Genomic DNA, 226,631 nt, shown 5'->3' with positions numbered 1-226,631 from the left:
GCGCCGATCATTCATTCCTGAATCGTGCTTATGCGATTTAAGGAAACCTCAGGAGTCCATCATGTCCACCGCCGTTTGCACCGCGTCCTCGTCCCTGTCGCTGCCCGTCCGTCCGGCCGCCATTCCGGCGGCGGCACGTCGAGGTGCGTGGCAACTTTCCGCCGGCCAGGCCACGAGCCTCAAGGCCACTCAAGCCAGCGTGCTGCGGATCCGGCAAGGCCGGGTCTGGGTCACGCGCGACGCCAACGCCCGTCACGCCAGCGAAGACCTGGTGCTGGCGCCCGGTGAGTCGCTGGCCGTGGTGGCCGGTGACCGCATCGTGATGGAGCCGTGGGACGGCTACGGCGCCACGTACACCTGGGACGTTGCCTGAGCCAACTGCCGGGGCTGGGTGGCGACTCAGCCTGGCATATCGTAGTTCCACGGGGCGTTCTGATGCTGCTTGCATTCGGGGCGCGTGCCGAGGACATCGGGTACCTCCCTCCGCGAATGTCCCCCGGCCTGCGGCCTCCTCCTTTATTTCGCTGCGGGAGGCACCCGATGCCCTCGGCACGAGTGCCGCTGCGTCGTGTTCGTCGATCAACCACTGCTCTGACGGATCGCGTCGACGGCGTGCTCTGCGCAGCGAAATAAAGGAGGAGGGCGAAGCCCGGGGGACATTCGCGGAGCAGAGCACGCCGTCGGCGTGATCCCGCCCCAGGGTCGTGTAGTGCAGGTCGGTTCAGTTGCGGAAATGTCAAAAAGGCCCGGTCGCGGCCCTATAGTCCTCGGGGTGAAACTCGATGACCATGCCGCGCCGATCCATCTGCCACGGCCGACTCCACTGATCTAAATGACTGTTCTTGCCCTTGTGCGCCGGGTCGCGGCGGTTGGCGGCGTCGAGACCCTGGGCGTCATCGCCGGCGGGTTGGCCGGCCTGCTGATCGTCAATGTCTTGCCCAAAGACCAGTACGCCCAATACACCTTCCTGCTGGCGTGCATGACCCTGCTGCTGGGCGTCACCGACCTTGGCATTGCCCATTGCACCCTGCCCGTGGTGGGCCAGCGGGCGCGCGAAGTGCCCTGGGTGGTCGGCGCATGCCAGCGCGTGTTCCATTGGCGCTGGGCATTGCTCGGCGCAGGCGTGCTGGTCGTGGCGCCCTACCTCCACTACACGACCCGCGAGCACGGCTGGGGCGGGGCGGCTTACTGGATCGCGGCGGCGCTGTTCGTGGTGATCGTGTTGACCACCTTGCGCGAACACTATGCCAACGCCGTGCTGCTGATCCTCGGCCACGTGCCGACGCTCAACAAGATCGGGCTCAAGACGACCGCGGTGCGGCTGGGGTTGGTCGGCCTCGTGCTGCTGTTGCCGATCACAGCCTATTCGGTCACCGGCATCGTGGCCGCGACGGCGGCCGCGGGCATCGTCAGCGTGCTGCTGTACCGCCAGGCGCTGACAACGCACGGAATCGCGGAAACGCGGCTCGATGCGGGCGACGCAAAGCGCGTCGACGCCCAGGTGCTGCGCATTGCCAGGCCACTGGTGCTGCCGGCCGTCTTCTACCAGGTGCAGGGCGTCGTCACCGTGTTGCTGGTGTCGCTGTTCGGCACGGCGAACATGCTGGCCGAAGTCGGTGCGTTCGGGCGGCTCGCGATGGTGCTGATGGTGCTGGACCGCATGACCAACGTGTTGCTGTTTCCCGCCATCGCGCGGGCGCCGACCGGCCCGCGCCTGGCCACGACGATGGTGCGCGTGCACCTGCTGTACCTGCTTTGCATGGCGCTCGTGCTGGCAAGCGCCGTATGGCTGCCGCAATACTGGATCCTGCTGCTCGGCAAGCAATACAGCACCATGGCGGCCTACGTGTGGATCGTGTTCATGGCCTCGATGCTGAACAACGCCGCCGGCATGGCATTTCGTACCCTGACGGTACGCGGCACCACGGCCAACCAGAGCTTCAGCATTCCGCTGGTGCTGGCGGTTCAGGCGCTGTACCTGTGGCTGTTCGGTGCGGCCGACCTGCGTGCGGTGCTGCTGTTCAACCTGGCGACCGCGTTCGCCAATTTCGGCTACCAGTATCTGCTGCTGGTTGTGGCGCTGCCGCAGTTCCGTGCGGCCGCACCACCGCCCCCGCCGGCGGTCGAGGGCGCCGGCTGACTAGGTGCGGCGGTACACCCGGCCGATCGCACCGGCGATCTGCATGGTGAGCTTCCGGCGAGCCAGTTCGTTGTCCGAAAAGACCCTGATCGGGTGGTTGGCGTACGCAAAGTAAGCCTTCGCCGGTAGCGAGGGCGGAAAGCCCCGCAGCGCGCGCCGGATGTGGCCGCCGTGCCAGGGTTTCGCCGGGCCGATGGCATGCGACAGGTAGTAGCCGCCGGGCATGAAGTCCATGCCGTCGGCGCCAACCGTGTTGAGCTTGTCGTCGCAGGCGGTCAGCGCGAAGTTCATCGCATCCTGATCGGTCGAATTGAACAGCGCCGCACCGCCCCCCACCTTGATGAGTTTGGGTCCGTTGTAGGCCACCACCACCTCGCAGACGCGACGCCACAGGTCGAGAAAACCGATGCTGCTGCGCGGGATGCCAATGAAGCCGGCATTGAAATACCGGTCCAGCGGACGCCGTTCGACGAAGCCATGCGGCGCGAAGTGCTCGCGCCACAGCAGGCGCTTGGGATGGCGCGCGGGAAAGCGGAAGTTGACGTCTTCGCACAGCGCGACGCCGCCGTCGAGGAACCAGCCGGCCAGCGCCGGCCAGTCGCATTTGACGACGATATCGGGGTCGATGTAGGCCACCGTGTCGAGCTGCGGGTTCTGCGCCAGCAGGTCGGCGATGAAAGTGGGCTTGTAGTAGGTGAAGTGCAGTGGCGTGTCGAGCACCACGAAGCGCAACACCAGCGAGGGACTCGCCTGGAAGTGGCCGACTTGCGGGTCGAAGCCCGGCGCGTCGAGTACCCAGCGCGGCAACGGCCCGCGGTAGCCGACCCAGAGTTCACCCTGGTAGCCCGAGGCCACCAGCGAATTCGCCAACGCGGCCACGCCGTAGTGGTAGTTGCCCTCGAAGAGCGTGCAGAGCGAGATGTTCATCGGTTGGAGGGTGGTTGGCGGGGTCGCAACGTTGCGGCGAGGGCAGTGTAATCAAGCGCCGCAAGCGCCGTGCCACGCCGTCACTGCGCCGAGGCAAGTTCCCGCACGTCGGTCTGGTACGCCTGCAGCCGCCGCACCGCACGCTCGCGCTGCGCGGCCGATGTGCCGTTGTGAAGCGTCGCGACGTTGCGGCAACCCTCCTGCAGCATGGCCTGCTGGTAGGTGCGCCAGGGCCCGGGTGGCGGGTCGGCGATGCGCAGGACGTACGCGTGCAGCGCGGCTCGCACTTCTGCCGGCGGGGTCTGGTTGGCCCGGAATCCGCGCAACAGCGCCAGCGCCTCCTGCTGGCGGTTGCGGCGCTCGGCGTCGACGCGCTGCGCACTGAACGCCGACTGCGCCACCTGCTGCCGCAGCAGCTCGCGCTGCGGCCTGTCGAGCGTGCCGTAGAAGTCCTCGTTGCGCTCCAGAAACTGGTCGTAGCGCTTGTCCTGCTGCCTGGCCTCGCTCCGCGCGAGCCAGTCCTTGCGGTAGTCGGCGTTGACCTTGACGTACTTGCGCTCGAGCTGCTGCAGCTGCGCGTCGCTGAGGCTCAGCGCGAGTTCGGCGCCGGCCGCCTCGGCGCGCTCGGCCACCGCCAGCAGGCGGGCGCGGATCTCGTCGCCGACTTCGCACACCTGGGCCGGCGTGATGTCGTCGGTCGCCAGCGCCTCGGCCTTCTGCAGCAGGCGCGTGACCTTCGGCAGTTCGTTGCGGCGGTGCCAGTCCAGCAACTGCGCGAGCTCGTCGCGCATGCGGGGAGTCTGGGCACCGTCGAAGTCGACATACCCGTCGAGCCACCAGTAGCTCAGTTCCGGCAGGTTGTTGTAGGCCAGCTTGACGGCGCTGCACGCGGCCAGCAAGGAGGCCAGCAGCAGCACGCCGATAATTCGCGACTGCTTCGCGCAGCCACAACGCATTCGGGAAACAAGACGCATGACACAGATTCCGCAAGACAACCAGGGGCCGGTCGACATCGTCGTCATGGCGGCCGGCAAGGGCACGCGCATGAAGAGCAGCTGGCCCAAAGTGTTGCACCGTTTGGCCGGCCGTGCGCTGGTGCTGCATGTGCTCGATACCGCGGCCCGGCTGAACGCCCGGCACGTGGTGGTGGTGACCGGTCATGGCGCCAACGAGGTCGAGGCCGCGCTGGCCGATGCGCCGTGCGCGCCGCGTTTCGCGCGTCAGATACCGCAGCTCGGCACCGGCCACGCCGTGCAGCAGGCCGCGCCGCTGCTGCCCGACGATGGCATCGTGGTGGTGCTCTCGGGCGATGTGCCGCTGATCCGCGAAGACACCTTGCGGGCCTTGATCGCGGCGAGCGCCGGCCGACGCCTGGCGCTGCTGACCATCGATTTCGACGACCCCACCGGCTATGGCCGCATCCTGCGCGAAGGCGACGCGGTACAGGCGATCGTCGAGCAGAAGGACGCGAACGAGGCACAGCGGGCGGTCAAGGAGGTCTACAGCGGCGTGATGGCGGTGCCGGCGCGCCTGCTCAAGCCCTGGCTGGCGCGGCTCGACAGCCGCAACGCCCAGGGCGAGTTCTATCTGACCGACATCGTGCGGCTTGCCACCGTCGACGGCGTGCCCGTGGTGGCGCACCGCACCGACGACCGCCTGCAGGTCACCGGCGTGAACGACCCGGCCCAGCTCGCCGCGCTCGAGCGCGCCTGGCAGCGCCGCCAGGCCGACGCGCTGATGGCGCAGGGTGTGCGGCTGGCCGATCCGGCGCGCATCGACGTGCGTGGCACGCTGGCCTGCGAATCGGATGTCGAGATCGACGTCAACTGCGTGTTCGAAGGCGCGGTGTCGCTGGGTGCCGGTGTCACGGTCGGCGCCAATTGCGTGATCGCCAATGCGCGCATCGAGACCGGCGCGGTGATCCATCCCTTCACGCACATCGACGGCGAGCAGGCCGGCGTGACGGTCGGCGCCGGCTCGCGCATCGGCCCGTTTGCCCGGCTGCGGCCCGGCGCCCGGCTCGGCGCCGAAGTGCACATCGGCAATTTCGTCGAGATCAAGAATTCCACCCTGGCCGAGGGCGCCAAGGCGAACCACCTTGCCTACATCGGCGACGCCACGGTGGGCGCACGCGTGAACTACGGCGCCGGCAGCATCACCGCCAACTACGACGGCGCCAACAAGCATCGCACCATCATCGGCGACGACGTGCACGTGGGCAGCAACTGCGTGCTGGTGGCGCCCGTCACCATCGGCGCGGGCGGCACCGTGGGCGGCGGCTCGACCGTGACGAAATCGACCGCACCCGGCGTGCTGACCGTCGCACGCGGCCGGCAAGTGAGCTTTGCCGACTGGGTGCGGCCCCGCAAATAGCTTTTGTCAGTCGGGCGCCAGCGGCACCCTGGGTTCGAACTTCGAGCGCTTCAGGCTGAAGAAGGCCTTGACGTTGCGCACGTTGGCGTCGGCCGTGAACAGCCGCTGCGCCAGCGCCAGGTAGCCCGGCATGTCGCGCGCGGCCACGATCAGCACGAAGTCGGGGCCGGGCGAGACGCGGTAGCACTGCTGCACCGCGTCGTCGGCGATCACACGGGCCTCGAAAGCGTCCAGCGCGGCGACGTCCTGCCGGTCCAGCGCGATCTCGACCACGGCCTGCAGGCCGTGGCCCAGCAACGGGGCCAGCCTGTCGGGTGAAAGCAGGGCCACCTGGCGCTCGATCAGGCCCGCCGTGCGCAGCCGCTGCACGCGCCGCAGGCAGGTCGGCGGGGAGATATGGACATCCGCCGCGAGCTGCTGGTTGGTCTGCGAAGCGTCGCGCTGCAATGCATCGAGCAGGCGAAGGTCGATGGCGTCGAGCGATATTGATTCCATATTCGTATGAATTATGGAATAAAAATCCATCATCAACGAATTAAGAAATTTAATTCCATGAACGGCGAAAAGTCGGAAGCATTGTTTTCGGCAAGCTGCCTACCATCTCCCCCTCAGACAACTCATCAAGGCAGCATCCATGTGCGGCATCGTCGGCGCGGCATCCCATCGCAACATCGTTCCGGTTCTGGTCCAGGGCCTGCAGCGGCTCGAATACCGGGGCTATGACTCCTGCGGCGTGGCGGTTCACGCCGGCGGCCTGACCCGCGCCCGCACCACTTCGCGCGTGGCCGACTTGCTGACGCAGGTGGCCGAAGACCATGTCGAAGGCCTGACCGGCATCGCCCACACGCGTTGGGCCACGCACGGTGCGCCGGTGGTGCACAACGCGCACCCGCATTTCAGCCACGGCACGGGCGAGGGCGTCGACAGCGCCAGGCCGGCGCGCGTGGCGCTGGTGCACAACGGCATCATCGAAAACCACGAGCCGCTGCGCGCCGCGTTGCAGGCCAGGGGCTATGTGTTCCAGAGCCAGACCGACACCGAGGTCATCGCGCACCTGATCGACAGCCTCTACGACGGCGACCTGTTCGAGGCCGTCAAGGCCGCGGTGCTGCAACTGCACGGCGCCTATGCCATCGCCGTGATCTGCCGCGACGAGCCGCATCGCGTCGTCGGCGCGCGCGCCGGTTCGCCACTGATCCTCGGCGTGGGCCAGGATGGCAGCGAGAACTTCCTCGCCAGCGACGCGATGGCGCTGGCCGGCGTGACCGACCAGATCGTCTACCTCGAAGAGGGCGACGTGGTCGACCTGCAGCCCGGCAAGTACTGGATCGTCGACCGCGCGCACAAGGCCCTGTCCACCGCGCAGCGCCCCGTGCGCACGGTGCAGGCGCACAGCGGCGCGGCCGAACTTGGCCCCTACCGCCACTACATGCAAAAGGAGATCTTCGAGCAGCCGCGCGCCATCGCCGACACGCTCGAAGGCGTGGTCGGCATTGCGCCGGAACTGTTCGACGGCGTCGGCGACAACGGCGCGGTGGGCGCCAGCGCGCACCGTGTGTTCAGCGAGATCGACAAGGTGCTGATCCTGGCCTGCGGCACCAGCTACTACAGCGGCTGCACCGCCAAGTACTGGCTCGAAGGCATCGCGAAGATCCCGACCCAGGTCGAGATCGCGAGCGAATACCGCTACCGCGACTCGGTGCCGGATCCGAAGACGCTGGTCGTGACCATCACGCAATCGGGCGAAACCGCCGACACGCTGGCTGCGCTCAAGCACGCACGCAGCCTCGGCATGGAACAGACGCTGACCATCTGCAATGTCGCCACCAGCGCGATGGTGCGCGAGTGCAAGCTGGCCTACATCACGCGCGCCGGCGTCGAGATCGGCGTGGCGTCGACCAAGGCGTTCACGACGCAGCTCGCCGGCCTGTTCCTGCTGACCCTGGCGCTGGCCCAGGCCAAGGGGCGGCTCAGCGACGAAGACGAAGCGCGCTACCTGAAGGAGATGCGCCACCTGCCGGTCGCGCTGCAGTCGGTGCTGGCGCTGGAGCCGCAGATCATCAGCTGGTCGGAAGACTTTGCGCGCAAGGAGAACGCGCTGTTCCTCGGCCGCGGCCTGCACTACCCGATCGCGCTCGAAGGCGCGCTCAAGCTCAAGGAAGTGACCTACATCCACGCCGAGGCCTACGCCGCCGGCGAACTCAAGCACGGCCCGCTGGCGCTGGTGACGAGCGAGATGCCGGTGGTCACGGTGGCGCCCAACGACGCCCTGCTCGAAAAGCTCAAGAGCAACCTGCAGGAGGTGCGTGCCCGCGGCGGTGTGCTGTATGTGCTGGCCGACGGCGACACGAAGATCGTCGGCGGCGAAGGCCTGCACGTGATCCGCATGCCCGAGCACTACGGCGCACTGAGCCCGCTGCTGCATGTGGTGCCGCTGCAGCTGCTGGCCTATCACACGGCCTGCGCACGCGGCACCGACGTGGACAAGCCGCGCAACCTGGCCAAGTCGGTGACGGTCGAATGACGCGCATCACCGAACGCGCCTACGGCCGCATGCCCGACGGCCGCGAGGTCACCGAATACACGCTCGACAACGGCCGCGGCCTGCGCCTGGCCGCCATCAACTACGGCGGCATCGTCACGGCGCTGCATGTGCCCGATCGTGACGGCCGCAGCGACAACGTGGTGCTGAACCTGCCCTCGCTCGACGACTACGTCACGCGCAATCCGCATTTCGGGACGATCGTGGGGCGCTATGCCAATCGCATTGCGGGTGGGCGCCTGGTGCTCGACGGCGCGTCGCACCAGCTCACCGTGAACGACGGCCCCAACTCGCTGCACGGCGGCTTGAAGGGTTTCGGCGCGCGCTGGTGGGCGTTGACCCCCTCGCGCGACGACGCCACCGGCGATGTCGCACTGGAACTGCGCTACACGAGCGCCGATGGCGAAGAGGGCTACCCCGGCGAGCTCCAGGCCACCGTGCGCTACACCCTAAGCGCCGCCGCCAACGAATGGCGCATCGACTACCACGCCGTGTGCGACCAGGCGACGGCCGTCAATCTGAGCCACCACGACTATTTCAACCTGGCGGGCAGCGGATCGGTGCTCGGCCACCGGCTCACCATCCCGGCCAGCCGCTACACGCCCGTCGATGCGACGCTGATCCCGACCGGCATCGAAGACGTGGCGGGAACGCCCTTCGACTTCCGCACCGCGACGCTGATCGGTGCGCGCATCCGTGAAGGGCACACGCAGTTGCTGCGCGCGCGCGGCTACGACCACAACTGGGTGCTCGACCGCAGCAGCCCTGGTGGCGATGGCCTGGCGCTGGCGGCGCGGCTGGCGCACGAGGCAACGGGCCGCGTGCTGGAAATCCACACCACCGAGCCGGGCGTGCAGTTCTACTCGGGCAATTTCCTGGAAGGCAACCTCGTCGGCACGGCGGGCCTTGCCTGGCGGCAGGGCGATGGCCTGTGCCTGGAAACCCAGCACTTTCCGGATTCGCCGAACCAGAACGGGTTTCCGTCGACCCTCCTGCGGCCGGGCGAAGTGTTCCGCAGCACGACGCTGCACCGGTTCGGCGTGGCCTGAGGCGCTGGCCGGCCCGGCTACCCGGCGAAGCGACCGGCCGGCACGCCGCCGCCATCGACCCGCACCGCGAACAGCCCGCCCGCCAGCGGCTCGGCCGCGCGCTGTTCCGGCGTCAACCCGCTCGCGGCGCTGGTGATGAACAGCGTGCGCAGGTCTTCGCCGCCGAAAGCGCAGTTGGTGATGTGCCGCGTCGGCAGGCGCACGCGGCAGAGTTCGGCCGCCGTCACCGGGTCGTGGCAGCTCACACATGCAGCACCCCAATGGGCGATCCAGAGCCGGCCTGCGGCATCGGTGGTCATGCCATCCGGAAAGCCATCGTCCTTGGCAAAGCGCAACCATTGGCGCTTGTTCGACAGCGTGCCCGCGGCCGCATCGAAGTCGTAGGCAAACACGCGCGCCGTCACCGTGTCGTTGAAGTACATCGTGGCGCCGTTCGCCGACCAGGTGGGCCCGTTGGTCACGGCGAAGCCATGTTCGTGCTGCGTGCAGCGGCCATCGGCGTCGTAGCGGTAGAGCGCGCCGGTGGGCGCTTCACAGGCGAAGTCCATCGTGCCGCCCCAGAAGCGGCCCGCCGCATCGCACTTGCCATCGTTGAAGCGGTTGCCCGGCAGCGTCGGCTCCGGCTGGTGCAGGTAGCGCGGTGTGGGTGCCGGCTCGGCCGGGTCGAACAGTGCAAAGCCGCGCCGCAGCGTGACGATCAACCCCGGCGCTGTGGCCCGCTCGGCCACAGCCGAGATCTCCTCGTCGAACTGCCAGCTCGTGCGCGCTGCGTCCGAAGGGCGGAACCGGTGCAGCCGGCAGGAAAGGATGTCGACCCAGTAGAGCGCCTGCTCGCGCGCCGACCACAGGGTGCCTTCGCCCAGGGTCGCCTCCGCAGCCCAGATGCATTGAGGGGAGCCCGAGACGACGGGCACGGGCAGCAGTGATGTGTTCAATCGCAACTCCGTTGGGTGCAGGCGTGGTTCAGTCGGGATCCAGGCGTCGACCGTAGACCTTCAGGCTCTCATCCTTGAGTGCCTTCAGCATGATCTTCGCCGCCGGCGAGAGCAGCCGGTCGGTTCGCGTGATGATGCCGAAGGCGTCCATGTGGCAGGGCATGGCGAGCGGCAGCACGGCCGCGATGCCGTGCGCGGCGTAGTAGCGCCCCACCTCCGTGGCCAGCACCGCGATCATGTCACTCTGCTGCAGCATGCGCGTGATGAAGAGCAACGCGGCGCTCTCGATCACGTTGAGCGGTGGCGCCAGGCCTTCTTCCTGGTACATGAGTTCGAAGCGATGCCGCAGCACGCTGCCTGCGGGCGGCACGATCCAGCCGGCCGACACCACGTCGCGCAGCGTCAGCCCGGTCATGCCAAGCAGCGGGTGGCCGGGCCGCACCACCGCGCACACGGGCTCTTCGGTCAGCGCTTCATAGCGCAGCTTCGATTTGTCGTGCTCCGCGAACAGCCGCGCCACCAGGATGTCGAGCTTGCCTTGCTCCAGGCGCTCCAGCAGCACCGGGCTGGTTTCGATCTCGAGCGAGACGCGCAAGGTCGGCTGGTCGCGCTTGACCTCGGCCACCGCGCCGGGCAGCAGCGCGAGTCCGGGGGAGGTGATGGCGCCGATGTTCACCTGGCCGAAGCGCCCGGCCTTCAATGCCGTCAGTTCGTCGTGCGCCTGGTTGAGGCTTGCCAGTGCGACGCGGGCATGCCGGATCATGGTCTCGCCATACCAGGTGGGCCGCATGCCGCGCGGCAGGCGGTCGAACAGCGAGACCTCCAGCACGTCCTCGAGGTCCTTCAGCAATTTCGATGCGGCCGGCTGCGTCATGTTGAGCACCTGCGCGGCACGATGGATGTTGCCTTCCTCGGCCAGCGCCACCAGCAACAGCAGCTGGCGGGTCTTGAGTCGCGCACGGATGAACCAGTGCGTGTAGTTCGTCATGGGGTTTACCTGAATGCTGTTTCTGGCATTGATTCAATCCAAATCTTGATTGGAAAGATATGAGCGCGATTCTTACACTCGCGCCACTTTGAAACGCAGTGACCTCACACAACACGCCCGCCATTACATCAATGGCCGTTGGGAGACCGGCGTCACCGCAGGCTTGAGCGGCAACCCGTCGGACACCAGCGAAGTGGTCGCCGAATACGCGCGCGCCGATCGAAGCCAGACCGAACTCGCGATCCGTGCCGCCGCCGACGCCTTCCCGCAGTGGAGCCAGACGACGCCGCAGCGGCGTGCCGACGTGCTCGACCAGATCGGCAGCGAGATCCTGGCGCGCAAGGATGAACTGGGCCTGCTGCTGGCGAGAGAGGAAGGGAAAACCCTGCCCGAAGCCATCGGCGAGGCTGCGCGCGCGGGGCACATCTTCAAGTTCTTCGCCGGTGAAGCCTTGCGCGCCGGCGGCGAGACGCTGCCCTCGGTGCGCCCCGGCGTGCAGGTCGACATCACGCGCGAGCCGGTCGGCGTGGTCGGGCTCATTGCGCCATGGAATTTTCCGCTGGCCATTCCCGCGTGGAAGATCGCGCCTGCACTGGCCTACGGCAACAGCGTGGTGTTCAAGCCCGCCGAGCTGGTGCCGGCCTGTGGCTGGGCGCTGGCCGACATCATCAGCCGCGCCGCATTGCCGGCCGGCACCTTCAACCTCGTGATGGGCAGCGGCCGCGAGGTCGGGCAAACCATCGTCGACAGCCCGCTGGTCGATGCGCTGAGCTTCACCGGCTCGGTTGCCACCGGCGAGCGCATCCTGCATGCCGCTGCCGCGCGGCGTGCCAAGGTGCAGCTCGAGATGGGTGGCAAGAACCCGCTGGTGGTGCTCGAGGATGCAGACCTCGACCGGGCGGTCGACTGTGCTGTTCAGGGCGCCTACTTCTCGACCGGCCAGCGCTGCACGGCGTCAAGCCGGCTGATCGTCCAGGCGTCCGTGCACGACGCCTTCGTGGTGCGCGTGCGCCACCGTCTTGCGGCCTTGCGCGTCGGCCATGCGCTGGAACACGGCGTGGACATCGGGCCCGTGGTCGATCGCGGCCAGCTCGAACAGAACCTGGCATGGCTGAAGATCGCCCGCGACGAAGGCGCGGAGCACGTGTTCGGTGGCGAGACGGTGCAACGCGCAACCGCGGGCTATTTCATGAGCCCGGCGCTCTTCATCGCGAAGCCGTCGCACCGCGTCGCGCGCGAAGAGATCTTCGGCCCCATCGCCTGCGTGCTGCGGGCCGACGACTACGAGCATGCGCTGGCGCTGGCCAACGACACGCCGTTCGGTCTTTGCGCGGGCATCTGCACCACCTCGCTCAAACATGCGACGCATTTCAGGCGCCATGCCAAGGTGGGCATGACGATGGTCAATCTGCCGACCGCGGGGGTCGACTTCCATGTGCCGTTCGGTGGGCGCAAGGGGTCGAGCTACGGGCCGCGCGAGCAGGGCCGCTATGCAGCGGAGTTCTACACCTCGGTCAAGACCGGGTACATGATGGCCTGAGCAAACCGGGCCGAAGAGTTTTTCATCACGCCAACAGGAGACAACACCATGAAATTGACCCGTCGTACCCTCACCACCGCACTCGCGGCCGCGTCGCTCGCGAGCCTGCTGCCAGGCACCGCGCTGGCGCAGAAAAAGATCGTCCTCGGCTTCAGCCAGGTCGGCGCCGAGAGCGAATGGCGCACCGCCAACACCGAGTCGATCAAGTCTTCCGCCGCTGAGGCCGGCATCGAACTCAAGTTCTCCGATGCGCAGCAAAAGCAGGAGAACCAGATCAAGGCCATCCGCTCCTTCATCGCACAGAAGGTCGATGTGATCGCGTTCTCGCCGGTGGTCGAAACCGGCTGGGACACCGTGCTGCGCGAAGCCAAGGCCGCCAAGATTCCGGTGGTGTTGACCGACCGCTCGGTCAACTCGAAGGACGACTCGCTCTATGTGACCTTCATGGGCTCCGACTTCGTCGAAGAAGGCCGCAAGGCCGGCCGCTGGCTGGTGGAAAAGATGAAGGACCAGAAAGGCGAAGTGAACATCGTCGAGCTGCAGGGCACCGTGGGCTCGGCACCGGCCATCGACCGCAAGAAGGGCTTCGAGGAAATCATCAAGGCCGACCCCAAGTTCAAGATCATCCGTTCGCAGACCGGTGACTTCACGCGCGCCAAGGGCAAGGAAGTCATGGAAGCCTTCCTGAAGGCCGACGGCAAGAAGATCAACGTGCTGTTCGCGCACAACGACGACATGGCGATCGGTGCGATCCAGGCCATCGAGGAAGCTGGCATGAAGCCGGCCAAGGACATCACGATCATCTCGATCGACGCCGTCAAGGGCGCCTTCGAAGCCATGATCGCCGGCAAGCTCAACGTGTCGGTGGAATGCAGCCCGCTGCTGGGCCCGCAGCTGATGAGCGCCGTGAAAGACATCAAGGCCGGCAAGGCGCTGCCCAAGCGTATCGTGACCGAGGAAACGATCTTCCCGATGGAAGTCGCGGCCAAGGAATTCCCGAAGCGCAAGTACTAAGCACACCCCCAGGCTACGCGCACTTCGTGTCGCTTCGCCAACCCCCTTGCAGGGGGCAACACCAGCGGCCCGGCAAAGCCGGTTCCGCGGTGTTCCTTGAACAAGACCATACCCAAAAGACGGAGCTCATCACACCATGAAACGCAATTTCCTCAAGGCCTCGCTCGCAGGTATCGCCTGCGCCATCGTGGGCTTCACGCCGTTGGCCAATGCGCAGGACAAGGGCCCGATCGCGATCTCGATGCCGACCAAGTCGTCGGCGCGCTGGATCGCCGACGGCGCCAACATGGTCAAGTACTTCAAGGAGAAGGGCTACAAGACCGACCTGCAATACGCCGACGACGACATCCCGAACCAACTCGCGCAGATCGAGAACATGGTGACCAAGGGCTCCAAGGTGCTGGTGATTGCGGCCATCGACGGCACCACCCTGTCGGACGTGCTGCAGAAGGCGGCCGACAAGGGCGTCAAGGTCATCGCCTACGACCGGCTCATCAAGGGCTCGAAGAACGTCGACTACTACGCCACGTTCGACAACTTCCAGGTCGGCGTGCTGCAGGCGCAGTCGATCGAGAAGGCGCTTGACCTGAAGAGCGGCAAGGGCCCGTTCAACATCGAGCTGTTCGGCGGCTCGCCGGACGACAACAACGCCTTCTTCTTCTACAACGGCGCGCTGTCGGTGCTGAAGCCCTACATCGACAGCGGCAAGCTGGTGGTGCGCAGCAAGCAGATGGGCATGGAGAAGGTCGGCACGCTGCGCTGGGACGGCGCCGTGGCCCAGGCCCGCATGGACAACCTGCTGTCGGCCTACTACACCAAGGACCGTGTCGATGCGGTGCTCTCGCCCTATGACGGCTTGTCGATCGGTATCCTGTCGTCGCTCAAGGGCGTGGGCTACGGCTCGCCGAAGCAGCCGATGCCGGTCGTCTCCGGCCAGGATGCAGAAGTGCCTTCGGTCAAGTCGATCCTGCGCAAGGAGCAGAGCTCTACCGTGTTCAAGGACACGCGTGAACTGGCAAAGGTCACGGTGGCGATGGTCGACGCGATGCTGTCGGGCAAGACCCCCGAGGTCAACGACACCAAGACCTACAACAACGGCGTCAAGGTCGTGCCGTCCTACCTGCTCAAGCCGGTCAGCGTGGACATCTCGAACTGGAAGCCGGTGCTGATCGACAGCGGTTACTACACCGAGAGCCAGGTCAAGTAGTTGAACGCGATGAACGGCGCGATTCTGGAGATGCGGGGCATCACCAAGACGTTTCCGGGCGTGAACGCGCTCGACAACGTCAACCTCGCAGTGCGCGCGGGTGAGATCCATGCGGTGGTCGGGGAGAACGGTGCCGGCAAGTCGACGCTGATGAAAGTGCTTAGCGGCGTCTACCCGGCCGACTCCTACACCGGCGAGATCCATTTCGAGGGCGAGTCGCGCCGGTTCAAGAGCATTGCCGACAGCGAGAAGCTGGGCATCATCATCATTCACCAGGAGCTCGCGCTGGTGCCGCTGCTGTCGATTGCCGAGAACATCTTCCTCGGCAACGAAACAGCGCGCGGCGGCGTGATCGACTGGTTCGCCGCGTATGCCAAGACGCGCGAGCTGCTCGCGAAAGTGGGCCTGAAGGAGCCGCCGACCGCGCTCATCACCAACCTCGGCGTGGGCAAGCAGCAGCTGGTGGAGATCGCCAAGGCCCTCTCGAAAGAGGTCAAGCTGCTGATCCTCGACGAGCCGACCGCGAGTCTCAACGAGAGCGACAGCGATGCGCTGCTCGCGTTGCTGCTCGAACTCAAGGCGCAGGGCATCGCCTCGATCCTGATCTCGCACAAGCTCAACGAGATCGCCAAGGTGGCTGATTCCATCACCGTGCTGCGCGACGGCGGGACAGTCGAGACGATGGACTGCCGCACCACCCCGATCAGCGAAGACCGGATCATCCGCGGCATGGTCGGGCGCGACATGGCGCACCGCTACCCGCAGCGCCACCCGCAGATCGGCGAGACGATCTTCGAGGTGCGCGACTGGCGCGTGCACCATGAACTGCACGCCGACCGCGAACAGATCAAGGGTGTGAACCTCCACGTGCGCCGCGGCGAGATCGTCGGCATTGCCGGCCTCATGGGCGCAGGCCGTACCGAGTTCGCGATGAGCGTGTTCGGGCGGTCGTATGGCCAGCGCATCAGCGGCACCGCCCTGATGCATGGCAAGGAAGTCGATCTGGGCACGATCCGCAAGGCGATCGACCACGGCATCGCCTATGTGACCGAAGACCGCAAAGGCTGCGGCCTGGTGCTCGACGAAGACATCAAGAAAAACGTGAGCCTGGCCAATCTCGAAGCGGTGTCGAAGGCGATGGTGATCGACGACGGGCTCGAGTACAAGGTGGCGTCCGACTACCGCCGCGCACTCAACATCCGGTGCTCCGACATCTACCAGCATGTGGTGAACCTGTCGGGCGGCAACCAGCAGAAGGTGGTGCTCAGCAAGTGGCTGTTCGCGAAGCCCGAGCTGCTGATCCTCGACGAGCCGACGCGCGGCATCGATGTCGGCGCCAAGTACGAGATCTACACCATCGTCGACGCGCTGGCGAGCGAGGGCAAGGGCATCCTGATGATCTCGTCGGAAATGCCCGAGCTGCTCGGCATGTGCGACCGCATCTACGTCATGAATGAAGGGCGCTTTGTCGCCGAGTACACGGCCGCCGAGGCCTCACAGGAAAAAATAATGCGCGCGATCGTCAATTCAGGGGGTTCGGTTCATGACGAGTGAAGTGAAGGAGGCGAATGCAGGCTTCCTGAAGAGCAATTTGCGCGAGTACGGCATGCTGATCTCGCTGGTCGCGATCATGGTGCTGTTCCAGGTGCTGACGGACGGCACGCTGATGCGGCCGCTGAACCTCACCAACCTGCTGCTGCAGAACAGCTACATCGTGATCATGGCGCTGGGCATGCTGCTGGTGATCGTGGCAGGCCACATCGACCTTTCGGTCGGCTCGGTCTGCGGCTTTGTCGGTGCCCTGGCCGCGGTGCTGATGGTCGAATACAACTGGCATTTCGTTCCGACGACGCTCGTGTGCCTGGTCGCCGGCGGCGTCATCGGTGCGTCGCAGGGCTGGTTCGTCGCGTACTTCCGCATTCCGTCGTTCATCGTCACGCTGGCCGGCATGCTGGTGTTCAAGGGCCTCACGCTGGCGCTGCTGGCGGGGCAGTCGGTCGGCCCGTTTCCGGAAGCGTTCCAGCGCCTCAGCTCGGGCTTCATTCCGGACGTCTTCGGCGGTGAAGAACTGCGCACGACATCGGTGGTGCTGGGCGCGGTGCTTGCCGCTGCGATGCTGTTCTTTGCGTTGCGCGGCCGTGCCAAGCTCGCGAAGCACGGCATGGCGCAGGAGCCCTACGCGTTCTTCCTGGTGAAGAACATCTTCTTCGCGGGCGTCATCCTGTTCCTGAGCTACCTGCTGGCCTCGTACAAGGGCCTGCCGAACGTGCTGATCGTGATGGGCGTGCTGATCGTGGCCTACGACTTCGTCACCAACCGCACCACCGTCGGCCGGCGCATCTACGCGCTCGGCGGCAATGAGAAGGCGGCCCGCCTGTCGGGCATCAAGACGCAGCGGCTCGCCTTTCTCACCTTCGTCAACATGGGCGTGCTGGCCGCGCTGGCCGGCCTGGTGTTTGCCGCGCGCCTGAACACCGCGACGCCGAAGGCGGGGCTGGGCTTCGAGCTCGACGTGATTGCCGCCTGCTTCATCGGCGGGGCCTCGGCATCGGGCGGCGTCGGCAAGGTGATGGGCGCTGTCATCGGCGCGTTCGTCATGGGCGTCATGAACAACGGCATGTCGATCCTCGGCATCGGCATCGACTACCAGCAGGTGATCAAGGGCCTGGTGCTGCTGGCCGCGGTGTTCATCGACGTCTACAACAAGAACAAGTGAGCATGACGAACGCCAGCGTCGCACCTGTTCTCGAACTGACCGGAATCCACAAGTCGTTTTCCGGCAACCGGGTGCTGAACGACGTTCAGCTGCGGCTGTATCCGGGCGAGATCCATGCGCTGATGGGCCAGAACGGCGCGGGCAAGTCGACCCTGATCAAGGTGCTGACGGGCGTGTTCCCCTCCAGCGGCGGCGAGATGCGACTGTCCGGCAAGGCGATCCACCCGGCCTCGCCGCTCGAGGCCCAGCAGGTGGGCATCAGCACGGTTTACCAGGAGGTCAACCTGTGCCCGAACCTCTCGGTGGCCGAGAACGTGTTTGCCGGACGCTACCCGCGCTGCGGCGTGGCGCAGGGCTTCCGGATCGACTGGTCGGCGGTCAACCGTCGCGCGACCGAGCTGCTCGCGCGCATCGGGCTCGACATCGACGTGACGCGGCTGCTGTCGAGCTACTCGGTCGCCGTGCAGCAGATGGTGGCCATTGCGCGTGCGCTGGGCGTGTCGTCCAAGGTGCTGATCCTTGACGAGCCCACTTCGAGCCTCGACGACGACGAAGTCAACAAACTGTTCGAAGTGCTACGCCGGCTGCGCGGCGAGGGCCTCGCGATTGTCTTCGTCACCCACTTCCTGAACCAGGTGTATGCGGTGTCGGATCGCATCACGGTGTTGCGCAACGGCAGCTGGGTGGGCGAATGGCGTGCCAGCGAGCTCGGGCCGCAGGCCCTGATCGCCGCGATGCTGGGGCGCGAGCTGGCGGCGCAGGCGGCGAGGCCTGCCGCATTGCCGGCCTTCGACGAAACCGCCACCGCGCTGCTGCAGGCCGAGGGCGTGGGGCAGGCCGGCCAGCTGAACGCCACCGATCTGCGTGTGCGCGCGGGCGAGATCGTGGGCCTGGCCGGGCTGCTCGGCGCCGGCCGCACCGAGCTTGCACGGCTGTTGTTCGGGCTCGAGTTGCCCGACCGCGGCGTGCTCAGGATCGATGGCCGCACGGTCAGTTTCTCGAACCCCGCCGATGCGATCCGGGAAGGTCTCGCGCTGTGTCCCGAAGAGCGCAAGACCGATGGCATCGTGGCCGAGCTGTCGGTGCGCGAAAACATCGCGCTGGCATTGCAGGCGAGGCTGGGCACACGCCGCTTCCTGTCGCGCGCGGAGCAGACCGCACTGGCCGAGCGCTACGTTGCGTCGCTGGGGATCAAGACCGCCAGCGTGGAAACGCCGATCGGCCTGCTATCGGGCGGCAACCAGCAAAAAGCCATGATCGCGCGCTGGCTCGCGACCGAGCCGCGCCTGCTGATCCTCGACGAGCCCACCCGCGGCATCGACGTCGCCGCCAAGCAGGAAATCATGGAGCAGATCCTGCGCCTGGCGCAGGCCGGCATGGCGGTGCTCTTCATCTCGTCCGAAATGAGCGAGGTGGTGCGGGTGGCGCACCGCATCGTGGTGCTGCGCGACCGCCGCAAGGTCGGCGAGCTGCCAGGCGGCAGCAGCGAAGACGACGTGTACGAAATGATTGCGACCGACCATGCCTGAAGCGTCTTCTTCCAGTTTCCTTGCCGTGGCCATGCGCCACCGCCTCGCCTGGCCGTTGATCACGCTGCTGCTGCTGCTGGCGCTCAACACCGCGTTCAACGCGAGCTTCCTTCATATCGAATGGCGCGACGGCCATCTGTACGGCAGCCTGATCGACATCCTCAACCGCGCGGCGCCGCTGGTGCTGGTGTCGCTCGGCATGACGCTGGTGATCGCCACGCGCGGCATCGACATCTCGGTCGGCGCGGTGGTGGCCATCGCGGCCGCGCTGGCGGCCTGGATGATCGGCGGCGCCGTCACGCCCAACACGAGCCGGTTTCCGATGCCGCTGGCCATCCTGGCGGCGATCGGCATCGCGCTGCTGTGCGGGCTGTGGAACGGCCTGCTGGTCGCCAGGGTCGGAATGCAGCCGATCATTGCGACGCTGATCCTCATGGTGGCCGGCCGCGGCATCGCGCAACTCATCACCGGCGGGCAGATCATCACGATCTACTACGCACCGTTCTTCTTCCTGGGCAGTGGCTATCTGTTCGGCCTGCCGTTCTCGCTGTTCATCGTGGCGGCACTGTTCGCACTGCTGTATCTCGCGATCACGCGCACTGCGCTGGGCCTGTTCATCCAGGCGGTGGGCATCAACCCGACGGCGGCGCGCGTCGCAGGCGTGCAGGCACGCCGCCTGGTCGTCGGCGCCTACGCGTTCTGCGGCATGTGCGCCGGCATTGCGGGTCTGCTGATCAGCTCCAACGTGAAGAGCGCGGACGGCAACAACGCCGGCCAGCTGCTGGAGCTCGACGCCATCCTCGCCGTCACGCTGGGCGGCACTGCACTCACGGGCGGGCGCTTCAGCCTGGTCGGCAGCGTGATCGGGGCCCTGATCATCCAGACCCTCACCTACGCGATCTATTCGCTCGGCGTGCCGCCCGAGATCAATCTGGTGGTGAAGGCGGTGGTGGTGTTTCTCGTGATGCTGCTGCAGTCGCCCGAGTTCCGCGCGACGGTGGGTGGCTGGGTGCGGCGGCCCGCGTTGGGCGAGGTGCGCTCGTGAGCGCCGTGCTGCCCCAGCGCAGCGGCCAGGAGGCGGTGGCCTCGCCGGCCGCAGCGCCGCGCCGTTCGCGCTTCAATCCCAAGTACCTGCCGCTGACGGCCACCATCTCGCTGTTCGTGCTGATGGGCACGTTGGGCTCGGTGCTCTACGACGGCTTCTTCTCGGCGCAGGTATTCCTGAACCTGCTGATCGACAACGCCTTCCTGATCGTCGTGGCCGTGGGCATGACCTTCGTCATCCTGTCGGGCGGCATCGACCTGTCGGTCGGCTCCGTCATCGCGCTCACTACCATGGTCTCGGCTTCGCTGGTCGAAAAGCATGGCTGGAGCCCGGCCATCGTGATCCCCCTGGTGCTGCTCATGGGAACGGTGTTCGGCGCGTTCATGGGCCTCTTGATCGAGCGCTTCCGGCTCCAGCCCTTCATCGTGACGCTTGCAGGAATGTTCCTCGCGCGCGGGCTCTGCTACCTCATCAGCATCGACTCGGTCAGCATCACGAACGAGTTCTACGCAGAGGTGTCGCAGATCCGCATTCCGGTCTGGGGCGAGGCCTCGCTCTCGATCAGCGCGGTGATCGCCATCGTGGTGGTGTTGGCGGCGGTGTTCATTGCGCACTGCACGCCGTTCGGCCGCGCGGTCTACGCCATCGGCGGCAGCGAGCATTCGGCAATGCTGATGGGCTTGCCGGTGCGCTCGACCTTGATCGGTGTCTACACGCTCTCGGGTTTCTGCTCCGCGCTGGCCGGCGTGATCTTCACCTTCTACATGCTCTCGGGCTACGGGCTGCACGCGGTGGGCCTCGAGCTCGACGCCATCGCTGCGGTGGTGATCGGCGGCACGCTGCTCACCGGCGGCGTGGGCTATGTGGCGGGCACGCTGTTCGGCGTGCTGATGCTCGGGATCATCCAGACGCTGATTTCCTTTGACGGCACGCTGAGCTCGTGGTGGACGCGCATCGTCGTCGGTGCACTGCTGTTCTTCTTCTGCCTGCTGCAACGCTTTTTCACGTCGCGCGCACCGCGCCGCTGACGCTTTTCCCCTCAGGACTCCCGCATGACGGACACCTCCCCCAAAAAACTGCGTTCGGCCGCATGGTTCGGCTCGGCCGACAAGAACGGCTTCATGTACCGCAGCTGGATGAAGAACCAGGGCATTCCCGATCACGAATTCGACGGGCGCCCGGTCATCGGCATCTGCAACACATGGTCGGAGTTGACGCCCTGCAACGCGCACTTCCGCAAGATTGCCGAACACGTCAAGCGCGGCATCTACGAAGCGGGCGGTTTCCCGGTCGAATTCCCGGTGTTTTCCAATGGCGAATCGAACCTGCGGCCGACCGCCATGCTCACGCGCAACCTCGCGAGCATGGATGTGGAGGAGGCGATCCGCGGCAACCCGATCGACGGCGTGGTGCTGCTCACTGGCTGCGACAAGACCACGCCCGCGCTGCTGATGGGCGCGGCGAGCTGCGACGTGCCGGCCATCGTCGTCACCGGCGGCCCGATGCTCAACGGCAAGCTCGACGGCAAGGACATCGGCTCGGGCACGGCCGTGTGGCGCCTGCACGAGTCGCTCAAGGCCGGCGAGATCGACGTGCACCAGTTTCTTTCGGCCGAGGCCGGCATGTCGCGCTCTGCCGGCACCTGCAACACGATGGGCACCGCCTCCACCATGGCCTGCATGGCCGAGGCGCTCGGCACCTCGCTGCCGCACAACGCAGCGATTCCCGCGGTCGATGCGCGCCGCTATGTGCTGGCCCACATGTCGGGCATGCGCGCGGTCGAGATGGTGCGCGAAGGGCTGACGCTGTCGAAGGTGCTCACGCGCGAAGCCTTCGAGAACGCCATCCGCGTCAACGCCGCGATCGGCGGGTCGACCAATGCGGTGATTCATCTGAAGGCGATTGCAGGCCGCATCGGTGTGCCGCTCGAACTCGAGGACTGGACGCGCATCGGCCGCGGCACACCGACGCTGGTCGACCTGCAGCCTTCAGGCCGCTTCCTGATGGAAGAGTTCTACTACGCCGGCGGGCTGCCGGCGGTGCTGCGCCGCCTTGGCGAGCACGGCTTGCTGCCGCATCCGGATGCGCTCACCGTCAATGGCCGCTCACTCTGGGACAACGTGCGCGAGGCGCCCAGCTACAACGACGAGGTGATCCGCCCGCTCGACAAGCCGCTGATCGCGGACGGCGGCATCTGCATCCTGCGCGGCAACCTGTCGCCGCGCGGGGCGGTGCTCAAGCCCTCGGCCGCGTCGCCCGAACTGCTCAAGCACCGCGGCCGCGCGGTCGTGTTCGAGAACCTGGAGCACTACAAGGAACGCATCGTCGACGAGAACCTCGACGTCGACGCGAACTCGGTGCTGGTCATGAAGCACTGCGGGCCCAAGGGCTACCCCGGCATGGCCGAGGTCGGCAACATGGGCTTGCCGCCTAAGCTGCTGCGGCAGGGCATCAAGGACATGGTGCGCATTTCCGACGCGCGCATGAGCGGCACCGCCTACGGCACCGTGGTGCTGCACGTGGCGCCCGAGGCGGCGGACGGCGGGCCGCTCGCAGCGGTGCGCGATGGCGACTGGATCGAGCTCGACTGCGAAGCGGGGCGCCTGCACCTGGACATCAGCGACGCCGAACTCGCGGAGCGTTTGCGCGCCGTGGCAGCCACGATTGCGCCGCAGCGCGGCGGCTACCAGCGCCTGTATGTCGAGCATGTGCTGCAGGCCGACGAAGGCTGCGACTTCGACTTCCTCGTCGGCTGCCGCGGCGCCGACGTTCCACGCCATTCGCATTAGCTCGCCCCCAGGCTTCGCGCACTTCGTGTCGCTTCGCCAACCCCCTACCGGGGGCAACACCTGCGGCCCGGCTAAGCCGGTTCCGCGGTGTTCTTGAAAAGCCCCCATTTAAAAGCACTGCCCAACCATGAACCACAGCCTTTCCAATCCCAGATACCGCGGCATCTTTCCGGTGGTGCCGACCATCTTCACCGAATCGGGCGAGCTGGATCTCGAAAGCCAGAAGCGCTGTATCGATTTCATGATCGATGCCGGCTCCGACGGGCTCTGCATCCTTGCCAATTTCTCGGAGCAGTTCCTGCTGTCCGACGACGAACGCGAAGTGTTGACCCGCATGGCGCTCGAACATGTGGCCGGGCGCGTGCCAGTGATCGTGACGACCACGCACTTCTCAACCACCGTCTGCGCCGCGCGCAGCCGCCGTGCGCAGGACATGGGCGCGGCGATGGTGATGGTGATGCCGCCCTACCACGGCGCGACCTTCCGCGTGCCCGAGCCGAAGATCGAGGAGTTCTACGCGCGTCTTTCGGATGCGATCGACATTCCGATCATGATCCAGGACGCTCCGGCCGCAGGCACGGTGCTGTCGGCGCCGTTCCTGGCGCGCATGGCGACCGAGATCGAACACGTCGCGTACTTCAAGATCGAAACGGCGGGTGCGGCGTCCAAGTTGCGCGAACTGATCCGGCTTGGTGGAGAGGCCATCGAAGGCCCGTGGGACGGCGAGGAGGCGATCACGCTGATGCCTGACCTCGATGCAGGTGCGACCGGCTCGATGACCGGTGGCGGTTTCCCCGACGGCATTCGCCCGATCATCGAAGCGCACCGCCAGGGCGATCGTGACAAGGCCTTTGCGCTGTATCAGCAGTGGCTGCCGCTGATCAACTACGAAAATCGGCAGGCCGGGTTGCTTGCCGCCAAGACGCTGATGAAAGAGGGCGGCGTGATTGCATGCGAGGCACCGCGCCATCCGCTGCCGCCGATGCATCCGGAGACGCGCGCCGGCCTGCTGGAGACGGCGCGGCGGCTCGATCCGTTGGTGTTGCGCTGGGGTAGGTAACGCCTTCGTCGTTCCGGGGCGGGTTCAGGGCGGGCTCAGGGCGGCGGGGCACGCTGCTCCGCGAATGTCCCCCAGCCAGCGGCCTACCCGTGGCCGAACCCGACTGCGCTATCAGCTTTCGAGTTCGTCCACCTGCAGCGAGATGTCGTAGAGCTTCGACTTGCTTGCGTAGTAGCGATCCAGGCGCCATTCCTGCAGGATCTCGATGGCCAGCTGGAAGCTCTTGTAGTCGAGGCCGTAGAGCGTCACGAGTTCGAAGCTGCGCTCCGACTCCAGCGCCAACACCAGCCGGGCCAGGATCTTCGCGGATTCGTTGTCCGAATCCGCTTCGATGAAGCGACGTGCGGCCTTGATGGCGTTCATGGGGAGTTACCTCGATTGACGAAATGAATCGAGAACTATAGCTAGCAGTCGCCGGAGTTTTATGACAGTCCCGTGACAGCCCCAGCCCCCACAACACCGCCGCTCTTATTGCAGCGGCGCAGGAATCGGCGTAACCGTTTCGCGGATCAGCCCACCGCCCAGCACGCTGCCCTGAATACCGGTATCACCGGTGCCCATGACGCGCGCCTCGCACGCGCCGCGGTCGCTGACCGGTTGCAACTGGCAGCGGGCCAGCGCGTTCTGCCGATAGTCCGGCGCGCTGGTCAACTGGCCTGTTGCGGCAGCCTGGCGCGCAGCGCCGGCCTCACGGATACAGGCGGCGCGATCCTGCTGGATATGGCCGCAGACCGCGAGTTCCTGTTGATATGTGGCGGAACCGCCGCGCGGCGTGGCCGCGGTAGCAGTGGTGACGGCACCCGCTGCCAACACAAGGGCGAGGGCCGAATGGGTCAATCTGAACATGGTGTGCTCCTTTCGATCGATGGGCATCGCATCAACGCGCGGGCGTGGCCGGCAGCGGCGTCACGGTTTCGCGGATCACGCCGCCGCCCATGACGCTGCCACTGGTCGTCGTGGTGCTGCCGGGAGCACCCCGCAGGCGCGCCTCGCAGTCGGCACGATCGGCCGGCGGCTGCAATTGGCAGCGCGCCATCGCGTTCGATTCGTTGCCGCCCGGGCCGGCGCTGGTCAGGCCGCTACGGCCGGCTTCCTGACGCGCCGCACCCGCTTCGCGCAGGCAGGCCGCCTTGTCCTGCAGCACCCCGTCGCAGGTCGCGCGCTCGCTTTGCATGCGGGCGGCCGATCCCGGCGGCGCACTGGTCTGTGCGCCGGCGGAGAAGGACAGGCAAGCCAGCGCCGTCAGCGCGGCCGACGCAAATGTTCGAGTTGTTTTCATGGGCGTTTCCTCTTCATATGGATGAAAGCGAAGCGGGCATTGGCCCGCTGGATCACCAATATGGCCCCCGACGGCGGCAGCGGCTGTGGGACGGCCGGGCGTCATCGGCCCTCCTGACGCGGGGATCGATGTCGGACAGCGCCGCCTCCAAGTTTCCGGTTGCGCTTGATCTGCTATCGAAAAGATAGCTTCAGACGCCCGGCAGGCGGGCGTTGGCGTCCGATTTCGGGCTTAAAAACGAAGCGTCAGCCAGCCGCGATGCGTTTGGCCAGGTGCGCCAGGGCTTCTTCGACCTGATCCACGAGGATCAGCGACAGGTCGCCCGGTTGCAGCCGCTCGAGGGCGGCGTCGATCGCGATGAATTCGCCGCGGATCTCGTCGATCTGCTGCGTGCGGCGCGCGCCCTGCAGGCCCTGGCGCAGCAACGCCATCACCTCGCCGTCGGCGCGGCCGCGCTGGGCCGCGTCCTGGTAGAGGATCACGTCGTCGAAGGCTTCGCCGAGGATCGCGGTCTGGTCGCGGATGTCGCAGTCGCGCCGGTCGCCGGCGCCGCTGATCACCACCGAGCGCTTGTTCGCCGGCATGGTGTCCACGGCGGCGACCAGTGCCTTCATGGCGTCGGTGTTGTGGCCGTAATCGGCGATCACGGTCGCGCCACGGAACTCCATCACGTTGAAGCGGCCGGGCACGCCGGCCGGATCGTTCATGAAACTCGACAGGCCGCTGCGAATGGTGTCCCAGTCGAGGCCCACGGCCCAGCCCGCGGCCACCGCCGCCATCACGTTCTCGACCTGGAACGGCAGCGTGCCATTGCGCGTGATCGGCACGTCGCGCAGCGGCACGCGCTCGCGCCACGAGCCTTCGGCCGCCACCAGCACGTCGTTGTCGACGTACACCGTGCGCTTGCCCTGGGCGCGGTGCGTGGCCATCACCGGATGCTGGCGATCGGCGGCGAAGAAGATCACGCTGCCGGGGCAGCCGGTCGCCATCGCGGCCACGTTCGGGTCGGCGGCGTTGAGCGCCGCGTAGCCGTCGCTGGCCACGTTGCGCACGATCACGCGCTTGAGCACGGCCAGGTCTTCCACCGTCGTGATGTAGTTCAGGCCGAGATGGTCGCCGCTGCCCACATTGGTGACCACCGCCACCTGGCAGCGGTCGAAGCCCAACCCTTCGCGCAGCACCCCGCCGCGCGCCACTTCGAACACGGCCGCATCCACATCGGGATGCATCAGCACGTTGCGCGCGCTCTTGGGGCCGCTGCAGTCGCCGCTGTCGGTCTGGCGGCCATCGACCCACACGCCATCGGTGTTGGTCATGCCGGTGCGCAGGCCGCTCGAGGCGAGCAGATGGTTGATGAGCCGCGCCGTGGTGGTCTTGCCGTTGGTGCCGGTCACGGCGACCACCGGGATGCGGCCGTCGTCGCCGGCCGCGAACAGGGTGTCGATCACGGCCTCGCCGACCGCACGGCCGCGTCCGAACGAGGGCGAAATGTGCATGCGCAGCCCGGGCGCCGCGTTGACCTCGACCACGCCGCCATGCTGCTCTTCGAGTGGGCGCAGCACGTTCTCGCACACCATGTCGACACCGCAGATGTGCAGGCCGACCATCTGCGCCGCGTCGACCGCGCGCGCCGCGATCTCGGGGTGCACGGTGTCGGTCACGTCGGTGGCGCTGCCGCCGGTCGAGAGGTTCGCGTTGTTGCGCAGCACCACGCGCTGGCCGCGCGTGGGCACGCTGTCAGGGGTCAGGCCCTGGGCCTCGAGCCGGCCGATCGCGATGTCGTCGAGCCGGATCTTGGTGAGCGAGGTGGCATGGCCTTCGCCGCGGCGCGGGTCGAGGTTTACCGTTTCGACCAGCTGGCGCACCGTGCTGCGGCCGTCGCCGATCACCTGTGGCGGATCGCGTCGCGCCGCCGCGACGAGCTTGTCGCCAACCACCAGCAGGCGGAAGTCGAAGCCTGGCAAGAACTTCTCGACCATCACTTCGCCGTACCGGGCGGCGGACTCGCAGGCCGCAGTCAATTGCTCCCGCGTCGTGATGTTGACGGTGACGCCCTTGCCCTGGTTGCCGTCCTGCGGCTTCACCACCACGGGCAGACCAATCTCCAGTGCGGCGGCCCAGCCGTCGTCGGCGTCGGCCACCGGCCGGCCCAGCGGTACCGGCACGCCGGCGGCATTCAGCAACTGCTTGGTGAGTTCCTTGTCCTGCGCGATCGACTCGGCCACGCCGCTGGTGCTGTCGATCTCGGCCGCCTGGATGCGGCGCTGCTTGGCGCCCCAGCCGAACTGCACCAGGCTGCCGCTGGTGAGCCGGCGGTAGGGGATGCCGCGCGCCACACCGGCGTCGACGATCGAGCCCGTGCTCGGGCCCAGGCGCTCCGATTCGTCGAGGTCGCGCAGTTCGGTGATGGCGGCGATGGGATCGAAAGCCGTGTTGTTGAGCGCGGCCTCGATCAGTTGTTCGGCCTGCTTCAGTGCGAGCCGGCCAACGGCCTCTTCGGTGTACTGGACGGTGACCTGGTAGACGCCTTCTTCGGGGGTGGGCGCCGTGTGGCCGAAGCTCACCTGGCAGCCGGCCTGCGTCTGCAGCGCCATGGCCGCGTTTTCGAGCACGTGGGCGAGCGCCAGCGGCTGGCCCAGCACGATCGGGTGCAGTTCGCCGATCATCGGGAACAGCGCGCGCAGCCGCGCTTCGAAGCCGGGCAGTTTCGGTACGGCGTTTTCGTCGCCGCGGCAGGCCACGATGGCTTCGATGGCCGTGTGGCGGCTCCAGAGATTCGGGCCACGCAGGGCGCGGATGCGGGTGACTTCCATGGATCAGGCGAGTTGTTTGTCCGGCGAGGGAATGGTTTGCGACAGCTGCAGCGACGCGAGCGCGGCGTGCAGGTCGGATTCGAAGGCTTCGACGCCAGCGCCGATCAGGTTGAGCGGGATGCCGAGCGCCCAGGCGGCGGCCACGGCGGCCAGCAGGCTGTCGATGCTCACGCCCGCATGGTTGGCGCGCCAGACCGTGAGTCGGCCCAGGCCGGGCAGGAACGATTCGCTGCTGCCATTGGCCAGCACCACGCGGTCTTGCCGCACCAGCACGGCCTTGCCGCCGGCGGCTTGATGGGGCTCCAGCGCTGGCGCAGTCGCGTCGGACGCGTAGAGGATCACGGCGCCGTCGCACAGCGGCGCCAGGCCGGCCACGCGCGGGTCGGCCGCGTTGAGCACGGCCGTGCCTTCGGGCAGCACCACGTCGACCTGGGTGCGCAGCACCTTCACCAGCTGGTCGCTCTCGGTGATGTCGTATTCGGCCAGCGCGCCTGCGCCTTCGAGGTCGGTCACGATGCCGACTTCGCAGCGGTCGTAGGCCAGGCCGTCGCGCAGGATGGTTTCGGCGCCGTTCTCGATCACCACCGCCTGCACCGCGCGGTTCACCAGCAGGCGGTGGCCGGCTTCCCAGTTGGCGCTGCTGCGCGCGTCGACGCGGCGGCGTTCGAGGAACAGGCCGTCGCGGCAGGCCAGGCCGGTATGGCGGCCGCCCAGATTGAGGAGCCAGGCGACCAGCCGCGCCAGCACGGCCGTGTCCTGCGAGCCGGCCACGCCGACCACCGGAATGCGGCCCGGAGCGTCGTCCGGAAACAGGTGGTCGCAGATCGCACGGCCCACCGGGCGCGGCGAACCGACCGCCGGCTTCAGGTGCATCAGCAGGCCGGGGCCGGCGTTGACTTCGACGATCGCGGCGCCCTGCGCGGCGAGCGGCCGGGAGATGTCCTGGGCAACCAGGTCGATGCCGGCGATGTCGAGTCCCACGACCCGGGCGGCCAGCGTCGCCGCATGCGCGACTTCGGGATGGACCTGGTCGGTGCAGTCGACGCCGAGGTTGCCGTTGCGCTGGATCGTGACGACGCGGCCCGCCTCCGGTACGGCTGCAGCGTCGAGTTTCTGGCGCTGCAGCTCGAGCTGCAGCTTGGCGTCGGTCGCGGCATCGATGAAATCGAGCGGAAATTCCTCTTCGACGCCGCGGCGCGGGTCGCTGTTGAGCTGGCTGTCGATCAGCGCGCTCACGGTGGCCTTGCCGTCGCCGGTGACGGTGATGATCTCGCCGCGCGCGGCCGCAACCACCTGGCCGCCGACCACCAGCAGCCTGTGCTCGGAGCCGCGGATGAAGCGCTCGACCATCACGTCGCTGCCTTCGGGCTCGGCCACTGCGAAGGCGGCCTCGACCTCTTCGCGCGTATGCAGCTCGAGCGAGACGCCGCGGCCATGGTTGGCGTCGGACGGCTTCACGACCACCGGCAGGCCGATGTCTTCGGCCGCTTCCCAGGCTTCCGCGGCCGTGGCCACGACCTGGCCTTCGGGCACCGGCACGCCGCAGCTGGCGAGCAGCGACTTGGTGAGCTCCTTGTCGCTCGCGATCGATTCGCCGATGGCGCTGGTGTAGTCGGTCTCGGCCGTCCAGATGCGCTGCTGGTTGGCGCCGTAGCCCAGTTGCACCAGGTTGCCGTTGTTCAGCCGCATGTGCGGAATGCCGCGATCGGTGGCCGCGCTGACGATGCAGGCGGTGCTGGGCCCGAGGTAGCAGTCTTCGACCTTGGCCTTGACTGCGTCGACCGCGCGCTGCACTTCGGCGGCATCGAACGGGTCGTTGTTGATGGCGGCCATCAGCAGGCGGTGGCCTTCGGTCAGCGCCGCGCGGGCAACCTGCTCGTCGCGCGCGCGGAACACCATGCGGTAGACGCCATGCCGCGAGGTACTGCGGGTCTGGCCGAAGCCGGTCGGCATGCTGGCCAGGTTGAGCAGCTCGATCACCACGTGCTCGAGCACATGGCCGGCCCAGGTGCCCTCATTCAGGCGCTGGATGAAGCCGCCGCGCTCACCGACGCCGCAGTGATGCTCGATCAGCGCCGGCAGCAGCGTGGTCAGGCGGTCTGTGAAGCCCGGAATCAGGTTGGAAGGGAAGTCCTCGAGGCGGCCCAGATCGAGCCAGACTTCGAGCACGGGGCGGTAGGTCCAGAGGTTCGGGCCACGCAAATAGTGGGTGCGCAGCAGCTGGATGTCGTCGAAATGGGTCATGGAAACGTTCGATGTGCTTTGACCGAGCACGGACGCGCTCTCAAGCACGTCCATTGTCATCGGTCAGAATCGGCGCCCGTCGGGTGCCATGAGGGGGCCTGCAGTGGGCCAGAGACACAGAAACACAATGCAACATCACGATCCAGTCGGCACCCCGGAGGGCGAAGCAGGGGCGGCTCTGAAAAGCCGGCTCACAGTCGCGGAAAACGTTCTGGCCACGCTCGCGGTTGACCTCGACGCCGAACTTCTGTTTGCAGACGGTTTGCTGGCGCTGACCGAAACCCGCCTGATCGCGCGCGACACCGCCGGTGGGTGGCACGACTGGCCGCTCGCCGAATCCGGGCTGGCGCTGCATTTGCACGACCACGCGGGCGTCGGGACCCTCGATCTGACCGGTGCGCAGGGTCTTCTGGCGCGCTGGCGTTACACCTTGGTGCACCAGACGGCGGCGTTGCGGCTGCTCAAGCTGTTCGAGCAGCGCTCGGCCAGCGTCGCGCAGGTGACAGCCGACGCGGCCGACGCGGCCGAGCGCGAAGACATCGCGGCTGGTGAAACCGAAGCGCAAACCCCGCCGTCGACCTGGGTGCTGCTGCGTCTGGGCCGTTTCGCCCGACCCTACCGCAAGCAACTGATTGCCGGCTTCCTGCTGACGCTGGCGTCGACCGCGGCGACGCTGGTGCCGCCTTATCTGACCATCCCGCTGATGGACGACATCCTGATCCCGTTCCAGAACGGGCAGCAGATTGCGGTCGGCAAGGTCGCGATGTTCCTCACGGCGCTGCTGGCGTCGGCGCTGGCCGGCTGGGCGCTCGGCTGGGCCCGCACCTACCTGCTGGCGCTGGTGTCCGAGCGCATCGGCGCCGATCTGCGCACCACCACCTACGAGCACTTGCTGACGCTGCCGCTCGACTATTTCGGCGGCAAGCGAACCGGCGACCTGATGGCGCGCATCGGCTCCGAAACCGACCGCATCAACGTGTTCCTGTCGCTGCACGCGCTCGACTTCCTCACCGACGTGCTGATGATCGCGATGACCGCGGTGATCCTGGTGTCGATCAACCCGCTGCTGGCGGTGGTCACCCTGGTGCCGCTGCCTTTCATCGCCTGGATGATCCATGTCGTGCGCGACCGGCTGCGCACCGGCTTCGAGAAGATCGACCGCGTCTGGAGCGAGGTCACCAACGTGCTGGCCGACACCATTCCGGGCATCCGCGTGGTGAAGGCCTTTGCGCAGGAAAAGCGCGAGGCCGACCGCTTCCGCGAAGCCAACAAATACAACCTCCAGGTCAACGACAAGCTCAACAAGACCTGGTCGCTGTTCACGCCGAGCGTGTCGCTGCTCACCGAGATCGGCTTGCTCGTGGTCTGGGGCTTCGGCATCTGGCAGGTGGCGCGCGGGCGCATCACGGTCGGGGTGCTGACGGCCTTCATCGCCTACATCGGGCGCTTCTACACGCGCCTGGATTCGATGAGCCGCATCGTCTCGGTCACGCAGAAGGCCGCCGCCGGCGCCAAGCGCATCTTCGACATCCTCGACCACGTGAGCAACGTGCCGGAGCCGGCGAATCCGGTCAAGGTCGAGCAGTTGCAGGGGCAGATCGAGATGAAGGGCCTGGGCTTTCGCTACGGCTCGCGCGCCGTGATCCGGGACCTCGACCTGACGATCCGCCCCGGCGAGATGATCGGCCTGGTCGGCCACAGCGGCTCGGGCAAGAGCACCCTGGTCAACCTGATCTGCCGCTTCTACGACGTGACCGACGGCGCCATCAAGGTCGACGGCACCGACATTCGCCGCTTCGCCGTGGCCGATTACCGGCGCCATGTCGGCCTGGTGCTGCAGGAGCCCTTTTTGTTCTTCGGCACCATCGCGCAGAACATCGCCTACGGCAAGCCCGAAGCGACGCGCGAGGAGATCGTTGCGGCGGCCCGCGCGGCCCATGCACACGACTTCATCCTGCGCCTCCCGCACGGCTACGACTCGCTGGTGGGCGAACGCGGCCAGGGTCTTTCGGGCGGGGAGCGCCAGCGCATCAGCATCGCAAGGGCGCTGCTGATCGACCCGCGCATCCTGATCCTCGACGAGGCCACCTCGGCGGTCGACACCGAGACCGAGAAAGAAATCCAGAAGGCGCTCGACAACCTGGTGAAGGGCCGCACCACGATCGCGATCGCGCACCGCCTGTCGACGCTGCGCAAGGCGGACCGTCTCGTGGTGATGGACCGCGGCGAGGTGGTCGAGGTCGGGCCGCACGACGCACTCATGGAGAAGCAGGGCGCCTACTGGCGGCTCTACCAGGCCCAGCTGCGGCAGGCCGACGAGGAAGACGCCGACGCGGCAGCCGCCGAGCGCAGCGCGGTCGCGGCCGTGCTGCACACCCATGCGGCGCATCCGGCGGGGGAAGCATGATGACGACGAACTTTCAACTCGAGCGCGACGACTTCGGACGGCTGGTGCTGATCGACGCCGAAGGCGAGCGCCATGTGGGCATCGTGCCGGTTCGCGCGTTTCCCCTGACGGCGCCGGATCAGGGGCTTTCGCTGGTCGGCAGCGACGGGCGTGAGCAGGTCTGGATCGACCGCATCGACCAGTTGCCGGCGGCCATGCGCGCCACCCTCGATGCCGACCTGGCGGCGCGCGACTTCGCACCGATCCTCCAGAAGCTGCACCGCGTGTCGAGCTTTGGCGTGCCGAGCACCTGGCATGTGAGCACCGATCGCGGCGAGACCGAATTCGTGCTGAAGGCCGAGGAAGATATCCGCCGGCTGGAAGGCGGCGCGCTGCTGATCGGCAGCGCACATGGCGTGCAGTTCCGCATTCCCGATGTCAAGGCGCTGGACCGCGGCTCGCGCAGGTTGCTGGAGCGCTTTCTCTAGGAAAGCGGCCGAAAGCGCGAGTTGCCTGGCTCCAGCGTGGGTTGCTGCCTGGCCGCCTTCGCCCACCGGTGACCCCATTGCGTCAACGGCTTCTCGAACCCGCGGAAGAGAACATCCGACACGGCCAGCGCCAGCACGAACGCGCCGCCGAGCAGCAGCGGCCCCGCCACCGTGCCGGGCAGCACGGCAATGAGGGCCTGGGCTGCCAGGTACTGAACCAGGTACATCGCGTACGACCGTTGCCCGATGAAAACGAGGAACTGCCGGGACAACACCCGGCCGATGCCGGTGCGCGCCACCAGCGATGGCAGCAACAGCCCCACCAGCACGGTGTAGAGGGCAATCATCTGCGGCTCGCCGAGGTGCTTGGCGATGACGACCGACTTGCGGTGCATCACGAACAGCGCCAGCGCGATGGCGAGGGCCACCCCATCGCGCATCAGTGCGCGCGCCCAGCGAAAGGTGCTGCGCGTGTGCATCGCGATGGCCACCAGCGAGCCGATCAGCATGCCCAGGTAATGCCAGGGCGAGAACCAGGCCGGCGGGATGTGGCTGAGCCAGATCGCCACCAGCACCATCACGCAGCCAAGGGCCGTGGCGAAGCGTGACGCGACCGTGGTGCCGAGCAGCGCGAACAGCAGCGGCCACACCAGGTAGTACTTCCATTCCACGCCCAGCGTCCACGTCATGTGGAGCGGCGCAAGGTCGGCGAACTCGTTCAGGAAAGTGAGGTAGTACGGCGTTGCCGCCTTCATCTGCGCCCACGGTTCGCCCTGCGCAAACCAGCTCTGGGCCAGCACAACAAGGTAGACGAGCAAGTAGAGCGGCAGGATCCGCGTACTGCGGCGGATGTAGAACGCCTTCAGCGACACGCCGCCGGTGGCATCGTGTTCGCGCAGCAGCAGCGTGGTGATCAGAAAGCCGGAGAGAACAAAAAAGGCGTAGACACCCAGCCAGCCGGAGAGCTTGGCCCAGGCCGGTCCACCGAAATGAAAGGTGAAGACGAGAAAAACGGAAACGGCACGCAAGCCGTCCAGGGCTGCGAAACTCCGTGTCTCCAGAAACTTGTCGTGGTCGCCTTGCGACCCACTTGCGCGCATTCGATCAGCCTCTTCCCAAAGAGGCCTTGATTTTCCCCGGAAGCGGTCAGCGCGAACTGATCCAGCGCAATGCGGCGAGCCCCGCTGTTGCAGAGACGCCACTGACGAACGTGCCCCAGGCCATGTCGATCAACGACAGGCCGACCGGCCAGCCGCGCACCGCGGCGAGGTTGGTCAGGTCGTAGGTGCCGTACGCGAACAGGCCGAACAGCGCGCCCAGCAGTGCCGCACGCGCGAGGCTGTCCGCCGCCATCCCGGGCAGCACCGCGAAGATCACCAGCCCGACCGGGTACATCAGGTAGAACAGCGCGGCAACTGCGAGCCGCGGCTGCGGCGCCATCAGATTGCCCATGCCCTGCTGGTACAGCCCCTTGGCGATCACGCCCAGCCAGAGCAGGTCGATCGCGATCATTGCAATGAAGGTGGCGGCCCAAGCCAGCAGGTATCGGGTGGTCATGCGCCGGATCGTAGCGACCGAACCGGGGGATGCTGCGAAACTTGCGCGCTTGGCCTACAGCGGCTTTTCCAGACCGAAACTTCCGATGCACACGACCGCCCTTGTCCTGTTTTCCGGCGGGCAGGACTCCACCACCTGCCTGGCCCAGGCGCTCTCCAAATACGAACGCGTGGAAACGCTCGGCTTCGACTACGGCCAGCGCCACCGCGTCGAGCTCGACATGCGCGGCGTGGTGCTGGCCCACCTGCGCGAGCGCTTTCCGGCCTGGGCGCCGCGGCTTGGCGAAGACCACACGCTCACGCTCGACGCGTTGCACCAGCTCGGTGGCTCCTCGCTCACCGACGAGGTGGCGTTCGCGATGCAGGCGGACGGCTTGCCCAACACCTTCGTGCCGGGACGCAACCTGCTGTTCCTCACGCTCGCCGGTGCGCTGGCCTATCGCCGCGGGCTGCAGGTGATCGTCACCGGCGTCTGCGAAACCGACTTCTCGGGCTATCCGGACTGCCGCGACGACACCATGAAGGCGATGCAACTCGCGCTGTCGCTCGGGCTGGAGCGGCGCCTGCTGATCGAGACGCCGCTGATGTGGATCGACAAGGCCGACACCTGGCGGCTCGCCGATTCGCTCGGCGGCCAGCCGTTGATCGACCTGATCGTCGAAGACACCCACACCTGCTACCTCGGCGACCGCGTGCATCGCCATGCCTGGGGCTATGGCTGTGGCACCTGTCCGGCCTGCGAACTGCGCCAGCGGGGCTGGGAGCGCTATTCGGTGCGCGAAGCGAACGCGTCGTCGAGGCCGTAGTCGCGCTCGACCTTGCAAATGCGCGTCTTGTAGTCGGTGTACCAGGTGCTGCGACCGGTCTGCTGCGCGACCAGGTGCTCGGCGTTGGCCTTCCAGGCACGGATCGAGGCGAGGTCGCGCCAGTAGCTCACCGTGATGCCGAGGCCTTCCCGGGCCGACTCGACGCCGAGGTAGCCCGGCTGCTGTGCCGCGAGCGCGTCCATGCGCTCGGCCATGGCGCCATAGCCGTTGTCGCCGTCGGTGCGCAGCGAGCTGAAGATCACGGCGTAGTAGGGCGGCTCGGGCGTGTCGGCGATGGTCATGCGGAGGCTCCTTCAATGCGCAGGCGGTAGCGGGCCGGCGCGCCTTCGGCCTCCGGCACGAGCGTCCAGCGCTGTCGGTGGTGGTCGGCCACGGCGGCCCGGTGCGCGATCGACACCATGGCGCCGCCGGCGGAATGCACGGTCGCCGCGAGCCGTTTGTACAGGGTGCTCTCGGCCTCGGCATCGAGTGCGCTGGTGGCTTCGTCGGCGAACAGCCAGGCCGGCTTCTTGAGCAGCACCCGCGCGATCGCAAGGCGCTGCTGTTCCCCGCCCGAAAGCTTCTGACTCCACGCGTCGCTGTCGTCGAGCCGGCCGGCCAAGTCGGGCAGCAGGGCGTCGGCGAGCGCTTTCTTCAGCGCCTCGTCGCTGTAGTCGGCAGCGGGGTTCGGGTAGGCCAGGGCATCACGCAGGGTGCCGTCCGGCACGTAGGGCCGCTGCGGAATGAACATCGCGTTGCCCGGCACGTTGACGTGCCCGCGCGCGAAGGGCCAGATGCCAGCGAAAGCGCGGAACAGGGTCGACTTGCCACTGCCCGAAGGCCCTTGCAACAGCACCGTGTCACCGGGCTGCACCGCCAGCGCCGCGCCGGCCAGCAGCGGCGTACCGTCCGGCAGGGTCACGTCGAGATCCCTCGTTGCGAGGGCGTTGTCCATGTGCCCGCGCACCAGCGCGCCGTCCGGCTTGGCATGCGCCTGCATCGCGTCGTCGAAGCTCGTGAGCCGGTCGGCGGTGGCACGCCAGGCGGCCACGCTGTCGTAGTTTTCGACGAACCACGACAGCGCATCCTGCACCGTGCTAAAGGTGCGCGAGATCTGCATCAGCTCACCGAACTGGATCGCGCCGCTGAAGAAGCGCGGCGCCGCCAGGAAGAACGGGAACACCACCGACAACTGGGCGAAGGAGGCGGTGAAAGCCACCAGGTTCTTTTGCTGCCGAACCAGCGCGAGGTAGTTGCGCAGCACGCTCGAAAACCGAGTATCGAGCTGTGCATGCTCGACCGTCTCCCCGCGATCCAGTGCGATCGCCTCGCTGTGCTCGCGCACGCGCACCAAGTGATGGCGGAAGTCGGCCTCGAAACGTTGCTGGCGAAAATTGAGGCCGATCAGCGAGCGACCGATGAAGTGCGTGATGGTGGTGCCGACGACGCAATACAGCACGGCCACCCAGACCATGTAGCCAGGGATGTTGAAGGCGTGCCCGGCCAGCGTGAAGGAGAGCGGGCCCGACAGTGACCACAGGATGCCGATGAAGGTGACCAGCGTCACGACCGAGTTCAGGATGCCCATCGACAGCGACACCGTGCTGGCGGTGAAAAGATGCATGTCCTCCTGGAGGCGCTGGTCGGGGTTGTCGGGATTGACCGGTTGCGCGCCTGAACCGGCCGCGGGCTTGGCATAGCGTGCGAGTTCCAGCCGGTAGAAGGTGTGGTGCGCCATCCAGCGCGCCATATAGCTGCGCGTCATCCATGCCCGCCAGCGAACCTGCAGCAACTGCGTGAGGTAGAACTTGAGCACGGCCACCAGAATGCCCGCCATCGCAATGTAGGTAAAGCGCAGCAGCTGCGTCCAGAACACTGGCTGGTTCTTGGCCTGCAGGGCGTCGTAGAAGACGCGGCTCCAGTCGTTGATGAGCACCGTGACGTAAACCGTGCCGAGGTTCAGTACCACCACGCACAGCAGAAGGCCGCGCGCCTTCCACTTTTCCTCGGATCGGAAGTACGGCGCCGCGAGGCGCCAAACGCGGCGCAGGGTGGCGAGGAAGGACTGGGTTTGCGAGAGCGCAGTGGAAGGGGCCATCTGCCGATCGTAGCGTCGGCGGCGCTGCCTCCCTTAGGCGGCGCTGAAGCGGATGGCCGCTCAGTCCCCCTTCGGCTTCGGCAGCACCGGCGTCGAGCCGGGCGCCAGCAGGCCGGTGCGGGTGTACGCCATGAGCTTGTCGCGTGTGTCGACGATGTCGAGGTTGCGCATCGTGAGCTGGCCGATGCGGTCTTGCGGCGAGAACGCGCCTTCGACCTTTTCCATGCTCAGCCGCTCGGGCTTGTAGGTGAGGTTGGGCGAATCGGTGTTGAGCAGCGAATAGTCGTTGCCGCGGCGCAGCTCGAGGGTCACCTCGCCGGTGATCGCGCTGGCCACCCAGCGCTGCGCGGTTTCGCGCAGCATGATCGCCTGCGGATCAAACCAGCGGCCCTGGTAGAGCAGGCGGCCGAGTTTCAGGCCGTTCATGCGGTATTGCTCGATGGTGTCTTCGTTGTGGATGCCGGTCACCAGGCGTTCGTAGGCGATGAACAGCAGCGCGAGGCCGGGCGCCTCGTAGATGCCGCGGCTCTTGGCCTCGATGATGCGGTTTTCGATCTGGTCGCTCATGCCCAGGCCGTGGCGGCCGCCGATGCGGTTGGCTTCCATCAGCAGATCGACGGAATTGGCAAAGGTCTTGCCGTTCAGCGCGACCGGCACGCCTTCCTCGAAGCGCACGGAGACTTCTTCGGTTTTGACGACCACGTCGTCTTTCCAGAACGCCACACCCATGATCGGCTGCACGATCTTCATGCCGCTCGACAGGTGTTCCAGATCCTTGGCCTCGTGCGTGGCGCCGAGCATGTTGGAGTCGGTCGAGTAGGCCTTTTCGGCCGACATCTTGTAGCCGAAGCCGTGCTGCGTCATGAAAGCCGACATTTCGGCGCGGCCGCCGAGCTCGTCGATGAAGAGCTGGTCGAGCCAGGGCTTGTAGATCTTGAGCGCCGGGTTGGTGAGCAGGCCGTAGCGGTAGAAGCGCTCGATGTCGTTGCCCTTGTAGGTGCTGCCGTCGCCCCAGATGTTGACGTCGTCGTCCTTCATTGCCGCGACCAGCATCGTGCCGGTGACCGCACGGCCGATCGGCGTGGTGTTGAAGTAGGTGATGCCCGCGGTGGAGATGTGGAAGGCGCCCGACTGCAGCGCGGCGATGCCTTCATTGACCAGTTGCGTGCGGCAGTCGATCAGGCGGGCGGCTTCGGCGCCGTACTGCGTGGCCTTGCGCGGGATCTCCTCGTAGTCGGGCTCGTCGGGCTGGCCGAGGTTGGCGGTGTAGGCGTAGGGCAGGGCGCCCTTCTGCTTCATCCAGAGCAGCGCGGCGCTGGTGTCGAGGCCGCCGGAGAACGCGATGCCGACCTTCTGGCCGGTGGGGATGTGCTGGAGGATGGTGGACATGGACAAGTGGGCCGGGCGAGCCACGGCGCAATGAGGGGAAAAAACGGGGACCGCGTATTTTCGGTGCTTTTTCAGCGCGGGTTGCTGACGCCGCTCGATACGTGCCCGGAAGGCACATGGCGCGCCGCCGCATCGACGTGGCCGGTCTGGTCGTCGAAGAAGAAATCGGGTTCGAACTCGCGCAAGAACTCGCCTTTGGGCAGGCCGCCGAGGAACATCGCTTCGTCGACCCGGATGTTCCAGTTCATCAGCGTGCGGATCGCGCGCTCGTGGGCCGGTGCGCTGCGCGCCGTGACCAGCGCGGTGCGGATGCGCATCTGGGCATTGCCGGCCAACTGCAACCGGTGCAGCGCGGCCAGCAGCGGCTTGAACGGGCCGCCCGGCAACGGCAGCGCTGCCTTGCTCGATTCGTGCAACTGGAATGCGTCGAGCCCTTCGGCCTGGAATACGCGCTCGGCTTCGTCGCTGAACAGCACCGCGTCGCCGTCGAAGGCGATGCGCACTTCGTTCGGGTATGCATCGCTGGCCTTGACCGACTCGACCAGCACGCGCGCCGCCGGAAAGCCCGCATTCAGCGCCTCGCGCACGTCTTCGGCATTGACCGAGAGGAACAGGTGCGCACCCAGTGGCCGCAAATAACCATACGGCGGCCGCCCCTGCGTGAAAACACCGCGTTGCAGCTTGATGCCGGCCGCGCCGCCGGAGCGGAACACGCGCATGCCCGACACCGGGTCGTTGCGCGACAGGATCACGACCTCGACCCGCTCGGTGCCGTCCTCGTTGAAGCGCAACAACTTCTGCACCAGCGAGTAGGCGATGCCCGGCTGCGCCGGCACATCGAGCCGCTCGAACTGCAGCCGCATGTAGCCCTCAGGGTCGCCCGATTCGAACAAGCGGTTCTCTTCTTCGAGGTTGAACAGGGCGCGCGAGGAGATCGCGACGACCAGCTTGTCCCCCAGCGTCACCGGCATGCGTGCACCCTGAGCTTCATTTGACGAATTGGTTGAGCTGGATGATCGGCATCAGGACCGCCAGCACGATCAGCATCACGACCCCGCCCATCGCCACGATCAGCAGCGGTTCGAGGATGGTCGCCAGGTGCATCGCGCGGCGCTGCACTTCGGCGCCGAGCTGGTTGGCGGCGCGCTGCAGCATCAGCGGCAACTGGCCGGTTTGCTCGCCGAGTCGCGCGAACATCGAGACCAGGCCGGGAAAGCGTTTTTTCTGCGAGAGCGCCGAGGCGAGCGGCGCGCCTTCGCGCACCAGCACCAGCGCGTCTAGCGCGTCGGCGCGCATCGCGTGGTTGCCCAGCGTTTCGGCCGCGGCCTGCAGCGCACGCAGGATCGGCACGCCGGCCGTCGCCAGCATCGCCAGCGTGCTGGCGAAGCGTGCCGCGTTGTAGCCGCGGGCCAGTTTGCCGACCAGCGGCAGCTTCAGCCAGGCGGCATCGAACTTCAGGCGGAACGAGGCGTTGGCGAGCGCCATCCGGGCGCCCACGACAAACAGCACGAAAGCAGCCAGGAGCACCCAGCCGTAGTCGCGCACGAACGCGCTGATCGCCAGCATGGCCGAGGTGAGAAACGGCAGCGCCCGCTTGGTGCCGGCGAACACGTTGGCGACCTGCGGCACGACGTAGGTCACCAGAAAGATCACGATGGCGATGGCCACCAGCGTCACGATGGCCGGATAGAGCGCCGCGCCCACCAGTTTCTGCTGCAGCGCCTGGCGCTGCTCGAGGTCGTCGGCCAGTCGTTCGAGCACCAGGCCGAGGTTGCCGGTTTGCTCGCCGGCGCTGATCACGGCGGTGTAGATCGGCGTGAACTCGCGCGGGTGCCGCGCCAGCGCGCGGCCGAATTGCGAGCCGGCGTTCACCTCGGCGCGCAGCGATGCGATCAGGTTGCGCTCGGCTTCGGTTTCGGCTTCTTCGGTCAGCGCGGTGAGTGCGCGCTCCAGCGTGAGGCCGGACGAGACGAGCCCGGCAATCTGGCGTGTCCAGACGGCGAGGCCGGTGGCGTTGAACACCCGTCCGCCGCCGAACCAGCGCCGCCAGCCGCCGCGATCGGGCGTGTCCGGGTTCTGGCCGCCGACCGAGGCGACCGTCAGCGGAATCAGCGCCTGCGCGCGCAGCAGCCCGCGAGCGGCGCGTGCCGTGTCGGCCTCCAGCACGCCTTTGCGGGTCTGGCCCTGTTGGTCTATGGCTTCAAAGGAATAGGCGGGCATGGTGGTTGTCGGCAAAATGCGCGAGCCTGCATTGTCGGCGTTTGGCACCGTTCTTCGCCGCCTTGTGTTTCGCAATCGACCATTGAGGAGACTCTGCCATGTCGTTGCTTCATTTCATTGCCGGCGCCGCGCTGCTTGGCGCGTTTTCGCTCCCCGCGGCGGCTCAGCCCACCTACGACGGTTACCTCTGCTGCAACGTGCGCTCCGACGGCAGCTGGATCAGCGACAGCAACTATGCCGAAAGCGGTAAGCGCGTGATTCCGGTCGGCACGCCGACCCGGGTGACGGGCTATGGCCGCAGCCGCGTGCAGGTGGAAATCAACGGCGCCAAGCAGGCGATCGGCAACGACTACAGCCGCGATCTCGATCTGGGCACTTTCGCCAAACGCTGGGTGGTGACCGAGGATCCCTCGGCCAAGATCGCAAAATTTCCACCGAAGATCCGCGATGCCATCAAGTCCGCACGCATCGCCAAAGGCATGACGCGCGAACAGGTGGCGATGGCGGTCGGCTACCCGATCAGCAGCGAGAACCCGAACCTCGACGCGCCGACCTGGCGCATGTGGCTCGGCAGCTTCAGCGAGTTCCAGGTGCAGTTCGACCGATCGGGCCGGGTCAGCGAAGTGACGACCGACCCGCAGACGCGCAATCTGGTGGTGATGGACTGAGGCTAGTCTCTGGTCACGCGCAGCAGTTCGGCGCGTGAGGTGATGCCGGTTTCCACCAGCCGCTCGCCGTCTTCCCGCATCGAGCGCAGGCCGCCGCGTTCGGCCGCGACGAACAGCTGGCTTTCGGGAGCGCGGCTGTGGATCAGCGATTGCACCGCGTCGTCGGCCACCAGCAACTCAAAGATGCCGGTGCGGCCCTGGTAGCCGGTCTGGCCGCAGGCTTCGCAGCCCGGCCCCTGGCACACCGTGCAGACCTTGCGCACCAGCCGCTGCGCCAGCACGCCGAGCAGCGAGGAACTCAGCAGGAAAGGCTCCACACCCATGTCGGTCAGCCGCGTCACGGCGCTCACCGAGTCGTTGGTGTGCAGCGTGGCCAGCACCAGATGGCCTGTGAGCGAGGCCTGGATCGCAATCTGCGCGGTCTCGAAATCGCGGATTTCGCCGATCATGATCACGTCCGGATCCTGCCGCAGGATCGCGCGCAGCGCCTTGGCGAAGGTCAGCTCGATCTTGGCGTTGACCTGGGTCTGCCCGACGCCCGCCAGCTCGTATTCGATCGGGTCTTCCACCGTCATGATGTTGCTGCGGCTGGCATCGAGCCGGCCCAGCGCTGCGTAGAGCGTGGTGGTCTTGCCGGAGCCGGTCGGCCCGGTCACGAGGATGATGCCGTGTGGCTGGCTGATCAATTGCTCGAAACGCGACAGCGTGTCGCCCTGCATGCCGACCGCTTCGAGCGTGAGCTTGGATTCGGTCTTGTCGAGCAGCCGCAGCACGGCGCGCTCGCCGTGCGCGCTCGGCAGGGTCGACACACGCACGTCGACCGCGCGCGTGCCGATGCGCAGGCTGATGCGGCCGTCCTGCGGCAGGCGCTTCTCGGCGATGTCGAGGTCGGCCATGATCTTCAGCCGCGAGATCAGCGCCGCATGCAGCGCACGGTTCGGCTGCACCACTTCGCGCAGCGTGCCGTCGATGCGAAAGCGCACCGATGACGTCCGTTCATACGGCTCGATGTGGATGTCGCTGGCGCCGTCGCGCGCGGCCTGCGTCAACAGCGCGTTCAGCATGCGGATGATCGGCGCATCGCCGGCGTTTTCCAGCAGGTCTTCCACTGCCGGCAGTTCCTGCATCATGCGCGTGAGGTCGGCGTCGCTCTGCACCTCGCTCACCACCGAGGCCGCACTCGATTCGCCCTGCGCATAGGCCGCGCTGATGCGCTGCGCAAGCACCGGTGCCGTGAGCGGCTCGAACGACGTCACCGCGTACTTGCGCATCACCTCGCCGAGCGCACTGCGCGGCGGGTTCTGCGGCATCCACAGTGTGGCGCTGCCGTCGTCGGCCTGCTCCAGCAGCAATTGCTGGCTGCGCGCGAAGGCGTAGGGCAGCGGGTAGCGCATCACGGTAGTTCGCGCGCGCTGGTCGGGTCGGCCGTGGGCGGCAGCGCGCCTTTCAGCGGGCCAGTGCCGAGGCGGGAGTTGTTCATCGGCATCAGCGGCGGCGGCACCAAGCGCGTGCCTTCGATGCGGCGATCCGACGGCACGCCCGGCGTCGGCGTGGGTTCCGGCAGCGGCGCCAGCACGGCCGATTCCCGCACCGAGTTCAGCGGCAGCGTGCTCTGCGGCTGGGTGCCCTGCTGCAGCTGGCGCATCATGTCGTAGCGGTCGGCCGAGAACGCATCGGTACTCGTACCGTCGCGCATCACCACCGGCCGGAGGAAGACCATCAGGTTGGTCTTGTTGCGGCTGCGCGTCTCGCTCTTGAACAGGTTGCCGATGATCGGGATGTCGCCGGCCAGCGGGATCTTCTCGGTGCTGGACGAATAGTCGTCCTGCAGCAGGCCGCCGAGCAGCACGACGCTGCCGTCTTCAACCAGCACGTTCGACTCGATGCTGCGCTTGTTGGTGGTCGGGCCGTTCAGGTCGTTGCGGGTGGCGGCGTCGACGTTCGAGACCTCCTGGAAGATCGCCAGCTTGATCGTGCCGTTCTCGTTGATCTGCGGCTTCACGCGCATCGTCAGGCCCACGTCCTTGCGCTCGACGGTGGTGAATGGGTTGATGGTCGAGGTGTTGCCGTTGGTACTCGCGTACTGTCCGGTCACGAACGGCACGTTCTGGCCGATCACGATCTTGGCCTCTTCGTTGTCGAGCGTCAGCAGGTTGGGCGTGGACAACACGTTGCCCTCGCCGTTGCTGGCCAGAAAGCGCGCAAGGAAGCCCAGCACGTACTGGCCATTGATGCGGTGCCCGATGCCGAAGTTGAGACCGGTCGAGGGCCGCGTCGCCGTGTTGCTGGTGGCGAGGCCGACTGCAAGGTCGATGATGTTCTGCCCGCCCAGGCTCGAATTGGTGCCGATCACGCCGACGTTGCGGTCGCCGCTCTTGCCGAGCGCGCTTTGCCACTGCACGCCGAACTCGGCCGCCTTGGTGGCGTTGACCTCGACGATCAGGCTTTCGATCATCACCTGCGCGCGGCGGCCGTCGAGCCGGTCGACGACGGCGCGGATCTGCCGGTATTGCGGCTCCGAGGCCGTGATGATCAGCGAATTGGTGGCCGGATCGGCCTGGATCTGGCCACCGGTCGAAGGCTGGTTGGTGTTGTTGAGCGGCGTGTTGGCTGGCGAGCTTCCCTGCGCGCCGCTCGCCTGGACGTTGGCCACCGGCTGGGTGCCGGCACTGAGTGCCGACGCGCCGGCGGCGCCGCCACCGCTGGTGCCGCCGCGCGCGTCGCTCGCCAGCGCCGCGCGCAGCGTCACGGCGAGGCGCACCGCGTCGGCGTTCTTCAGGTAGATCACGTAGATGTTGCCGGCCGCGCCGTTGCTGTTGTCGATCGGCGGGCGATCGAGCCGTTCCACCAGCGTGCGCACCAGCTGCGCGCGGGCCGGGTTGGCGGCGCGCAGGATCAGCGAGTTGCTGCGCGGCTCGGCCAGCAGCGTGGTGCGGAACGACGCATCCGCGGTGCCCGGCGCCGCAGCACCGGCGGTGCCCGAGCCGCCGTCGACCAGACGTTGCACCAGCGGCACCATGTCGGTCGCCACCGAATGCTTGAGTGGAATGACCTCGATGTCCGACGCGTTCGGCACGTCGAGTGCCGCGATGATGCGGCCGAGCCGGCGCATGTTGTCGGCGTAGTCGGTGATCACCAGCGAGTTGTTGCCGGGGTTCACGTTGATCGTGTTGTTCGGCGCGATAAGCGGCCGCAGCACCGGCAGCAGGTTGTTGGGCGACTCGTAGTTGAGGCGGAACACCTGCGTCACGATCTGGCTGCCGCCCACGCCGCGCGTGCCGGTGGTCGAGGTCGTCACGTTGGTGGCGAGGATCTTGGCGTCGGCCTCGGGCACCACCTTGTAGAGCCCGTCGGTCTGCACCACGGCGAAGCCCTGCAGCCGCAGTGCAGCGGCAAACTGGTCGAATGCGGCGACGGGCGCAATGGCGCGGTCGGTTTGCAGTGTGACGGTGCCCTTGACGCGCGGATCCACCACCACGTCGCGCCCGGTCACCACGGCCATGGTGCGGGCCACCGATTCGATCTCGGCGTTGGTGAAGTTCAGCGTGATCGGCTCGCCGCGCCGGGGCGCGCCCGGTTCCTGCTGCGCGAATGCGGCGGGTATGCAGGTGGCGAACAGCACCTGCACCGCGAGTGCGACGATGCCGGTGCGAGCGCCGAGCGAAGACAGGTGCTTCATGGTCAACCCAGTGTAATGAGCGAACGCGCGCCGTCGCGCCGTCCGATGATGTTCAGAAGATTCGAAAGCGCGTCTTCGCGCCCCGGGGCGGCACTGGCTTCGCCGTCGAAGCGCAGCGCACGGCCGTTCCAGCGGCCGCTGCCGCTGAGTTGCAGGCTGCCTTCGCGCGTGGCGAGCAGCAGGGTTGGTTGTGCACCGCCTTCGAGCGTGAGGCGATAGCTGCCCATCGGTTTGAGCGTTGACAGGCTGGACGAAATGTCGGTGGCCGCCAGCGTGGCACGGCCGGCCAGTGCGAGCTGCGGGCCGCTCCAGCGCATCGAGAACGCCTGCGTGGAGATATCGAGCACGCCGTCGGGCTTGAGCGTGTTCCACGGCGCACCGAAACCGCTGAGCAGCGCGGCCGGCCAGCGCGACTGGCCGTCCTGCCAGTCGAGTTGCAGGCCATCGGTGTGCGGCAGCGCCTTGAAGTGGAGCGGTTGCGGCGCGCAGCAGGGTAGGGTGAGCGCGGCCGCCACGCCGCCCCAGGCCGGACGCAGCCGCCAGTCGAGCAGGCCGGGCAGGGAAATCGATTCGGCGCCGCCCTGGCCGCTGGCGAACACCACGCCGGCGCTGCCGTTCCAGACGGTGCCGCGCGGGTTCACCAGCACCAGCCGGCCGCTCGTTGCGTCCTTCAGACTCTGGGCCAGCCAGCGCGCCGGCGCGAACAGTGCCAGCGTTGCCAGCACCCCGCACAGCATGCCGAGCACGGCCCAGCGCCAGCCGGTGGCAGTCGGGGCGAGGGGGCGGGCGGCGCGCGCGACCATGGCGGGCTTCAGCGGGCGGCCGGCAAGGCCATGACCAGCGTGCCGTCCCAGCGCGCGCGTGCCGGCTCGTCTGCGGCCTTGGTGTTGGCTGGGGCTGCGGGAGGCGCGGCCTGGGAGCGCGTCAGATGCGCTTCGCGTGGCAAGGCGCGTGCATTGCTGCGTGCTTGTGCCAGCCATTGCGCGAGCACGTCGGCTGGCGCACCGCGCATCGCCACATTGGCGCCGTCGCCGGCCCGCGCGAACTGGGCATTGGGGCCGAGCCCCTGGCGCACCGAGCTTTCGAGCGCGCGCATCGAATCGTCGCGGTTGGCGCGCGGCTGGGCCTGCAACGCCTTGGCCTGCGCCTGCAGCGTGCTCATCTGCTGCAACTGTGCGTCGAGCCTGGCATGTTCTTCGCGCGCCGCGGACAAGGTGCGCAAGGCCGGCGCCAGGGCGACCCACCACAGTAGGGCCAGCGCCAACAGCGTCACGGCCACTGCGACCATCTGGCGCTCGCGCGGTGCCAGTTCGGCCCAGCGCGCCTGAAGCGTTTCGCGGGGGCTCATCGTGTGGCCTCCGCCTGCACCAGCAGCAGGTCGCCTTCGCTGCGTGCGCTGTAGCCGCGCGGCGCCAGCGTGTTCGAGAGGCCGGTGAGTTCATCGGCCGACAGGTTGAGCCCACGCAGCCGCAACTGGCCGGCGCTGTAGTCGAGCGCGTTCGGCACCCGTCCCTGCGGCAGGCTTGCGGCCAGCGCGACCAGCATCGGCTCCAGGTCGAGCGCGGCCACGCCACCGGTGGCCTGCTGCAGCACCGCCACCTCGCGCGCCATCTGCACTGGCGCGTCCACCACCAGCTTCACGGACGGGAAGGTCTGGGTCAGCATGGCGTTGATGCTGCCGCGCTTGGCATCGAGCGCACTGCGCTCTTTCCAGGCCCAGGCGTTGAGCCCGATCAGTTGCGCCAGCACCAGCGCCACGGCGCCCCAGCGTGCGGCGCGCCATTGCGGCGCATGGCGCAGCGTTTGCAGCAGCGCACTGAACTTCTTGCCAGCGCGCGCGCGGCCGCTGCTGGCCAGGTCGAATTGGGCCAGATCCCAGGGCGCGCGGGCCGCCTGCAACCAGCGCTCAGGGGCCTGCGCAATCGGCAGGCGCTGCCCGAGCAGGGCCTCGGCCATGGCGGCGACAGCCGGCTCGGCACTCGCCACGGCGGTGTCGAGCGGCGCGGAGCCGACCAGCGCCAGACCGGCCGCATTGAGCGGCAGCGTCGCCACGCCGCTGGCATCGCAGATCGTGAGTTGCGCCGCCTCTGGCTCCCCGGTGGCGAACAGCAGTGCCGGCGCGCCATCGGGTTGCGGGGCGAATTCGGGAACGATGCGGGTCACGCGCCGCCCGGCGGCTTCGAGCGCCTGCACCGCTGCGCGCAGCGCGATGCGCTGGCTGGCCGCCACCCACACCGTTGCGCCCGGCTTGGCCCCGGGTTCGAGCGCAAAGTGAAGCGCCTCGGGTTCGTCGAGCAGGCGCTCCTCGAGCAGCCCGTCGAGCACCGAACGCAAGCGCGCCGCGCCGCCGAGATTGCCTTGCGGCAAGGTCACCGTGTGCCACGACAGTGCGGCGCCCGGCACCAGCACCGTCACTTCGTCGCCGGCCGGCAGCAACGCCAGTGGCGCGCTGCCATGGGACAACAGTGTTCGACCGTCATCCGCCAACAGCGCCCAGCCGTGCTCGACACCGGCATGGGCCGGTGAGAGTGGCGGGCGGACGATCAGTGCGGGCATGCAGGATGATGTGAAAAAGGGTAACCATTGTAGAAGCGCACCCGGGTACTCCGCTCCAGATTTGATAGCACCTTGCGCAAGCAGGACGGGCTTTTAAAGCGGTTTTACCTGATAAACATGAAAGAGAACGTTCGACTTAGGGGTTCGGTGCAGGGAGCGTAGCGCCGGCGCCACGTTCGCGCCAGATGGTGGTCACGGTGATCCCGTCGCGTCGCAGCAAAGAATGTTCCTCCACCCAGGTCTTGTCGAGCCGCAACCGGCCTACCACCTCGAAATAGTTGGTGCTGACGCTGTGGCGCTGTGAATCGAACGCGCCGGCCTGGTCGCGCAGCACGCTGCTGGTGTCGGTCAGGCTGCGGAAATGGTTGCGCGTGCGCTGTGCCACGAGCCGCTTGGCGCTGGCCAGGTCGAGCGCCGGCACGCTGGCGAAGATGGCTTCGGCACTGGCGGTGTTGATGTTGAGCGGCGTGCGCACCGGCAGCACCGTCACGTAGGGCTCCAGCGCGGCCACGGTTTGCGGTGAAAGCCCGAACCACACCAACTGCGCGACATGCTGCGGCATCAGGGGTGCGGCGGTGGACGAGGTTTCGCTGCTGTCGCTGGCCGTCGCAGTGGGCGTAGGCGTGGGCGTCGCGCTGGCAGCCGCTGCGCCGGTGGTCGCGGCCGGCGTGACAGGCGCGATGCCGGCGGTGGCGCGCTGCACGCCAATGGTCAGCAGGCTCAGTTCTCCGGCGGGCAGGCCGAGCAGATCGAACAGCTTGGCGAAGGCCGCGGCCGCCGCGGGCGCCGGCTTGTTGCCCTCGATCAGGCTCAGGACGTTTAGCTTGGATTGCGCGTCGACGATGCGGCCGGACAGGAAAGCATCCGGCAGTCCTTCCAGCGAGTCGCTTGCGACGTTCTTCTCGGCCGAAAGAAAGCTCGACAGCCGCGCTTCCTCGAGCGGCACGGCCCAGGGTTCGGCGAGGTAATCGGCACCGGCAGTCCGGCCGTCCTCGCGCAGGATCAGCCGGGCCCAGTCGAGTGCGCCGACCAGCACCCAGGCCGACTGCACCCGTGCGCGCTCGGCCGACTCGACCTCGACGGCGCGCCACTGCTGCCAGAGCGCGGCGGCGGCGAAGGTGGCGACCAGCGTCACCGTCAGCATCGCCATCAGCAGCGCGGCGCCGCTCTGGCGTGCCAACGAAGGCGGGCGGCGCGGCGTCATGTCTTCGGGGCTCCGGCCGTGGGGCGCACCCAGTCGCGCGTCAGCAGCCCGGCCAGCGCGGCGCCGGGCGGCAGCGTCAGCACCAGGCGCACGCCGTCGGGCAGGGTGCTGGAGGTGTCGAGCGCCCCGGCGCCGACGGCCGGGCCCCACGCGTTGTTGCGAAAGTAGGACAGCTGCCAGCTTTCGAGCGGCATCAGTGCAACCTCGGCCCCCTGCGCGTTGCTGCGGGTTGCGCTGTCCTGCGCCCAGGATGCGGCACGGTTCCAGGCCTGCTGCCATTCGTTGCGGGCGGTCAGCGGGGCCGATTGCCAGCGGCTCCAGTGGGCGCCGTTGGCATCGCTGCGCAACGTCCAGGCCACCACGTAGACGACCGGCCGCAGGTCGTCGCTGCCGCGCCGCGTGATGCGCAGCAGGCGGCCGTCCCAGTCGAGCGCACGGGTCGTCGGCAGCACCACCATCGCGTCGAGATCGGCGCTCCACTGTGCGAGCGTGGTCTGCAGCGCGAGCACCGCTTCGCCGCGCTCCTTGTTCCGTTCCTGTGCGCGTGCCATGCCGTCGAGCCCGCGCCAGCTCATGATGGCGAGCAGCGCCATCACCGCGATGGCCACCATGACTTCGATCAGCGTGAAGCCGCGCTGCCGCTTCATGTCAGTACCGCCCCACCACGGTCGACACACGCAGCACTGGCGCCGCGTCAGCATCGCGCACCTGCACGTCGACGCGGCGGAAGTTCGGGTTCAGCGTGGCGGTGGTTGACACGAGGACGTCGAAGCTGACCCCGGCCTGGGTGCAGACCAGGCTGCTGTCGCCGACTTCCGGCATCACGCGCGCGAGCCGGGCCTTGACCAGTTCGTTCTCGGCGCAAAGCTGGGCCAGCATCACGTCCGACTGGCGCTGCGCGTTGCGCGTCAGGGCACCCGTGGCCTGGGTGCCGGCCATGAGGGCGATCGCGACGATGCCGAGCGCGACCAGCACTTCGATGAGCGTAAAGCCGCGGACCCGAAAGCGCTTCATGGCGCCACCACGGTGAACGGGCGCAGCCCGTCGGTCGCAAGGCGCAGGGTGCGCACTGGCGGCCCTTCGAGCGTCAGTTCCACCTGCTGCGCCGCGATGATCGGATCGGGCCCGAGCAGCAGCACGTTGCCGGCGCGGCCATCCGCCGTGAACGGCTGCGCGCTGACGCCTGCATTGAGCCAGCCGGTGGGCAGGCTGTTGACCGGCAAGCCATCGAAGACGAAACCTTCAGGCGTCACGCGCCAGCGCACCGTGGCGCCGCTGGCGCGCGACTGGGCGCGGGCAGCGTCGAGCAACACCGCGAGCCGATCGGCCTCGCGCTCGAGCGCGGCCTCGCCGCTATCGCGCATCGCGAAACTGACGCCGGCCGTGGCTAGCGCCATGATGGCGATCACCACAATCAGTTCGAGCAGCGTGAAGCCGCGGGAAAAATCAGGCAAAAAAGGCCGATGGCGCCCACCAAGTGGGCGTTTGGAGCTATCGATTTGATAGCAAGGCTTACTGCCAGCTGCCGATGTCGGCATTGTTGCCTTCGCCGCCCGGCTGGCCGTCGGCGCCGAGCGAGAACACGTCGATCTCGCCCTTGATGCCAGGGTTCAGGTACTGGTAGGGCTTGCCCCAGGGGTCGCTGGGCAGTTTCTCGACGTAGGGCTTCCAGTTCGGCGCTGCCGGGCCTGCGGTGGGCCGTGTGAGCAGCGCCTGCAGCCCCTGGTCGGCGGTCGGGTAGCGCTGGTTGTCGAGGCGGTAGAGCTTCAGTGCCTGCATCAGGTTGTTGACGTCGGTGCGGGCGGCGGTGGCGCGCGCGTCGTCGGCGCGACCGATCACGTTTGGCACGATCAGCGCGGCCAGCACGCCGATGATGACCAGCACCACCATGAGCTCGATCAGCGTAAAGCCGCGTTGCAGGGGCGTGCGCGGCGTGCGGTGCAAAGGTGTCATGGTGAATGGGCTTCGGATCAGGTGGCGCTGAATGATAATCCGCCCACATGTCTGCACACACTGTTCCCTTTGCTGCTGCCCGCTGGCCCGCGCCCGTCGCCACGACCGTCGTGTGGGCACTGGCCGCCGCGAGCATCGTGTTCTGGGGCTTGCGGCTTGCTGCGCCGGCCGATGCGGTGGCGCCACCTGCCGTGGCCAGTGCGCCGGCCGCAGTCGATCCGGCGGCTGTGGGGCACCTGCTCGGCGCGGTCGATTCGGCGGCGGTGGTGGCGGCAACGCCCGATGCGGCCAGCCGGTTCGTGCTGTTGGGCGTGATCGCCGACACCGACGGGCAGGGTGCTGCGCTGATCGCGGTCGATGGCAAGCCGGCGCGGCCGTTCCGTGTCGGCGCCAAACTCGGCGACAGTTATGTGCTGCAGTCGGTGGGTGCACGCGCCGCCACGCTCGGCGGCAACGCGCAGGGGCCGGCCGCCTTCACGCTGCAATTGCCCGCCCGCCCGATGGCGATGCCGGGGCCGCCGCCGGCGCCCTGATCCTTTTCAGGCCTTCAGAAACAGCTTGTAGACCGGGTTGTCGGTTTCCTCGACGAACGGGTAGCCGAGCGTCTGCAGGAAGCTGTCGAACGCCGCGTGGTCGGCCGTCGGCACCTGCACGCCGACCAGGATGCGGCCGTAGTCGGCGCCCTGGTTGCGGTAGTGGAACAGGCTGATGTTCCAGTTCGGCCGCATCAGGTTCAAGAACTTCAGCAACGCACCGGGACGCTCGGGAAATACGAAGCGCAACAGCCGCTCGTTGCCCGCCAGGCCGGTACGGCCGCCGACCATGTGGCGGACGTGTTCCTTGGCCAGTTCGTCGTGGGTCAGGTCGAGCGCGCCGAAGCCATGCGCGACGAAGGTCTCGGCAATGGTGGTCGATTCGCCGCGCGCGCTGGTCGTGAGTCCGACGAACACATGCGCCTCGGCCGTGTCGCTGATGCGGTAGTTGAACTCGGTCACGTTGCGCGATGCGCCCGGCAACTCGCCGACCAGTTCGCAGAAACGGCGGAAGCTGCCGCGCTCTTCGGGAATGGTCACGGCGAACAGGGCCTCGCGTTCCTCGCCGACCTCGGCCCGCTCGGCCACGAAGCGCAGCCGGTCGAAATTCATGTTGGCGCCGCAGAGGATCGCGGCATAGGTCTCGCCGTGTGTGCCGTGCTGCTCGACGTATTGCTTGATCGCCGCCACCGCGAGCGCACCGGCCGGCTCGACGATGCTGCGCGTATCGACAAAGATGTCCTTGATGCCGGCGCAGACTGCGTCGGTGTCGACCGTGATGAACTCGTCCACCAGCTCGCGCGCGATGCGGAAGGTTTCCTCGCCGACCAGCTTGACCGCAGTGCCGTCGGAGAAGAGGCCCACATCGGGCAGCGTGACGCGTTGGTGCGCGGCGACCGACTGCATCATCGCGTCGGAGTCGTTCATCTGCACGCCGATCACCTTGATCTCGGGCCGCACGGCCTTGATGTAGTTGGCGACGCCGGAGATCAGCCCACCGCCGCCGATCGCGACGAACACCGCGTCGAGCCGGCCCTGGTGCTGGCGCAGAATTTCCATCGCGATCGTGCCCTGGCCGGCAATCACGTCGGGGTCGTCGAATGGGTGCACGAAGGTCAGGCCCTGCGCGGCCTGCAGTTCGAGCGCGTGGCCGTAGGCGTCGGAATAGCTCTCGCCGTGCAGCGCCACTTCGCCACCGAGCGCGCGCACCGCGTCGATCTTGAGCTGCGGCGTCGTCACCGGCATCACGATCACGGCGCGCGTGCCGAGCGTGCGCGCGCTGAGCGCGACGCCCTGCGCATGGTTGCCGGCCGAGGCGCAGATCACGCCGTTGGCCAATTGCTCGGCGCTCAGGTGCGCCATCTTGTTGTAGGCGCCGCGCAGCTTGAAGCTGAACACGGCCTGTTGATCCTCGCGCTTGAGCAGCACGGTATTGCCGAGCCGAATGCTCAAGGCCTTGGCCGGCTCGAGCGCCGACTCGACCGCCACGTCGTAGACGCGTGCGGTCAGGATTTTCTTGAGGTAGTCGGCGGGGGTGAGCGGGCTGGGCATAGGGCCGCGATCATAGGGCCGTGGCCGGCTGCAGATTCCGGGCATAAAAAAGCCCCGAGTCTTGCGACTCGGGGCTAAATCCACCAATTGGAAGGGTGGAGGAGACAACCGGTGCACGGCAATGTGCCGCGCGATGAAATAAAGTATATCGACAGTTTGCTGCGATGCAACAAGCAGTGATGCTTTTCCCACACAAACCGATGGCCCCGTGAAATTTGTCCGCGGCCGACCTCTCTCGGAGTCAGTAGATCGATGGAATGCACAGTGAGTTGGATCGGCGCTGCCGGTACCCAGTCCCCGATGGGGTTCGTGGCCGAGACCGGCAGTGGCCATGTGCTGACGATGGACGGCGCGCCGGACGCGGCCAAGCCGGAAAACGGGGGGCGCAACCAGGCACCGCGGCCGATGGAAACCGTGCTGGCCGGCACCGGCGGCTGTACCGCCTATGACGTGGTGCTGATCCTCAAGCGCGGCCGCCACAAGGTCGAGCGCTGCAGCGTGAAGCTCACCAGCGAGCGCGCCGAAAAGGATCCGAAGGTTTTCACGAAGATCCACATGCACTTCACGGTGGCCGGCAAGGGCATTCCCGCGAGCGCTGTCGAGCGCGCGATTGCGCTGAGCCACGACACCTACTGCTCGGCCACCATCATGCTGGGCAAGACGGCGGAGATCACGACCAGCTTCGAGCTGATCGACACCTGAGTTCGCAGCTCAGATCCGGTGCGCCACCGTCGTCATGACGCGTGAAGCCAGGCGCATTGCGGCTCGTGCGGGTGCGGGGAGTTCGCGCGCGCCGGCGCTCCAGGCTTGCGCTGCATGCCGGGCTTCGTCCTCTTTCATCTGCGTCACGACCGCGCGCGAGGCGGTATCGGGTGCTGGCAGGCGTTCCAGATGCCCGTCAAGATGGGCTTCGACCTGCCGTTCGGTTTCTGCCACGAAGCCGAGGCTCAGCGCATCGCCGAGTCGTCCTGCCACCAGGCCCAGGCCGAAAGCGCCCGCGTACCAGAGCGGATTCAGGAGCGATGGCCGCGCGCCCAGGTCGTCAAGCCGCTGGCGTGTCCAGGCGAGGTGGTCGGTTTCTTCATGGGCCGCCTTTACGAACTGCTCGCGCAGTGCCGGGTCACGCGTCACGGCGGCCTGGGCCGTATAGAGCGCCTGCGCGCAGATCTCTCCGACGTGGTTGACCCGCATCAGTGCGCCGGCTTCACGGCGCTCGACGTCGGTCAGCGGGCCGGGCGGCAGCGCCGGCTGCGGCGCCGGACGGGTGGCGTGAGGGCGGGCGAACAAGGTGCGCAATACCGCGTCTGCGGCGTTCAAAAGGGGGTCGAGCGAACGGGTCATGGCGCGATTTGAACGCATCCCGGGAGCGGGCGACGGCGATGTTTTTTCGTTTCACATCGTGAAGTCGTGGATGGGCGCAAAGCTTTGTTGCACCGCTGCAACGAAACGTGGAACCCTTCCCATATTTCGGCTGAATTGCTTTGCCCTGACGCAGCGGCTCTGGTGCAATAGCAACAACTTCCCAAAAGGAGGTTGGCCCGGGGTCCGGTGGGAGCACAAAAAAGTGCCAGTCACGGTGAGCCCTCTGCACCGGAGCCCTATGTTTAACCTTGGAGAAACTTGCAATGAAAAAATCCCTAGTTGCTTTGGCTGCCCTGGCTGTCGCTGGCGTTGCCTCGGCTCAGTCGTCGGTCACGTTGTTCGGTGTGGTCGATGCGTCGATCAGCCACTACGAAACCAGCAGCCGTTACATCAACACCAACCCGTTCTTCGTGCCGGTGCTGGGCCAGTACTACGGCAACATCAAGCAAAGCCAAACCGTGTTGACCAACTCGGGTTACAACTCGAGCCGCCTCGGCTTCCGTGGTACGGAAGACCTCGGTGGTGGCCTGGCAGCTAGCTTCTGGCTCGAAGCTCCCCTGAGCAACGATGACGGTTCGAGCAGCACGAGCTTCAGCTTCGCGCGTCGTTCGACCGTGAGCCTGTCGGGTGGTTTCGGTGAAGTCCGCCTCGGCCGTGACTACAACCCGACCTTCTGGAACGACACCGTGTTCGATCCGTTCGGCACCAACGGCGTTGGCACCAACCTGATCTTCGGTCTGAACGCAGCTTCGATCTATGGCCCGGGCAATGCCACCGGCAACGCCAACTACGTTCGCGCCAGCAACAGCATCGGCTACTTCCTGCCGCCGAACCTGGGTGGTTTCTACGGCCAGTTGCAGTACTCCTTCCACGAAAAGGTCAAGTACGATCCGGGTAACACGACGCCTGCAGTCGCCAACAACAGCCGCACCGGCCGCAATGTTGCTGGTCGCTTCGGCTACGCCAACGGCCCGCTCGACGTCGCTTTTGCCTATGGCCAAAGCACCGTGGGTGACCAGTTCTACCCCGGCGTCACTTCGAACGTGAAGATCGCCAACCTGGGCGCTTCGTATGACTTCGGCGTCGTCAAGCTGTTCGGCGAACTGTCGCAAACGAAGAACAAGAACGACTTCGAAACCCAACCGTTGTTCGGCTCGGCTTCTGACTTCAAGGGCAATGGCTACCTGCTCGGCGTGACCGTGCCGGTCGGTGCTGGCTTGATCCGCGCTTCGTACTCGTGGGTGAAGGTCAAGTTCGACAACAACGCTAACAGCGCTGGCTTCTTCCAAACCGACACGCCTGATCCGAAGGCCAACAAGTTCGCCATCGGCTACGTGCATAACCTGTCGAAGCGCACTGCGCTGTACGCCACGGTTGCACGCACCGCGAACAAGAACGGCCTGCCGATCACCGTTGGTGGCGCTCCTGTGTTCACGAACACCTTCAACCCTGCTGTGGCCAACTCTGCTGGCTACCAGCCGCGCAACTCGACCGGCTACGACTTCGGTATCCGTCACGCTTTCTGATCTGACGCTGGCTAACGCCAGCTGATGTTGAAAGACTCGAAAAGCCACTCGACGAAAGTCGGGTGGCTTTTTTTATTGGGTTAATCCTGCATTGGGCACATACATTGCTCTGCTAAGGTCACCACCTACATCCGATGCTCGTTTTCGTACTGCGCCGCCTTCTTCAAGCCGTGATCGTGATGGTCGTGGTGGCTTTCATTGCCTTCCTTTTGTTCCAGTACGTGGGAGATCCCGTGGTCTTCCTGTTGGGGCAGGACGCCAAGCCCGATCAGATCCGGCAACTGCGAGCCGACTTGGGGCTCGATCAGCCCTTCTTCGTGCAGTTCTGGCACTTCCTGCTGAACGCGGCACAGGGCGAGTTCGGCCTGAGCTTGCGGCAGGGTGCGAAGGTGTCGCGCCTGATCGGCGAGCGTCTGCCGGCCACGCTGGAGCTCTCCCTGGTGGCGGCGCTGCTGGCGCTGCTGGTCGGCTTGCCGATGGGTGTCTATGCGGCGCTGCGGCGCGGCACGGTCGGCAGCCAGGCCGTGATGGCGCTGTCGCTGCTGGGCGTATCGTTGCCGACCTTCCTGATCGGCATTCTGCTGATCCTCGTGTTCTCGGTCTGGCTCGGCTGGTTGCCGAGCTTTGGTCGGGGCGAGGTGGTCAATCTCGGCTGGTGGAGCACCGGCTTGCTCACGCGCGATGGCTGGAGCCATCTGGTGCTGCCGACCGTCACGCTCGCCGTCTTCCAGCTCACGCTGATCATGCGACTGGTGCGCGCCGAGATGCTCGAAGTGCTGCGCACCGACTACATCAAGTTCGCCCGCGCGCGCGGCCTGTCGGATCGGGCGATCCACTTCGGTCACGCATTGCGCAACACGATGGTGCCCGTGATCACCATCACGGGCCTGCAACTGGGCTCGCTGATCGCCTTTGCGATCATTACCGAGACCGTGTTCCAGTGGCCCGGCATGGGCCTGCTGTTCATCCAGGCCGTGACCTATGCCGACATTCCCGTGATGGCGGCCTACCTGTGCCTGATTGCGCTGATCTTCGTGACCATCAACCTGGTCGTCGACTTGCTGTATTTCGCCGTCGATCCACGGCTGCGCGTTTCCACCACGGGAGGACATTGATGGGGTTGCCACGCTGGCAGGTTGCAGGCCGGGCCTTTGCGCACATCGCGCGCTTTCATCCGGAGATCACTGCGTTCCGCCGCGATCTGCATGCGCATCCGGAACTGGGTTTCGAAGAGGTCTACACCGCGGCGCGGGTGCAGGAGGCGCTGCGTGCCTGCGGGGTGGACGAGATCCACACCGGCATCGGCAAGACCGGCCTGGTGGGCGTCATCCGCGGCAGGTCCACAGCAAGCGGCCGCATGATCGGCCTGCGCGCCGACATGGACGCGCTGCCGATGTGCGAGGACAACAGCTTCGCCTGGCGCTCCGCCAAGAACGGGGTGATGCATGGCTGCGGCCATGACGGCCACGTCTCGATGCTGGTCGGCGCAGCGCGCTACCTGGCCGAAACACGCAATTTCGACGGCACGGCGGTTCTGGTCTTCCAGCCCGGCGAAGAGGGTTTCGCGGGCGCCCGCGTCATGATCGAAGACGGCCTGTTCGACCGCTTTCCGGTGCAATCGGTCTTCGCGATGCACAACTGGCCCGGCATGCCGGCCGGCACCATTGGCCTGAACAGCGGCGCGATGATGGCGGCGGCCGACCGCATCACGATCGAGGTCACCGGCAAGGGTGGCCATGGCGCCCACGCCTACCAGACCATCGATCCGGTGCTGGTCGCGGCGCACATCATCACGGCGGTGCAAAGCATCGTCTCGCGCAACGTCCGGCCGATCGATGCGGCCGTGATCAGCGTCTGCGCGGTGCAGGCCGGCGATCTGGGCGCGATGAGCGTGGTGCCGGGCAAGGCCACGCTGGTCGGCACGGTGCGCACCTTCAGCGCCAAGGTGCAGGCCCAGGTCGAGCAACGCCTGACGGAGCTTTGCAGCGCGGTGGCCACCGGATTCGGTGCCAGTGCGACGGTGCGCTTCGAGCGGATCTACCCGGCCACCATCAACACGCCGACCGAGGCGCTGTTCGCTGGCGACGTGGCACAGGGCCTGGTTGGTGCGCGCAACGTCGAGCGCAACATGGAGCCCAGCATGGGCGCGGAAGACTTCTCCTTCATGTTGCAAAAGAAGCCCGGCGCCTACCTGCGCATCGGCCAGGACGTGCGGGACGGTGCCTTTCTGCACAACAGCCGGTACGACTTCAACGACGAGATCCTGCCCCTCGGCGCCGCCTTGCATGCAAGCCTGATCGAGCAGGGCATGCCACTGAAAGCCGCTGCCGCAACGCAGGAAAACGCCAAGATCGGTGCCATGCAATAGCCCACATGATCGGGCCCCCACCTTGCGTTGGCCACAAGCCGGCGCATCGTTCCACAGTAGATCCTGTTTCCAACCCCCAAGAGGAGTGCCTCCCATGAGTTTCAAGTCAAAAGTGCTGTTGGCCAGCCTGTTCGCTGCGTTGAGCGCCGCCAGTCTGATGGCCAGCGCGCAGACCATCCGGATCGCGAACCAGGGCGATGCGCTCTCGCTGGATCCGCATTCGCTGAACGAATCGCTGCAGCTCAGCGTCGACTCCAACGTTTATGAAACCCTGGTCGGGCGCAACAAGGATCTGAGCCTGGCGCCGCTGCTGGCCACCAGCTGGAAGCAGACCTCGCCCAATGTCTGGCGTTTCGAACTGCGCAAGGGCGTGCAGTTCCACGATGGCACGCCGTTCACTGCCGACGACGTGGTGTTCAGCTTCGTGCGCGCCAAGGGCGAAGGCTCCGACCTGCGAGCCACGCTGAGCGACATCAAGGAAGTGCGCAAGGTTGGCGACCTGGCGGTCGAGATCGAGACCGCCGGCCCGTTCCCGATCCTGCCCGACGTGATCTCGCTGACCATGATCATGAGCAAGAAGTGGTGCGAGGAGAACAAGGCCACGATGCCGGTCGACCGCCGCAAGGGCATCGAGAACACCGCTTCGTTCAAGGCCAACGGCACCGGCCCGTTCCGCGTGCGCGAACGCCAGCCCAATGTGCGCACCGTGTTCACGCGCAACGGCACCTACTGGGGCAAGATCGAAGGCAACGCGCAGGAAATCATCTTCACGCCGATCGCCAATCCATCGACCCGCGTGGCCGCGCTGCTGTCGGGTGAAATCGACGTGATGGAACCGGTGCCGGTGCAAGACATCGCCCGCATCAACGCCACGGCCAGCGCGCGCGTGATCGCCGGCGCCGAGCTGCGCACCATCTTCCTCGGCATGGACCAGAAACGCGACGAGCTCCTGTACTCGAGCGTGAAGGGAAAGAACCCGTTCAAGGACAAGCGCGTGCGCCAGGCCTTCTACCAGGCCATCGACATCAACGGCATCAAGCGCACCGTGATGCGTGATGCCTCGCGCCCGACCGCCTTGCTGGTCGGCCCCGGCATCAATGGCTGGAACGCCGAGCAGGACAAGCGCCTGCCCTTCGACGTCGACGCCGCCAAGAAGCTGCTGGCCGATGCCGGCTATCCGCAGGGCTTCGAAGTCTCGCTCAACTGCCCGAACGACCGCTACGTGAACGACGGCCAGATCTGCCAGAGCGTGGCCGCGAACCTGGCCAGGATCGGCGTCAAGATCAATCTCGTGACCGAGACCAAGGGAACCTACTTCCCCAAGATCCTGCGCCGTGACACCAGCTTCTACCTGCTCGGCTGGACGCCCACCACCTACGACTCGCACAACGCGCTGAGCTCGCTGACCGCATGCCCCGATGACAAGGGCACGGGCCAGTTCAACCTGGGCGCCTACTGCAATCCCAAGCTCGATGCGCTGACCAAGCAGATCCAGTCCGAGTCCGACAAGACCAAGCGCAACGCCTTGATCAAGGAAGCGTTTGCGATGCATGCCGACGACGTGGGCCATCTGCCGCTGCACCAGCAGTCGCTGGCCTGGGGTGTCAGCAAGAAGGTCGAGCTGACCCAGCTTGCCGACAACTTCATGTTCTTCAAGTGGATGAGCATCAAGCCCTAACGATGACGCACCCCTGGCACGCACCCTGCGTGCCGGGTCGGTTGTATGAAAAAAACGCTCGCCCGTTGGCTCGACAGCGATGTCGGCCACAGCTTCCGCAATTCGCCGATGGCGATTGCGGCGGCTGTTATCGCTTTTATCTGCGTGTTCAGTGCCGCCTTCGCGGGCTGGATCGCGCCCCACAACCCTTACGACCTCGCCACGCTCGAGCTCAGTGACGCGCGCCTGCCGCCGGCCTGGATGGCCGAGGGTTCGCGCAAATACCTGCTTGGCACCGACGACCAGGGCCGCGACATCGTGTCCGCACTGATGTATGGCGCGCGCGTCTCGCTGGTCGTCGGTTTTGTCTCGGTGCTGTTGTCGATGCTGATGGGGGTGACGCTCGGGCTGCTCGCGGGTTTTCGCGGCGGCTGGGTCGATGCGTTCCTGATGCGCCTGTGCGACGTGGTGCTGTCGTTCCCCGCGATTCTGGTGGCGCTGCTGATCGCCGGCGTCGGCCGCGCGCTGTTTCCCGATGCGCACAACACGGTCGCTTTCGGCGTGCTGATCCTTGCCATCTCGCTCACCAAATGGGTCGACTACGCCCGCACCGTGCGTGGTTCCACGCTGGTCGAACGCAACAAGGAATACGTACAGGCCGCGCGCGTCACCGGCGTCTCGCCGCTGCGCATCATGCGCAAGCACGTGCTGCCGAACGTCATGGGCCCGGTGTTCGTGATCTCGACGGTGCAGGTCGCGACCGCGATCATCACCGAGGCGACCCTGTCCTTTCTGGGTGTCGGCGTGCCGTCGACGTCGCCCTCCCTGGGCACCCTGATCAGCAATGGCAACCAGTTCCTCTTTTCGGGAGAGTGGTGGAGCATCGTGTTCCCTGGCGCTGCACTCGTCCTGATTGCGCTGAGCGTGAACCTGCTCGGCGACTGGTTGCGCGACGCAATGAATCCGAGGCTGCACTGATGTCCAGGCCACTGCTGGAAGTCCAGAACCTCGTTGTCGAATTCCCGGGCCGGCGCGGCACGCTGCGCGCGCTCGACGACATTTCGTTTTCCATCGCGCCGGGTGAAATCCTCGGCGTGGTGGGCGAATCGGGCGCCGGCAAGTCACTCACCGGCGCCGCCATCATCGGCCTGCTGGAGCCGCCCGGCCGCATCGCCAGTGGGCAGATCCTGCTGCAGGGCGAGCGCATCGACCATCTCAACCATGCGCAGATGCGCCACATCCGCGGCCGGCGCATCGGTGCGATCTTCCAGGATCCGCTGACCTCGCTGAACCCTCTCTACACGATTGGCCGGCAGCTCACCGAAACCATTCGCGCGCATCTGCCCGTCACCGAAGCCGAAGCGCGCAGGCGTGCCATCGGCCTGCTCGAAGACACCGGCATTCCGGCGGCGGCGCAGCGCGTCGACCACTACCCGCACCAGTTTTCGGGCGGCATGCGCCAGCGCGTCGTGATTGCGCTCGCGCTGGCGGCCGAGCCCACGCTGATCGTGGCCGACGAGCCCACCACCGCGCTCGACGTGTCGATCCAGGCGCAGATCATCACGCTGCTCAAGCGCCTGTGCCACGAACGTGGCGCGGCCGTGATGCTGATCACGCACGACATGGGCGTCATCGCCGAGACCTGCGATCGCGTGGCCGTGCTGTACGCAGGCCGCGTGGCCGAAATCGGCCCGGTGCACGAGGTGATCCATGCGCCCGCACATCCCTACACCGGCGGCCTGATGGCAGCCATTCCCGACATGACGATCGAGCGCGAACGCCTCAACCAGATCGACGGCGCGATGCCGCGCCTCAATGCGATTCCGACCGGTTGCGCCTACAACCCGCGTTGCCCGCGCGCCTTCGACCGCTGCACGAAGGAGCGGCCCGACCTGATCGCGGCCGGCGCCACGAGCGCGGCCTGCTGGCTGCACGATGCCACGCACGGCGCAGGGGTGGCGGCATGAGCGCGGTTCTTCAGAACGCAGGTGCGGCCGCGGCCACCGACACCGCACCGCTGGTCGTCGCCCACGACATCGCCAAGACCTTCGACGTATCGGCCCCCTGGCTCAACCGCGTCATCGAGCGGCAGCCACGGCTGCTGCTGCATGCGGTCGACGGCGTGAGCTTCACCATTCCGCGCGGGCAGACGCTGGCGCTGGTCGGCGAATCCGGCTGTGGCAAGAGCACCGTGGCGCGCCTGCTGGTCGGGCTCTACAACCCGAGCCGGGGCCATGTGAACTTTGCCGGCGAGGACGTGCACAGCACCTTTGCGTCAGCGCGCGGGCGCGCGTTGCGCCAGCGCATCCAGATGATCTTCCAGGATCCGTACGCGAGCCTCAACCCGCGCTGGACGGTCGAGGCGATCGTCGGCGAGCCGGTGGTCGAGCACGGGCTGGTGATGGACAAGGGCGCGCTGCGCGACCGCGTCGGCGAACTGCTGCGCTCGGTCGGCCTGAGCCCGCTCGACATGGTGAAGTACCCGCACCAGTTCTCGGGCGGCCAACGACAGCGCATCTCGATCGCGCGTGCCCTCGCCACTGCGCCCGAGTTCCTGGTGTGCGACGAGCCGACCTCGGCGCTCGACGTGAGCGTGCAGGCGCAGGTGCTCAACATCATGAAAGACCTGCAGCGCGAGCGAGGCCTGACCTATCTCTTCATCTCGCACAACCTCGCGGTGGTGCGCCATGTGAGCGACCAGGTCGGCGTGATGTATCTCGGCCGGCTGGTCGAGGTGGCCGAGAAGCGCACGCTGTTCGCCACGCCGCGGCACCCGTATACGCGCATGCTGCTCGACGCGATTCCGCAGATGCACGCGACCGGCCGCGCCCGCACGCCGGTGCAGGGCGAGGTGCCGAACCCGCTGTCACCGCCGGCCGGCTGCGCGTTCCATCCACGCTGCCCGCACGCCAACGCACGCTGCTCGGCCGAGCGGCCGAAGCTGCAGAACTTCGAAGGCATCCAGGTCGCCTGCCACGCGGTGGAAGAGGGACGTATCTAGCGACTGCTATCAATTTGATAGCTGATTGCGCTCATCCCACGGGCGCTTCGGTCCGGGTTTGATCTCCGGACAGCGCCAGCGTCCAACCGCAGGCGCGAAAGACGTCAGCGGCCGGCTGGCATGCGCCACAATACGGCCCGTGAACACCCTGGGGAGGCCATCGCGCAGCAACGCCATGCAACTGCGGCATGTTGAGTCACGCACGGGCGTGCGCTGGCTGCGCGAGGGGTTCTTCACCTTCATGCGCCAACCCGTGGTGCCCTTTGTGCTGGTCATGGCGTACTTGCTGCCCGTGCACCTGCTGTCGCTTGTCTCGCCCGCCTTGAGTCGGGCCTTCGAGGGCGCGCTGGCCCCCGCGATGACGCTGGCGCTCATGGCCGCCACGGCCAGCCTGCTGCAGGCAGGGACCTCGACACGGCAAGTATTCCTCTCGGCCCTCCAGGCCACGCGCACTCGCATTCGTCCGCTGGCGGTGCTGGGCCTCATGCATGGCGCCGCCCTGCTGCTAGCCGGAAAGGCGGCATTGGCATTCGCCGGCGCTCTGGCTTCCGACACTGCCGACCTGAGCACGACCATTCCCGGCTCAGCTGCAAGTCCAACGGTCGTCACGGGCTTGCTTTTTTACTACCTCCTGAGGTCGCTCGTGATCCTCATGTTCTGGCATGCCCCCGGGCTGGTGCACTGGCATGGCGTCGCGCCCGTCAAGAGCCTTTTCTTCAGCACAGTGACTTGCCTGCGCAACCTTGGCGCCATGGCGGTGCTGGGCCTGGCGTGGGGCGCGGGCCTGGCGGCGCTTGTCGCGTGGATGAGCTTCGTCACCACCAAGACCGCGACACCCCTCGCCGGCCCCATCGACATGCTGGCCGGCAAGATGGCCGTGTTTGTGGTCGTCGTGGTGCTGGAGGCCGTGGTGCATACCGCCGTGTGGTTCAGCTTCAAGGACTGCCTGCGGGCACGTGGGGCCGATGGGGCAGCGGCAGAGTGATACGAAGCTGCCCCCGTGCGATATTTTTGAAGGCCGAAGGGCCTGCGTGATTGTGGCCACCACCTCAGGCGCTCTGCACTTCGTAACCAGCCTTCAATCAAGAATTTTTCAGGGAGAACAACATGGAAGCCGCCTACTACGCCCTCATCAAGCAATACCTCACCCGCCAGATCAACGATTTCGGCGACAACCTGCTGGGCAACACGATGAGCTTCGTGTCCGTCATCGCGCTGCTCGTGCTGACGCTCATCATCCTGACCAAGGGTTTTCGCATCGTCACGGGCCGCTCCCAGGAATCCCTGATGGGCCTGGTGCTGGAGATGAGCCGCAACGCGCTCATCGTGACCGCCGCCACCACCATGGCGCTGGGCAACATCCCGATCAAACAACTGCTGCTGACGGACTTGCCCAATGGCATCAACCACCTGGTCACGGGAAGCGACGATTCGCCGGAGAAGTCCATCGACAAGAACCTGGTCTACATCGCGGTGACCATGGCGGCCATGGACGGCGCCCAGGGCCTGAACGCCGGCATCAGCGCCGAGAACGTGGCCTCGGCCTCCAGCGCCAAGATGGTCGCCGCCCTGGGCGTGGCCGGCCCGCCCATGACGGCCGGTGCCATGCTGCTGATGTACACCTTCGCGATCAACTTGTTCGTGGGGCTGGGGCCGATCTTCATCCTGTGTCTGCTGCACGATGCGACCAAGCAACTGTTTCATGGATGGCTCAAGTACGGTCTGGCCACGATGTTCAGCCTGGCGGTGCTCAGTTTCATGACCTCGGTGATCATGGAGATGATGTTGAAGGTGGCGGTGGCGCTGTGGTCGGCCAGCGCCATCAACACCCTGCTGGGCCTGGGCGATGGCGGCGCGGGGCTGACCAGCCAGGCGATGCAGCAAGGCGGCATTGGGTTGTTGATGACGGTGCTGCTGGTGACCGCGCCACCGATGGCGGCGCAGTTCTTCGGCGCGACGATCGGTACCTTCTATTCGTTCTCACAGCTGGGTGGGGCGTCTGGAGGGGGCGCGCAGGCCAATGCGACGGGGATGCCGGGGCAGGTTGGGTATCAGCCGGCGAACGCCCCCGCGCAGACGAACCAAGGGACTGGATCTACAGCCAACCTTCCTCCTGTTGCCCGTACCTCGACAGAGCCCCCGCGCGATGAGATCAGGACAGCTTCTGTTCCTCCACCGCCTCCATCGAAGGCACTCAAGGTTGCTGGGGAAGCGTGATGAGCACGCTATCGCTGACGCGCAGCTTGACTGGGTTACTGCTGGGCGTGGTGGTGAGTTTTACGGTGCAAGCTGAAGGTGGCAGTTGCCCAAACGGGTACTACCCCATAGGCGGACAGGGGACGATGGGATGCGCGCCGCTTCCCAATGGGGCCCAGCGTGCAGTTCCCCAACGACCCGCCGAGGTTTGGCAAGATCGGTATGGGGCGATCTATCTGGACTTGCCAAAAGGCGCAATGGGAACCTCCACAAGCTTGGCAAGCCGCGCAGCGTCGGAGCAAGCAGCCATTGCGGATTGCAAGGCCAGGGGTGGGATCGATTGCAAGCAAGAAGCGTCGTATGGCAATGGCTGCATCGCCTTTGTGATTGATGACAATTGGCATGGGGCCGTTTTTCGCAAGAACCTAGATGCCGCCAAACAGCAAGCCATGCGTGACTGCCAAGGTGTCGCTGGCAACGCCAACTGCCACGTCTACTACACCGACTGCAGCCAGCCGGTCCGGATTCAATAGCCATCATGAGGCGTCTCATCCCCGCGCTCGCCATTTTTCTTGCCCTCACCACCACCGCCTGCGGCCAGTCCATGAAAAAGCCCGACATTAAGCTCAATCCGCATCCCAAGATGCGCTATGAGGTCACGCTGACCATTGAAGATGCGCCGGGGCCCTTTGATGTCATTGACGGGTCGTCGGGCTACGACGTGTCGAACGATCGCTGTGTGCCACTGGAACCCTTCAGCGGCGCCCGGCCTACCCCCGAAAAATCCCTCCCGATCGCCCTGACCCGCGTGAGCGACAGGGTCTACAAGGGCACGCTCTACGTGGATCATCTGAAGGACGAGGACTACTTCGGCCTCGGCGTGTGCCGCTGGTCGCTGACCTCTGTGGGTTTCGGGCTGCGGGTCGGGAACCTGATATTCAGCCATTCCCTTGATCTCGATGAAGTCCTGGCGGGGAAGTCCGTGCCCAGGTATTTCAATAAGCACTCTTTTGTCAGCGAATACGCCAAGGCGAAGCCAGATGGTCATCCGCTCATCACCAGTGGCAATGCACACCGCTCTGACTTCAAGGAAGACTCGAACAACACCTTCTCGACGACTCTGTCTGCCCAGGAGAAATTCGAATGACGATCACGTCGACGGACTATGCGTTGCTGGCAGAGCATTCATACAGAACCCCAGAATCTGATCCGAGGAAAAGAGAGGTCATTCTGGACGGTGCGAAATACAAGATCTTCGACCACACCGACAACCCGGCGACTGGCTTCCAGGCCACGGCCTACCAGCGCGTCGACACGGGCGAGGTGGTGATCGCCTATCGCGGCACCGAGTTCGGCCGCGAGCCCGTGCACGATGGCACCGTCGATGCGGGCATGGCCCTGGCCGGCATCAATGCCCAAGCGCCCGATGCGCGAGTCTTCACGCACAGGGTGCTGGCGCTGGCCAAGGCCGATTCGCAGCTGACCCCTCACCCCCTCAACGTCACCGTCACCGGCCACTCCCTTGGCGGCACGCTGGCCGAGCTGGAGGCCCACAAGTTCGGCCTCAAGGGCGAGACCTTCAATGCCTTTGGCGCGGCCGGTCTGGTGCATGGCGTCCCGAAAGGCGGGCATCAGGTTATCAACCATGTTCGGGCCGGCGATCCGGTGAGCGCGGCCAGCGCGCATTTTGGCGAGGTGCGCACCTATGCGGCGCAGCAGGATATCGACACGCTGGGCAAGGCCGGCTACCGAGAGGATGGCGGGACGGTGAGTGCGCGCAATCCGATCAAGGCGATCGACTTCGGTGCCCACTCGATCGACAACTTCGTGCCCAACAGCCAAACGTTGGGGCAATCGATCCTCTCGCCGGAGAGCCAAGCACGCTATCGGGCGCACCACAGCATGATCGATCGGTACCGCAGCGATGTGTACGACGCTCGTGCCATCGCATCGGTTCCGCTGCAAACCGGGATGCAGGCCGGCCAGGCGGTCGGTCATGGTGTGAACGCAGTCGGCCACGCCGCCGGGCTAGCCTACGATGCCACGCGCGATGCGGCAGTCAAAGGCGCCCAGCGGGCAGGACAAGCACTGGATCAGGCCGGTAAGGCGCTCCACGATCGCGCCTCCCAAGCCGTTGACAAGCTCACCCGTCCCGGTTCATGGCTCGGCAGTCAGGCCGATCCGACTCCTCTTGTTCCCCTTCTCTCTGACCCTGCCCATCCCGGCAACGGACTGTTCAAGCAAGCCCAAGCCGGCATGCAGGCGATCGATGCCAAGTACGGACGCCTATCGGATCATCAAACCGACAACGCCGCAGGCCACGTGGCAGTCAAAGCGCAATGCGCCCGCATGACGTGCATCGAGATCATGGAATTGGGTGGCACCAAGGGCGACAAGATCATTGCCATACAAGGCTCGCCGGGAAGCGTGCATTCCAAGCTGATCGACGTGCCGACGATGGTGGCGCTGAACACGCCGCTTGCGGAGAGTTCACGAGCTTTCGTCGAGGAGCAGGCCCAACAACAGCGCCAACAGCGGGCGCAGCAGCTGAACCAGCCTGCTCCAATGCAAAGCGGGCCGGTTCTGGCTTGAGCTCGCTTGTCTAGAACTCAGGCACTTTCGGCTATTGTTCTTCGCCCCAGGCGAAACCGTCGCGGGCAATCATCGCGCTCGACGCGCTCGGCCCCCACGTGCCGGCCGCATAGGGGCGCGGGCCGCCATCCGTGCCCCAGCTGTCGATCAGCGGCTCGACCCAGCGCCAGGCTTCTTCCTGCTCGTCGCTGCGCACGAACAGGTTGAGGCGGCCGTCGATCACGTCGAGCAGCAGCCGCTCATAGGCGCCAACGCGCTCGGTGCCGAAGCGCTTGTCGAAGTCGAGGTCGAGTTGCACCGGTGCCAGTGGCAGCATGCCGCCGCGCACACCGCCCTTGGTGGTGACGCGCTGATCCTGCGCCTGTGCCAGCAAGTGCAGTTCGAGCCCGTCCTTGGGCTGCAGGTTGATGACCAGCCTGTTCGCCACGCCGGCTGGCGTGCGAAAGATGGCGTGCGGCGTGGGGCGGAAATTGATCTCGATGCGCGCGTCGCGCGAGGCCAGGCGCTTGCCGGTGCGGATGTAGATCGGCACGCCGGCCCAGCGCCAGTTCTCGATCTCGGTGCGCAGCGCGACGAAGGTTTCGGTGCGGCTCTCGGGGTCGACGCCGGGCTCGTCCCTGTAGCCGGGCACGCGCTCACCGTAGGCGGTGCCCGCCGTGTACTGGCCGCGGATCGCCTGCAGGCCCAGAGTCTCGGGCGTCCAGCGCGCCAACGAGCGCAGCACCTTCAGCTTCTCGTCGCGGATCGCGTCGGCGTGCGAGTTGATCGGTGGCTCCATCGCAATCGCACAGACCAGTTGCAGCGCGTGGTTCTGCACCATGTCGCGCAGCGCGCCGGTCTGGTCGTAGAAAGCGCCGCGCTTCTCGACGCCAAGGTCTTCCGCGATCGTGATCTGGATGTTGGCAATGTGCTCGCGGCGCCAGATCGGCTCGAACAGCGCATTGCCGAAGCGCAGCGCAAACAGGTTCTGCACCGAGGGCTTGCCGAGGTAGTGGTCGATGCGGAACACCTGGTTCTCGTGCAGCACCTTGCCGACCGCCTCGTTGATCGCGCGGTTCGATGCGAGGTCGTGGCCCAGCGGCTTTTCGAGCACGATGCGGGTGTTCGGGCCATTCAGGCCGGCCGCGGCGATCTGCTGGACCGTTTGCGTGAAGAGAGCCGGCGCGGTCGCCACGTACATCACGATGTTGCCCGCGTTGCGCGACTTCAGCATGTCGGCGAGCTGCGCATAGTCGGCCGGTTTGGAGAGGTCGAGCCGCAGGTAATAGAGCATCGACGCGAACGCCTTGAACTCTTCTTCGGTCGGGCGCTTGGCGCCTTCTACCGCCTTGAAGCGCGACTGGATCAACGCGCGGTACTGGTCGTCCGACAGGTCATCGCGCGCCACGCCGATGATTCGCCCGCCTTCGGGCAGGCTGCCATGGCGGAAGGCCTGAAACAGCGCGGGCATGAGCTTGCGCCATGCGAGGTCACCGGTGCCGCCGAACAGAACGAGGTCGAAACTCATGAAAGATATCCGTGTGGTGGAGGAAGCTGAATCAGCCCGTCACTTTAATGGTACTTGTACGGATGCTCGATACGCAGCGCCACGACTATGCTCACGCGCGGCCCGCCGGGCCATTTTTTTTTGAAGGCGAGGGTCGAATGAAGAAGCTTCTGTGCGCGGCAGCGCTGGTGGGCATGTCGTCGCTGGCATCGGCGCAACAGGTTAACGTGATCTGCTCGGTGCAGGCTGACTGGTGCAACATGATCGCCACGGTCTATGCCCGCACCACCGGCGTCAAGATCAACCTCGCCCTCAAGGGCTCGGGCGAAGCACTGGCCCAGCTGATCGCCGAAAAGGACAACCCCAAGACCGACGTCTGGTTCGGCGGCACCGGCGACCCGCACCTGCAGGCGGCCGAATCGGGCCTCACGCTCGAATACAAGTCGCCCACCTTGTCGCAGCTCTATCCCTGGGCCCAGCAGCAGGCGCAGCAGTCGGGCTTCAAGACCGTCGGCATCTACTCAGGCCCGCTGGGCTTTGGCTACAACACCGAGCTGCTGAAGAAAAAGAAGCTGGCCGTGCCCCAGAGCTGGGCCGACCTGCTCAAGCCCGAATACAAGGGCGACATCCAGGTCGCCAACCCGGCTTCGAGCGGCACCGCCTACACGATGATCGCCACGCTGGTGCAGCTCATGGGCGAAGAGAAGGCCTTCGACTACCTCAAGGGCCTGCACAAGAACGTCGGCCAGTACACGCGCTCGGGCACTGGGCCGATCAAGGCGGTGGCGCGCGGCGAAACCGCGGTGTCGATCAGCTTCGTGCACGACGCGCCGCAAGAGCGCATGCAGGGCTTCCCGGTCGAGACCGTGACGCCCGCAGAGGGCACCGGCGCCGAGATCGGCTCCATGAGCATCGTCAAGGGTGCGCGCAACCTGGCAGAGGCCAAGAAGTTCTACGAATGGGCGCTGACGCCCCAGGCCCAGACCTTCGGTGCCGCCGCCAAGCAGTTCCAGCTGCCGTCGAACAAGGGCACCGTGGTCGACGCCAACGTGCCCGACTTCAAGAAGATCAAGATGATCAACTACGACTACGCCAAGTATGGCGCCAGCGCCGAGCGTCGGCGCCTGATTGCGCGCTGGGAGAAGGACGTCAACTCGCTGCCGCGCTGATGTTGCCCCCACGCCCGGCACTTCGTGTGCTCGCTGCCCCCCGAGGGGGCAGCACCCCGCCTTGGTGCGGCCCGGCGGCGGCGTCGTGAGCGCGGCCATGATCGGCGGCGTGCCCGTCAACTCCGCGGCGCTGGCCGCGGCCAGGCGCGCCCAGGGCTCGATCTGGCTCTGGGTTGCGATCGGGATTGCTGCCTACCTCGCGCTGCCGTGGTACGCGATCCAGGACACCACCTGGTACCAGGCCATTCCACAGGTCTTCGGGTCGGCCGAGGGCGCCAATGGCGTGATGCAGGCGGCGACGCAAGGGCGCAGCTGGCTGTTCATCGGCCTGGCCGGCCTTGCGCTGTGCGCCGTCGGCGCGGCGATGCCGGCCGGGCGAGCGCAGGGGCGCTGGCTGCTGGCCGGGGGGCTGGTCGGTGCGCTCGGGCTTGCCGTCAGCGGCTTTGCGATTGGCGCGCGCGGCTGGAGTTTCGCGGCGCTCAACAGCAGCTTTGGCGAGCTCGCCATCAACCAGTTCGGCATCGGCGCCGGCGGCTTCGTTGCGCTCACCGCGCTGGTGCTGCTCACCGCCTTCGGACTGGCGCGGCTCGGCTTCTTCAAGGGCGACCTGTTCGTATCGGGCGCCGTCATCGGCTGCGGCGTGATGATGGCGTTGTTCATCGCCTATCCGGTCAGCAAGGCGCTGGCCGGCGCCTTCTTCAATGAAGACGGGCAATGGTCGATCACCGCCTTCGTCGCCCGCGTGTTCACCGAACGGATCTGGGGCCTCGGTTGCCTGGCCGGGGGCGTGCGCTGCGGCGTGGCCTGGAACACGCTCGCGCTGGCATTGCTCACCGCGGCCGGCACCACCTTCCTCGGCACGCTGATGGCGCTCATGGCCGAGCGGGGCGGCAAGCGCTGGCAGGGCCCGCTGCGCGTGCTCGCGCTGCTGCCGATCATCACGCCGCCGTTCGTCGTGGGCCTGGGCCTGATCCTGCTGTTCGGCCGCGCGGGCGTGGTCAACCAGGCGCTGGAGTCGTGGTTCGGCATCGAGCCGACGCGCTGGTTCTACGGCATGCCGGGCGTGCTGGTGGCGCAGCTGTTTGCGTTCACGCCGATCGCCTTCATGATCATGCGCGGCGTGGTGCAGGGCATCGCGCCGAGCCTCGAAGAGGCAGCGCAGATGCTGCGCGCCGACCGGCGCCGCACCTTCTTCACGATCACGCTGCCGCTCATGAAGCCGGGGCTGGCCAATGCCTTCCTGGTCGGCTTCATCGAAAGCATTGCCGACTTCGGCAACCCGGTCGTGGTGGGCGGACAGTTCTCGGTGCTGTCGACCGACATCTTCTTCGCCATCGTCGGTGCGCAGTACGACCAGGGCCGCGCCGCGTCGCTCGCCTGGATCCTCACGTTCTTTGCGCTGGCCGTGTTCGCCCTGCAGCGCGGCGTGCTCGGCAAGAAAAACTACACCACTGTCAGCGGCAAGGGCGATGCCGGCATCGCCATGGCGCTGCCCGACGGCGTGCGCCGCACGGTCTACTGCATCGCGTTTCCGTGGATCGTGTTCACGGTGGTGGTCTACCTGTTCGCGTTTGCGGGCGGTTTCGTGCAAACCTGGGGGCGCGACTACACCTTCACGCTGAACCACTTCAAGACCGCGTTCTCGCTGGAGTGGGGGCAGTTCGGACTGGTGTGGGCCGGCACCGCGTGGAACTCGCTGCTGACCACGCTCAAGCTCGCGGGCATTTCGGCACCGATCACCGCGGCGCTCGGGTTGCTCATCGCCTGGCTGCTGGCGCGCAACGAGTTCAAGGGGCAGGGCGCCTTCGAGTTCGGCGCGCTGCTGGCGTTTGCGATTCCGGGCACCGTGCTGGGCGTGAGCTACATCCTGGCCTTCAACGTGCCGCCGTTCGAACTCACAGGCACCGGGCTCATCATCGTGCTGTGCTTCATGTTCCGCAATCTGCCGGTCGGCGTGCGCGCCGGCACGGCGGCCTTCAAGCAGCTCGACCGCTCGCTCGACGAGGCGTCGCTGATGCTGCGCGCATCGACTTCGCAGACGCTGTTCAAGGTGGTGCTGCCGCTGCTGAAGCCGGCGCTGGTGGCCGCGCTGGTCTACAGCTTCGTGCGCGCGATGACGACGGTGAGTGCAGTGATCTTTCTGGTGACGGCCGAGAACGAACTCGCGACGACCTACATCATCGGCCGTGTCGGCAACGGCGACTACGGCGTGGCGCTGGCCTACTGCACGGTGCTGATCGTGCTGATGTCGGCCGCCATCGCGCTGATCCAGTTCGTGGTGGGGGAGCGCAAGCTGGGGCGGCGCAAGACGGGCGGCGTGGCTGCGCCGGTCGTGGTGGGACATTGAAGGAACAAGACATGACAGGCACCATGACGAACGGCATCGAGTTTCGCAACGTCACCAAGCGCTATGGCACCGACCCGTCGGCGCCGCTGGCGGTCAAGGGCATCAGCTTCGAAGTGCCGGTCGGCACGCTGACCACCATCCTCGGCCCCTCGGGCTGCGGCAAGACCACCACGCTGCGCATGATCGCAGGGCTGGAGTCGCCCACCTCGGGCTCGATCATCATGGGTGGCCGCGACGTCACCACGCTCGGCCCGGCCGAGCGCAACGTGAGCATGATGTTCCAGAGCTATGCGTTGTTCCCGCACATGAACGTGATCGAGAACGTCGGCTACGGCCTGAAGATGAGCGGCGTCAAGAAGGACGAGATTGCACGCCGTGCGCGCGACACGCTCAAGGGCGTCGGGCTGGTCGGCTTCGACGAACGCTTGCCGAGCGAGTTGTCGGGCGGCCAGCAACAGCGCGTGGCGCTGGCCCGTGCGCTCGTGCTGGAGCCGGCGGTGCTGCTGTTCGACGAGCCGCTGTCGAACCTCGACGCCCGCCTGCGGCGCGAGATGCGCGAGGAAATCCGCTCGCTGCAGCAGCGCCTCCAGCTCACCGTGGCCTATGTCACGCACGACCAGAGCGAGGCGCTCGCGGTGAGCGACCAGATCATCGTGATGGACCATGGCGTGATCGCGCAGCGCGGAACGCCCGAGCAGCTCTACGGGCGGCCCGAGAGCGAATTCGTCGCGGGCTTCATGGGTGAGGCCATGGTGTTCCCGGCCACCGCACACGCCGACGGGCAGGTCGGACTCGGCCCGTTGACGCTGACGCCGCGGCACGCGGTCGCGCCCGGCGCGGTCAAGGTGGCGGTGCGGCCCGAGGCCTGGCTGATCGGGCTGCCGGGCGGACTGCCCGCCACGTTGCGCAAGGCGGCCTACCTCGGCGGCTTCTACGAATACGGATTCGACACGGTGCTCGGCCCGGTGTTCGTGGTGTCGAACGATCTGGCCCGCCCGCTCGCGGCGGGCGCCGAAACCACGCTCACGCTGGGCACGCATGGCGTGTCGGTTGTGCCCGGCGCCGCCTGAACGCCACAGCCCCCATAGCCATTCGCGGTCGGGCTTCAGGGGCAGTTGTCGCCCTGCATCGGTGACCTGTATCCGCTCGTCCGGGTCGACCACTTCCTGAAATTTCCGTCCTCCGGTGGCCGGCGCTCCGTGGCGCGCCGGCCTCGCACCCCAATCCTGGCGCCCATTGGCGGGGAAAACCCCGATGGTCGACCTTTGCCGTGCTTTCTAAACTTTGGATTAGACATTCACATATGAATAAATATGCAATCATCGGAAAGTCTTGAGGTTTCAGCGCCGTTGACGGTCGATCGCGCGGCGGCGGCCCAATGGGCAGAACGTCGCCGCCATTGGCACGCCGCTTCGCCCGCGGAGCGCATCGCCCGTCTCGAAAGCGCCGGCCGCGCCAATCGCGCAACCGTCCTGCGCACCATTGCCCACGCCGGATTGGGTCATGTGGGCGGCGATCTGTCGGTGACCGACATCCTGGTGACGCTGTTCGAAGGCGTCCTGCGCATCGACCCGGAACAACCCGGCCTGCCCGGGCGCGACCGCTTCATCCTCAGCAAGGGCCATTGCGCTGCCGCGCTGTATTCGGTGCTTTCGTCATGCGGCTTTTTCCCGGCCACCCGGCTGGCCCATTTCGCCGGCCCGCTGTCGCCGTTGAACGGCCACCCGAACCGCGAGAAGATCCCCGGCGTCGAAACCAACACAGGTCCTCTGGGACACGGACTGCCGGTGGCCGTGGGCTGTGCCACCGCGGCCCAACTCGCCGGGCAGGACTGGCGCACCTATGTGGTTCTGGGTGACGGCGAATTGCAGGAAGGCAGCAACTGGGAGGCCGCGATGTATGCCGGGCACCGGCGCCTCGCATCGCTGACGGCAATCGTCGACCGCAACCGGCTTCAGCAGGGCGCGAGCACCGAGGCAACCAACGACCTGGAGCCCCTGGGCGACAAGTGGCGCGCCTTCGGCTGGGAGGTCATCACCGTTGATGGCCATTCGCATGCGGCCCTGCTCGAAGCCTTTGAACGGCCGCGCAACGAACGCCCGCGCGCAGTCATCGCCCAGACCGTGAAAGGCAAGGGCGTGTCGTTCATGGAGAACGGCGTGGAATGGCATCACAAGGTTCCCGGCGCAGAGCAGGTCGCCGCTGCACTGGCGGAACTGGGGGAAGCATGAGCAAGGACGTTCAGATTCCGGGCAGCTTCGACTGCAGGGTCGCATTTGCCGATGAGCTGACCGCGCTGGCGAAGCAGGATCCGCGCATCGTGGCGGTCTGCAACGACTCCGTCGGGTCGAGCAATCTGGTGGCGTTCCGCGCCGCGTTTCCGGATCGCGTGATCAATGTCGGCATCGCCGAGCAGAACATGGTGGGTGTTGCCGCCGGGTTGGCCAACGGCGGCTACCTTCCGTTTGTCTGCGCAGCCGCGCCCTTCCTCACCGGGCGGGCGCTGGAGCAGATCAAGGCCGACGTGGCGTACTCGAACTTCCCGGTCGTGCTGTGCGGCATGAGCCCGGGCATGGCCTACGGCGAGCTTGGCCCGACCCATCATTCGATCGAGGACCTGCCCTGGATGCGTGCGATCGCCAATCTCGCGGTGCTGGTGCCGGCCGACCCGGCCGAAACCCGTTCGGCCATGCGGGCCGTGGTCGCTTCGGGCAAGCCGGCCTATCTGCGCATCGGTCGCCACAAGGTTCCGGCCGTCACGCCGCCGGGCGCTGAATTCAGCATCGGCAAGGCGACGATCCTGCGCGACGGCAACGACATCGCGCTGATCGCCATCGGCACCATGGTGTCGCGCGCGCTGGCGGCCGCCGACCTGCTGGCCGAGGGCGGCATCGAGGCGCGCGTGATCAATGCCGCCTCGGTCAAACCCCTGGATGGCGATGTCATGCTGGCGGCAGCGCGTGAAACCGGCCGCATCGTCACGGTCGAGGAGGGCATCGTCTATGGCGGGCTCGGTTCGGCGGTTGCGGAGCTGGTTTCCCAATGGCATCCGGTGCCGATGCGCATCATGGGCGTGTCCGGTTTCGCGCCGACAGGCAACACCGATTTCCTGCTCGAGCACTTTGGCCTCACTGCCGCCGGCATCGTGCATCGGGCCAGCGAACTGGTGGCGCGGGAGCACTGAATGGGCGACCTCGTCCTTGCGGTCGACCAGGGCACCAGCGCCACCAAGTGCCTGCTGGTGGATGCCGGTGGCGCAGTTGTCGCCAAGGCAGTCGTCGCGCTGGGCGAACACTATCCGCAGCCCGGCTGGGTCGAGCAGGATGCCGAGGCGATCTGGCGCAGCGTGCAGCAGGCGGTGCAGCAATGTCTGGCTGCCCGGCCCGCCGACCGCGTGATTGCGGTGGGTCTGAGCACGCAGCGTGAGTCGGCCATGGTCTGGCGCCGTGCCGACGGCGCACCGGTGACGCCGCTGTTGAGCTGGCAGGATCAGCGTACCGTCGCGCTGCGCGACCGGTTGCAGGGCGAAGCAGGGGTGGCCGCCGCGGTGCGCGAGCGCTCCGGCCTGCCGCTGGATCCGATGTTCTCTGCGCTCAAGTTGGGCTGGCTGCTGGACCAGGTCGATCCGCAATGCACGCAGAGCGCGGCCGGTGCGCTGTGCGCCGGCACCGTCGATGCGTTCTTGCTGGCGCGCCTCGGTGCCGGGCATGTGATCGAGGTGGGAAACGCTTCGCGCACGCAACTTTTCAATGTGCACGACTTCGACTGGGACGATGAACTGCTGCGCCTGTTCCGCGTACCGCGCGCGGCCATGCCGCAAGTCGTGCCGTCGCTCGGCCGCTGCGCCGATGCGGGCAGATTGCATGCTTCGCTGCAGGGCGTTCCGGTGCAGGCCGTGATGGCGGACTCGCATGCGGCGCTGTTCGCGCATGGCGTCTATGCGCCCGGGCGGGTCAAGGCCACGCTGGGCACCGGCTCTTCGGTGATGGGGCTTTTCGACGGCACCGGCGTGCCGCATCCGGGGCTGTGCCTCACAGTGGCCTGGGACAGCGGCAGCGGACCGGTTCGGGCCCTCGAGGGCAACATCCGCGCGGCCGGTTCGACCCTGCGCTGGGTGGCCGAGCTCTTCGGTCTGGACAGTGCGAGCGCAGCCGAGCTGGCCGCCCGCAGCGACAGCGCCGGAGTCTGCCTGGTGCCCGCTTTCGGCGGGCTCGGCGCGCCCTGGTGGGATGCCAATGCCACGGGCCTGTTGAGCGGCCTCACCCTCGGCACCGGCAAGGGCGCGCTGCTGGCGGCCGCCGTCGAGTCGATCGCGCACCAGGTGGCCGATGTGATGGACGCGATGGACGCCAGCGTTCCGGGCATCGACCGGTTGCTGCTGGACGGAGGCCCGTCGCGCAATCCGCACCTGCTCGACCTGCTGTCGGCCGCCATTGCGCGGCCCGTCGTGCACTGCACCGATCCGGAACTGTCGGCGCTGGGCGTCGCCCATCTGGCAGGCCTCGGGGCCGGGCTCTGGGACTGGCAGGCGCTGCACGCGCTGCCACGCGCCCAGCACCAGACGTGCTCGACGCGACCGGTTGCCAGCATGCACGCGGCGCGCGGGCGCTGGGCGCATGCGGTGCGCCAGTCGCGCCTGGGTTCGTCGCCACCCGCCATCTCATCGACCAGAGGGACGCCATGAATGCACTTTCATCCGGAACGGTCGCTGCCGCGCCGCGGCAGCACCGATCCGCGCTCGACTTCCTGGTCGCACATGGACCCGAGCTCAGCCTGATCGTGTTGTGCATCGGTTTCGCGCTGTCGACCGACACGTTCCTGACTTTCAGAAACCTGCTGAACGTGCTGGACCAACTCACCGTGCTGGGGATCATGGCGCTGGGCATGACCGCTGTGATCGTGATCGGTGGCATCGACCTGTCGGTCGGCTCGGTGCTCGCGCTCTCGATGATGGTGATGGGCAGCCTCGCCAACGTGTTCGGCGTGCCGATGCCCCTGGCCATCGTCGCAGCGCTGGTCGTCGGTGCCGTGTGCGGTGCCGTTTCGGGCCTGCTGGTCACGCGTGCCAACCTGCCGGCGTTCATCGGCACGCTGGCCATGATGTCGATCGCGCGCGGACTGGCCAACATGGTGACGGACGGCTCGCAGATCGTCGGCTATCCCGACTGGTTTTCGGCCATGTCGATCAATCGCCACTTCGGTTTTCTCTCGATCACCGTGGCGCTGTTCATCGTGCTCACGGTACTGGCGGCGCTCTACATGAAGTACCGCACCGGCGGGCGTGCGCTCTACGCCATCGGCGGCAGCGCCGAAGTCGCGCGGCTGGCCGGCATTCCGGTCAAGCGCGTCACGCTGCTGGTCTACACCGTGTGCGGCCTGCTCGCCGGCCTGGCGGGCGTGGTGATGTCGACGCGGCTCGATTCATCACAGCCCAGCGGCGGCCTGGGCTACGAACTGGACACCATTGCCGCCGTGGTGATCGGCGGCGCGAGCCTGTCCGGCGGTGTCGGAACGATCTGGGGAACCCTGATGGGCGTGCTGACCATCGGGGTGCTGCGCAACGGCCTGAACCTGGTCGGCGTGTCGCCCTTTGTTCAGCAAATCATCATCGGCGTCGTGATCGTGCTGGCGGTTGCGGTCGACGCCAACAAGCGTCGAATCCGCTAGGAAAGGAAGGCGGCCAACACTGAACACATCACCCACGAACTGCATGCCGACGCCAGTTGCGTCATTCACAACACAGTCAACAAATCCAGGAGCCAACATGTTCAAGTTCAAACTCAAGAAAATCATCGTCATTGCAGGACTGGCTGCCCTCGCGGCATCCGGTGGCGCGCAGGCCCAGACCAAGAAAATCGGCCTGGCCGTGGCCAACCTGCAGGCCGAATTCTTCAACATGATCAAGCAGTCGGTCGAGGCCTACGGCAAGGAAAAGGGCTACACCATCATCACGGTTGATGCCAAGGGCGACGCCACCACGCAGGTCAACCAGATCCAGGATCTGTTGACGCAGAAGATCGATGCGCTGATCTACATCCCGGCTGGTGCCACCGCCGCGTCGGTGCCGGTCAAGGCCGCGCGCGCCGCCGGCATTCCGGTCGTCAGCGTCGACCGCAACGCCGATGGCGCACCGGGAGACACCTTCATCCGCGGCGAGTCGATCAAGGCCACGACCGAACTTGGCGAATGGATCTGCAAGCAAAGCGGCGGCAAGGGCAATGCTGTCGTCATCCACGGCCAGAAGGGCACCTCGCCAGAAGTCGACCGCATGAAGGGCTTCGTGGCGGGCCTGTCCAAGTGCCCCGGCGTCAAGATCACGCAAAACCAGTTCACCGAGCGGTGGGCGGCCGATGAAGGCGCCAAGATCGCGCAGGACATGCTGCAGCGCGACCCGAGCATCAACGTCATCTTCGGCCAGGCCGATGGCATCGCGCTGGGTGCGGCGCAAGCGGTCAAGCTGGCCAAGCCGGCACAGAAGGTCTGGGTGGTGGGCTACGACGGCGACGTCGGGGGCCTGAAGGCGGTGCAAAGCGGCGGGCTGGACGCCACCGTGACGCAGCCCACCTTCACCATGGGCCGCATGGCGGTGGATGCAGTCACCGACCTGCTCGCCGGCAAGAAGCCGCCGGTCGACCAGCCGATGGAAGGCGTGCTGACGACCAAGGCCAACGTCGACAAGTTCCTGAAGAGCCACCCCTGACGCAGGTGGCAGGCCGCGCGGGCGCTGCCTGCCCGGAGCGGCCACCATGCCATCCAACCAACAAGGTGAAGCTATGTCGGGACTGGTGCTGAAGAACGTCGGCAAGACCTACTACGGGAACACCGTTCTGCGGGGTGTCGACCTCGAAGTCAGGCCGGGTGAACTGGTGGCGCTGCTGGGGGAGAACGGTGCCGGCAAGTCGACGCTGTCGTCCATCATTGCCGGCGTCATCCCGCCCGACACCGGTGCGGTGATGACATGGCAGGGCGAGCCCTATGCGCCACGCAGCCCGGCGGATGCGCTGCACGCCGGCATCGGCCTGATCCACCAGGAGATGCGCCTGCTGCCGGAGCTGTCGATCGCCGAGAACGTGTTCGTCGGTCACTGGCTCATGAAAGGCGGGCGCATCGACATGGCCACCATGGTCGAGCGCGCGCAGCGCCAGCTCGAACGGTTGGGCCTGGACGTGCCGGCCACGCGCAAGGTCGGCACCCTGCGCGTGGCGGCGCAGCAGCAGGTGGAAATTGCCAAGGCGCTGACGCTCGATGCGCGCCTGTTGATCCTGGACGAACCGACGGCGGCACTCGGGGACGAGGAAACCGACCGCCTGTTCGAACAGGTGCATCGCCTGAAGGCCGAAGGCATGTCGTTCATCTACGTGAGCCACCGGCTGGCCGAGATTGCCAGGGTGGCCGACCGCATCGTGGTGCTTCGCGACGGCGCCCAGGTGGCGCAGCACGACACCGCCCAGGTGCCGACCACCCAACTGGTGCGCGAGATGGTGGGGCGCAGTGTCGACCGGCTGTTTCCGGACATCGCTGAACCCGTGACCGGCGAGGCAGCGCTGGAAGTCGAAGGGCTGACCGCGCCCGACGGAAGCTTTCGGGACATCTCGTTTGCGGTGCGACCGGGCGAGGTGTTCGGCTTTGCCGGCATCGTCGGCGCCGGTCGGACCGAACTGATGCGCGCCATCGCGGGCATCGATCCGATCGCCAGCGGCCGCGTGTCGATGCAGGGCAAAACCCTGACCCTCAATTCGCCGATGGACGCCATACGTGCGCAGCTCGTGCTGGTGCCCGACGACCGCAAGGCACTTGGCGTGGTGTTGCCGCATTCGATTGCCGACAACTGCGCCTACAACAACTTCGACCAGGTCGCCCCGAATGGCTGGATCAGCCCCGCGCGGGCGGCCGAGTTCGCGGCCGGCTTGATCCGCAGGCTCGGCGTCAAGGGGACGCCGGCGCAGGCCGCGGGAAGTCTTTCGGGCGGCAACCAGCAGAAGGTGGTGATCGCCAAATGGGTGGCGCGCGATCCGCGGGTGATCATCCTCGACGAGCCCACGCGCGGTATCGACGTCGGTGCACGCGCCGCGATCTACGAGGTGATCGCCGAACTGGCCCGCAAGGGCATGGCCGTGATCGTCGTGAGCTCGGATCTCGACGAGGTGCTGGGTCTGTCGCACCGCGTGATGGTGATGGCCCGGGGCGAGACGCGCGGCGTGCTGACGCGGGCCGAAGCCAGCGGGCCGCGTGTGATGGAATTGGCCGTGTCCTGACTACCGGTCGTCCGTCGATGCCCACACCCCGCCAACCCTCGCACGACCTGCTGCGCCTGACCACCCGAGTGGCCACCATGTACCACGAGCGCCGCATCGGCCAGGCGCGCATCGCCGAGCAGCTCGGGCTTTCGCAGGCGCGCGTGTCGCGCTTGCTCAAGCAGGCGGGGGAGCTCGGCATCGTGCGCACCACGGTGCAGGTGCCGGCCGGCGTGCATGCCGAGGTTGAGGAAAAGATCGAGCTGCAGTACGGGCTCGACGAGGCACTGGTGGTCGAGATGACCGATGGTGCCGCGCAGGATGACGAGCAATCGAGCCAGGCCCTGTCGGCCACGGCGGCCAACTACCTCGAGCTTTCGGTGCCGACTTGGCGCCATATCGGCGTCTCGTCGTGGAGCGCGACGCTGCTGCACGCGGTCAATGTGATGCGGGCGACCGGCCCCGGTGAAACGGAGAGCGTGGTGCAGGTGATGGGCGGACTGGGCTTCGCGGCGTCGCAGGTGTTTGCCACGCGTCTCACCGAACGGCTGGCGCAGCTGGCCAAGGCCGAGGCGATCTTCATGCTCGCCCCCGGCGTGGTGTCCAGCCTCGCAACCAAGGAGGTGCTGCTCAACGACCCCTCCTGCGTGGCTGCGCTGGGCCACTTCGACGAGCTGTCGGCACTGCTGATGGGCGTCGGTGCGATTCCGCCCTCGCGCATGCTGCGCGAGAGCGGGAACGTGTTCACCGAGCAGGATCTCGAGGATCTGCGCGAGGCCGGCGCGGTCGGTGATGTCTGCATGCGCTTTTTCGATGCAGAGGGCCGGCACCTGCGCACGCCGTTCGACCAGCGCGTGCTCGGCATCGACGTCGAGCAGATCCGGCGCACGCGCCGGCGCGTCGCCGTGGCCGCCGGCGAACGCAAATTCGAAGCAATCCGGGCCGCGCTGCGCGGTGGCTGGATCAGCACCCTGATTACCGACCTGGGCACCGCGCAGCGCCTGCTGGCCGCGCCCTGACATTAAAGAACTTGTGATGGACCTCTTCGACTTGAACAACGAGATCGCACTGGTGACCGGTGCCGGCAGCGGCATTGGCCAGCGTCTGGCGATCGGGCTGGCCGAGGCTGGCTGCGCAGTTGCCTGTTTCGATCTGGCCACCAGTGCCGGACTGGAGCAGACAGCCGAAGAAATACGGCAGCGTGGCGGGCGCGCACTGACCTTCAAGGGCGATGTGACACAGGCCGACGATCTGGCCGAAGCGGTGCGCCGTACCGAGGTCGAGCTCGGTGCGTTGAGCGTGGCGCTCAATTGTGCGGGCATTGCCAACGCGGCCGCGGCCGAGGAGATGCCGCTGGCGCAGTGGGAGCGCCTGATGGCGATCAACCTGACCGGTGTGTTCCTGTCGTGCCAGGCGCAGGCCCGCGTCATGCTGCCGCGCCGACGCGGCACGATCGTCAACATCGCATCGATGTCCGGCAGCATCGTCAACCGCGGCATCCTGCAGGCGCACTACAACAGTTCCAAGGCCGGCGTGATCCATCTCAGCAAGAGCCTGGCCATGGAATGGAGCGACCGCGGGGTGCGCGTCAACAGCATCAGCCCCGGCTACACGCTGACGCCGATGAACCTGCGCCCCGAGGTCGCCGAGCAGCGCAAGGTCTTCGAGCGCGACACGCCATTGGGCCGCATGGCGACGGTCGACGAGCTGGTCGGCCCGGCCGTGTTCCTTGCCAGCAAGGCCTCGTCTTTCTGCACCGGCGTCGACCTCGTGGTCGATGGTGGATTCGTCTGCTGGTAGGGGGCCGCATGCCACAACGATTCGAAGGCAAGGTGGTGGTGATCACGGGTGGCAGCCGCGGCATCGGCAAGAGCATTGCAGAGCGCTTTGCGCGCGAGGGTGCGAGCGTGTGCGTTGCGGCCAACGAGCCGCTGGTGCATGAAACCGCCGCAGCCCTGCGTGCCGGCGGCGCGAAAGCGATCTCGGCGGCCGTGGACGTGACAAGTCGCGAGGAGGTCAAAGCCATGTACGACCGCGTGGCGCAGGAACTTGGCGAAGTCGATGTGTCGGTCCAGAACGCCGGCGTCATCACGGTGGCCCGGCTCGAGGACATGACCGAGGCGGAGTGGGACAAGGTGCTGGCCGTCAACACCAAGGGCGTGTTCCTGTGCTGCCAGGAAGCTGCGATCCGCATGCGCAGCGGCGGCAAGAAGGGGCGTCTCATCAATACCGCTTCGGGCCAGGCCCGCCAGGGCTTCATCTACACGCCGCACTATGCGGCCAGCAAGTTCGGCGTGCTCGGCATTACCCAGAGCCTGGCCAAGGAGTTGGCCTCGACCGGCATCACGGTCAACGCCTTTTGCCCCGGCATCATCAGCACCGACATGTGGGCCTACAACGATGCGGCCTGGGGCAGGCTGATGGGCGACTACAAGCCCGGCGAACTGATGGCCGAATGGGTGGCAGGCATTCCGATGGGCCGCGCCGGCACCGGCGAAGACGTGGCCGGGCTGGTGGCCTTCCTGGCGTCGGAGGACGCGTCCTACATCACGGGCCAGACCATCAACGTGGACGGCGGCATGTTCATGTCCTGAGCTTGCAGGCGAAGCTGCACCGCAAACCAGGACAACGCAATAACGTACAGGCAACTGTCAAAGCGCCGTCAGATAATGTTTCGATGAACCAACTCGATGCCCTCCGCCAGTGGACCACCGTTGTCGCCGACACAGGTGATTTCAAGCAGATCAGTGCTTCCAAACCGCAGGATGCGACCACCAACCCGTCGCTGATCCTCAAGGCCGTGCAGAAGCCCGAATACCGGCCGCTGCTCGACGAGGCCGTCAAAAAGCACGCCGGCAAACCGATCGACGAGGTGATCGACCGGCTGCTGGTGCGCTTCGGCACTGAGATCCTGACGCTGGTGCCGGGCCGTGTCTCGACCGAAGTCGACGCGCGCCTGTCGTTCGACACGGCCGCCACCATCGCGCGGGGTGAGCGCATCGTCGCGATGTACCGCGCCGAAGGCGTCGACACCGAAAAGCAGTTGCTGATCAAGGTCGCCTCGACCTGGGAAGGCATCCAGGCTGCGAAGGCGCTGGAGCAGAAGGGCATCCACTGCAACCTCACGCTGCTGTTCTCGTTCGCGCAGGCAGTGGCCTGCGGCGCGGCCGGCGTCAAGCTGATCTCGCCGTTCGTCGGCCGCATCTACGACTGGTACAAGAAGTCCGCCGGTGCCAAGTGGGACGAGGCCGCCAACGCCGGCGCCAACGACCCCGGCGTCAAGTCGGTGCGCGAGATCTTCGACTACTACAAGCACCACGGCATCGCGACCGAGGTGATGGGTGCGAGCTTCCGCAACACCGGCCAGATCGCCGCGCTCGCGGGCTGCGACCTGCTGACGATCAGCCCCGAGCTGCTGGCCGAGTTGGCTGCCAGCGACGCACCGCTGACCCACGCGCTCGACGCCAAGGCGGCCAAGTCGCACGACATTCCGAAGGCCAGCTTCGACGAGCCGGGCTTTCGCTTCGCGCTCAACGAGGACGCGATGGCTACCGAGAAACTGGCCGAGGGCATCCGCGCGTTTGCCGCCGATGCGATCAAGCTCGAAAAGCTCATGGGCGGCCAATGAGCACGCGCTGCGACCGGGCACCGGGCTGGGCCCAACTGCAGGCGCACCACGACGGCGAGGGGCGCGGCTTCGACCTGCGCCGCGCCTTCGCGGCCGATGCCGGCCGCTTTGCCGCTTTCAGCCAGGAGGCGCCACACCTCTTCGCCGACCTGTCGAAGAACCTGATCGACGCGCCGACCGAGGCGTTGCTGATCAAGCTGGCGCGCGAATGCGGGCTCGAAGCGCACCGCGACGCGATGTTCGCGGGCCAGCACATCAACAGCACCGAGGACCGCGCCGTGCTGCACACGCTGCTGCGCAGCCCGGCCGCCACGCCCGAGGTGCTGCAGACGCTCGACGCGATGCTGGCCTATGCCGAGCAGGTGCGCAGCGACCACACGATCACCGACGTGGTCAACATCGGCATCGGCGGCTCCGACCTCGGGCCCCAGATGGCGGTGCTGGCGCTCGATGAGTTCGTGGCGCCGGGCAAGCGCTTTCATTTCGTCTCGAACGTCGACGGCCATGAGCTGGCCGGCGTGCTCAAGGGGCTGGCGCCGGAGCACACGCTGTTCCTGATCGCGTCGAAGACCTTCACCACGGCCGAGACCATGACCAACGCGCTCTCGGCCAAGCGCTGGTTCGAGCAGTCGGGCAGCGTCGATGTCGCGCGCCACTTTGCTGCGCTCACCACCAACGTCGAGGCGGCGAAGCAATTCGGCATCGACACGACCTTCGGTTTCTGGGACTGGGTCGGCGGCCGCTATTCGCTCTGGTCGGCGATCGGACTGCCGATTGCGCTGGCGATCGGCGGCGAGGGCTTCAAGCGCCTGCTGGCCGGCGCACACGCGATGGACGAGCACTTCCGCACCGCGCCGCTCGAGCGGAACCTGCCGGTGCGGCTGGGCCTGCTCGACGTCTGGTACCGCAACTTCCACCGCTTCACGACGCGCAGCATTGCGCCCTACCACAGCGCCCTGAAGCGCCTGCCGGCCTACCTGCAGCAGCTGGAGATGGAGAGCAACGGCAAGCAGGTCGACATCGACGGCAAGCCGCTGCCGTACGGCACCTCACCGGTGCTTTGGGGCGAACCCGGCACCAACGGCCAGCACGCCTACTTCCAGATGCTGCACCAGGGCACCGACGTGACGCCGCTGGAGTTCGTCGCGGTGCGCGATGCCTCGCACGATCTCGAGGGCCATCATGCCAAGCTGCTGGCCAATTGCATCGCGCAGGCACAGGCGCTGATGGTCGGCAAGGCCGATGCCGGCGGCCACCGGAATTTTCCGGGCAACCGACCGAGCACTTTCTTCGTATTCGAGAAGCTCACGCCCGAAGCGCTCGGCGCCTTCCTCGCGATGTACGAGCACCGCGTGTTCACCAGTGGCGCGCTGTGGGGCATCAACAGCTTCGACCAGTGGGGCGTGGAGCTGGGCAAGGTGCTCGCGAAGGACATCGAGCCGCGGCTCGCGTCCGGCGATGCCAAGGGCCTGGATGGGTCGACCGCCGGCCTGCTGGCACGGTTGCGGCAGGGCTGAGCGCAGATTTGTCGCGGAATTCGAACGACCCGTCGATATGATGGCCGCGGGGTTTTCCCGTGGGATCAAAAAGAGGAGTTGTTCAACATGAATTTCATGCAAGCGGTTCAGGTCTGCCTGAGCAAATACGTCGACTTCAGCGGCCGCGCACGCCGTTCCGAGTTCTGGTGGTTTTCGCTGTTCCAGTTCATCGTTGCGATCGTGGCCTCGTTTCTCGGCGACATCGTCTCGTCGGTTGTCGGCCTCGCCCTTCTGTTGCCGGCCCTGGCCGTCGGTGCGCGACGGCTGCACGACATCGGCAAGTCGGGTTGGCTGCAGCTGATCGTGCTGATCCCGCTGCTCGGCATCCTCGTGCTCATCTATTTCTGGGTACAGCCCGGCGCGACCGAATCGAATGCGCATGGCGAAGTGACGGCCTGACCCGCCGCTTTCCCCGCCTCCAGGGCCGCAGCTTGCGGCCCTTTTTCATGGGCGATCGCAAAATCGGGTTACATCCTGTATTGCCGCTGCTAGGGAATCCACCAGTCAACTGGTGCATGAAAGTATCGAAGCCGACAAACGAAGTACCAAAAATGCTTCCCTGAGTCTCCAGAATCCGGCCACGGCGACAGCACGGTCGCTGCCTACAAGGAGACATTTCATGAAGCGTTTTATCAAGGCCGGCCTCGTTGTCGCACTCGCAGGCGCCGGCCTGGCCCAGGCCGCCACCGAACTCGTCATCGCCACCGTGAACAACGGCCACATGATCGAGATGCAGAAGCTCACGCCCATCTTCGAGAAGGCCAACCCGGACATCAAGCTCAAGTGGGTCACGCTGGAAGAAGGCACGCTGCGCCAGCGCGTGACGACAGACATCGCCACCAAGGGCGGCCAGTTCGACGTGATGACCATCGGGCTCTACGAAACGCCGATCTGGTCGAAGAAGGGCTGGCTCAAGCCGATCGCCACCGACGCCGCCTATGACACGGACGACCTGCTGCCGGCCATTCGCAGCGGCCTGTCGCTCGACGGCAAATTGTTCGCCGCACCGTTCTACGGCGAGAGCTCGATGCTGATGTACCGCAAGGATCTGGCCGACAAGGCCGGCATCAAGATCGCGGAGCAGCCGACCTGGGCTCAGGTCAGGGAGTTCGCCGCCAAAGCGCACGACCCGAAGGCCGGCGTGTACGGCATGTGCCTGCGCGGCAAGCCCGGCTGGGGCGACAACATGGCCTTCCTGACGACCCTGGTCAACACCCATGGTGGCCAGTGGTTCGACATGCAGTGGAAGCCGCAGATCGACACCAAGCCGTGGAAGGACGCGATCAACTTCTACGTCGACATCATGAAGAACTACGGCCCGCCCGGTGCGTCGGCCAACAGCTTCAACGAGAACCTTGCGCTCTTCAACGAAGGCAAGTGCGCGATGTGGGTGGATGCGACCATCGCCGCCTCGTTCATCTCCGATCCGAAGCAGTCGAAGGTGGCCGACAAGGTGGCCTACGCGCAGGCACCCGTTGCGGTCACGCCGAAGGGCGCCAACTGGCTGTGGTCGTGGAACCTCGCGATTCCCGCCAGCTCGACCAAGGACGCCGCGGCGCAAACGTTCATCAAGTGGGCCACCTCCAAGGACTACATCAAGCTGGTCGCCAAGGAAACGGGATGGAACACCGTGCCCACCGGCACCCGCAAGTCGACCTACGCGACGCCTGAATTCCAGAAGGTCGCCAAGTTTGCCGATGCCGAAAAGAAGGCCATCGATTCGGCCAACCCGAATGACAGCACGCTGCCCAAGTCGCCGTACGTCGGTGTGCAGTACGCAGCCATTCCCGAGTTCCAGGCCATCGGCGTGGCCGTGGGCCAGCAGATGAGCGCAGCGCTCGCGGGCAAGGTGACGGTGGACGAGGCGCTCAAGACTGCGCAGACCGCGGCAGAACGCGAGATGAAAAAGGCCGGCTACTACAAGTGAAGTGAGGTGAGGTTCCGGGCCGGCGCGCCGATGCGCGCCGGCCCGGATTTTTCCATCGCTGACGGGGACTGCCGCCATGAAAAGACTATTGCCTCGGGCGCTGATGGCGCCGGCCGTGCTCACGCTCTTCCTGTGGATGATCGTGCCGCTTCTGATGACGTTGTACTTCTCGTTCGTGAACTACAACCTCATGCAGCCCGGCGAACATCCGTTCGCGGGCCTCGAGAATTTCCACTACTTCGTGACCGACCCCGACTTCTGGCCGGCGGTGTCGAACACGCTGCAATTGATCGGCAGCGTGATCGTGATCACGGTGGTGTTCGGCGTGCTGCTGGCGCTGCTGGTGAACGAGCCGTTTCCCGGCCGCGGCATCGTGCGCGTGCTGCTGATCTCACCCTTCTTCGTCATGCCCACGGTCAATGCGCTGCTGTGGAAGCACATGATGATGAACCCGATCTACGGCGTGCTGGCCGACCTGTGGCGCTTCTTCGGCGCCCAGCCGGTCGACTGGCTGACCGACCTGCCGCTGCTCTCCGTGATCATCATGGTGGCCTGGCAATGGCTGCCCTTCGCCTGCCTGATCTTCATCACGTCGCTGCAGTCGCTCGACCGCGAGCAGATGGAAGCGGCGCGCATGGACGGCGCCACGGCGCCGCAGCGCTTTTTCTACCTGACCCTTCCGCATCTCGGCCGTCCGATGGCGGTGGTGATCATGATCGAGATGATCTTTCTGCTCAGCGTGTTCGCCGAGATCGCGATCACGACCAACGGTGGGCCGGGCAATGCGAGCACCAACCTGACCTACATGATCTTCAAGCAGTCGCTGATGAACTTCGACGTGGGCGTGGCCTCGGCCGGTGCACTGTTCGCGGTGATCCTGGCCAACATCGTCGCGGCCTTCCTCGTGCGCATCATCGGCAAGAACCTCGACTGATCGGCAAGGACTCACCATGCAACCCAACCCGTTGTTCACCGTCCTGCGCACCTTCGGTGCCTGGGCCGCGGCGCTCTTGCTGTTCTTTCCGCTGGGCTGGCTGTTCCTCACCGCGTTCAAGACCGAACTGCAGGCCATCCACGTGCCGCCGCTCTTCATTTTCGAGCCGACGATGGAGAACTTCACCGAGGTGCAGCGCCGCAGCGACTACCTGCTGTACGCGCGCAACTCGCTGATCACGAGCGTGGGCTCGACCATCCTCGGCCTGTTGATCGCGGCGCCCGCGGCGTATTCGATGGCGTTCTTTCGCACCAGGCGAACGCGCGACATCCTGATGTGGATGCTGTCGACCAAGATGATGCCGGCGGTCGGCGCGCTGGTGCCGATCTACGTGCTGGCGCAAACCGCCGGCATGCTGGACTCGCTCACCGCGCTGACCATCGTGTTCACGCTGTCGAACCTGCCGATCATGGTCTGGATGCTCTACACGAGCTACAAGGACATTCCGAACGAGATTCTCGAAGCGGCGCGCATGGACGGCGCCAGCCTCTGGACGGAGTTCCGCCACGTCGTGATGCCGCTGTCGGTTGGCGGTCTCGCATCCTGCGGCCTGCTGTGCCTGGTGCTGAGCTGGAACGAAGCTTTCTGGGCACTCAACCTGGTCTCGGCCAAGGCCGGCACGCTGGCCACGCTGATCTCGCAGTACTCCAGCCCGGAAGGCCTGTTCTGGGCCAAGTTGTCGGCCGCCTCGCTGATGGCCATCGCGCCGATCGTGGTGTTCGGCTGGTTCAGCCAGAAGCAGCTGGTGCAAGGCCTGACCTTCGGCGCCGTGAAATGAACTCGCCCCCAGTCTGCGCGCACTGCGTGTCGCTCCGCCAACCCCCGACCGGGGGCGCTGCCTACAGCCCGGCAAAGCCGGTTCTGCGGCAGCCCTGGAATGAAGCCCTTGCGCTTCTCCCGGCAAACCACTGACAAGCATCAAAGGAGACGTTTCTATGGCTTACCTCGAACTCCAGAACATCACGAAGAGCTTCGGCGACGCGCACATCATCAAGGGCGTCAACCTCGAGATCAACAAGGGCGAGTTCATCGTCTTCGTCGGGCCGTCGGGCTGCGGCAAGTCGACGCTGCTGCGGCTGATCGCGGGCCTCGAACCCACTTCCGGCGGCAAACTGATGCTGGACGGCCGGGACATCACCAACGTGGCCTCGGGCAAACGGGACCTCGCGATGGTGTTCCAGAGCTATGCGCTGTATCCGCACATGAGCGTGGCCGACAACATGTCGTTCGCGCTCAAGCTCGCCAACGTGCCCAAGGACGAGATCCGCAAGAAGGTGGACTACGCCGCCCGGCAGCTCAACCTCACGCAATACCTCGACCGCACGCCCAAGGAGCTGTCCGGCGGCCAGCGCCAGCGCGTCGCCATCGGTCGTGCCATCGTGCGGGCACCCAAGGTGTTCCTGTTCGACGAACCGCTGTCCAACCTCGATGCGGCGCTGCGCGGCAACACGCGCGTCGAGATCCACAAGCTGCACGTGGCGCTCGGCGCCACCAGCATCTACGTGACGCACGACCAGGTCGAGGCCATGACGCTGGCCGACCGCGTGGTGGTGCTAAAAGACGGCCTGATCGAGCAGGTCGGCTCGCCCATGGACCTGTACGACCGCCCGGTCAACCAGTTCGTCGCGCAATTCATCGGCATGCCTTCGATGAACATGGTGCCGGCCGCTGCCATTCCGAGCTTCTCGTCCCAGACCGGCGGCAGGCTACCGAGCGACGGCTTTCTCGGCGTGCGCCCCGAAGGCCTGCACGTGCACCCCGGCCACGGCGCCGGCGTGCCGGGCCGGGTCGACCTGGTCGAGGCGCTCGGCGCCGACACGCTGATCCACGTCGACGTCGGCGGCGTCCCTCTGATCGCGCGCCAGAACGAGCGCACGCCGCTGCGCGTCGGCGACGACGTCGGTGTGGAACTCGACCCCTCGGTGCTGCACCTGTTCACCCGCGAAGGGCAGGCGGTTGCCGCATGACACTCGCAGCAGTGCCGGATGCCGGCTCCGTGGTGCTCCACCTGGGGCTCGGCTCTTTCCACCGTGCGCACCAGGCGGTCTATCTGCAGCAGCTGATCGATGCGGGCGACACGCGCTGGTCGATCTGCGGTGCCAACCTGCGGCCCGACATGGCCGACGTGCTGGCCGCGCTGCAGGCGCAGGGCGGTGCCTACACGCTCGAGACGGTGACACCCGAGGGCGTCTACAGCTACAAGCGCATCGCATCGATCCGCGAGGTGCTGCCGTACGAACCAACACTCGCGTCAGTGATCGCGCGCGGCGCTGCTGCCGCCACGCGCATCGTGTCGTTCACGGTGACCGAGGCGGGCTACTACCTCGACGCCAAGGACAGGCTCGACCTCTCGTTCACCGAGCTCGCAGCCGACATCGAAAGTGCCCGCCACGGCAAGCCGGGCCAGACCATCTATGGCGCCGTCTGCGCGATCCTGCGGGCGCGGCGGGCGGCCGATGCCGGCCCGGTCACGCTGCTCAACTGCGACAACCTGCGCCACAACGGCGAGCGCTTTCGCGGCGGGTTGCTCGAGTTCGTCGAGCGCAGCGGCGACACGGCTTTGCACGCCTGGGTGCAGGCCAACACCACCTGCCCCAACGCGATGGTCGATCGCATCACGCCGCGCCCGCCGCCTGAACTGCGCGAGCGCGTGCACGCGGCCACGGGCTGGGACGACGCCGCACCGGTCACCGGCGAGAGCTTCATCCAGTGGGTGATCGAGGACGACTTCATTGCTGGCCGACCCGAATGGGAGCGCGTCGGCGTGCAGTTGGTCGAGTCAGTACAGCCTTATGAAGAAGCCAAGATCCGCCTGCTCAATGCCACGCACAGTTGCATCGCGTGGGCCGGCACTCTGATTGGGCTGCAGTTCATCCACGAAGGCACGCACACGCCGGCGATCCGGAAGATGGCCTTCGACTACGTGACCGACGACGTGATCCCCGTGCTGAGCACGCCAGGTGCGCCGAGCCCGATCGACTTGCCTGCGTACCGCGATGTGGTGCTCGACCGCTTCGGCAACCCCGCCATCCGCGACACCAACCAGCGCGTGGCAATGGACGGCTTCGCGAAAATTCCCGGCTTCGTCGCGCCTACCGTGCGTGAACGGCTCGCGCGCAATGAAGGCATCGACAGCGTGGCCATGCTGCCCGCACTGTTTCTGGCCTTCCTGCAGCGCTGGCACCGTGGCGAACTCTCCTACGCCTACCAGGATCAGGCCATGGATCCGGCGGTCGCGCATGCCATCTGCGATGCGGCCGACCCGGTTGCGGCGTTTGGTGCCGACATCCCGCTCTGGGGCTCTCTGGCGGGTGATGCGCGGCTGGTCGATGCGCTGCGCCGTGCCAGCGCGCGCGTCGCGACTTTCGTATCAACAAGGAATCTGAAATGACGGACAAGAACAGCGGCCGCCTCGTGGGCCGCCATGTGCTGGTGACCGGCGCCGGCGGCGGCATCGGCCTCGCTATCGCCGAAGCCTGCATCGCCGAAGGTGCGCGCTGCAGCGTGGTCGACCGTGGGCCGCAAGCCCCCGAAGCCGTGCGCGCGCTGATGCAGCACCATCCCGACGCGCTGGCGTATATCGGCGCCGACGTCACCGACATGGCGGCCATCGCCCACATGCTCGCCGTGGCACAGGCGCGCTTCGGCGCGATCCACACGCTGGTCAACAATGCGGCCGTGTTCGACATGGCACCGCTGCTCGAAAGCAACGAAGCCTCGTTCGATCTGCTGTTCGCTGTCAACGTCAAGGGCATGTTCTTCGTGATGCAGGCGGTGCTGCGCCACATGGTCGAGGCCGGCACGCAGGGCGCATCGGTCGTGAACCTGGCCTCGCAGGCCGGCCGGCGCGGCGAGGCGCTGGTGTCGCATTACTGCGCAACCAAGGCGGCCGTGATCAGCTACACGCAAAGCGCTGCGCTCGCGATGGCGCCGCACGGCATCCGCGTCAACGGCATCGCGCCGGGCGTGGTCGATACACCGATGTGGGCCGGTGTCGACGCGCTGTTCGCCAGGTACGAGAACCTTCCGATCGGCGAGAAGAAGCGCCGGGTCGGCCTCGAAGTGCCGCTCGGCCGCATGGGCAGCCCGGCCGAGATGGCAGGGGCCGTGGTGTTCCTGGCCAGCGACGATGCGCGCTACATCACCGCGCAGACACTCAACGTCGACGGTGGTAGTGTGATGAGCTGAACCTGTACGCCGAGGTTTTGATGTCCACCGTCCGCACCCGCCAGACCCCGCGCCACCGCCAGCCCGAGCTCGAGCACGACTTCGCGCGCTCGCCGGCGCTGGGCTACGAGAAACCCGAAGAAGTCGGCTGGGTGCGTTGCCTGGCGCACGGCTATCCGAGCCCGCTCGCGCGCTGGCATTGCCACGACGAGTACGAGCTGCACCTGATCACAGGCACCTCGGGCAAGGCCTTCGTGGGCGACTGGATCGGGCCGTTCCAGCCGGGGCATCTGGTGCTGTGCGGGCCGCGCTTGCCGCACAACTGGATTTCGCTCGACGCGCCCGACGAAGGCGTTGCCACGCGCGACCTCGTGATCCAGTTCCGGCACGATCCGATCGAGCGGGCCGTCCAGCAGATCCCCGAACTCGCGGAAGTGCAGCAACTGCTGGAGCGCGCGCGCCACGGCATCGAGTTTTTCGGGCTGTCGGAGCGCGCCGAACAGCACTGGGTGGCGGTGAAGGCTGCGCGCGGACTGCGCCGGCTGGCAGCGTTCTGCGACTTTCTGGCCGACCTGTCGGAGTGCACGGACTACCGCTTGCTCTCGAGCGTGCAGATGAAGGGCGCGGAGGGCAATGCCGAAGTCGACCAGATCAATGCCATCGTCAACCGCATCACCGACAACGTGGCCGAGCCGATCGTGATGGCCGACGTGGCGGCCGAACTCGGCATGAGCGAGAGCCGTTTCAGCCGCTTCTTCCGGCGCTCGACCGGCAACAGCTTCACCGACTTCGTGAACCGCGTGCGCATCAACAATGCCTGCCACCTGCTGATGCAGACCGACCACTACGTCACCGACATCTGCTACCAGGTCGGCTTCAACAACGTCGCCAATTTCAATCGGCGCTTTCTCGAGATCAAGGGCATGACGCCCAGCGAGTTCCGGCGCCAGTCCGACAGCCGCTTCGGCGGCGCGCACTGAGCGCCGCGCCGGGCCGCCCCAAGCAAGCTCGCACCGCAGTGCGCAGCACGGAGGGTTTGAAATGTGAACGCCATGTACCTGGGACTCGACCTCGGCACGTCCGAGCTGAAGGCACTGCTGCTCGCGGACGACCACCGCATCGTCGGCGTGGCACGCGCCGCGCTCACCGTGAGCCGGCCGCAGCCGCTGTGGTCGGAGCAGGCGCCGGCGCAGTGGTGGGGCGCGCTGGAGTCGGTGATGCAGCAGCTGGGCACGCAGCACACCGCAGCGCTCGCGGCAGTGCGGGCCATCGGCCTGTCGGGCCAGATGCATGGTGCCGTGCTGCTCGACGACAAGGAAGAAGTGGTGCGCCCCGCGATCCTCTGGAACGACGGCCGCAGCGCCGCACAGTGCGCGCAGCTCACGGCCGCCGTGCCACGCCTCGGCGAGATCACGGGCAACCTCGCGATGCCGGGGTTCACCGCGCCCAAGCTGCTGTGGGTGCGCGAAAACGAGCCTGAACTGTTCGCCCGCACGCGCCGCGTGCTGCTGCCGAAAGACTGGTTGCGGCTGATGCTGGGCGGCGAGGCCGTGAGCGAGATGTCCGATGCGTCGGGCACCTTGTGGCTGGACGTCGGCCGACGCGACTGGTCCGATGAACTGCTCGCCGCCACCGGCCTCACCCGCGCCCACATGCCGCGGCTGGTCGAGGGCAGCGAGGTGTCCGCGACGCTCAAGCCCGCGCTGGCCGCGCGTTGGGGCCTGGGCCCCGGGGTGCGCATCGCGGGCGGCGCGGGCGACAACGCGGCCAGCGCCGTCGGCATGGGCCTGGTCGCGCCAGGGCAGGGTTTCGTGTCGCTCGGCACCTCGGGCGTGATCTTCGTGTCGGGCGCCGCGTTCGCGCCCAATCCGGCGCAGGCGGTGCATGCGTTTTGCCATGCGCTGCCGGGACGCTGGCACCAGATGTCGGTGATGCTTTCCGCCGCGAGCGCCGTGAGCTGGGCCGTGCGCGCCTTCGGCTTCGCCGATGAGACGGGGTTGCTCGCTGAGGCCGCGACGTTGTCGCCCGAGGCCCGCGCCCGCGCGCCGCTGTTTCTGCCTTACCTGTCCGGCGAACGCTCGCCGCACAACAATGCGCGGGCGCAGGGCGTGCTGTTCGGCCTGACCCCTGCGCACGGACCGGCCGACATGGCCTATGCGGTGGTCGAGGGCGTGAGCTTCGGGCTGCGCGACGGACTCGACACGCTGGAGCGGCCCGGCGGCGATCTGGCGCTGGTCGGTGGTGGCGCGCGCAGCAGCTGGTGGGCCCAGTTGCTAGCTGACATTCTGGAAGTGCCGCTCGCACTGGGCGAGGGCGGCGAAGCCGGCGGCGCGCTGGGTGCGGCGCGGCTGGCCTGGCTGGCCGATGGCGGCACGGTGGAAAGCGTTTGCCGCCCGCCACGGCTCAAGCAGCGTTTCGTGCCCGAGGCAACGCAGGCCGGCGCGTACCGCTCGCGGCATCTGCGCTTCCGTGGGCTCTACTCAGCGCTGAAGCCGCACTTCGCGCCCTGAGGCGCGCAAGTCGTTCAGGCTCCCGTTCCCACGAGCACCGGGGTCGCGCGGTAGCGGTCTGCGAAAAGGCGCTGGAGCTCTGCGATCTTCGGCAGGTCGTGCTGGACGATGTACGGATTGCGCGGGTTGCGCGTCAGGTAGTCCTGGTGATAGCTCTCGGCCGTGAAGAAGCGCTTTTGCAGTTCGATGGTCGTGACGATCGGTTTGCTGCCGAAGGTCTTGGCCTGCGTGAGCTCTGCGATATAGGCCTGCGCGATGCGCGCCTGCTCGAGGTTCTGCGCAAAGATGGTCGAGCGGTACTGGGTGCCCGTATCGGGCCCCTGCCGGTTCAACTGCGTCGGGTCGTGCGCCACCGAAAAGAAGATCTGCAGGATGCGCGCATAGCTGATCTGGCGCGGGTCGTAGCTGATGCGCACCGCCTCCGCATGGCCAGTGCGGCCCGAGCCCACATCCTCATAGCGGGCGGTGTTTTCCGCGCCGCCCGCATAGCCTGACACCGCGCCGCTCACGCCCTTGACGTGCTGGAACACGCCCTGCACGCCCCAGAAGCAGCCGCCGGCGACGACGGCGACTTCGTTCGCGTTGCCTGGCGGCGGGGCCGGATCGGTCGACGGCGCTGGCAGCACGACAGCGGCTTCGGCCGCGACGGCACGGCCGCCGAACCAGACCGCACCGCCGGCCATCAAGGCCAACGCCGCCAGCAAGGCCCGGCGGCCAGCGAGAGAAGGAGCGACTTTGTTCATGGCCGCAGTGTGCGCCAACCGTCCCACGAAACACGCGCCCATGAAAAAAGCCCCGCAGCTCGCGCTGCAGGGCCTTTTCGATGGGCTGAATTCGCCCCCTTCGTGGGGTGCCGCCGATCCGGCTTCGCCGGTCGGCAGGCACCGCCCCCGGTAGGGGGAAGGCGTAGCGGACACGAAGTGCCGCGCAGCCTGGGGGCGAGCCAGATTTACATCCCCATGCCGCCCATGCCGCCCATGCCACCCATGTCGGGCATGCCGCCGCCAGCGCCGGCTTCGTCCTTCGGTGCGTCGGCGACCATGGCTTCGGTCGTCAGCAGCAGCGAAGAAACCGATGCCGCGTTCTGCAGCGCGGTGCGGGTCACCTTGGTCGGATCCAGGATGCCCAGTTCGAGCATGTCGCCGTAGGTGTCGTTCTGGGCATTGAAGCCGTAGTTGCCCTTGCCGGCCAACACAGCGTTCACCACCACGGAGGCTTCGCCGCCGGCGTTGTTGACGATTTCGCGCAGGGGCGCTTCGACCGCCTTCAGCACCAGCTTGATGCCGGCGTCCTGGTCGGCGTTGTCGCCCTTGACCGAGTCGCCCACAGCTTGCTTGGCACGCAGCAGCGCCACGCCGCCGCCAGCCACAACGCCTTCTTCCACTGCAGCGCGGGTGGCGTGCAGGGCGTCTTCGACGCGGGCCTTCTTTTCCTTCATTTCGACTTCGGTGGCAGCGCCGACCTTGATCACGGCAACGCCGCCGGCCAGCTTGGCCACGCGCTCTTGCAGCTTTTCACGGTCGTAGTCGCTGGTCGCTTCTTCGATCTGGACGCGCACTTGCTTGACGCGGGCTTCGATGTCGCCAGCAGCACCAGCACCGTCGATGATGATGGTGTTTTCCTTGCCGACTTCGATGCGGGCAGCCTGGCCGAGGTCGGCCAGGGTCACCTTTTCGAGCGTCAGGCCGACTTCTTCGGCGATGACCTTGCCGCCCGTCAGGATGGCGATGTCTTCCAGCATGGCCTTGCGGCGGTCGCCGAAGCCCGGTGCCTTGACGGCCACAACCTTCAGGATGCCGCGGATCGTGTTCACGACCAGCGTAGCGAGGGCTTCGCCTTCGACTTCTTCAGCAATGATCAACAGCGGACGGCCCGACTTGGCGACTTGTTCCAGTGCGGGGAGCAGGTCACGGATGTTGCTGATCTTCTTGTCGTAGAGCAGAACAAACGGGTTTTCCAGAATCGCGGATTGCTTTTCGGGGTTGTTGATGAAGTAGGGCGACAGGTAGCCGCGGTCGAACTGCATGCCTTCGACGACGTCGAGTTCGCTGTCCAGGCTCTTGCCGTCTTCGACGGTGATCACGCCTTCCTTGCCGACCTTGTCCATCGCGTCAGCGATGAGCTTGCCGATGGTTTCGTCGCTGTTGGCCGAGATCGAGCCGACTTGAGCGATTTCCTTCGAGGTGGTGGTGGGCTTCGATGCCTTCTTCAGCTCGGCGACCAGGGCCGTGACAGCCTTGTCGATGCCGCGCTTCAGGTCCATCGGGTTCATGCCGGCCGCGACCAGCTTGAAACCTTCGCGAACGATGGCTTGGGCCAGCACGGTCGCGGTGGTGGTGCCGTCACCGGCGTTGTCCGAAGTCTTGGAGGCCACTTCCTTCACGAGCTGGGCGCCCATGTTCTGGAGCTTGTCCTTGAGTTCGATTTCCTTGGCGACGGACACACCGTCCTTGGTCACCGTGGGGGCGCCGAACGAACGTTCGAGCACCACGTTGCGGCCCTTGGGGCCCAGGGTCACTTTGACTGCGTTGGCCAGGATGTTGACACCCTCGACCATGCGCGCGCGGGCTTCACCGCCGAAGACTACGTCTTTTGCTGCCATGATGATTTACTCCGAATGGATTGAATGAAAGAGACAGGGAAAGGAGAGAAGGCTTACTTCTCGACGACTGCGAACAGGTCGTCTTCCTTCATCACCAGCAGCTCGTCGCCATCGACCTTGACGGTCTGGCCCGAGTACTTGCCGAACAGGACGCGGTCACCGACCTTGACGCTCATCGCGGCAAGCTCGCCCTTGTCGTTGCGCTTGCCCGGGCCGACGGCCAGCACTTCACCCTGATCGGGCTTTTCGGCGGCGGCGTCGGGGATGACGATGCCGGAGGCGGTCTTGGTTTCGCTGTCAATGCGCTTGACGATCACGCGATCGGCCAAAGGACGAAGTTTCATTGCATCTCCTGATAAGAAACGGGGGTTTTATAGTGGGCGCTGGCTCAAAGCCCGCGCCCGATCGACTGGAAGGGTGTTGTTAGCACTCATCTTCAGCGAGTGCTAATGATAAGGGCATTTCCCGCCGTTTCAAGGCCCGGGCGCTTCGCACGGCCGCTGGAAAGCGCGTACAGAAATCCGGTTGCACCGGCTTCTTCCGGGAGTTCACTCGGCTGTCATGCACGGCGCCTAACGTCCGCCTGCACCAACAACGAGGAGATTTCTCTTGAACAGACTGAAGAAAATCTGTACGGCCCTGCTCGGCATAGGCATGTTGTTCGCAGTTGCGACGACGGCCGCCGCGCACGAAGAAAACGCGCGGCGCCGCGCTGACAACGCGCCCCTGGTGATCGGCCACCGGGGAGGCGCCAACGGCTATCTGCCCGAGCACACCCTGGAAACCTATGCGCTCGGCATCTCGCTGGGTGCCGACTTCATCGAGCCCGACCTGGTCGCGACCAAGGACGGCCACCTGATCGCGCGCCACGAACCCAACCTGATCGACACCACCAACGTCAAGGAGCTGCCGCAGTTCGCCAGCCGCCGGCGAACCGTCATGCTGGACGGCGTCCCGACAGACGGCTTCTTTGCCAGCGACTTCACGCTGGCCGAGATCAAGCAGTTGCGCGCAGTCCAATCCTTCCCCGAGCGCGATCAGGCCTTCAACGGCAAGTTCCAGATTCCGACGCTTGCGGAGGTGATCGAGTTGGCCAAGCGCAAGTCCCGGGAGGAAGGGCGGCGCATCGGCATCTATCCGGAAACCAAGCATCCGACCTACCACCAGAGCATTGGCCTGCCACTGGAAGACCGGCTGTTGAACGTGCTCAGCGCCGCCGGATGGAATCACCGCAACGCCCCGGTGTTCATCCAGTCCTTCGAGACGGCCAACCTTCGCTACCTGCGCAGCAAGACCAGTGTGCGTTTGATCCAGCTGATCGATGCCAACGACGTGAAGCCCGACGGCTCGCTCGACCTCACCAAACCGTACGACAAGCCCTACGACTGGGTGGTGTCCAACCGCGACGGGCTGTTCAGCGACCTGGTGACGCCGCGCGGCCTGCAAGAGGTGAAGCGCTATGCCGATGGCATCGGCCCCTGGAAGCCGTACCTCATATCGAGTGCCTGCAAATCGGTGCAGGGCGGGGCATGCGTCGACGTGACGGGCGACGGTGTGGTCGACGAGCGCGATCGCGTGTTGCTGGCGCCAACCGATGTGATCGCGAATGCGCACAAGCTGGGGCTGCTGGTGCACCCCTATACGTTCCGAAGCGAGCAGAAACGCCTGACGGGCAGTTTCCAGGGCAATCCGGTCAACGAGTACCTCGCGTTCTACGAGGCGGGCGTGGATGGCCTGTTCAGCGACTTTGCCGACACCGCCGTCGCAGCGCGGGCCATGTTCCTGCTCAAGCACGATCCGGACTACGCCACCTGCCTGGTCAATTCGCGCAAGTGCGAACGCAACAATGATTGATGGTGGGCCGGCACGCGCCGGGCATCGCCGCTGCATCGGATTGGCGGCGGCGATGCTGGTCGTTGCCGCAGCCTCGCCAGCGGCGCGTGCTGAAGGCGGGCTGCCCGGATCGCCCAGAGCTGTCACTGAAACCGCTCCGGTCGCGTCGTCCCTGCCGCAGGGCAGCGGCGCATCGATGGCGGGGCCGGATGCGGCAACGGAAAATCCGGGTGGCGCGATCTTCAGTCCGTTTGCCGATCCATCCACGGCCAAGGTTTCTCGCCCGGACCAGGCCTCGCACAGTTCGGACTCCCGAGCGTCGGATTACAGCCTTGCGCTCATGGTGTCCGTCGTTGGCGTCGCGGCAATCGCCTGGCTTCTGTTGAAAGCCGTTTGAGCGTTCGCCGCAGGCAGTTGTCAGGTACCGACCACGCCGCCGTCGTTCTTGGTGATGACCACCGTGGCCGAGCGCGGCCGGCCGCCGCCGTCTGGCCACTTCGACACGGCCAACGGCTTGTCGGGGTCGCTGCGCTCGTTGGCTGGCTCGCCCGGGTGCTGCACGTTGATGAACAGACTCCTGAGGTCGGGCGTGGCCGTCAGGCCGGTGATCTCGCAGCCCGCCGGGCCCACCAGAAAGCGGCGGATTTCGCCCTTGGTGGGGTCGCAGGCCAGCATCTGGTTGTTGGGCAGGTTGCTGTACTCGCCCTTGCCCAGGGTGGAAGTGGACACGTCGGTCTGGATCCACAACACGCCGCGCGCATCGACCCTCAGGCCGTCGGGGCTGCCGAAGGTGTCGCCCTTGATGTTGCCTTGCGCCTCCCAGCGGCCTTGCTTGGGGTCGCCGGCCAGCACCAGGTGGTTCCAGGCGAACCTGGTGGCGTCCAGGTCGCCGGCTTCCTTCCAGCGGATGATCTGGCCCATGGTGTTGTTGACGCGCGGGTTGGCCGGATCCACGCCGGGCTGGCCCGAGGCACCGCGGTTGCTGTTGTTGGTGAGCGTGCAATACACCTCTTTGGTGATCGGGTCGACGGTGGTCCATTCGGGCCGATCCATCTTGGTTGCGCCCAGGGCGTCGCTGGCCTGGCGTGCCTTGATCAGCACGTCGCCCTGGCTGGCGAAGCCCTTGTCCGTGGTCAGCGGGCCCTTGCCCTGCGTGAGCGGCAGCCATTCGCCGGTGCCTTCGACATCGAAGCGCCCGACGTACAGCGTGCCGTGGTCCAGCAGCTCGCGGTTGGCGGCAAAGCCGCCCGGCTTGACGCGGTCGCGGCTGACGAACTTGTAGATGTATTCGAAGCGCGAGTCCTCGCCCATGTAGACCACCGCGCGGCCATCGGCCGTGAGCGCGGTGGCCGCGCCTTCATGCGCGGCGCGGCCCAGTGCGCTGCGTTTGATGGGCGTGGCTGTCGGATCCTGCGGATCGATCTCGACCACCCAGCCGAAGCGGTTGGATTCATTGGGATGCTTGGCAACGTCGAAGCGTTCTTCATGCTCGTGCCAGCGGTACTTGGCACCGTTGCCCTTGCGGATGCCCCAGCGGCGCTGGTGCGCATCGGGTTGTTCCACGCCCTCGAAGTAGTCGGCAAAGTTCTCTTCGCAGGTGAGGTATGTGCCCCAAGGCGTCTGGCCGTTGGAGCAATTGTTGAAGGTGCCCAGCGCACGCGTGCCTGTGGGGTCGGCGGCGGTCTTGAGCATCGCGTGGCCGGCCGCCGGGCCGGTGATGGTCATCGGCGTGGCCGCAGTGATGCGACGCGCGAACTTCGATGGAAGCACCTGCTTCCAGGCGTTGCCTTCGCGTTGAATCTCGATCACCGAGACACCGTGCGCGTTGATCGCCTTGCGCACTTTTTCGGCCGTCCAGGTCTTCATGCCGTCGACGTGCAGCAGACCGTCGTCCACATACTCGTGGTTCATCACCAGAATGCCGCGCTGCGAGGAGCCGTCGACCGGGAAGAAGGCCATGCCGTCGTGGTGCATGCCGGCCTGCAGCGCCTGCTCGGCCGCCGTGTTGGAGCCGTCGGGCCTGAAGGCCGGCATCTGGCCGGCAATGCCCACCGGGTCGCCCCAGCGGTACAGCACCTGGGCGCTGTAGCCCTCGGGCACGACCACATCGTCGATGGCCGCCATGGGAATGCTCTTGAAGCCGATGCTGCGGCCGAACGCGGCCATGTTGCCGCCACCGGTGCTGGCGCAGCCGGCCGCCAGCGGGCCCAGCAGGCCCGCCACCGTGGCCGCCAGACCGCCGCGCACGAAGATTCGGCGTGCCGGATCGGATACCTCATGAATGCTTGGATTGGCGCTCCGGTTGGAATCCTCCATCGTGGAAAAGTCTTTGGCCATGGCCTTCTCGTTTCGTCTTGTTGCAGTACGAATCCGATGTTCTGAAGGTCGCGTGAAAACGCGATGACAAAGCCGTGACGGGTGCCGGGGTCGTGGCAGCATGCGCAGGGCCGCGCCTTTGGGCGATCGGCCTCTGGAGTTCGCCAGGCAGCTTTCTCAGCTGCTCACAGCTGGTCGGTCGGCACGAACCACGAAAACAGCAGCAACTGCAGCCGGGTCAGCATGCTCGAATCGGGCTCGTCGTCCAGCACTTCGTTGGTCTCGTCGCCGGTGCCGACCCATTGCACGGTCTTGCCGTCGGGCTTGAGCACCACGCGATAGACGCCTTCGAGGTTGTCGAGCAGGTAGGCGTACAGCAGCGCCTGCGTCAGTTCATGGCTGCGCACGCTGACGCCGAACTCGGTGTTCAGCCGGGCCGAGCGCGGGTCGAGGTTCATCGAGCCGAGCAGCACCCATTCCCGGTCGATCAGGGCCAGCTTGGCATGCAGCCGGCCGCGCGCCTTCTTCAGCAGATCGCGGATTTGCCGGTTGCGCTTGAGCTGCTCGGTGCTGACCTCGTACAGCTCCACGCCGAGTTTCAGCAGGTCGATCCGGTAGCGGTTGTAGTTGATGTTGACCAGCGGTTCGTCGCTGTCGGCCAGCGAATTGGTGACCACGCTGATCTGCACGTTGCGCTCGCGCGCGGTGCGGATGCGCGCCATGCCGTCGTCGCCCGGAATGAAGTACGGCGACACGATCTGAACCTGCGTCGTGGCCAGCGCGAACATCGCATGCGATCGTTCGGCCAGCGTCACGGTGGCGCGGTTGCCGCCAAGCGCCTTGTCGGGGATGTCGGCCGATGCCTCGGCCCTGGCGCGCATCCATTCGAAGTTGCCGCCGGTCAGTTGCGTGCCGAGCGGCGGGTCGCCCAGGATGTCTGTGTCCGGCAGCGGATCGGGCGGCGGCGCGAAGCGCGGCGACGTGGCCTGCTCGAAATCCGCGGCGAGTTGTTCGGGTGCTTCGTTGCTCGCCGAGACGCGGCCCAGCGGATACACGACCTCGCTATTCCAGTAGGTGTCGAAGATCGCGGCGCTCTCGGCCACCACCGGCCCGGCCATCAGCACTTCGAAATCGATGAAGTTGGCGCTGTCGCTGCGCAGGAAATACTCGTCCGCGAGGTTGCGGCCGCCCGCGATCGCGATGGCGCCATCGGCCACGAACAGCTTGTTGTGCATGCGGTGGTTGAGGCGGCTGAAGTTCGCGAAGAAGTCGATCCAGCGCGTGGTCGAACGACTGCGGCCGTTCACGAACGGGTTGAAAAGGCGCACCTCGACGTTCTTTTCGACCGAGAGGCCCTGGAGCAGGGGGTCGAGGCCGGTCGTGTAGAAATCGTCGAGCAGCAGCCGCACGCGCACGCCGCGCCGGGCGGCATCGCGCAGCTCGCGCAGGATCAGCCGGCCGGTCTTGTCGTTGCCGAGCTGGTAGGTCTGCACGTCAAGCGAACTCTGCGCGCGCCGCATCAGCTCGAGCCGGGCGTCGAGCGCGAAGTTGGCCTGGATCAGCGGGCGCAGGCCCGAGAGCCCGTCGTGCGCCGTCGTGTCCAGCTTCTGCGCCGTCCGGCCCAGCTCGGTCTGGCTCGACGCCGCGATGAAGTGCACCGGCGGCTCGGGTGTACGCGGCGGCAGGCCGGCACAGGCCGTCAGCAGGCCGGCGAGCATCAGCATGGCGCAGCGCAACAGCAGCAGGGTGGGGAGGCGTTGCGCCATGGAGCGAGGAAAAGACCGGCAGGGTTTGGCGAGGCGCCCGATCGTAGCGGCGCCGCAGCATCTTGGGCGAGCCGTGCAAACCCTTTTCTTCGGTCTCCGCGATTGCATTCAGATTCCATTCATGAATAGAATGCGAATAGTTCTCAATTGCATGAAGAAGCAGGATCCGGATGATGATGTTTTCGACGCGGCACAGGGTCGCTTCGTGGCTGGCAGGTTGCCTTGCCATCTACGTGCACCAGCAGGTGCTGGCGCAGGCGACCCCCGAGGCGGCGTTGCCGGAAATCCGGGTCAACGCCAGCGTCGAAGCGGAAACCGCGACTTCGCCCGTGATCGGCTACCGCGCCAAAAACGCCGCCACGGCGACCAAGACCGATACGCCGCTGGCCGAAACGCCGCAGTCGGTGACCGTGATCACGCGCGACCAGATGGTCGACCAGGGCGCCACCAACCTGCAGGACGCGCTCGGCTACGCCGCCGGGGTGCGATCCGACGCCTATGGCCTGGATGCCCGCACCGATTCGGTTCGCGTTCGCGGCGCCTATCCCGACGTCTACCTTGACGGCCTGCGCCAGGCCTACGGCTACTACACCAGCACCACGCGCACCGAGCCTTACACGCTGGAGCGGCTCGAAGTGCTGCGCGGGCCGTCAGGCATGCTGTTCGGCGCCGGCACGGCGGCCGGCGTGGTCAACATGGTCAGCAAGCGGCCGCTGCTCGAGACGCAGCGCGAGGTCGGCGTGCAGTTCGGCAGCTTCGGCCGCAAACAGATCCAGGCCGACCTGACCGGCGCCCTGACCGCGGACGGCACCTGGTCGTATCGCCTGATCGCGCTGACGCGCAAGTCCGATACGCAGGTCGACTTCGTGCCCGACGACCGCAGTCTGCTGGCGCCATCGCTCACCTGGCGACCCAACGCGTCGACCTCGCTGACCCTGCAGGGCCTCTGGCAAAAAGACAAGAGCGGCACCACCTCGCAGTTCCTGCCCTGGGAGGGCACGATCTACCCGAACCCCAATGGCCGGCTGCCGGCGAGCCGCTTCATCGGCGAGCCGGGCGACTACTACGACAGCGAGCGCAAGACCTTCGGCTGGCTGTTCGAGCACAAGTTCAACGACAGCTGGACGGTGCGCCAGAACTTCCGTGTGGCGCACAACGAAAACGACAACCGCTACCACTACGGAGACGCGTTCTCGGTGCCGGGCGGCTGGGCGGCCGATCCGATCTTCAAGCGCGTGCTGGGCCGCTACAACGACAGCTCGCTCACGCGCAACCGCACCACCACGCTCGACAACCATGTCGAGGGCCATTTCGACACCGGTGCCTTGCGCCACACGCTGCTGGTCGGCGCGGACTTTGCGCGCCAGAAGGAGAACGTCTGGGGCGGCTCTACCTACAGCGAGATCGATGCCTACGCGCCGGTCTACGGCAACCTGCAGGATCCCGTGCGCGAAGCCTATCCGCGCACGCGTCAGAAGCAGAATGGCCTGTACCTGCAAGACCAGATGAAGCTCGGCAACTGGATCTTCGTGGCCGGCCTGCGCCACGACCGCGCGACCAGCAGCGCCGAGGGCAGCGATGACGAGGACAGCAAGGCCACCACCAAGCGCTTCGGCTTGATGTACGCCATGCCGTCGGGCTGGTCGCCGTACCTGAGTTATGCCGAGTCGTTCACGCCGCAGTCGCCGCGCGAGGGCCGCATCTTCAAGCCGTTGCGCGGCGAGCAGTGGGAAGTCGGTGTTAAGTACGAGCCGAAAGAGCGGGGCCTGGCCTTCAGCGCCGCGCTCTACGACCTGCGCGAGAAGAACCAGATCGTCGAACTGCAGCCGCAGGTGTTCAGCCAGCTCGGCGCCACGCGCACCAGGGGACTGGAGCTGGAAGCCAAGGGCTCGGTCACGCGCGAGCTCGACATCGTGGCGCACTACAACTACATCGACGCCGATGCACAGATCGAGGGTCTGCCGAAGCACCAGGCCAGCCTGTGGGCCAAGTACCGCTTTGCGATCGCGGGAATGCCCGGCTTCTCGGCCGGCGCCGGTGTGCGCTGGATGGGGGCCTTCCGCGACCTGCAGGCCGGCACCGGCCCGCGGATCCCGAGCGTGGCGCTGTTCGACGCGGTGTTCGCCTACGAGACGCCGCAGTGGCGCTACGCCATCAACATCAACAACCTGACCGACAAGGTGTACTTCAGCACCTGCCTGTCGCGCGGCGACTGCTGGTACGGCGCACGCCGCAACGTGGTGGCCAGCGCGACCTACCGGTTCTAGAAAATGAACAGCAAGAAGATCAAGTCCTGGGCCTGGGTGCACAAGTGGAGCAGCCTGGTGTGCACCGTGTTCATGTTGCTGCTCTGCATCACGGGGCTGCCGCTGATTTTTCACCACGAGATCGGGCACCTGCTCGGCACCGAGGTCGAGGCGCCGAAGATGCCGGCCGGCACGCCGCGCGCGAGCCTGGACCGCGTGCTCGAGGTCGCGCAGGCACGCCATCCCGATCGCGTGGTGCAGTTCGTGTCGCAGCCCGAGGACGACGACGGCCTGTGGTTCGTCACGCTCACGCCGACGCCGGCGCCCACGGACGATTTCAAGTCGGTCGCGGTCGATGCGCGCACCGGCGCTGTGCTGGCGCAGCCGAAGTTCGACGAAGGCTTCATGTATGTGATGTTCAAGCTGCACGTCGACCTGTTCGCGGGGCTCCCGGGCAAGCTGTTTCTCGGCTTCATGGGCCTGCTGCTGCTGGTGGCGATCGTCTCCGGCGTGGTGCTGTACGCGCCGTTCATGCGCAAGCTCGAGTTCGGCACGGTCCGGCGCGAGAAGCGGCCACGCCTCAAGTGGCTGGATCTGCACAACCTGCTGGGCATCGTGACGCTGGTGTGGGCGCTGGTGGTCGGTGCCACCGGCATGATCAACACCTGGGCCGACCTGGTGATCAAGTACTGGCAGTACGACCAGCTCAGCGCGCTGCTGGCACCCTACAAGGGCCAGCCGACGGTGCCCCAGGCCGAACGCGGCTCGGTGCAGCGCTCGCTCGATGTGGCGATGGCGCGCGCGCCGGGCATGAAGGTGTCGTTCATCGCCTTCCCCGGCACGGCGTTCTCGAGCCCGCACCACAACACCGTGTTCCTGCGCGGCAACGAGCCCTTCACCGCGCGGCTGCTGCAGCCGGTGCTGGTCGATGCCAAGACCACCGCGGTCACGGCGGCGCCTAAGCTGCCGTGGTACCTCACGGCATTGCTGGTGTCGCAGCCGCTGCACTTCGGCGACTACGGCGGCATGCCGATGCAGATCCTCTGGGCGCTGCTCGACATCGCCACCATCATCGTGCTGGGCAGCGGGCTGTACCTCTGGCTCAAGAAAGGCAAGGCGGCATCGACGGCCCCGTCGACGGCGGCGGTCGTGGCCGCATGAGGCCGCGCCACGCGTTCGCGCGCCTCTGGGGCTGGCCGATCCTGCTGGGCCTGCTCACGCTGGTAGGGCTGGTGTCGGCCCTGTTCAGCGACGGTGGTTTCGGCGATGTGCTGGCGTGGCTCACGCTCTGCGTGCCGGTCGCGGTCGGTGGCTGGTACGGCTGGGGCCGGCGCAGCCGCTGAGATTTTCGGGGCCCCCAGAGGCTCCTGGCGGCAGAATCGTCGCGATGAAGAGTTCCTTCGCCGCCCTCTGCCTGCTGCTGGCCGCGCCGTGGACGGCGCGGGCCCAGGACGCGGCGGTGCCGACGCTGCGCGAAATCACGGTCACCACGCCGCGCGGCGAAGTGCGGCCGTTCGAGGTCGCCGGTTCGGTCGACCGTGTCGAGGGCGAAGACATGCGCGAGGGCCGCCTGCAGGTGAACCTGTCCGAAAGCCTGGGCGGCGTGCCGGGGCTGCAGGTGCAGAACCGCCAGAACTATGCGCAGGATCTGCAGCTCTCGGTACGCGGCTTCGGCGCGCGATCGACCTTCGGGGTGCGCGGCGTGCGGCTGTACGTCGACGGCATCCCGGCCACGCTGCCCGACGGCCAGGGCCAGACCTCCAACATCGACATCGGCTCGGTGAGCCGTGTCGAGATCCTGCGCGGGCCGTTCTCGGCGCTCTACGGCAACTCGTCGGGCGGCGTGCTGCAGGCGTTCACCGAAAGCGGCGAGGGCGCGCCCAAGCTCGGCTACTCGTTCGCGAGCGGCAGCGACGGCACCATGCGGCAAGGCGCGAAGGCTTCCGGCGCGAACGGATCCATCGACTACCTGCTGAGCGCCAGCCGGTTCCATACCGACGGCTATCGGGATCACAGCGAGGCGCATCGCCGCATTGCCAACGGCAAGCTCGGCATTCGGCTGGACGACGACAGCCGGCTCACGCTGATCGTCAACAGCGTGCAACTGCGCGCGCAGGATCCGCTGGGCCTGACGGCCGAACAGGTGCGGGCCGATCGGCGCGGCGCCGCGTTGGCGGATCAGTACGACACCCGCAAGACGGTGGATCAGTCGCAGCTCGGCCTTTTGTACGAACGTCGCCTGGATGCGGACAACGACCTGCGGCTGATGGTCTACGGCGGCGAGCGCAAGACCACGCAGTTCCAGGCGATCCCGGTAGCGGCTCAGGCCAGTCCGCTGCAGGCCGGTGGTGTGATCGGCCTCGAGCGCAGCTACACCGGCGTCGACGCGCGCTGGACGGCGCGGATGCAACTGGCCGGCCGTCCGTTCGAGCTCGTCACCGGGCTCGCGCACGACACGTTGCAGGAGCGGCGCCGCGGCTACGAAAACTACCTTGGCAGCGCCGCCGCGCCATGGCTCGGCGTGCCGGGCCGCTTGCGGCGCAACGAGCACAACGAGGTGTCGAACGTCGATCCCTATCTGCAGGCCACCTGGCGCCTGGCCGAGCGCTGGACGCTCGAGGCCGGTCTGCGCCACAGCAGCGTGCGCTTCGATTCGCAGGATCGCTATGTGTTCGGCCGCAACGGCGACGACAGCGGCACCGCGAACTACCGCAAGGCGCTGCCGGTGGCAGCGCTGCGCTATGCGGCGACGCCGGATCTGAACCTGTATGTCACCGCGGGCCGCGGCTTCGAGACGCCGACGCTGAACGAGCTCTCGTACCGCTCGGGCGGACTGGCCGGCCTCAATTTCGCGCTGAAGCCATCGGTCAACGAGAGCGTCGAGGTCGGTGCCAAGGCGCGGCTGGCGGGTGGGTTGCTCACTGCCGCCCTGTTCCAGACCCGTACCGCCGACGAGATCGTCACCGACACCAACGTAGGCGGCCGGGCCACCTTTCAGAACGCGGGCCGCACGCGGCGCGAGGGTTTCGAGCTGGGCTGGCTGCACGAGACGGCAAGCCATTGGCGCACGCAGATTGCCTACACCCGGCTCGACGCGCGCTACCGCGACGCCTTCTGCTCCCCGTCACCCTGTGGCGCGGGCAACGCGGTCGCTGCGGGCAACCGCATTCCGGGCATTGCGCGGCAATCGCTGTTCGCATCGTTCGGCCATGTGCCGCCCGACGGCTGGCGCGCGGGGGCGGAACTGCGCGCGCTGTCGCGCATCCTGGCCAACGATGCCAACAGCGCTAGCGCCGCGGGGTACGCGGTGGCGGCGCTGTACGCGGGCTACGTGAAGCGCTGGGAACGCTGGGAGGTCAACGCGTTCGCGCGCATCGACAACCTGTTCGACCGCCGCACCGTCGGCTCGGTGATCGTCAACGAGGGCAATGCACGCTACTTCGAACCCGCGCCGGGCCGCACCTGGACGGTGGGCGCGGGCGCCGCGTACCGGTTCTGAAGTTGGCGCCGCCGGGCGCTCAACTCAACTCTGCTTGAGCTTGAGCAGATAGATCATCACGCCGGCCATCGAGATGTCGAGATCCAGAAAGCCGGCGAAGTTCTTGCCTTCCATCCAGGAGGCGTCCCAGTTGCTGCGTTTGATCGCCTTGTGCCAGGCGTCGTGCGCTACGCCCCGGCGTACCGCTTCGAGCAGCACGTCCGCGGCGGCCGGCGGAACGCCCTTGCCGGTGAAAACGCCGCGCCAGTTGGCGAGGTCGGCGTCGACGCCTTGCTCGCGGATGGACGGTATGCCAAGGAACGGCCGCTTCGACGACACGCCGATCGCGCGCAGCTTGCCGCTGGCGATGCTGTCGCTGAACTCGCTGTAGCCCGAAATGCCGACGGCTGCCTTGCCCGATAGCAGCGCCTCCACGACCTGTGCGCCGCCCGGATAGGGCTGGTAGGTGAGATCGGCGGCCTTGCCGGCAACGCGGGCCAACATGCCGGCGTACACATGGTCGACGCCGCCCGCCGAGCCCCCGGCAACGGGCGTGCTGCCGGGCTCCGTGCGCAAACGGTTGATCAGGTCCTTGGGCGCCTGGATGGCGGAGTCGGTGCGCACCGCGACCACTTCGTAGTCGCTGGTCAATCGCGCCACCGGTTGCACCGCCCGCATGTCAACGACGCTTTTTTGCAACGCGACCGCGCCCACCATGACCATGCCGCTCATCAGCAGGGTATCGGGGGCGGCGTTGTATTTCTGGACGTATTGGGCGAGGCCGATGGTGCCGCCCTTGCCGCCGACGTTCTCATAGCTGACCTGGGCCACTGCGCCGGAGGCAAGCATTGCGGCGCCGAGCGCGCGGCCGGTCTGATCCCAGCCGCCGCCTTCGTTGGCAGGAATGACGATCCGGAGGTTCCCTAGGACGGGCGGGGACGCTTGCGCCCATGCGGCGGGCATGGCGGCACCGAGCGCGCCCGTTGCCATCCACTGCATCCAGTTCCGGCGGGTCGGGAGGCAGCCGGGTTCCGAGGCCTCGCCCGCGCCACGGGCAGTGAAAAGCAGGTCAAGATGATTCACAAATGTATCTTTTTGTTTCAGTATCAGGTGGCGAATCCTGACTGGTCGCTCGTGCGACTACAACAAGGGAATACCCTGATTGCGAAACATCGACCTGTTGTGTTTACGCGGCGCCGTGGCGCCGCGCAGGGGTCAGAGGCCGGCCGCAGCCCGCAGCGCCGCCGCGTTCTTCGTGCTTTCCCAGGTGAACTCGGGCTCCTCGCGGCCGAAGTGGCCGTAGGCGGCGGTCTTCTGGTAGATCGGCCGCAGCAGGTCGAGCATCTGGATGATGCCCTTGGGCCGCAGGTCGAAATGTTCGTTGATCAGCGCGGCGATCTGCTCGTCGGGGATCACGCCGGTGCCTTCGGTGTAGACCGTGATGTTCATCGGGTGCGCCACGCCGATCGCGTATGCCACCTGGATCTGGCACTGGCGCGCCAGGCCGGCGGCCACGATGTTCTTGGCGACGTAGCGCGCCGCGTACGCGGCCGAGCGGTCGACCTTGGTCGGATCCTTGCCCGAGAACGCGCCACCGCCGTGGGGGCAGGCGCCGCCATAGGTGTCGACGATGATCTTGCGGCCGGTCAGGCCGCAGTCGCCTTGCGGGCCGCCGATGACGAAGCGGCCGGTCGGGTTGATCAGGTACTTGGTGTCCTTCAGCCATTCCTTGGGCAGCACCGGCTTGATGATTTCCTCGATGATGGCTTCGGTGAACGAGGCCTTCATCTTGGTCTGCGTCTCGCTCTGGTCGGGATGGTGCTGGGTCGAGAGCACCACGGTATCGATGCTGTGCGGCTTGCCGTCGACGTAGCGCATCGTGACCTGGCTCTTGGCGTCGGGCCGCAGGAACGGCAGCCGGCCGTCCTTGCGCAGTTGCGCCTGGCGCTCCACCAGCCGGTGCGCGTAGTAGATCGGCGCGGGCATCAGTTCGGGCGTCTCATCGCAGGCGTAGCCGAACATCAGGCCCTGGTCGCCGGCGCCGGTGTTCAGGTGGTCGTCCGATGCATGGTCGACGCCCTGTGCGATGTCGTTGGACTGCTTGTCGTAGCAGACCATCACGGCGCAACCCTTGTAGTCGATGCCGTAGTCGGTGTTGTCGTAGCCGATGCGCTTGATGGTGTCGCGCGCGACCTGGATGTAGTCGACGTGCGCGTTGGTGGTGATTTCGCCGGCGAGCACCACGAGGCCAGTGTTGGTCAGCGTTTCGGCGGCCACGCGGCTGCGCGGATCCTGCTCGAAAATCGCATCGAGGATCGCGTCGGAGATCTGGTCGGCAACCTTGTCGGGGTGGCCTTCGGAGACGGATTCGGAAGTGAAGAGAAAGTCGTTCGCCATGGGATTCAAACTCCGTGAAGGTGAAAGGGCGCGTTGCCGATTCCTGGGGGGAGTTCTGGCGAACGCTTTAGCAGTACTGTTTAACGTCGCCCTGCAAGTAGTTCCATAACTCGGCGACAATTTGCATTCTATTCGAGCCGCGCGGTACGCTGCGCGCGCGTCAGTTTCGATCCCCACTGCCTTGATGACTTCTCTGTTCCGATTGTTCGCCCGCGTGCCGCTGCCTCTGATGCATGCGTTGGGCGCGGCCTTCGGCTGGCTGGTCTGGTGGTGCGCGCCGGATTACCGGCGCCGCTTCAGGGCCAACGCCGAGGCCGCCGGTTTCACGCCCGCGCAGTACCGCCCGGCGATCAGTGCGGCGGGCGCGATGGCGGCCGAACTGCCCTGGCTCTGGGCACGGCCAAAGGGCCAGAGCGTGCTGCCCAGGGTGGTTCGCTGGGATGGCCTGCCGGCGTTCGAAGCCGCGCTTGATGAACGCAAGGGCGTGATCCTCATGGTGCCGCACGTCGGCAGCTGGGAGCTGTATGGGCAGGCCGTCGGAGAACGCTTCCTGGCCAGCCATGGCCCGATCACCGCGCTCTTCCGGCCGCCCCGCAAGAAATGGATGGCGGCGCTGATGGAGGGCTCGCGCGACCGGCCCGGCCTGCAAACCCTGCCCACCACCGTCAAGGGGGTGCGCGGCCTGATGCGCGCGCTGCGCGCCGGCGGCTACACCGGCATCCTGCCCGATCAGGTGCCGCCGGCCGGGCAGGGCGTCTGGGCGCCGTTCTTCGGCCGGCCTGCGTACACGATGACGCTGCCCGCCCGCCTGGCACAGCAGACCGGCGCGCGCGTGTTCCTCGGCGTGTGCGAACGGCTGCCGCACGGCGCCGGCTATGCGATCCGCTTCGAACCCTTCGATGGCACGGCGTTCAGCGATCCGGCGGCCACGCCCGAGGCTGCCGCCACGGCGCTGAACGCCGGCATCGAGCGGCTGATTCGCGGTCTGCCGGGGCAATACGTGTGGGACTACGCGCGCTACAAACAGCCGCGCGCCGAGCCGCAGGAGGTGGCGGCATGAGCATGTCGGCGCAACTGGGCATCGGTTTCATGCGCGCGCTCTCGCATGTGCCGCTGCCGCTCGTGCGCGGCTTCGGCGCGATCCTCGGCCGGCTGCTGCACACCGTGGCGCTGCCGCGCCGGCGCGTGGTCGATACCAATCTGGCGCTTTGCTTCCCCGACAAGTCGCCCGCCGAGCGGCGCCGCATCGCGCGCGAAACCTTCGTGTTCGTGGCGCAGTCCTGGCTGGATCGCGGCTGGCTCTGGCATGCGCCGCCCGAGGTCGTGGCGCGTCGCATCAAGGTGATGGGCGCCGCGGCCGAGATCGAAGAGATCGCGCACGGCGAAGCGCCGATGATTCTGTTCGCGCCGCACTTCTACGGCCTCGATGCTGCCGCGACCGGCCTCACGATGCACACGTCGCGCCCGTCGACCACGATCTACACCACGCAACGCGACCCGATGGTCGACGAATGGATTCGCGTGGGCCGCGCGCGCTTCGGCAACGTGATCACGCTGAACCGGGTGGACGGCATCAAGCCGATCGTCGCGGGTCTGCGCAAGGGGGGCTTGCTGTACCTGTTGCCCGACATGGACTTCGGGCGCGACCAGTCGGTGTTCGTGCCGTTCTTCGGCGTGCCGGTGGCAACAGTGCCGTCGCTTTCGCGCTTCTCGCGGCTCGGCCGCGCGAAGGTGGTGCCGATCCTGTCGCGGGTGGTCAAGAGCGGCTACGAAATCGAGGTGCTGCCGGCCTGGCAGGGCTTCCCGACCGACGACGCGGTGGCCGACACGGCCCACATGAACCAGCAACTGGAGGGCTACATCCGAACCATGCCTTCGCAGTACTACTGGGTACACCGCCGCTTCAAGACACGGCCCGAAGGCGCCCCGCCGCTCTACTGAAGCCGCGGGCCGCGATCAGTTGCGCGACAGGAATGCTTCGATTTCGCGCGCAACCAGCTGCGGCTGCTCGTGCACGATCCAGTGCGTCGCGTTCGGCACCTTCTTGACCTCGAGCTTCGGCACATAGTCTTCCAGGCCTTCGAGCAGGCCCGGCAGCAAGGCGGCGTCGTCGAGCGCCCAGAACACGAAGGTCGGCACGTTCACCACCAGCCGCTCGCGCGGCAGCGTCGGAATCTCGGGGCCGGGCTGGCCCGGCAGGGCGGGTTTCATCGGCGTCACGCGATAGAGGTTGCAGGCGCCGGTGAGCCCGGCGTTCCACACGTCGCGGTACTGCTGCTTCACCTCGTCGGTGAGCCAGCCGAAACCTTCGGGGCCGGCCTTCATCAGCGTGAAGAAGGGCCACATGCGCTTGTAGTCGTCGGCCGAGAGCAGTTCTTCGGCCTTGGGCTGGGCCAGGAAGTTCATGTAGGCGCTGGCTTTCTGCTGCGCCGGGTTGTCGCGCAGTTCGCGCGTGAAGGTGCCGGGGTGCGGCGAGTTGATGATCACGAGCTTGCCGACCTGCTCCGGGAATGCGTTGGCATAGCCCCAGGCGAACGCGCCGCCCCAATCGTGGGCGACCAGCGCGGCCATCTTGCCATCGGCGCTTTCGGTGGCCGCCAGCTGCTGGACGTCCTGGATCAGCAACTGCGCCTTGTACGCCGCCACTTCGGTCGGCGCGCTCGATTGCTCGAAGCCGCGCAGGTTGGGCGCCACGCACCGGTAGCCTCCGTGCTCGGGCTGCGCGAAGTATTCGAGCAGTTCGTCCCAGATGAAGGCGGCTTCCGGGAAGCCGTGCAGAAACACCATCAGCGGCCGGCCGGCCTCACCGGTCGCGCGACAGCTCAGGGTGATGCCGTTCGGCAGGCTGCGCTGGAAGATCTGGATCATCGGTTTGTCTCCTTGGTTTTGCTATCTTTTTAAGAGCGAATTGCGCAAGCGGACCGGGCGTTACAGCCTCTTTTTATGGTGCCTCCGGGACGGGTGCTTCCACCGGGTGCGCCCAGCGCCAGAGCAGCTCGGCTGCTTCGTCCACGCCTTGCTTTTTCAGTGCCGAGAACAGTTTCACCTCGCCACCGCCGGCCTGCAGTCGCGCAATCGACAGCGCCTTGGCGCCTTCGGAGCGGGTCAGTTTGTCGGACTTGGTCAGCAGCACGAGGAACTTCAGGCCCTCGACGACGCGTGGCCGGATCACGTCGAGCAGGATCTCGTCGAGCTCGGTCAGGCCGTGGCGCGGGTCGCACATCAGCACCACGCCGCGCAGCGTCTCGCGCGTCATGAGGTAGTTGCCCATCACGCGCTGCCAGCGCAGCTTGGCTTCCTTGGGCACGGCCGCGTAGCCATAGCCGGGCAGGTCGGCCAGCACCGCGTCGTCGACTTTCTGCTTGCCGACGCCGAACAGGTTGATGTGCTGCGTGCGGCCCGGCGTCTTGGACGCGAACGCGAGACGGGTCTGCTGTGTGAGCGTGTTGATGGCGGTCGACTTGCCCGCATTGGAGCGGCCGACGAAGGCAATCTCGGGCAGTTCGAGCGGCGGCAAATGCTCGAGCTGGGGCGCGCTGGTCAAAAAATGGGCGGTGTGCAGCCAGCCCATCGCGACACGGGCGCGTTCGGCGGTTTCGGGGTCGGTGGCGGCTCCCGGATGGGGCGGATAGGCGGCCGGCTTGCGCGGCGGGGAGGTCATCGGTGAGCTTTCGGTACGGGGGGCCATTGTAGAATCGCGGGGTTTTGCGCCATAAATCGAAGCCCCCCGATATGAAGTTGTTTGCCCAATTCCTGCTTGCAGCCCTCATGGGCGTCGCCGCCAGCGCGAGCCTCGCGGCCGATGCGCATGCTGCCGCACCGGCGGCTGCAGCGCCTGCCAAGCCGGCCAAGCCCGACCCGGCCAAGGGTGACACGCTCTTCAATGCGAGCACGCCGACCATCCAGAGTTGTGCCTCCTGCCACAACGCCGATGGCAACTCGTCGATTCCGGCCAACCCCAAGCTGGCGCAACAGCATCCGGAATACATCCTCAAGCAATTGCAGGAGTTCAAGACCGGCAAGCGCAAGAACGCTGTCATGACCTCTATGGCATCGCACCTGAGCGACCAGGACATGCGCGACATCGCCTGGTTCGTGGGCGCGAAGAAGGTCAAGACCGGCTTCTCGAAAGACAAGGACACCATCGCGATGGGCGAGAAGATCTACCGCGGCGGCATTGCCGACCGGCAGGTTCCCGCCTGCGCCGGTTGCCACAGCCCGAACGGTGCCGGCATCCCGGCCCAGTATCCCCGCCTGGGCGGCCAGCACGCCGACTACATCGTGACGCAGCTCACCGCGTTTCGCGATGGCGGCCGCCTGAACGCCCCGCAGATGACCGGCGTGGCCGCCAAGCTGAACGACCGCGAAATCAAGGCCGTGGCCGACTACATCGCCGGTTTGCGCTGATCCGCCGCAAGCAGGCCGAGAACCAAACGCCGAGTAATCAACCCAACGAGGGCGGGCCTGTTCATCCGGACAGCCCGCCCTTGTCCTTTGGCCCCAGCGCTTTTATCGATCCATGTCTGTGTCCGTCTCCACCCACGGTTTGCGCGTTCGTCGCGGGCCCCAGGCAGTTCGTGCAGCGGTGGAGCTGTTTTCGTCGATGCGCTTCGCGATCGCGTTGCTCACCGTCATCTGCATCGCCTCGATCATCGGCACCGTGCTCAAGCAGCACGAGCCCTTCGGCAACTACGTCAACCAGTTCGGCCCGTTCTGGGCACAGGTGTTCCGCGCGGCGCTGCTCGATGCGGTCTACAGCGCCTGGTGGTTTCTGCTGATCCTGCTGTTCCTGGTGATCAGCACCTCGCTTTGCGTCGCACGCAACACGCCGCGCATCCTGGCCGACTTCAAGGTCTACAAGGAAGACATCCGCGCCCAGAGCCTGAAGGCCTTCGGGCAGCGCGCGGAAGCAGTATTGGGCGAGACCCCCGGGACGGCGGCCAACCGCATCGGCCAGTTGCTTGCGGGGGGTGGCTGGAAGGTCAAGCTGCAGCGTCGCGACCTGCCGGGCAAGGAGGGTGGCTGGATGGTGGCGGCGCGCGCCGGCGGTGCGCACAAGCTCGGCTACATCGCGGCGCACAGCGCGATCGTGCTGGTGTGCATCGGCGGCCTGCTCGACGGCGACCTGATCGTGCGCGCACAAACCTGGTTCAACGGCAAGAGCGTGTTCACTGGTGGCGGCATGATTTCCGACGTGGCGCCGCAGCACCGGCTCTCGCCGAACAATCCGACCTTCCGCGGCAACATCCTGGTGCCTGAAGGCGGCCAGGCGAGCACCGCGATCCTGAACCAGTCCAATGGCGTGCTGTTGCAGGAACTGCCGTTCTCGATCGAGCTCAAGAAGTTTATCGTCGACTACTACTCGACCGGCATGCCCAAGCTGTTTGCCAGCGAGGTGGTGCTGCACGATCGCGTCACCGGCGAGCAGAAGCCCGCACGCATCGAGGTCAACCATCCGGCCAGCTGGAAGGGCATCGAGATCTACCAGTCGAGCTTCGACGACGGCGGCTCCACGGTGAAGCTCAAGTCGGTGCCGATGGCCGCCGCTGCCAAGCCGTTCGAGGTCGAGGGCACCATCGGCAGCAGCTCCGAGCTCAGCAACGGCCAGGAAAAGCTCACGCTCGAGTACACCGCGCTGCGGCTCATCAACGTCGAGAACTTCGGCGGACCCCAGGGCGGCAGCGGTGCCGACGTGCGCAAGGTCGATCTCGGCCACGAATTGCAATCGCGCCTCGGTGCAGCCAACAAGGTCAACAAGCCCAAGGTGCTGCGCAACATCGGCCCGAGCATCGGCTACAAGCTGCGCGACGCCGCAGGCCAGGCTCGCGAGTATCAGAACTACATGGTGCCGGTCGACACCGGCGACGGCACTGCGGTGTTCCTGCTCGGCGTGCGTGACAAGCCCGAAGAGGCGTTTCGCTACCTGCGCGTGCCGGCCGACGACAACGGCGCGATGGATGGCTTCGTCAACATGCGCGCCGCGCTGGGCGACGCCGACATGCGTGTGAAAGCGGTCGACCGCTACGTCGCGCGCGCGAGTGACCCGAAGCGCCCCGAACTGGCCGAGCAACTGCGCACCTCGGCCACCCGTGCGCTCGCATTGTTTGCCGGCGCCGAGCGCGTGAAACCCGACAGCACGCGCAGCGGCGGCTGGCAGGCGATCGCCGAATTCATGGAGGCCAACGTGCCGGAGGCCGAGCGCGAGCGCGCCGGCACGGTGCTGGTGCGCATCCTCAACGATGTGCTGTTCGAAACGCTCAACCTGAGTCGCGAAAAAGCCGGGCTGGCTGCGCTGCCGCCGGACGAGAAATCGCAGACCTTCCTGACCCAGGCCGTGCTCGCGATCAGCGACGCGGCCTTCTACCCGGCACCGATGGCGCTGATGCTGACCGACTTCAAGCAGGTGCAGGCCAGCGTGTTCCAGGTGGCACGCGCACCCGGCAAGAACGTGGTCTATCTGGGCTGTCTGTTGCTGATCGTCGGCATTTTTGCGATGCTGTATGTGCGCGAGCGTCGGCTCTGGGTCTGGCTCACGCCGGCCGGCGAGGCCGATGGCCAGGCCAACGACACATCGGCCACCATGGCGTTTTCGGTCAACCGCAAGACCATGGACAGCGACCGCGAATTCGAGCACCTCAAAGACAAGCTGCTCGCCACCCACAAGGATCCGGCGTCATGACCACCACCACCCTCACGCTCAACGACAGCTGGCGCTCGCGCCGCAACACCTTCGATTGGGTGTTCGCAGCGCTGGTGCTGGCCGGCGGCGCCTTCGCCTTCTCGCGCTATGCGGGCTCGATGGATTCGTACGAGAAGCCGATCCTCGCCGCCGCCGTGCTGGCCGGCATCTCGCTCGGGTGGTTCTGGCGGCCGCTGCAGGTGCTGGCGATCGTCGTGGGCGCTGCCTCCTTGCTGGCCATCTTTTCCTACCAGGGCGACCTCTCGCGGGCCGACACGGTGTTCCAGCTCAAGTATTTCCTCTCGAGCCAGTCGGCCATTCTCTGGATGAGCGTGCTGTTCTTCATGAGCACGGCGTTCTACTGGTTCGGCCTGTTCGGCGGCAAGCAGGGCGATGCGATGGAGCTGATCGGTTCGCGCGTGGCCTGGGCCGCGGTGACGATGGCGCTGATCGGCAGCATGGTGCGCTGGTACGAAAGCCACCAGCTCGGCCCGGACATCGGCCACATCCCGGTCAGCAACCTTTACGAAGTGTTCGTGCTGTTCTGCTGGATCACGACGGCGTTCTACCTGTACTTCGAGTCGCGCTACAAGACGCGCTCGCTGGGCGCCTTCGTGATGCTGGTGGTCAGCGCCGCGGTCGGCTTCCTGCTCTGGTACACGCTGGTGCGCGAGGCGCACGAGATCCAGCCGCTGGTGCCGGCCCTGCAAAGCTGGTGGATGAAGCTGCACGTGCCGGCCAATTTCATCGGCTACGGCACCTTCGCGCTGGCGGCAATGGTTGCGTTCGCCTACCTGATCAAGCAGCAGGCGCAGGAAACTCGCTGGTACAAGCTCACGCCGATCTGGCTGCTCGGCATTGCACTGTGCTTCGTGCCGGTGGCGTTCCGCCAGCGCGTGCAGGAGGCAGGCGGCAGCTACTGGCTGGTCTATGCCGCCGTTTCTGCCGTGATTGCCGCAGCGATCCTGCTGGGGCGCAAGCGCATTGCAGCACGGCTGCCCGCGCCCGAGGTGCTCGACGACGTGATGTACAAGTCGATCACGGTCGGCTTCGCCTTCTTCACCATCGCGACCGTGCTCGGCGCGCTCTGGGCCGCCGATGCCTGGGGTGGCTACTGGAGCTGGGATCCCAAGGAAACCTGGGCACTGATCGTCTGGCTCAACTACGCGGCCTGGCTGCACATGCGGCTGGTCAAGGGGCTGCGCGGCACCGTCGCGGCCTGGTGGGCGCTGGGCGGGCTGGCCGTGACGACCTTCGCCTTCCTGGGCGTCAACATGTTCCTGAGCGGCCTGCACAGCTACGGCACCTTGTAGGCGCGGTCCGCCGGACTTTCGCGACGAATTGAAACCATGCGCGCACCTGGCGCGTAACCAAAGCAGGGCGGTGAACGAACTACCCTGCAAGACCAACGATTCAAGCGAAAGGCGTCTCATGCTGATTCATTCCCGCAACGATGGCTTCAACCATCCGGTGCCCAGCGAAATCACCCCGCGCGGTGCTTACGAAAACCGGCGCGACATGCTCAAGCTGCTGGCTGGCGGCGCGGCCGGTACTGCGCTGGCCTCCTGGGCCGCGCGCGATGCGATGGCCCAGACGGGCGGCGGGCTGGCCAAGTTGCCAGGTGCCAAGTCGGCGGTGGCGGGCGCCCAGAGCATGGAAAAGGCGACCGAGTACAAGGACGCCACCACCTACAACAACTTCTACGAGTTCGGCACCGACAAGGCCGACCCGGCCAAGAACGCCGGCACGCTCAAGACCCGGCCGTGGACGGTCGAGGTCGAAGGCCTGGTCAAGAAGCCTGGCAAGTACGGTATCGAAGACCTGATCAAGCTCAGCGCGCAGGAAGACCGCATCTATCGGCTGCGCTGTGTCGAAGGCTGGTCGATGGTGATCCCGTGGGTCGGCTATTCGTTGGCCGAGCTGATCAAGAAGGTCGAGCCGCAGGGCAATGCCAAGTTCGTCGAGTTCGTGACGCTGGCCGACCCGAAGACGATGCCGTTCGTCGGTTCGCGCGTGCTCGACTGGCCCTACGTCGAGGGGCTGCGCATGGACGAGGCAATGCATCCGCTGACCCTGCTGACCTTCGGCATGTATGGCGAGGTGCTGCCCAACCAGAGCGGCGCGCCGATGCGCATCGTGGTGCCATGGAAGTACGGTTTCAAGAGCGGCAAGTCGATCGTCAAGATCCGCTTCGTCGAGAAGGAGCCGAGCACCGCCTGGAACAAGGCGGCCGCCAACGAGTACGGCTTTTATTCGAACGTGAACCCGAACGTCGACCACCCGCGCTGGAGCCAGGCGACCGAGCGCCGCATCGGGGACGGCGGCGGGCTGTTCGCCAAGCGCCGCAAGACCGAGATGTTCAACGGCTACGAAGCCCAGGTCGGCCAGCTCTATGCGGGCATGGACTTGAAGAAGAACTACTGAACCCGGGCAGCCCATGAACAAGCTGCTGTTGCACCCCGCGGCCAAGCCACTGGTGTTCCTGCTCTGCCTGCTGCCGTTCGCCTGGATGGTCTACGGTGCTTTCACCGACGGCCTTGGTGCCAATCCAGCGGAATACCTGATCCGCTCGAACGGCGACTGGACGCTGCGCTTCATCTGCATCGTGCTGGCGGTGACGCCGCTGCGCGTGATGACCAAGCTCAACGGTCTGGCGCGCTTTCGGCGCATGCTGGGGCTGTTTGCCTATTTCTATGTGGTCCTGCACCTGCTGAGCTACAGCTGGTTCGACATGGGCTTCGACGTGCCCGACATCGCGAAGGACATCGCGAAGCGGCCATTCATCCTGGTCGGTTTTGCGGCCTTCGTGTTGTTGACGCCGCTGGCGGCGACCTCGTTCAACCGCGCGATCAAGGCGATGGGTGCCAGGCGCTGGCAGCTGCTGCACAAGCTGGTCTATGTGATCGCCGGGCTCGGGCTGCTGCACTTCTTCTGGATGCGCGCGGGCAAGAACAACTTCGCGGAGGTGTTCGTCTACGCTGCGATCATCGCTGTGCTGCTGGGCTGGCGCGTCTGGAACTTTGCCAGCAAGAACAGGCTGCAGCGCCCGCCGGTCGGGCGCGGGCAGCTGTCCAAATAGCAACGCTCAGAAGCGCTCGCTGGCCAGCTGGTCGCCCATCGTTTCGCGCCTGCGGATCAGCTTTGCACCGCCGCCGCTGACCAGCACCTCGGCGGCGCGGCCCCGGGTGTTGTAGTTGCTGGCCATGCTCATGCAGTAGGCACCGGCGGACAACACTGCCAGCAGGTCGCCCGATTGCACCGCAAGCGCGCGATCGCGCCCGATCCAGTCGCCGCTTTCGCAGATCGGGCCGACCACGTCGTAGGTCGAGGCTGCGCCGGCACGCTCGCTCACCGGCACGATCGCCTGGAACGCCTGGTACATCGCGGGGCGCGGCAGGTCGTTCATGGCGGCATCGATGATGCAGAAGTTCTTGTCTTCGCCGGGCTTGGTGTAGAGCACCTCGGTCACGCAGACGCCGGCATTGCCGACCATCGAGCGGCCCGGTTCGATCATGAGTTGGCGGTCGCCGAAGCCGCGCGCGTCGATGCGCGCCAACAACTGCTTCCACAGCGCATCGGCGGCCGGCGGTGTGTCGCCGTTGTAGTCGATGCCAAGACCGCCACCGAAATCGATGTGATGCAGCCGGATGCCGGTGGCTTCGATCGCTTCCACCAGATCCAGGATCTTCTCCATCGCATCGAGATACGGTCCGGCGTCGGTGATCTGCGAGCCGATATGGCAGTCGATGCCCACGACCTCCAGGCCGGGCAGGCGCGCCGCATGCTGGTAGGCCGCCACTGCGCGGTCGTGCGCCACGCCGAACTTGTTGCCTTTGAGTCCGGTCGAGATGTACGGGTGCGTCTTCGGGTCGACGTTGGGGTTGATGCGAATGCTGATGCGGGCCCGTTGGCCGGCGGCGAGCGCCACCTCGTTCAGCACTTCGAGTTCGGCCTCGCTCTCGACATTGAAGCAGCCGATGCCGGCGGCCAGCGCCTGGCCCATCTCTGCGCGGGTCTTGCCGACACCTGAAAAAATGATCTTTGCCGGCTCGGCACCGATCGCCAGCACGCGCGCCAGTTCGCCGCCCGAGACAATGTCGAAGCCGCAGCCGGCCTCGGCAAACACACGCAGCACGCCGAGGGAGGAATTGGCCTTCATCGCATAGCAAACCAGGGCGTTCCGGCCGGCAAAACCACGTTGATAGGCCGCCAGCGCATCGAGCATCCACTGCTTCGAGTAGACGAACAGCGGGGTGCCGTGCTCGCGCGCGAGCGCGTCAAGCGACACGCCTTCCACTTTCAAGAGGCCGTCGTGACGCGCGATGTGGGGATGGCCGGGCAGCGGACGCACAGCGCTCACTTGGCGCGCTCCGGGGCACTGCTGGTGGCTGCGGGTGCGGTTTCGGCCGGTGCCGGTGAGCCCGGGCGGATCAGATCGGGCAGCGTGGCGCGGTTGGCGGCCGCGGGCTCGGTGGGCAGGTAGAGCGGGCCGCGTTGACCGCAGCCGGCAAGACCGACCCCAAGCGCAGCGAGGCCAAGCGCGCTCACTAGAATTTGATGAACTTTCAACATGGTGAAATTGTAATGACCGACCCCGAGTATCTGGATCGCGCGGAAGCTGCGCTTGCTGCCATCGAGCGGGGCTGCGATCGCCTCAACGACGCGACCGATGCCGACATCGACAACCAGCGTGTGGGCGGGATGATCACCATCACGTTTCCGAACAAGAGCCAGTTGATCGTGAATCTGCAGCCGCCCCTGCACGAGATCTGGCTGGCGGCACGATCGGGCGGCTATCACTACCGCCATGATGGCAACGTCTGGGTCGACACCAAGACGGGAGAAGAATTGTTCGCGAACCTGTCGCGCGAGGCAACGGTGCAAGGCGGCCAGCCGCTGCAATTCGCTGCAGGCTGATCGACCGGGGCGATCAGTTCCTGAAAAGGTCGAGGATCTTGTTGCGCTCTTCCGGCGGCGCGGGTGGACTCACCGGCACGCCAGCCAACGCCTCTGCCGGCGCGGGCGCGGCGTCAACGCCCAGGCTCGCCACGCTACGGCCCGGCGCATAGTCGTCGAAGTACCACTCGCCGCCCACGTTCACGACGCCGCCCGGCGCCGGCAACTCGGCCACCGGCACGCCTTTGAGCGCTGTTTCCATGAACGTGATCCAGATCGGCAGGCTCAGGCCGCCGCCGGTTTCCCGGTCGCCAAGCTTGCGCGGCGTGTCGTAGCCCATCCAGGCAATGGCGGCCATGGTCGGCTGGAAGCCGGCGAACCAGGCATCGAGCGAGTCGTTGGTTGTGCCGGTCTTGCCGTAGATGTCGGTGCGCTTGAGCGTGGCTTGCGCCTTGGCGGCGGTGCCGCCGCTGGCCACTGATTGCAACAGGCTGTCCATGATGAAGGCATTGCGCTGCGGGATGGCGCGCATGGTTTCGTTCAGCAGGGGTGGCTGTTTGTCGACCAGCACCTTGTCCTTGTGGTCGGTGACGCGCGTGACGAGGTAAGGATTGACGCGGTAGCCGCCGTTGGCAAACACCGAGTACGCCGTTGCCATCTGCATCGGTGTGACCGACCCTGCGCCCAGCGCCATCGGCAGATAGGCCGGATGCTTCTCGCGTTCGAAACCGAAGTTGGTGATCCAGTCCTGCGCGTAGTGGGTTCCGATCGACTGCAGGATGCGGATCGACACCATGTTCTTCGATCGCATCAGCGCGCGGCGCATCGACATCGGGCCTTCGAAGGTGCCGTCGTAGTTCTTCGGCTCCCAGGGCGTTCCGCCGGTGGTGCTGCCGTCGAAGAACAACGGCGCATCATTGATGACGGTCGACGGCGAGAAGCCTTTTTCGAGCGCGGCAGAGTAGATGAAGGGCTTGAAGCTGGAGCCCGGCTGGCGCCAGGCTTGCGTGACGTGGTTGAACTTGTTCTTGTCGAAGTCGAAGCCGCCGACCAGCGCCTTGATGGCGCCGTCGCGTGGATCCACTGCCACGAAAGCGCCTTCCACTTCCGGCAACTGGGTGATTTCCCAGGCGTTCTTGGGCGTCTTCGCCACACGGATCACGGCACCGCGGCGAATCCTGATGTTGGGCGGCGCCTTGTCGGAGAGCCCCGACTGCGCCGGCTTCAGGCCGTCGCCGGTGATGGTCAGGGTTTCGCCGTTGCCGCGAATCGCCGTGAGCTCTTTCGGCGTGGCCTTGAGCACCACGGCCGACATCACGTCGCCGTTGTCGGGGTGTTCGGCCAGCGCGTCATCGACCGCCTCGTCGAGCTCCTGGGCGTCGTTCGGCAGGGTGACGAACTTCTCGGGGCCTCGGTAAATCTGGCGTCGCTCGAAATCCATGATGCCCTTGCGCAGCGCCTTGTATGCCGCCGCCTGATCCGCCGCCACCACCGTGGTGTAGACCTTCAGCCCGCGGGTGTAGGTCGTGTCGCCGTACTGCGCATACATGAGCTGGCGCACGGTTTCGGCCACGTACTCGGCATGCAGCCGGTTCGGATCCTGCGCGTCGCGCAGGTGCGGTTCTTCCTTGCGGGCTTCGGCGGCCTGCTCGGCCGTGATGAAACCGGCTTCCTGCATGCGGTCGATCACATAGAGCTGGCGCCCGCGCGCGCGGGCAGGGTTGTTGACCGGGTTGTTGGCGCCCGGCGCCTTGGGCAGGCCGGCCAGCATCGCCGCCTGTGCGATCGTGATGTCTTTCAGCGGCTTGCCGAAATAGGCTTCCGACGCCGCGGCGAAGCCATAGGCACGGTTGCCCAGATAAATCTGGTTCAGGTAGATCTCGAAAATCTGATCCTTGCTCAGCAGGTGCTCCAGCTTGAAGGTCAGCAGAATCTCGTAGATCTTGCGGGTCAGCGTTTTCTCGGAACTGAGATACACATTGCGCGCGACCTGCATCGTGATGGTCGAGGCCCCCTGGCTCTTCACCTTGTTGACGTTGGCCAGCCCGGCGCGGATCACACCCTTGTAGTCGACGCCACCATGGCTGTAGAAGCGCGCGTCTTCGGCGGCCAGAACCGCATCCTTCACGACCTTCGGGATGGTGTCGATCGGCGTGAGGTTGCGCCGTTCTTCGCCGAACTCGCCAATCAGGATGCCTTCAGCTGAAAACACCCGCAGCGGCAGTTTCGGGCGGTAGTCGGCGAGCTCCGAGATGTCCGGCAGGTTGGGGTAGGCGACCGCCAGCGCGACCGCGATCACGAACGCCAGCGACAGCGCCCCCGCAACGGCAATGCCGGTTGCCCAGAAAAAAATTCGCAGTAACCACCTAAGCCAGGCAGGTCGCTTGGGGTTGGCAGAGGTAGTCTTGGCAGGCCCGGAGGCATTTGTTTTTTCGGGCATGTGAGATTGCGGAGTCAACTGCCATTATAAAAAGCCCGCTCCTTCGAAGCGTGCTTATCTGCACCCTGCTGCCAAACGAACCACCCCGTGACGTAAGTTGCAAAACCGTACATTAGCGTCAACTTTTGACAACGGATCGGCGCTTCCATGGGGTTCGCCACTTGGTCGGCCGGGATGCTTGCTGATAGCATGCAACCACTCGCAAATATTTCCAATCGTTACAAACGGATGGGATCGAACTTGACTGCTCTGGGATCGTTGTTTCGTCGTCAGCCTGCGCCTTTGCTCGGGTTGGACGTCAGTTCGTCCAGCGTCAAGCTGGTTGAACTTGGCCGTGATGCCTCCGGCAAATTCGTGCTCGAGCGCTGCGCGATCGAGCCTTTGGAGCGCGGATGGATCACCGACGGCAACGTCGAGAAGTTCGACGAAGTGGCCGAAGCGGTGCGTCGCGTGGTGCGCAAGAGCGGCACCCGCACCAAGCATGTCGCCCTGGCGCTGCCGCCTTCGGCGGTGATTACCAAGAAGATCGTCCTGCCGGGTGGCATGAGCGAGCAGGAGCTCGAAATCCAGGTCGAGTCCGAAGCCAATCAATACATTCCGTTCTCGCTGGACGAAGTGAGCCTGGACTTCTGTGTGATGGGCCAGAACGCAAATTCGGCCGGCGATGTGGAAGTCCTGATTGCGGCTTCGCGCAAGGAGAAGGTGCAGGATCGCCAGGGGCTGGCCGAAGCGGCTGGTCTCAAGGCGATGATTCTGGATGTGGAGTCTTATGCCTCCCGCCTCGCGACGGCGCGTTTGATCGAGCAGCTCCCGGGGCAGGGTCGCGATGCGGTGGTTGCCTTGTTTGAAGTTGGCGCATACACCACGAGCATGCAGGTGCTCCGCAACCAGGAAGTCTTGTACGACCGCGATCAGGCTTTCGGGGGCGCGCAACTGACGCAGCTGATCGTGCGCCAATACGGTTTCTCCGCCGAAGAAGCCGAGACGAAGAAGCGCAGCGGCGATCTGCCTGACGACTACGGTGCCGGCGTGCTCAAGCCATTTGTGGCGAGCATCGCGCAGGAAATTGCCCGTGCCTTGCAGTTCTTCTTTACAAGTACGCCGCACAACCGCGTCGACTATGTGCTGCTGGCGGGCGGTTCCGCGGCATTGCCCGGTCTGACCAGCGCTGTGACACGTCAGACGTCGTTCGCCTGTTCCCTGGTGAATCCGTTCGACGGAATGGAATTTGGTGCCGGCATCCGGGAGAAGAAGGTGCGGCGTGAGGCGCCGTCCTATCTGACCTCCTGCGGGCTGGCCATGCGGAGGTTTGTGCAGTGATTCTGATCAATCTGCTTCCGCACCGCGAGGCGGCGCGCAAGCGTCGCCGCGAGACTTTTTACGCGTCGCTCGGCGCCGCTGCCTTGGCAGGGGGGCTCATTGCGGGTGCTGCCTATGTCTGGTACGAAGCCCAGATTTCTGGCCAGCAGGCCAAAAATACCTATCTGCAATCCGAAATCACCAAGCTCGAAGCCGAGATCAAGGAGATTTCGACCCTTCAGACCGAGATTGCCGCACTGCGGGCGCGTCAACAGGCCGTCGAAGACCTCCAGGGCGACCGCAATCTGCCGGTGCACCTGATGAACGAATTGGTCAGGCAACTGCCGGACGGGGTTTATCTTGCCAGCATGAAGCAGGAAAACCAGGCCGTCACCCTGCAGGGGGTCGCTCAGTCGAATGAGCGCGTCTCCGAGTTGCTGCGCAATCTTGGCAACAACAGCCCGTGGCTCGTCAAGCCTGAACTGGTGGAGATCACCGCGGGAACCGTGGCGCTGAGTCCGCGTGACCAACGCCGGGTCGCCAACTTCACGATGCGGATCGGGGTCAAGCGACCGACCGACGCGCAGAAACCGCCGCCCGGTGCGATACCCGTCGCCTCCCCTGCGGCCAAAGGATAGGAGCAGCCATGGCCACACGACGCTCCGCCCCGAACATCGACCTTGCCGCTTCGATGCGCCAGTTCGGCGATCAGTTTCGCGGTCTCAATCCGAACGACCCCTCTGTCTGGCCTGCGCTGCCGCGCTATGCACTGTGCGTGCTGGTGACGGTCCTGGTGCTGGTCGCGCTCTGGTTCGTCTGGCTCACCAACTCGAACGACGCGCTTGAAGCCGAGCGCGCGAAAGAAGTGGTGCTGCGGGCCGACTACCAGAAGAAGGTGGCCCAGGCCGCCAATCTTGACTTGCTCAAGAAACAGCGTGAGCAGGTGCAGCAATACGTGACCTTGCTCGAAAAGCAACTGCCCAGTAAAGCGGAAATGGACGCCTTGTTGTCCGATATCAACCAGGCCGGGCTTGGCCGCAGTCTGCAATTCGAGCTGTTTCGGCCGGGGCAGGTGGTTGTGAAGGACTACTACGCCGAGTTGCCGATCGCCGTGCGTGTGACCGGCCGGTATCACGACATGGGTGCGTTCGCGGCCGACATTGCCAATCTCTCGCGCATTGTGACGTTGAACAATCTGTCTGTCACGCCGCAGAAAGACGGTGGCTTGACCATGGATGCGACGGCGCGCACCTTCCGTTACCTCGATCAGGACGAACAGGCCGCCCAGAAGAAGGCTGCCGCGCCTGGAGCCAAGAAATGAAACTCCTCCATTTGATCTGGCTGACTGCCGCCGTGGTCGGTCTGAGTGGATGTGGCGGCTCGGATCGGGAAGAACTGCAGCGCTGGATGGCCGAGCAGCGCGCGCAGGTGCGGCCGACCGTTGCACCCATCTCCGAACCCAAGAAGTTCACGCCGCAGGCCTACACCGAGGTTGCGTCGATGGAGCCTTTCAATATCCAGAAGCTGACCCAGGCGCTCCGCCGCGATTCGAATCAGCCCAGCACTTCGGGTTTGATCGCCCCCGAACTGGCGCGTCGCAAGGAAGCCCTCGAAGCTTTCCCGCTCGACTCGATGGCCATGGTCGGCAGCCTGAACCGCAACGGCAAGCCGGTGGCGCTGATCAGCGTCGACAAGCTGCTCTACCAGGTGCGGGTCGGCGATCATCTGGGACTCAATTACGGGCTCATCACCCGCATCAGTGAAACCGAACTCGGCTTGCGTGAAATCGTGCAGGACGCCGCCGGTGAATGGATCGAACGCGTGGCGACGCTGCAGTTGCAAGAGAGGTCGAAATGAAGCAAGAACAAACCACTATCGCCACATGGCTGCGCGCCGCCGGCGCGATGCTGCTGGCCCTTGGCGCCGCCGCTGCCGTGCATGCGCAGAACGCCATCGAAGCCGTCACCACGTCGATGCAGTCAGGCTCCGAGGTGATCCGGATCGACCTGACGCAGCCTCTGACGGCGCCGCCGACCGGCTTCGCCATCCAGACTCCTGCGCGCATCGCGCTGGATTTCCCAGGCGTCACCAACGCCATCGGCCGCTCCGCCATCGACGTGAACCAGGGCAATCTGCGTTCGGTCAACGTGGTGCAAGCCGGTGAACGCACGCGCCTGGTCTTGAATCTCAAGCAGGCGACTGCGTACAAGACCGAGATCCAGGGCAAATCGCTGCTGGTCTCGCTGGAGCCGGTCGCCGGCCCGGCGCTCGTGGCCTCTGCGCAGGGTGCGTTCGCCGAGAACCGCAATCGCGACATGCTGCCGTTGCGCGACGTCGATTTCCGTCTGGGTTCCGACCACACCGGTCGCGTGATCGTCGACCTGCCGAACAACCAGGTCGGTGTTGACATCCGTCAGCAAGGCAAGAACCTGGTGGTCGAATTCACCAAGTCGACCTTGCCCGAGGGCCTGCGCCGGCGCCTCGACGTGGCCGACTTCGGCACGCCCGTGCAACTTATCACCACGCAGCAATCGGGTGACCGGGTGCGCATGGTCATCGAGCCGAAGGGCGAATGGGAGCACAGCGCCTACCAGAGCGAGAATCAGTTCGTGGTCGAGGTGCGCCCACGCAAGATCGATCCGACCAAGCTGACGCAAGGCGTCGGCTACAACGGCGAGAAGCTCTCGCTCAACTTCCAGAACATCGAGATCCGGTCGCTGCTGCAGGTGATTGCAGACTTCACCAACTTCAACATCGTGACCTCCGACTCCGTCACAGGGGCGCTCACGCTCCGCCTGAAGGACGTGCCGTGGGATCAGGCGCTGGACATCATCATGCAGGCCAAGAACCTGGGCATGCGCAAGAACGGCAGTGTGCTGTGGATCGCGCCCAAGGACGAGATCAACGCCAAGGAAAAGCTCGAATTCGAGGCCAAGGCAGCGATCGAGAACCTTGAGCCGCTGCGCACCCAGTCGTTCCAGCTGAACTACACCAAGGCACTGGTGATCGCCGGCGGCTTGACTGGTACCGGCGCTTCCGCAGGCGGTGGCGGTGGAGGCTCAAGTACAACCCGCATCCTCAGTGCCCGCGGCAGCGTGATTGCCGAGTCGCGGACCAACCAGCTGTTCGTGTCCGACATTCCGTCCCGTCTGGCGCAGGTTGCAGAATTGATCGTGAAGCTCGACGTGCCGGTGCGCCAGGTGCTGATCGAGGCGCGCATCGTCGAGGCGTCGGATACCTTTGGTAAATCGCTGGGTGTGAAGCTTGGCGGCGGCGCTGCGGGCGCGAGCGTCGGCTCGGCCAACGGCAACCGGGTGTTCGGTAACCTGGGCGTGATGCCAGTCGTGACCGCAGCCACTGCCACCACGGCGGGCAGCGCGCTCACCACCTTCACGAATCAGAACTTCATCAACTTGCCGGCAACCAGCCCCAACGGCAGCGGCAATGCGCCAGGCACATTTGCGATCTCGCTGTTCAACTCCAGCTTCTCGCGCATGCTGAACCTCGAAATCTCCGCGCTCGAAGCCGATGGCAAGGGCAAGGTGGTGTCGAGCCCGCGGGTGGTGACGGCCGACCAGACCAAGGCGCTAATCGAGCAGGGCACCGAACTGCCGTATCAGGTGGCCACCTCCAGCGGCGCGACGTCGATTGCCTTCCGCAAGGCCAACCTCAAGCTCGAAGTGACGCCGCAGATCACGCCCGAAGGCAACATCATCCTGACGCTCGACGTCAACAAGGACACGGTCGGCCAGGCGACGACGGCCGGCTTCGCGATCAACACCAAGCATGTGCAAACCGAGGTGCTGGTGGAGAACGGTGGCACAGTCGTCATCGGTGGTATCTTCGAACTCACCGAATCCAATGACGAATCGCGCGTGCCGGTACTGGGTGAAGTGCCTGTTGTCGGTGCACTGTTCCGCACGCGCAATCGCACTGCCACCAAAACCGAAATGCTCGTCTTCATTACCCCGAAAATGATCACCGACCGCAACGCTGCGCGCTGACGCGCGCGGTGTTTGCTGAACCGCATGGCGGTCGCGCTCGTCGGCTTGCCCGGCGCCGGAAAATCCGCAGTGGGCCGGCGCCTCGGGCAGCGCCTGCAACTCCCTTTTATCGACACTGACCACGTCGTCGAGCAGCGCGTCGGCTGCTCGATCCGCGACTTCTTCGAGCGCGAGGGCGAGACCCGTTTCCGGGAGGTCGAACAGCAGGTGATTGCCGACCTGGCGGCGAACCCCTCGGGCGTGGTGGCAACCGGCGGTGGCTCGGTGATTCGCGAATGCAATCGTGCGCAGCTGCGCGATCGTTTCCACGTCATCTACCTGCGCTCCACGCCGGAAGATCTGTTCCGGCGCCTGCGCCACGACGTCAAGCGCCCGTTGCTGCAGGTGGCCGACCCGCTGGGCCGTTTGCGCGAACTGCACAGCGCGCGTGACCCGCTGTACCGGGAGACCGCGCATGACGTGGTGGAGACGGGCCGGCCATCGGTCGCCATGCTGGTCAACATCATCGTGATGCAGCTTGAACTGGCCGGCATCGTCGTGCCCGAGCCGCCGCCCGAGCTTCCGCACGACTGACCGGGTTGCGCGCTGCGCCTAAACTCGGGGAATGCCCCTGAACGCCACTCTGGAACGTGTCGAGATCGAACTCGGCGATCGCAGCTATCCGATCCTGATCGGAAACGGGTTGATGGACGATCCGGAAAGCTACGACGCCTTGCCTGCCGCGACCAGCGCCATGGTCGTCAGCAACACCACGGTTTCGCCGCTCTATGCGCGGCAGTTGTGCACCGTGCTGCGCAAGCGCTTCCGCTCCGTGCACCTGCTGGAGCTGCCCGACGGTGAAGCCCACAAGGACTGGCTCACGCTCAACCTGATCTTCGACGCGCTGCTCAGCCATGGCTGCGACCGCAAGACCGTGCTGTTCGCGCTCGGCGGCGGGGTGGTCGGCGACATGACGGGTTTTGCCGCCGCCAGCTACATGCGCGGCGTGCCGTTCGTGCAGGTGCCGACCACCTTGCTGGCGCAGGTCGATTCGTCGGTCGGCGGCAAGACGGCCATCAACCACCCGCTCGGCAAGAACATGATCGGCGCCTTCTACCAGCCGCAGCTGGTGCTGTGCGACCTGGGCACGCTCGCCACGTTGCCGGCACGTGAACTCAGTGCCGGCCTGGGCGAGATCATCAAGTACGGTCCGATCTATGACATGGCGTTTTTCGACTGGATCGAAGCGAACGTCGATGCGCTGGTCGCGCGCGATCCCGAGGCGCTGGCTCATGCGGTGAAGCGCAGTTGCGAGATCAAGGCCGAGGTCGTGGGCCAGGACGAACGCGAGTCCGGGCTGCGCGCGATCCTCAACTTCGGCCATACCTTCGGCCACGCGATCGAGTCGGGGCTCGGCTATGGCGAATGGCTTCACGGAGAGGCGGTCGGCTGCGGCATGGTGATGGCAGCCCGGCTGTCACAGCGCCTCGGCGGCGTCGACGAAGCCTTCGTCACACGATTCACCGGGCTGGTCGAGCGCGCTGGTCTCCCGGTGGTGGGCCCGGCATTGGGCGTCGAGCGTTACCTCGAGCTCATGCGCATCGACAAAAAATCCGAGGGTGGCGAGATCCGTTTCGTGCTGCTGGAACGGCCTGGTTCTGCCGTGATGCGCGCTGCGCCCGAAGCGCTGGTGCGCGAGGTGCTGGTGGAATGCTGCGCCGTTTGACAGGTGCCATCAAAAGGAGACCGTCCGGCGCTCGAAGGTCGGGCGATTCAGGCCTTTCGGGCTTGAGATGACCGCACTTGCCTGTTACGCCTGCGATCCCGCCCTTTCGCGTGGTCGCCGCCATCCTGAGCCACCTGCACCGACGCGCAACGCGTTCCAGCGCGACCGCGATCGGATCGTCCATTCGACGGCGTTTCGCCGGCTGGTCTACAAGACCCAGGTCTTCCTGAACCACGAAGGCGATCTCTTTCGCACCCGTCTCACGCACTCGCTCGAGGTCGCGCAATTGGGCCGTTCGATCGGCCGCGCGCTGCAACTCAACGAAGACCTCGTCGAGGCAATCGCGCTGGCGCACGACCTGGGCCACACACCGTTCGGGCATGCGGGGCAGGACGCGCTCGATGCCTGCATGGCCGGGCATGGCGGCTTCGAGCACAACCTGCAGAGCCTGCGCATGGTCGACGAACTGGAGCACCGGTATCCGCAGTACGACGGCCTCAACCTGAGCTTCGAGACGCGCGAGGGCATCCTGAAGCATTGCTCGCGTGCCAACGCCGAACGGCTCGAAGCGGCCGAGCCCGATGGCGTCGCGCGTCGCTTTCTCGATCGAATCCAGCCCTCGCTCGAAGCGCAACTCTGCAACCTGGCCGACGAAATCGCCTACAACGCCCACGACATCGATGACGGCGTGCGCTCGGGGCTGATCCGCATCGAGGATCTGGCCGAGGTCGACCTGTTCGAGCGCTACCGCGCCGAGACCATGGCCGACCATCCGCAACTGCAGGGCCGGCGCGTGCTGTACGAGGCCATCCGCCGCATGCTGAGCGCGCAGGTGTACGACGTGATCGACGCCACGCGCGCCGCGCTCGATGCCGCGGCACCCGTCGATGCCGATGTGGCGCGACGGGCCGGCCCGCTCGTGCTGTTCAGCACGGCCATGCGAGGCGAGTCGACGGCCCTGAAGCAGTTCTTGTTTCGCAACCTGTACCGGCACCCGCAGGTCATGCAAACCACTGCACAAGCGCAGGAGGTTGTGAAAGAGCTGTTCTCGGCATACTGCGACACGCCCGACGAAATGGCGGATTCTTTCGCCGATCGCAGCGACCGGGAGCGCGCGGTGGCCGACTACATCGCCGGCATGACGGATCGTTTTGCGATGCGCGAGCACGAGCGCCTCACCGGGCGGCGCTGGGTGCTATGAGCGCGGTGGTCGAACGATCGCGTGTGCCGGTCGCGGCCCTGGCCGTCATTGCGGCCGGCGTCGGCGTGGCCCTGCATCTCGGCAAGCTGCCACCGGCCGTGCCTGCCTTGCAGGCGAGCCTCGGCCTGACCCTGGTCGAAGCTGGTTTCATGCTGTCGCTGGTTCAACTGGCCGGCATGACGCTGGGCCTTGTGGTCGGGCTCGCGGCCGACAAGATCGGGCTGCGTCGCAGCATGCTGATCGGGCTTTCGATCGTCACGCTGGCCAGCCTGCTGGGTGGCCTTGTCGGACACATTGGCGCGCCGCAGGTGGTGGTTTGGCTGCTGGCCCTGCGCGCACTCGAGGGCGTGGGTTTCCTGCTGACCGTGATGCCGGCGCCGGGATTGATCCGTGCGATGGCGCCGTCCGGCGCAGAGAAGGCCGCGATGGGCCTTTGGGGTGCCTACATGCCGCTCGGCGTCGCGCTGGCACTGCTTTGCGGCCCGACCGTGATCGCGTGGGCCGGTTGGCCGGGGTGGTGGTGGGCGTTGGCTCTCTTGTCGGCTGGCACCACGCTGTGGGTGGCAGCGGTGGTGCCACCCGATCGCCTCCGTGCGACGGCCGCCGCGGCAACCACGGGCTGGCCCGACCGCTTGCGCGCCACGCTCGGCGCGGCCGGGCCATGGATCGTTTCGCTCGCCTTCGCGGTCTATTCCGCGCAATGGATGGCGGTGATCGGTTTTCTGCCCGCGATCTATGCGGGGGCCGGCGTGCCGTCCAGCTGGAGCGCGGTGCTCACGGCGTTGGCCGCCGCCATGAACATCGTCGGCAATGTCGCGGGCGGCCGCTGGTTGCAGCAAGGTGCGGCGCCCGCCCGCCTGTTGCGGTGGGGCTTCGCTGCAATGGCGCTCGGCAGCCTGGCTGCTTTCGCGCAATGGGGACAGGGCGCCGATGCAATCATGTTGCCGGCGGCGTTGCGCTATGCGGCGGTCTGCGTGTTTTCGCTGGCGGGCGGCATGGTGCCGGCCACGCTGTTCATGCTGTCGGTGCGACTGGCGCCGGGGCCTTCGACCGTGTCGACCACCGTCGGCATGATGCAGCAGGCCTCGGCGCTCGGGCAGTTCCTCGCGCCGCCGCTGGTCGCCTGGATCGCGCATCGCGTTGGCGGCTGGCAGTGGACGTGGGTCGTCGCGCTGGCGTGTTCGCTGGCTGGCATCGCGCTGGCGTCCCGCCTGCGAACGGCATCGCGGGGCGCCTTGGCATGACCCCCGGTGTGACCGCTGCGCAGGCGCTTGCCGACACCGAGCGCTGGCTGGCGCGTGCCGTGATCGGACTCAATCTGTGCCCGTTCGCCAAGGCGGTGCATGTGAAGGGGCAGATCCACTGGGCGGTCTATCTGGCAGAGGATGAGCATCAACTGATCGATGCGCTGGTGGCCGAGGCAGAAGCCCTCGTCGCCTGCGGTGCGTCGGTGCGCGACACTACGCTTTTGATCGCGCCCAACACCTTGCCTGACTTTCTCGATTTCAACGACCTCGCCGCGCGCGCCGAGCGCAAGCTGGCACGAGCCGGCTTCGATGGCGTGCTGCAGCTCGCCAGCTTTCATCCGCGATTCCAGTTCGGCGGCACCGAGCACGACGACATCGGCAATGCGACCAACCGCGCGCCGTACCCCACGCTGCATCTGCTGCGTGAAGACAGCGTGAGCCGCGCAGTCGACGCGTTCCCCGAAGCTGAAGCCATCTTCGAGCGCAATATCGACACCCTGCAGGCGTTGGGCCACACCGGTTGGGCCGCGCTCGACGTCGGCCCCGGGGCGGCCAAGCCATGAAGACACTCGCGAAGCCCGCCCGAGCGGCCCGCGCCGAGGCCGAGCTGGCCGAGGCGGTTCGTCCGGGGCAGTCGGTCGAGTTGCTCAAGGCGTTGCACATCCTCACGCGTGAGGGCCGGCTCAATCAGGACTCGCGGCGCAAGCTCAAGCAGGTTTATCACCTGTTCCAGTTCATCGAGAAGCTGCTGCGCGAGTTGCCGGGAGAGGGCGCACAAGCCACACTGGCCGACCACGGCGCCGGCAAGTCGTACCTCGGCTTCATCATCTACGACCTGTTTTTCAAGGCGCTGGGCGGAGGCCGGGTCTATGGCATCGAAACGCGCGGCGAACTGGTCGCGCAATCGAAGGCGCTGGCGATGCGGCTCGGTTTCGAGCGCATGGCGTTCCTGAACCTGACGGTGGCCGAGTCGGCCGACTCGCCCGAATTGCCGGCGCAGATCGATGTGGTCACGGCGTTGCACGCCTGCGACACCGCGACTGACGATGCGATCGCGTTCGGCCTCGCCAAGCAGGCCCGGTTCATGGTGCTGGTGCCGTGTTGCCAGGCCGAGGTCGCCGCCTGCCTGCGGGAAACCAAGGCGTTGGCGCTGGCGCGCACGCCGCTGGCCGAGTTGTGGCGACATCCGCTGCACACGCGCGAAATCGGCAGCCAGCTCACCAACGTGTTGCGCTGCCTGCTGCTCGAGGCGCATGGCTACCAGGTCACGGTGACCGAGCTTGTCGGCTGGGAGCACAGCATGAAAAACGAGTTGATCATCGCGCGCCACACCGGGCAGCGCAAAGCCGCCGCCGCGCAACGGCTGCGCGAGTTGCTGTCGCAGTTCGGGCTGGACGCGCTGCTGGAGACGCGTTTCCGCCTGCCGGCCTGAACCGGAGCACTTGCAATGGCGCGTCTGCCCCGCCTCACGCTTGCGGATCAGCCGCACCATGTGATCCAGCGCGGCAACAACCGGCAGCCGATCTTTCTCGACACCGCCGATCGCGAGCGCATGCTGGCCCTGCTGGCCGAACACGCGCCGCGCTTCGGCGTGGCGCTGCATGCCTATGTGCTCATGGGCAACCACTTTCATCTGCTGGCCACGCCAGGCACCGATGACGGCTTGCCGAAATTGATGCAGGCGGTCGGGCGCAGCTACGTGCGCTGGTTCAACGACCGGCACCAGCGTACCGGTACGCTGTGGGAAGGGCGCTATCGCTCCACGCTGATCCAGACCGATCGCTATCTGCTCGCGTGCATGGCCTACATCGACCTCAATCCGGTGCGCGCCGGCCTGGTTGCGGAACCACGCGACTTTCCGTGGTCGAGCCACAACCACTACATCGGCGTGACCACCGATCGGTTGGTCACGCCGCACCCGCTTTACTGGGCGCTCGGCAACACACCTTTCGCCCGCGAGGCGGCTTACGTGGATCTGGTGCGCGCCGGCATTCCGTTGCGCGACCAGACCCTGCTGACGGAAGCCACGCTTCAGGGCTGGGCCGCTGGCGACGCCAGCTTCGTCGAGAAATTGCAGGCGGCCACCCCGCGCCGTGTGGCCAAGGCTCGGGCCGGACGTCGCCCCAAAGAACCCTCAGCCTGAGCGAACCTCGGTGGTCGGGCCACGATCAATTGTTGCCTTTTTAATATGTCCCCAATTAATACCTGAACAATAGATTCAGGATTTAATTGGAATCTGACCCCTATTAAAGTTCTTGGCATTGTTTGTGCAACGCAATATCCTCCGTTTCCCTGCGAAAAAATGAAGGAGTGCGCCCAATGACCACGGATGCCGAGATCCAACACCTGGAACAACACGGGCTGTATTCGTCCGCGAACGAGCATGACGCTTGCGGCCTGGGCTTCGTGGCCCACATCAAGGGCGAGAAGCGGCATGACATCGTGACGCAAGCGCTCAAGATTCTCGAAAACATCGATCATCGCGGCGCAGTGGGCGCTGACAAACTGATGGGCGATGGAGCGGGCATCCTGATCCAGATTCCGGACGCGCTGTACCGCGAGGAGATGGGCAAGCAGGGCGTCACCCTCCCGCCGTACGGTGAATATGGCGTGGGCATGATCTTCCTGCCGAAGGAGCATGCATCGCGCATGGCCTGCGAACAGGAGATGGAGCGGGCGATCAAGGCCGAAGGCCAGGTGCTGCTGGGTTGGCGCGATGTGCCGGTCAACCGCGACATGCCCATGTCCCCGGCGGTGAAGAAGACCGAGCCGATCCTGCGCCAGGTGTTCATCGGCCGCGGCAACGACGTGATCGTGCAGGACGCGCTGGAGCGCAAGCTCTATGTGATCCGCAAGACCGCCAGCGCCAACATCCAGAACCTGGAGCTCAAGCACAGCAAGGAGTACTACGTTCCGAGCATGTCGAGCCGCACGGTGGTCTACAAGGGGTTGCTGCTGGCCGACCAGGTGGGCGTGTACTACCTCGACCTTTCCGACGAGCGTTGCGTCTCGGCCATCGGCCTGGTGCACCAGCGCTTCTCGACAAACACCTTCCCCAAGTGGCCGCTGGCCCACCCGTACCGCTATGTCGCGCACAACGGCGAAATCAACACGGTGCGCGGCAACTACAACTGGATGAAGGCGCGCGAAGGCGTGATGTCGTCGCCGGTGCTCGCGGCCGACCTCAAGAAGCTGTACCCGATCAGCTTTGCCGGGCAATCCGACACCGCCACCTTCGACAACTGCCTCGAACTCATGACCATGGCCGGCTACCCGATCAGCCAGGCCGTGATGATGATGATTCCCGAGCCGTGGGAACAGCACGACAACATGGACGAGCGCCGCCGAGCGTTCTACGAGTACCACGCCGCCATGATGGAGCCGTGGGACGGCCCGGCGTCGATCGTCTTCACCGACGGCCGCCAGATCGGTGCCACGCTCGACCGCAACGGCCTGCGCCCCTCGCGCTACTGCGTGACCGACGACGACCTGGTCATCATGGCTTCGGAGTCCGGCGTGCTGCCGGTACCGGAGCACAAGATCGTGCGCAAGTGGCGCCTGCAGCCCGGCAAGATGTTCCTGATCGATCTGGAGCAGGGCCGCATGATCGACGACGACGAACTCAAGGCCTACGTCGTCAACACCAAGCCCTATAAGCAGTGGATCGAAAACCTGCGCATCAAGCTCGACAGCGTTGAAGCACCGCCCGCTGAAGTGCCTGCCAGCGCGGTCTCGCTGCTCGATCGCCAGCAGGCTTTCGGCTACACGCAGGAAGACATCAAGTTCCTCATGTCGCCGATGGCGCAGGCTGGCGAAGAGGGCATCGGCTCGATGGGCAACGACAGCCCGCTGGCGGTGCTTTCGAGCAAGAACAAGACGCTGTACAACTACTTCCGCCAGATGTTCGCGCAGGTGACGAACCCGCCGATCGATCCGATTCGCGAGGCGATCGTGATGTCGCTCAACAGCTTCATCGGGCCGAAGCCGAACCTGCTGGACATCAACCAGGTCAATCCGCCGATGCGGCTCGAAGTGAGCCAGCCGATCCTCGACTTCGCCGACATGGCGAAACTGCGTGACATCGAGCGCCACACCCAGGGCAAGTTCCGCAGCACCACGCTCGACATCACCTACCCGGTCGACTGGGGCCGCGAGGGCATTGAAGCCAAGCTTGCGTCGCTGTGCGCCGAGGCGGTCGACGCGATCAAGGGCGGCAGCAACATCCTGATCGTGAGCGACCGCGCCGTCAGCGCCACGCAGGTGGCGATTCCCGCCTTGCTCGCCTCGAGCGCCATTCACCAGCATCTGGTGCGCGAAGGTTTGCGCACCACCGCCGGCCTCGTGGTCGAAACCGGCAGTGCGCGCGAAGTGCATCACTTCGGCGTGCTCGCGGGCTACGGCGCCGAAGCCGTGCACCCGTACCTGGCGATGGAAACGCTGGCCTCGATGCATGCCGACCTGCCGGGCGACCTGTCGGCCGAGAAGGCGATCTACAACTACGTCAAGGCGATCGGCAAGGGCCTGTCGAAGATCATGTCCAAGATGGGCGTGAGCACCTACATGAGCTACTGCGGCGCCCAGCTGTTCGAAGCCATCGGCCTCAACAACGACACGATCGGGAAGTACTTCACCGGCACCGCGAGCCGCGTCGAGGGCATCGGCGTGTTCGAGATCGCCGAGGAAACGCTGCGCATGCATGCCGCGGCGTTCAGCGACGACCCGGTGCTGGCCAGCATGCTCGACGCCGGCGGCGAGTACGCGTGGCGCACGCGCGGCGAAGACCACATGTGGACGCCGGATGCCATCGCCAAGCTGCAGCACAGCACGCGCGCCAACAACTGGAGCACCTACAAGGAATATGCCCAGATCATCAACGACCAGAGCCGCCGCCACATGACTCTGCGCGGCCTGTTCGAGTTCAAGATCGATCAGGCGAGGGCGATCCCGGTCGAAGAGGTCGAGTCCGCCGCCGAGATCGTCAAGCGCTTCGCCACAGGCGCCATGTCGCTCGGCTCGATCTCGACCGAAGCGCACTCGACGCTGGCCGTGGCCATGAACCGCATCGGCGGCAAGAGCAACACCGGCGAAGGCGGTGAGGATCCGGCGCGCTACCGCAACGAACTCAAGGGCATTCCGGTCAAGCTCGGCGACACGCTTAAGAGCGTGATCGGCGAGGCCAACGTCGAGGTCGACCTGCCGCTGAAGGCCGGTGATTCGCTACGTTCCAAGATCAAGCAGGTGGCGTCGGGCCGCTTCGGCGTCACGGCCGAGTACCTGAGCTCGGCCGACCAGATCCAGATCAAGATGGCGCAGGGTGCGAAGCCCGGCGAAGGCGGCCAGCTGCCCGGCGGCAAGGTCACCGAATACATCGGCAAGCAGCGCTACTCGGTGCCGGGGGTGGGCCTGATCTCGCCGCCGCCCCACCACGACATCTACTCGATCGAAGACCTTGCGCAGCTGATCCACGACCTCAAGAACGTCGCGCCGCACGCCAGCATCAGCACCAAGCTGGTCAGTGAAGTGGGCGTGGGCACCGTCGCCACCGGCGTCACCAAGTGCAAGAGCGATCACATCGTGATCGCCGGCCACGACGGCGGCACGGGCGCCTCGCCCTGGTCATCGATCAAGCATGCCGGCGGCCCTTGGGAAATCGGCCTGGCCGAAACCCAGCAGACGCTGGTGCTGAACCGCCTGCGCGGCCGTGTGCGCGTGCAGGCCGACGGCCAGATGAAGACCGGCCGTGACGTCGCGATCGGTGCGCTGCTCGGTGCCGACGAGTTCGGCTTCGCCACGGCGCCGCTGATCGTCGAGGGCTGCATCATGATGCGCAAGTGCCACCTGAACACCTGCCCGGTGGGCGTGGCCACGCAAGACCCGGTGCTGCGCAAGAAGTTCTCGGGCAAGCCCGAGCACGTCGTCAACTACTTCTTCTTCATCGCGGAAGAAGTGCGCCAGATCATGGCCCAGCTCGGCATCCGCAAGTTCGACGACATGATCGGCCGTGCCGACCTGCTGGACATGAAGAAAGGCATCTCGCACTGGAAGGCCAGCGGCCTCGATTTCAGCCGCCTGTTCGCGCTGCCCGACGTGCCGGCCGACGTGCCGCGCTATCACGTCGAAAACCAGGACCACGGCCTCGAGAACAACCTCGATACCAAGCTCATCGAGAAGTCGCGCGCGGCGATCGACAAGGGCGAGAAGGTGCAGTTCATCGAGATCGCGCGCAACGTGAACCGCACGGTCGGCGCCAAGCTGTCGGGCGCGCTCACGCGGGTGCACCCTGAGGGCTTGCCGGACGATTCGATCCGCATCCAGCTCGAAGGCACCGGCGGGCAATCGTTCGGCGCGTTCCTGGCACGCGGCATCACGCTGTACCTGATCGGCGACGCCAACGACTACACCGGCAAGGGACTCTCCGGTGGCCGCATCGTGGTGCGGCCCAGCCTCGAGTTCCGCGGCGAGGCGGTGCGCAACACCATCGTCGGCAACACCGTGATGTACGGCGCCACCACCGGCGAGGCGTACTTCTGCGGCGTGGCCGGCGAGCGCTTCGCGGTGCGTCTTTCGGGCGCGACCGCGGTGGTCGAAGGCACCGGCGACCATGGCTGCGAATACATGACCGGCGGAACCGTCGCGGTGCTCGGCAAGACCGGTCGCAACTTTGCGGCCGGCATGAGTGGTGGCGTCGCCTTCGTCTACGACGAAGACGGTCGCTTCGCCTCGCGCTGCAACCTGTCGATGGTGTCGCTCGAGAAGGTGTTGACCTCGGCCGAGCAGACCGCGAGCATGCACCGCAAGAACTGGCATGGCGGCCAGACGGACGAGGCGCAGCTCAAGAAGCTGCTCGAAGAGCACCACCGCTGGACCGGCAGCAAGCGCGCGCGCGAGCTGCTCGACGATTGGGCCACCGCCCGCACCAAGTTCGTGAAGGTGTTCCCGAACGAATACAAGCGTGCGCTCGGCGAGATCCACGACCGCAAGGTCGAACTCGCCAGCAGCGGCAACGACGCGCATGCCGGCCTCGAACCGCACGCAGTGCGCACGCCGGCCAAGGTCTGACCCGCCCGCGGTACAACGAAAAGCAAAAGGACAGCACGATGGGAAAAATCACCGGCTTCATGGAGCACGAGCGCATCGAGGAGGGCTACAAGCCCGTGGGCGAGCGCGTCAAGCACTACAAGGAATTCGTGGTCGGCCTGACGCCTGAGCAGGCGCGGGTTCAGGGCGCGCGCTGCATGGACTGCGGCACGCCGTTCTGCAACAGCGGCTGCCCGGTCAACAACATCATTCCGGATTTCAATGATCTGGTGTATCGCGACGACTGGCAGAACGCCTTCGCGGTGCTCGATTCGACCAACAACTTCCCGGAGTTCACCGGCCGCATCTGCCCCGCGCCCTGCGAGGCGGCCTGCGTGCTCAACGTGAACGACGATGCGATCGGCATCAAGTCGATCGAGCACGCGATCATCGACCGCGCCTGGGACGAAGGCTGGGTCGCGCCGCGCATCGCGAAGCACAAGACCGGCAAGAAGATCGCCGTGGTCGGCTCCGGCCCTGCCGGCATGGCGGCGGCGCAGCAGTTGGCGCGGGTCGGCCATGACGTGACGCTGTTCGAAAAGAACGACCGCGTCGGCGGCCTTCTGCGCTACGGCATTCCCGACTTCAAGATGGAAAAGACGCACATCGACCGCCGTGTCGAGCAAATGAAGGCCGAGGGCGTCACCTTCCGCCTCGGCGCGATGGTCGGTGCTGCGAAGGATCCGCTCGGCAAGGGCTCCAAGGTCACCAACTGGGCCAAGGAAACCGTCACGCCCGAGCAACTCGACAAGGAGTTCGACGCGGTGTTGCTGACCGGCGGCGCCGAGCAGTCGCGCGACCTGCCGGTGCCCGGCCGCGAACTCGACGGCATCCATTTCGCGATGGAGTTCCTGCCGCTGCAGAACAAGGTCAATGCAGGCGACAAGGTCAAGGGGCAACTGCGCGCCGACGGCAAGCACGTGATCGTGATCGGCGGCGGCGACACCGGCTCCGACTGCGTCGGCACCAGCAACCGCCACGGTGCGGTCAGCGTCACGCAGTTCGAGGTCATGCCGCAGCCGCCGGAAGAAGAGAACCGGCCGATGACCTGGCCTTACTGGCCGATCAAGCTGCGCACCAGCTCCAGCCATGAAGAAGGCTGTGAGCGCGAGTTCGCGATCTCGACCAAGGAATTCATCGGCGACGGCAAGAAAGTCACCGGCCTGAAGACCGTTCGCGTCGAATGGAAGGACGGCAAGATGGTCGAAGTGGCGGGCAGCGAGCAAGTCCTCAAGGCCGACCTGGTGCTGCTTGCCATGGGCTTCGTGAGCCCGGTGGCGAGCGTGCTCGATGCCTTCGGCGTCGAGAAGGATGCCCGCGGCAACGCCAGGGCCACGGTTGAATTCACCGGTGGCTATGCGACCAGCGTGCCCAAGGTGTTTGCTGCCGGCGACATCCGGCGCGGCCAGTCGCTGGTGGTCTGGGCCATCCGCGAGGGCCGTCAGGCTGCACGCGCCGTGGACGAATTCCTCATGGGATACAGCGACCTGCCGCGCTGAACGAGCAGGGCGCGCGGGCACGTCCTGTGCTTCCCTTATTATTGGGGAAACCCCTGAGCCGGGATGCCTGAAAAGGTGCCCGGCTTTTTTATTTGATGGACAAAGCACCTCCACCGCTGGTTGAGTTCAAGAACGTCACGTTCGGCTACGGCGCGCGCGCCATTCTCGACGGTGTCTCTTTCAGCGTGCCGCGCGGCAAGGTCACGGCGCTCATGGGCGCCTCGGGCGGGGGCAAGACCACGGTGTTGCGCCTGGTCGGCGGGCAATTGCGCGCCCAGCGCGGCGAAGTGCTGTTCGACGGCCAGAACGTCGGCCAGATGGCGCAGCCGGCGCTCTACGCAGCACGGCGGCGCATGGGCATGCTGTTCCAGTTCGGCGCCTTGTTCACCGACATGAGCGTGCTCGACAACGTTGCCTTTCCGTTGCGCGAGCACACCCTGTTGCCCGAAGCGCTGGTGCGCGACATCGTGCTCATGAAGCTCGATGCGGTCGGTCTGCGCGGTGCCCGCGACCTGATGCCGAGCGAGGTGTCGGGCGGCATGGCGCGGCGCGTGGCACTTGCGCGCGCGATCGCGCTCGACCCCGACCTGGTGATGTACGACGAGCCCTTCGCCGGCCTAGACCCGATTTCGCTCGGAACGGCGGCGCGGCTGATTCGCCGGCTCAATGACACGCTCGGCCTCACCAGCATCATCGTGTCGCACGATCTGGAAGAAACCTTCCGCATCGCCGACCACGTGATCATCCTGGCCAACGGCGGCATCGCGGCCCAGGGAACGCCCGGCGAGGTGCGCGAAAGCGTCGACCCGCTGGTGCACCAGTTCGTCAATGCGCTGCCCGATGGCCCCGTGCACTTTCACTATCCGGGCGTGAGCGTGGAAGACGATTTCGGCAATTCTGACGGGGGTCGGGCATGAGTTGGTGGCGTCCGGCCGATGTCGGGTTCGCGGTGCGCAGCAAGCTGGGCGATATCGGCAGCGCAGCGCGCCTGTTTGTGCAGCTCGTCGGTCCCGGCGCGAAGAGCTTGCGTCGCTTCGGCCTGGTGCGCGACCAGATCCATTTCCTCGGCAATTACTCGCTGGCGATCATCGCTGTCTCGGGCCTGTTCGTCGGGTTCGTGCTGGGCCTGCAGGGCTACTACACCTTGCAGCGGTACGGCTCGTCGGAGGCGTTGGGCCTGCTGGTGGCCTTGAGCCTGGTGCGCGAACTCGGCCCCGTGGTTGCTGCGCTGCTGTTCGCAGGCCGTGCAGGCACGTCGCTGACCGCCGAGATCGGCCTCATGAAGGCCGGCGAGCAGCTCAGCGCGATGGAGATGATGGCGGTCGACCCAGTTCGCCGCATCCTCGCGCCGCGTTTCTGGGCCGGCGTGATCACGATGCCGCTGCTGGCGGCGGTGTTCAGCGCGGTCGGCGTGGTCGGCGGCTACGTGGTCGGCGTGGTGATGCTCGGTGTCGACCCCGGCGCGTTCTGGGGCCAGATGCAAAACGGCGTCGATGTCTGGCGCGACGTCGGCAACGGCGTCGTCAAGAGCATCGTGTTCGGCTTTACCGTCACCTTTGTCGCGCTGTTGCAGGGCTTTGCGGCGCAGCCGACGCCCGAAGGCGTCTCGCGCGCCACCACCCGTACCGTCGTGGTGGCTTCGCTGGCCGTGCTAGGGCTCGACTTTCTGCTGACCGCAATGATGTTCAGCATCTAGAACAACAAGGACGCAATCAACCATGCAACGTTCCAACAACGACATCTGGGTCGGTCTGTTCGTGCTCATCGGCGCGGCCGCGCTGCTGTTTCTCGCACTGCAGTCCGCCAATCTGCTGAGCCTGAACTTCCAGAAGACCTATGCGGTCACGGCCCGTTTCGACAACATTGGTGGTTTGAAACCACAAACGGCCGTCAAGAGCGCGGGCGTGGTGGTCGGCCGTGTCGAATCGATCACGTTCGACGACAAGAATTTCCAGGCCAGCGTCACGCTCGCGTTGCAAAACCGTTACAGTTTCCCGAAGGACAGCTCGCTCAAGATCCTGACCAGCGGCTTGCTCGGCGAGCAGTACATCGGGATCGAAGCGGGCGCCGAAGAAAAGACACTGCAGGCTGGTGACACCATCACCGCCACGCAATCGGCCGTGGTGCTGGAAAACCTGATCAGTCAGTTCCTGTACAGCAAGGCGGCCGAAGGTGGCAGCAGCACCGCAGGGACCCCCACGAAAAAATGAAACCGCCCCTCACTTTCCTCTCCATCCAGAAGCTCGCCAACCATTTCCGCTGGATCGGCGCCGCAACCGCTTTTGTATTGATGACCGGTTGCGCCACCGGCCCCTACGCGAATCCGGCCGACCCGCTCGAACCGCTCAACCGCAGCATCTCCCGCTTCAACGACGGGGTAGACGAGGCCGTGCTGATTCCCGCCGCCACGGCCTACCGCAACGTGCTCCCGTCGCCGGTGCGCACGGGCGTCAACAACTTCTTCGGCAACCTCGGCGATGTGTGGAGTTTCGCGAACAGCGTGATGCAACTGCGCCTGCAGAACAGTGCCGAAACCTTCATGCGGGTCAACGTCAACACGCTGTTCGGTCTGGGCGGCTTGCTGGACATCGCCACCGAAGCGGGTATCGACCGCCACAAGGAAGACTTCGGGCAGACGCTGGGTCGCTGGGGAGTGCCTTCGGGGCCGTATCTCGTGTTGCCGGTGCTCGGATCGTCGACCGTGCGCGACGCCGCGGCGTTGCCGATCGACAGCAAGGGCGATTTGGTGTGGGCTGTCCACGACATCCCGGTGCGCAACTCGATGTATGTGCTGCGCGTCGTCGATATGCGCTCCAACTTCCTGCGCGCCACCCAACTGCTTGGCGACGCGGCGCTCGACAAATACTCCTTCACGCGCGATGTGTACCTGCAGCGCCGGGCCAACGAAATCTACAACGGCGACCCGCCGGGCGAGGGCGGCCAGTAAGGCTCCCGGCGCTTGCATTCGGTTGCATGCGGGGCACGTGTTGCGGGAACCGTGTCCCCCGGGCCTCGCTCTGACACGTTAGGGCCCGAAGGCCCGTTTTGTTTTTGATTGGAAGGACTTATTCGATGAACCAGATCCTGCAACGCCGCTCGCTTGGCCGTTTCGCATTGGCCGGCGCGCTGCTGTTCAGCGCTGCTGCTGTTTTCGTGAGCCCCGCACGCGCGGCCGACGAAGCACCCGACGCGCTGGTCAAGCGGATTTCGGGCGACGTGCTCGACACCATCCGTGCCGACAAGTCGATCAAGGCCGGCGACATCAACAAGATCATGGTGCTGGTCGACACCAAGGTCATGCCGAACCTCAACTTCCAGCGCATGACGGCGTCGGCAGTCGGCCCGGCCTGGCGCCAGGCCACGCCGGAGCAGCAAAAGCGCCTGCAGGACGAGTTCAAGATCCTGCTGGTGCGCACCTATGCCGGCGCGCTCGACCAGGTGACCGACCAGACTGTCACGGTGCGCCCGTTCCGGGGCTCGGCCGATGAGAAGGAAGTGCTGGTCCGAACCGAAATCAAGGGCAACGGCGATCCGGTGCAACTTGATTACCGGCTCGAAAAGACGCCCGGCGAAGGCGCCGGCTGGAAGATCTACAACCTGAACGTGCTCGGCGTCTGGCTGGTCGATACCTATCGCACCCAGTTTTCGCAGGAAATCAACACCAAGGGCATCGACGGCCTGATCGCCACGCTGGCCGCGCGCAACAAGGGCAATGCCAAGGGCTGAGATGCTCGTATTGCCGACCCGCCTGCTGCACGATGACGCCCCGGCCTGCCTGCGCATGCTGCAGCAGGGGCTGGCGGCAGCGTCGGAGTCGTCCACGGTGGTCGATGCCAGTGCGCTGACCCAGTTCGATTCATCGGCCATCGCGGTGCTGCTCGAGTGCCGCCGCGAGGCCAGTTCGGCGGGCCGCGGTTTTGCGGTCAAGGGCCTGCCGCCGCGGCTTCGCGAGCTTGCGGCGCTGTATGGCGTCGCAGGCCTTTTGCCCGCCGCGCCCTAGAAAACCCGGCGCCGCATAAAATCGTGGGCTCCCATGCCCGCGATCTCGTTCCAGTCGGTCTGCAAGACCTATCCCCCCTCACGTCAGCAACGCTCCCTGGGCAAGCCGGGCTTGCGCGCGGTCGACGAGGTGAGCTTCCAGATCGAAGAGGGTGAATTCTTCGGCCTGCTCGGCCCCAACGGCGCCGGCAAAACCACCCTGATCAGCATGCTCGCCGGCCTTTCGCGGCCCACGGCCGGCGCCATCAGCGTGCACGGCTTCGATGTGCAGCGCGACTATGCCGAGGCCCGGCGCCAGCTCGGCATCGTGCCGCAGGAGCTGGTGTTCGACCCGTTCTTCAATGTGCGCGAGTCCCTGCGCATCCAGTCGGGCTACTTCGGCATCAAGAACAACGATGCCTGGATCGACGAACTGCTGCACAGCCTGGGGCTCACCGACAAGGCCACGGCCAACATGCGCCAGCTCTCGGGCGGCATGAAGCGGCGTGTGCTGGTGGCGCAGGCGCTGGTGCACAAGCCGCCGGTGATCGTGCTCGACGAGCCGACCGCTGGTGTCGACGTCGAACTGCGGCAAACGCTCTGGCAGTTCGTCGCCAAACTCAACAAGCAGGGCAGCACCGTGCTGCTGACCACGCACTACCTCGAAGAAGCCGAGGCGCTGTGCAACCGCATCGCAATGCTGAAACAGGGCCGCGTGATCGCGCTCGACAGCACCAGCGCCTTGCTGAGTTCGGCCGCAAGCAATGTGCTGCGCTTCAAGACCGATGCCAGTCTGCCCTGGGCCATTGCGCAGAACGCCCGTATCACGGGCCGCATTGTGCAGTTGCCCGCGCGCAATGCGCTCGAAGTCGAACAACTGCTGGCGTCGATCCGCGAAGCCGGCGTGGCGGTGGAAGACGTCGAAATGCGCAAGGCCGATCTCGAAGACGTGTTCCTCGACCTCATGGCGGGTGAACAGACGCCATTGGAGGTCGCCCGATGATCAACGTCACCGGCTGGCACGCGCTGCTCTACAAGGAAACGCTGCGCTTCTGGAAGGTCGGCTTCCAGACCGTCGGTGCGCCGGTGCTGACGGCCGTGCTCTACCTGCTGGTGTTCGGCCATGTGCTCGAAGACCATGTGAAGGTGTACGGCACGGTGAGCTACACCGCGTTCCTGGTGCCGGGGCTGGTGATGATGAGCGTGCTGCAGAACGCTTTTGCCAACAGCTCGTCGTCGATCATCCAGAGCAAGATCATGGGCAGCCTGGTGTTCGTGCTGCTCACGCCGCTGTCGCATTGGGGCTGGTTCCTGGCGTACGTGGGCTCGTCGGTGATCCGCGGGCTGGCGGTCGGGCTCGGCGTGTTCGTCGTCACCGTGTTCTTCGCGATGCCGGGTTTCGTGGCGCCGCTGTGGATCGTCGTGTTCGCGTTTCTGGGGGCGGCCATGCTCGGCACGCTCGGGCTCATCGCCGGGCTCTGGGCCGAAAAGTTCGACCAGATGGCGGTGTTCCAGAACTTCCTGATCATGCCCATGACCTTCTTGTCGGGCGTGTTCTATTCGATCAGCTCGTTGCCGCCGTTCTGGCAGACCGTGAGCCACCTGAACCCCTTCTTCTACATGATCGACGGCTTTCGCTACGGCTTCTTCGGCATCAGCGATGCCTCTCCCTGGTTGAGCCTCGGCATCGTCGGCACGGCCTGGCTGGTCGTCAGTGCCGTTGCCGTGCATTTGCTGCGCATCGGCTACAAGATTCGCGGGTGAATGTGGCTCGCCCCCAGTCTTCGCGCACTTCGTGTCGCTTCGCCAACCCCCTTCCGGGGGCAACACCGGCGGACCGGCGGAGCCGGTTCCGCGGTGTTTCCCCCATGAATAAGTACTTCTATGACCGCTGAAGAGCTCAAAGCCATCATCGCCGCCGGGCTGCCGTGCGAGCACATTGCGCTCGAGGGCGATGGGCGGCACTGGTATGCCACCATCGTCTCGGCCGAGTTCGAGGGCCAGCGTGCGATCCGGCGACACCAGAAGGTCTACGCGACCCTGGGTGCGAAAATGCATACCGACGAGGTGCATGCACTGTCGATGAAGACCTACACCCCTGCCGAATGGGCAGCGGCGGAAAAATAACAAGCGGCCCTTTTGGCCACCACCACTCGCTGGACTCCAGATGGACAAATTGTTGATTCGCGGCGGGCGCACGCTCCGCGGCGAGGTGTTGATTTCCGGCGCCAAGAACGCCGCCTTGCCCGAGCTCTGCGCGGCACTGCTGACGGCCGAGCCGGTCACGCTGCACAACGTGCCGCGCCTGCAGGACGTGGCGACCATGCTGCAACTGGTGCGCAACATGGGCGTGACCGCCAAGCGCGACGACAACGGCACGGTGAACATCGATGCCGGTGCGCTCAGCAATCCGGAGGCGCCTTACGAGCTGGTCAAGACCATGCGCGCCTCGGTGCTCGCGCTGGGCCCGCTGCTCGCGCGCTTCGGCAAGGCGCGCGTGTCGCTGCCGGGTGGCTGCGCGATCGGTTCGCGGCCGGTCGACCAGCACATCAAGGGCCTGCAGGCGATGGGGGCCGAGATCACGGTCGAGCACGGCTACATGGTGGCTGGCCTGCGCAACGGCGCCAAACGGCTGCATGGCGCGCGCATCACCACCGACATGGTTACCGTCACCGGCACCGAAAACTTTCTGATGGCCGCGGCGCTGGCCGAAGGCGAAACCGTACTCGAGAACGCGGCCCAGGAGCCCGAGATTCCCGACCTGGCGGAGATGCTGATCGCCATGGGCGCGAAGATCGAAGGCCATGGCACCAGCCGCATCCGCATCCAGGGTGTCGAACGCCTGCATGGCTGCAAGCACCAGGTGGTGGCGGATCGGATCGAGGCCGGTACCTTTCTATGTGCCGTGGCTGCGGCCGGCGGCGACGTGTTGCTGCGGCATGGCCGTGCCGACCACATGGATGCGGTGGTCGAGAAGCTGCGCGAAGCCGGTGCCACGGTGACGGCCGTGGAGGGCGGGGTGCACGTGAAATCGACGGGCCGGCTCAAGGCCCAAAGCTTCCGCACCACCGAATACCCCGGTTTCCCGACCGACATGCAGGCCCAGTTCATGGCGCTCAATGCGATTTCGCAAGGCACCTCGACCGTGACCGAAACCATCTTCGAGAACCGCTTCATGCACGTCGACGAGATGCTGCGCCTGGGCGCCCGCATCCAGACCGACGGCAAGGTGGCCGTGGTCGAAGGCGTGCCGCAGCTTTCGGGCGCCACCGTGATGGCGACCGACCTGCGCGCTTCGGCGAGCCTCGTGATTGCGGGCCTCGTGGCCGATGGCGAAACGCTGGTCGACCGCATCTACCACCTGGACCGGGGCTACGACCGCATGGAAGCCAAGCTGCGCGGCATCGGTGCCGACATCGAACGGGTGAGCGCATGACGATCACGATCGCTCTGTCCAAAGGCAGGATCTTCGACGAGACCCTGCCGCTGCTTGCCGCCGCCGGCATCGAGGTCACCGAAGATCCGGAAAAATCACGCAAGCTGATCCTGCCGACCACGCAGCCCGATGTGCGCGTGCTGCTGGTGCGTCCGTCGGACGTGCCGACCTACGTGCAGTGGGGCGGTGCCGACCTCGGCGTGACCGGGCTCGACACCATGCTCGAGCACGGCACGGCGGGTCTCTACCTGCCGCTCGACCTGAAAATCGCGGCCTGTCGCATGAGCGTGGCGGCGCGCGCCGATTTCGACTACGCCTACGCAGTGCGCCAGGGTGCGCGGCTCAAGATTGCGACCAAGTTCGTCGCCATCGCGCGCGACTTCTTCGCCGCCAAGGGTGTGCACGTCGACCTGATCAAGCTCTACGGCAGCATGGAACTTGCGCCGCTGACCGGGCTGGCCGACGCCATTGTCGACATCGTCTCGACTGGCAACACGCTCAAGGCCAACCACCTGGTGGAGGTCGAACGCATCATGGACATCAGCGCCCGCCTGGTGGTGAACCAGGCCGCGCTCAAGCTCAAGCGCGAGCCGATCCGCCGCATCATCGACGCCTTCGCGTCCGCGATATGAAGCTCTCCCCCAGGCTCCCCCACTTCGTGTGGTCCGCCAACCCCCTCGCCGGGGGCAACACCAGCGGCCCGGCAAAGCCGGTTCCGCGGTGTTCCCCGAAATGACCATGAAAGCTACTCCCTCTCGCCTCTCAACCACATCAGCCAGCTTCGACGCTGAATTCAAGGCGCGACTGCATTGGTCGGCCGAGGCCGATGCGGCGATCGAGCAGGTGGTGGCCGACATCCTGGCCGATGTGCAAAAGCGCGGCGACCTGGCGGTGCTCGAGTACACCAACCGCTTCGACGGCCTGAGTGCCACTTCGGTTGCGGAGCTGGAACTCACGCAGGACGCGCTCAAGGCCGCCTTCGACGGCTTGCCGGCGGCGCAGCGCGACGCGCTCGACGCGGCCGCGCGCCGGGTGCGCAGCTACCACGAGGCGCAGAAGAAGGCCTCGGGCGAAAGCTGGAGCTACCGCGATGCCGACGGTACGCTGCTGGGCCAGAAGGTCACGCCGCTCGACCGTGTCGGCATCTACGTGCCGGGCGGCAAGGCAACGTATCCGTCGTCGGTGCTCATGAACGCATTGCCGGCCCACGTGGCCGGTGTCGGCGAAATCATCATGGTCGTGCCCACGCCGCGTGGCGAAAAAAATGCGATGGTGCTGGCGGCCGCCTACATCGCCGGTGTCACGCGCGTGTTCACCATCGGCGGCGCGCAGGCCGTGGCGGCGCTGGCCTATGGCACCGAGACCGTGCCGCCGGTCAACAAGATCACCGGCCCCGGCAACGCCTACGTGGCCGCGGCCAAGCGCCGCGTGTTCGGCACGGTGGGCATCGACATGATTGCCGGCCCGAGCGAAATCCTGGTGCTGGCCGACGGCAGCACGCCGCCCGACTGGGTGGCGATGGATCTGTTCAGCCAGGCCGAGCACGACGAACTCGCGCAGAGCATCCTGCTGTGCCCCGACGCGGCCTACATCGACCGGGTGCAGGCCGAAATCGACCGCTTGCTGCCCACCATGCCGCGCGCCGAAATCATCGCAGCCTCGCTCAACGGCCGCGGCGCACTGATCCACACCCGCAGCATGGAAGAGGCCTGCGAGATCAGCAACCGCATCGCGCCCGAACATTTGGAAGTCAGCAGCAGCGACCCGCACCGCTGGGAGCCGCTGCTCAGGCATGCCGGCGCGATCTTTCTCGGCGCCTTCACCAGCGAAAGCCTCGGCGACTACTGCGCCGGACCGAACCATGTGCTGCCGACCAGCGGCACGGCGCGCTTCAGCTCGCCGCTCGGCGTCTACGACTTCCAGAAGCGCTCGAGCCTGATCGAGGTCAGCGAAGCGGGCGCGCAGGTGCTCGGCCCTATCGCGGTGACCCTGGCCGAAGGCGAGGGTCTGCAGGCGCACGCCGAAGCCGCACGGCTGCGGATCAAGCAGGAATCCCTGGCATGAACCGCCTCATTGCTTTGCTCGTCGTAGCAGCCGCCTGCGCCTCTGCCCAGGCCATGACCATCCGCGAACTGCGCACGCTCGAAGCCAACGAGAAAGACGGGAAGGCCTACGCCAGCTACTACCTGGTCGGCGTGATGGAAGGCCTGCGCGAAGCCAGCGAAGCGGAGAAGCGCACCGGCCAGAAGCCGCTGTTCTGCATCGAAGGCCGCAGGCTCGAACCGGCGATGGCCCGCTCGCTCTACCAGGGCGAACTCGCGCGCAATGCCAGCAGCTACGAGGCCGACATGCCGGTGCAGCTGGTGATGTCGGGCGCACTGCAAAACAGCTTTCGTTGCACACGCTGAACCGCTTTTTCTCCTCATGAACGCTGCTGCCGACATCACTGCTCCCGCCAACCCCGCGCTGGGCCGCATCCGCGCCGATGTGCAGTCGATGCACGCCTATGCCGTTCAGGATGCGCGCGGCCTCCTCAAGCTCGATGCGATGGAGAACCCGCACGGCCTGCCCCCCGCGTTGCAGGCCGAGTTGGGCGCGCGCCTCGGTGCGCTGGCGCTCAATCGCTACCCCGGCGACCGCGGCAACGATCTCAAGCGCGCACTGGCCGCGCACGCATGCATGCCCCAAGGCTTCGCGCTGATGCTGGGAAACGGCTCCGACGAGCTGATCTCGCTGCTCGCGATGGCCTGCGACCTCCCAGGGGCCGGCGTCCTGGCGCCGGTGCCGGGTTTCGTCATGTATGCGATGAGCGCGCAGTTGCAGGGCCTGAAGTTCACCGGCGTGCCGCTGACTGCCGACTTCGAACTCGACGGCGCCGCGATGCTGGCGGCGATCGCGCGCGACAAGCCGGCCATCGTCTACCTCGCCTACCCGAACAACCCGACCGCCAACCTGTGGGACGACGCGGTCATCGAGAAGATCGTCGAAGCGCAGGGCGCGCAGGGTGGCCTGGTCGTGATGGACGAGGCCTACCAGCCCTTCGCGGCGCGCAGCTACATCGACCGCATCCAGCGCCATCGCCACGTGCTCCTGATGCGCACTCTCAGCAAATTCGGCCTGGCCGGCGTGCGGCTGGGGTACCTGATGGGGCCCGCTGCGCTGATCGCCGAAGTCGACAAGGTGCGGCCGCCCTACAACATCAGCGTGCTGAACTGCGAGTGCGCGCTGTTCGCGCTGGAGCATGCGGCGGTGTTCGAAGCGCAGGCCGAGGCCATCCGCGCCGAACGCGCGAAACTTCTGGCCGGACTGGCACAGCTGCCGGGGCTGAAAGTCTGGCCCAGCGACGCCAACATGGTGCTGGTGCGTGTTCCGGATGCCACAAAGGCCTTCGACGGACTCCGGGCGCGCGGCGTGCTGGTGAAGAACGTTTCTAAAATGCACGAACTGCTGGCGAACTGCCTGCGCCTGACCGTCGGAACGGCCGACGAAAATGCGCAGATGCTCGCGGCGCTTCGAGACTCCTTATGAACACCCCCACGGCACCTGAAGCAGTCGTTGCGGCCGGCGCGCGCACGGCCTCGGTCACGCGCAACACTGCCGAGACGAAAATCACCGTCAGCGTCAACCTCGACGGCACCGGACGGGCGCGGCTCGCCACCGGCATCGGCTTTTTCGACCACATGCTCGACCAGATCGCCCGCCACGGGCTGATCGACCTCGAGATCGACTGTCAGGGCGACCTGCACATCGACGGCCATCACACCGTGGAAGACGTCGGCATCACGCTGGGCCAGGCGGTAGCCCGGGCCGTGGGCGACAAGAAGGGCATCCGCCGCTACGGCCATGCCTATGTACCGCTCGACGAGGCGCTGTCGCGCGTCGTGATCGACTTCTCCGGACGCCCCGGCCTCGAGATGCACGTGCCGTTCACAAGCGGAATGATCGGCACCTTCGACAGCCAGCTCACCTACGAGTTCTTCCAGGGCTTCGCGAACCACGCCTTCGTCACGCTGCACATCGACAACCTGAAGGGCGTGAACGCGCACCACCAGTGCGAGACGGTGTTCAAGGCCTTTGCCCGCGCGTTGCGTGGCGCGCTCGAACTCGATCCGCGTTCCGCGGGCGTCATTCCATCGACGAAGGGTTCCCTCTGACAAATAACACTGTCGCGGTCGTCGACTACGGCATGGGTAACCTGCGCTCGGTCTCGCAGGCGGTGCAGCATGCGGCCGACCAGGTTGGCGTGCAGGTGTTCGTCACGTCCGACCCTGACGTGGTGCGCAAGGCCACGCGCGTGGTGCTGCCGGGCCAGGGCGCGATGCCCGACTGCATGCGCGAACTGCGCGATTCGGGCCTGCAGGAATCGGTGCTCGAAGCCGCTGCCAACAAACCGCTGTTCGGCGTCTGCGTCGGAATGCAGATGCTGCTGTCGGCCAGCGACGAAGGCCCGACCGACGGCCTCGGGCTGATTCCGGGCCAGGTGGTCAAGTTCGAGCTTGCGGGCCGCATGCAGCCCGACGGCAGCCGCTACAAGGTGCCGCAGATGGGTTGGAACCAGGTTCGGCAGGCCCGGCCGCACCAAGTGTGGGCGGGCGTTCCCGACAGCAGCTACTTCTATTTCGTGCACAGCTTCTACGCGCGGCCTGCCGACGCCAAGCACAGCGTGGGCGAAACCGACTACGGCGCGCCGTTCAGCGCAGCGATCGCGCGCGATAATATTTTTGCGACCCAGTTCCATCCCGAAAAGAGTTCGGAGCACGGGTTGCAGCTCTACCGCAATTTTCTCCACTGGAACCCTTAAAGCCGCCTTCGGGTTGCCTTGCCTCGCCATGCTGTTGATTCCCGCCATCGATCTCAAGGACGGTCACTGCGTTCGCCTCAAGCAGGGCGACATGGACCAGTCCACCATCTTCAGTGAAGACCCGGCCGCGATGGCGCTCCAGTGGCTTGAAGCCGGCGCGCGGCGGTTGCACCTGGTCGACCTGAACGGCGCCTTCGCCGGCAAGCCGCAGAACCATGCCGCCATCAAGGCGATCCTGCGCGCGGTGGGCGACGACATCCCGGTGCAGCTCGGCGGCGGCATCCGCGACCTCGACACGATCGAGCGCTACATCGACGACGGCCTGCGCTACGTGATCATCGGCACCGCCGCGGTCAAGAACCCGGGCTTCCTGAAAGACGCGTGCAGCGCTTTCGGCGGCCACATCATCGTCGGGCTGGACGCGAAAGACGGCAAGGTCGCGACCGACGGCTGGAGCAAGCTCACCGGCCACGAGGTGGCCGACCTCGGCAAGAAGTTCGAGGACTACGGCGTCGAATCGATCATCTACACCGACATCGGCCGCGACGGCATGTTGTCGGGCATCAACATTGAGGCCACGGTCAAGCTCGCGCAGGCGCTCACGATCCCGGTGATCGCGTCGGGCGGCCTGTCGAACATGGCGGACATCGAACGCCTCTGCGCAGTCGAATCCGACGGCGTCGAAGGCGTGATCTGCGGCCGCGCGATCTATTCGGGCGACCTCGACTTCGCCGCAGCCCAGGCCAGGGCCGACGAACTCGCCAACACGCAGTAGGCGCTTCAGCGCGCTGAGGCGCGCTGAAGCCTTTCCTATTCCGACTTGACCGCCATGGTTTGCAGGATGGTTTCGAGCTGCGGGCTCATGGGCAGGTCGATGCTCGTGCCCGAGGGCAGCTTGCGCAGGAACCAGCGCTTGTACTGACGCTCGATCTCACCGTCCTGCGCCAGCATCTGGAAGGTCTCGTTCACCACGCGGGCCATCTGCGGATCGTCCTTGCGGTACATCACGCCGTACGGGTCGTATGAAAGGAAGTCGCCGACCACCTCGTAGGCGCTCTGTCCCTGCGACGCCGCCTTGTCTTCGGCGATGAAGCCATAGAGCAGCACGTCGTCGGTGGCGAACGCCTCGGCCTTGCCGGCTTTCACCAGTCCGAACGATTCGGCATGGTCGGCCGACACCACGATGTTCAGCCCGAGCTTGAAGCGCTCCGACAAGTCCTTCATGGTCTTTTCGTTGGTGGTGCCGGCAGTCACGGCCACCGTCTTGCCGGCCAGGTCGCGGAAGGTCTTGACGGGCGAGCCCTTCTTGACGAGCAGCTTGGTGCCCGAGACGAACAGCGTGGGCGAGAAGGCCACGCGCTTCTGGCGCTCCAGGTTGCTGGTGGTCGAGCCGCATTCCAGGTCGACCTGGCCATTGGCCACCGCGTCGATGCGCGAGGCCGGGGTCACGGGCACCCACTTGATGGCCAGGGTCTTGTGCACCGCGTCGCCGATAGCGTCGACCAGCTGCTTGCAGAGCTCGATCGAGTAGCCGATCGGTTCCTTGCGCGCCGACAGGTACGAGAACGGAATCGACGACTCGCGGTAGCCGATGGTTACGGCGCCGGCATTGCGCACCTTGGCGAGCGTGCCGGTGAGCGACGCATCGGTCTGCGTCTGTGCCACCGCCACACCGAGCCCCGAGGCCAGCAGCCCCGCGGCCGCCAGCCTGCGGGCCAGTCTCCATGCCGAACGTGCGGAGTTCATGGCCGTACTCAGGCGTGCGCCGGATGGGCCAGCGTGGCTGAGAGCTCGGCGTCGATCGCGCGGGCATTGGCGGCGGCCTCGGATTCCGGCATCAGCTCGCCTTCCCACTTGGCGACCACGGCGGTGGCGATCGAGTTGCCCACCGCGTTGGTGGCCGAGCGACCCATGTCGAGGAAGGTGTCGACGCCGAGGATCAGCAGCAAGCCGGCTTCGGGAATGTTGAACTGGTTCAGCGTGGCGGCGATCACCACCAGCGAGGCGCGCGGCACGCCGGCCATGCCCTTGGAGGTGAGCATCAGGATCAGCAGCATCGTGATCTGGGTGCCGAGCGGCAGCTCGATGTTGTAGGCCTGTGCGATGAACAGCACCGCGAAGGTGCAATACATCATCGAGCCGTCCAGGTTGAACGAGTAGCCCATCGGCATCACGAAGCTGGAGATCTTGCGCTTCACGCCGAAACGGTCGAGCGCGTCGAGAATCTTCGGGTAGGCCGCTTCCGAGCTGGCCGTGGCGAAAGACAGCAGGAAAGCCTCCTTGATCAGCACCAGCAGCTTGAACACGCGCGGGCCGAGGAACAGGAAGCCGGCACCGATCAGCACCGCCCACAGCACGAACAGCCCGAGGTAGAAGTCGCCCATGAACACGGCGAACTTGAGCAGGATCTCCAGCCCATTGACGGCCACGGTGGCGGCCATGGCGGCCATCACGGCCAGGGGGGCCAGCTTCATCACGTAGCCGGTGATCTTCAGCATCGCGTGGGACAGCTCGTCGATCGCGGCGACCAGCGTCTTGGCCTTGTCGCCCAGCGATGCCAGCGCCACCCCGAAGAACATCGAGAACACGACGATCTGCAGGATCTCGTTGTTGGCCATGGCTTCGGCGAACGACTTCGGCACCAGGTGGCTCACGAAGTCCTTCAGCGTGAACTTGGAGGTGGCCAGGTTGGCCGAGGCACCAATATCGGGCAATGGCAGCCCCAGGTTGTGGCCCGGCTGCAGCAAGTTGGCCATGATGAGGCCCAGAATCAGCGAGATCAGCGAGGCGGTGACGAACCAGCCCAGCGCCTTGCCGAACACGCGGCCCACCGAAGCGGCGTCGCCCATGTGCGCGATGCCGACCACCAGCGTCGAGAACACCAGCGGGCCGATCAGCATCTTGATCAGCCGCAGAAACACGTCAGACATGATCGAGATGTAGCCTGCGATCTGGGACGCAGCCTTCTTGTCGGGAAAGCTGATGAAGATCATGTAGCCAAGCACGATCCCGATCACCATGGCGATCAGGATCCAGATGGCGGGTGGCAATTTCTTTTTCATCTGAGCCCCTTTTGTTGAAAGAAATTCGGGAGTTGTCGTCCGGCAGCGATTTCATGCCAAATCCGTGCCCGCGCCAATGGGCGGCCATGCAAATCGTGCCTGCCGTTATGCGGGCGGCTTCGAACGGCGGCGCGGCGCTCCCTAGAATCGACCCCATGCCGACCCAGTCCCTTGAATTCCGTGGCCAGCCGGCGCTGGCCTTGACCCTGCCGGAGGGCGGCCGTGCGGTGGTCTCGCTGCACGGTGCGCAGCTGCTCTCGTGGACCACGGCCGACGGTGTCGAGCGCATCTATCTGAGCCCCGATGCGCTGTTCGATGGCCGCAGCGCCATTCGCGGAGGCGTGCCGGTCTGCTGGCCGCAGTTCAACCAGCGCGGCGCGCTGCCCAAGCACGGCTTTGCGCGCAACCTGCCGTGGCAGGCGGTGCCCGGCAAGGAGGGGCAGCTCGCTCTGGCCCTGCGCGACGACGAAGCCACGCGCACCCTCTGGCCGCACGCGTTTCGCCTGCAACTGACGGTGGCGCTGGCGCCGCGCCAGCTGCGGGTGGCGATCGACGTGACCAACACCGGCGGCGCGCCGATGAGTTTTGCGCTGGCATTGCACAGCTACTTGCGCGTCGACGACATCGCGCAGGCGCGGCTCGAAGGGCTTCGGGGCGCCAATCGCTGGGATGCGGTGCGCGACGACCGCCATGTCGAGATGGCAGAGGCCCTGCGCTTCGACACCGAATTCGACAGCGTCTATGCCGCGCCGTCGGGCCCGCTGAAACTGGTGCAGCCGTCGGGCACCTTGCAGATCGCCCAGAGCGCGGGCTGCACCGAAACCGTAATCTGGAACCCCGGCGCAGCGCTCAGCGCCAAACTGGCCGACCTGCCGGATGACGGCTGGCGCCACATGCTCTGTGTCGAGGCTGCGCGCATCGATGAGAACGTGCTGCTGGCGCCGGGCGCGCAATGGCAGGCCTGGCAACAACTCACCGTCCTTTGAACAACAACCCCATGCTGGCCAAACGCATCATTCCCTGCCTCGACGTCACCGGCGGCCGTGTCGTCAAGGGCGTCAATTTTCTCGAATTGCGCGACGCCGGCGACCCGGTGGAAATTGCCGCGCGCTACAACGCACAGGGCGCCGACGAACTCACTTTCCTCGACATTACCGCCACCAGCGACGGGCGCGACCTGATCCTGCCAATCATCGAAGCGGTGGCTTCGCAGGTGTTCATTCCGCTCACGGTCGGCGGCGGCGTGCGCACCGTGGCCGACGTGCGCCGGCTGCTCAATGCGGGCGCCGACAAGACCAGCTTCAACTCGGCCGCCATCGCAGACCCGCAGGTGATCGAGGCGGCCTCGCACAAGTACGGTGCCCAGTGCATCGTGGTGGCCATCGACGCCAAGCGCCGCACCGCAGAAGACGAAACCCGCATCGGCGCGGACGGCAAGGCCGCCGGCCCGGGCTGGGACGTCTACAGCCACGGCGGCCGCAAGAACACCGGCCTTGACGCGGTGCAGTGGGCCGTCGAGATGGTGCGCCGCGGTGCCGGCGAGATCCTGCTGACCAGCATGGACCGCGACGGCACCAAGAGCGGTTTCGACCTGGCGTTGACCCGCGCGGTGAGCGACGCGGTCAGCGTGCCGGTAATCGCCTCGGGCGGCGTCGGCAATCTCGACCACCTGGCCGACGGCGTGCAGCAGGGCGGCGCCGACGCGGTGCTGGCGGCCAGCATCTTCCACTACGGCGATCACACGGTAGGCGAGGCCAAGGCGCGCATGGCGGCGCGCGGCATTCCGGTCCGGCTGTAGCGGACAATCGCCGGATGAACTGGCTTGACGAAGTGAAATGGGACGCGAGCGGCCTGGTGCCGGTGATCGCGCAGGAGCAGGGCAGCAACGACGTGCTGATGTTCGCCTGGATGAACCGGGAAGCGCTCGCCAAGACGGCCGAGCTGGGCCGGGCCGTGTACTTCAGCCGGTCGCGCAACAAGCTCTGGTTCAAGGGCGAGGAGTCCGGCCACGTGCAGACCGTGCACGAGATCCGGCTCGATTGCGACAACGACGTGGTGTTGCTCAAGGTGAGCCAACTGGGCCACGAGCCGGGCATCGCCTGCCACACCGGCCGGCACAGCTGCTTTTTCAGCAAATACGAAAACGGCCAGTGGACAGTGGTCGAACCGGTCTTGAAAGACCCCGAGGCGATCTACAAGTCATGACGGAAACCCTGAGTACCGACGCCCTGGATCGCCTGGCGGCGATCATCGAGACCCGCCTTCCGGCGCGCGGCGGCGACCCCGAGAAGAGCTATGTGGCGCGCCTTTTGCACAAGGGCCCCGACGCATTCCTGAAGAAAATCGGCGAGGAAGCCACCGAGGTAGTGATGGCCGCCAAGGACGCCGACCACGGCGGCGATCGCGCAAAAATAGTGAACGAAGTGGCAGATTTGTGGTTCCACAGCATGGTGGCGCTGGCCCACTACGGACTCACGCCGCGCCAGGTGATCGCCGAGCTGGAGCGCCGAGAGGGCACCAGCGGCATCGAGGAAAAGGCCCTGCGCAAGGCGCAGGATCGCGAAGCTTCCAACGACTGAACGGGAAGAAAAAGCCATGGCCAACGAAATCATCGACGTGACGCCGAACGAGTCGCTCAAGACGATCGGCTGGATCAGCTACTTCATGCACCTGATCGTCGCGATCGGCGCGGTGCTGCCGGGCGCGCAGGCGTCCATCGCACTGCTGCTGATTGCGCTGGTCATCGACTTGGTCAAGCGCGACGACGCGGCCGGCACCTGGCAGGCCTCGCACTTCAGCTGGCGCATCCGCTCGGTGCTGTGGGCTGGCGTGCTGTACGTGGTGACCTCGCCCCTCTGGCTGCTGCTGCTGGCGCCGGGCTGGATCGCATGGGCGCTGATTTCGCTGTGGTTTCTCTATCGCATCATCAAAGGAATGGTTCGCATGAACGCCGGTCGACCGATGGAGCCTGCCAATGTCGTCTGATCCGAGCTGCATTTTCTGCAAGATCGTCGAGGGCAAGATTCCCTCGCGCAAGATCTACGAAGACGACGAGCTGTTCGGCTTCCACGACATCGCGCCCTGGGCGCCGGTGCATTTCATGCTGGTGCCCAAGCGCCATATTCCCTCGATGGCGCAACTGACGCCCGACGACGCCGCCTTGATGGGCAAGATCATGACGCTGGCGCCGAAGCTCGCGGTCGAGGCCGGCTGCAACCCGTATCCCGCAGGCGGTTTTCGCGTGGTGGTGAACACAGGCGCCGAGGGCGGACAGGAAGTCCATCATCTCCATGTTCACGTCATGGGCGGCCCCCGACCCTGGTTGCGTGGCTGACTTCGCCGCCCGACTAAAATTCGATACATTCTTCAGGAGTCATCCATGGGTTCATTTTCAATCTGGCACTGGCTGATCGTGCTGCTGATCGTGGTGATGGTGTTCGGCACCAAAAAACTGCGCAACATGGGCGGTGACCTCGGCGGCGCCGTCAAGGGTTTCAAGGACGGCATGAAAGACGGTGCCACCAGCGACACCGCGACCACCACCCCGCCGGCGCAGGTGAGCGGCAACCCCGCTGCCGACAAGTCGACGATCGACGTCGAAGCCCGTCAGAAGTCCTAAGCGCTCGTGCTCGACCTCGGCATCGAAAAGATGGCGCTGATCGGCGTGGTGGCGCTGATCGTCATCGGGCCCGAAAAGCTGCCGCGCGTGGCGCGAACCGTCGGCACCTTGCTCGGCAAGGCGCAGCGTTACGTGAACGACGTCAAGGCGGAGGTCAACCGCTCGATGGAGCTCGACGAGCTTCGCAAGATGAAGAGCACCGTCGAAGAAGCGGCGCGCGATGTGGAGCACAGCATCCACAACGAGGCGAACGCGATCGAAAAGAGCTTCAAGGACACCGGCGACGGCGGCTACACCGCCTTGTCGGATGTCGTGCCCACCTTCCCCGAGTACAAGCATCCACGCAAGAACTGGCGCCTGAAGCAGGGCGCCACGCCGCAGTGGTACAAGTCGCGCAACGGCGTGCGCACCAAGGCGCTGTCGGGCGCGGCGCGCGTGGCGCGCTTCCGGCCCCACAAGATCAACTGAACCCGGGTTACTGAGCGCCCTCGCGCGCCGGACTTCGCACCGGCCAATTACTTTTCCCCATGGCCGAATCCCCGAACAACAACAAAGAAGACGAGCTCGCAGGCACGGAGCAGCCCTTCGTGCAGCATCTGGTCGAGTTGCGCGACCGCCTGCTCTACTGCTGCTATGGCCTGGCCGTGGCGGCGGCGCTGCTGGCGATCTGGCCCGGCCCGAGCGGGCTGATCGACCTGATCGCTGTGCCGATCCGCGCCCACATGCCGGCCGACGCCAAGCTGATCGCCATTGGCGTCTTCTCGCCGTTCTTCGTGCCGCTCAAGGTGCTGGGCATGACGGCGGTGCTGCTGGCCTTGCCCTGGCTCATGTACCAGATCTGGATGTTCGTGGCGCCCGGGCTCTACAGCCACGAGAAGCGGTTTGCCTTGCCGTTGATCTTCTTCGGCAGCATGCTGGCCTACGGCGGCATCGCGTTCGTGCAGTTCTTCGTGCTCGACAAGATGTTCGGCTTCATCCAGAAGTTCACCCCGGCCTCGGTGTCGGCGACGCCCGACATCTCGTCGTACGTGGAGGCGATCCTGTCCCTCTATATCGCGTTCGGCGTGGCATTCCAGGTGCCGATCGTGGTGATGCTGCTGGTGCGCTTCGAGATGGTCACCATCGAGAAGTTGCGCGCGTTCCGTGGCTACTTCATCGTGGTCGCGTTCATCGTCGCCGCGGTGCTGACGCCGCCTGACGTGGTGTCGCAACTGGCGCTGGCGATCCCGATGTGCCTGCTCTACGAAATCGGCATCGTCGCGGCGAAGTACTTCGTGCGGCACAGCAAGGCGCCGGGCGAAGACGCCGACACCAGCGCCGATTCCGCCAAGCCCTGAGCGGGCTCCTATTCGGTTTCGGGTGCCGCCGGCGCGCGGCGGATCGGCGTTTTCGGCCGCAGACCCGAAGTCACGTCGAGTTCCATCTTGTCGCCGCCGCGCTGCAGGGCGAAGCGCGCGGCGCTGCCGGGCTTGAGGCCGGCCACGGCGGTCAGCAGCTCCTGCACGTTGTCGATCTTCTTCGCGCCGACGCCGGTGATCACGTCGCCGGGCCGGATGCCGGCCTTGGCGGCCGGGCCAGCCTGCAGCACGCCGGTGATGATCACGCCCTTGTCGGCCTTGACGCCGAAGGTTTCGGCCAACTCGGGCGACAGGTCGCTCGGCTCCACGCCAATCCACCCGCGTGTGACCTTGCCGTCGCGCACGATGTCTTCCAGCACCTGTTTGGCGGTCGACACCGGAATGGCAAAACCGATCCCCATGCTGCCGCCGGAGCGCGAATAGATCGCGGTGTTGATCCCCTCGAGGTTGCCGCTGATGTCGATCAGCGCGCCACCCGAATTGCCGGGGTTGATGGCGGCGTCGGTCTGGATGAAGTTCTCGAAGGTGTTGATGCCGAGCTGATTGCGGCCCAGCGCCGAGACGATGCCGCTGGTCACGGTCTGGCCGACCCCGAACGGGTTGCCGATCGCGAGCACCTGGTCACCCACTTGCAGCGCATCCGAATTGCCGAGCGTGATCACGGGCAGCTTGTCGAGTTCGACCTTGAGCACGGCGAGGTCGGTGTCGGGGTCGGTGCCGACCACCTTGGCGCGCACATGCCGGCTGTCGTTGAGCGTCACCTCGATCTCGTCGGCGCCTTCGACCACGTGGTTGTTGGTGAGGATGTAGCCGTCGGAACTGACGATCACGCCGCTGCCGAGTCCCACTTGCGGTTGTTCGCCGGCCTGGTCGCCGAAGAAGAAGCGGAACCACGGATCGTTGCTGCGCGGGTTGCGCTGTGCTGCCTTGCTGGTGTTGATGCTGACCACGGCCGGCGAGGCTTTCTTGGCTGCGCTGGCCAAGCTGCCGGGTGCGGCCGGCGTCGAACCCGTCGCGGGTGCTTCGATCACCGAAACCACCCCACCGAGCGAGGTCGTGCGTCGGCTCAGCCATTCGGGCTTCAAGGTGGCGACGACAAAGTAGGCCGCCAGCAGGACGGTGACGGCTTGGGCAAACAGCAGCCAGGTGCGTTTCATGAAAAGGCCAGAGAAGGTTGCGAGGCGCGCGACCATGGCGGTTGCGCGACCAAACCACCATTGTCCCCCAACGCGTCTCGCCAGCAGTCCGCGCCGGGGCCACAATCACGACATGAGCACCACGCGCCACGAACTGCTGCTTGCCTTCGATGTCCTGCTGGCCCCCGGCCGTTTCAAGGACTACGGTCCGAACGGCCTGCAGGTGGAGGGCCGCACCACGGTGCGCAAGATCGTGTCGGGCGTGACCGCCAGCCGGGCGCTGATCGAAGCGGCGATTCATGCCGAAGCCGACGCCATCTTCGTGCACCACGGTCTGTTCTGGCGCGGCCAGGACGGGCGCGTGACGGGCTGGATGCGGCAGCGGCTCGGCCTGCTGCTCGGTGACGATGTCAATCTTTTTGCCTACCACCTGCCGCTGGACGCGCATCCCGAACTGGGCAACAACGCGCAGTTCGGCCTGCAACTGGGGCTGGTGGCGCACGCCGGGTCGACCGGGCGCTTCGGCGAACAGGAACTGGGATTTTTCGGCGGGCGCAGGGATGGGGAGGGATTCGCCAGCGCCGCGGCCCTCGCAGCGCATGCGGAAAAGGTGCTCAAACGGCCGGTGACCCTGCTGGACACGGCGCACCGCCCGGTCAAGAACATCGCCTGGTGCACCGGCGGCGCGCAGGGCTACTTCGAAGCCGCGATCGCCGCGGGGGCCGACGCGTTCATCACCGGCGAGATCTCGGAGCCGCAGGCGCACTACGCGCGCGAGATGGGTGTGGCCTTCCTGGCCTGCGGCCACCACGCGACCGAGCGCTACGGCGCACCGGCGGTGGCCGCCCACGTGGCCGCGCAGCTCGGGCTGAAGCACGAGTTCATTGACATCGACAACCCCGCTTGAAACCTGTTGCCATCACGCTCGGCGACCCGGCCGGCATCGGGCCCGAGATCATCGTCAAGGCGTTTCGCGACGAGACCGAACTCACGCGCGGCTGCTTCGTGGCCGGCGACGTCGAGACCCTGCGTCAGACCAGCCAGGCGTTGGCGGCGCCTGGACGACCCGCGCTGCCGGTCGCGCTGATCGAATCGCTGCAGCAACTCGACGGCGTGCCTCCCCGCTGCGTGCCGGTTCTGCAGGCGATTGCACCGCCGCAGGGCGTGGTGGTGGGCCGGATCAGCGCGGCCGCAGGCCGTGCGGCCGGCGACGCGGTGATCTGGGCCGCGCGTGCGGCACTGCGCGGCGAACTGGCCGCGATCGTGACCGCACCGTTGCACAAGGAGGCGCTGCACGCGGCGGGCTTCGACTTTCCCGGCCACACCGAACTGCTGCAGGCGGAATCGGCGGCCCACCTCGGCCGTCCGCCCGGCGAAGTGCCGGTTCGCATGATGCTGGCCAACAACGAGTTGCGCACCGTGCTGGTCAGCATCCACCTGTCGTTGCGCCAGGCAATCGAAGCGGTGAACTTCGATGGCGTGCTGCAGACGCTACGCATCACGCAGCAGGCGTTGGGAAAGGCGCTCGGCCGCGCGCCCCGGATCGCGGTGGCCGGCCTCAATCCGCATGCGGGCGAGGGCGGCTTGTTCGGGTCGGAGGAGCGGGAGATCATCGGACCGGCGATTGCGGCGGCGCGTGCCGAGGGCATCGACGCCCTGGGGCCCTATGCGCCCGACACGGTGTTCATGCGGGCTCGCACCGGCGAATTCGATGCGGTGGTCGCGATGTACCACGACCAAGGCCTGATCCCGGTGAAGTATCTGGGCGTCGAACAGGGCGTCAATGTGACGCTGGGGCTGCCACTGGTGCGAACCAGTCCCGACCACGGCACGGCCTTCGACATCGCCGGACAGGGAATCGCCGATCCGGCGAGCCTGCTGGCTGCGATCCGGATGGCGCGAGCGCTATCCGCTGCGCCGCACTTCAGGGCCGCTTGAGGCTGTCGCGGATCTCGCGCAGCAGCACAACGTCCTCGGTCGGCTCGGGCGGGGCTGCGGGAGCCGCCTCTTCGGTGTGGCGCAGCCTGTTGATCTGCTTGACCATCATGAAGATGATGAAGGCCAGAATCACGAAGTTGACGGCGATGGTGATGAAGTTGCCATAAGCCAGCACGGGCACGCCGGCCTTCTTGAGGTCGGCGAGGTTGTTGGCGACGCCGGCCGGCGCAGTGCCGAGCACAACATACAGGTTGGAGAAGTCGAGCTTGCCGAACACCAGGCCAGCGAGCGGCATGATGATGTCGGTCACCAGCGAGTCGACGATCTTGCCGAAGGCAGCGCCGATGATCACGCCGACCGCCAGGTCGATCACGTTGCCCTTGACCGCGAACTCGCGAAATTCCTTAAGCACGCTCATGGCGACGACCCCTTGTGATGGTTGCGCAAAAGTGGCCGAGTATAGGTCGCGCGCGGGCTTGCGGCACCTGCGCGCAGAGGCTCCGTGCCGTTGAATCCGCCTCTTACGCTCCGCTACAATCCGCGGTTGACCCAAGCCCCCGCGTAGAAGATTTGAGGACCCCCATGAGTGACATCCCCGTCGGCAGCCCCAGGATCGACGCCAGCAAGCGGACATGGTTGATCGCATCCAGCTGCGCTGGCGCTGTGGGCGGTGTGGCCGTTGCCGTGCCGTTCGTGAGCACCTTTCAACCGTCGGAAAAAGCCAAGGCGGCCGGTGCGCCGGTCGAGGTCGACATCAGCGGGCTCAAGGTCGGCGAGAAGATGACGGTCGAATGGCGCGGCAAGCCGGTCTGGATCCTCAAGCGCACGCCCGCGCAGGTCGCGCAGCTGCCCAAGCTCGATTCGCAACTGGCCGATCCGCAGTCGAAGCGCCACCCTGACGACTTCACTCCCAAATACGCGCAGAACGAAAACCGCTCGATCAAGCCCGAAGTGCTGGTCGTGGTCGGCATCTGCACCCACCTCGGCTGTTCGCCGGTCGACCGGCTGCAGTCCGGCCCGCAACCCTCGCTGCCGAGCGACTGGGAAGGCGGTTTCCTGTGCCCTTGCCACGGCTCGACCTTCGACTTGGCGGGTCGCGTGTTCAAGAACAAGCCTGCGCCCGACAACCTGCCGGTGCCGCCGCACATGTACCTCTCCGACACGCGCCTCCTCATCGGCGAAGACAAGAAAGCCTGAGGCACAAGAACATGGCTGAATTCAAGGAAATCTCGCCCAACGCGCCGGCCGGCGAGAAGCTGCTCAACTGGGTCGACAACCGCTTCCCGCTGACCAAGCTCTGGAACGACCAGTGGGGCAAGTACTACGCACCGAAGAACTTCAACTTCTGGTACATCTTCGGCTCGCTGGCGATGCTGGTCCTCGTGATCCAGATCGTCACCGGCATCTTCCTCGTGATGCACTACAAGCCCGACGCGAACCAGGCGTTTGCTTCGGTCGAGTACATCATGCGCGACGTGCCCTGGGGCTGGCTGATCCGCTACATCCACTCGACCGGCGCCTCGGCCTTCTTCATCGTCGTCTACCTGCACATGTTCCGCGGGCTCATGTACGGCAGCTACCGCAAGCCGCGCGAGCTGATCTGGGTGTTCGGCTGTGCGATCTTCCTGTGCCTGATGGCCGAAGCCTTCATGGGCTACCTGCTGCCCTGGGGCCAGATGAGCTACTGGGGTGCCCAGGTCATCGTGAACCTGTTCGCTGCCATCCCCTTTGTCGGCCCGGATCTGGCGCTGCTGATCCGCGGCGACTATGTGGTGAGCGATGCGACGCTGAACCGCTTTTTCAGCTTCCACGTGATCGCCGTGCCGCTGGTGCTGCTCGGCCTGGTGGTGGCCCACCTGATCGCGCTGCACGAAGTGGGTTCGAACAACCCCGACGGCATCGAGATCAAGGCGAACCGTGGCCCCGACGGCCATCCCGTCGACGGCATCCCTTCGCACCCGTACTACACGGTGCACGACATCTTCGGCGTGGTGGTGTTCCTGACCATCTTCTCGGCCGTGATCTTCTTCGCGCCGGAAGCAGGCGGCTACTTCCTCGAGTACAACAACTTCATTCCGGCCGATTCGCTGAAAACGCCGAACCACATCGCGCCGGTCTGGTATTTCACGCCGTTCTATTCGATGCTGCGTGCGACCACCGACGACATGGTCAACGTGTTCGCGCTGATCGTCGCGCTGGCGGCCATCTTCAATTTCGTCAGGGGCAAGTCGGGCATGGCGCTCAAGATCGCGGCCGTTGTCGTGGCGGCCATCGCGATCCTCCTGCTCAAGACCTTCGACGCCAAGTTCTGGGGCGTGGTCGTGATGGGCGGCTCGGTCATCATCCTGTTCTTCCTGCCCTGGCTGGATCACAGCCTGGTCAAGTCGATCCGGTATCGCCCGAGCTGGCACAAGTATGTCTACGGCGTGTTCGTGTTCTTCTTCCTGATCCTGGGCTACCTTGGCATCCAGGCGCCGGGCGTCTGGGGCAACCTGGTGATCGGGTCGTTCGCGCTCGACATCGCACAGACCGTCTCGCAGATCGGCACGCTGCTGTACTTCGGCTTCTTCCTGCTGATGCCCTGGTGGAGCCGGCTGGGCGAGTTCAAGACCGTTCCCGAGCGCGTTGTTTTCGCGGCGCACTGAGCGGGAGCACACAAGAATGAAAAAACTCATCCTCACGTTGATGACCGCCTTCGCCCTGATCGGCGGTGCCCAGGCGAACGAAGAAGGCATTGCCTGGGACAAGGCGCCCAACAAGACCAACGACGTTGCCTCGTTGCAGAACGGCGCCAAGCTGTTCGTCAACTACTGCCTGAACTGCCATTCGGCGGCGTTCATGCGCTACAACCGGCTGCAGGACATCGGGATCACCGAACAGCAGATCAAGGACAACCTGCTGTTCACGACCGACAAGGTCGGCGAAACCATGAAGGCCAATATCGAGCCCCGCCAGGCCAAGGAATGGTTCGGCGCCGTGCCGCCCGACCTGACGCTGGTGGCACGCTCGCGCGCCGGCCATGGCGGCACCGGTGCCGACTATCTCTACACCTACCTGCGTACGTACTACCGCGACGACACCAAGGCCACCGGCTGGAACAACCTCGCATTTCCGAGTGTTGCCATGCCCCACGTGCTGTGGGAACTGCAGGGCGACCGTCGCCCGGTCTATGAGAAGGTCGAAGCGCATGGCCACGCGACCGAGGTGTTCAAGGGCTGGGAGCAGATCACCCCTGGCGCCATGACGCCGCTGCAATTCGACCAGGCCGTTGGCGACCTCGTCAACTACCTGCAGTGGATGGCCGAACCGGCGCAGAACACGCGCGTGCGCATCGGCGTCTGGGTGCTTCTTTTCCTGGCGATGGCGGTGGTCTTCGTGTGGCGCCTGAATGCGTCGTACTGGAAAGACGTCAAGTAGTTCAACGCCGATCGGGTGCGCCGCGCCCGATCCCGCAGAGTGGGTTGCAAACGCGACCCACTCTTTTTGATTTTTAGGAGCCTTTCGCCATGATGGTTTTGTATTCAGGAACGACCTGCCCTTTCTCCCATCGTTGCCGCTTCGTGCTGTTCGAGAAGGGCATGGACTTCGAGATCCGCGACGTCGATCTCTACAACAAGCCCGAAGACATCAGCGTGATGAACCCGTACGGCCAGGTGCCGATTCTGGTCGAGCGCGACCTGATCCTGTACGAGTCGAACATCATCAACGAGTACATCGACGAGCGCTTCCCCCATCCGCAATTGATGCCCGGCGACCCGGTCGACCGCGCGCGCGTGCGCCTGTTCCTGCTCAACTTCGAGAAGGAACTGTTCGTGCACGTGTCGACGCTCGAGAATCGCACCGCCAAGGGCAACGAGAAGGCGCTCGAAAAGGCACGTGCGCACATCCGCGACCGCCTCACGCAACTCGCACCCGTGTTCCTCAAGAACAAGTACATGCTGGGCGACAACTTCTCGATGCTCGATGTGGCGATCGCGCCACTGCTCTGGCGTCTTGACTACTACGGCATCGACCTCAGCAAGAATGCTGCGCCGCTGCTCAAGTACGCCGAGCGGATCTTCTCGCGCCCGGCCTATATCGAGGCACTGACGCCGTCCGAAAAGGTCATGCGCAAATAATAGGCTCGCCCCCAGGCTTCGCGCACTTCGTGTCGCTTCGCCAACCCCCTACCGGGGGCAACACCTGCGGCCCGGCGGAGCCGGTTCCGCGGTGTTTTGCGAAGAGGCAGAGGCTGTTTCGGGCCACAGTGTTGCGATTGCACGGTAGAAAATTTTCATGATCAACGCGCTCGAGTCGTCTTCCACCCGCCCGTACCTCATCCGGGCGCTGTATGAATGGTGCACCGACAACGGGTTTACGCCCTATGTCGCGGTGCAGGTCGACGAGTCGGTGCAGGTGCCTCGCGAGTACGTGAAGAACGGCGAGATCGTGCTGAACATCAGCTTCGACGCGACCAGCTCGCTCAAGCTCGGCAACGATTTCATCGAGTTCAAGGCACGCTTTGCGGGCACGGCACGCGAGATCAGCGTGCCGGTCGGTCGCGTGATTGCAATCTACGCGCGCGAGAATGGGCAGGGCATGGCGTTTCCCGCGCCGGCACCGGCCGAAGGCGCGTCGTCGGCGGCGCAGCCGGCCCTTTCCGCCCCCGCTCGCTCACCGCTGCGCGATGCTTCGCGCGGTACCGAGGGTGACGCGGGCAAGGTGGTGCATCTGGTCTCTGATGAAGGTACCGAGACGCCAGCCGAGCCTGTTGATCCGGGCGAGGAACCGCCGCGGCCACCGGCCGGCGGCGGCTCGCGCCCCGCGCTCAAGCGCATCAAGTAGGCCGCAGCCCCTTGGGGCCAGCCCGCTAAAATTCACAGCCACGCCGCTTTAGCTCAGTTGGTAGAGCAACCGCCTTGTAAGCGGTAGGTCGTCAGTTCGATTCCGACAAGCGGCACCATCTTCTCTTCACTCAACGCCGGGTCTGCACCTTGATGCGGATCGTCGCGCCCTCCCAACCCTTGCTGCGCAGCCGAGCCTGCAGCGCCGGCAGCAACTGGCGCAGTTTGGCGGCTGCGGCGCTGCCTTGCACCAGCAGGCACCACACGTCGCCTTCGACCGGCCCGGCCTGGATCGCGCCACGCATCTCCGGCGGAATGCCTTCGAGCACCACGCGCAGCCGCTCATTGGTGTCGCGCACACGGGCGGCCAGGCTGGCCAGGGTGGGCGAGCCCTCGGTCGCCTGCTGCAGTGTGACGGGGTTGAATCGACGGTTCATGGAGGGGCAATCGGAGCGGATCAAGACGGCTAAAATCTGCGGTTTGCCGGCGTTCGCGCCAGCGGGGCCTCGCCTGCATTCTTGCGATTCTTGCAAACGCGCAAAGCGCGCCCACCTGCATTCACCATATCTTAGGATTTCGGTCGCAGCGCCTGAACCTGTCAGGCGCCCGTCGATCCTCCACTCATGGCCACCAACTTTCTCACCCAACTTTTCGGCAGTCGCAACGACCGTCTTCTCAAGCAGTATCGCAAGACGGTCGATCGCATCAATGCCCTCGAGCCCGTCTTCGAGAAGCTCGACGAAGCGGCGCTGAAAGCCAAGACCCAGGAGTTCAAGGATCGGCTTGGACGCGGCGAGTCGCTCGACGACCTGCTGCCCGAAGCCTTCGCCGTGGTGCGCGAGGGCTCCAAGCGCATCATGAAGATGCGCCACTTCGACGTGCAGTTGCTGGGCGGCATGGCGCTGCACAACGGCAAGATCTCGGAAATGCGCACGGGTGAAGGCAAGACGCTCACCGCGACGCTGTCGGTCTACCTGAATGCCCTTTCGGGCAAGGGCGTCCATGTGGTCACCGTGAACGACTACCTGGCGAGCCGCGATGCGCAGTGGATGGGCCGGCTCTACAACTACCTGGGCCTGACCGTCGGCATCAACCTGCCGAACATGCCGCGCGAGGCCAAGCAGGAGGCCTACCGTTGCGACATCACCTACGGCACCAACAACGAGTATGGCTTCGACTACCTGCGCGACAACATGGTGTACGAGACGCAGGATCGCGTGCAGCGCGGGCTCAACTATGCAATCGTCGACGAGGTGGATTCGATCCTGATCGACGAGGCGCGCACGCCGCTGATCATCAGCGGCCAGGCCGAAGACCACACCGAGACCTACCTCGCCATCAACAAGGTGGTGCCGCTGCTGAAAAAGCAGGAGGGCGAGGCCGACCCGCGCACCGGCGAGGGTGTCGTCACGCCGGGCGACTTCACGGTCGACGAGAAAACGCACCAGGTGTTCCTGACCGAAGACGGCCACGAGAAGGCCGAGCAGATCCTGTCGGACTTCAAGCTGCTGCCCGAAGGTGCGTCGCTCTACGATCCGGCCAACATCACGCTGATGCACCACCTGAATGCAGCACTGCGTGCACGCCACCTCTACCACCGCGACCAGCACTATGTGGTGCAAGAGGGCGAGGTGATCATCGTCGACGAATTCACCGGCCGTCTCATGAGCGGACGGCGCTGGAGCGACGGCCTGCACCAGGCGGTCGAAGCCAAGGAAGGCGTCGAGATCCAGGCTGAGAACCAGACGCTCGCCTCGATCACGTTCCAGAACTACTTCCGGTTGTACGCCAAGCTGTCGGGCATGACCGGCACGGCCGACACCGAGGCCTACGAGTTCCAGGAAATCTACGGGCTCGAGACGGTCATCATCCCGCCCAACCGGATCAGCAAGCGCGACGATCAGCTGGATCGGGTCTACAAGACCACGCGCGAGAAGTACCAGGCGGCGATCGAAGACATCCGCGAATGCTACGAGCGCGGCCAGCCGGTGCTGGTCGGCACCTCGTCGATCGAGAACTCCGAGATCATCGACGGCCTGCTGAACGAGGCGGGCCTGCCGCATCAGGTGCTGAACGCCAAGCAGCACGCACGCGAGGCCGACATCGTGGCGCAGGCCGGTCGGCCGAAGATGATCACCATCGCGACCAACATGGCCGGCCGCGGCACCGACATCGTGCTGGGCGGCAACGTCGAGAAGATGATCGAGGCGCTCGAGGCCAATCCCGAAGTCGACGAGGCGGCACGCGAAGCCGAGGCTGCCCGACTGCGCGCCGATTGGGCGAAGGAACATGAGTTCGTCACGGCGCAGGGCGGCCTGCGCATCATCGCCACTGAGCGCCACGAATCACGCCGTATCGACAACCAGCTGCGTGGCCGTTCGGGCCGGCAGGGCGACAACGGCTCTTCGCGCTTCTACCTGAGCCTGGACGACCCGCTGATGCGCATCTTCGCGGGCGACCGCGTCAAGGCGATCATGGAGCGCCTCAAGATGCCGGACGGCGAGGCGATCGAAGCCGGCATCGTCACGCGGAGCATCGAAAGCGCGCAGCGCAAGGTCGAGGCGCGCAACTTCGACGTGCGCAAGCAATTGCTCGAGTACGACGACGTGAGCAACGACCAGCGCAAGGTGATCTACCAGCAGCGCAACGACATCCTCGACGCGACCGATCTCGGTGCGCAGATCACAGCGCTGCGCGAAGGCTGCTTCATGGACTTGGTGCGCCAGTACGTGCCTGCCGAATCGGTCGAAGAACAGTGGGATCTGCCGGGCCTCGAGAAAGTGCTGGCCAGCGACTGGGGCCTCGAGCTGCCGTTGGTCAAGGATGTCGAGAGCGCGACCGCGGTGTCGGACGACGACATCGTCGACAAGGTGGTCGCGGCTGCCAACGCGGCCTTTGCGGCCAAGGTCGAACTGATCGGGCCGGAGAACTTCACCCAGTTCGAGCGCATGGTGCTGCTGCAGAGCATCGACACGCACTGGCGCGAGCACCTGTCCTCGCTCGACTACCTGCGCCAGGGCATTCACCTGCGCGGCTATGCGCAGAAGCAGCCCAAGCAGGAATACAAGCGCGAGGCGTTCGAGCTGTTCGGCCAGTTGCTCGACTCGGTCAAGAACGAGGTGACGCGCCAGCTCATGACGGTGCGCGTGCAGTCGAGCGAACAGCTCGACGAGGCGGCCGAAGCCCTGGAGAACCGTGCCGACGCGATCTCGAACATCACCTACACCGCACCGACCGAAACCGGCGAGGCCGAAACGCGCGTCGACGAGGAGAGCCTGCGCCGCGCAGCGGTCGGTGGCGGCCTGAGCGTCGGTGCCGCCGCGTTCGCGCGGGTCGGCCGCAATGATGCCTGCCCCTGCGGCAGCGGCAAGAAATTCAAGCATTGCCACGGCAAGTTGTCCTGACCCGAGCGAGAAACCTCATCCATGCCCGTCAACCTCACTGCTCCTGATCCTGCCGCGCTGTTCGCGGTGCCCGGCGTGCGCATCGGCGTGGCCGAAGCCGGCGTGCGCAAAGCCAATCGCAAGGACTTGACGGTCGTGCTGATCGACGAAGGCGCAGCGGTCGGCGGCGTGTTCACACAGAACCGCTTCTGTGCGGCGCCGGTGCAGGTCTGCCGCGAGCATCTTGCAAAGAACTACGGCATTCGCGCGATGCTGATCAACACCGGGAACGCGAACGCCGGCACCGGCCAGGACGGGCTGGCACGCACGCACCAGACCTGCGTGGCACTGGCGCGCGAGCTGGACATCGCGCCCGAACAGATCCTGCCGTTTTCGACGGGCGTGATCATGGAGCCGCTGCCGGTCGATCGCATCGAAGCGGGGTTGCCCGCTGCCTTGGCCGACGCATCGCCCGACCACTGGGCGCGCGCGGCCGAAGGCATCATGACCACTGACACGGTGCCCAAGGCCTTCAGCCAGCGCGTGCAGGTTGGCGGCGCGACGGTTACCGTCACTGGCATCAGCAAGGGCGCCGGCATGATCCGACCCAACATGGCGACCATGCTCGGCTTCATGGCGACCGATGCAAGGATCGACCCGGCCCTGATCCATCCTCTGGCCAAGGCGTTGGCCGATGCCTCGTTCAACCGCGTGACGATCGATGGCGACACCTCGACCAACGACTCGTTCGTGGTCATCGCCACGCAGAAAGCTGCGCACGCTCCGGTCACCTCGCTCAATTCGGCGGACGGCCGCGCACTGCTCGAAGCGATGCGCAATGTCGCGCGCCTGCTTGCGCAGGCCATCGTGCGCGACGGTGAAGGCGCCACCAAGTTCATCACGATCCGCGTCGAAGGCGGGCGCGACGCGGCCGAGTGCCGCCAGGTCGCCTATGCGGTCGCGCATTCGCCGCTGGTCAAGACCGCGTTCTTCGCGAGCGACCCGAACCTCGGACGCATCCTGGCCGCCGTCGGCTATGCGGGCATCGACGATCTCGACCAGACCGGCATCGACCTGTATCTCGACGACGTGCACGTGGCCGTGAAGGGTGGGCGCAATCCCTCGTACCGCGAGGAAGACGGGCAGCGCGTGATGAAGCAGAGCGAGATCTCGGTGCGCATCGGCCTCGGCCGCGGCGACGCGAGCGATACCGTGTGGACCTGCGACCTGAGCCACGACTACGTGTCGATCAATGCCGACTACAGGTCATGAATGAAAAGTTTGAGAAGCTGATCGAGCGGGCCGAGCAACTCATCACCCGCATCGAATCGGTGCTGCCGCAGCCGCTTTCGGCGCCGGCCGACTGGGGCGCGTCGATCGCCTGGCGCTATCGCCGGCGCAGCACCGGCCACGGCGTGCTGGAGCCGGTGCGGCATGTGGCCGCGATGGCGCTCGACGACCTGAAGGAAATCGACCTCCAGAAGGAAAAGATCGCACGCAACACGCGCCAGTTCGTCGAGGGCAAGCCGGCCAACAACGTGCTGCTCACCGGCGCGCGCGGCACCGGCAAATCGTCGCTGATCCGGGCCTGCCTGCAGACCTATGCGCCGCAGGGCCTGCGCCTGATCGAGGTCGACAAGGCCGAACTGACCGACCTTCCGGACATCGTGGATGTTGTGTCCGGTCGCCCGGAGAAGTTCATCGTGTTCAGCGACGACCTGAGTTTCGACGAGGGCGAGCCGGGCTACAAGGCGCTCAAGTCGATCCTGGACGGCTCGATCGCAGCCTCGACCGCCAACGTACTGATCTATGCGACCAGCAACCGCCGCCATCTGCTGCCCGAGTACATGAAGGACAACCTCACGTACAAGCACACGGATGACGGCGAGGTGCATCCGGGCGAGGTCATCGAAGAAAAGATCTCGCTGTCGGAGCGCTTCGGCCTCTGGGTCAGTTTCTATCCGTTCAGCCAGAACGAATACCTCGCGATCGTGGCGCAGTGGCTTTCGTCGTTCGGCGTGACCGCTGTGGCGATCGAGGCGGCGCGCGCGGACGCGCTGGTCTGGGCGCTGGAACGCGGCTCGCGCAGCGGCCGCGTGGCCTACCAGTTCGCGCGTGACTACGCCGGGCGGGCAGTGGCATGACTGCGCCGCGTCAGCACACCGAAGTCGCGGTCGGCGTGTTGTTGCGCGACGATGGCGCACTGTTGCTGTCGACTCGACCCGAGGGCAAGGCCTACGCCGGCTATTGGGAGTTTCCGGGCGGCAAGATCGAGGCGGGTGAATCGGTGGAGCAGGCGCTGCGGCGCGAGCTGCAGGAAGAACTCGGCATCACGATCGCAGGCGCCGAGGCCTGGAAGGTCACCGAGCACGACTACCCGCACGCGCTGGTGCGGCTGCACTGGTGCAAGGTGCGCGACTGGCGCGGCGAGTTCGAGATGCGCGAAGGTCAGCAGATGTGCTGGCAGCAATTGCCGCTCGACGTGACGCCGGTGCTGCCGGGCGCGCTGCCCGTGCTGGACTGGCTGGCGCAGGAACGCGGCCTGTAGAACCGGGCCTGCTACTGCAGTCTGGGATCGCCGGGCAGCTCGTCGTCTGGCGGTGCGTCTGCCGCCACGCGGAACGATTCGCTGGCCCAGGCACCGAGGTCGATGCCCTTGCAGCGGGCGCTGCAGAACGGACGGTAAGGGTTGCGCGGCGCGTAGTAGCTGTCTTCGCCACAGGCCGGGCAGCGAACGATGCGTTCGCCGAAATTCGCTTCGCCGCTCATGCGCAGAGAGTCAGTTCAAAAGGTGTGTCTTCGCTGCTCTGATGCAGCCGGTCATCCGCTTCCTGCCGCATCAGCCGCACCGACACCATCAGGCGGTTGCCGCTGATCTCGGGCACGAGGCCGAATGCGGGGTCGATGCGCAGCCGCAGCAACTGGAAGCTTCGGCCCTGCGGCAGCGTTTGCTGGAACTGGCCGGCGCTGGCCATGACCTTGTAGGGCACATCGGCATCGCGCAGCAACTTCAGCAGCAGGTAGATCGATTCGGCCAGCGGCGCCAGCGTGGCCGACCAGCGCTCGAGGTCTGCGCGCCGCGCCGAGGGTTTGTGATGCTGCCAGCTGTAGTAGGCCGGCAGATCGAACTCACAGGTGCCGCCCGGAATGCCGGCACGGCTGCGGATGCTCATCAGCCACTCGTTCTCCGTGAGCGCCTGCCCGGCCTTGCCCGGCACCGTGTTGAGCGTCGCAAAGTTGCGCTCGAGTTGCGCCACCACCTGGTCGAGCACGGCTTCAGAAATCGCGGGGTTGCCGCGGTAGCTGTTGAAGACGTTCTTGTGCTTGTCGAGGTCGCGCAGCACATCGGCCTTGAGGTCGGCACGCGCCGCCACATCCATGACCTCGAAGATCGTGATCAGGGCGTAGTGGTGCGACAGCGCCGAGTCGGCCGGAACCAGTTCGCCCAGGCGGCGAAAGAGATGTTCGAGCCGGAGGTAAGTCCGGATGCGCTCGTTGAAAGGGTACTCGTAGAGGATCACGCGTCGGCTTTCAGTCGATCGATCATAGCCCGAAGGTGTGCATGCGCCGCGTTCAAGGCGATACCGCCCGCAACGTCACACGGCGTTACGGTGATCGGGCGGGTGGTGTGGGCAACTTTTCGCGCACTGCGGCGAGCATGCGCTGGCCGAGAATGCGTTGCCCATGCATCGACAAATGGGTGTCGTTGGGGAAGTAGAGATCCTGCACTTTCATGCGGTTCTCGGCCGTCATCGCATACAGGTCGGGACCCAGGCGGGCGGCGCGGAAGGCATCCATGAACGCCTTCGAGTGGTTCGGATCCAGGTAGGTGGTGGTTTTGTCGGGAATCACCATCCAAATGAACGGGGTCGTGACATGGCTGGCATTGAACCGCGTCATGCGGTCGAAGTCCTGCAGATCGAGTTCGCCGTTTTTCACGTCCTCGTCGAAGAAAAGCGCCTTGTTGCAGAGCCGGTGGCTGAACTGCGCGCAGCCATCGGGCACGACACGCACCTGGGTTTCGTCGAACACCGCATCACCTGACGATTTCTTCGCGCGGCGCGTGTGATCCCAGGTGATGAGGCCACTGATCAGCGTGGCGCCGCTGTTGAGTTCGAATGGAGGCGTGTGGGAAAGCGCAGGGAGCAGCGGCGCGGGCCTCGACGCAAAAGGCTTGCTCATCTGCTCGCATGCCGTGCTCTTCTTCAGGCGCTCCTTCAGCAGCCGCTCCACGCTTTCGAAGATCACCAGCTTGCCGCGGAAGCCCGCGCGCTGCAACCATGCCTGCAGGTCGCCGCACATGGTTTCGCTGTACTGGCCCCAGTAGATGGTGGTGACCTTGTAGCCGGCCTGAACCAGGTCCGACTGCCACATGTAGGTCATCGAGAAGCTGTCGCCGATCACCACGATATCGGCCTGGTCGATCGGCACGGCGCGCAAGCTGGCCTCGGGCGGGAAGGGCGGGGGCTGGCGGCGCCAGCCGAACTCGTGATCCGACACGCGCCCGATGCGCGACAGGTCGCCGTAAGGCACCGGCGTGAACAGCGTTACGAGCAGCATCGCGACGACCACGGCGAAGCCTGCCAGGAAGATCCGGAGCCAGAGTTTGGCGGGCGTCATGTCAGAACTGGAAGTAGAGGAACGGGCTGTACGAACCGAGCTGGGACACGCAGAACCCGAACAGCACAGCCGTGGCCAGCGCAATCACGGCGGTGGCCGTCCAGGCCATCCTGGGCTGGCCAGCCAGCAAAGCCGGCTGCGGCACCCAGCGCTCGAGCGAAATCGTCGGCGGCAGCGCCAGGCAGATGAAAAGGCCCACCAGCAGCGTGTGGAAGAACTCGGGCTTGCGATAGGGCACGGCAAATTCGCTGAAGGCCGAAGTCGGCGCACCGTGAAAACCCAGCATGCCCTTGTAGATTTCGAGGGCCGCGTTGACGCTCTCGGCCCTGAAAACGACCCACGCGATCATCACGCACAGGAAGGTGAGCGCCCAGCCGGCCACCCGCGCCAGCCGGCCCGGCGTGGCATTGCGGCGCACCTTGGCGTTCCAGAGGTGATTGATCATCAGGAAGGTGCCGTGCAGCGCGCCCCAGATCACGAAGGTCCATGCCGCGCCGTGCCACAGGCCGCCCAGCAGCATCGTCAGGAACAGGTTGATGTAGCGCCGCGCCTCGCCCTTGCGATTGCCGCCCAGCGGCACATAGAGGTAGTCGCGCAGGAAGGTGGACAGCGAGATGTGCCAGCGGCGCCAGAACTCGATGATGCTGGTTGACTTGTAGGGCGAATTGAAGTTGAGCGGCAGCCGCACGCCCAGGCACAGCGACAGGCCCACCGCCATGTCGGAGTAACCCGAGAAGTCGAAGTAGATCTGCAGCGTATAGGCCAGCACGCCGAACCACGCCGTGTAGAGCGAGGGCAGGGTGCCGTTGTGCACCCCGGTGAACATCAGGTCGGCGTACTGCCCCATCTTGTCGGCGATGAGCAGTTTCTTGGCGAGGCCGAAGGTGAAGATGGCCAGGCCCAGCGCCACCTTATTGGCGTCGACGCGGTAGGTCGATGGATTGGCGAACTGCGGCATCATCTGCGCGTGATGCAGCACCGGCCCGGCGATCAGGTGCGGGAAGTAGGTGACGAACAGCGCGTAATGTACGAAGCTGCGCTCATGCACCTTGCCTTGCCAGCAGTCGACCAGAAACGCGATCTGGGTGAAGGTGTAGAACGAGATGCCGATCGGCAGTGCGATATGCAGCATCGACAGCGGCGTGGCGCCCGCCGCCGCCAGGCCGTCGTTGACGTTGGCGATGAAGAAGTTGGCGTACTTGAAGACGCCCAGGATCACCAGGTCGACCGTGAGCGCGAACACCAGCATGCGTTTGCGTTGCCGGTCGGTGCGCTCCGGCGCAGGCGTGAGCCGCAGGCCGGCCCAGTAGTTGAAGCAGATCGACGCCAGCAGCAGCGGCATCGCCTCGACGCTCCACCAGCCGTAGAAGAACAGCGAAGCCAGCGCCAGAAATCCGGCGGCAGCGCGGACGTTGCGCTTCCCGATCAGGAAGAACCCGATCAGCACGATCGGGAAGTAGGCAAAGATGAACGCGTAGGAATTGAAAAGCATCGAATCGGGGGGCGTTGCCGGTGGGCCCGTGGGCGCGTCTCTTTGCCTCAGCTTATGGTGGCAGACGCTGCGCCGGACAACTGTCGATTATCGCGTGCTGGCGGCGGCCCACTCCAACCACAGAGTCCTGACCTCGGCAGCGAGTTCCGGCAGCGTCATACTGTCATTGAAAATGACCGCATCCGCGGCAGCCCGGCGTGCCGTGCGCGAGGCCTGCTGAGCGATCACCGCGTGCACTGCTTCGGCCGACCAGCCGGAACGCGCCATGACACGCTGCAGCTGGGTCGCTTCACTGGCGTCGACCACCAGCACGCGATCGACCCTGGCACGCCAGCGGCCCGATTCGACCAGCAATGGAACATCGAACACCACGACACGGCCCTGCGCCGCGTTGGCCTCACGCTCGCAGGCCGCGCCGATCAACGGATGCAGGATGGCCTCGAGTTGCCGTTTGGCTGTCGGGTTGTTGAACACGATGTCGCGCATGCGCGGGCGGTCCAGGCCGCCATCCGCGTCGACGACGTCGAGGCCGAACAGCGCCGCGATCGGTGCCATCGCTTCGCCCTGCGGCAGTGTCAGCGCGCGGGCGATGGCGTCGGTATCGACCAGTGCCGCGCCCTGTTCGACCAGCATCGCTGCCACCGTGCTCTTGCCGCTGCCGATGCCGCCCGTGAGGCCGATGCGCTGCATGCCGCTGGCAACTCAGTGCATGCCGAACGGAAACGCAAACGGCACGAGTTGCCGAACCGTCTCCGGCCCGATCACGAAACAGACGATACCGGTGCCCGCAAGACACGGACCGAACGAGAACGGGATATCTTTGTGAGCCAGTTTGCCGATGTAGAGCAGGGTCAGCCCGAGCACCGCGCCGACCAGCGACGACACGAGCACGATGGCCAGCAGGTAGTCGGCTCCGAGCCACGCGCCGAGCGCCGCCAGCAGCTTGAAATCGCCATAACCCATGCCTTCCTTGCCGGTGGCCAGACGGTAGGCGTGGTACACCCCCCAGAGGCTCAGATAGCCACCGACCGCACCCCAGACGGCCGAGCTCAACGGCACGCCCGTCCACCCCAGCGCGGCGCCGACCAGGCCGAGCCACAGCAGGGCGTAGTTGAGCGGATCGGGCAGCAACTGGGTGTCGAGATCGATCAGGAACTGGCACACCAACAAGGCAACGAATGCGGCCCAGAGGGCGCCGACCGGGCTGATGCCGAAGCGGTGGCCGGCCAGCGCGAACAGCGCCGCGACGATGAGTTCGACCAGCGGGTAGCGGATGCTGATGGGCGCCTTGCAGGCCGAACACTTGCCACGCAGGAAGATGTAGCTGAGCACCGGGATGTTCTGGTACCACGCGATCGGAACCCCGCAGGCGCCACAGCGCGAACGGGGCCTGGAAAGACTCAGGGGCGGCAGGCTTTCAAGCTGCGCGGCCGCAGCGGCGGCGGCCGCCTCCAATGCGGGCGGTGCGGCAGACTTGTTGCCGAACACCATCGTCCACAGGCTCGGGCCGTCGGTTGCCGGCGTCAAACTGGAAACCGAATCGGTGAGCCAGTCGCGGTAGATCACGGCCGGCATCCGGTAGATCACCACATTGAGAAAGCTGCCGATCAATAGCCCCAGCACGCCGGCCAGTGCGGCGTCGATTTCCGCCGACACCCACATCAGACGACCTGGCCGAGCTTGAAGATGGGCAGGTACATCGACACCACGATGCCACCGATGATGACACCGAGGAACACGATGATGATGGGCTCCATGAGACTCGACAGACCCGCCACCATGTCGTCCACTTCGGACTCGTAGAAGTCCGCCGCCTTGCCGAGCATGTGATCGATGGAGCCGGACTCTTCACCGATCGCCGTCATCTGCAGCACCATCGACGGGAACAGGTTGGCGTTGGTCATGGCGGACGTCAGACTGGTGCCGGTCGAGACTTCCTGCTGGATCTTGGTCGTGGCATCGGCATAGACTGAATTGCCCGACGCGCCACCCACCGAATCGAGCGCTTCGACCAGCGGCACGCCGGCCGCGAACATGGTGGCCAGCGTGCGCGTCCAGCGCGCGATGCAGGATTTGTCGATCAGCGTGCCGAAGATCGGCAGCCTGAGCAGCAGCCGGTCCATCACCCGCTGAACCTTTTCGTTGCGCTTCCATGCTTGCAGGAAGAAATAGATGCCGCCGCCGATCACCCCGAAGATCAGCCACCAGTAAGCGACGAAGAACTCGCTGATGGCCATGACGATGAGGGTGGGCGCCGGCAGGTCGGCGCCGAACGAACTGAACACCGACTTGAACGCCGGGATCACGAAGATCATGATGATCGCGACCACCACGAAGGCGACCACCACCACCGAGGTCGGGTACATCAGGGCCGACTTGATCTTGGACTTGATCGCCTCGGTTTTCTCCATGTAGGTGGCCAGCCGATCCAGCAGTTCTTCCAGGATACCGGCCGCTTCGCCTGCCTCGACTAGGTTGCAGTACAGGTTGTCGAAGTACTTGGGAAACTTGCGGAACGCCGCGGACAGCGACGTACCGGTTTCAACGTCGCCCCGGATGTCGTTCAACAGCTTGGCGACGCTCGGATTGGCATTGCCGCGGCCGACGATGTCGAAGGCCTGCAGCAGCGGCACACCGGCTTTCATCATGGTGGCGAGCTGGCGCGTGAATATGGCGATGTCCTTCGGCTTGATCGACTTGCCGGCGCGCATCTTGCGCTTCTTGATCTTGGTCGGGAGCACGCCCTGGCGCCGAAGGGACGCCTGCACCTGGTTTTCGCCGACCGCGCGCATCTCGCCGCGCACCTGCTTGCCGTTGCGATCCCTGCCTTCCCATTCGAAGACGGTTTCCTTGATGTTCCGAGTGGATGTTGCGGTTGCCATACGATCCTTGTGCGCCGTGTGTTACTCGTTGGTGCACGCCACCACTTCTTCAAGTGATGTCAGCCCCTGCATGACTTTCTTGAGACCCGATTGGCGCAGCGAGCGCACGCCCTCGGCTTCGGACTGGCGCGCAATGTCGAGCGCACTGCCGTCACGCAGGATGATTTGCTGGATCTCTTCCGTGATCGGCATCACCTGGTAGATGCCGACGCGTCCTTTGTAGCCGCCATTGCAGGCCGAGCAGCCGACCGCCCGGTAGGGCTTCCACGAGCCGTCGAGCTGATTCTCGCGGAACCCGGCGTCGAGCAACGCTTCGCGCGGCACTTCGTGCGGCTCGCGGCACACCGTGCACAGACGGCGCGCGAGGCGTTGAGCGGTGATCAGGATCACGCTGGACGCGATATTGAATGGTGCGATGCCCATGTTGCGCATCCGCGTCAGCGTGGTCGGTGCATCGTTGGTGTGCAGGGTCGACAGCACAAGGTGACCCGTCTGCGCGGCCTTGATCGAAATGTCGGCAGTCTCGAGGTCGCGGATTTCACCGACCATGATGATGTCGGGATCCTGCCGCAGGAACGCACGCAAGGCGGTGGCGAAGGTGAGGCCGGCCTTTTCGTTGACGTTTACCTGGTTGACGCCCGGCAAGTTGATTTCGGACGGGTCTTCGGCCGTCGCGATGTTCACGCCGGGCTTGTTCAGCAGGTTCAGGCAGGTATAGAGAGAAACGGTCTTGCCCGAGCCGGTCGGGCCCGTGACCAGCACCATGCCGTAAGGGCGGCCGATCGCATTGAGCAGCCGTTCCTTTTCGTCCGCGTCGTAGCCGAGCGCGTCGATGCCAAGACGGGCGCTGCTCGGATCCAGAATCCGGATCACGATCTTTTCGCCGAACAGCGTCGGCAGGGTGCTGACCCGAAAATCGATCACGCGATCCGCCCCGATCTTGAGCTTCATGCGACCGTCTTGCGGAATGCGCTTCTCGGAGATGTCGAGACGCGAGATCACCTTGATGCGCGACGCCAGCTTGTCCTTGATCACGACCGGCGGACTGGCGATCTCACGCAGTTCGCCGTCAACGCGAAAGCGAACCCGGTACTGGTGCTCGTAGGGCTCGAAGTGAATGTCGGATGCGCGCATGCTGAAGGCATCGAGCAGCATCTTGTGCAGGAAGCGGACGACCGGAGCGTCTTCGACCTCGGCCACCGCCTGCTCGTTCGCATCGCTCGAGCTGTCGACGGCATCGTCGAACTCGAACTCGGCACCGACGATGTTGTCAATGGTTTCGGCCGCGCTGACCGCAGCCGCTTCGACCATGCGCGAGAGCTTGTCGTACTCGGCAATGACCCAGTCGACACCCATCTGCGATGCGAACTTGATCTTTTCTGCCGCCTGCTGATCCGATGGATCTGCCGTGGCAACGATCAGGCGGTTGCTGCGCTTGCTGAGGACGACGATTCGATAGGCCTGACACAGCTTTGCATCGAGCAGGTCTTTAGGCAGGCGCTGCGGGTCGATGGCATCGAGGTCGAGCAGCGGCGCCCCGAAAGCGCTGGAAAGGGTGTGGGCCAGATCGGCGGCCGACACGGCTCCGGTGCCGGTCAGTTCCGCAATGAAGCTCGAACGGCTTGATTGCGACTTTTGGTAGATCTCTTCAGCTGTCTTCGACGCCAGCTTGCCGGCCGAGATCAGCGCACGTGCCAGTCCCGGAAGCGCGATCGGCGAGTTTTCTTTGACAAGAGGTTCGGCAGCGGCCATTCAAAGAATGTAAAAGACGTGAAAAATTGATTCACGATCATCGCTGATCGACCCCATGCTGTAAATCGCGGCCATGCAACAGTCCGCGTAGCATTTGGCATTACAGCCATGAAAGGCTGGTCGGGGTGAGAGGATTCGAACCTCCGGCCTCTACGTCCCGAACGTAGCGCTCTACCAGGCTAAGCTACACCCCGATGGTTGCAGTAAAAGAGAAACGACCCTCGAAGAACTTAGGTGCGGCGCTCAAGCAACTGAGCCGCCAATTGTAGCAAACCTTGCGAGTAGGAATTGGCGGGCAGGCCGCGCAAAGCATCGATTGCGCGTTGCGCTTCCGCCGCTGCGGCTGCGCGCGTGGCGTCGAGCGCACCGGTGCGTTGCACGATCGCAACGATGGCCGCCAGTTGTGACGTGTCACCGGCCTCGATGGCGCAGCGGATCAGTGCGCTGTCTGCCGGCTCGGCCCGTTGCATCGCAAGGATGAGCGGGAGCGTCGTTTTGCCTTCGCGCAGGTCGTCGCCAAGATTCTTGCCGGTTTCGTTGGCGTCCCCGGCATAGTCGAGAACGTCGTCGATCACCTGAAATGCCGTTCCGAGTGCCTGGCCGTAAGTGGCGCATGCCTCCTCGACGGCCGGGGTGCTGCCCGCCAGCACGGCGGCCAGGCGCGTGCTGGCTTCGAACAGCTTGGCCGTCTTGGAGCGAATCACGCGCAGGTAGGCGGCTTCGTCGAGCGTGGCATCGTGCATGTTCATCAGCTGCAGGACTTCACCTTCGGCAATGACGTTGGTGGCCTCGGCCAGGATCTGCATCACGCGCATGTTGTCGGCGTCCAGCATCATCTGGAAAGCGCGCGAGTACAGAAAGTCGCCCACCAGCACGCTGGCCGGGTTGCCGAAGGACTCGTTGGCCGTCGCGCGGCCACGGCGCAGGGTCGATTCGTCGACCACGTCGTCGTGCAGCAGAGTCGCGGTATGGATGAATTCGACCACCGCTGCCAGATTGAAGCGCTGCGCGTCCGTGCAGCCGAGTGCACCGCTCATCAAGAGCAGGAGGGCAGGGCGCAGACGCTTGCCGCCGGCCGAAATGATGTAGCGGGACACTTCGCTCACGAGCGGAACGCCGGTGTCGAGCCGCGTCGCAATCACGCGGTCGACCTGCTCCATGTCGGCGGCGACCAGGCCGAGCGCGGTGGCGGTGGGGGATTGGGAGGGGGAAGCTGACAAAGCGGAAGCGTCGGATGCCGCGACAGAAAGAGGGCCGGCCAGAGCGGCCGGGACGCCGCGATTATAGGGAGCCGCCCATGCGCTTTCGGCTGCGCATGCCGGCCGGTTCATGAGCCGGCGCAAAGCGGGCTATAATCTTGGGCTCTGCGGAAATCCGTCCGTAGAGCCATCTTATTCAAGAGGTCAACATGTACGCGGTCATAAAAACCGGGGGCAAGCAGTATCGCGTTGCTTCCGGCGAAAAAATTAAAGTAGAACAGATTGCTGCGGACGTAGGCCAGGAAATCGTGATCGATCAGGTTCTTGCAGTCGGCAACGGCTCCGAGATCAAGGTCGGCACGCCCCTGGTGTCCGGCGCATCCGTCACGGTGACAGTCCTGTCACACGGCCTGCACGACAAAGTGCACATCTTCAAGATGCGCCGTCGCAAGCACTATCAGAAACGTCAAGGCCATCGCCAGCAGTTCACCGAACTGCAAATCGGCGCGATCGCTGCTTAAGGAGCGGACACCATGGCACAGAAAAAAGGCGGCGGCTCCACGCGAAACGGGCGCGATTCCAAGCCCAAGATGCTCGGCGTGAAAGCGTTCGGCGGCGAACTGATCAGCGCAGGCTCGATCATCGTGCGTCAGCGCGGCACCCAGTTCCACCCCGGCGTGAACGTCGGCGTGGGCAAGGACCACACGCTGTTTGCCCTGGTCGACGGCCACGTGTCGTTTGCCGTCAAGGGCGCGCTCAGCAAGCACACGGTCAACGTGACCCCGGCTGCCACCCAAGCCTGATCAGTCACTTCGATCTGCTCGAAGCCCCGCTGGTCGGGGCTTTTTTCATTTGTAAACTGGACATCCCATGAAGTTCGTTGACGAAGCCTTCATCGACATCGCCGCCGGCGATGGCGGCAACGGCTGCGTGTCGTTCCGCCATGAGAAGTACAAAGAATTCGGCGGCCCCAACGGCGGCGACGGCGGCCGTGGTGGTCACGTGTTCGCAGTGGCCGATCCCAATCTCAACACGCTGGTCGACTTCCGCTTCTCGCGCCGGCACGATGCCAAGCGCGGCCAGCACGGCATGGGCTCCGACATGTTCGGTGCCGCCGGCGACGACATCACGCTCAAGATGCCGGTGGGTACGATCGTCACCGACGCCGAAACAGGCGAGGTGCTGTATGAGTTGCTGGTGCCGGGCGAAGTGATCATCATCGCCAAAGGCGGCGACGGGGGCTTTGGCAACATGCGCTTCAAGAGCGCAATCAATCGTGCGCCGCGGCAGAAGACGCCCGGCTGGCCCGGCGAAAAGAAGAGCCTCAAGCTGGAACTCAAGGTGCTGGCCGATGTGGGCCTGCTGGGCATGCCGAACGCCGGCAAGTCGACGCTGATCAGCGCCATCTCGAATGCCCGTCCGCGCATTGCCGACTACCCGTTCACCACGCTGCACCCGAACCTCGGCGTGGTGCGCGTCGGCCCCGAGCAGAGCTTCGTGGTCGCCGATCTGCCCGGGTTGATCGAAGGTGCCTCCGAAGGCGCCGGCCTGGGCCACCTGTTCCTGCGTCACCTGCAGCGCACGCGCCTGCTGCTGCACGTCATCGATCTTGCGCCCTTCGACGACAGTGTCGATCCGGTCGCGCAGGCCAAGGCGATCGTCGGCGAACTGAAGAAGTACGACGCGGCCCTCTATCAGAAGCCGCGCTGGCTGGTGCTCAACAAGCTCGACATGGTGCCCTCCGACGAGCGCGCCGCACGCGTCAAGGACTTCGTGAAGCGGCTGCGTTTCAAGGGACCGGTGTTCGAGATCTCGGCGCTCACACGCGAAGGCTGCGAGCCGCTGGTGCAGGCGATCTACCAGCATGTCAAGGCACAGCAGGTGGCCGAGCAGGCACCGGTAGACATTGATCCGCGCTTCGTCGAACCGTCGGCAGAATGAGTTCGAGTCCCCGTTCCACCGCGCTGCGCGACGCGCGACGCATCGTCGTCAAGGTCGGCTCCAGCCTGGTCACCAACGAGGGGCGCGGCCTCGATGAGGCGGCCATCGGCGAATGGTGCCGCCAACTCGCGGCGCTGGTGCATGACGGTCGCGAAGTCGTCATGGTGTCGAGCGGTGCCATCGCCGAGGGCATGAAGCGCCTCGGCTGGCGCACCCGCCCGCACGAACTGCACGAGCTGCAGGCCGCGGCCGCCGTCGGCCAGATGGGTCTTGCGCAGATGTACGAGACCAAGCTGCGCGAAAACAAGCTGGGCAGTGCGCAGGTGCTGCTGACGCACGCAGACCTGGCCGATCGCGAGCGCTACCTCAATGCGCGCTCCACGCTGGTCACCCTGCTGGCGCTCGGCGTGGTGCCGGTGATCAACGAGAACGACACGGTGGTCAACGACGAGATCAAGTTCGGCGACAACGACACGCTCGGCGCGCTGGTTGCCAACCTGGTCGAAGCCGATGCGCTGGTCATCCTGACCGACCAGAAAGGCCTCTACAGCGCCGACCCGCGCAAGGATCCGGCTGCGACCTTCGTGCACGAAGCGGTTGCCGGCGATCCGGCGCTCGAAGCGATGGCCGGCGGCGCCGGCTCGAGCCTCGGCCGCGGCGGCATGATCACCAAGATCCTGGCGGCCAAGCGTGCTGCGGGTTCCGGCGCGTCGACCGTGATCGCGTGGGGCCGCGAGCCCGACGCCCTGCTGCGCCTGTCGCGCGGCGAAGCCATCGGCACCTTGCTGGTTGCGCAGACTGCCAAGCACCAGGCGCGCAAGCGCTGGATGGCCGACCATCTGCAGATGCGCGGCGCGGTCACCGTCGACGATGGTGCGGCCGCCAAGGTGAGGGCCGAGGGCAAGAGCCTGCTGCCGATCGGGATGACGGCCGTGGAAGGTGATTTCTCGCGCGGCGACGTGATCGCGGTGCGCGACACCGCCGGTACCGAACTGGCCCGCGGCCTGGCCAACTATTCGAGCGGTGAAGCGCGGCTGCTTTGTCGCAAGCCTTCATCCGAGTTCGAGCGGCTTTTGGGCTACACGGCCGAGCCGGAGATGGTGCACCGGGACAACATGGTGCTGATGCCCGCGGCTTGAAGCCTACTGGACTTCGCGCACCGGCTCGCGAATGTTCTTCACTATTTCGCCCACTGTCTCGCGGGGGGCGTGGCCGCGGCAAAGCCCCTGGCCCGCCAGCTGTTGCACATAGCTGGAGTTCAGATCCCTGAAGCGCTTCCACTGCGGATCGCTCACCGGCTGCCAGGCGCCGCTGTTGTAGCGGGCATACGTCTTGACTTCGTCGGTAGAGCAGCGCACGCCCTCATAGAAAGCGTTGGTCGCGCCGCCGGGCCGGCTGGCGACGACCACATAGCGCACGATGCCGTCGCCCGTGATCGCGATCGTGCCGGGATCGACGCCGAACTTGAGCGTCATGTAGGGGGGCATCTGGATGGAAACCACCCGGCTTTCCGCGAAGGTGGGTGGCGGGGGAACCTCGGTTTCCTTCCACTCCCGGTCCTGCTCGGTGACGGTCGGCGGCGGGGGCGATCCAGCCTGGGCCCAGTCCGGGTTGCTGGCCTGCGCGGCGGCGATCGTGGCAAGGGTGCAGCCGGCCGCGAACAGGACGGCGCGGCTAGCGTGGTGCAGGAAAGGAATCTGGCGTGGGAACGGCATCGTTGGCAAGCTTGACATTGGGATCCGGGTCGAAGGAAGCACCCGGCGGAAGTTCGAACGGCGGCGGTTCGTGTCCATCGGAGGGATGGCGATCGAATTCGCGGCCACGCACATTGCTGCGCAGAAAGCGGTTGCGGAAATCCTGGCGCGGCAGGTAGCGCGCCAGCTCGGTCAGCGCCATTTCGTAGACGCCGCGCTTGAACTCGACCACCACGTCGAGCGGCACCCAGTAATCGTGCCAGCGCCATGCATCGAACTCGGGATGGTCGGTGGCCCGGAGATTCAGATCCCAATCGTGGCCGGTAAGTTGCAGCAGATACCAGATCTGTTTCTGGCCCTTGTAGTGACCGCGTGCGTCACGGCGGATGAACCGATCCGGCACCTCGTAGCGCAACCAGTCGCGGGTACGGGCCACGATGCGCACATGCTCCGGATGAAGGCCCACTTCCTCGTGCAGCTCGCGGAACATGGCCTGCTCGGGACTTTCGCCGCGATCGATGCCGCCCTGCGGAAACTGCCAGGAGTGGGTGCGTATGCGCTTGCCCCAAAAAACCTGGTTTCTCTGGTTGAGCAGGATGATGCCGACGTTGGGCCTGAAGCCGTCCCGGTCGAGCATAATCAAACCCCAAATTTCAATGAACTGAGTCGATTATGCACGCCGTGTTACGCACGGCAAGCGACCGGTTCGACGGCCAGCACGGCCCTCGTCAATCCCTCACTGTTTCTGGCGCGCGCAAGATGAAAGCATCCGGTTTTTTTGTCTCCACCCTGAAGGAAGCGCCGGCCGACGCCGAAGTGGCGAGCCATCGCCTCATGATGCGCGCCGGCATGATCAAGAAGCTGGGCGCCGGCATCTACAGCTACATGCCGATGGGCTTGCGTGTGATCCGCAAGGTCGAGGCGATCGTGCGAGAGGAAATGGATCGCGCCGGCGCGGTCGAACTCACCATGCCGGTGGTGCAGCCGGCGGAGCTCTGGCAGGAGAGCGGCCGCTTCGAGAAGATGGGCCCCGAACTGCTGCGCATCAAGGATCGGCATGAGCGCGACTACGTGGTGCAGCCGACCAGCGAAGAGGTCGTGACCGACATCGCGCGCCAGGAAATCCGCAGCTACAAGCAGCTGCCGAAGAATTTCTACCAGATCCAGACCAAGTTTCGCGACGAGCGGCGGCCGCGTTTCGGCCTCATGCGCGGACGCGAGTTCACGATGAAGGACGCCTACAGCTTCGACCGCGACCTCACGGCCGCGAAGGCGAGCTACCAGAACATGGCTGCGGCCTACCGGCGCATCTTCGACCGCTTCGGGCTGACCTACCGCGCCGTGGCGGCCGATAGCGGCGCGATCGGCGGCGACCTGAGCGAGGAGTTTCAGGTGATTGCCGCCACCGGCGAAGACGCGATCGTGTATTGCCCCGAGAGCGACTACGCCGCCAACCTGGAAAAGGCCGAGGCGCTGGCGCCGGCCGGCCCGCGCCCGGCCGCTGTCGATGCACTCGCCAAGACCCCGACACCCGGCAAGAGCACCTGCGCCGACGTGGCCGAGCTGCTCGGCGTGCCGTTGGCCACCACCGTCAAGTCGCTGGTGCTGGCCACCGACAAGCTCGATGCGGCCGGCAATATCACGGGCGTGCAGGTCTGGCTGCTGCTGCTGCGCGGCGACCATGACATGAACGAAATCAAGGTCGGCAAACTGCCGGGCCTGCGCGAGGGCTTCCGTTTCGCCACCGTCGGCGAGATCGAGGATCACTTCGGCTGCAAGCCCGGCTACCTCGGGCCGCTCAACCTGAAGAAGCCGGTCAAGCTGGTCGCCGACCGCGAGGTCGCCGTGCTGGCCGACTGGATCACGGGTGCCAACGAGGTCGACTTCCACATGACCGGCGTCAACTGGGGCCGCGACCTGCCCGAGCCCGACCTCGTGGCCGACATCCGCAACGTGGTCGCGGGCGATCCATCGCCCGATGGCCGTGGCCTGCTCGCGATCGAGCGCGGCATCGAGGTCGGCCATGTGTTCGTGCTCGGAACCAAGTACAGCAAGGACATGAACGCCACCTTCCTCGACGAAGGCGGCAAGCCGCAGTACCTCGAGATGGGCTGCTACGGCATCGGCATCACGCGGCTGCCGGCGGCCGCGATCGAGCAGAACCACGACGAGCGCGGCATCATCTGGCCCGATGCGATTGCGCCGTTCACGGTGGTGCTGTGCCCCATTGGCATGGATCGCAGCGCCGACGTGAAGGCCGCGGCCGAGGTGCTCTATGAAGAACTGCGTGGCGCCGGTGTCGACGTGCTGCTCGACGACCGCGGCGAGCGTCCCGGCGCGATGTTCGCCGACTGGGAACTGATCGGGGTGCCGCACCGCCTCGTGATTTCGGATCGCGGCCTGAAGGAAGGCCAGTTCGAATACCAGCACCGGCGCGACACGGCTGCGACCAAGGTTCCGTCGGCCGATGCCGGCGCCTTCATCCGCTCCAAGCTCGCCGCATGAGCCTGTCGCGGCGTTCGTATCTGAGTGGCGCCGCAGCGGGCGCGCTGACGCTCGCATTGCCGCGCGTGGCACTTGCGGGTGCACAGATCGAAGAGCCGCTGATCGACTCGGTGCGCAACGCGCTGAGCTCTGCCATACGCAGTGCAGCGCCGCCGAGGCCCGAGTTCCCAGACACCGCCTCGCGGCTGGCCTACCTGCGCTGGCTCGGCGAAATGAGCGAGCGCCTGAAAAAGAAGATCGTCGATCCGCAGCCGCGCATCGATTTCCTCCAGACCGTCTGGTACGAGAGCAAGCGCTCCGGCCTGGATGTCAGCCTGGTGCTGGGGCTGATCCAGGTTGAAAGCAACTTCCGCAAGTACGCGGTTTCGAGCGCCGGCGCGCGCGGCCTGATGCAGGTCATGCCCTTCTGGACGCGCGTGATCGGCGACGGCGACTCGGCCAAGCTGTTCCACATGCAGACCAATCTGCGCTTCGGTTGCGTGATTCTTCGGCACTACCTCAACCGTGAAGACGGCGACCTGTTCCTCACGCTCGGGCGCTACAACGGCAGCCGCGGCAAGGCGCCGTACCCCAATGCCGTGTTCGCCAACCAGCGTCTCTGGGCCTTCACCGAGCGGCCGCCCCAAGCCTAGCTCGAGGCCCCGCCGCGGGTGACCATCACCTGGTCGATGCGGTGGCTGTCGACGTCCATCACTTCGAAGGTGTAGCCGCCGCAACTCACGCGATCCGTGCGGCGCGGCACGCGGCGCAACATCACCATCAGGAAGCCGGCCAGCGTTTCGTACTCTTCGGCGTGCGGCAACTGATCGATGTCGAGCGCGCGCTGCACGTCCTGGATCGGCGTCACGCCGTCGATCAGCCAGGAGTTCTCGTCGCGCTGGACGATCTGCGGCTCCTCGTCGAGCCCGCTCACCAGGTCGCCCATCACCGTGCTCATCACGTCGTTGAGCGTGATCACCCCCACCACCAGGCTGTATTCGTTGACGATGATCGCGAAGTCTTCGTGCGCCTGCTGGAACTGCTCGAGCACCTCGGTGAGCGACAGCCGATCCGGAATCACCAGCGCCTTGTGCAGCGGCACGCCCTGGTCGAGCGCGAGCGGCTGGCCACTCAGCACGCGCTGGAACATGTCCTTGGCATCGACGTAGCCGAGCACATGGTCGATGTCGCCGTCGCACACCGGGTAGGCCGAAAACGGCTCGGCCACGATGCGTGCGCGCAGCACGGACTCGGGGTCGTCCTTCTGGAACCAGGCGACGCGGTCGCGCGAGGTCATCACGCTGCTCACCAGCCGCGTATCGAGCTCGAACACGTTGGCGATCACCTGCTGCTCGCGCACCGCGAGCACGCCGGCGCGCGCGCCAGCCTCGGTCATCGCCAGAATGTCGGCCGAGGTGATCTTGTCGATACGCTGCAGCGGGATGCCCAGCAGCTTGAACAAGGCATCGGTGCTGCGCGTGAAGAACCAGACCAGCGGCTTGAAGGCTGTGATCAGCACGTTCATCGGTCCGACCATGCGCACCGCGAGGCGCTCGGGGTCGCTCATGCCGAGCCGTTTGGGAAACAGGTCGGCGAACACCAGGAACAGCGAAATCACCAGGACGAAAGAGCCCGTGAAGGCCCAGGCCTTCGCAGCATCAGGATTGAGCCAGAGGTCGAAAAGACGCAGGAACCATGGCGAAAAAGCGCCTTCGCCGACCACGCCGCCAAGGATCGCGACGGCATTGAGCCCGATCTGAACCACAGTGAAGTAGTGGCCCGGCTGCTCCTGGATGCGCAGCACGCGCTCGGCGCGCATGTCGCCCTCGTCGGCCATCTGGCGCAGGCGCAGACGGCGCGAGGCCGCCAGCGAAATCTCGGCGAGGGAAAAAAAGGCGCTCGCCGCGATCAGCAAGGCGATGACGAGCAGGCTTTGGGTCAGGTTCATGGCACGGTCTTCACAGACCTTGATGGTGCCATGGACGGCTGCCCGCTACCTACTGCATGAATCCGATCCGGCTCCTCGCGCCCGTCGCCCGGGGCAGATCGTCGACGCGAACCTCGTCGCGCTGCGCCAGGCGCGCATTGCCGAACCCGGTCATCAGGGCGCGTCGCATTTCGCGGGGTGCGAGGGTGGACAGGTGATCGAGCACGTCGTCGGCAGGCTCGGGGTTCAGCAGCCGGCCCCAGTCGTGCTCGGCGCGGATCGACGTGTAGAGCTGACGTGCGATCTGGCGCGCCGCTTCGGGCGAGGGCGCCTCGATCTCGAACACGTTCATGCGGTTCAGGATCGGCTCGGGGATGCTGCGCTCGTCGTTGGCGGTGGTGATCCAGATCACCTGGCTCGCGTCGATCGGCACCTCTGCGAACTCGTCGATGAAGGCATGTGCCGTATCGTGCTCCAGCAGGTTGTAGAGCGCGCCGAGCGGGTCGTACTGGCTGTCGGTGCCGGCCTTGTCGATTTCGTCGACCACCATCACCGGATTCGCGTACTGGCCGTCGACCAGCGTTTCGAACACCTTGCCGGGCTTGGAACCTTTCCATTGCGAGGAGGAACCCGACAGCAGCCAGCCTGCAGTCATCGAGTTCATCGGCACCAGCGACATGCCGGTGCCCAGCAGTTCGGCCAGCTTCTTTGCGAAGTGGGTCTTGCCGATGCCGGGCGGCCCAAGCAGCAGCATCGGCGTCACCTCGAGGCCGTCGCGGCTGTCCTGCGCCAGCGCGACGTGCCGGCGCACGTCGTCGAGCACCTGGGTGAAGTTGGGCAGCTGCGCATAGAGGGCGGCCATCTCGGGCACGCCGCTCGGCTTGACCTGGAAGCGGTCGGGCCCGCGTTCGAGCATGCGTTCGTAGGTGGTGCGGAGGTGTTCGTGATCCCGATCGGGCAGCTTGGCGAGCTTGCGCTCGACATCGTGCGTCTGGAACACGCTGCGCAGGTTGGCCAGCGGCAGCTGAAAAGGCGGGGAAGCGGGGACGAGACTGCGGGAATCCATAGACACCTCCGGTTTCGAACACTTGGACACAGCATAAGCCGTGCCCGGAGTCGGTGGATGTCCAGGTCTTTACGGTTTTTGTTTTTTGAGACAGGAAAGCGGGCTTTTCACACGCCACCATGGGGGTGTGTGGGGTCGACCCAGAGCACCGTGTCCGGTTTTTCCACCGGCTGGATGTCGAGGTTCACCGCCACGGCCTCGCCGTCGCTGCGACACAGCACGCATTGCAGCGCTTCGGTGCTGCTGGCGTTGATTTCCTGGTGCGGCACGTACGGCGGCACATAGATGAAGTCCCCCGGGCCGGCCTCGGCCGTGAACTCGAGCTGCTCGCCCCAGCGCATGCGGGCGCGGCCACTCACCACATAGATCACAGACTCGAGGTGGCCGTGGTGGTGGGCGCCCGTCTTGGCATTGGCATGGATGGTGACGGTGCCGGCCCAGAGCTTCTGCGCGCCGACGCGGGCGAAGTTGATCGCCGCCTTGCGATCCATGCCCGGCGTCTGCGCCGTGTTGCCGTCGAGCTGGTTGCCGGGAATCACGCGCACGCCGTCGTGCTGCCAGGCGGGCATCAGGCGGCTTTGCTGTTGACGACCTGTTGCAGTTCGCCCGACTCGTACATCTCCATCATGATGTCCGAGCCGCCGATGAACTCGCCGTTGACGTAGAGCTGCGGAATGGTCGGCCACTGGCTGTATTCCTTGATGCCCTGGCGGATGCCGTCGTCTTCCAGCACGTTCACCGTCTTGAGCGTCCGGGTGTCGACGCCCACGGCCTTGAGGATCTGGATCGCGCGGCCGGAGAAGCCGCACATCGGAAAGCTGGCGTTGCCCTTCATGAAGAGCAGGATGTCGTTGGATTTGACGAGGTCGTCGATGCGTTGCTGGGCGTCGCTCATGGCTGGCTCCTGAAAAGGGTGGGTTGGGGCGGATTATTTCACCGTGCGCCAGATTCCGCCGGAGCAGCGCGCGATGCCGGCGAGATCGTCGCGGCTTTGAACTTGTGCGAACCCGCGGGCAGTCAGTAGCGCGCGCACCGCGGCCGCCTGGTCGAAACCGTGCTCCAGCAGCAGCCAGCCGCCCTCGGCCAGATATGCGGGCGCGTCCTGCACGATGCGGCGCAGGTCGGCCAGGCCGTCTGGCCCCGACGCCAGCGCGCCCAGCGGTTCGTGGCGCAACGCGGCAAGGTGCACGTCGCCGGAAGCGATGTAGGGCGGGTTCGAGACGATCAGGTCGTAGCCGGCGCCAGCGCCGGTGAGCCAGTCAGCCTGGGCAAAGCGAACGGGCAGCGCCAGCCGTTGCGCATTGGCACGGGCGACCTCGAGCGCGTCGGCGCTGCCGTCGACCGCATCGACCGTTGCGTCCGGCCGCGCCTGTTGCAGCGCCAGCGCGATGGCGCCGCTGCCGGTGCCGAGGTCGAGCAGGCGCGGGGCCTGGAGGCCGGCCGCGAGCGCCAGGGCCCAGTCGACCAGCGTTTCGGTGTCCGGCCGTGGCACCAGCACGCGCGGGTCGACCTGCAGCGTCAGGCCATGGAACTCCTTCTCGCCGAGCAGGTAGGCGGTCGGCTCGCCCGCGGCGCGGCGCCCGCACAGGGCCTGAAAAGCCTGCCAGGCGCCGTCGGGCAACGTGTCGGTGTCGTGGGCCAGCAGCCAGGCGCGTTCGTGGATCGGTTGGCCCAGTGCGCGCAGCAAGAGCAGTTGGGCATCGAGCCGATCCACGCCCAGCGCCGTGGCGGCCCGCAGTGCCTGCGTCAGCGTCGTGGGCATCACGCGGGCAGGGCCGACGACTCAAGCTCCGCCAGCTGCTCTGCCTCGCGCGCCGCCTGCAGCGCGTCGAGCACTTCGCCGAGGTCGCCTTCCATGATGGTCAGCAGCTTGTAGAGCGTGAGGTTGATGCGATGGTCGGTGAGCCGGCCCTGTGGGAAGTTGTAGGTGCGGATGCGATCCGAGCGGTCGCCGGTGCCGATCAGCCCCTTGCGCTCGGCCGCGTCCTTCGCCGCGCGTTCGCTGCGATCCTTTTCCTGGATGCGCGCCGACAGCACCTGCAGCGCCTTGGCCTTGTTGCGGTGCTGGCTGCGATCGTCCTGGCACTCGGCCACGATGCCGGTCGGGATGTGCGTGATGCGAACGGCCGAATCGGTCTTGTTGATGTGCTGGCCGCCGGCGCCCGATGCCCGGTAGGTGTCGATGCGCAGGTCGGCCGGGTTGATCTGCACCGCCACCGCCTCGTCCGGCTCGGCCAGCACGGCAACCGTGCAGGCGCTGGTGTGGATGCGGCCCTGCGTTTCGGTCGCCGGCACGCGCTGCACGCGATGGCCGCCGGACTCGAAGCGCAGCCGGCCGAACACATCGTCGCCGACGACGCGGATCACAACTTCCTTGTAGCCGCCGAGTTCACTCTCCGATTCGCTCACGATCTCGCAGCGCCAGCCCGCGCGTTCGCAGTAGCGCGTGTACATGCGCAGCAGATCGCCGGCAAACAGCGCCGATTCGTCGCCGCCGGTGCCGGCGCGGATTTCAACAAAGGCATTGCGCGCGTCATCCGGGTCTTTGGGGAGCAGCAGGCGTTGCAGTTCGTCTTCGAGCTTTTGCAGTTCGGCCTCGGCGGAAGCGATTTCTTCCTGCGCCATCTCGGCCATGTCGGGGTCGTCCAGCATCTCGCGCGCACCGGCCAGGTCGGCTTCGCGCTGCTTGAAGCGCAGGTAGCGCCCGGCGATCTGCGTGACCTGGGCATGTTCCTTGGACAGCAGCCGGTACTGCGTCATATCGGCCATGATGTCTTCGCGCGAGAGCAGGAAGTCGAGCTCTTCGAGGCGTTGCACGTAGCGGTCGAGTTGCTGGCGGAGAAAGGATTTCATCGGAGGGCGGAACGGGGGCGAAAGAGGGCGCGAAAAACGGGCGCCCGCCGGCAGCGGCGGGCCATGCGACGGGCAGGCGTCGCTAACGCTCTTTGCGCAGGAACAGGCGCGACAGCGTCTGCGCCGTCTGCTCGCGTGCTGCGGCGTCGCCGGCGTGCAACTCGGCCATTGCGCCGTGCAGCATCTTCTGGGTGAGGCCGCGCGACAGCGCCTGCAGCACCGTGTCGATGTCTTCGCCCTTCGCCAGCATCTTGCGCGCGCGGGCGAGTTCGGCCGCGCGCCAGTCGTCGGCCTGTGCGTTGAGCTGCTGGATCAATGGAACGGAGTCCCGCTGATCCAGCCAGTGCATGAAGCTCTGCACGCCGGCGTCGATGATCACCTCGGCCTGCGCGACCGCGGCCTGGCGGCTGGCCTGGCCTTGCTGCACCACCTGGGCCAGGTCGTCCACGGTGTAGAGGTACACGTCTTCGAGTTTCTTGACTTCCGGTTCGATGTCGCGCGGCACGGCCAGGTCGACCATGAACATCGGGCGGTGCTTGCGCTGCTTGAGCGCGCGCTCCACGGCGCCCAGGCCGATCAGCGGCAACGTGCTTGAGGTGCAGCTCACGACGATGTCGAACTCGGCCAGCCGAGCGGGCAACTCAGCCAGCCGCATCGCCTCGCCGCCGAAGCGCGAAGCCAGCTTCTCGCCGCGCTCGAGCGTGCGGTTGGCGATGACGATGGACTTGGGCTGCCTTGCCGCGAAATGCGTGGCGGCGAGGTCGATCATTTCGCCCGCACCGACGAACAGCACGCGCGTCTGCTGCAGGTCTTCGAAGAGCTGGGCCGCGAGCCGCACCGAGGCCGCTGCCATGCTGATCGAGTGCGCGCCGACCTCGGTGGCGGTGCGCACTTCCTTGGCCACGGCGAACGAGCGCTGAAACAGCTGGTTCAATGTGCTGCCAAGCGCGCCGGCGGTTTCGGCGGCGCGGATCGCGTCCTTCATCTGGCCCAGGATCTGCGCCTCGCCGAGCACCATCGAATCGAGTCCGCTGGCCACGCGGAAGGCGTGGCGCGCAGCCTCGTCGTCGTGCAGCGTGTAGGCGTGCGAGCGCAGCAGCGCAGGCGAGACGCCGCCGCTTTGCGCCAGCCAGCCGACCGTGTGGTCGAGCGCCATGTGATCGGCGGCGCAGTAGATCTCGGTACGGTTGCAGGTCGAAATGATGGCGGCCTCGACCTGCGGATGGCGGCCCCTGCCGGCGCCCTCGAACGAACTGCGCAGGCTGTGAAGCGTAGGGGCGATCTGGTCGAGCGCGAACGCGAAACGACCGCGCAGATCGAGCGGCGCGGTCGTGTGGTTCAACCCAAGGGCCCAGACTGACATTCCCGGATTATAAAATTTGCTGGGGCTCTCCGGAGGACACTGCCGCTATGACCTCCATAGCGCGGCACAAAACCCCGCTTTCCAACTTTCCAGATGTCCGCGCTCGACCTGCTCTACCACCTGCTGAATTTCGCGGCACCGGCCTTCTTCGTGGCGGGGGTGCTCGCCCTGCAGGCCCGATTCCTGTTGCCGCAAGCGGCCGGGGCGCCCGGCCGGTGGGCTCAGTTCGCTATTAATTTGATAGCGGGTGTGGCCGTGCTGTGCGCCGGGCTCGTCTACTTCGGCCGCGACGGAATGATGCTGACCTATGGCGCGCTCGTGGTCGTCTGCGGCACCGCCCAGTGGTGGCTGGGCCGCGGCTGGAAGCGCTGACGCTCAGCTCTGCAGCGGCGCAGCCGGCGGGCTTTCCCCCGGCGTCGCCATCGGCGTGGCCCCGCCAGGCGCGACCAGCATGGTCGGCACCGACAGTGGCAGGTCGGCCGCCTGCAGCGCATCGAGGATCTCGAACAGCAGGTCGCTGCGCACGCCGCCGGCCAGCCGCGGGCTCGGCACATAGGCGATGGCCTGGAAGATCAGCGTGCCGCCTTCGATGCCTTCGAGCGTGACCGACGGCGCGGGCGTGGCCAGCACACCCGCGTGTGCGCCGCAGGCGGCCAGCATCAGCTCGCGCACCTTCTTCGCGTCGGTGCTCAGCGGCATCGGCAGCCGGATCAGCACACGCCCTTCGGCATTGGCCAGCGTCATGTTGCGCACGGTCTTGGTGATGAACTCGGAGTTCGGCACGATCAGCGTCGAGCGGTCGCCGAGCTGGATTTCGGTGGCGCGCACGTTGATGCGCCGCACGTCGCCCTCGGTGGCGCCCAGCACCACCCAGTCGCCGACTTTCACCGGCCGTTCGGCCAGCAGGATCAGCCCCGAGATGAAGTTCTGCACGATCGCCTGCAGCCCGAAGCCGATGCCGACCGACAGCGCGCTCGCCACCCAGGCGATGCGGTTGATGCCGATGCCCAGCGCCGACAGCGCGAACGCCACCACCAGGATGCCGCCCGCATAGTTCAGCAGTGTGGTGATCGAGCTCTGCATGCCGGGCTCGAGCGTGGTGCTCGGCAGGTAGCGCTGCTCCAGCCAGCGCTTGAGCACGCGCAGCGCGACGAAGCCGCCCAGCGCCACGCCGATGGCGCTGAAGATCGCGCCCGGCACCAGTTCGAACTCGCCGATCTTGAAACCGGAGCCGAATTGCCCGCTGCGCTGGAACACCTCGCCCGGGCTGGTGCCCAGCGGCGCTACCAGCGCGATCACCATGTAGAAGAACAGTGCGACCCGGCTCAGGCCTGACAGCACCACCGCCGCCTGGTCGAGTGTCGCCGGCGCGAAGCCGAAGCTCTTTTGCAGCCGTGCACCGAAGCTGCTCCTGGACGACACCACCGCCGTGAACAGGTCGTCGGCAAACTTGAACAGCACGTAGAACGCCGCTGCCACGATGCCGCCCCAGGTCAGCTGCCCGGCCAGGAAGCTGGCCATCGCCACGTAGCCGGCCGCCACCAGCACCCAGATGACCACGACGATGACGACCACGGCGCTCAACAACATGCCGACCCAGATCGGGCGTTCCGGCGGCGCGTCGGCGCCGGACTCGGCGCTGCTGGCGGGCCGGCCGGCCGGCTGGCCCGGGCCGAGTCGCAGCACGATCGCGGCGATCAGCGCAGTGAGCGCGAGCGCTGTGACCACATGGGTCGCAACCACCGCGGCGAAGCTGGCGTCGACCACCGCGTTGACCTGGGCCGGTGCCCACACCAGCGTGCCGATCAGGGCGATCAGCCAGGGATAGGGCGCCAGCCGCGCCGCCATCGCGTCGGGAATCGGTGGCAGCCGCCATGACGGCCGATGGATCGACAGCAACGCGCGCCCCAGTCCGACCACGAACGCAATGAAGATGCTCGACGCCACCACCGCCTGCGCCACCTTGCGGGTGGCAGGGCCCCAGGCGCCGTGCGTGTCGAGGACAGCGTGCAGCCATTGCGCCGCCATGCCGACCAGTACCACGTTGGTGCCGACGATGCAGATCACCAGCAACGAGCGCCGCAGCCGCCCTGGCGGCAGCACCCGGGCCGCCAGCTTCACCAGGCCGAGTTCCGCCAGCCAGTTGCCGAGCAGTGCCACCAGCAGCGCGGCGGCAATGCTCAACAGCACGGTGTTGCGGTGCGCCGGCTGGCGCACGACGGCCAGGCCGTCGCGCAACTCGGCGCCCAGTGCATGCAGCCGTGCCGTGTCGTCGGGCCAGGCGTCGCGAATATCGAGCCAGAACTCGCGGCCCAGCGGCGACGGCGCTCGCTCCGTGAGTTGCGCCTCGAACAGCTTGCGCCGCTGGGTCAGCAGGTCGCTGCCGCGCTGCTGCGCATCGACGGCCAACAGCTTGGCGAGCCGCACATCGGCATCGAGCGCATTGCGTTCCTTGAGCAGCGTGCTGCGCTGGCGCGTGATGTCGGGGTCTTCGGTGCTGCCGGGCGCGGTCGGTGCGTTGCCGAGTTCGCCGAGCCGGGCGTTGAGGTCGGCCAGCGGCCCGCTGCGCGAGCTGACGAAGGCATCGGCCTGCGTCCCGATGGCGTTGAGCTGCTTGAGCAGGCTGCGAATGTCCTCGTTGCTCTCGGCCTTGGCAGGTAGCTTGGCGAACGCGGCGCGCAGGTCGGCCACGGTCGCCTGGGCCGGCGCCTGCGTTGTGTCGGTCGCAGCAGCTGGCGCATCGGACGCAGCCGCCGCAGCGGGCGCAGGACCCTGCGCGCAGGCCGAACCCAGCAGCAGTGCCAGCATGAAAGCCGCGCAGCAGCGTGAAATCAGACTCATCGGCGCATCATAGAAGGCCGACGCAAGCCCGGCGGTCAGCCGGCCGGGGCGAAGAGGTCGACGCGATCGGTGATGATGCCGTCGGTGCCGAGCGCAACGAGCCGCTCGGCGGCCCACTCGTCGTTGACCGTGTAGCTCAGCGTGCGCAGGCCGGCCGCCTGCGCCTGCGCCACGGTGGCTGCATTCCACAGCGCGTGGTTGCAGACGATCGCCACGCAGCCGAGTTGGAGTGCAGCGTCGAGCCAGTCCGCGCGCAGGGTGTCGAGCAGCAGTCCGCGCGGCAACCTGGGCACCGCGTCGCGTGCGCCGGCCAGCGCTGCGGGCTGGAACGATGTCAGCAGCGGCGGCACCGCCGCGCCGGCCCACAGCCGCTGCGCGTGCTGCGCCACCACTTCGCCGGTGCGGCGCTCGACGCCCGGTGTGGGCTTGATCTCGATGTTGAGCAGGTGACCGTTGTGCAGGCAGAACCGGGCCGCGTTCTCAAGGCTCGCCAGTGGTTCGCCTGCGAAAGCGCGCGAATGCCAACTGCCGGCGTCGAGTTGCGACAGCTCGCCCCAGGACGTGTCGCCGCCCGTGCCAGCCCCGTTGGTGGTGCGCTGCAACGTGGCGTCGTGCATCAGGAACGGCACGCTGTCGGCGCTGAGCTTCACGTCGCACTCGAACATCCGGTAGCCATGCGCCGCGCCCAGTCGGAACGCGGCCAGCGTGTTCTCCGGCGCCAGCTTGCCGGCACCGCGGTGGGCAATCCAACGCGGGTAGGGCCAGGGGGTCATGTTGGCCCCCACGCTCGAGCTTGCAGGGGGCTACCCGGCGCGGCGCTCAAGCTGCGCGCTTTCCGGAGCCAGCGTCGAACCAGTGCAGCTTGTCGGTTTGCGCTGCAATCTTCACGGTGTCGCCTGCAACCGGGGGATGATCGCTTTCGGCGGTGCGCATGATGACCTGCTCCTCGCCGATGCGGGCGTACACCAGCCGCTCGGCGCCCAGCAGCTCGACCGATTCGACCTGCGCCGTCCAGCCGTTTTCGTCGAGCGTCAGATGCTCGGGCCGGGCTCCGAGGATTTGCCCGGGCCGCACGCCTGGCGCGTGCTGCAGCAGGTTCATCGGCGGCGAGCCGATGAAGCTCGCGACGAAGGTCGTGGCCGGGCGGTTGTAGACCTCTTCGGGCGTGCCGAACTGATCCATCACGCCGCCGTTCATCACGATGATGCGCTGCGCGAGCGTCATTGCCTCGACCTGGTCGTGGGTGACGAACAGCGAGGTGATGCCGAGCTCGCGGTGCAGCTTCTGGATCTCGATGCGGGTCTGGGCGCGCAGCTTGGCGTCGAGGTTCGAGAGCGGCTCGTCGAACAGGAACACCTGCGGCTGCCGCACGATCGCTCGGCCCATGGCCACGCGCTGGCGCTGGCCGCCCGACAACTCGCGCGGCTTGCGCAGCAGCAGATGGCCCAGTTCCAGGATGCCGGCGGCCTTGTCGACGCGCGTCTTGATCTCGTCCTTCGGAACCTTTGCGATCTTCAGGCCGTAGGCCATGTTGTCGAACACGCTCATGTGCGGATAGAGCGCGTAGTTCTGGAACACCATCGCAATGTCGCGTTCCGACGGTTCGAGGTCGTTGACCACGCGGTCGCCGATGCGGATTTCGCCGGCCGAGATTTCCTCGAGCCCCGCGACCATGCGCAGCAGCGTCGACTTGCCGCAGCCGGAGGGGCCGACGATGACGATGAATTCATGGTCGGTGATCTCGGCGCTCACGCCGTGGATGACCTGGTTCGCCTTGGCCCCGTGGCCATAGCGTTTGATGACGTTGCGTAGTGAAAGAGCAGCCATTTTTTCGTTCGTCCCAACTTATTTTTCGGTATCGACCAGGCCCTTGACGAACCACTTCTGCATCAGCACCACCACGATGGCGGGCGGCAGCATCGCGAGGATGGCGGTCGCCATCACGACGTTCCATTCGTTCTGGCCGTCGCCGCCGGCGATCATGCGTTTGATGCCGATCACCACCGGGTACATGTCTTCGTTGGTGGTGGCCAGCAGCGGCCAGAGGTACTGGTTCCAGCCGTAGATGAACTGGATCACGAACAGTGCCGCGATCGATGTCTTCGACAGCGGCAGCAACACGTCGATGAAGAAACGCATCGGGCTCGCGCCGTCCATCCGTGAAGCTTCGGTGAGCTCGTCCGGCACCGTCATGAAGAACTGCCGGAACAGGAAGGTCGCCGTCGCCGACGCGATCAGCGGAATCGTCAGGCCCGCGTAGGTGTTCAGCATGTTCAGATCCGACAGGACCTTGTAGGTGGGCAGGATGCGCACCTCGACCGGCAGCATCAGCGTCACGAAGATCATCCAGAACACGATCTTGCGGAACGGAAACTTGAAGTACACGATCGCAAAGGCCGACAGCAGCGAGATCGCGATCTTGCCGATCGAGATCACCAGCGCCGTCACCAGGCTGACCCACATCATGTGGGCCACCGGCGCGTTCGAGCCGACGGCGTTCGCGTTGCCGAACAGGGCCGACTTGTAGCTTTCCCACATGTGGCCGCCCGGCAGCAGCGGCATGGGCGCCTGAACGATTTCCTGCGCCGTGTGCGTGGACGCCACGAACGCGAGGTAGAGAGGAAAGGCGACGATGAAGACGCCGAGCACCATCACCACATGGGCGAGGATGCCGTGGGTTCCGCGTTTTTCGACCATTTCAGTACTGCACTTTCTTTTCGACGTAGCGGAACTGGATCACGGTCAGGGCCACAACGATGACCATCAGCACCACCGATTGCGCCGCGGAGCCGCCGAGGTCCATCGCCTTGAAGCCGTCGTGATAGACCTTGTAGACCAGGATGGTCGTGTCCTTGCCCGGTCCGCCCTGGGTCGCCGCGTCAACGATCGCGAAGGTGTCGAAGAAGGCGTAGACCACGTTGATGACCAAGAGGAAGAAGGTGGTCGGCGACAGCAGCGGAAACTGCACCGTCCAGAAGCGTCGCCACGGCCGCGCGCCGTCGATGGCCGCGGCCTCGATCAGCGACTTGGGGATCGATTGCAGGCCCGCCAGGAAGAACAGGAAGTTGTACGAAATCTGCTTCCACACCGCGGCCATGACGATCAGCGTCATCGCGTGGTTCGAGTTGAGCAGGTGGTTCCAGTCGATGCCGATCTTGCCGAGCGCATAGGCGACGACGCCGAGCGACGGCGAGAACATGAAGACCCAGAGCACGGCCGCCACGGCCGGCGCGACCGCATACGGCAGGATCAGCATGGTCTTGTAGAACATGCCGCCGCGCACGATGCGGTCGGCGAACACGGCGAGCATCAGCGACAGGCTGATGCCGATGACGGCCACCAGCACCGAAAACATGGCGGTGGTCTTGAAGGACTCGACGTAGCTCGGGTCGCCCCAGAGCTGCTTGAAGTTGTCGAAGCCGACAAACTCGATCGAGGTTCCGAACGCGTCCTGCTGCTGCAGCGATTGCAGGATCGCCTGCGCCGCCGGCCAGAAGAAAAACACCAGGATCACCGCCATTTGCGGCACGAGCAGCAGCCAAGGCAGCCAACCCGACCTGAATACAACGCGTTTTTCCATAAGTCCCCTCAAAAAAGAAAGCCCGCCGGCTTCTGCGTTCGGCGGGCGGCTGAGTCTACTGCTGCATCGGGGCCATCACAGCCACCCTCCCCGGCGGCCGGGGAGGGCAGGGAGGGGTGCCAGCATGACTGCTGCGGCAAAAAGGCGTCAGCCCTTGTTGGCTTTCTGGAAGCGTTCGAGTTGCTCGTTGCCACGCTTCACGATTTCGTCCAGCGCTTCCTTGGGCTGCTTCTTGCCGTTCCACACCTGTTCGAGTTCTTCGTCCTCGATCGCGCGAACCTGCACGTAGTTGCCAAGGCGGATGCCGCGGCTCTTGTCGGTGACCTTGCGGATCATCTGCGTCACGGCCACGTCGGTGCCCGGGTTTTCCTTGTAGAAGCCCGACTTCTCGGTGAGCTGGTAGGACGCCAGGGTCACCGGCAGGTATCCGGTGCGCTTGTGGCTGGCGGACTGCACTTCAGGCTGCGAGATGAAGGTGAAGAACTTGGCGACGCCCTTGTATTCGGCCGGCTTCTTGCCCGACATGACCCACAGGCTGGCGCCACCGATCACCGTGTTCTGCGGCGCACCGGCCACATCCGGGTAGTAGGGCAGCGGTGCAACCGCGTAGGCGAACTTGGCGTTCTTCGCCACGTTGCCGTAGAAGCCCGAAGAGGTGTTGATCATGGCGCACTCGCCCGAGACGAACGAGGCTTCCGGCACGTTGCCGCGGCCCTTGTAGATGAACAGGCCCTGCTTGGCCATGTTGGCCAGGTTCTCGATGTGGCGAACGTGGAGCGGGGAGTTGATCTTCATGCGCGCGTCGAGCCCGGCCAGGCCGTTGCTCTTGGTCGCGAACTCGACGTTGTGCCAGGCCGAGAAGCTCTCGAGCTGCGTCCAGCCCTGCCACGCCGTGGTGAACGGGCATTTGTGACCGCTGGCCTTGAGCTTGGCAGCGGCCGCCGCCACTTCCGGCCAGGTGGCCGGCAGCTTGTCGGTGGGGATGCCGGCCGCCTTGAAGGCGTCCTTGTTGACGTAGAACACCGTGGTCGAGCTGTTGAACGGGAAGCTCAGCATCTGGCCATTGGGTGCCGTGTAGTAGCCGGCCACGGCTGGGATGTAGGCGGTTGGGTCGAACTTCTCGCCCGCGTCCTTCATGACCTGGCCGACCGGAATGATGGCGGTCTTGCTGGCCATCATGGTGGCCGTGCCAACTTCGAACACCTGCAGGATGTGTGGGGCATTGCCGGACCGGAAGGCCGCGATCGAGGCCGTCATGGATTCGTCGTAGGTGCCCTTGAAGGTGGGCACGATCTTGTATTCCTTCTGGCTCTCGTTGAACTGCTTGGCCAGGTCGTTGACCCACTCGTTGTTGACGGCGGTCATCGAATGCCACCACTGGATCTCGGTTTGGGCCTGCGCCGTGGTGCACAGCGTGGCGGCCAGCGTCGAGGCCATGGCAAGCGTTTTGAATCGCATGAAGACTCCTGAAGGGGGAAAAACAAAAGCGCGGATGCTAGGTCATCTGCATGACGGTTCCGCGTCGATGGTTGTCGCATGGAGTCGCCGGCGCGACCAAGCGGGGAAACCCTTTTGGGTGCCCGCCATTGGTGCGCGGCCTGCTTGTTGCAGTGCACCATGCTAGCCTTCAGGGATGAACAAGACCTCCCTTGAAAAAAGCAAGATCAAGTTCCTGTTGCTGGAGAACATCCATCCTTCGGCGGTGGAAACCATCCGGGGAGCGGGCTACACGCAAATCGAGACGCTGTCCAAGGCTCTCCAGGGCGAAGAGCTCAAGGCCAAGCTGGCCGATGTGCACTTTCTGGGCATCCGGTCGCAAAGCAAGCTCACGGCCGATGTGCTGTCGGCTGCGCCCAAGCTGGTGGCCGTGGGCTGTTTTTGCATCGGCACCAACCAGGTCGATCTGGGGGCGGCGCGCGAGCGCGGCGTGGCGGTGTTCAACGCGCCGTATTCCAACACCCGCTCTGTGGCCGAGCTGGTGCTGGCCGAAGCGATCCTGCTGCTGCGCGGCATCCCCGCGAAGAACGCGCTGGTGCACCGTGGCGGCTGGATGAAATCGGCCGCGAATTCGCACGAGATCCGCGGCAAGACGCTGGGCATCGTCGGCTACGGCTCGATCGGCACGCAGTTGTCGGTGCTGGCCGAAGGGCTCGGCATGCACGTCACGTTCTACGACGTGGTCAGCAAGCTGCCGCTGGGCAACGCCCGCCAGATCCCCAAGCTGCACGAGTTGCTCGCGCAGAGCGACATCGTGAGCCTGCATGTGCCGGAGCTGCCGTCGACGAAGTGGATGATCGGCCCGGCCGAGATCGCAGCGATGAAGCCGGGCGGCATTCTGATCAATGCGGCGCGCGGCACGGTGGTCGATATCGATGCGCTGGCCGAAGGCATCAAGAGCGAGAAGCTCTGGGGCGCGGCCATCGATGTGTTTCCGGTGGAGCCGGGCAGCAACAACGAAGAATTCCAGTCGCCGCTGCGCGGCCTGGACAATGTGATCCTCACGCCGCACGTGGGTGGCTCGACGATGGAGGCGCAGGCCAACATCGGCAGCGAGGTCGCCGAGAAGCTGGTGAAGTACAGCGACAACGGCACGTCGGTCTCGTCGGTGAATTTCCCGGAGGTGGCGCTGCCGGCACACCCGGGCAAGCACCGCCTGCTGCACATCCATCACAACGTGCCGGGGGTGTTGTCGGCGATCAACCAGGTGTTTGCGGACAACCGCATCAACATCGCCTCGCAGTACCTGCAGACCAACGAGCAGGTGGGCTACGTGGTGACCGACATCGACGCGGCTTATTCGGACATCGCGCTGGAAAAGCTGGCCGAGGTGCCTGGGACGATTCGAAGCCGCGTGCTGTTCTGACATTCCGAGGGGGCGTCGGCGGGCGGTATGCGCTGGGGCGGCCGACGTCACCGGGCGCTCTTGCCAAGGGGCGCAGGGCAGGTATTCAAGCCCTGACCTAAAATCGGAGTCCCCTGGTTGCTGGGCGCGCAGCGCCCGACCGAGGCCCACCCCCGATGAATGCTCCGATCGCGTTGACCGCGCTGTTGTCGCAGGCCGAAGAGCCGGCGCGACTGCGCGAAATCCCCTACAACTACACCAGCTTCTCCGATCGCGAAATCGTGATCCGGCTGCTCGGCGCGCGCGGCTGGGAATTGCTGCAGGTGCTGCGGGCCGAGCGCCGCACCGGCCGATCCGCCCGCATGCTGTACGAGGTGCTGGGCGATATCTGGGTGGTGCAGCGAAATCCCTACCTGGTAGACGACCTGCTCGACAACCCGCGCCGGCGCGGCCAACTGGTCGATGCCCTCAACCACCGGCTCACCGAAGTCGGCAAGCGCCGCACGCCCGACATCGATGCCGAGCGCGATCTGCTGGTCGGCGAACTGGCGGCGCTGGTGTCGAAGGCCATCGCCTCGTTCGACCTCATGTTCCGCGATGTGGCCGCGCTGCGCCGCAAGGCGACGCGTGCGTTTCGCCGCCTGACGGCGAAAGACAACATCAAGTTCGACGGCCTGTCGCGCGTGTCGCATGTGACCGACGCCACCGACTGGCGCGTGGAATATCCGTTCGTCGTGCTATGCCCCGACACCGAAGCCGAGATGGCCTTGCTGGTCAAGGGCTGCATCGAACTCGGCCTGACCATCATTCCGCGTGGCGGCGGCACCGGCTACACCGGCGGCGCGATTCCGCTGACCTGGAACAGCGCGGTCATCAACACCGAAAAGCTCGAAGCGATGACCGAAGTCGAGCTCGTGCCGTTGCCGGGGCTCGAAGCGCCGGTGCCCACGGTGTGGACGGAGGCCGGCGTGGTCACACAGCGCGTGGCCGATGCGGCCGAGCGCGCGGGCTATGTGTTCGCGGTCGACCCGACCTCGGCCGAAGCCTCGTGCGTCGGCGGCAACGTCGCGATGAACGCCGGCGGCAAGAAGGCCGTGCTGTGGGGCACGGCGCTGGACAACCTGGCCTCGTGGCGCATGGTGACGCCGCAGGCCGAGTGGCTCGAAGTCACGCGCATCGGCCACAACCTCGGCAAGATCCACGACGCCGACAGCGCCGTGTTCGAGCTGCAGTACTTCGCGGCCGACGGCAAGACCCGGCTGCGCACCGAGCGCCTCGACATCCCCGGCAAGACCTTTCGCAAGGAAGGCCTCGGCAAGGACGTGACCGACAAGTTCCTGTCGGGCCTGCCCGGCATCCAGAAAGAAGGCTGTGACGGGCTCATCACGAGCTGCCGCTGGGTGGTTCACAAGATGCCTTCGCACACCCGCACGGTGTGCCTCGAGTTCTTCGGCAACGCGAAAGACGCGGTGCCAAGCATCGTCGAGATCAAGGACTTCATGTTCGCCGAGCAGAAGCGCTCGGGCGTGCTGCTGGCCGGCCTCGAACACCTCGACGACCGCTACCTGAAGGCCGTCGGTTATGCCACCAAATCGAAGAAGCACGGTGGCCTGCCGAAGATGGTGCTGTTCGGCGACATCGCCGGCGACGATGCCGATGCGGTGGCGCGCGTCACGTCCGAAGTCGTGCGCATTGCCAACTCGCGCAGCGGTGAAGGCTTCATCGCGATCAGCCCCGAGGCGCGCAAGAAGTTCTGGCTCGACCGCAAGCGCACCGCCGCGATCAGCAAGCACACCAACGCCTTCAAGATCAACGAAGACGTGGTGATCCCGCTGCCGCGCATGGCCGAGTACACCGATGGCATCGAGCGCATCAACATCGAGCTGTCGCTGCAGAACAAGCTGGCATTTGCCGACGCGCTCGAAGCTTTCTTCACGCGCGGGAATCTGCCGCTCGGCAAGACCGACGACGCCAACGACATTCCTTCGGCCGATCTGCTTGAAGACCGCGTGGCGCAGGCCATCGCGCTGGTCCGCGAGGTGCGCACGCTCTGGGCCGGCTGGTTGCAGAACGTCGATGCATTGTTTGCGCAGCTGCAGGATCACTCCCTGCGGGCGAGCTGGAAGACGCAACTTCGCGCGCCGCTCACGCAGATCTTCACCGGCGCGGAGTTCGTGCCGATCCTGGACGAGTGCAATGCGATCCATCAGCGCGTGCTCAAGGGCCGCGTGTGGGTTGCGCTGCACATGCACGCTGGCGACGGCAATGTGCACACCAACATCCCGGTCAACAGCGACAACTACGAGATGCTGCAGACCGCGCATGCAGCGGTGGTGCGCATCATGGCGCTGGCCCGGTCGCTCGACGGCGTGATCTCGGGCGAGCACGGCATCGGCATCACCAAGCTGGAGTTCCTGAGCGACGAAGAGCTGCAGCCGTTCACCGACTACAAGAAAAGGGTCGATCCGGAAGGGCGCTTCAACAAGGGCAAGCTGCTGCGGGTGGAAGACACCGGCGCCGACGCCCTGCACGCCGACCTGACCAATGCCTACACACCGAGCTTCGGCCTCATGGGGCACGAGTCGCTGATCATGCAGCAGAGCGACATCGGCGCCATTGCCGACAGCGTGAAAGACTGCCTGCGCTGCGGCAAGTGCAAGCCGGTGTGCGCCACGCATGTGCCGCGTGCCAACCTGCTCTACAGCCCGCGCAACAAGATCCTCGCGACCTCGCTGCTGGTCGAGGCCTTTCTCTATGAAGAGCAGACCCGGCGCGGCGTCAGCATCAAGCACTGGGAAGAGTTCGAGGACGTGGCCGACCACTGCACCGTGTGCCACAAGTGCCTGAGCCCCTGCCCGGTGAAGATCGACTTCGGCGATGTCTCGATGAACATGCGCAACCTGCTGCGCAAGATGGGGCAGAAGAGCTTCCGGCCCGGCAATGCAGCCGCGATGTTCTTCCTGAACGCGACCAATCCGCAGACCATCAAGGCGATGCGCGTCGGCATGGTCGGAATCGGCTTCAAGGCGCAGCGCCTGGCCAACGACCTGCTGCGCCGCGTCGCGAAGAAGCAGACGTCTGCGCCGCCTGCCACGCTGGGCCCGGCTCCGATCAAGGAACAGATCGTCCACTTCATCAACAAGAAGATGCCGGGCGGCCTGCCCAAGCAGACGGCGCGCGCGCTGCTCGACATCGAAGACGCCGACTACGTACCGATCATCCGCAACCCGAAGGCGACGACGTCGGAAACCGAAGCGGTCTTCTACTTCCCGGGCTGCGGCTCGGAGCGGTTGTTCTCGCAGGTCGGCCTGGCGACGCAGGCCATGTTGTGGCACGCCGGGGTGCAGACCGTGCTGCCGCCGGGCTACCTGTGCTGCGGTTATCCGCAGCGCGGCAGCGGCCAGTTCGACAAGGCCGAGAAGATGATCACGGACAACCGCGTGCTCTTCCACCGCGTGGCCAACACGCTCAACTACCTCGACATCAAGACGGTGGTGGTGAGCTGCGGCACCTGTTATGACCAGTTGCAGGGCTACCAGTTCGACAAGATCTTCCCGGGCTGCCGGATCATCGACATCCACGAGTACCTGCTCGAAAAGGGCATCACGCTCGGCGACGCGGGCGGCGGCGGGTATCTGTATCACGACCCCTGCCACAGCCCAATGAAGCTGCAGGATCCGATGAAGACGGTGAAGGCGCTGGTCGGCGACAACGTGCTGAAGAACGACCGCTGCTGCGGCGAATCCGGCACACTCGGCGTGACGCGGCCCGATATCTCGACGCAGATCCGTTTCCGCAAGGAAGAAGAACTGAAGCAGGGTGAAGCGGCGCTGCGCGAGAGCGGCAAGATCGGCGCCAAGGAGAACGTCAAGATCCTGACAAGCTGCCCGAGCTGCCTGCAGGGCCTGAGCCGTTACGGCAATGACCTGAACAACGGCCTCCTCGAGGCCGACTACATCGTGGTCGAGATGGCCAACCGCATTCTGGGCGAGCAATGGCTGCCGGAGTATGTGGCCGCGGCCAACCAGGGCGGCATCGAGCGGGTGCTGGTCTAGCAACAGGAGCTTCTTCATGGCAGGTTTGCAAGCCGGCGCACCAACGCCCCGATCGATCACCGTGCATGGCGCCTCGCGCGTGCTGGAGGTCGGCTTTTCGGACGGTGCGAGCTTTCGCATCCCGTTCGAGCTCATGCGCATCTACTCGCCGTCGGCCGAAGTGCAGGGCCATGGCCCGGGCCAGGAAATCCTGCAGACCGGCAAGCGCGAGGTCGGTCTGGTCGAGCTCGAGCCGGTCGGCAACTATGCGGTCAAGCCGGTGTTCAGCGACGGGCACGACACCGGCATCTTTTCATGGGACTTGCTCTACGAACTCGGCGCGAAGCAGGAGCAGCTCTGGGCCGATTACCAGGTGCGGCTGGCCGCGGCCGGTGTGGATCGCGATGCGCCGATGGCCGACAAGGGCGGCCACGCCTGCGGTTCGCACTGACGCCGCAGCGGCCCTTGTTCGGCGAATGTCCGCCGAGCCAGCGGGGTCGTCGCCTTGATATGAGTCCATACGGCCTAACATCGGGCCTATGAGTACCACCCACTTCGGCTTCGAATCGGTCGACGAAAAAGAAAAGGCGCAACGCGTTCGCGGCGTGTTCGACTCTGTCGCCACGCGCTACGACCTCATGAACGACCTCATGTCGATGGGGCTTCACCGTGCGTGGAAGGCCTACACCGTGATGGTCGCCAATGTCGGCGAGGGCTCGAAGGTGCTCGACATCGCGGGCGGCACCGGCGACCTTGCACTGGCTTTCGCGAAGAAGGTCGGTGCCAGCGGCGAAGTGGTGCACACCGACATCAACGAAGCGATGCTGCGCACCGGCCGCGACCGTTTGCTCGACGCCGGCGTGTCGCTGCCCACGATGGTGTGCGACGCCGAGAAGCTTCCGTTCCCCGACAACCACTTCGACGTGGTGACCGTGGCCTTCGGTCTGCGCAACATGACACACAAGGATCTGGCGCTGAAAGAGATGAACCGCGTGCTCAAGCCGCGCGGCAAGCTGCTGGTGCTCGAGTTTTCCAAAGTTGCCAAGCCGCTGGCCAAGGCCTACGACTGGTACTCGTTCAACGTACTGCCGCGGCTCGGAAAGCTGGTGGCAGGCGACGATGCAAGCTATCGCTACCTGGCCGAATCGATCCGCATGCATCCGGGGCAGGACGAACTCAAGACCCTCATGAAAGAGGGCGGTTTCGGGCATGTGGACTATCACAACATGACAGGTGGCGTGGTGGCCCTGCATGTTGGAATCAAGTGTTGAAAGAACCGCCGTTCCCGGCGACCAGAGGAGACCTCATGAAGAAACTTGGATCTATCTTGTTGGTGTGCGCGATGGCGCTGGTCAGCGTGCAGGCCGACGCGGCCCGCATCGGCGGCGGAAAGTCGATGGGCCGCCAGTCGAGCAACGTCACGCAGCGTGAGGCGGCTTCGCCCGCGCCGGGCGCACCGGCCCAGAGCGCCACGAACGCGGCTGCCAAGCCGGGCGCTGCAGCACCCGCCGCTGCGGCGCCGAAGCGCCCGTGGGGTGCCATGCTCGGCGGCCTGGCCGCGGGCCTGGGCTTGGCCTGGCTGGCCCACTCGCTCGGCCTTGGCGCCGCCTTCGGCAACATCCTGCTGATCGGCCTGCTGGTGCTGGCGGCGGTGGTGGTGTGGCGCATCTTCGCGGCGCGCTCGCGGCCCGCAGGTTCGCGTCCCGGCGGCTTCGCTTTCGAAGGCGCGGGCGGCCCCGGCAACCCGGGCGCTCCGGCGCAGTACAGCCCCGGTAACGTCGGCAACGACGCGTCGGCGCGGCCATGGGAGCGCCAGGGTGCGGCGTTCGACGCCACCCCGGCCCCGCATACCGGCGGTTCGTCGATGGCTGGCGCGGCGGTCGCGGGCGGCGGCAGCATGATCGGCTCGGCGCTGGTCGGCGCGCAGTCATGGGGCACTCCGGCCGGCTTCGATGTCGACGGCTTTCTCACGGCGGCCAAGCGCAACTTCGTGACGCTGCAGGACGCCTGGGATCGCAACGACATCCAGACGCTGCGCTCGATGATGACCGACAGCATGGTCGGCGAGATCCGCGCGCAACTGGCCGAACGCGAGACTCATACCGGCAGCCAGCCGAACAAGACCGACGTTGTGATGCTCGACGCCAAGCTGCTTGGCATCGAGGAGGCCCCCGACGTTTACCTGGCCAGTGTCGAGTTCTCCGGCATGATCCGCGAGGATGCTTCGGCCGGCCCGAGTCCGTTCCGCGAGGTCTGGAACATGACCAAGCCGACCGACGGCCGCGGCGGCTGGCTGGTGGCAGGGGTGCAAGCCCTGCAATAAGCGCCGTCCGGCGACACGACGGCCTCGCCAGACGGGGCGGGTCGGGAATAATGGGGACTATGGCTACACCATCGTCCCCATTTGCTTTTTTCGACGAGCTGTTCAACAAGATTGGCGAGCGTCTGCAGCCGCCAGCCTGGGCGGTGCACGAGATCCAGCACCGCGCGGTGCTGTTTCTCAACCATGTGCTGCAGCAGGAACCCGAGGCCCAGCAGCGGCTGGTGCGCCAGCAGGGCAGGGTGGTGCAGTTCCAGTGGCGTTTCGTCACGATGCAGCTGGTTGCCACGCCGGCCGGCCTGCTCGATCTGGCGCCCGAGGGCGCCACGCCCGAGCTCACGCTCACCGTCACCCAGGATTCGCCCTTCGACATCGTGCGCAGCTCGCTGCGCGGCGACAAGCCGGCAGTGCAGATCACCGGCGATGTCCAGCTTGCGGCTGAGGTCAACTGGCTGGTCGACCATGTGCGCTGGGATGTCGAGGACGACCTGGCGCGCCTGATCGGCGACGTGCCCGCCCATGCCATCGGCACCGGCGCACGGCGCGTCGTGGCGGCGTTGCGGAAGTTCGTCGGTGATCGCACCGGGCGCGCTGCGGCAGCGTCGGGCGCCGAATGACGCGTTTCTACCGCGGCATCTACATCGTCTGGGTCGCACTGCGCTACGGCCTGGACGAGCTGGTGCTGACCAGCTTCCAGAAGCCCTGGCTCGGCATCGTGATCCGCGTGCTCTCGGTCGGGCGCAACCTGGAGGCGCCACGCGGCCAGCGCCTGCGCGAAGCGCTGGAGGGCCTCGGCCCGATCTTCATCAAGTTCGGCCAGGTGCTGTCGACCCGGCGCGACCTGCTGCCGCCCGACATTGCCGACGAACTGGCCCGGCTGCAGGATCGTGTGCCGCCGTTTCCTTCGGCCGTGGCCATCGCGACCATCGAGCGCGCGTTCCGGCGCCCGGTGGGCGACGTGTTCGTGCAGTTCGAAGAGACCCCCGTGGCCAGCGCCTCGATTGCGCAGGTGCACTTCGCGACGCTGCGTGCGCGCGACGGCACGATGCGCGACGTGGCCGTGAAGGTGCTGCGGCCCAACATGCGTGGCGTGATCGAGAAAGACCTGGCGCTGATGACCATGATGGCCGGCTGGGTCGAGAGCCTGTCGGCCGACGGCAAGCGTCTGAAACCGCGCGAGGTGGTGGCCGAGTTCGACAAGTACCTGCACGACGAGCTCGACCTGGTGCGCGAGGCCGCCAATGCCGCCCAGCTGCGGCGCAACATGGCCCCGCTCGAGCTGGTGATGATCCCCGAGATGTTCTGGGACTTCTGCCACCCCGAGGTGATGGTAATGGAGCGCATGGACGGCGTGCCGATCGCCCAGCTCGACCGCCTGCGCGCGGCCGGCGTCGACATTCCCAAGCTGGCGACCGACGGCGTCACGATCTTCTTCACCCAGGTGTTTCGCGACGGCTTCTTTCATGCCGACATGCACCCCGGCAACATCCAGGTGAGCCTGGACGCGGCCACTTTCGGGCGCTACATCCTGCTCGACTTCGGCATCATCGGGACGCTGACGGAGTCGGACAAGGAGTATCTGGCGCAGAACTTCGTCGCCTTTTTCCGGCGCGACTACAAGCGCGTGGCCGAGTTGCACCTGGAAAGCGGCTGGGTGCCGGAAGGCACGCGCATCGACGAGCTCGAAGGCGCGATTCGCACCGTGTGCGAACCCTATTTCGACCGGCCGCTCAAGGAAATCTCGCTCGGCATGGTGCTGATGCGGCTGTTCCAGACGTCGCGCCGCTTCCACGTCGAGATCCAGCCGCAACTGGTGCTGCTGCAGAAGACATTGCTCAACATCGAAGGCCTGGGCCGCCAGCTCGACCCCGAGCTCGACCTGTGGGCCACGGCCAAGCCTTTCCTCGAAAAATGGATGGTCGACCAGATCGGCCCGAAGAAGCTGTTCTCGCAGCTGCGCGCCGAGGCGCCGCGCTACGCCAAGCTGCTGCCGCAGCTGCCGCGCCTGCTGCACGACTACCTCGAGAACCGGCCGGCCGACCACCGGCGCGAACTGCTCGAGCTGCTGGCCGCGCAGAAGCGCACCAACAAACTGCTGCAGGCCATCATCTACGGTGGCATGGGTTTTGTATTGGGCTTGATCGTGATGCAGCTGATGCTGCGCGTCCGCCTGTTCTAGTTCGTTCTTTCGCCACCACCCTCGCCTCTGGAGAGCCACCGTGTTGCTGACCCTGGTCATCGTCTACCTGCTGATCACCATCGCCATCGGGCTCGTCGCAGCCCGGCGCGTGAAGAACACCACCGACTTCGCGATCGCCGGGCGGCACCTGCCGCTCTACATGATCGTGACCACCACCTTCGCGACCTGGTTCGGCTCCGAAACGGTGCTCGGCATTCCGGCCAAGTTCATCGAAGGCGGGCTCAACGGTGTGATCGAAGACCCGTTCGGCGCCGGCACCTGCCTGATCCTGGTGGGGCTGTTTTTCGCGGGCAAGCTCTACCGCATGACGTTGCTGACCATCAGCGACTACTACCGCGAGCGCTTTGGCCGCGTGGTCGAGGTGGCGTGCTCGCTGATCATCATGCTGAGCTACCTCGGCTGGGTGTCGGCGCAGGTCACGGCGCTCGGGCTGGTGTTCAACGTGCTGTCGGCCGGCGCCATTTCGATCCCCGTGGGCATGACGATCGGCGTTGTTTCCATCCTCGCCTACACGCTGTTCGGCGGCATGTGGTCGGTAGCGGTGACTGACTTCATCCAGATGATCATCCTCGTGGTCGGCCTGGCCGTGATCGCGGTGTTCGCCGGCAACATGGCGGGCGGCGCCGGCAAGGTGATCGAGTTCGCGACCAGCAGGGAACTGTTCAAGTTCTGGCCCGAGCCGAACTTCCACGACATGATCTTCTTCTTCGCCGCGGCCATCACCATGATGCTGGGATCGATCCCGCAGCAGGACGTGTTCCAGCGCGTGATGTCGGCCAACAGCGTCAAGGCGGCCACGCGCGGGCCGGTGATCGGGGGCGTGGCGTACATCCTGTTCGCGTCGGTGCCGATGTTCCTGGTGGCGAGCGCGCTGCTCATCATGCCGGAGCAGACCGCGACGCTGCTGAAGGAAGATCCGCAGAAGGTGCTGCCCACGCTCGTGCTCGAGAAGATGCCGTTCGTGATGCAGGTGCTGTTCTTCGGCGCGCTGCTGTCGGCCATCAAGTCGACCGCGTCGGCCACCCTGCTGGCGCCGAGCGTCACCTTCACCGAGAACATCTGGCGCCAGTTCAGGCCCTCCGGCACCGACCGCGAGAACCTCCTGACCATGCGCATTACCGTGCTGCTGTTCAGCGCCGCGGTGCTCGCCTATGCCATTCGCATGCAGGGCACGCCGATCTACGAGCTGGTGTCGGGGGCCTACCAGGTGCCGCTGGTCGGCGCGTTCGTGCCGCTGGTGGCCGGGCTGTACTGGAAGCGCGCCACCACACAGGGCGCCATGGCGGCCGTGGTGCTCGGTATCGGTTGCTGGCTGCTGCTCCTGGCGCTGCCCTGGGGCACCGTGTTCCCGGCCCAGCTGGCGGGCGTGCTGGCCTCGGCATTCGGCATGGTGGCAGGTTCGCTGGCGCCGCAATGGGTGGCGAACCGGCACACGCCGCACCGCCCCCTGGCGGTTGAGCCGGCCTGATGCGGGTGGAGGGCGCCCGCGCCCTATAATCGTAGGCTTTGCGGGCGGCAGCTGCGCCGCTCTTTCCGACCCCCATCCCATGCCTATCTACGCCTACAAGTGCAGTGCCTGCGGCTTTGCCAAGGACGTGCTGCGCAAAATGTCCGACGCGCCGCTCTCGGTGTGCCCGAATTGCGGCGCGAGTGCGTTTGAAAAGCAAGTCACTGCTGCCGGCTTTCAGCTCAAGGGCTCCGGCTGGTACGTGACCGATTTCCGCGAGGGCAGTGGCAAGAAGCCGGCCGATGCCAAGACGGCAGATGCGAAGACGCCTGCGGCCAACGGCGCAGGCACCGACGCCAAGCCAGTCACCGATGCCGGCGCGTCCACTGCGGCTGCGCCTGCCGCCGCCCCTGCCGTTGCGCCTGCTGCGAGCCCCGCTCCCGCGGTCAAAACCGATTGAAGCTGCCCATGCACGCGCTGCGCAAATGGCTGCTGTCGGGCCTGCTGGTCATCGTGCCGCTGTTCATCACGCTGGCGGTGCTCAAGTGGATCATCGACACGCTCGACCAGACTCTCTGGGTGCTGCCGCTGGTCTGGCAGAAATGGCTCTACGACAACAACATTCGCGGGCTCGGCGTACTGCTGACGCTCGGCATCCTGCTGGCGGTCGGTGCGATTGCCAGCAACTTCGTCGGCAAGCGCCTGCTCGGCTGGGGCGACGCCGTGGTACGCCGCATCCCGGTGGTGCGCTCGATCTATTCGAGCGTCAAGCAGGTGTCGGACACGCTGTTTTCCGAAAGCGGCAACGCTTTCCGAACGGCGGTGCTGATCGAGTGGCCGCGTGCCAACGTCTGGACCATTGCCTTCGTGACCGGCGCGCCGGGCCGCGAGGTGCTCGGCCATCTGGGCGGCGGGGACTATCTCAGCGTGTATGTCCCGACCACGCCGAACCCGACCGGCGGTTACTTCGTGATGCTCAAGCGCAGCGACTGCATCGAACTCAGGATGAGCGTGGACGAGGCGCTCAAGTACATCGTGTCGATGGGTGTGGTCGTCCCGGGCGGCCCCGCCACCGTCGCGATCAAGCACTAAAAACGCGCCCCAGCGGCGCCGGAATCTTCTTATGGCCATGCGTTCTCACTACTGCGGTCTCGTGACCGAAGCCCTGCTGGGCGAAACCGTCACCCTGTGCGGCTGGGTCAATCGCCGACGCGACCACGGCGGCGTGATCTTCATCGACCTGCGCGACCGCGAAGGCTATGTGCAGGTGGTGTGCGACCCGGATCGCGCCGCGACCTTCGCCGTGGCCGAAGACCTGCGCAACGAGTTCTGCGTGCAGATCAAGGGGCTGGTGCGCGGCCGTCCGGAAGGCACCATCAACGAGTCGCTCAAGAGCGGCAAGATCGAAGTGCTGTGCCACGAGCTCAAGGTGCTGAACCCGTCGGTGACGCCGCCGTTCCTGCTGGACGATGACAACCTGTCGGAAACCACCCGCCTCACGCACCGCGTGCTCGACCTGCGCCGCCCGGCGATGCAGCGCAACATGATGCTGCGCTACAAGGTCACGATGGAAACGCGCAAGTTCCTCGATGCCAACGGCTTCATCGACATCGAGACGCCGATGCTCGGCAAGTCCACGCCCGAAGGCGCGCGCGACTACCTGGTGCCCAGCCGCGTGCACGACGGCAGCTTCTTCGCGCTGCCGCAATCGCCCCAGCTGTTCAAGCAGCTGCTGATGGTGGCCGGCTACGACCGCTACTACCAGATCGTGAAGTGCTTCCGCGACGAAGACCTGCGCGCCGACCGCCAGCCTGAATTCACGCAGATCGACATCGAGACCTCGTTCCTCGCCGAAGAGGAAATCCGCGAAATGTTCGAGGGCATGATCCGCACCGTGTTCCGCAATGCCGCGGGCATCGACCTGCCGGTGTTCCCGACCATGAGCTACGGCGACGCGATGTTCAAGTACGGCTCGGACAAGCCCGACCTGCGCGTCAAGCTCGAGTTCACCGAACTGACCGAGCTCATGAAGCGCGTCGAGTTCAAGGTGTTCTCGAACGCCGCCACCATGGTCGGCGGCCGCGTCGTTGCGCTGCGCGTACCGGGCGGCGCTGCCGAAGGCGGCCTCTCGCGCGGCGAGATCGATGCCTACCAGGAGTTCGTCAAGATCTACGGCGCCAAGGGCCTGGCCTACATCAAGGTCAACGACGCGGCAGCCGGCCGGGACGGCCTGCAAAGCCCGATCGTCAAGAACCTCGACGATGCGGCGCTGGCCGAGATCGTCGCGCGCACGGGCGCCCGCAACGGCGACATCCTGTTCTTCGGCGCCGACAAGGAAAAGGTCGTGAACGACGCGATCGGCGCGCTGCGCGTGAAGATCGGCCACAGCGCCTTCGGCCGCAAGAGCGGCCTGTTCGAAGACCGCTGGGCGCCGCTTTGGGTGGTCGACTTCCCGATGTTCGAATTCGACGAGGAAGGCCAGCGCTGGTCGGCCGTGCACCACCCCTTCACCGCGCCCAAGGATGGCCATGAAGACCTGATGGACACGGCGCCCGAGAAGTGCATCGCCAAGGCCTACGACATGGTGCTCAACGGCATCGAGATGGGCGGCGGCTCGGTGCGTATCCACCGCGAGGAAGTGCAGAGCAAGGTGTTCCGCGCGCTCAAGATCAGCGCGGAGGATGCACAGCTCAAGTTCGGCTTCCTGCTCGACGCACTGCAGTACGGTGCACCGCCGCACGGCGGCATCGCGATCGGCCTGGACCGTCTCGTGATGCTGATGACCGGCGCCGAGTCGATCCGCGACGTGATCGCGTTTCCCAAGACCCAGCGTGCGCAGGACCTGCTCACGCAGGCGCCGAGCCCGGTCGACGAGAAGCAGCTGCGCGAACTGCACATCCGCCTGCGAAACACCCCGCAGCCCGCCTGATGCGCCGATGACGACGAGCACGCGGCCCTGGAAAATCCCGGAGTCGGTGCTGGTCGTGATCCACACGCCTGCGCTCGACGTGCTGCTGATCCGCCGCGCCGACGCCGACGATTTCTGGCAGTCGGTCACCGGCAGCAAGGACGTTGCAGACGAGCCGCTGGCCTTGACCGCGGCGCGCGAGGTGGCCGAGGAAACCGGCTTCGCCTGCGGCGAAGGCAGCCCGCTCGCTCCCCGGCTGCGCGATTGGCAGCTACAGAACATCTACGAGATCTACCCGCGCTGGCGTGCCCGCTACGCCCCGGGCGTGACGCACAACACCGAGCATCTGTTCGGCCTGTGCCTGCCGGAACGCATCGATCCGGTACTGAATCCACGCGAGCACACGGCCTGGCAGTGGCTGCCCTACCGCGACGCCGCCGACGCCTGCTTTTCCCCGTCGAACGCCGAAGCCATTCTGTTGCTGCCACAATTTCAAGCATGACTTCACCGGCCCACACGCTGCGCGTGGCGACCTACAACATCCACAAGGGCGTGCAAGGCATCGGTCCGGCGCGGCGGCTGGAGATCCACAACCTCGGCCATGCAATCGAGCAGCTCGACGCCGACATCATCTGCCTGCAGGAAGTGCGCAAGATGAACCGGCAGGCGGCCGCCCGTTTCACCCGCTGGCCCGAAATGCCGCAGGCCGACTTCCTCGCACCCGAGGGCTATACGGCGGTCTACGAGACCAATGCCGTCACGCGCCACGGCGAGCACGGCAATGCGCTGCTGACGCGCTGGCCGGTGCTGCACCAGAGGCACCAGGATATTTCCGACCATCGCTTCGAGCAGCGCGGACTGCTGCACGTGGTGATCGAGGTCGAAGGCCGTCCGGTGCACGCCATCGTCGTCCACCTGGGCCTCATCAAGGGCAGCCGCGTGCGGCAGGTCGCGCAGCTCAACGAGTTCATCGCCCGCGAGGTTCCGGCAGGCGAGGCGGTGGTGGTGGCCGGCGACTTCAACGACTGGGGCGCGCGCATGCGCTACGCGATGAACGCGGCGGGCCTGCGCGATTCGAGCGACCTGCGCGGGCCGCGCACGCTGACCTACCCGTCGCGGTTGCCGGTGGCGCAGCTCGACTTCATCTACGGGCGCCACCTCTCGCCGGTGGCGTGCAACGTGCCGCGCGGCCCGATCTGGGCACGCATGTCGGATCACCTGCCGCTGGTGACCGACTTTTTGCTATTGAATTGATAGCTGCCTGCGCCCACTGGGCGGGCGCTGCAGGCCTGAATGGCTTGCCAACCGTTCACTGTTAGGATCATCGGATGCTGAAGAAAATTGACGCTGCAGAGCGCCCCGGCCACGGGGGAGACGACGACGAGGGCACGCCCGTCTCGGTAAAGATCCGGGAGCGCCTGCAGGCTGCGCGCAAACGCTTCAACGCCAACGACAACATCGCCGAGTTCATCGAACCGGGCGAGCTCGAAGCCTTGCTCGACGAGGTCGAGGTCAAGATGAAGGGCGTGCTCGAGAGCCTGGTGATCGACCTCGATCGCGACCACAACACCGGCAACACTGCACGCCGTGTCGCCAAGATGTACCTCAACGAGGTTTTCAAGGGCCGCTATGTGGCGGCGCCCACGCTGACCGAATTTCCGAACGCGGAACACCTCAACGAACTCATGATCGTCGGCCCGATCACGGTGCGCAGTGCCTGCTCGCACCACTTCTGCCCGATCATCGGCAAGCTCTGGATCGGCGTGATGCCGAACGAACACACCAATGTGATCGGCCTTTCCAAGTACGCACGCCTGGCCGAATGGGTGATGGGCCGGCCCCAGATCCAGGAAGAAGCCGTGGTGCAACTGGCCGACCTGATCCAGGAGAAAACCCAGCCCGATGGCCTCGCCCTCGTCATGGAGGCCGAGCATTTCTGCATGGCCTGGCGTGGCGTCAAGGAAATGGACAGCAAGATGATCAATTCGGTGATGCGAGGTGTATTCCTCAAGGACGCGTCGCTGCGGCGCGAGTTTCTGTCCCTGCTCCCGCGAAAGGGCTGACATGTTGGTACGCCTGCTCTACGCCAGCCGCGCCGTCGATTCGAGCGCGCCCGCCATCGAGGCGATCCTCACGCAATCGCGCGCCCACAACACTGCTTGCGGCGTCACCGGCATCCTCTGCTATGGCGCCGGGATCTTCCTGCAGGCAATCGAGGGCGGCCGCACCGCCATCAGCGACCTCTATGGCCACATCCAGCGCGACCCGCGCCACAAGGATGTGGTGCTGCTGCACTACGAAGAGATTTCCGAACGCCGCTTCGGCGGCTGGACCATGGGCCAGGTCAACCTGACCAAGGGGCACCAGGCCACGCTGCTGCGCTATTCGGAACGCCCGGAGCTCGATCCCTATGCGGTCTCCGGCAAGGTTTCGCTGGCGCTGCTCGAAGAGCTGATGGCCACGGCCGCCATCGTCGGCCGGCCCTGAACCTCGCGCTTTGCCGCTTTCCGCCTTTGCGCTGATCATGCTGGCGGGCGTGATCCACGCCAGCTGGAACATCGCCGCCAAGAAGGCCAACGGCGACGCCCGCTTCGCCTTCCAGAGCGGCGTTTTTCTCATGGTGCTGTGGGCACCGCTCGGCATTGCACTCGGCTGGCAGGTGGTGCCGCAATGGGGCGCGATGGAATGGGGTTTCGTCGTGCTCAGCGGTGTGCTGCACGTCGTGTACTACGTCGTCCTGCTGCGCGGCTACCGCAAGTCCGACCTCACCGTGGTCTATCCGCTCGCACGCGGCTCTGGGCCGCTGCTGTCTTCGCTGTTCGCCATCCTGTTCCTTGGCGAAAGCATCAGCCCCACCGGGCTGGCCGGCATCGTCGGCGTGGTGCTCGGCGTGTTCCTCGTCGCCGGCGGTCCGCGGCTCTGGCACGCGACGCACGACCCGGCGCAGCGCGAGCGGGTGCGCAAGGGCATGCGCTACGGCGTGCTGAC

General features: G+C 66.0%; 215 protein-coding genes and 2 tRNA genes (1 of these 217 cut by a window edge). 145 read left to right on the top strand and 72 right to left on the bottom strand.

Translation table 11 applies throughout. From position 1 onward, the window contains the following. Window positions 1-61: 61 nt before the first annotated feature. Window positions 62-373, top strand: a complete 312-nt coding sequence (locus QTI05_RS04770; RefSeq protein WP_286623116.1) for a DUF2917 domain-containing protein — start codon at window positions 62-64, stop codon at window positions 371-373. A 459-nt stretch (window positions 374-832) separates the two neighbouring features. Further along, window positions 833-2,140 (top strand): hypothetical protein, encoded by a 1,308-nt coding sequence (locus tag QTI05_RS04765; RefSeq protein ID WP_286623115.1) that lies wholly within the window; start codon window positions 833-835, stop codon window positions 2,138-2,140. Here QTI05_RS04765 and QTI05_RS04760 read toward each other — a convergent pair whose 3' ends face one another. After that, window positions 2,141-3,067: a glycosyltransferase family protein gene (locus QTI05_RS04760; RefSeq protein ID WP_286623113.1), complete on the bottom strand. Its 927-nt coding sequence runs from the start codon at window positions 3,065-3,067 to the stop codon at window positions 2,141-2,143. Window positions 3,068-3,147: 80 nt separating this feature from the next. Continuing rightward, window positions 3,148-4,041, bottom strand: coding sequence for a DUF6279 family lipoprotein (locus QTI05_RS04755; RefSeq protein ID WP_286623112.1), 894 nt, complete (start codon window positions 4,039-4,041; stop codon window positions 3,148-3,150). On the opposite strand from QTI05_RS04755, the gene glmU reads away from it, so the two are divergent. Beyond that, window positions 4,040-5,440 (top strand): bifunctional UDP-N-acetylglucosamine diphosphorylase/glucosamine-1-phosphate N-acetyltransferase GlmU, encoded by a 1,401-nt coding sequence (gene glmU / locus QTI05_RS04750; RefSeq protein WP_286623110.1) that lies wholly within the window; start codon window positions 4,040-4,042, stop codon window positions 5,438-5,440. The two genes, QTI05_RS04755 and glmU, sit on opposite strands and share 2 nt — an antisense overlap. A gap of 6 nt (window positions 5,441-5,446) precedes the next feature. Here glmU and QTI05_RS04745 read toward each other — a convergent pair whose 3' ends face one another. Beyond that, window positions 5,447-5,935: an Lrp/AsnC family transcriptional regulator gene (locus tag QTI05_RS04745; RefSeq protein ID WP_286623108.1), complete on the bottom strand. Its 489-nt coding sequence runs from the start codon at window positions 5,933-5,935 to the stop codon at window positions 5,447-5,449. 139 nt (window positions 5,936-6,074) lie between these two features. Between QTI05_RS04745 and glmS the strand changes: the two genes are divergently transcribed. Together glmS and QTI05_RS04735 are read left to right on the top strand one after the other, a co-directional pair. Further along, window positions 6,075-7,964, top strand: coding sequence for a glutamine--fructose-6-phosphate transaminase (isomerizing) (glmS, locus tag QTI05_RS04740; protein ID WP_286623107.1), 1,890 nt, complete (start codon window positions 6,075-6,077; stop codon window positions 7,962-7,964). After that, the gene (locus QTI05_RS04735) at window positions 7,961-9,031 is read left to right on the top strand and encodes an aldose epimerase family protein (RefSeq protein ID WP_286541774.1); all 1,071 of its coding nucleotides are present in this window, start codon (window positions 7,961-7,963) and stop codon (window positions 9,029-9,031) included. The genes glmS and QTI05_RS04735 overlap by 4 nt, the downstream gene beginning before the upstream one ends. A gap of 17 nt (window positions 9,032-9,048) precedes the next feature. On the opposite strand, the gene QTI05_RS04730 is transcribed toward QTI05_RS04735, so the two are convergent. Beyond that, window positions 9,049-9,966, bottom strand: coding sequence for an SMP-30/gluconolactonase/LRE family protein (locus QTI05_RS04730; RefSeq protein ID WP_286623105.1), 918 nt, complete (start codon window positions 9,964-9,966; stop codon window positions 9,049-9,051). A 28-nt stretch (window positions 9,967-9,994) separates the two neighbouring features. Further along, entirely contained in the window at window positions 9,995-10,954 is a 960-nt protein-coding gene (locus QTI05_RS04725; protein ID WP_286623103.1) for a LysR family transcriptional regulator, read from the bottom strand. A gap of 88 nt (window positions 10,955-11,042) precedes the next feature. Between QTI05_RS04725 and QTI05_RS04720 the strand changes: the two genes are divergently transcribed. The 10 genes from QTI05_RS04720 to QTI05_RS04675 all read left to right on the top strand — a co-directional run bounded on the left by QTI05_RS04720 (window position 11,043) and on the right by QTI05_RS04675 (window position 23,854). Further along, window positions 11,043-12,494: an aldehyde dehydrogenase family protein gene (locus QTI05_RS04720; RefSeq protein ID WP_286623102.1), complete on the top strand. Its 1,452-nt coding sequence runs from the start codon at window positions 11,043-11,045 to the stop codon at window positions 12,492-12,494. Window positions 12,495-12,542: 48 nt separating this feature from the next. After that, on the top strand, window positions 12,543-13,508 hold the full coding sequence (locus QTI05_RS04715) for an ABC transporter substrate-binding protein (protein ID WP_286623100.1): 966 nt from the start codon (window positions 12,543-12,545) through the stop codon (window positions 13,506-13,508). Window positions 13,509-13,644: 136 nt separating this feature from the next. Next, window positions 13,645-14,715 carry a multiple monosaccharide ABC transporter substrate-binding protein gene (gene chvE, locus QTI05_RS04710; RefSeq protein ID WP_286541779.1) on the top strand — a complete coding sequence of 357 codons (1,071 nt, stop codon included), beginning with the start codon at window positions 13,645-13,647 and terminating at the stop codon, window positions 14,713-14,715. Window positions 14,716-14,724: 9 nt separating this feature from the next. Beyond that, a complete protein-coding gene (mmsA, locus tag QTI05_RS04705; protein WP_286541780.1) occupies window positions 14,725-16,269 on the top strand; it encodes a multiple monosaccharide ABC transporter ATP-binding protein in 1,545 nt (514 codons plus the stop codon). Next, a complete protein-coding gene (gene mmsB, locus QTI05_RS04700; protein ID WP_286541781.1) occupies window positions 16,259-17,431 on the top strand; it encodes a multiple monosaccharide ABC transporter permease in 1,173 nt (390 codons plus the stop codon). Before mmsA ends, mmsB begins: the two co-directional genes overlap by 11 nt. A 2-nt stretch (window positions 17,432-17,433) precedes the next feature. Beyond that, entirely contained in the window at window positions 17,434-18,960 is a 1,527-nt protein-coding gene (locus QTI05_RS04695) for a sugar ABC transporter ATP-binding protein (RefSeq protein ID WP_286541782.1), read from the top strand. Next, on the top strand, window positions 18,953-20,005 hold the full coding sequence (locus QTI05_RS04690; protein WP_286541783.1) for an ABC transporter permease: 1,053 nt from the start codon (window positions 18,953-18,955) through the stop codon (window positions 20,003-20,005). Before QTI05_RS04695 ends, QTI05_RS04690 begins: the two co-directional genes overlap by 8 nt. After that, window positions 20,002-21,033, top strand: coding sequence for a galactofuranose ABC transporter, permease protein YjfF (yjfF, locus tag QTI05_RS04685; RefSeq protein ID WP_444812865.1), 1,032 nt, complete (start codon window positions 20,002-20,004; stop codon window positions 21,031-21,033). The genes QTI05_RS04690 and yjfF overlap by 4 nt, the downstream gene beginning before the upstream one ends. A 24-nt stretch (window positions 21,034-21,057) precedes the next feature. Next, window positions 21,058-22,794, top strand: coding sequence for an IlvD/Edd family dehydratase (locus QTI05_RS04680; RefSeq protein ID WP_286541784.1), 1,737 nt, complete (start codon window positions 21,058-21,060; stop codon window positions 22,792-22,794). Between the two features lie 127 nt (window positions 22,795-22,921). After that, a complete protein-coding gene (locus tag QTI05_RS04675) occupies window positions 22,922-23,854 on the top strand; it encodes a dihydrodipicolinate synthase family protein (protein ID WP_286541785.1) in 933 nt (310 codons plus the stop codon). 111 nt (window positions 23,855-23,965) lie between these two features. Here QTI05_RS04675 and QTI05_RS04670 read toward each other — a convergent pair whose 3' ends face one another. The 5 genes from QTI05_RS04670 to QTI05_RS04650 form a co-directional block, all read right to left on the bottom strand. Next, the gene (locus tag QTI05_RS04670) at window positions 23,966-24,217 is read right to left on the bottom strand and encodes a hypothetical protein (protein ID WP_286541786.1); all 252 of its coding nucleotides are present in this window, start codon (window positions 24,215-24,217) and stop codon (window positions 23,966-23,968) included. A 105-nt stretch (window positions 24,218-24,322) separates the two neighbouring features. After that, window positions 24,323-24,700, bottom strand: a complete 378-nt coding sequence (locus QTI05_RS04665) for a hypothetical protein (RefSeq protein ID WP_286541787.1) — start codon at window positions 24,698-24,700, stop codon at window positions 24,323-24,325. A 31-nt stretch (window positions 24,701-24,731) separates the two neighbouring features. Further along, window positions 24,732-25,133, bottom strand: a complete 402-nt coding sequence (locus tag QTI05_RS04660; protein ID WP_286541788.1) for a hypothetical protein — start codon at window positions 25,131-25,133, stop codon at window positions 24,732-24,734. 245 nt (window positions 25,134-25,378) lie between these two features. Beyond that, window positions 25,379-27,946 carry a cyanophycin synthetase gene (gene cphA, locus QTI05_RS04655; protein WP_286623099.1) on the bottom strand — a complete coding sequence of 856 codons (2,568 nt, stop codon included), beginning with the start codon at window positions 27,944-27,946 and terminating at the stop codon, window positions 25,379-25,381. A 3-nt stretch (window positions 27,947-27,949) separates the two neighbouring features. Then, window positions 27,950-30,190 carry a cyanophycin synthetase gene (locus tag QTI05_RS04650; protein WP_286623097.1) on the bottom strand — a complete coding sequence of 747 codons (2,241 nt, stop codon included), beginning with the start codon at window positions 30,188-30,190 and terminating at the stop codon, window positions 27,950-27,952. A 127-nt stretch (window positions 30,191-30,317) separates the two neighbouring features. Here QTI05_RS04650 and QTI05_RS04645 point away from each other — a divergent pair, with 127 nt between their 5' ends. Together QTI05_RS04645 and QTI05_RS04640 are read left to right on the top strand one after the other, a co-directional pair. Then, on the top strand, window positions 30,318-32,597 hold the full coding sequence (locus tag QTI05_RS04645) for a cyanophycin metabolism-associated ABC transporter (protein WP_286623095.1): 2,280 nt from the start codon (window positions 30,318-30,320) through the stop codon (window positions 32,595-32,597). Further along, window positions 32,594-33,064, top strand: coding sequence for a cyanophycin metabolism-associated DUF1854 family protein (locus tag QTI05_RS04640; RefSeq protein WP_286623093.1), 471 nt, complete (start codon window positions 32,594-32,596; stop codon window positions 33,062-33,064). Before QTI05_RS04645 ends, QTI05_RS04640 begins: the two co-directional genes overlap by 4 nt. On the opposite strand, the gene QTI05_RS04635 is transcribed toward QTI05_RS04640, so the two are convergent. Continuing rightward, a complete protein-coding gene (locus QTI05_RS04635; RefSeq protein ID WP_286623092.1) occupies window positions 33,061-34,164 on the bottom strand; it encodes an acyltransferase family protein in 1,104 nt (367 codons plus the stop codon). The genes QTI05_RS04640 and QTI05_RS04635 overlap by 4 nt on opposite strands. Window positions 34,165-34,210: 46 nt before the next feature. Further along, window positions 34,211-34,621, bottom strand: a complete 411-nt coding sequence (locus QTI05_RS04630) for a DUF2177 family protein (protein ID WP_286623091.1) — start codon at window positions 34,619-34,621, stop codon at window positions 34,211-34,213. Between the two features lie 85 nt (window positions 34,622-34,706). On the opposite strand from QTI05_RS04630, the gene queC reads away from it, so the two are divergent. Beyond that, window positions 34,707-35,426: a 7-cyano-7-deazaguanine synthase QueC gene (gene queC / locus QTI05_RS04625; RefSeq protein ID WP_286623090.1), complete on the top strand. Its 720-nt coding sequence runs from the start codon at window positions 34,707-34,709 to the stop codon at window positions 35,424-35,426. On the opposite strand, the gene QTI05_RS04620 is transcribed toward queC, so the two are convergent. The 5 genes from QTI05_RS04620 to gspF all read right to left on the bottom strand — a co-directional run bounded on the left by QTI05_RS04620 (window position 35,387) and on the right by gspF (window position 41,133). Beyond that, window positions 35,387-35,728, bottom strand: a complete 342-nt coding sequence (locus QTI05_RS04620) for an antibiotic biosynthesis monooxygenase family protein (RefSeq protein ID WP_286623088.1) — start codon at window positions 35,726-35,728, stop codon at window positions 35,387-35,389. The genes queC and QTI05_RS04620 overlap by 40 nt on opposite strands. Further along, window positions 35,725-37,524, bottom strand: coding sequence for an ABC transporter ATP-binding protein/permease (locus QTI05_RS04615; RefSeq protein WP_286623086.1), 1,800 nt, complete (start codon window positions 37,522-37,524; stop codon window positions 35,725-35,727). The genes QTI05_RS04620 and QTI05_RS04615 overlap by 4 nt, the downstream gene beginning before the upstream one ends. Window positions 37,525-37,584: 60 nt before the next feature. Further along, window positions 37,585-38,913, bottom strand: coding sequence for an argininosuccinate synthase (gene argG, locus QTI05_RS04610; protein WP_286623085.1), 1,329 nt, complete (start codon window positions 38,911-38,913; stop codon window positions 37,585-37,587). Window positions 38,914-38,984: 71 nt separating this feature from the next. Beyond that, entirely contained in the window at window positions 38,985-39,884 is a 900-nt protein-coding gene (locus tag QTI05_RS04605) for a 5'-nucleotidase (protein ID WP_286623084.1), read from the bottom strand. Window positions 39,885-39,900: 16 nt separating this feature from the next. After that, window positions 39,901-41,133, bottom strand: coding sequence for a type II secretion system inner membrane protein GspF (gspF, locus tag QTI05_RS04600; protein WP_286623083.1), 1,233 nt, complete (start codon window positions 41,131-41,133; stop codon window positions 39,901-39,903). Between the two features lie 98 nt (window positions 41,134-41,231). Here gspF and QTI05_RS04595 point away from each other — a divergent pair, with 98 nt between their 5' ends. Further along, a complete protein-coding gene (locus QTI05_RS04595; RefSeq protein WP_286623082.1) occupies window positions 41,232-41,801 on the top strand; it encodes a hypothetical protein in 570 nt (189 codons plus the stop codon). A 2-nt stretch (window positions 41,802-41,803) separates the two neighbouring features. Here QTI05_RS04595 and QTI05_RS04590 read toward each other — a convergent pair whose 3' ends face one another. From QTI05_RS04590 to gspG, 10 genes are all read right to left on the bottom strand, one after another. After that, complete coding sequence (locus QTI05_RS04590) at window positions 41,804-43,195, bottom strand: GspE/PulE family protein (protein ID WP_286623081.1); 1,392 nt, start codon at window positions 43,193-43,195, stop codon at window positions 41,804-41,806. Then, a complete protein-coding gene (gspD, locus tag QTI05_RS04585) occupies window positions 43,195-45,480 on the bottom strand; it encodes a type II secretion system secretin GspD (protein ID WP_286623080.1) in 2,286 nt (761 codons plus the stop codon). Before gspD ends, QTI05_RS04590 begins: the two co-directional genes overlap by 1 nt. A gap of 2 nt (window positions 45,481-45,482) precedes the next feature. After that, window positions 45,483-46,283, bottom strand: coding sequence for a type II secretion system protein N (gene gspN / locus QTI05_RS04580; RefSeq protein WP_286623079.1), 801 nt, complete (start codon window positions 46,281-46,283; stop codon window positions 45,483-45,485). A gap of 8 nt (window positions 46,284-46,291) precedes the next feature. Next, entirely contained in the window at window positions 46,292-46,828 is a 537-nt protein-coding gene (locus tag QTI05_RS04575; RefSeq protein WP_286623077.1) for a type II secretion system protein M, read from the bottom strand. Next, window positions 46,825-48,036 (bottom strand): type II secretion system protein GspL, encoded by a 1,212-nt coding sequence (gene gspL, locus QTI05_RS04570; RefSeq protein WP_286623075.1) that lies wholly within the window; start codon window positions 48,034-48,036, stop codon window positions 46,825-46,827. Before gspL ends, QTI05_RS04575 begins: the two co-directional genes overlap by 4 nt. Before the next feature lie 136 nt (window positions 48,037-48,172). Then, a complete protein-coding gene (gene gspK, locus QTI05_RS04565) occupies window positions 48,173-49,240 on the bottom strand; it encodes a type II secretion system minor pseudopilin GspK (protein ID WP_286541807.1) in 1,068 nt (355 codons plus the stop codon). Further along, window positions 49,237-49,887 (bottom strand): PulJ/GspJ family protein, encoded by a 651-nt coding sequence (locus QTI05_RS04560; RefSeq protein WP_286541808.1) that lies wholly within the window; start codon window positions 49,885-49,887, stop codon window positions 49,237-49,239. Before QTI05_RS04560 ends, gspK begins: the two co-directional genes overlap by 4 nt. Window position 49,888: 1 nt before the next feature. Further along, the gene (gspI, locus tag QTI05_RS04555; RefSeq protein WP_286541809.1) at window positions 49,889-50,254 is read right to left on the bottom strand and encodes a type II secretion system minor pseudopilin GspI; all 366 of its coding nucleotides are present in this window, start codon (window positions 50,252-50,254) and stop codon (window positions 49,889-49,891) included. Continuing rightward, window positions 50,251-50,778: a prepilin-type N-terminal cleavage/methylation domain-containing protein gene (locus QTI05_RS04550; protein WP_286623074.1), complete on the bottom strand. Its 528-nt coding sequence runs from the start codon at window positions 50,776-50,778 to the stop codon at window positions 50,251-50,253. Before QTI05_RS04550 ends, gspI begins: the two co-directional genes overlap by 4 nt. Further along, the gene (gene gspG / locus QTI05_RS04545) at window positions 50,753-51,193 is read right to left on the bottom strand and encodes a type II secretion system major pseudopilin GspG (RefSeq protein WP_286541811.1); all 441 of its coding nucleotides are present in this window, start codon (window positions 51,191-51,193) and stop codon (window positions 50,753-50,755) included. Before gspG ends, QTI05_RS04550 begins: the two co-directional genes overlap by 26 nt. 47 nt (window positions 51,194-51,240) lie before the next feature. On the opposite strand from gspG, the gene QTI05_RS04540 reads away from it, so the two are divergent. Further along, a complete protein-coding gene (locus QTI05_RS04540; RefSeq protein WP_286623073.1) occupies window positions 51,241-51,726 on the top strand; it encodes a type II secretion system protein N in 486 nt (161 codons plus the stop codon). Between the two features lie 6 nt (window positions 51,727-51,732). Here the strand turns inward: QTI05_RS04540 and ilvA are convergent, their stop codons facing one another. Next, window positions 51,733-53,277 (bottom strand): threonine ammonia-lyase, biosynthetic, encoded by a 1,545-nt coding sequence (gene ilvA, locus QTI05_RS04535; protein WP_286623072.1) that lies wholly within the window; start codon window positions 53,275-53,277, stop codon window positions 51,733-51,735. Between the two features lie 252 nt (window positions 53,278-53,529). Here ilvA and QTI05_RS04530 point away from each other — a divergent pair, with 252 nt between their 5' ends. Further along, window positions 53,530-53,979, top strand: a complete 450-nt coding sequence (locus QTI05_RS04530) for an OsmC family protein (RefSeq protein ID WP_286541814.1) — start codon at window positions 53,530-53,532, stop codon at window positions 53,977-53,979. 9 nt (window positions 53,980-53,988) lie between these two features. Here QTI05_RS04530 and coq7 read toward each other — a convergent pair whose 3' ends face one another. Then, a complete protein-coding gene (gene coq7, locus QTI05_RS04525; protein WP_286541815.1) occupies window positions 53,989-54,618 on the bottom strand; it encodes a 2-polyprenyl-3-methyl-6-methoxy-1,4-benzoquinone monooxygenase in 630 nt (209 codons plus the stop codon). Between the two features lie 284 nt (window positions 54,619-54,902). Between coq7 and QTI05_RS04520 the strand changes: the two genes are divergently transcribed. The 12 genes from QTI05_RS04520 to QTI05_RS04465 all read left to right on the top strand — a co-directional run bounded on the left by QTI05_RS04520 (window position 54,903) and on the right by QTI05_RS04465 (window position 67,979). Continuing rightward, complete coding sequence (locus QTI05_RS04520) at window positions 54,903-56,165, top strand: porin (RefSeq protein ID WP_286541816.1); 1,263 nt, start codon at window positions 54,903-54,905, stop codon at window positions 56,163-56,165. Between the two features lie 134 nt (window positions 56,166-56,299). Then, complete coding sequence (locus tag QTI05_RS04515) at window positions 56,300-57,280, top strand: ABC transporter permease (protein ID WP_286623071.1); 981 nt, start codon at window positions 56,300-56,302, stop codon at window positions 57,278-57,280. Next, a complete protein-coding gene (locus QTI05_RS04510) occupies window positions 57,280-58,533 on the top strand; it encodes a M20 aminoacylase family protein (RefSeq protein ID WP_286623069.1) in 1,254 nt (417 codons plus the stop codon). Before QTI05_RS04515 ends, QTI05_RS04510 begins: the two co-directional genes overlap by 1 nt. Before the next feature lie 94 nt (window positions 58,534-58,627). Next, window positions 58,628-60,211 carry an ABC transporter substrate-binding protein gene (locus QTI05_RS04505; protein ID WP_286623068.1) on the top strand — a complete coding sequence of 528 codons (1,584 nt, stop codon included), beginning with the start codon at window positions 58,628-58,630 and terminating at the stop codon, window positions 60,209-60,211. Window positions 60,212-60,256: 45 nt separating this feature from the next. Beyond that, window positions 60,257-61,168, top strand: a complete 912-nt coding sequence (locus QTI05_RS04500) for an ABC transporter permease (protein ID WP_286541820.1) — start codon at window positions 60,257-60,259, stop codon at window positions 61,166-61,168. Continuing rightward, window positions 61,168-62,157 (top strand): ABC transporter ATP-binding protein, encoded by a 990-nt coding sequence (locus QTI05_RS04495; protein ID WP_286623067.1) that lies wholly within the window; start codon window positions 61,168-61,170, stop codon window positions 62,155-62,157. The genes QTI05_RS04500 and QTI05_RS04495 overlap by 1 nt, the downstream gene beginning before the upstream one ends. After that, the gene (locus QTI05_RS04490; RefSeq protein ID WP_286623066.1) at window positions 62,154-63,191 is read left to right on the top strand and encodes an ABC transporter ATP-binding protein; all 1,038 of its coding nucleotides are present in this window, start codon (window positions 62,154-62,156) and stop codon (window positions 63,189-63,191) included. The genes QTI05_RS04495 and QTI05_RS04490 overlap by 4 nt, the downstream gene beginning before the upstream one ends. Before the next feature lie 175 nt (window positions 63,192-63,366). After that, entirely contained in the window at window positions 63,367-64,176 is an 810-nt protein-coding gene (locus QTI05_RS04485) for a BPSS1780 family membrane protein (RefSeq protein ID WP_286623065.1), read from the top strand. Window positions 64,177-64,298: 122 nt separating this feature from the next. Then, entirely contained in the window at window positions 64,299-65,408 is a 1,110-nt protein-coding gene (locus QTI05_RS04480; RefSeq protein WP_286623064.1) for a TrbL/VirB6 family protein, read from the top strand. Beyond that, window positions 65,408-65,920, top strand: coding sequence for a DUF4189 domain-containing protein (locus QTI05_RS04475; protein WP_286623063.1), 513 nt, complete (start codon window positions 65,408-65,410; stop codon window positions 65,918-65,920). The genes QTI05_RS04480 and QTI05_RS04475 overlap by 1 nt, the downstream gene beginning before the upstream one ends. Window positions 65,921-65,925: 5 nt before the next feature. Beyond that, on the top strand, window positions 65,926-66,534 hold the full coding sequence (locus tag QTI05_RS04470; RefSeq protein ID WP_286623062.1) for a hypothetical protein: 609 nt from the start codon (window positions 65,926-65,928) through the stop codon (window positions 66,532-66,534). Continuing rightward, on the top strand, window positions 66,531-67,979 hold the full coding sequence (locus QTI05_RS04465; RefSeq protein ID WP_286623061.1) for an XVIPCD domain-containing protein: 1,449 nt from the start codon (window positions 66,531-66,533) through the stop codon (window positions 67,977-67,979). Before QTI05_RS04470 ends, QTI05_RS04465 begins: the two co-directional genes overlap by 4 nt. A 31-nt stretch (window positions 67,980-68,010) precedes the next feature. Here the strand turns inward: QTI05_RS04465 and zwf are convergent, their stop codons facing one another. After that, complete coding sequence (gene zwf, locus QTI05_RS04460) at window positions 68,011-69,486, bottom strand: glucose-6-phosphate dehydrogenase (protein ID WP_286541823.1); 1,476 nt, start codon at window positions 69,484-69,486, stop codon at window positions 68,011-68,013. Between the two features lie 137 nt (window positions 69,487-69,623). On the opposite strand from zwf, the gene QTI05_RS04455 reads away from it, so the two are divergent. The 23 genes from QTI05_RS04455 to xylB all read left to right on the top strand — a co-directional run bounded on the left by QTI05_RS04455 (window position 69,624) and on the right by xylB (window position 95,979). Next, window positions 69,624-70,634 (top strand): ABC transporter substrate-binding protein, encoded by a 1,011-nt coding sequence (locus QTI05_RS04455; RefSeq protein ID WP_286541824.1) that lies wholly within the window; start codon window positions 69,624-69,626, stop codon window positions 70,632-70,634. 97 nt (window positions 70,635-70,731) lie between these two features. Continuing rightward, a complete protein-coding gene (locus tag QTI05_RS04450) occupies window positions 70,732-72,981 on the top strand; it encodes an ABC transporter permease (protein ID WP_444812887.1) in 2,250 nt (749 codons plus the stop codon). Window positions 72,982-73,004: 23 nt separating this feature from the next. Beyond that, window positions 73,005-74,051, top strand: a complete 1,047-nt coding sequence (locus QTI05_RS04445; protein ID WP_286623365.1) for an ABC transporter ATP-binding protein — start codon at window positions 73,005-73,007, stop codon at window positions 74,049-74,051. 279 nt (window positions 74,052-74,330) lie between these two features. Further along, the gene (locus QTI05_RS04440; protein ID WP_286623059.1) at window positions 74,331-75,212 is read left to right on the top strand and encodes a transketolase; all 882 of its coding nucleotides are present in this window, start codon (window positions 74,331-74,333) and stop codon (window positions 75,210-75,212) included. After that, a complete protein-coding gene (locus QTI05_RS04435) occupies window positions 75,209-76,165 on the top strand; it encodes a transketolase family protein (RefSeq protein WP_286623058.1) in 957 nt (318 codons plus the stop codon). The genes QTI05_RS04440 and QTI05_RS04435 overlap by 4 nt, the downstream gene beginning before the upstream one ends. Beyond that, window positions 76,166-77,665: an FGGY family carbohydrate kinase gene (locus tag QTI05_RS04430; RefSeq protein WP_286623057.1), complete on the top strand. Its 1,500-nt coding sequence runs from the start codon at window positions 76,166-76,168 to the stop codon at window positions 77,663-77,665. After that, complete coding sequence (locus tag QTI05_RS04425; protein ID WP_286623056.1) at window positions 77,662-78,648, top strand: ABC transporter permease; 987 nt, start codon at window positions 77,662-77,664, stop codon at window positions 78,646-78,648. The genes QTI05_RS04430 and QTI05_RS04425 overlap by 4 nt, the downstream gene beginning before the upstream one ends. Window positions 78,649-78,745: 97 nt before the next feature. Further along, the gene (locus QTI05_RS04420; protein WP_286623055.1) at window positions 78,746-79,681 is read left to right on the top strand and encodes a sugar ABC transporter substrate-binding protein; all 936 of its coding nucleotides are present in this window, start codon (window positions 78,746-78,748) and stop codon (window positions 79,679-79,681) included. 73 nt (window positions 79,682-79,754) lie between these two features. Then, window positions 79,755-81,236 carry a sugar ABC transporter ATP-binding protein gene (locus QTI05_RS04415; protein ID WP_286657785.1) on the top strand — a complete coding sequence of 494 codons (1,482 nt, stop codon included), beginning with the start codon at window positions 79,755-79,757 and terminating at the stop codon, window positions 81,234-81,236. Window positions 81,237-81,253: 17 nt separating this feature from the next. Next, complete coding sequence (locus tag QTI05_RS04410; RefSeq protein WP_286541832.1) at window positions 81,254-82,234, top strand: sugar-binding transcriptional regulator; 981 nt, start codon at window positions 81,254-81,256, stop codon at window positions 82,232-82,234. A gap of 1 nt (window position 82,235) precedes the next feature. Next, window positions 82,236-83,015 carry an SDR family oxidoreductase gene (locus QTI05_RS04405; protein WP_286541833.1) on the top strand — a complete coding sequence of 260 codons (780 nt, stop codon included), beginning with the start codon at window positions 82,236-82,238 and terminating at the stop codon, window positions 83,013-83,015. A gap of 8 nt (window positions 83,016-83,023) precedes the next feature. After that, window positions 83,024-83,809: an SDR family oxidoreductase gene (locus QTI05_RS04400; RefSeq protein ID WP_286623051.1), complete on the top strand. Its 786-nt coding sequence runs from the start codon at window positions 83,024-83,026 to the stop codon at window positions 83,807-83,809. Window positions 83,810-83,892: 83 nt separating this feature from the next. Beyond that, entirely contained in the window at window positions 83,893-84,843 is a 951-nt protein-coding gene (gene tal, locus QTI05_RS04395; RefSeq protein ID WP_286623050.1) for a transaldolase, read from the top strand. After that, window positions 84,840-86,360: a glucose-6-phosphate isomerase gene (gene pgi, locus QTI05_RS04390; RefSeq protein ID WP_286623048.1), complete on the top strand. Its 1,521-nt coding sequence runs from the start codon at window positions 84,840-84,842 to the stop codon at window positions 86,358-86,360. The genes tal and pgi overlap by 4 nt, the downstream gene beginning before the upstream one ends. A gap of 87 nt (window positions 86,361-86,447) precedes the next feature. Next, the gene (locus tag QTI05_RS04385) at window positions 86,448-86,780 is read left to right on the top strand and encodes a DUF805 domain-containing protein (protein WP_286623046.1); all 333 of its coding nucleotides are present in this window, start codon (window positions 86,448-86,450) and stop codon (window positions 86,778-86,780) included. A gap of 220 nt (window positions 86,781-87,000) precedes the next feature. Further along, complete coding sequence (locus tag QTI05_RS04380; RefSeq protein WP_286541838.1) at window positions 87,001-88,308, top strand: ABC transporter substrate-binding protein; 1,308 nt, start codon at window positions 87,001-87,003, stop codon at window positions 88,306-88,308. 76 nt (window positions 88,309-88,384) lie between these two features. Further along, window positions 88,385-89,242 (top strand): carbohydrate ABC transporter permease, encoded by an 858-nt coding sequence (locus QTI05_RS04375; protein ID WP_286623044.1) that lies wholly within the window; start codon window positions 88,385-88,387, stop codon window positions 89,240-89,242. A 16-nt stretch (window positions 89,243-89,258) separates the two neighbouring features. Further along, entirely contained in the window at window positions 89,259-90,080 is an 822-nt protein-coding gene (locus tag QTI05_RS04370) for a carbohydrate ABC transporter permease (RefSeq protein ID WP_286623043.1), read from the top strand. A gap of 157 nt (window positions 90,081-90,237) precedes the next feature. Continuing rightward, a complete protein-coding gene (locus QTI05_RS04365; protein ID WP_286541841.1) occupies window positions 90,238-91,269 on the top strand; it encodes an ABC transporter ATP-binding protein in 1,032 nt (343 codons plus the stop codon). Then, the gene (dalD, locus tag QTI05_RS04360) at window positions 91,266-92,693 is read left to right on the top strand and encodes a D-arabinitol 4-dehydrogenase (protein WP_286623042.1); all 1,428 of its coding nucleotides are present in this window, start codon (window positions 91,266-91,268) and stop codon (window positions 92,691-92,693) included. The genes QTI05_RS04365 and dalD overlap by 4 nt, the downstream gene beginning before the upstream one ends. Beyond that, window positions 92,690-93,490 (top strand): L-iditol 2-dehydrogenase, encoded by an 801-nt coding sequence (locus QTI05_RS04355; RefSeq protein WP_286623041.1) that lies wholly within the window; start codon window positions 92,690-92,692, stop codon window positions 93,488-93,490. Before dalD ends, QTI05_RS04355 begins: the two co-directional genes overlap by 4 nt. 20 nt (window positions 93,491-93,510) lie before the next feature. Beyond that, entirely contained in the window at window positions 93,511-94,449 is a 939-nt protein-coding gene (locus tag QTI05_RS04350) for an AraC family transcriptional regulator (RefSeq protein WP_286623040.1), read from the top strand. A gap of 72 nt (window positions 94,450-94,521) precedes the next feature. Further along, window positions 94,522-95,979 (top strand): xylulokinase, encoded by a 1,458-nt coding sequence (gene xylB / locus QTI05_RS04345; protein ID WP_286623363.1) that lies wholly within the window; start codon window positions 94,522-94,524, stop codon window positions 95,977-95,979. Window positions 95,980-95,993: 14 nt separating this feature from the next. On the opposite strand, the gene msrA is transcribed toward xylB, so the two are convergent. The 3 genes from msrA to groES form a co-directional block, all read right to left on the bottom strand. Further along, window positions 95,994-96,722: a peptide-methionine (S)-S-oxide reductase MsrA gene (gene msrA / locus QTI05_RS04340; RefSeq protein WP_286623039.1), complete on the bottom strand. Its 729-nt coding sequence runs from the start codon at window positions 96,720-96,722 to the stop codon at window positions 95,994-95,996. Between the two features lie 206 nt (window positions 96,723-96,928). Further along, on the bottom strand, window positions 96,929-98,581 hold the full coding sequence (gene groL, locus QTI05_RS04335) for a chaperonin GroEL (RefSeq protein ID WP_286541845.1): 1,653 nt from the start codon (window positions 98,579-98,581) through the stop codon (window positions 96,929-96,931). 53 nt (window positions 98,582-98,634) lie between these two features. Next, on the bottom strand, window positions 98,635-98,925 hold the full coding sequence (gene groES, locus QTI05_RS04330; protein WP_286541846.1) for a co-chaperone GroES: 291 nt from the start codon (window positions 98,923-98,925) through the stop codon (window positions 98,635-98,637). A 265-nt stretch (window positions 98,926-99,190) separates the two neighbouring features. On the opposite strand from groES, the gene QTI05_RS04325 reads away from it, so the two are divergent. Further along, a complete protein-coding gene (locus QTI05_RS04325) occupies window positions 99,191-100,435 on the top strand; it encodes a glycerophosphodiester phosphodiesterase (RefSeq protein ID WP_286541847.1) in 1,245 nt (414 codons plus the stop codon). A 52-nt stretch (window positions 100,436-100,487) separates the two neighbouring features. Continuing rightward, window positions 100,488-100,811, top strand: coding sequence for a hypothetical protein (locus QTI05_RS04320; protein ID WP_286623037.1), 324 nt, complete (start codon window positions 100,488-100,490; stop codon window positions 100,809-100,811). Between the two features lie 20 nt (window positions 100,812-100,831). Here QTI05_RS04320 and QTI05_RS04315 read toward each other — a convergent pair whose 3' ends face one another. Both QTI05_RS04315 and QTI05_RS04310 read right to left on the bottom strand, forming a co-directional pair. Continuing rightward, entirely contained in the window at window positions 100,832-102,751 is a 1,920-nt protein-coding gene (locus tag QTI05_RS04315; RefSeq protein WP_286623035.1) for a PhoX family protein, read from the bottom strand. A gap of 164 nt (window positions 102,752-102,915) precedes the next feature. Continuing rightward, window positions 102,916-104,496, bottom strand: a complete 1,581-nt coding sequence (locus tag QTI05_RS04310; protein WP_286623034.1) for a phospholipase D family protein — start codon at window positions 104,494-104,496, stop codon at window positions 102,916-102,918. A gap of 170 nt (window positions 104,497-104,666) precedes the next feature. Between QTI05_RS04310 and QTI05_RS04305 the strand changes: the two genes are divergently transcribed. The 4 genes from QTI05_RS04305 to QTI05_RS04290 are packed head-to-tail and all read left to right on the top strand — an operon-like array spanning window position 104,667 to window position 110,241. Then, a complete protein-coding gene (locus QTI05_RS04305; protein WP_286657784.1) occupies window positions 104,667-106,763 on the top strand; it encodes a TonB-dependent siderophore receptor in 2,097 nt (698 codons plus the stop codon). A gap of 3 nt (window positions 106,764-106,766) precedes the next feature. Next, window positions 106,767-107,903, top strand: a complete 1,137-nt coding sequence (locus QTI05_RS04300) for a PepSY-associated TM helix domain-containing protein (protein ID WP_286541852.1) — start codon at window positions 106,767-106,769, stop codon at window positions 107,901-107,903. Next, window positions 107,900-108,085, top strand: coding sequence for a hypothetical protein (locus QTI05_RS04295; RefSeq protein WP_286541853.1), 186 nt, complete (start codon window positions 107,900-107,902; stop codon window positions 108,083-108,085). Before QTI05_RS04300 ends, QTI05_RS04295 begins: the two co-directional genes overlap by 4 nt. 44 nt (window positions 108,086-108,129) lie before the next feature. After that, window positions 108,130-110,241: a TonB-dependent receptor family protein gene (locus QTI05_RS04290; protein ID WP_286623032.1), complete on the top strand. Its 2,112-nt coding sequence runs from the start codon at window positions 108,130-108,132 to the stop codon at window positions 110,239-110,241. 24 nt (window positions 110,242-110,265) lie between these two features. On the opposite strand, the gene QTI05_RS04285 is transcribed toward QTI05_RS04290, so the two are convergent. Continuing rightward, window positions 110,266-111,219, bottom strand: a complete 954-nt coding sequence (locus QTI05_RS04285) for a Bug family tripartite tricarboxylate transporter substrate binding protein (RefSeq protein ID WP_444812886.1) — start codon at window positions 111,217-111,219, stop codon at window positions 110,266-110,268. Window positions 111,220-111,435: 216 nt separating this feature from the next. After that, window positions 111,436-112,617: a methionine adenosyltransferase gene (gene metK, locus QTI05_RS04280; RefSeq protein ID WP_286541856.1), complete on the bottom strand. Its 1,182-nt coding sequence runs from the start codon at window positions 112,615-112,617 to the stop codon at window positions 111,436-111,438. A 184-nt stretch (window positions 112,618-112,801) separates the two neighbouring features. Between metK and QTI05_RS04275 the strand changes: the two genes are divergently transcribed. Together QTI05_RS04275 and QTI05_RS04270 are read left to right on the top strand one after the other, a co-directional pair. Next, complete coding sequence (locus QTI05_RS04275) at window positions 112,802-113,677, top strand: lysophospholipid acyltransferase family protein (RefSeq protein ID WP_286623031.1); 876 nt, start codon at window positions 112,802-112,804, stop codon at window positions 113,675-113,677. Next, the gene (locus QTI05_RS04270) at window positions 113,674-114,558 is read left to right on the top strand and encodes an LpxL/LpxP family acyltransferase (protein ID WP_286623030.1); all 885 of its coding nucleotides are present in this window, start codon (window positions 113,674-113,676) and stop codon (window positions 114,556-114,558) included. Before QTI05_RS04275 ends, QTI05_RS04270 begins: the two co-directional genes overlap by 4 nt. Before the next feature lie 15 nt (window positions 114,559-114,573). On the opposite strand, the gene QTI05_RS04265 is transcribed toward QTI05_RS04270, so the two are convergent. Together QTI05_RS04265 and yihA are read right to left on the bottom strand one after the other, a co-directional pair. Further along, the gene (locus tag QTI05_RS04265; RefSeq protein WP_286623028.1) at window positions 114,574-115,485 is read right to left on the bottom strand and encodes an alpha/beta fold hydrolase; all 912 of its coding nucleotides are present in this window, start codon (window positions 115,483-115,485) and stop codon (window positions 114,574-114,576) included. 73 nt (window positions 115,486-115,558) lie between these two features. Continuing rightward, on the bottom strand, window positions 115,559-116,278 hold the full coding sequence (yihA, locus tag QTI05_RS04260; protein ID WP_286623026.1) for a ribosome biogenesis GTP-binding protein YihA/YsxC: 720 nt from the start codon (window positions 116,276-116,278) through the stop codon (window positions 115,559-115,561). A gap of 71 nt (window positions 116,279-116,349) precedes the next feature. Between yihA and QTI05_RS04255 the strand changes: the two genes are divergently transcribed. The 5 genes from QTI05_RS04255 (at window position 116,350) to msrQ (ending at window position 122,375) form a co-directional block, all read left to right on the top strand. Continuing rightward, the gene (locus QTI05_RS04255) at window positions 116,350-117,024 is read left to right on the top strand and encodes a c-type cytochrome (RefSeq protein ID WP_286623025.1); all 675 of its coding nucleotides are present in this window, start codon (window positions 116,350-116,352) and stop codon (window positions 117,022-117,024) included. Between the two features lie 118 nt (window positions 117,025-117,142). Next, window positions 117,143-119,296: a cytochrome c biogenesis protein ResB gene (locus QTI05_RS04250; protein WP_286623359.1), complete on the top strand. Its 2,154-nt coding sequence runs from the start codon at window positions 117,143-117,145 to the stop codon at window positions 119,294-119,296. Further along, on the top strand, window positions 119,293-120,609 hold the full coding sequence (gene ccsB, locus QTI05_RS04245) for a c-type cytochrome biogenesis protein CcsB (protein ID WP_286541862.1): 1,317 nt from the start codon (window positions 119,293-119,295) through the stop codon (window positions 120,607-120,609). The genes QTI05_RS04250 and ccsB overlap by 4 nt, the downstream gene beginning before the upstream one ends. A gap of 118 nt (window positions 120,610-120,727) precedes the next feature. Next, window positions 120,728-121,720, top strand: a complete 993-nt coding sequence (gene msrP, locus QTI05_RS04240) for a protein-methionine-sulfoxide reductase catalytic subunit MsrP (RefSeq protein ID WP_286623023.1) — start codon at window positions 120,728-120,730, stop codon at window positions 121,718-121,720. 13 nt (window positions 121,721-121,733) lie between these two features. Then, on the top strand, window positions 121,734-122,375 hold the full coding sequence (msrQ, locus tag QTI05_RS04235) for a protein-methionine-sulfoxide reductase heme-binding subunit MsrQ (RefSeq protein WP_286623022.1): 642 nt from the start codon (window positions 121,734-121,736) through the stop codon (window positions 122,373-122,375). A gap of 6 nt (window positions 122,376-122,381) precedes the next feature. Here the strand turns inward: msrQ and lysA are convergent, their stop codons facing one another. Next, window positions 122,382-123,647 carry a diaminopimelate decarboxylase gene (gene lysA, locus QTI05_RS04230; RefSeq protein WP_286623357.1) on the bottom strand — a complete coding sequence of 422 codons (1,266 nt, stop codon included), beginning with the start codon at window positions 123,645-123,647 and terminating at the stop codon, window positions 122,382-122,384. 5 nt (window positions 123,648-123,652) lie between these two features. Continuing rightward, complete coding sequence (lptM, locus tag QTI05_RS04225; RefSeq protein ID WP_286623018.1) at window positions 123,653-123,868, bottom strand: LPS translocon maturation chaperone LptM; 216 nt, start codon at window positions 123,866-123,868, stop codon at window positions 123,653-123,655. A gap of 12 nt (window positions 123,869-123,880) precedes the next feature. On the opposite strand from lptM, the gene cyaY reads away from it, so the two are divergent. Then, window positions 123,881-124,213: an iron donor protein CyaY gene (cyaY, locus tag QTI05_RS04220; RefSeq protein WP_286541867.1), complete on the top strand. Its 333-nt coding sequence runs from the start codon at window positions 123,881-123,883 to the stop codon at window positions 124,211-124,213. A 13-nt stretch (window positions 124,214-124,226) separates the two neighbouring features. Here cyaY and QTI05_RS04215 read toward each other — a convergent pair whose 3' ends face one another. Next, window positions 124,227-126,632, bottom strand: a complete 2,406-nt coding sequence (locus QTI05_RS04215; RefSeq protein ID WP_286623016.1) for a penicillin-binding protein 1A — start codon at window positions 126,630-126,632, stop codon at window positions 124,227-124,229. Window positions 126,633-126,872: 240 nt separating this feature from the next. On the opposite strand from QTI05_RS04215, the gene QTI05_RS04210 reads away from it, so the two are divergent. The 31 genes from QTI05_RS04210 to hisA all read left to right on the top strand — a co-directional run bounded on the left by QTI05_RS04210 (window position 126,873) and on the right by hisA (window position 157,654). Further along, window positions 126,873-127,952 (top strand): pilus assembly protein PilM, encoded by a 1,080-nt coding sequence (locus tag QTI05_RS04210; protein WP_286543521.1) that lies wholly within the window; start codon window positions 126,873-126,875, stop codon window positions 127,950-127,952. After that, window positions 127,949-128,569 carry a PilN domain-containing protein gene (locus QTI05_RS04205; protein WP_286541869.1) on the top strand — a complete coding sequence of 207 codons (621 nt, stop codon included), beginning with the start codon at window positions 127,949-127,951 and terminating at the stop codon, window positions 128,567-128,569. Before QTI05_RS04210 ends, QTI05_RS04205 begins: the two co-directional genes overlap by 4 nt. An 8-nt stretch (window positions 128,570-128,577) precedes the next feature. Then, window positions 128,578-129,252, top strand: a complete 675-nt coding sequence (locus tag QTI05_RS04200) for a type IV pilus inner membrane component PilO (RefSeq protein ID WP_286623013.1) — start codon at window positions 128,578-128,580, stop codon at window positions 129,250-129,252. Continuing rightward, the gene (locus QTI05_RS04195; RefSeq protein ID WP_286623011.1) at window positions 129,249-129,788 is read left to right on the top strand and encodes a pilus assembly protein PilP; all 540 of its coding nucleotides are present in this window, start codon (window positions 129,249-129,251) and stop codon (window positions 129,786-129,788) included. Before QTI05_RS04200 ends, QTI05_RS04195 begins: the two co-directional genes overlap by 4 nt. Then, the gene (locus tag QTI05_RS04190) at window positions 129,785-131,935 is read left to right on the top strand and encodes a type IV pilus secretin PilQ (protein ID WP_286623009.1); all 2,151 of its coding nucleotides are present in this window, start codon (window positions 129,785-129,787) and stop codon (window positions 131,933-131,935) included. The genes QTI05_RS04195 and QTI05_RS04190 overlap by 4 nt, the downstream gene beginning before the upstream one ends. A gap of 24 nt (window positions 131,936-131,959) precedes the next feature. Beyond that, window positions 131,960-132,508: a shikimate kinase gene (locus QTI05_RS04185; protein ID WP_286623008.1), complete on the top strand. Its 549-nt coding sequence runs from the start codon at window positions 131,960-131,962 to the stop codon at window positions 132,506-132,508. 31 nt (window positions 132,509-132,539) lie between these two features. Beyond that, entirely contained in the window at window positions 132,540-133,640 is a 1,101-nt protein-coding gene (aroB, locus tag QTI05_RS04180; protein WP_286623007.1) for a 3-dehydroquinate synthase, read from the top strand. Between the two features lie 67 nt (window positions 133,641-133,707). After that, the gene (locus tag QTI05_RS04175; RefSeq protein WP_286541875.1) at window positions 133,708-134,841 is read left to right on the top strand and encodes a deoxyguanosinetriphosphate triphosphohydrolase; all 1,134 of its coding nucleotides are present in this window, start codon (window positions 133,708-133,710) and stop codon (window positions 134,839-134,841) included. After that, window positions 134,838-136,085 (top strand): MFS transporter, encoded by a 1,248-nt coding sequence (locus tag QTI05_RS04170; RefSeq protein ID WP_286623006.1) that lies wholly within the window; start codon window positions 134,838-134,840, stop codon window positions 136,083-136,085. Before QTI05_RS04175 ends, QTI05_RS04170 begins: the two co-directional genes overlap by 4 nt. Further along, window positions 136,082-136,651, top strand: a complete 570-nt coding sequence (locus QTI05_RS04165; protein ID WP_286623004.1) for a DUF1415 domain-containing protein — start codon at window positions 136,082-136,084, stop codon at window positions 136,649-136,651. The genes QTI05_RS04170 and QTI05_RS04165 overlap by 4 nt, the downstream gene beginning before the upstream one ends. Next, the gene (locus tag QTI05_RS04160; protein WP_286623003.1) at window positions 136,648-137,520 is read left to right on the top strand and encodes a class I SAM-dependent methyltransferase; all 873 of its coding nucleotides are present in this window, start codon (window positions 136,648-136,650) and stop codon (window positions 137,518-137,520) included. Before QTI05_RS04165 ends, QTI05_RS04160 begins: the two co-directional genes overlap by 4 nt. A 15-nt stretch (window positions 137,521-137,535) precedes the next feature. Then, a complete protein-coding gene (locus QTI05_RS04155; protein ID WP_286623002.1) occupies window positions 137,536-138,231 on the top strand; it encodes a transposase in 696 nt (231 codons plus the stop codon). Between the two features lie 176 nt (window positions 138,232-138,407). Then, entirely contained in the window at window positions 138,408-143,147 is a 4,740-nt protein-coding gene (locus QTI05_RS04150) for a glutamate synthase-related protein (RefSeq protein ID WP_286541880.1), read from the top strand. Between the two features lie 38 nt (window positions 143,148-143,185). Then, the gene (locus QTI05_RS04145; protein ID WP_286623001.1) at window positions 143,186-144,664 is read left to right on the top strand and encodes a glutamate synthase subunit beta; all 1,479 of its coding nucleotides are present in this window, start codon (window positions 143,186-143,188) and stop codon (window positions 144,662-144,664) included. Window positions 144,665-144,759: 95 nt separating this feature from the next. Next, window positions 144,760-145,581, top strand: a complete 822-nt coding sequence (locus tag QTI05_RS04140) for an ABC transporter ATP-binding protein (protein WP_286623000.1) — start codon at window positions 144,760-144,762, stop codon at window positions 145,579-145,581. Beyond that, on the top strand, window positions 145,578-146,360 hold the full coding sequence (gene mlaE, locus QTI05_RS04135) for a lipid asymmetry maintenance ABC transporter permease subunit MlaE (RefSeq protein ID WP_286541883.1): 783 nt from the start codon (window positions 145,578-145,580) through the stop codon (window positions 146,358-146,360). The genes QTI05_RS04140 and mlaE overlap by 4 nt, the downstream gene beginning before the upstream one ends. 22 nt (window positions 146,361-146,382) lie before the next feature. After that, complete coding sequence (mlaD, locus tag QTI05_RS04130) at window positions 146,383-146,874, top strand: outer membrane lipid asymmetry maintenance protein MlaD (protein ID WP_286541884.1); 492 nt, start codon at window positions 146,383-146,385, stop codon at window positions 146,872-146,874. Further along, on the top strand, window positions 146,871-147,611 hold the full coding sequence (locus tag QTI05_RS04125) for an MlaA family lipoprotein (RefSeq protein WP_286622999.1): 741 nt from the start codon (window positions 146,871-146,873) through the stop codon (window positions 147,609-147,611). Before mlaD ends, QTI05_RS04125 begins: the two co-directional genes overlap by 4 nt. Before the next feature lie 125 nt (window positions 147,612-147,736). Beyond that, window positions 147,737-148,390: an MlaC/ttg2D family ABC transporter substrate-binding protein gene (locus tag QTI05_RS04120; RefSeq protein WP_286541886.1), complete on the top strand. Its 654-nt coding sequence runs from the start codon at window positions 147,737-147,739 to the stop codon at window positions 148,388-148,390. A gap of 1 nt (window position 148,391) precedes the next feature. Next, window positions 148,392-148,664, top strand: coding sequence for an STAS domain-containing protein (locus QTI05_RS04115; protein WP_286622998.1), 273 nt, complete (start codon window positions 148,392-148,394; stop codon window positions 148,662-148,664). 33 nt (window positions 148,665-148,697) lie between these two features. Then, the gene (locus QTI05_RS04110) at window positions 148,698-149,645 is read left to right on the top strand and encodes an ABC transporter ATP-binding protein (RefSeq protein ID WP_286541888.1); all 948 of its coding nucleotides are present in this window, start codon (window positions 148,698-148,700) and stop codon (window positions 149,643-149,645) included. Beyond that, entirely contained in the window at window positions 149,642-150,406 is a 765-nt protein-coding gene (locus QTI05_RS04105; RefSeq protein WP_286541889.1) for an ABC transporter permease, read from the top strand. Before QTI05_RS04110 ends, QTI05_RS04105 begins: the two co-directional genes overlap by 4 nt. Window positions 150,407-150,526: 120 nt before the next feature. Then, window positions 150,527-150,769 (top strand): BolA family protein, encoded by a 243-nt coding sequence (locus QTI05_RS04100; protein WP_286541890.1) that lies wholly within the window; start codon window positions 150,527-150,529, stop codon window positions 150,767-150,769. A 40-nt stretch (window positions 150,770-150,809) separates the two neighbouring features. Beyond that, complete coding sequence (gene murA / locus QTI05_RS04095) at window positions 150,810-152,078, top strand: UDP-N-acetylglucosamine 1-carboxyvinyltransferase (RefSeq protein ID WP_286622997.1); 1,269 nt, start codon at window positions 150,810-150,812, stop codon at window positions 152,076-152,078. Then, entirely contained in the window at window positions 152,075-152,710 is a 636-nt protein-coding gene (gene hisG / locus QTI05_RS04090) for an ATP phosphoribosyltransferase (RefSeq protein ID WP_286622996.1), read from the top strand. Before murA ends, hisG begins: the two co-directional genes overlap by 4 nt. 100 nt (window positions 152,711-152,810) lie before the next feature. After that, a complete protein-coding gene (gene hisD, locus QTI05_RS04085; RefSeq protein WP_286622995.1) occupies window positions 152,811-154,142 on the top strand; it encodes a histidinol dehydrogenase in 1,332 nt (443 codons plus the stop codon). Beyond that, entirely contained in the window at window positions 154,139-154,486 is a 348-nt protein-coding gene (locus tag QTI05_RS04080) for a hypothetical protein (RefSeq protein ID WP_286541894.1), read from the top strand. Before hisD ends, QTI05_RS04080 begins: the two co-directional genes overlap by 4 nt. Window positions 154,487-154,502: 16 nt before the next feature. Next, a complete protein-coding gene (gene hisC / locus QTI05_RS04075) occupies window positions 154,503-155,606 on the top strand; it encodes a histidinol-phosphate transaminase (RefSeq protein ID WP_286622994.1) in 1,104 nt (367 codons plus the stop codon). Beyond that, window positions 155,603-156,232: an imidazoleglycerol-phosphate dehydratase HisB gene (hisB, locus tag QTI05_RS04070; RefSeq protein ID WP_286541896.1), complete on the top strand. Its 630-nt coding sequence runs from the start codon at window positions 155,603-155,605 to the stop codon at window positions 156,230-156,232. Before hisC ends, hisB begins: the two co-directional genes overlap by 4 nt. After that, on the top strand, window positions 156,229-156,879 hold the full coding sequence (gene hisH, locus QTI05_RS04065) for an imidazole glycerol phosphate synthase subunit HisH (RefSeq protein WP_286543524.1): 651 nt from the start codon (window positions 156,229-156,231) through the stop codon (window positions 156,877-156,879). Before hisB ends, hisH begins: the two co-directional genes overlap by 4 nt. A 28-nt stretch (window positions 156,880-156,907) precedes the next feature. Then, window positions 156,908-157,654, top strand: a complete 747-nt coding sequence (gene hisA / locus QTI05_RS04060) for a 1-(5-phosphoribosyl)-5-[(5-phosphoribosylamino)methylideneamino]imidazole-4-carboxamide isomerase (RefSeq protein WP_286541897.1) — start codon at window positions 156,908-156,910, stop codon at window positions 157,652-157,654. Between the two features lie 35 nt (window positions 157,655-157,689). On the opposite strand, the gene QTI05_RS04055 is transcribed toward hisA, so the two are convergent. Both QTI05_RS04055 and QTI05_RS04050 read right to left on the bottom strand, forming a co-directional pair. Continuing rightward, window positions 157,690-158,625, bottom strand: a complete 936-nt coding sequence (locus QTI05_RS04055) for an amino acid ABC transporter substrate-binding protein (RefSeq protein ID WP_286622993.1) — start codon at window positions 158,623-158,625, stop codon at window positions 157,690-157,692. 8 nt (window positions 158,626-158,633) lie between these two features. Beyond that, complete coding sequence (locus QTI05_RS04050) at window positions 158,634-159,941, bottom strand: dicarboxylate/amino acid:cation symporter (RefSeq protein WP_286622992.1); 1,308 nt, start codon at window positions 159,939-159,941, stop codon at window positions 158,634-158,636. A 155-nt stretch (window positions 159,942-160,096) separates the two neighbouring features. On the opposite strand from QTI05_RS04050, the gene QTI05_RS04045 reads away from it, so the two are divergent. Genes QTI05_RS04045 through tatC form a run of 9 tightly spaced genes read left to right on the top strand, consistent with a single transcriptional unit; the run spans window position 160,097 to window position 164,897 of the window. Continuing rightward, window positions 160,097-160,927, top strand: a complete 831-nt coding sequence (locus QTI05_RS04045; protein WP_286622991.1) for a D-hexose-6-phosphate mutarotase — start codon at window positions 160,097-160,099, stop codon at window positions 160,925-160,927. Window positions 160,928-160,938: 11 nt separating this feature from the next. After that, the gene (gene hisF / locus QTI05_RS04040) at window positions 160,939-161,739 is read left to right on the top strand and encodes an imidazole glycerol phosphate synthase subunit HisF (protein WP_286622989.1); all 801 of its coding nucleotides are present in this window, start codon (window positions 160,939-160,941) and stop codon (window positions 161,737-161,739) included. Between the two features lie 14 nt (window positions 161,740-161,753). After that, window positions 161,754-162,146: a phosphoribosyl-AMP cyclohydrolase gene (hisI, locus tag QTI05_RS04035; RefSeq protein ID WP_286622987.1), complete on the top strand. Its 393-nt coding sequence runs from the start codon at window positions 161,754-161,756 to the stop codon at window positions 162,144-162,146. After that, window positions 162,143-162,520 carry a phosphoribosyl-ATP diphosphatase gene (locus QTI05_RS04030; protein ID WP_286541903.1) on the top strand — a complete coding sequence of 126 codons (378 nt, stop codon included), beginning with the start codon at window positions 162,143-162,145 and terminating at the stop codon, window positions 162,518-162,520. Before hisI ends, QTI05_RS04030 begins: the two co-directional genes overlap by 4 nt. Window positions 162,521-162,536: 16 nt before the next feature. Beyond that, window positions 162,537-162,926, top strand: coding sequence for a DUF4870 family protein (locus QTI05_RS04025; RefSeq protein ID WP_286541904.1), 390 nt, complete (start codon window positions 162,537-162,539; stop codon window positions 162,924-162,926). Further along, on the top strand, window positions 162,916-163,275 hold the full coding sequence (locus QTI05_RS04020) for a histidine triad nucleotide-binding protein (protein ID WP_286541905.1): 360 nt from the start codon (window positions 162,916-162,918) through the stop codon (window positions 163,273-163,275). The genes QTI05_RS04025 and QTI05_RS04020 overlap by 11 nt, the downstream gene beginning before the upstream one ends. Before the next feature lie 45 nt (window positions 163,276-163,320). Next, window positions 163,321-163,560: a Sec-independent protein translocase subunit TatA gene (tatA, locus tag QTI05_RS04015; RefSeq protein WP_286541906.1), complete on the top strand. Its 240-nt coding sequence runs from the start codon at window positions 163,321-163,323 to the stop codon at window positions 163,558-163,560. Window positions 163,561-163,566: 6 nt separating this feature from the next. Further along, the gene (gene tatB, locus QTI05_RS04010; RefSeq protein WP_286622986.1) at window positions 163,567-164,028 is read left to right on the top strand and encodes a Sec-independent protein translocase protein TatB; all 462 of its coding nucleotides are present in this window, start codon (window positions 163,567-163,569) and stop codon (window positions 164,026-164,028) included. Between the two features lie 59 nt (window positions 164,029-164,087). Next, window positions 164,088-164,897, top strand: coding sequence for a twin-arginine translocase subunit TatC (gene tatC / locus QTI05_RS04005; RefSeq protein ID WP_286622985.1), 810 nt, complete (start codon window positions 164,088-164,090; stop codon window positions 164,895-164,897). A gap of 8 nt (window positions 164,898-164,905) precedes the next feature. Here tatC and QTI05_RS04000 read toward each other — a convergent pair whose 3' ends face one another. After that, window positions 164,906-166,075, bottom strand: a complete 1,170-nt coding sequence (locus QTI05_RS04000; protein WP_286541909.1) for a Do family serine endopeptidase — start codon at window positions 166,073-166,075, stop codon at window positions 164,906-164,908. Between the two features lie 112 nt (window positions 166,076-166,187). Between QTI05_RS04000 and QTI05_RS03995 the strand changes: the two genes are divergently transcribed. Both QTI05_RS03995 and pdxA read left to right on the top strand, forming a co-directional pair. Next, complete coding sequence (locus tag QTI05_RS03995) at window positions 166,188-166,961, top strand: Nif3-like dinuclear metal center hexameric protein (RefSeq protein ID WP_286541910.1); 774 nt, start codon at window positions 166,188-166,190, stop codon at window positions 166,959-166,961. Next, window positions 166,958-167,992 carry a 4-hydroxythreonine-4-phosphate dehydrogenase PdxA gene (gene pdxA, locus QTI05_RS03990; RefSeq protein ID WP_286622984.1) on the top strand — a complete coding sequence of 345 codons (1,035 nt, stop codon included), beginning with the start codon at window positions 166,958-166,960 and terminating at the stop codon, window positions 167,990-167,992. Before QTI05_RS03995 ends, pdxA begins: the two co-directional genes overlap by 4 nt. On the opposite strand, the gene mscL is transcribed toward pdxA, so the two are convergent. Further along, on the bottom strand, window positions 167,979-168,410 hold the full coding sequence (gene mscL, locus QTI05_RS03985) for a large conductance mechanosensitive channel protein MscL (RefSeq protein WP_286541912.1): 432 nt from the start codon (window positions 168,408-168,410) through the stop codon (window positions 167,979-167,981). The genes pdxA and mscL overlap by 14 nt on opposite strands. Window positions 168,411-168,574: 164 nt before the next feature. On the opposite strand from mscL, the gene petA reads away from it, so the two are divergent. From petA to QTI05_RS03955, 6 genes are all read left to right on the top strand, one after another. Then, complete coding sequence (petA, locus tag QTI05_RS03980; RefSeq protein ID WP_286541913.1) at window positions 168,575-169,189, top strand: ubiquinol-cytochrome c reductase iron-sulfur subunit; 615 nt, start codon at window positions 168,575-168,577, stop codon at window positions 169,187-169,189. Between the two features lie 11 nt (window positions 169,190-169,200). Then, window positions 169,201-170,637: a cytochrome b gene (locus QTI05_RS03975; protein WP_286622983.1), complete on the top strand. Its 1,437-nt coding sequence runs from the start codon at window positions 169,201-169,203 to the stop codon at window positions 170,635-170,637. A 16-nt stretch (window positions 170,638-170,653) separates the two neighbouring features. Next, entirely contained in the window at window positions 170,654-171,409 is a 756-nt protein-coding gene (locus QTI05_RS03970) for a cytochrome c1 (RefSeq protein ID WP_286541915.1), read from the top strand. 89 nt (window positions 171,410-171,498) lie between these two features. Then, window positions 171,499-172,110: a glutathione S-transferase N-terminal domain-containing protein gene (locus QTI05_RS03965; RefSeq protein ID WP_286541916.1), complete on the top strand. Its 612-nt coding sequence runs from the start codon at window positions 171,499-171,501 to the stop codon at window positions 172,108-172,110. Between the two features lie 157 nt (window positions 172,111-172,267). Next, window positions 172,268-172,816 carry a ClpXP protease specificity-enhancing factor gene (locus QTI05_RS03960; RefSeq protein ID WP_286622982.1) on the top strand — a complete coding sequence of 183 codons (549 nt, stop codon included), beginning with the start codon at window positions 172,268-172,270 and terminating at the stop codon, window positions 172,814-172,816. A gap of 42 nt (window positions 172,817-172,858) precedes the next feature. Then, window positions 172,859-172,934 (top strand) — tRNA-Thr (locus QTI05_RS03955). A 12-nt stretch (window positions 172,935-172,946) separates the two neighbouring features. Here QTI05_RS03955 and QTI05_RS03950 read toward each other — a convergent pair. After that, entirely contained in the window at window positions 172,947-173,252 is a 306-nt protein-coding gene (locus tag QTI05_RS03950) for a hypothetical protein (protein WP_286541918.1), read from the bottom strand. 186 nt (window positions 173,253-173,438) lie between these two features. On the opposite strand from QTI05_RS03950, the gene secA reads away from it, so the two are divergent. Genes secA through QTI05_RS03930 form a run of 4 tightly spaced genes read left to right on the top strand, consistent with a single transcriptional unit; the run spans window position 173,439 to window position 178,746 of the window. Further along, window positions 173,439-176,219, top strand: a complete 2,781-nt coding sequence (gene secA / locus QTI05_RS03945) for a preprotein translocase subunit SecA (protein WP_286622981.1) — start codon at window positions 173,439-173,441, stop codon at window positions 176,217-176,219. 21 nt (window positions 176,220-176,240) lie between these two features. Further along, entirely contained in the window at window positions 176,241-177,470 is a 1,230-nt protein-coding gene (gene argJ / locus QTI05_RS03940; protein ID WP_286541920.1) for a bifunctional glutamate N-acetyltransferase/amino-acid acetyltransferase ArgJ, read from the top strand. After that, complete coding sequence (locus QTI05_RS03935) at window positions 177,467-178,342, top strand: ATP-binding protein (RefSeq protein ID WP_286541921.1); 876 nt, start codon at window positions 177,467-177,469, stop codon at window positions 178,340-178,342. The genes argJ and QTI05_RS03935 overlap by 4 nt, the downstream gene beginning before the upstream one ends. Beyond that, window positions 178,339-178,746 carry an NUDIX domain-containing protein gene (locus QTI05_RS03930; RefSeq protein ID WP_286541922.1) on the top strand — a complete coding sequence of 136 codons (408 nt, stop codon included), beginning with the start codon at window positions 178,339-178,341 and terminating at the stop codon, window positions 178,744-178,746. Before QTI05_RS03935 ends, QTI05_RS03930 begins: the two co-directional genes overlap by 4 nt. Before the next feature lie 11 nt (window positions 178,747-178,757). Here the strand turns inward: QTI05_RS03930 and QTI05_RS03925 are convergent, their stop codons facing one another. From QTI05_RS03925 to QTI05_RS03880, 10 genes are all read right to left on the bottom strand, one after another. Next, window positions 178,758-178,967 carry a DNA gyrase inhibitor YacG gene (locus tag QTI05_RS03925; protein WP_286541923.1) on the bottom strand — a complete coding sequence of 70 codons (210 nt, stop codon included), beginning with the start codon at window positions 178,965-178,967 and terminating at the stop codon, window positions 178,758-178,760. Next, complete coding sequence (gene zapD / locus QTI05_RS03920; protein WP_286541924.1) at window positions 178,964-179,719, bottom strand: cell division protein ZapD; 756 nt, start codon at window positions 179,717-179,719, stop codon at window positions 178,964-178,966. Before zapD ends, QTI05_RS03925 begins: the two co-directional genes overlap by 4 nt. An 85-nt stretch (window positions 179,720-179,804) precedes the next feature. Beyond that, the gene (locus QTI05_RS03915; protein ID WP_286622980.1) at window positions 179,805-180,818 is read right to left on the bottom strand and encodes an alginate O-acetyltransferase AlgX-related protein; all 1,014 of its coding nucleotides are present in this window, start codon (window positions 180,816-180,818) and stop codon (window positions 179,805-179,807) included. 1 nt (window position 180,819) lies between these two features. Next, window positions 180,820-182,310, bottom strand: coding sequence for an MBOAT family O-acyltransferase (locus QTI05_RS03910; RefSeq protein ID WP_286622979.1), 1,491 nt, complete (start codon window positions 182,308-182,310; stop codon window positions 180,820-180,822). 87 nt (window positions 182,311-182,397) lie between these two features. After that, window positions 182,398-183,000: a dephospho-CoA kinase gene (gene coaE / locus QTI05_RS03905; protein ID WP_286622978.1), complete on the bottom strand. Its 603-nt coding sequence runs from the start codon at window positions 182,998-183,000 to the stop codon at window positions 182,398-182,400. A 12-nt stretch (window positions 183,001-183,012) separates the two neighbouring features. Then, window positions 183,013-183,972: a prepilin peptidase gene (locus tag QTI05_RS03900; protein ID WP_286622976.1), complete on the bottom strand. Its 960-nt coding sequence runs from the start codon at window positions 183,970-183,972 to the stop codon at window positions 183,013-183,015. After that, the gene (locus QTI05_RS03895; RefSeq protein ID WP_286541929.1) at window positions 183,972-185,192 is read right to left on the bottom strand and encodes a type II secretion system F family protein; all 1,221 of its coding nucleotides are present in this window, start codon (window positions 185,190-185,192) and stop codon (window positions 183,972-183,974) included. Before QTI05_RS03895 ends, QTI05_RS03900 begins: the two co-directional genes overlap by 1 nt. Before the next feature lie 21 nt (window positions 185,193-185,213). Further along, complete coding sequence (gene pilB, locus QTI05_RS03890; protein WP_286622975.1) at window positions 185,214-186,944, bottom strand: type IV-A pilus assembly ATPase PilB; 1,731 nt, start codon at window positions 186,942-186,944, stop codon at window positions 185,214-185,216. Between the two features lie 117 nt (window positions 186,945-187,061). Next, window positions 187,062-187,138 (bottom strand) — tRNA-Pro (locus tag QTI05_RS03885). Window positions 187,139-187,174: 36 nt separating this feature from the next. Beyond that, window positions 187,175-188,104, bottom strand: a complete 930-nt coding sequence (locus QTI05_RS03880) for a polyprenyl synthetase family protein (protein ID WP_286623356.1) — start codon at window positions 188,102-188,104, stop codon at window positions 187,175-187,177. 248 nt (window positions 188,105-188,352) lie between these two features. On the opposite strand from QTI05_RS03880, the gene rplU reads away from it, so the two are divergent. The 4 genes from rplU to proB all read left to right on the top strand — a co-directional run bounded on the left by rplU (window position 188,353) and on the right by proB (window position 191,223). Continuing rightward, on the top strand, window positions 188,353-188,664 hold the full coding sequence (rplU, locus tag QTI05_RS03875) for a 50S ribosomal protein L21 (RefSeq protein ID WP_286541931.1): 312 nt from the start codon (window positions 188,353-188,355) through the stop codon (window positions 188,662-188,664). Between the two features lie 12 nt (window positions 188,665-188,676). Then, entirely contained in the window at window positions 188,677-188,946 is a 270-nt protein-coding gene (rpmA, locus tag QTI05_RS03870; protein ID WP_286541932.1) for a 50S ribosomal protein L27, read from the top strand. A gap of 67 nt (window positions 188,947-189,013) precedes the next feature. Next, entirely contained in the window at window positions 189,014-190,084 is a 1,071-nt protein-coding gene (gene cgtA / locus QTI05_RS03865) for an Obg family GTPase CgtA (RefSeq protein WP_286541933.1), read from the top strand. Further along, window positions 190,081-191,223: a glutamate 5-kinase gene (proB, locus tag QTI05_RS03860; RefSeq protein ID WP_286541934.1), complete on the top strand. Its 1,143-nt coding sequence runs from the start codon at window positions 190,081-190,083 to the stop codon at window positions 191,221-191,223. Before cgtA ends, proB begins: the two co-directional genes overlap by 4 nt. Window positions 191,224-191,226: 3 nt before the next feature. On the opposite strand, the gene QTI05_RS03855 is transcribed toward proB, so the two are convergent. Together QTI05_RS03855 and QTI05_RS03850 are read right to left on the bottom strand one after the other, a co-directional pair. Continuing rightward, window positions 191,227-191,799: a CNP1-like family protein gene (locus QTI05_RS03855; RefSeq protein ID WP_286622974.1), complete on the bottom strand. Its 573-nt coding sequence runs from the start codon at window positions 191,797-191,799 to the stop codon at window positions 191,227-191,229. Further along, the gene (locus QTI05_RS03850) at window positions 191,759-192,415 is read right to left on the bottom strand and encodes an RNA pyrophosphohydrolase (RefSeq protein ID WP_286541936.1); all 657 of its coding nucleotides are present in this window, start codon (window positions 192,413-192,415) and stop codon (window positions 191,759-191,761) included. The genes QTI05_RS03855 and QTI05_RS03850 overlap by 41 nt, the downstream gene beginning before the upstream one ends. Window positions 192,416-192,537: 122 nt before the next feature. Here QTI05_RS03850 and QTI05_RS03845 point away from each other — a divergent pair, with 122 nt between their 5' ends. Continuing rightward, on the top strand, window positions 192,538-194,283 hold the full coding sequence (locus QTI05_RS03845; RefSeq protein ID WP_286622973.1) for a proline--tRNA ligase: 1,746 nt from the start codon (window positions 192,538-192,540) through the stop codon (window positions 194,281-194,283). Beyond that, entirely contained in the window at window positions 194,280-194,915 is a 636-nt protein-coding gene (locus tag QTI05_RS03840) for a lytic transglycosylase domain-containing protein (protein ID WP_286622972.1), read from the top strand. Before QTI05_RS03845 ends, QTI05_RS03840 begins: the two co-directional genes overlap by 4 nt. On the opposite strand, the gene paeA is transcribed toward QTI05_RS03840, so the two are convergent. The 7 genes from paeA to hemA all read right to left on the bottom strand — a co-directional run bounded on the left by paeA (window position 194,912) and on the right by hemA (window position 201,471). Next, complete coding sequence (gene paeA / locus QTI05_RS03835; protein ID WP_286622971.1) at window positions 194,912-196,210, bottom strand: polyamine export protein PaeA; 1,299 nt, start codon at window positions 196,208-196,210, stop codon at window positions 194,912-194,914. The genes QTI05_RS03840 and paeA overlap by 4 nt on opposite strands. 49 nt (window positions 196,211-196,259) lie before the next feature. After that, window positions 196,260-197,255 (bottom strand): AAA family ATPase, encoded by a 996-nt coding sequence (locus QTI05_RS03830; RefSeq protein ID WP_286541940.1) that lies wholly within the window; start codon window positions 197,253-197,255, stop codon window positions 196,260-196,262. Window positions 197,256-197,362: 107 nt separating this feature from the next. Continuing rightward, window positions 197,363-197,824 carry a cupin domain-containing protein gene (locus QTI05_RS03825; protein WP_286541941.1) on the bottom strand — a complete coding sequence of 154 codons (462 nt, stop codon included), beginning with the start codon at window positions 197,822-197,824 and terminating at the stop codon, window positions 197,363-197,365. Next, on the bottom strand, window positions 197,824-198,150 hold the full coding sequence (grxD, locus tag QTI05_RS03820) for a Grx4 family monothiol glutaredoxin (protein WP_286622970.1): 327 nt from the start codon (window positions 198,148-198,150) through the stop codon (window positions 197,824-197,826). Before grxD ends, QTI05_RS03825 begins: the two co-directional genes overlap by 1 nt. A gap of 33 nt (window positions 198,151-198,183) precedes the next feature. Further along, window positions 198,184-199,017 (bottom strand): peptide chain release factor N(5)-glutamine methyltransferase, encoded by an 834-nt coding sequence (gene prmC, locus QTI05_RS03815; protein WP_286622969.1) that lies wholly within the window; start codon window positions 199,015-199,017, stop codon window positions 198,184-198,186. After that, window positions 199,017-200,108 (bottom strand): peptide chain release factor 1, encoded by a 1,092-nt coding sequence (gene prfA, locus QTI05_RS03810; RefSeq protein WP_286622968.1) that lies wholly within the window; start codon window positions 200,106-200,108, stop codon window positions 199,017-199,019. The genes prmC and prfA overlap by 1 nt, the downstream gene beginning before the upstream one ends. An 82-nt stretch (window positions 200,109-200,190) precedes the next feature. After that, on the bottom strand, window positions 200,191-201,471 hold the full coding sequence (hemA, locus tag QTI05_RS03805; protein ID WP_286622967.1) for a glutamyl-tRNA reductase: 1,281 nt from the start codon (window positions 201,469-201,471) through the stop codon (window positions 200,191-200,193). Window positions 201,472-201,564: 93 nt separating this feature from the next. Between hemA and QTI05_RS03800 the strand changes: the two genes are divergently transcribed. Further along, the gene (locus QTI05_RS03800) at window positions 201,565-201,843 is read left to right on the top strand and encodes a hypothetical protein (protein ID WP_286622966.1); all 279 of its coding nucleotides are present in this window, start codon (window positions 201,565-201,567) and stop codon (window positions 201,841-201,843) included. A gap of 3 nt (window positions 201,844-201,846) precedes the next feature. On the opposite strand, the gene QTI05_RS03795 is transcribed toward QTI05_RS03800, so the two are convergent. The 6 genes from QTI05_RS03795 to ugpB all read right to left on the bottom strand — a co-directional run bounded on the left by QTI05_RS03795 (window position 201,847) and on the right by ugpB (window position 209,350). Then, window positions 201,847-204,312, bottom strand: a complete 2,466-nt coding sequence (locus tag QTI05_RS03795; RefSeq protein ID WP_286622965.1) for a DUF3772 domain-containing protein — start codon at window positions 204,310-204,312, stop codon at window positions 201,847-201,849. Between the two features lie 35 nt (window positions 204,313-204,347). Then, on the bottom strand, window positions 204,348-205,085 hold the full coding sequence (gene ugpQ / locus QTI05_RS03790; protein WP_286622964.1) for a glycerophosphodiester phosphodiesterase: 738 nt from the start codon (window positions 205,083-205,085) through the stop codon (window positions 204,348-204,350). Window positions 205,086-205,131: 46 nt separating this feature from the next. Continuing rightward, window positions 205,132-206,139: a sn-glycerol-3-phosphate ABC transporter ATP-binding protein UgpC gene (ugpC, locus tag QTI05_RS03785; RefSeq protein ID WP_286541949.1), complete on the bottom strand. Its 1,008-nt coding sequence runs from the start codon at window positions 206,137-206,139 to the stop codon at window positions 205,132-205,134. An 18-nt stretch (window positions 206,140-206,157) separates the two neighbouring features. Continuing rightward, window positions 206,158-207,009 (bottom strand): sn-glycerol-3-phosphate ABC transporter permease UgpE, encoded by an 852-nt coding sequence (ugpE, locus tag QTI05_RS03780; RefSeq protein ID WP_286541950.1) that lies wholly within the window; start codon window positions 207,007-207,009, stop codon window positions 206,158-206,160. A 1-nt stretch (window position 207,010) separates the two neighbouring features. After that, window positions 207,011-207,892, bottom strand: coding sequence for a sn-glycerol-3-phosphate ABC transporter permease UgpA (gene ugpA / locus QTI05_RS03775; RefSeq protein WP_286541951.1), 882 nt, complete (start codon window positions 207,890-207,892; stop codon window positions 207,011-207,013). Window positions 207,893-208,039: 147 nt separating this feature from the next. Further along, entirely contained in the window at window positions 208,040-209,350 is a 1,311-nt protein-coding gene (gene ugpB / locus QTI05_RS03770; RefSeq protein WP_286622963.1) for a sn-glycerol-3-phosphate ABC transporter substrate-binding protein UgpB, read from the bottom strand. A 175-nt stretch (window positions 209,351-209,525) separates the two neighbouring features. On the opposite strand from ugpB, the gene serA reads away from it, so the two are divergent. The 16 genes from serA to QTI05_RS03690 form a co-directional block, all read left to right on the top strand. Then, window positions 209,526-210,755: a phosphoglycerate dehydrogenase gene (serA, locus tag QTI05_RS03765; RefSeq protein WP_286622962.1), complete on the top strand. Its 1,230-nt coding sequence runs from the start codon at window positions 209,526-209,528 to the stop codon at window positions 210,753-210,755. Window positions 210,756-210,910: 155 nt separating this feature from the next. Continuing rightward, entirely contained in the window at window positions 210,911-214,789 is a 3,879-nt protein-coding gene (locus tag QTI05_RS03760; RefSeq protein ID WP_286622961.1) for a DUF3683 domain-containing protein, read from the top strand. Between the two features lie 16 nt (window positions 214,790-214,805). Further along, window positions 214,806-215,219 (top strand): gamma-butyrobetaine hydroxylase family protein, encoded by a 414-nt coding sequence (locus tag QTI05_RS03755; RefSeq protein ID WP_286622960.1) that lies wholly within the window; start codon window positions 214,806-214,808, stop codon window positions 215,217-215,219. An 88-nt stretch (window positions 215,220-215,307) separates the two neighbouring features. Then, a complete protein-coding gene (gene ubiE / locus QTI05_RS03750) occupies window positions 215,308-216,039 on the top strand; it encodes a bifunctional demethylmenaquinone methyltransferase/2-methoxy-6-polyprenyl-1,4-benzoquinol methylase UbiE (protein ID WP_286622959.1) in 732 nt (243 codons plus the stop codon). 35 nt (window positions 216,040-216,074) lie between these two features. Further along, window positions 216,075-217,091: a Tim44 domain-containing protein gene (locus tag QTI05_RS03745; RefSeq protein WP_286541957.1), complete on the top strand. Its 1,017-nt coding sequence runs from the start codon at window positions 216,075-216,077 to the stop codon at window positions 217,089-217,091. 59 nt (window positions 217,092-217,150) lie between these two features. Further along, window positions 217,151-217,705, top strand: a complete 555-nt coding sequence (locus tag QTI05_RS03740) for a hypothetical protein (protein ID WP_286622958.1) — start codon at window positions 217,151-217,153, stop codon at window positions 217,703-217,705. Beyond that, window positions 217,702-219,267 (top strand): ubiquinone biosynthesis regulatory protein kinase UbiB, encoded by a 1,566-nt coding sequence (ubiB, locus tag QTI05_RS03735; RefSeq protein ID WP_286622957.1) that lies wholly within the window; start codon window positions 217,702-217,704, stop codon window positions 219,265-219,267. The genes QTI05_RS03740 and ubiB overlap by 4 nt, the downstream gene beginning before the upstream one ends. A 40-nt stretch (window positions 219,268-219,307) precedes the next feature. After that, window positions 219,308-220,756 (top strand): high affinity choline transporter 1, encoded by a 1,449-nt coding sequence (locus tag QTI05_RS03730; protein WP_286622956.1) that lies wholly within the window; start codon window positions 219,308-219,310, stop codon window positions 220,754-220,756. Window positions 220,757-220,835: 79 nt separating this feature from the next. Next, entirely contained in the window at window positions 220,836-221,195 is a 360-nt protein-coding gene (locus tag QTI05_RS03725) for an FmdB family zinc ribbon protein (protein ID WP_286622955.1), read from the top strand. A gap of 8 nt (window positions 221,196-221,203) precedes the next feature. Beyond that, window positions 221,204-221,827 (top strand): DUF502 domain-containing protein, encoded by a 624-nt coding sequence (locus QTI05_RS03720; RefSeq protein ID WP_286541962.1) that lies wholly within the window; start codon window positions 221,204-221,206, stop codon window positions 221,825-221,827. 31 nt (window positions 221,828-221,858) lie between these two features. Next, window positions 221,859-223,664: an aspartate--tRNA ligase gene (gene aspS, locus QTI05_RS03715; RefSeq protein WP_286622954.1), complete on the top strand. Its 1,806-nt coding sequence runs from the start codon at window positions 221,859-221,861 to the stop codon at window positions 223,662-223,664. 7 nt (window positions 223,665-223,671) lie between these two features. Continuing rightward, window positions 223,672-224,145: a dihydroneopterin triphosphate diphosphatase gene (gene nudB / locus QTI05_RS03710; protein ID WP_286622953.1), complete on the top strand. Its 474-nt coding sequence runs from the start codon at window positions 223,672-223,674 to the stop codon at window positions 224,143-224,145. Continuing rightward, on the top strand, window positions 224,142-224,897 hold the full coding sequence (locus QTI05_RS03705; RefSeq protein ID WP_286622952.1) for an endonuclease/exonuclease/phosphatase family protein: 756 nt from the start codon (window positions 224,142-224,144) through the stop codon (window positions 224,895-224,897). Before nudB ends, QTI05_RS03705 begins: the two co-directional genes overlap by 4 nt. A 74-nt stretch (window positions 224,898-224,971) precedes the next feature. Further along, window positions 224,972-225,706, top strand: coding sequence for a GTP cyclohydrolase I (gene folE / locus QTI05_RS03700; RefSeq protein ID WP_286541966.1), 735 nt, complete (start codon window positions 224,972-224,974; stop codon window positions 225,704-225,706). 1 nt (window position 225,707) lies between these two features. Continuing rightward, window positions 225,708-226,130 carry a BLUF domain-containing protein gene (locus QTI05_RS03695; RefSeq protein WP_286541967.1) on the top strand — a complete coding sequence of 141 codons (423 nt, stop codon included), beginning with the start codon at window positions 225,708-225,710 and terminating at the stop codon, window positions 226,128-226,130. Between the two features lie 10 nt (window positions 226,131-226,140). After that, a protein-coding gene (locus QTI05_RS03690; protein ID WP_286622951.1) for an EamA family transporter crosses the window boundary here: on the top strand, window positions 226,141-226,631 show its 5' portion. 391 nt of this gene lie beyond the right edge of the window; the window shows 491 of its 882 coding nt (coding positions 1-491); its start codon is at window positions 226,141-226,143; its stop codon lies off the right edge, out of view.

It is taken from the genome of Variovorax fucosicus (assembly GCF_030316825.1).
Classification (GTDB): Bacteria; Pseudomonadota; Gammaproteobacteria; order Burkholderiales; family Burkholderiaceae_C; genus Variovorax; species Variovorax fucosicus.
This window is presented reverse-complemented; position numbering and strand designations above follow the sequence as displayed.

Bases quoted from the DNA above. Each gene is read 5' to 3' on its own strand.
- groES (WP_286541846.1), bottom strand. From the start codon at position 98,925: ATGAAACTTCGTCCTTTGGCCGATCGCGTGATCGTCAAGCGCATTGAC.
- QTI05_RS04445 (WP_286623365.1), top strand. From the start codon at position 73,005: ATGACGAACGGCATCGAGTTTCGCAACGTCACCAAGCGCTATGGCACC.
- mmsB (WP_286541781.1), top strand. From the start codon at position 16,259: ATGACGAGTGAAGTGAAGGAGGCGAATGCAGGCTTCCTGAAGAGCAAT.
- QTI05_RS03755 (WP_286622960.1), top strand. From the start codon at position 214,806: ATGGCAGGTTTGCAAGCCGGCGCACCAACGCCCCGATCGATCACCGTG.
- QTI05_RS04400 (WP_286623051.1), top strand. From the start codon at position 83,024: ATGCCACAACGATTCGAAGGCAAGGTGGTGGTGATCACGGGTGGCAGC.
- QTI05_RS04645 (WP_286623095.1), top strand. From the start codon at position 30,318: ATGCAACATCACGATCCAGTCGGCACCCCGGAGGGCGAAGCAGGGGCG.
- QTI05_RS04165 (WP_286623004.1), top strand. From the start codon at position 136,082: ATGACCCCCGGTGTGACCGCTGCGCAGGCGCTTGCCGACACCGAGCGC.
- QTI05_RS04530 (WP_286541814.1), top strand. From the start codon at position 53,530: ATGGAATGCACAGTGAGTTGGATCGGCGCTGCCGGTACCCAGTCCCCG.
- rplU (WP_286541931.1), top strand. From the start codon at position 188,353: ATGTACGCGGTCATAAAAACCGGGGGCAAGCAGTATCGCGTTGCTTCC.
- QTI05_RS03725 (WP_286622955.1), top strand. From the start codon at position 220,836: ATGCCTATCTACGCCTACAAGTGCAGTGCCTGCGGCTTTGCCAAGGAC.
- QTI05_RS03930 (WP_286541922.1), top strand. From the start codon at position 178,339: ATGACTGCGCCGCGTCAGCACACCGAAGTCGCGGTCGGCGTGTTGTTG.
- ugpA (WP_286541951.1), bottom strand. From the start codon at position 207,892: ATGGAAAAACGCGTTGTATTCAGGTCGGGTTGGCTGCCTTGGCTGCTG.
- QTI05_RS04505 (WP_286623068.1), top strand. From the start codon at position 58,628: ATGAGTTTCAAGTCAAAAGTGCTGTTGGCCAGCCTGTTCGCTGCGTTG.
- QTI05_RS04350 (WP_286623040.1), top strand. From the start codon at position 93,511: ATGTCCACCGTCCGCACCCGCCAGACCCCGCGCCACCGCCAGCCCGAG.
- zwf (WP_286541823.1), bottom strand. From the start codon at position 69,486: ATGAGTTTCGACCTCGTTCTGTTCGGCGGCACCGGTGACCTCGCATGG.
- QTI05_RS03935 (WP_286541921.1), top strand. From the start codon at position 177,467: ATGAATGAAAAGTTTGAGAAGCTGATCGAGCGGGCCGAGCAACTCATC.
- argG (WP_286623085.1), bottom strand. From the start codon at position 38,913: ATGTCCACCATCCTCCAGCACATCCCCACCGGCCAGAAGGTCGGCATC.
- QTI05_RS04100 (WP_286541890.1), top strand. From the start codon at position 150,527: ATGACCGCTGAAGAGCTCAAAGCCATCATCGCCGCCGGGCTGCCGTGC.
- msrP (WP_286623023.1), top strand. From the start codon at position 120,728: ATGCTGATTCATTCCCGCAACGATGGCTTCAACCATCCGGTGCCCAGC.
- QTI05_RS04110 (WP_286541888.1), top strand. From the start codon at position 148,698: ATGCCCGCGATCTCGTTCCAGTCGGTCTGCAAGACCTATCCCCCCTCA.
- ugpC (WP_286541949.1), bottom strand. From the start codon at position 206,139: ATGGCTGCTCTTTCACTACGCAACGTCATCAAACGCTATGGCCACGGG.
- QTI05_RS04690 (WP_286541783.1), top strand. From the start codon at position 18,953: ATGCCTGAAGCGTCTTCTTCCAGTTTCCTTGCCGTGGCCATGCGCCAC.
- QTI05_RS04385 (WP_286623046.1), top strand. From the start codon at position 86,448: ATGAATTTCATGCAAGCGGTTCAGGTCTGCCTGAGCAAATACGTCGAC.
- glmU (WP_286623110.1), top strand. From the start codon at position 4,040: ATGACACAGATTCCGCAAGACAACCAGGGGCCGGTCGACATCGTCGTC.
- QTI05_RS03910 (WP_286622979.1), bottom strand. From the start codon at position 182,310: ATGCTTTTCAATTCCTACGCGTTCATCTTTGCCTACTTCCCGATCGTG.
- hisI (WP_286622987.1), top strand. From the start codon at position 161,754: ATGAACTGGCTTGACGAAGTGAAATGGGACGCGAGCGGCCTGGTGCCG.
- secA (WP_286622981.1), top strand. From the start codon at position 173,439: ATGGCCACCAACTTTCTCACCCAACTTTTCGGCAGTCGCAACGACCGT.
- aroB (WP_286623007.1), top strand. From the start codon at position 132,540: ATGCCCCTGAACGCCACTCTGGAACGTGTCGAGATCGAACTCGGCGAT.
- xylB (WP_286623363.1), top strand. From the start codon at position 94,522: ATGTACCTGGGACTCGACCTCGGCACGTCCGAGCTGAAGGCACTGCTG.
- QTI05_RS04665 (WP_286541787.1), bottom strand. From the start codon at position 24,700: ATGTTCAGATTGACCCATTCGGCCCTCGCCCTTGTGTTGGCAGCGGGT.
- QTI05_RS04670 (WP_286541786.1), bottom strand. From the start codon at position 24,217: ATGAACGCCATCAAGGCCGCACGTCGCTTCATCGAAGCGGATTCGGAC.
- murA (WP_286622997.1), top strand. From the start codon at position 150,810: ATGGACAAATTGTTGATTCGCGGCGGGCGCACGCTCCGCGGCGAGGTG.
- ccsB (WP_286541862.1), top strand. From the start codon at position 119,293: ATGACCACCACCACCCTCACGCTCAACGACAGCTGGCGCTCGCGCCGC.
- gspK (WP_286541807.1), bottom strand. From the start codon at position 49,240: ATGACGCCGCGCCGCCCGCCTTCGTTGGCACGCCAGAGCGGCGCCGCG.
- glmS (WP_286623107.1), top strand. From the start codon at position 6,075: ATGTGCGGCATCGTCGGCGCGGCATCCCATCGCAACATCGTTCCGGTT.
- QTI05_RS04115 (WP_286622998.1), top strand. From the start codon at position 148,392: ATGCTCGTATTGCCGACCCGCCTGCTGCACGATGACGCCCCGGCCTGC.
- QTI05_RS04030 (WP_286541903.1), top strand. From the start codon at position 162,143: ATGACGGAAACCCTGAGTACCGACGCCCTGGATCGCCTGGCGGCGATC.
- QTI05_RS04080 (WP_286541894.1), top strand. From the start codon at position 154,139: ATGAACCGCCTCATTGCTTTGCTCGTCGTAGCAGCCGCCTGCGCCTCT.
- mlaE (WP_286541883.1), top strand. From the start codon at position 145,578: ATGAGTTGGTGGCGTCCGGCCGATGTCGGGTTCGCGGTGCGCAGCAAG.
- mscL (WP_286541912.1), bottom strand. From the start codon at position 168,410: ATGAGCGTGCTTAAGGAATTTCGCGAGTTCGCGGTCAAGGGCAACGTG.
- QTI05_RS04640 (WP_286623093.1), top strand. From the start codon at position 32,594: ATGATGACGACGAACTTTCAACTCGAGCGCGACGACTTCGGACGGCTG.
- coq7 (WP_286541815.1), bottom strand. From the start codon at position 54,618: ATGACCCGTTCGCTCGACCCCCTTTTGAACGCCGCAGACGCGGTATTG.
- QTI05_RS04170 (WP_286623006.1), top strand. From the start codon at position 134,838: ATGAGCGCGGTGGTCGAACGATCGCGTGTGCCGGTCGCGGCCCTGGCC.
- lptM (WP_286623018.1), bottom strand. From the start codon at position 123,868: ATGTTGAAAGTTCATCAAATTCTAGTGAGCGCGCTTGGCCTCGCTGCG.
- hisA (WP_286541897.1), top strand. From the start codon at position 156,908: ATGCTGTTGATTCCCGCCATCGATCTCAAGGACGGTCACTGCGTTCGC.
- dalD (WP_286623042.1), top strand. From the start codon at position 91,266: ATGACACTCGCAGCAGTGCCGGATGCCGGCTCCGTGGTGCTCCACCTG.
- rpmA (WP_286541932.1), top strand. From the start codon at position 188,677: ATGGCACAGAAAAAAGGCGGCGGCTCCACGCGAAACGGGCGCGATTCC.
- QTI05_RS04590 (WP_286623081.1), bottom strand. From the start codon at position 43,195: ATGCGCTACCCGCTGCCCTACGCCTTCGCGCGCAGCCAGCAATTGCTG.
- QTI05_RS04215 (WP_286623016.1), bottom strand. From the start codon at position 126,632: ATGCCCGAAAAAACAAATGCCTCCGGGCCTGCCAAGACTACCTCTGCC.
- QTI05_RS04020 (WP_286541905.1), top strand. From the start codon at position 162,916: ATGTCGTCTGATCCGAGCTGCATTTTCTGCAAGATCGTCGAGGGCAAG.
- QTI05_RS03880 (WP_286623356.1), bottom strand. From the start codon at position 188,104: ATGGAGCAGGTCGACCGCGTGATTGCGACGCGGCTCGACACCGGCGTT.
- QTI05_RS04300 (WP_286541852.1), top strand. From the start codon at position 106,767: ATGAACAGCAAGAAGATCAAGTCCTGGGCCTGGGTGCACAAGTGGAGC.
- QTI05_RS04140 (WP_286623000.1), top strand. From the start codon at position 144,760: ATGGACAAAGCACCTCCACCGCTGGTTGAGTTCAAGAACGTCACGTTC.
- groL (WP_286541845.1), bottom strand. From the start codon at position 98,581: ATGGCAGCAAAAGACGTAGTCTTCGGCGGTGAAGCCCGCGCGCGCATG.
- QTI05_RS04630 (WP_286623091.1), bottom strand. From the start codon at position 34,621: ATGACCACCCGATACCTGCTGGCTTGGGCCGCCACCTTCATTGCAATG.
- hisD (WP_286622995.1), top strand. From the start codon at position 152,811: ATGACCATGAAAGCTACTCCCTCTCGCCTCTCAACCACATCAGCCAGC.
- QTI05_RS04465 (WP_286623061.1), top strand. From the start codon at position 66,531: ATGACGATCACGTCGACGGACTATGCGTTGCTGGCAGAGCATTCATAC.
- QTI05_RS04450 (WP_444812887.1), top strand. From the start codon at position 70,732: ATGATCGGCGGCGTGCCCGTCAACTCCGCGGCGCTGGCCGCGGCCAGG.
- QTI05_RS04190 (WP_286623009.1), top strand. From the start codon at position 129,785: ATGAAGCAAGAACAAACCACTATCGCCACATGGCTGCGCGCCGCCGGC.
- QTI05_RS03825 (WP_286541941.1), bottom strand. From the start codon at position 197,824: ATGCCCGCCTGGCAGCACGACGGCGTGCGCGTGATTCCCGGCAACCAG.
- QTI05_RS04290 (WP_286623032.1), top strand. From the start codon at position 108,130: ATGAAGAGTTCCTTCGCCGCCCTCTGCCTGCTGCTGGCCGCGCCGTGG.
- folE (WP_286541966.1), top strand. From the start codon at position 224,972: ATGCTGAAGAAAATTGACGCTGCAGAGCGCCCCGGCCACGGGGGAGAC.
- QTI05_RS04265 (WP_286623028.1), bottom strand. From the start codon at position 115,485: ATGATCCAGATCTTCCAGCGCAGCCTGCCGAACGGCATCACCCTGAGC.
- QTI05_RS03995 (WP_286541910.1), top strand. From the start codon at position 166,188: ATGAGCACCACGCGCCACGAACTGCTGCTTGCCTTCGATGTCCTGCTG.
- QTI05_RS03970 (WP_286541915.1), top strand. From the start codon at position 170,654: ATGAAAAAACTCATCCTCACGTTGATGACCGCCTTCGCCCTGATCGGC.
- QTI05_RS04760 (WP_286623113.1), bottom strand. From the start codon at position 3,067: ATGAACATCTCGCTCTGCACGCTCTTCGAGGGCAACTACCACTACGGC.
- prfA (WP_286622968.1), bottom strand. From the start codon at position 200,108: ATGAAATCCTTTCTCCGCCAGCAACTCGACCGCTACGTGCAACGCCTC.
- cgtA (WP_286541933.1), top strand. From the start codon at position 189,014: ATGAAGTTCGTTGACGAAGCCTTCATCGACATCGCCGCCGGCGATGGC.
- QTI05_RS04660 (WP_286541788.1), bottom strand. From the start codon at position 25,133: ATGAAAACAACTCGAACATTTGCGTCGGCCGCGCTGACGGCGCTGGCT.
- metK (WP_286541856.1), bottom strand. From the start codon at position 112,617: ATGGCGAACGACTTTCTCTTCACTTCCGAATCCGTCTCCGAAGGCCAC.
- petA (WP_286541913.1), top strand. From the start codon at position 168,575: ATGAGTGACATCCCCGTCGGCAGCCCCAGGATCGACGCCAGCAAGCGG.
- QTI05_RS03915 (WP_286622980.1), bottom strand. From the start codon at position 180,818: ATGACGCCCGCCAAACTCTGGCTCCGGATCTTCCTGGCAGGCTTCGCC.
- QTI05_RS03960 (WP_286622982.1), top strand. From the start codon at position 172,268: ATGATCAACGCGCTCGAGTCGTCTTCCACCCGCCCGTACCTCATCCGG.
- QTI05_RS04560 (WP_286541808.1), bottom strand. From the start codon at position 49,887: ATGAAGCGGCAGCGCGGCTTCACGCTGATCGAAGTCATGGTGGCCATC.
- pilB (WP_286622975.1), bottom strand. From the start codon at position 186,944: ATGGCCGCTGCCGAACCTCTTGTCAAAGAAAACTCGCCGATCGCGCTT.
- aspS (WP_286622954.1), top strand. From the start codon at position 221,859: ATGGCCATGCGTTCTCACTACTGCGGTCTCGTGACCGAAGCCCTGCTG.
- QTI05_RS04375 (WP_286623044.1), top strand. From the start codon at position 88,385: ATGAAAAGACTATTGCCTCGGGCGCTGATGGCGCCGGCCGTGCTCACG.
- QTI05_RS04680 (WP_286541784.1), top strand. From the start codon at position 21,058: ATGACGGACACCTCCCCCAAAAAACTGCGTTCGGCCGCATGGTTCGGC.
- QTI05_RS04370 (WP_286623043.1), top strand. From the start codon at position 89,259: ATGCAACCCAACCCGTTGTTCACCGTCCTGCGCACCTTCGGTGCCTGG.
- QTI05_RS04435 (WP_286623058.1), top strand. From the start codon at position 75,209: ATGAGCAAGGACGTTCAGATTCCGGGCAGCTTCGACTGCAGGGTCGCA.
- tatC (WP_286622985.1), top strand. From the start codon at position 164,088: ATGGCCGAATCCCCGAACAACAACAAAGAAGACGAGCTCGCAGGCACG.
- QTI05_RS04105 (WP_286541889.1), top strand. From the start codon at position 149,642: ATGATCAACGTCACCGGCTGGCACGCGCTGCTCTACAAGGAAACGCTG.
- QTI05_RS04055 (WP_286622993.1), bottom strand. From the start codon at position 158,625: ATGAACTCCGCACGTTCGGCATGGAGACTGGCCCGCAGGCTGGCGGCC.
- QTI05_RS04270 (WP_286623030.1), top strand. From the start codon at position 113,674: ATGAGCATGTCGGCGCAACTGGGCATCGGTTTCATGCGCGCGCTCTCG.
- QTI05_RS04415 (WP_286657785.1), top strand. From the start codon at position 79,755: ATGTCGGGACTGGTGCTGAAGAACGTCGGCAAGACCTACTACGGGAAC.
- pgi (WP_286623048.1), top strand. From the start codon at position 84,840: ATGAGCACGCGCTGCGACCGGGCACCGGGCTGGGCCCAACTGCAGGCG.
- QTI05_RS04410 (WP_286541832.1), top strand. From the start codon at position 81,254: ATGCCCACACCCCGCCAACCCTCGCACGACCTGCTGCGCCTGACCACC.
- QTI05_RS04355 (WP_286623041.1), top strand. From the start codon at position 92,690: ATGACGGACAAGAACAGCGGCCGCCTCGTGGGCCGCCATGTGCTGGTG.
- QTI05_RS04025 (WP_286541904.1), top strand. From the start codon at position 162,537: ATGGCCAACGAAATCATCGACGTGACGCCGAACGAGTCGCTCAAGACG.
- QTI05_RS03795 (WP_286622965.1), bottom strand. From the start codon at position 204,312: ATGAGTCTGATTTCACGCTGCTGCGCGGCTTTCATGCTGGCACTGCTG.
- coaE (WP_286622978.1), bottom strand. From the start codon at position 183,000: ATGCAGCGCATCGGCCTCACGGGCGGCATCGGCAGCGGCAAGAGCACG.
- nudB (WP_286622953.1), top strand. From the start codon at position 223,672: ATGACGACGAGCACGCGGCCCTGGAAAATCCCGGAGTCGGTGCTGGTC.
- QTI05_RS04380 (WP_286541838.1), top strand. From the start codon at position 87,001: ATGAAGCGTTTTATCAAGGCCGGCCTCGTTGTCGCACTCGCAGGCGCC.
- mlaD (WP_286541884.1), top strand. From the start codon at position 146,383: ATGCAACGTTCCAACAACGACATCTGGGTCGGTCTGTTCGTGCTCATC.
- grxD (WP_286622970.1), bottom strand. From the start codon at position 198,150: ATGAGCGACGCCCAGCAACGCATCGACGACCTCGTCAAATCCAACGAC.
- QTI05_RS04675 (WP_286541785.1), top strand. From the start codon at position 22,922: ATGAACCACAGCCTTTCCAATCCCAGATACCGCGGCATCTTTCCGGTG.
- chvE (WP_286541779.1), top strand. From the start codon at position 13,645: ATGAAACGCAATTTCCTCAAGGCCTCGCTCGCAGGTATCGCCTGCGCC.
- ubiB (WP_286622957.1), top strand. From the start codon at position 217,702: ATGACGCGTTTCTACCGCGGCATCTACATCGTCTGGGTCGCACTGCGC.
- ubiE (WP_286622959.1), top strand. From the start codon at position 215,308: ATGAGTACCACCCACTTCGGCTTCGAATCGGTCGACGAAAAAGAAAAG.
- QTI05_RS04430 (WP_286623057.1), top strand. From the start codon at position 76,166: ATGGGCGACCTCGTCCTTGCGGTCGACCAGGGCACCAGCGCCACCAAG.
- paeA (WP_286622971.1), bottom strand. From the start codon at position 196,210: ATGAACCTGACCCAAAGCCTGCTCGTCATCGCCTTGCTGATCGCGGCG.
- QTI05_RS04160 (WP_286623003.1), top strand. From the start codon at position 136,648: ATGAAGACACTCGCGAAGCCCGCCCGAGCGGCCCGCGCCGAGGCCGAG.
- QTI05_RS03850 (WP_286541936.1), bottom strand. From the start codon at position 192,415: ATGCTCGACCGGGACGGCTTCAGGCCCAACGTCGGCATCATCCTGCTC.
- QTI05_RS04045 (WP_286622991.1), top strand. From the start codon at position 160,097: ATGCCGACCCAGTCCCTTGAATTCCGTGGCCAGCCGGCGCTGGCCTTG.
- QTI05_RS03965 (WP_286541916.1), top strand. From the start codon at position 171,499: ATGATGGTTTTGTATTCAGGAACGACCTGCCCTTTCTCCCATCGTTGC.
- QTI05_RS04185 (WP_286623008.1), top strand. From the start codon at position 131,960: ATGGCGGTCGCGCTCGTCGGCTTGCCCGGCGCCGGAAAATCCGCAGTG.
- QTI05_RS04175 (WP_286541875.1), top strand. From the start codon at position 133,708: ATGACCGCACTTGCCTGTTACGCCTGCGATCCCGCCCTTTCGCGTGGT.
- gspD (WP_286623080.1), bottom strand. From the start codon at position 45,480: ATGAAGCACCTGTCTTCGCTCGGCGCTCGCACCGGCATCGTCGCACTC.
- cyaY (WP_286541867.1), top strand. From the start codon at position 123,881: ATGACCGACCCCGAGTATCTGGATCGCGCGGAAGCTGCGCTTGCTGCC.
- QTI05_RS04420 (WP_286623055.1), top strand. From the start codon at position 78,746: ATGTTCAAGTTCAAACTCAAGAAAATCATCGTCATTGCAGGACTGGCT.
- QTI05_RS04725 (WP_286623103.1), bottom strand. From the start codon at position 10,954: ATGACGAACTACACGCACTGGTTCATCCGTGCGCGACTCAAGACCCGC.
- QTI05_RS03720 (WP_286541962.1), top strand. From the start codon at position 221,204: ATGCACGCGCTGCGCAAATGGCTGCTGTCGGGCCTGCTGGTCATCGTG.
- prmC (WP_286622969.1), bottom strand. From the start codon at position 199,017: ATGCCCACGACGCTGACGCAGGCACTGCGGGCCGCCACGGCGCTGGGC.
- QTI05_RS04120 (WP_286541886.1), top strand. From the start codon at position 147,737: ATGAACCAGATCCTGCAACGCCGCTCGCTTGGCCGTTTCGCATTGGCC.
- yihA (WP_286623026.1), bottom strand. From the start codon at position 116,278: ATGACCTCCCCGCCGCGCAAGCCGGCCGCCTATCCGCCCCATCCGGGA.
- QTI05_RS03895 (WP_286541929.1), bottom strand. From the start codon at position 185,192: ATGGCAACCGCAACATCCACTCGGAACATCAAGGAAACCGTCTTCGAA.
- QTI05_RS04695 (WP_286541782.1), top strand. From the start codon at position 17,434: ATGACGAACGCCAGCGTCGCACCTGTTCTCGAACTGACCGGAATCCAC.
- QTI05_RS04650 (WP_286623097.1), bottom strand. From the start codon at position 30,190: ATGACCCATTTCGACGACATCCAGCTGCTGCGCACCCACTATTTGCGT.
- QTI05_RS04050 (WP_286622992.1), bottom strand. From the start codon at position 159,941: ATGAAAAAGAAATTGCCACCCGCCATCTGGATCCTGATCGCCATGGTG.
- QTI05_RS04500 (WP_286541820.1), top strand. From the start codon at position 60,257: ATGAAAAAAACGCTCGCCCGTTGGCTCGACAGCGATGTCGGCCACAGC.
- proB (WP_286541934.1), top strand. From the start codon at position 190,081: ATGAGTTCGAGTCCCCGTTCCACCGCGCTGCGCGACGCGCGACGCATC.
- mmsA (WP_286541780.1), top strand. From the start codon at position 14,725: ATGAACGGCGCGATTCTGGAGATGCGGGGCATCACCAAGACGTTTCCG.
- ugpE (WP_286541950.1), bottom strand. From the start codon at position 207,009: ATGGTCGAAAAACGCGGAACCCACGGCATCCTCGCCCATGTGGTGATG.
- QTI05_RS04365 (WP_286541841.1), top strand. From the start codon at position 90,238: ATGGCTTACCTCGAACTCCAGAACATCACGAAGAGCTTCGGCGACGCG.
- QTI05_RS04490 (WP_286623066.1), top strand. From the start codon at position 62,154: ATGAGCGCGGTTCTTCAGAACGCAGGTGCGGCCGCGGCCACCGACACC.
- QTI05_RS04635 (WP_286623092.1), bottom strand. From the start codon at position 34,164: ATGCGCGCAAGTGGGTCGCAAGGCGACCACGACAAGTTTCTGGAGACA.
- QTI05_RS03845 (WP_286622973.1), top strand. From the start codon at position 192,538: ATGAAAGCATCCGGTTTTTTTGTCTCCACCCTGAAGGAAGCGCCGGCC.
- msrA (WP_286623039.1), bottom strand. From the start codon at position 96,722: ATGAACAAAGTCGCTCCTTCTCTCGCTGGCCGCCGGGCCTTGCTGGCG.
- QTI05_RS03695 (WP_286541967.1), top strand. From the start codon at position 225,708: ATGTTGGTACGCCTGCTCTACGCCAGCCGCGCCGTCGATTCGAGCGCG.
- QTI05_RS04515 (WP_286623071.1), top strand. From the start codon at position 56,300: ATGCTCGTTTTCGTACTGCGCCGCCTTCTTCAAGCCGTGATCGTGATG.
- QTI05_RS03745 (WP_286541957.1), top strand. From the start codon at position 216,075: ATGAAGAAACTTGGATCTATCTTGTTGGTGTGCGCGATGGCGCTGGTC.
- hemA (WP_286622967.1), bottom strand. From the start codon at position 201,471: ATGTCAGTCTGGGCCCTTGGGTTGAACCACACGACCGCGCCGCTCGAT.
- tatA (WP_286541906.1), top strand. From the start codon at position 163,321: ATGGGTTCATTTTCAATCTGGCACTGGCTGATCGTGCTGCTGATCGTG.
- QTI05_RS04285 (WP_444812886.1), bottom strand. From the start codon at position 111,219: ATGCAGTGGATGGCAACGGGCGCGCTCGGTGCCGCCATGCCCGCCGCA.
- QTI05_RS04470 (WP_286623062.1), top strand. From the start codon at position 65,926: ATGAGGCGTCTCATCCCCGCGCTCGCCATTTTTCTTGCCCTCACCACC.
- QTI05_RS03760 (WP_286622961.1), top strand. From the start codon at position 210,911: ATGAATGCTCCGATCGCGTTGACCGCGCTGTTGTCGCAGGCCGAAGAG.
- hisF (WP_286622989.1), top strand. From the start codon at position 160,939: ATGCTGGCCAAACGCATCATTCCCTGCCTCGACGTCACCGGCGGCCGT.
- QTI05_RS03800 (WP_286622966.1), top strand. From the start codon at position 201,565: ATGTCCGCGCTCGACCTGCTCTACCACCTGCTGAATTTCGCGGCACCG.
- QTI05_RS04275 (WP_286623031.1), top strand. From the start codon at position 112,802: ATGACTTCTCTGTTCCGATTGTTCGCCCGCGTGCCGCTGCCTCTGATG.
- hisB (WP_286541896.1), top strand. From the start codon at position 155,603: ATGAACACCCCCACGGCACCTGAAGCAGTCGTTGCGGCCGGCGCGCGC.
- QTI05_RS03900 (WP_286622976.1), bottom strand. From the start codon at position 183,972: ATGTGGGTGTCGGCGGAAATCGACGCCGCACTGGCCGGCGTGCTGGGG.
- QTI05_RS04155 (WP_286623002.1), top strand. From the start codon at position 137,536: ATGGCGCGTCTGCCCCGCCTCACGCTTGCGGATCAGCCGCACCATGTG.
- QTI05_RS04520 (WP_286541816.1), top strand. From the start codon at position 54,903: ATGAAAAAATCCCTAGTTGCTTTGGCTGCCCTGGCTGTCGCTGGCGTT.
- ugpB (WP_286622963.1), bottom strand. From the start codon at position 209,350: ATGCGATTCAAAACGCTTGCCATGGCCTCGACGCTGGCCGCCACGCTG.
- QTI05_RS04605 (WP_286623084.1), bottom strand. From the start codon at position 39,884: ATGCCGGTGACGCTGGGGGACAAGCTGGTCGTCGCGATCTCCTCGCGC.
- queC (WP_286623090.1), top strand. From the start codon at position 34,707: ATGCACACGACCGCCCTTGTCCTGTTTTCCGGCGGGCAGGACTCCACC.
- QTI05_RS04595 (WP_286623082.1), top strand. From the start codon at position 41,232: ATGTCGTTGCTTCATTTCATTGCCGGCGCCGCGCTGCTTGGCGCGTTT.
- QTI05_RS04310 (WP_286623034.1), bottom strand. From the start codon at position 104,496: ATGGCGCAACGCCTCCCCACCCTGCTGCTGTTGCGCTGCGCCATGCTG.
- QTI05_RS04485 (WP_286623065.1), top strand. From the start codon at position 63,367: ATGCAACTGCGGCATGTTGAGTCACGCACGGGCGTGCGCTGGCTGCGC.
- QTI05_RS04735 (WP_286541774.1), top strand. From the start codon at position 7,961: ATGACGCGCATCACCGAACGCGCCTACGGCCGCATGCCCGACGGCCGC.
- QTI05_RS04295 (WP_286541853.1), top strand. From the start codon at position 107,900: ATGAGGCCGCGCCACGCGTTCGCGCGCCTCTGGGGCTGGCCGATCCTG.
- QTI05_RS03840 (WP_286622972.1), top strand. From the start codon at position 194,280: ATGAGCCTGTCGCGGCGTTCGTATCTGAGTGGCGCCGCAGCGGGCGCG.
- gspL (WP_286623075.1), bottom strand. From the start codon at position 48,036: ATGCCCGCACTGATCGTCCGCCCGCCACTCTCACCGGCCCATGCCGGT.
- argJ (WP_286541920.1), top strand. From the start codon at position 176,241: ATGCCCGTCAACCTCACTGCTCCTGATCCTGCCGCGCTGTTCGCGGTG.
- serA (WP_286622962.1), top strand. From the start codon at position 209,526: ATGAACAAGACCTCCCTTGAAAAAAGCAAGATCAAGTTCCTGTTGCTG.
- QTI05_RS04510 (WP_286623069.1), top strand. From the start codon at position 57,280: ATGGGGTTGCCACGCTGGCAGGTTGCAGGCCGGGCCTTTGCGCACATC.
- QTI05_RS03950 (WP_286541918.1), bottom strand. From the start codon at position 173,252: ATGAACCGTCGATTCAACCCCGTCACACTGCAGCAGGCGACCGAGGGC.
- QTI05_RS04715 (WP_286623100.1), top strand. From the start codon at position 12,543: ATGAAATTGACCCGTCGTACCCTCACCACCGCACTCGCGGCCGCGTCG.
- QTI05_RS04765 (WP_286623115.1), top strand. From the start codon at position 833: ATGACTGTTCTTGCCCTTGTGCGCCGGGTCGCGGCGGTTGGCGGCGTC.
- QTI05_RS04455 (WP_286541824.1), top strand. From the start codon at position 69,624: ATGAAGAAGCTTCTGTGCGCGGCAGCGCTGGTGGGCATGTCGTCGCTG.
- tal (WP_286623050.1), top strand. From the start codon at position 83,893: ATGAACCAACTCGATGCCCTCCGCCAGTGGACCACCGTTGTCGCCGAC.
- QTI05_RS04550 (WP_286623074.1), bottom strand. From the start codon at position 50,778: ATGCCGACATCGGCAGCTGGCAGTAAGCCTTGCTATCAAATCGATAGC.
- QTI05_RS03975 (WP_286622983.1), top strand. From the start codon at position 169,201: ATGGCTGAATTCAAGGAAATCTCGCCCAACGCGCCGGCCGGCGAGAAG.
- gspG (WP_286541811.1), bottom strand. From the start codon at position 51,193: ATGACACCTTTGCACCGCACGCCGCGCACGCCCCTGCAACGCGGCTTT.
- QTI05_RS04540 (WP_286623073.1), top strand. From the start codon at position 51,241: ATGTCTGCACACACTGTTCCCTTTGCTGCTGCCCGCTGGCCCGCGCCC.
- QTI05_RS04125 (WP_286622999.1), top strand. From the start codon at position 146,871: ATGAAACCGCCCCTCACTTTCCTCTCCATCCAGAAGCTCGCCAACCAT.
- QTI05_RS03830 (WP_286541940.1), bottom strand. From the start codon at position 197,255: ATGGATTCCCGCAGTCTCGTCCCCGCTTCCCCGCCTTTTCAGCTGCCG.
- QTI05_RS04255 (WP_286623025.1), top strand. From the start codon at position 116,350: ATGAAGTTGTTTGCCCAATTCCTGCTTGCAGCCCTCATGGGCGTCGCC.
- QTI05_RS04320 (WP_286623037.1), top strand. From the start codon at position 100,488: ATGCTGGTCGTTGCCGCAGCCTCGCCAGCGGCGCGTGCTGAAGGCGGG.
- QTI05_RS03855 (WP_286622974.1), bottom strand. From the start codon at position 191,799: ATGCCGTTCCCACGCCAGATTCCTTTCCTGCACCACGCTAGCCGCGCC.
- QTI05_RS04425 (WP_286623056.1), top strand. From the start codon at position 77,662: ATGAATGCACTTTCATCCGGAACGGTCGCTGCCGCGCCGCGGCAGCAC.
- hisC (WP_286622994.1), top strand. From the start codon at position 154,503: ATGAACGCTGCTGCCGACATCACTGCTCCCGCCAACCCCGCGCTGGGC.
- QTI05_RS03740 (WP_286622958.1), top strand. From the start codon at position 217,151: ATGGCTACACCATCGTCCCCATTTGCTTTTTTCGACGAGCTGTTCAAC.
- QTI05_RS04770 (WP_286623116.1), top strand. From the start codon at position 62: ATGTCCACCGCCGTTTGCACCGCGTCCTCGTCCCTGTCGCTGCCCGTC.
- QTI05_RS04150 (WP_286541880.1), top strand. From the start codon at position 138,408: ATGACCACGGATGCCGAGATCCAACACCTGGAACAACACGGGCTGTAT.
- gspF (WP_286623083.1), bottom strand. From the start codon at position 41,133: ATGCCCGCCTATTCCTTTGAAGCCATAGACCAACAGGGCCAGACCCGC.
- QTI05_RS04145 (WP_286623001.1), top strand. From the start codon at position 143,186: ATGGGAAAAATCACCGGCTTCATGGAGCACGAGCGCATCGAGGAGGGC.
- ugpQ (WP_286622964.1), bottom strand. From the start codon at position 205,085: ATGACCCCCTGGCCCTACCCGCGTTGGATTGCCCACCGCGGTGCCGGC.
- gspN (WP_286623079.1), bottom strand. From the start codon at position 46,283: ATGGTCGCGCGCGCCGCCCGCCCCCTCGCCCCGACTGCCACCGGCTGG.
- msrQ (WP_286623022.1), top strand. From the start codon at position 121,734: ATGAACAAGCTGCTGTTGCACCCCGCGGCCAAGCCACTGGTGTTCCTG.
- QTI05_RS03705 (WP_286622952.1), top strand. From the start codon at position 224,142: ATGACTTCACCGGCCCACACGCTGCGCGTGGCGACCTACAACATCCAC.
- QTI05_RS04200 (WP_286623013.1), top strand. From the start codon at position 128,578: ATGGCCACACGACGCTCCGCCCCGAACATCGACCTTGCCGCTTCGATG.
- QTI05_RS04480 (WP_286623064.1), top strand. From the start codon at position 64,299: ATGGAAGCCGCCTACTACGCCCTCATCAAGCAATACCTCACCCGCCAG.
- hisG (WP_286622996.1), top strand. From the start codon at position 152,075: ATGACGATCACGATCGCTCTGTCCAAAGGCAGGATCTTCGACGAGACC.
- QTI05_RS04620 (WP_286623088.1), bottom strand. From the start codon at position 35,728: ATGACCATCGCCGACACGCCCGAGCCGCCCTACTACGCCGTGATCTTC.
- QTI05_RS04000 (WP_286541909.1), bottom strand. From the start codon at position 166,075: ATGAAACGCACCTGGCTGCTGTTTGCCCAAGCCGTCACCGTCCTGCTG.
- QTI05_RS04575 (WP_286623077.1), bottom strand. From the start codon at position 46,828: ATGAGCCCCCGCGAAACGCTTCAGGCGCGCTGGGCCGAACTGGCACCG.
- QTI05_RS03925 (WP_286541923.1), bottom strand. From the start codon at position 178,967: ATGAGCGGCGAAGCGAATTTCGGCGAACGCATCGTTCGCTGCCCGGCC.
- gspI (WP_286541809.1), bottom strand. From the start codon at position 50,254: ATGAAGCGCTTTCGGGTCCGCGGCTTTACGCTCATCGAAGTGCTGGTC.
- QTI05_RS04495 (WP_286623067.1), top strand. From the start codon at position 61,168: ATGTCCAGGCCACTGCTGGAAGTCCAGAACCTCGTTGTCGAATTCCCG.
- cphA (WP_286623099.1), bottom strand. From the start codon at position 27,946: ATGGAAGTCACCCGCATCCGCGCCCTGCGTGGCCCGAATCTCTGGAGC.
- QTI05_RS04195 (WP_286623011.1), top strand. From the start codon at position 129,249: ATGAAACTCCTCCATTTGATCTGGCTGACTGCCGCCGTGGTCGGTCTG.
- QTI05_RS04315 (WP_286623035.1), bottom strand. From the start codon at position 102,751: ATGGCCAAAGACTTTTCCACGATGGAGGATTCCAACCGGAGCGCCAAT.
- ilvA (WP_286623072.1), bottom strand. From the start codon at position 53,277: ATGCCCAGCCCGCTCACCCCCGCCGACTACCTCAAGAAAATCCTGACC.
- QTI05_RS04475 (WP_286623063.1), top strand. From the start codon at position 65,408: ATGAGCACGCTATCGCTGACGCGCAGCTTGACTGGGTTACTGCTGGGC.
- QTI05_RS04305 (WP_286657784.1), top strand. From the start codon at position 104,667: ATGATGATGTTTTCGACGCGGCACAGGGTCGCTTCGTGGCTGGCAGGT.
- QTI05_RS04745 (WP_286623108.1), bottom strand. From the start codon at position 5,935: ATGGAATCAATATCGCTCGACGCCATCGACCTTCGCCTGCTCGATGCA.
- QTI05_RS04615 (WP_286623086.1), bottom strand. From the start codon at position 37,524: ATGGCCCCTTCCACTGCGCTCTCGCAAACCCAGTCCTTCCTCGCCACC.
- QTI05_RS04755 (WP_286623112.1), bottom strand. From the start codon at position 4,041: ATGCGTCTTGTTTCCCGAATGCGTTGTGGCTGCGCGAAGCAGTCGCGA.